Origin of the sequence: Paenibacillus sp. MMS20-IR301 (assembly GCF_032302195.1) — a bacterium.
In the GTDB taxonomy this organism is placed as follows: domain Bacteria; phylum Bacillota; class Bacilli; order Paenibacillales; family Paenibacillaceae; genus Paenibacillus_AQ.
Window position 1 is genome coordinate 3,286,329 of sequence record NZ_CP135275.1, and the last position, 230,686, is coordinate 3,517,014.

Sequence of the window (230,686 nt, forward strand, 5' to 3'; positions counted from 1 at the left end):
CGGAGAAGATGCAGGTAGGCTCATATTTTCTGAGAATGATCTTCTCGCCGTCTACAAAGATTTCGAGCGGGTCTTTTATGTCAATTCCCATTGTTCTGCGCAGTTCAATCGGAATCACGATACGTCCCAGTTCATCTACTTTTCTTACAATACCTGTTGCTTTCATTATTTGCATCCTCCCTTGAAATAACACTTTCTTACCATGCAGTGTTAAAAGCTATCAAAGCTTCTAAATAGTAGAAATGATTACTCTATAATTGCATTGTAAAGTGCTAGTTCTTTCCTGTCAATTTTATTTCTACATCTTTTGATATTTATCGACAAATATTTCGACAAAGTTTAGAGTATATTCGACAAAAAGCTAACTCAAATACATTTATATCCATTATTTTCTTCAATAAGTAATTTTAGGCATGAATTTGTTTCCTCCAGCTAAGGCCTGTACTCAGGATGCAGCCCCTCCGCAGCTTGACAACAAATTTTACTCTCTATATATTTTAATAACAAAACTAAATTGGAGTGTTTCCATGAGCGAAGAAGCAATGAAGGAGCAGGCCATCTATAAAGTCATGGATCAAATGGCGAATGTACAGCGGAAATCGCAGGCTTTTGTAGACCTCATCACGAAAAAGGGCTCCCTGTCGCAAAATCAGATCATGCTGTTGTTCCAGCTTCAGCTTGCAGGCACCCTTAATATTACGGATATTTCCGAGCGGTTTATGATAACTCCGGGAGCTGCCTCCTTTATGTGCGACAAGCTGGAGGATCTGGAATATGTCGAGAGAGTACGTACAAAGGAAGACCGCAGAGTGGTGAAGATCGTCCTGACCGCACAAGGAAAAGATCATATCCTCTCCTTGTTCGATTCATTTGCAGTGGCTGAGCTCGACAACATGTCCATGACGCTGCGGACGATTGATGGCCTGATGGGCGGAATTGTAGAGTAACAGCAAAACTTTGTATCTATTGTATAAACTGCTCTTTCCTTAGGGAAAGGCAGTTTTTTTGTATATGGCTGCAAAAATAATATATTGATTATATATTTTATTTAATATATATTATAGTAACTAAAATATTTGAAATGGCGGTGAATCACCTATGCCTCTGCTTGATCAGCCTCCGGGAGACCGGAAACCGCGTAAGATTAACGGTTCTCATATTTGCCGGGGAGATCTGGACGCCTCCTTAATCGATGTGTTTGGGCATTTACATGTAGACGGTAACCTGACAACGGCGCGGCTGAAGCTTCAAGGGGAATGTTCTATCGGAGGGCTCTGCACAGCACAGGAAATCACCAGCCTGGGTAGTCTGCGCGTGAATAACCTTCAAGCAGAACGGATAACGGCAAACGGTTATTTATCCGTTACCCGGGACGCAGCCGCAGCAGAGTTCACGGCCGATGGCTGTGTGCGGATAGGCAGCTTGTCCTGCCTGAACTCATTTCGAATTAAGCTGAGTGCCCTAAGCAGGATCAACCGCTTGACAGCTGGAGGAGAAATTACGGTAATGCCTTCTTCCAAGCTGCTGAATAGGCTGATGAGCCCGCTTAGGAGCTTGCGCTGCGATACGATAGAGGGTGCTGATGTTACTTTGTACAGAACTCAAGCAGCTAGCGTAACCGGAGAGAATGTCACTGTCGGCCCTGGATGTGTGATCCAGGAGATCCGCTACAGCGGTGTTCTTACCATCCATCCCAGAGCACAGGTAGGTAAAAGTATTATGATCAACAGCTACGGAGGGATCATTAAATGAAGATATCGTCTTCTGCGGATGCAGGCTCCGCACTGCTGAACTATACGGCAAAAGGTTGCGTCATCCTATTCGCCTTGCCCATTCTCAGCACCTGGTTAGCCGGCAGCGCAATATGTGCGGTTATTGCCCCTATAGCGGGACTGCTGCGCACCTTCGGCGTCACCGGCATCGGAATGCAGCTGACCCCGTCTTACTCCCTGCCCGCTATTCTGAGTCTGCCGTTCAGTCTCTGCCTGGCCTTCCTCCTTGCCTTATCCTTCTACTACACCCGGCGCCTGTTGCGGAGTTGTATCCGATATATCCGTTCAACTAACTAAGTAAGGGAGACCATTCGCCTACAGTGTGCTGCTCTTTTGGATGCGGAATACCGAATACATTGGGCCGCTGCGAGGGGGAAACGAGCTATTGTAGGGGGGTGAAACTGTATAAGCTCCAAAGCCCCAGTAAAGAAAAGAGATATTTCAGACGGCCTTATGCGGCCCTGAAATACCCCTTTTTCGTTTGGATAACCGGTGTTTATTGGACAGCGTTACTTAATCATGCTGCTAAGCGTGCAGCTCGAACAATCGCGCAGTTTTGCCTGCCGGCAGCGAGACGGTCAAGCTGCCGTCTGCCGCGTTCCAGCTCCACTGTGAGCCGTGCACCTGCGGATAGGTACAGCGGGCAGACACTTCCCGGCCCAGCAGCTCCGGAACAGGCAGCTTAATCTCAGCTGCTTCTCCGGCAATCCGCCACACCGCAATGTAGCGGATGTCTCCATGATGCAGCCCGAAGCTGACCCACTCGCCGCTGCTGTCCGGCAGACCGAGCGGCCAGAACGGAGTGGCCTGCGGGATATGGGCGCGGATCGATTTGTAATAATCCAGTGCTTCCTTCACCAGTGCCCGGCGCTGCGGCGCAAGCTCAGCCAGATGGCCGCTCTGGTGGACGCGGAGCAGCAGCGCGTTGACCATGTTGAAGATGACCTCTTCATCATCGCCTTCGCGCAGCGGGTACGACCAGACGGCCGATTGCTCCGGCGTCAGCGCTGCCGGGGAGCCTGCGGCAATCGCGGCATACTGTACGTAATCCTCCTGGTCGCTGGTTGACTGGATGCTGTGACGGCTCAGCATCGCATAGTCCATCCGCATGCCGCCGCTGGAGCAGTTCTCAATGACCAGCTGCGGATACCGGGCGAAGATGCTGTCCAGCCAGGCCAGATAAGCGCGGTTATGCTGCAGGAGTCCGTCTCCGAAGCTGTCCGCATCCGTCTCGGTGCCGATACCTGCATTAATGTTGTAGTCCATCTTGATATAGCCGACACCATATTCCTCTACCAGCCGGGCAATGACACCGTCAGCATGGGCAATTACCTTCGGGCTGCGGTAATCGAGCTGATAGCGGCTGCGGTCCTTGACCCGCTTGCCGTGGCGCATGAAGAACCAGCTGTCGTCAGTCTCCGCAAGCTTCGGACTGTTGATGCCCATGACCTCCAGTTCCAGCCATAGTCCCGGGATCATGCCTTTGCTGCGGATATAGTCGAGCACATATTTGATCCCTTCCGGGAAACGCTCGGCCGACGGCTCCCACTGGCCTACGCCGTCCCACCACTCACCTGGAGCGTACCAGCCGGCATCAATGCAGAAATATTCACAGCCAACATCGGCGGCGGCATCAATTAAGGGCAGCAGCTTCTCCGTCGTCGGACTTCCCCACAGGCAGTTCATATAATCATTGAAAATAATCCGCAGCAGCTCATTATCCTCATTCGGCCTGCGGATGATCCGGCGGTACGCCGTAAGCTGCTCCGCCGCTCCCTGGAAGCCGCCCTCAACAGCGCCTACAGCAACCGGCACGGAGATGAACTCTTCACCCGGCGCCAGCCTCAGCCACCAGTGGTTGTCATGCTCCGTAGGCCCGCTGACCAGCAGCGTAAGCTGGTCGTACTGATCCGTCAGCTCCCAGTGCCAGGAGCCGTTATGCTCGATCTGCCAGAACAGGCTGCTCCCGCTCTCCTTGTTCTGCAGCACGGCCATCGGCAGCAGCTCCGCTGCCGACCAGGAGCCGGTATTGCTGGCGGCAATCCGCTTCGAGCCGCGGTCGGCCAGATGGGACATGCCCAGCTCCGGCAGGCTGTAGCTTTTCCACTGCAGCTCGCTCTGCCAGCCGCTGTGGGCCAGGCTTACCTCGATTTTGCCGCCACGGTCGCCGCTGCCCTCTTTATCCACTCCGGTAAGCGCAAACGAAGAAATATACTCTACCGCAGCTTCTGCATCCCCGTCATTGCGCAGTACCGTCCACGAGCGCACAATCTGTACGCCGGTATAAAACTGATAATGCTGCACTGCCTTCACGCCAGTCTGCGGATCAGCCAGTGTAATCTCCAGCTTACGCCCCAGTCCATTCACACGATCCTCGTGCCCGTCATAAACCATCCGCAGTCCCGGGTACGAAGCGCGGTGCGTGCGCCCGTGGTATTCAGCCCGGTCTTCGCCCGACAGCTGCAGCTCCAGCAGCCTGAAGCCGGCCTTGTTCTTCTCTTCTATTGCTCCCGTTTCAAGCGGCGCTGCCCCAAAATGCAGCAGCCGCACATCCTGCTCCTCTGTAACTTCAATCGTAAGATATAGTCCGTTCTCGGCAATATCGATCAGCTTGCTGCTCATGTGTAATTTGGCCTCCTGACAAATGATGAAATATCTATTTGGTACTCAGTTCTTCTTTGATTATAAGTTGTTCTTGTGACTTTAAAAGGGCTTGATCTTAATCTTTAATCTGCTCCCTCCCAATAGAAGCGGTGAAAGAGTAACGGAGGTGAAGTTTGGGTTGGAGGAGCGGCAGCGTCCGCCTTTATGGTTGGATTTCTACTGCGGCCAGCAGTTTCAATCGGGAAATCCAAACATAACAGCGGCCGGAGGCCCAAACATTCACCGCAGTTACGGCAGTACACCGCGCACTCCCACTCACACATAGAAAGACGGCCTCCCCAGTAATAAAGCTTACTTCGGAGGCCGTCCCGGATCTTCAAAATCTTTTATTGAGCGGACCCGAATTGAATCCAGGCCTTCTGAATTTCATCAATTGCTTGATCCTTAGTCTTGCTGCCGCCGATATAAGCCTGCATCAATTCACCGAATTTCTGGTGGAATGTATCCAGAGAGTAGTTAACCGACAGGTCGCCGGATTTCTCAGTCTTCAGAATTTCTTCCATTTCCTTAGGCATCTGCAGGTCAGGCATTGGCGCATCCTTAATTGGAGGAATAACCTTAGCTACTGTGGAGAACCAGCTCTTGCCGTAGTCGGAAGTGTACAGCCAGTTGAAGAATTCAATCGTTTCAGCAGCTACAGCAGAATCCTTGTTAATGCGCAGCGCCTGGTCAGCACCAGTGATGATCTGGGATTGCTCCGCTTTGTCGCTGACAGGATAGCCGGCGATGCCGAGATCAAAGTCAGGGGTGATTTTCTTAATCGCTTCTTCATCCCATGCGCCTTTACCGGTCATGAATGCGGTTTTGCCAAGGGCAAAGTCGCTGACTTCAGCATTGCTGTCGCGTTCAAGCGGCTTGTCCGTTCCGTGTTTTACAGTGGTGTCGATGAAGTTGAAGAAGTTGTCCTTCAGCACCGGATGATCGGCGAAGGTTGTTTTGCCGGCAATAAAATCAGCTACTAGTGTCTTGGCATCAGTACCTGCATCAATTGCAGCAGCATCAACGAAGTGCTGGAAGATGTGCTTCCATACCCACCACTCTTTGTAGGCGTTGGCGAATGGCGTAATGCCCTTAGCTTCAAGCTTGGTGATGGCATCGTCCATCTCAGCAGTCGTCTTAGGCACTTCAGTGATGCCGGCATCAGCCAGCAGCTTCTTGTTGTACATCAGGACGAACAGATTGCCTTTAACCGGCAGCCCGAGTACTTTACCGTCCGAAGAGCTCATGTTGGAACGGACAGCATCGGTCATGGCTGCAGCGAGCGGTTCATTGGTCAGGTCAGCACTGTATTCGGCAAAAGTATCAATATCACCGCCAGCGGTGGTCTGGAATACGTCAGGTGTGCTGCCTGCGGCAATTTTGGACTTGAGCACTGTATTGTAGTCTGCCTGCATAATTTCCAGATTAATCGTTACATTCGGCTTAACTTTTTTGTATTCAGCGATATAAGCATTGAACGCGTCGGTGTATTCGGGAGATGCGGTGAACATATTAATCGTGACGGGCTTGGAGGAATCTGTAGCTGTATTCTCGGCTCCGTTTGTTCCACCTGTGTTGTTAGCAGCATTATTAGTGTTATTCCCGCCGCAGCCGGCCAGCAGTCCGCCGACGAGCAGCAGACTTGCAGATAGTGCCATAAATCGTTTTAACATGATGTTGCCCCCTTTTCCTTATGCATCTTGTGGTCTTGCTGTTATTCTAAATAAAAAGAAAAAGGATAAGAATGTACATAAGTGAACTGATGAGGGTAAAAAAGTGTGTTCATGTAACCGTTTCACTTTTCTCCCCCTGATAGCTGCTGCCGGAACTCAGAAGGTGAACACTCGTAGTAATTGCGGAACGCCTTGCTGAAATAGTTCTTGTCCTTATACCCCAGCATCTCGGAAATATCCTGAATTTTGAGGTTAGGATCGGACAGCAGTGCCTTGGCTTTGTCCATTCTTACCTTTTGCACATACTCATGAATGCCGTATTTGTATTGTCCCTTGAACAGCTTCATCAAGTATTCTCTGCTCAGGAAATATTTATCCGTGAACATCGATATCTTAATATCCTCAAAATAATGGTTATCAATGTATGCTTTAATATTTTCCAGCACACTGCTGCGGTCTCCGGCCAGCGTCCGGCTGATCTCCCCGGCATAAAGATCGAAGATATGGTTCAGCAACGCCTCAAATTGTTCAAAAGTAGCAAAGTCACTGCGGATGCCAAGGGCCTGCAGCCCCTTGTCCTTGCTGCTGCGCGCCTGGGGCGGCACCGCATCCAGCTGGGCAGCGATCTCGCCGAGCAGAAACAGAAATTCCTGCAGCACCCGGTCGGCCTCAGCCAGCGTGAACGACCCGGCAGCCTGCCACTTCTTAATGAACTCACTGCAGATGCTCCGTGCATGGTTCACGTTCCCGCTCTCCAGGCTGCTGCGGATCTGCGGCATCCGCCCGGTCAGCGACGGGTTATCCTTGGCTGCCGGTTTCAGCATCGCCTGGCTGCCCTGCAGAATCATGCTGCCCTTCAGGCTGAGCAGATCAATGCTGTCGAGCGCCTCTTTCGCCTGCCCGTACGAATGGGCGATGCTTAGGATATCGCTGCAGGGCTCTCCCATTCCGCCTGCACAGAGAATGCCGAACAGCTCTTTCAGCGTAGAAGCAGCTTTTTTCATATGATGCAAGGACAGAAAGGCCGCATCGGCCTCGTATCCGCCTTTCATCGTGAAGATGGCGATAAACTCCCGCTCCCCCTTTGGGCTTGTGAAGCTGAACGACTCAAACTGCCCGTCTGTGTTCTCATTCATTACATTGGTTACGGCAAAATGCAGCAAATCCCGGTCCTCATGGAACCGCTCCCTCAGCACCTGCTCCAGATTGAGCATCCGCAAAATGCCTACAGCGAAGTGGCTGCCCGCCCCGTCAGCGCCGATCAGCGGCAGGAAGGCTTCGTTGGACTGGGTTTTGAAGCTGCGGTCAATGATTGATAAGTACATCTTCTCTTTCAGCTTCGGCAGTGACATGTTGAGCGTAATATTACGGTTAATGAACTCGCTCTCCCGCTTCCGCTTGGCATCCAGCACCCCTACAGCCTTACGCAGGGCATTGTTCAGGTCGGTACGGTTCACCGGCTTAAGCAGATAATCCACCACCTTGGAGCGGATCGCCTGGCGGGTATATTCGAAATCATTGTAGCCGCTGATGACAATCAGCAGAGAATCGGGGAACTCCTGCTCGGCAATCTGCAGCAGCTCCGCCCCGCTCAGCTCAGGCATTTTCATATCCACCAGCACCAGATCGAACTTCTCCCGGCGCAGCATTTCCAGTCCCATCTTCCCATTAGTAGCCTCCAATACCTCGCTGACTCCAATCCCTTCCCAGTCCCCGAGAATATTGATGGCCTCGCGCAGCGGCTCCTCATCATCAATTATCAGCACTCTATACATGTTGACCTACTCCTCCCCGCGGCAGCCGCATATCCATTTGAGTTCCTTGTTCACTGCTGTAGATAACCAGCCCAGCCTCATCCCCGTACAGCAGCTTCAGCCGGGTATTGAGATTCTTGAGTCCGATGCTCTCCTGCCCGTCCTCTTCACCGGCCTCCTCCCGGTCCTCCCACTGCATCCGCAATGAGCTCATGACCTCCTGCAGCCGTTCGCCGCTGATTCCCGGGCCGTCATCCAGCACAGAAATCACGCTGTGGGTAGCCGTCACATGGGCCTCAATCCGGATGGTAACGGTAGCAGATACTTTTTCCAGCGCATGCTTAATGCAGTTCTCTACCAGCGTCTGGATCGACAGCTTGGGAATCCGCAGCTCCATCAGGCTCTCATCCCAGGCGTAGACGACCTGCATGCGGCCCCCGAACCGGGCTTTCTGCAGCGCCAGATAACGCTCGATATGCCGCAGCTCCTCCCTGGCCTGCACAACATCCCGGCCGCTGATGCAGTAGCGCAGGGTTAACGCCAGATTATCCACCATCTCGACGATATCATCATTGTTGTTCTTCAGCGCCTTGGTGGAGATGGCCTGCAGCGCATTGTACAGGAAATGGGGATTGATCTCCGCCTCAAGCGCTTTGAGGACAGCATTTTTTTCCACAATCTTCATCTTATAACGTTCATTAATCAGTTCATTGGTCCGCTCGACCATCTTGTTGAAATGGCGTGACAGATAGGCAATCTCATCGTTCCCCGTAACCGTTGCCTCAGCATCGAAGCTTCCCGTGCTGAACCGCTTCATCTGGAGCGACAGATTCTTCAGCGGATGGGTAATCCGGTTCGAGGTGAAGCCGACCAGCACGACAGAGACAATCAGGAACAGCAGGCCGATCGATACACTCAGCTTACGGGTAGTTGTGGCGGCTGCATAGATCTTGGTGTAAGGAATCGGCTTGACCAGCTTCCAGCCTTCCTTTTGGCTAATATCGTAAATGACCAGGTATTTCTGCGCATTGTCCGACCAGGTTACCTGTCCTTTCTGTGCCGGCGTCAGCAGATTCAGCAGTCCCGCCTGCTCGCTGCTCTGGTAGAATCCCTGATCGTCCACTGTAAACGGCTCATTATCCGGGCTGATATACATCAGATGCTCTCCCGCGCTGAACGGAATGTCCTTCATGATCTCATCGGTCGTCCCGGAATTCAGATACAGTGACAGCACGGCCTGCGGTTCTCTAGAGACAATGGAGCGCAGCAGCCGGTGATAGCCCATGAAAACCTTATCCGTGTTGACCGGGTAATCCAGGCCGCTGTCCTCTGCCGGAGCTTCCTCTACAAAAGACTGGTAAGAACGGTTGAACGGACTGGCCTGCGCCCGCTTATACCAGGACAGCTGCTCAATCGGCGGATGCTCAGCCACCCGGACGGTAATATTATAGTTCTCTTTGGTGACATAATAATACTTGTGCTCCTTGATCACGTACAGGTAGACAGCCTCCAGGTCACTGCGGGAAAAATACAGATTCTTCAAGTAATTCTCCACATACATCTTGGAGCTGTAGTCCTCCGATTCGTGCAGGATGGCATAGGCAAACTCGTCATAGGATATCTGCGGCAGGGACAGCTGCTCGATTCCGCTTAAGTAGCTCTCCAGATTCCGTCCGACGAGAAGCAGGTTGTTGCTCGTGCTCGCAATGCTGTTATTGACCGATTCCTTCTGCAGCATTCTGTATGAAATGTACGTAAGCGAGCTGACCACCAGAATGATGACAATGGAAAAAAGCAGAATCAGCTTGTTGGCCAGCCGGCGGGAAATCCGCTCCAGCATTGGCTCAAACAGCTTGTACATCATGGATTTGATCATATCCTCAGCCTCCCTTCTGCGGGGTTCAGGCCTATTTACCGGCTCATTTCCGCATGTGCAGTCAGTTCACCTTTTTACCCCTAACTGTACTCTTAAATCCATTTTTGAGTATAGGGGTCTGCTCTATAATACACAATATAGACTAACCGGAATGGTTATGTGTGGCAAGACAGGCACAATACTCCCACCCTATAACTCAAGAAGAGGTGCAACCATGTTAAAAACACTCGGCAGAAGATGGCGCGAGAAATTCGAATTCGGAATCTTTACACTCCCGGTTCTGATCTGTATCGCCGTAGCATTCTACATTCCCTTTGCCATGACCATCCGCTATTCCCTGACGAAGTGGAACGGGATTTCCAAGCATCCCAAATTCGTCGGACTGGATAACTTCAAACAGATTTTCTCAGGCGATACGAACTTCTCGGATGCCGCCTGGTTCACGATTAAATATGCGGTCCTCTATATTGTGATTGTCAACGTGCTGGCGATCCTGCTGGCCGTACTGCTGGACATGAAGCTGAAGAGCACCTCCTGGCTGAGAGCGGCATTCTTTATCCCTTATATCCTCAGTCTTGTTATTGTCGGCTTCATCTGGAAGTTCATCTTCATGCAGGGCTTCAACTCGCTGGGCGAAAGCACCGGCTGGGGAATCTTTGACCTAAGCTGGCTCGGAACTCCCGGACTTGCCTTCATCTCCATCCTTGGCGTGTCCATCTGGCAGTCCATCGGTTTCTATCTCGTGATCTATATTGCCGGTCTGCAGTCTGTGCCGGAAGATTTGAAGGAAGCCGCTACTGTAGACGGTGCCGGACCGCTGAGAAGATTCTTCAGCATTACGCTGCCGCTGCTTGCCCCGTCGATCACGATATCTGTCTTCATGGCACTGACCAACTCGATCAAGGTATTCGACGTCATCCTGTCGCTGACCGGCGGCGGCCCTGGCGGAACTACTTACAGTATTGCTTATGATATATACCGGGATACGTTCCAGAACAACCTGTACGGCTATGGTACCGCGAAAGCGCTTATCCTGTTCCTGGCAGTGCTTGTCGTGACAGTAATCCAGCTGACAGTCTTCAAACGGAGAGAGGTTGAGGCATAATGAAAACAAACAACAACAAGGCAGGCAAGATCATACTGGAAGTTGTTTTGGTCATATTGTCTCTGCTGTTCCTGTATCCGCTGTTCCTGACGATTATTAATTCGCTCAAAAGCTTCAGCGAGGTCATGACCGACGTCATCGCCCTGCCGAAATCACTGAACTTCAGCAACTACTCTTATGTGTGGAAGTTCATTAACTATCCGCGGCTGTTCCTGAACAACTTCATCATTACCGGTGTCGGCCTGCTGGGGATTGTGTTCATTTCCTCCATTGCCGCTTATAAGCTGGCACGGACCAAAACCAGATGGAGCGGCGTGCTGTACTTCCTGTGCATTATGCCGATGCTGATCCCGTTCCAGTCGATCATGCTGACTGTACTGCAGACGGCGAAGAACCTGAACCTCTCCGAGAGCACCTGGGGACTCGGCCTCTTGTACTGGGGCTTCGGCGCTCCGCTGGCCGTCTTCATCTATCACGGCTTCGTGAAGGGGATTCCGACAGAAATCGACGAGAGCGCGACGATTGACGGCGCTTCCGGCTTCCGGCTGTTCTTCAGCGTGATCTTCCCGCTGCTGAAATCGGTAACGACCACCATTATCATCATCGATGTAATGTGGATCTGGAATGACTTCCTGCTCCCGCTGCTGATGGTTAACGGCTCACCGGATACAAAGACCTTGACGCTGGCTGCCTACACCTTCGTCGGCCAATATACCTCGGACTGGCAGTATGCCATGACAGCTATGGTAATGGCGGTGCTGCCGTCGATCATCGTCTTCATCTTCCTGCAAAAATATATTGTGAAGGGCGTTGTTGCGGGGGCCGTTAAGGGCTGACAATAATCCGCATGAAGTATTGTATATGTCCGCGAGAGCGGCCCCGCGGACCGCAAAGAAGGAGCATGTGCTATAGCCTCTGGCTGTAGCGCATGCTCCTTCTTTGTCCTCGCTGAAGTGCTCATTCTGCCTTGCTATTCTTATAAATATCCGCGCCTTTTCATTTCTTGCCCATACCCCGCTTCAAACAGCAGCTTAAGAGTAGATGTGATACATCTGGCCATCTTCATTTCCAGTGCTTCCAGGTGCTTCTGAGATACTGGATTGTTAGCAGAAGGGATGTATTTCTTAATTTCACTGATCTGTTCTTGCCGCAAATACATACGTTCAAGACGTTTGAATTCAAGTTCATAGTGCAGACGAATAGCCTCATCTTGAAAACGCTGAGCAATTTTAACCATCACCTCATAGGCCCCCAATTCCTGCTATTATACCAACTGACTCCACAAGCCTGCTTCGGAAGCGTAGTCAGCTGGACAGATAGGCTTCAAAACCGGTCCATGCATATGATTCGGATTCTCTAGATCAGCCCTGAGAGTCTCAGGAGCTTCTCGATAATAGTAACTGCCTCAGCTCTGGTTGTCAGTTCCGCAGGAGCCAGCGTCGTAGCGCTTCTTCCGGTTATAAGTCCGGCACGGATGCCTGCGGCGAAGCCGTTTTTGGCATACCCGGCAATCCTTCCGGCATCGGCAAAACGCTCCAGCATCTGTTCTTCACCAGCAGCTGTAACCCCGGTTTGCAACCCTGTGAGCTGCATGGATCTGAAGAGAATTACCATCATCTCCTGGCGGGTAATGGCCTCCTGAGCACCAAAGCTGCCATCCGGATAACCGGATATCAAGGCATACCGGAAGGCGGTCTCGACAGATGACGCATACCAGGCTCCGGCGCTCACATCACTGAAAAGCTTGCCGCCTTCTGCTGCAGCTCCGCCAATACCCAGCGCCTTGACGATCATAGCGGAGAATTCAGCCCGGGTAATGCTCCGGTCCGGTTCAAAGCTTGCTTCGCCTACACCGTTCACAATCCACCGGCGGGTCAGGTCTGCGATAGCTGCCTCTGCCCAGTGCGACTGGGCATCGCGGTATGAGGTTTCTGTCCGTACTGCGGCCACACCAACCATGCCGCTTAGGGACAGGCTATGGATTACTGCTGTCAATTCTCCGGCGTTCCCGGTGATCCGGGTTGGCAGCGGGCTGACCGTTCCGTCAGCGGCAATGCTCACCCCGGTTGCACTCGTGCTGCCCGCCGTCCCAGGTAAAGTAATCGTCCGCTCCACATAAGCGTTCAAACGATCCATCTCCTGCTGCTGATTCCCATACGTATAGACGGCGCGGAATACCATCGGCTTCACCAGGAAGGAATAAGGACCGGCCTTACTTGCTTGCTCTGCAAGCTTCGTTCCCTGTTCATCCATGGAGGCAATTTCAAGATTCAAGACCGCCTGCTCTGGTACTGAGCCCTCCAGCAGTACTGTAGGAACGCGGTATCCGGCGGTTCCGTTATCCAGCAGGATCACTGCTTGATGCTCCGCCATCAGCTTAAGCAGCTTCCCGCTCAACTCCACTTTGTTCACATCAGTATTCTTCTTGAAGACGAACTTAATTTCAGCTGAATCTGCTGTTTCCTGCAGCAGTTGTGCAAGCAAAGCTTCATCAGCAACAATAGTGGTAGTTGCTCTGCCGTTCTCCACACTGTCCTTGGCCTGAGCGACAGTCTTGGCTACTCCGTTCACCAGAATATCGAACGGGCTCTCATCACGCTGAACGGGGCTGTCTCCACTTCCCGGGCTACCGCTACCACCGCCGCTGTCACCGCCATTGCCACCGTTTCCGGGATCCGGTAATTTCTTGAACTCGGCAATGAGCAGCCCGCTGTCATTCTTGCCCATGGCCACCGTTATTGCCTTGACCGTGGTGGACACGCTAATGGCGATAGGCTTTGAGTACACCGGCGAAGTCCCGGAAGGCGCCGTGCCATCAACGGTATAATGAATCTGGCCTTCAGCTTCAGTGCTGGCCAGCACTACCTCTGTCTTATCCTTAAACTCCAGTGCCGTAGGGCTTACCGGCGCAGCCGCTGTCGCATCATAAGTCAGCGGTGTTCTGTTAATTACGATCAGGCGGCTCTGGCCGTCCTTAGACGCAGTCAGATAAATCGGACCCGATTCGCCCAGGGCCGTCCAGCGGATTGTGGCATCAGGCGTAGCAGTGTAGCTTCCGCTCACCTTAAACGCCGTATCCCCCTCCTTCAGTACAACTGCTACGGTGGACAGCTCACTGTCCAGCGAGCCGGAGAAATGCGTCAGCTGCGGATAGAATCCCTGAACTGCCTTCCATACGGAAGCGTCCAGTCCGGCAGGCAGTGTACCGCCTGTCAGCCCTAAGGTGCTTGTCCCTTCCGCTTGCCCCTGCACTCCTGTTACTTTGCTTCCCTCAGGTGAGTTATAGGCTGCCGGAACCTGAAGCATCTGGGCATCAAAGATGTTGTGGATCAGAGCCGCTGCTGCTCCGGCCTGTCCGGCGATGCCTCCAGCAAGTGTTCTGCCCTTCACCAGCTTACCGTTGATATGGGCCGTACTCTGCCCGCCATTGACTGAGCCGGTGATCGTTCCCGCCGCTATATACCCGGCAATCCCGCCCGCCCGGGCCATGTCTTTACCGGCGGCTTCCACCGTTCCGGTATTATAGCTCTCGGCAATGAGTCCCGAGTTCACTCCGGTAATGCCTCCCGAGCTTGCATCTGTTGCCGCCGCTGCAACATCGGAATAGGAGAAGCTTCCTTTAATAGCACCTTCTGTACCGTTCTGTCCGGCAACCCCGCCCGCGATGCTGGTTCCTTCAGGACCGGAAGCAGTGATCACAGCTCTGGTATAGGATGACTCAACACTTCCTTCGTTGAGCCCTGTGATGCCTCCCGCCAGGGCAGGTGAAGTGATGTCCGTCAGACCTTTTACAGCTGCCCCTTTGATCTGTCCTTGATTGCTGCCTGAAGCTCCGCCGGCATTCGCTGCGCCCGCAACCTTCAGGTTCTCTACAATAACGCCGGCCAGCAGGCCTTGATTAACACCGGCTACACCTCCGGCCGACTTAGCCGATATACTTCCGCCGCTTACGGCCACATTCTTAATGCTTGCCTCCGGATGGTTTACGCCTGCGGCTGCACCTGAATTAATCGCTCCGGAGATACTGGTATCCTGCAGCTTCAAATTGATGATCGTGCCGTAATTGTCCGCGATTAGGCCAGAGTGTTCCCAGCTTCCGGCATGATAGTTGAGTCCGGAGATGACATGCTCTTGCCCGTCCAGCACACCCTTATAGCTTGCCACAGGCAGCCATGGTTTAGCTGCCAGCGAAATATCTGCTGTCAGGGTGACGCTCCCGATTTCAGGTTGTGACTGTGTGCCCGGATCAAGCAGCGCATATACAGACTCCCCTTCATCATTCAGAAGCGCAAGCCCCGCGAGTTCCTCAGCCGTGCCTGCCGTAAATGCAGTCTGATGCTTGCCGGCAAGGGTAAGCACATGCAGATCCGGCGCGAACCGCCAGTCCGACATATTCTGAAGCACCGGAGCGTAAGGCTGCACTCCATAGGCCAAGCCCCACACCGGCTTATTGCCTGAGAAACCCCAGCCCTCCAGCCCGGCAGATCCGGCAAGCGGCAACTGCTTCAGCTGACTGCTCCGCCCGCCGCTGCTTGCATCGTGTCCGATCGGCGACAGCTTGCCTTCATAATAAGAATTCTCTATTAGTCCGCTGCGGTAATTATAGCCGATGAAGGCCCCCATGTAAGAGTTGGAGCCGCCGGCAACGGCTGCAACCTCGGACACCCGCTCGTACACCCGTGCCAGGCTGCCGTCATTGTATCCGGCAAAGCCGCCGGCATAAGCTCTGGTTGCTCCGTTGCGTCCGGCAACCTTAACCTGCTCCTGGGCAGCATAAGCATCTTCAATCTCGCTCCCGTGATTAATCACTCCAGCGAAGCCGCCGCCTCTGGCATCAAAGGCCGTGCCCGATACATTCCCCGAAGCGTAAGCCTGCTCAATCCGGTACTGATTGACCGTGCCGGCGAAGCCGCCGGTGTAGATTCCGGCCGCCCCGCTCACCGTTACACGCCCTGAGGCGCTTGCCAGTATGATTGTACCGCTTCCTTCCTCTCCCAGAAGACCGGCAAAACCTCCGGCGTAGACAGTGAGATACGGATTAGCACTGTCCAGCTGAAGATCAAGAGCTGCTGATGAAGCGTAAATATCCGTACCGTCCGCCAGCCCGATGAATCCGCCGATATGGGCATCCGCTTCCGTTCTTCCGGTTGCCGTGCTCTCTCCAATAACGATCGGCCTGTGATCCGGCGCTTCTGCACGGGCATAGGCAATGCTACCGCCGGACGACTGTCCCGCCAGGCCGCCTACATTATAATTTGTGCTGTTTTCTGCCTGGATCTGACCTCCGGTGTCTATTCCGACCAGCCGGCTGTCCTTGGCATAGCCGGCTGCACCGCCAGCCGTTATAGTCTTCGCTCCGCTCAGCTCAAGAGAAACTGCTGCGGAGGAATTATACAGGGAGACTGAATCCAGCTTCCCGGCAATGCCGCCTGCATACACCTCTGCCTGCTGACCTGCCGCATTAACGGCGATTATACCTGAAGCAAGCTTCGCTTCATATATACCGTGATACAGCGGCACCATGAGTCCGAAATCCAGAGATGTATCCCTCTGCGAGGATTCCATGGTTCCGGCAACACCGCCGGCCGCAAGCACGCCAGACGACGCGCTGACCTGAATTTGCGGTGAAGACTCAAGCTTGTACAGAATGGAATTCTTCGCCTGGCCGGTGATCCCCCCAGCTATAGCCCCGTTGCCTGTTGCCAGAAGGGTTCCGCTGAATACCGCCTCCTTCAGCGCGGCATCGGCCAGCTTGCCGGCAATACCGCCGACTATTCCGCCTTCACCCGCAGTGGTGATGGTCACATCGCGGACCTCTACCGCCTCTATATCAAACCTATTGTTGCCAAATCCGGCTTTGGCACCGACGATACCGCCGGCTGCTGCACTTGCTGCGATGACTGTACCCTGAGCCCGGTCACCTCGCACTTTGGCGTTACGGATCACATGGCCTGTTGCCGAACGGCCAAACACCCCGCCGGCAACGGAGCCCTCAGCAAGGGCCTGTACGCTGCCGCCGGCCAGGTCAACGCTGAGGCCATCGGCTGTACCCGATTCGGCCACACCCGCCAAACCGCCAGCCGTGCTGTTCTCGCCAGCTGCGACGATTCCCCCGCCATCCTGCACGAGCAGGGATAGTGCGGTCAGCTTACCATTCATGCGTCCGGCCAGACCGCCTGCAGCCGCATTGTCGCCTGCAGCTTCAATGATGCCGGCCGTCAATTTCAGGCTGCTGTCGTCAAGGCCGGACAGGTTATCACCGATCAGACCGCCGACATACGCCCCGTTCTCCGCGCTGGACACCTTGCTGCCTCCGCTGATTGTCATCGACAAACCGGAGACCTGACCTTCGCTCGCTCCAATCAAGCCCCCGGCTGCCGTCCCGCCGCTAATCTCAGAACCGCCCAGCAAGCTTCCCTGGACCTGTTCGACCTTGCCGTGATTGAATCCCGCCAAAGCTCCGGCATAACCGCTGCCGGTGAGCGACAGGGGGGCGACAGAGACTTGCCGGACAACGGCTTCGCTGCCGATAACACCGAACAGTCCCGCATACTCTCCTGCAGTTACCTGGAAATTACTGATTAAGTTATGATTGCCGTTAAACGTTCCTTCAAACGGATGGTTGGCATTCGCCCCGATAGGCGTCCACCGCGAGGCTCTAATGCTGATCGGCTCCGTCACATTAACCGTCCGGCCGATGAAATTGAATGCTTCAACTGCCGATGCTTTACCGTTTACGATCGCTGCAAGACCCGCCAGCTCATCCTCCGTCCTGATGGTAAAACGCAGGGCATCAGGATTCTGTGTATACCAGTTCAAATTCATGCCGGCCGAATCATTGCCTTCATCATCTGCGTCAGCGCTCAGGTTCAGCTCCGGATACTTGTAATTTGCACCGGCTAAGCTATACCGCCACGGTGAACTGCCGAACGTCCAGCCGGACAGGGCCGGAAATGCTTTGCGGTCAGCGAGCGCCGAGGAAAGAATCGGACTCAGACGGGCATAATTATTCAGCTCATTGAAGACTCCGCCGCCAAAATCGAGCACTCCGCTGTTGATCGACAAGCTCTCATCCTTAACATAATAGGCATCATCAATGAGCTTCTTGCTCGTGCTGGCGTAGTAGCCCGCGAAGCCCCCGGGATACGCGCCTTTATCTCCGGTGATCCGGCCGGCGGAGTAACTGCTGGCTACCGTTCCCCCCGTAATCCGTCCGATGAGACCTCCGCTGTAGGAGCCTTTTCCGCTGGCTGATACATCCTTGCCTGCATAAGAATCAGCGATGGAACCCGAATGCTCGCCGATTAGTCCACCTACATATACATAAGCCCCGTTGCCTGTTACTTTTGACATGGTGAAGCTCTTCTCCACACTTCCGTTGTTTCTGCCGATCAGACCACCCAGAAGGGCGTAGCTGCCCGCCGTGCCGGCCAGATCACTTTTCAGATCCGTTTCGAGATAGGAGGAGACGACACGGCCCGTATTCTCCCCGATCAGGCCCCCGATGACGTTAGATACGCCGCCGGAGGATAGAACCGCATTGGATGACATGTAATAGATTGTTCCGGTATTTCTGCCAATCAGACCGCCGATCAGGCCTTTACCGCCGTCTGACAGAACGGGCAGCTGACCGCCTAAGCTGTTCTTGGCTACAAAGCTCCGGTTCTCGCCGATCAGACCGCCCGTTACCGAGGAAGCTCCATGCACCGTGATGCTTCCGCTCAGCTTGCTATTCTGAATCGAGCTGAGCGAAGAAGCTACTGCTACTGCGGGATCTTCATCGCTTCTGGAATCGTTCAAGCCGACCAGTCCGCCGGTCGTTGAACCGGTGGCTGAAGCGGACAGAACCACCGACAGTCCATTCATCAGGTTATCCTTCAGCATCCGGGAAGCTCCCGGATCACTATAACCGGCAATTCCGCGGTTATAGCCGGCGACTCCGCCTGCGGTGGTTCCGGTTCCTTTGAAAGCAAGCTTGAGCGTAGAGCCGGACATCTGCCCAATCGAGCTTTCGCTGTTGTATCCAACAATACCGCCTGCATAAAGTCCGGTTGCCGTTTCTGTTCCAGTCAGAAGAAGATTCTCTGCGGCCGGAGCCGCCGCGCCGCTGCCGGTGAGAACGGAATTCTCTGCCCGTCCGGCCAAGCCTCCTGCCTGAACTCCGCTGCCGGACACATTCAGCACGGCATAGTCCGGAAGAACCCCTCTGACAACGGATCGCTCGATCTCCCCGCCGGTAACCTGGCCGGCCAGGCCGCCGATCCGGCTGCCTTCGCCGGGTGCATTCAGCGCCGGATTCTCCACAACCATCTGGCGGAGCGCCGAGGCATTCGCTTCGCCCACAATTCCGCCTATGCGTGAACCGCTGGCAGCATTCGCCGTGGTAACGCTCAGACCGGATACATTGCTGTCTGTTCCATTGCCGCTTACAACAGCCCCGGCACTGGTTGCTCCCGCAATGCCGCCTATAGCGCTGTCTGTACCTTCTGCGGACAGCCGCAATTGGCCGTCGCCCGGAGCAACCGCAGGATTAGCAACGGCGCCCGATGTGAATCCGGCCACGCCGCCGATCCGGCTGGCATTACCGCTGGCCTGGATCGTCAGGTCCAGCACAGTTAATCCGGACAGCCGGCCGCTGCTGCTGCCTGCAATTCCTCCCAGGTCCGAATGCTCGCCCTGAGCTTCAATTGAAATCCCGGATACCGCCTGCAGGGCGTCCGAATCAAGCTCCATGCCGCCCTCGCCAATTACACCGCCGATTGCACTGCTTGCAGCGGCTGAAGCAAGCGTTATATTCCGGATCTCGATAGGTTCTCCATGCACGCTTGCCGTAGCCTCAGCAGAAATCTTGCCCGCCAGGCCTCCCAGCCGGGAACGGACGGCCCCGGGGCCAGCCGACAGGCTGATTCTGTTGACGGCTGCTGTACCTACCACTAAGCCGCCCCGGCCATCGCCCACAATACCGCCCGCCGCTGAATCAGCAACGGCCGTAGAGATGAGCAGACTGTCAGTCCCTCTAGAATTAGCGTCGCCCGCATCCGCATCCGTAATCCGTCCGAGTGCCGTGCCGGCGATTCCGCCCGCCGACCCTCCGGTTCCCGAGATGCTGATTTCTGTATACTTAACAGCTGCAGATTGAATGCTGCCGTCCGCATACCCGGCCACACCGCCGGCATTGCCGCTTGAACGGATGAGAGCCGGGGCCATCACTGTCCCGCCCACTGCCGCACCGGCGATTACACCGCCGCCCGTCATATACCCGGCCACGCCGCCGCTATATACGCCTGCTCCTCCGGCTACATTGATTCCGCCGGTGAATGTGGTATTTTCAATCACGCCGCTTAACCCGTAGTATCCAATGATGCCGCCGGTGTACACCTGACTGTCGGCGCCGGGGGCGTTCGCAGCTACATTAATGCTTCCGCCATAGGCTTCACCAGCGATTCCGGAGTCACCATCCGATGCCTTTCCGACAAAACCGCCGGTGTACACTCTGCCCGCTGCGGTAACCTCAATGTCTCCTTCACTGTAGACATTGCCGGCCGCCTTATGATAGTTACGGTTCGCTATGATCCCTCCGGTGAGCACATCGGAGGCCGTGCCTGCTACGGTAATGCGGCCGGTATTGCCATACGCTTCAGCCGTATTGCTCTGGAGCAGAAGGCGCTGGCCGGCGAAGCCGATCAACCCTCCGGTATACACTCCATTGCCGGAGGCTTCGACCTGAATTGCCGCCTTATTCCGCGCACCTGCCTGGAACGCTGCAATGCCATCCACCTTACCGGCTATTGCTCCGGTGTACACCTCAGACGAGCCGCCGGCTGTTACAGGCGTACTGTTGAGCACGCTGGACCCCCAGGTGAAATTGCCGGCCACACTGCCGGCAATGCTGCCGGTGTATGCCCGCTGGCCTGCCTTGTTGGTTATGGCAGAAGCGGTCTGCACAAAGGGAATAGAGACATTCAGGCCCCCGGAATTCTCATACGCACCGATCAAACCGCCGGCTGCTGTACCTGCAGTTGCCGCCCCGGAATTCACAAGAATCTCTCCGGAATTCGCCGTCTGCGCGGAGAAGGTGACGACAGCCTCCGCACCCGCCCGGCCTATAATTCCCCCGGCAGAGCCGCTTCCGATATCTTGCAGCCTAATCTGTCCGCTGTTGCGCATGAAGGTGTCTTCCTCTGCCATGAACAGCGGCGCTGACGCAAGGCCGATCAGTCCGCCTGCATCGGCTTTGTAGACACTGCCTGTAACACTGACAGGAGCGGTATTCTCGCTCTTCTTCAGCGACAGATTGCCGTTGGTTGCAGCGGCAATACCTCCGGCCATCCCCCAGTAAGCGCCGCTGAGCACAATACTGCCGTGATTGACCACGCCCGACAGCATCCCTGAGCCGCTGCCGACAATTCCGCCGGCATATACATTGCCGTTGACTGTTCCCGCGACCTGCACCGCAACATCGCTGGTCACATCCAGGATTGTACTGTCTTCATCCATGTAGCCGGCGACACCGCCCACCGCTGCATCGCCGGAGGCTGTCGTCTGAATGCTGCCTGACAGTGTAAACCGGCCGACTGTGGCTCCGCTCATGCGGCCGATCAGTCCGCCATACACACTGTCTGTAACTCTTAGCCCGGTCAGATCCGGGCTTTGCCCGGCCTGACCGATAAGAATTCCTCTGAATGGATGCTCGCCGGTACCGATCGGCATCCATTCGTAGTCCGCAAGCGACAGCGTACTAGAGCCGGCAATCTGCAGTGTTTTGCCGCTGAAATCAGTAGTTCCGTCATTGACCAGCTTGGCGACACCTGCCAGCTTGGCCGCCGAATCGATGATAAACGTAGAATAGTTGGTTTCATACCAGCTGACATCTGCATGCTCACTCCAGCTCCCGCCGCTGGCTTCCGCCGGTTGTCCGGCAGGCAGCAGGGGAACCAGCAGCAGCGCGCAGCTTATCAGCTTGATCCATTTTTGTGAGAATAACATAGGTCATCTTCCCGCTCTCTGAATAGTATTCAGCCTGATCGCAATAGCCGCAGCCTGGGCACGTGTAAGTGCGCCGTCTGGAAGAAGGAAACCATTCTGTCCGGAGATCAGATTCTGCTTGATGCTTAGGGCAACTGTAGCTCTTGCCCATTCCGGAATAGCCTCCCCGTCCTTGAACTTCGCCAGAACCGCATCCGCCTCTGCCTTCGTAATCTGCCCGCTTTGTCCAAGCAGCTGCACTGCCCGGCCGGCAATTACCATAGCCGACAGGCGGGAGATCTCCTCATTCGGGTGGAAGGTTCCATCTGCCAGTCCTGTAACCAGGCCGTTCTTGACAGCAATGGATATAGTACGGCTATACCAGCTACCCGCCTTCACATCGGTGAATGGAGCCTGCTCCTGCTGATTCATCAGCCCAAGTACCCGAAGCAGTACAGCCGGATATTCTGCACGGGTAATTCTGCTGTCCGGCTCGAACCGGTCCTCAGCGCGTCCCTGCATGAATAACTTACCCGCCGCATCCTGGATCGTCAGCTTCGCCCAGTGGGTATCACTCACATCTGTAAACGCCGGATGTTTGCTGATGAAGCCAATGCTTCCGTTCCCGGTCAAAGTCAGATCGACATATACCTTGTTGCTGATGACATCCAGAGACCAAGGCACGGTAGTCCAGCTGCCGGTACTGTCACGAAGCACTACTGCCGTAATATCTCTGGCCGCTATCGTCTCGGGCAAAGCTACCTTAGCAGCAACCGAACGGTTCTTGTAGATTCCTGCCTCCTGAATGTCAAAGGTGACACCCTCACCGCCGCCCAGCAGAGTGGAATTCAGCGTCTTGGCGATTTGCGCCAGTTCCGTTTTCCGGCTGCTGCTGTTTTTGTCAATGAGAATCTTCAGATCCCCGCCGGTTGTTGCCGCCGCAGCGGATGGGAAGCTTAGCTCTGCAAAAGGCAGGACGATGGAGATCCCTTGCCCGCGCTCTGCTGCCTGCGCCAGCAGTTTGCGGTCCATAGCGAATTCGTATCCGCTGACCACTGTATCCTTGCCTTCAATCCGCAGCGTCTTGACGGAAGCGTCCGTATCGCCTGAGATTCTGGCCAACAGACGGTTATCCTGTTTCTCCGCCTGAATCGCAGAGCCTCCTACATAAACACCGGAATCACTGCCGCTCTCCGCGCCGCCGGCCGAACTTCCTCCGCCTGCGCCGCCACCGTTGCCGCCGCCTGAATTGCTGCCGCTACCGGACCACAGCACCGCCGGGATCAGAGCAGATACAGCCAGGGCCTGCTTAGCGCCGTCCGGAAGCTTAGCCAGTGCAATGCGGTCGCCGCTGACTGCCGGAATCACACCATTCTCGGGAAGAACTCCCCAGCCGCTTACATCATCTTTGTAGCGCGGAGCAGCCAAAGTACCGCTATCTGCAGGATATACCTTATAGACCAGCTTGGCGTCCTCGGTATCTCCCGCCTCCAGCACATTGACCTTTGTGGATGCTGCATTCCCTGTAATTGCCGAGGTGTACGCCTTAATTTCGGTCACTACATTTATTACAGTCATCCCTTGAAGCGATGTGCTGTCCGTCAGCTTGTAATCTGCGGATACAATCGCTGAGCCTTCGGCCAGTCCCTTCACTCTGCCGTCTTCAGATACTTCGGCGGCTTCTCCCGTATACAAGGAGTAAGTCAGCTTCGCCAGATCACTGCCGGCAACGGGCACTTCCTTATACTGCACCTTACCGCCGGCATCCTTGCCGTCAGGCACCCGCAGGAAAGCCTCCAGCTGCCGCTCATCCTTAACGCCAAGGTTTGCAACCTTCCGCAATACCAGGCCAACCGGCACCTGATAGCCGCCATTGGTCAGAACGACCGAGGCGCTGTTGCTGTTGCCGGCGCGGTCCACAGCCTCAAAGGCCAGATCCAGCGTTGGCTGGCTGCCGGTGACGGTAACTTCACCGTCAAACCGCCCGTCCAAGCCGACGGTTACCGGCTGCCCGTTAACCTTCAAGGCAGCATCATTGCTTGTCTGTCCGGTTACCCGGATCTTCCCGCCTGCTGTCCGTGTTCCCGGAAGCGTATCAATGTAAAGAACCGGATCAATGGTGTCTACAGTCAAATACAGCATTGTAATCGTGAAATCGCCGGTCGTCTTGTTTCTCGTCCGGAGTTCCACCGCATAAGTGCCATCTGTAGTGAAGGTTGAGAAGTCCAGCGTTCCGGCACTGCCGCCTGCAAGCTCTGCTGTGCCGAGTGACTTACCGTCATAAATCGCTTCTACCTCCACATTCTGCTGGCTTGAGCTTACTTTAATGGTCTGCTTCTTGGAGCTGCTTAGCAACTCTGCATAAGCGGCAGTTGCCGTCCCGATGACGGTTGAACCGCTGCCTTGAACAGACAGGACCAGCTTGGAAGGAATTGGCAGCAGCGTATTTGCCGTATCTGCCCGCTCCGCATAATGCAGATTTTCATTCTTGTCTGCCACCTTGTCCGGCTTTACTGCCGCAGATACGCCAACGACATACTTCTCTCCGACTTTCAACCCCTTGTACTTAAGCGATTCATCGTCAATCGTGTTGCCCTCCAGGCTGGTTTGGTCCACCTGGCTAGTCTTCGAGGTCAGTGTCCAGCCGCCAAGCCGGATGCCCTCGTATTTGCCGCTCTGTTCATTCCAGTATGGCTGTAGCTCCTCCTCTGTGAACAGAAGAGAACTGAAACTCTCGTACTCCGCAAGCTGTCCATTCTGCTGCTGAAGCACTTCTATGCTGTAGCTGTGCTCATAATCTTTCTGCCCCGGCTTCTTCGCCGCAGGCTTGAAGGACAATGCGAAATATCCGTTACCCGCAGGCTTAACTGCCACTTCAGTAGCCTCTGCAGGAGCGAGCGGATCTATCAGCTTGAACTTGTCTGCACTTGTCTTCGTGCCGAAGGTAGTGGACGAATGCAGCTCCGCCCGCAGATAATAATCTCCCTGGGCCATCAGCCCTCTGATATCTTCTGTGGCTCCAAGCAATGAAACCTGAGTAGCGTCGATCCGTATACTGCCTGAAGTCACGCCCCCTGAGGTGCCACCCCCTTGATCCACCTTCAGATCCTTCGCTATCAGCACACCAGCGTCTCCAGGCGCTGTAATGGATCCGTCCGCAGCTACAGGAGGCAGCACTGCATCCTTCGTCAGATACAGGTTGATCGTATCATCCGGCTTCGCACCGGATACCTTCCAGGAAGCTGTGAAGGCGTTCGTGTCTCCGCTGCTCTGGTCCAGCCTGACGTCATCAAGCTTCGACACCTCAGGAATATTGAACAACCGCGTATCTACGTTCTGATCCGCATACAGCTTCCAGGTTCCGCTGCCGGCCCGGCTGGCAGGAATAGCAATATAGGCTTTGCGGACCGTTTCGTTCTGCCCGGCAATTTCCTGTGTGAACGCATTTGCGTTCGGATCATTGATTTTGAGCTCATCGTACACGATCTTGTAATCGCGGCTGTTATTATCTTTCAGTACCAGCTCCGGCACAGATTTGCCGTAATACTGTACTTCCAGAATCGCGTTGCCGCTCACAGCCGACATCGGAATTTCATGCAGCTTCCCATTGTCAGCTACCTTGATTCCGCCGATGCCCACATCCAGGGTCCCATTGTCGAGAAGACTTACGCCATCGGCGACACTGTGATACTCAATTTCATGCTGCATATTCTCTTTCGTTACCCATGACGTAGCCACAGCTTCTGCCCCTTGGCCGAAGACCATCAGCTTAGGCCCGGTTTCCGGGTCCTGAACCTGCAGATAGAGCAATCCGTCCGGAAGCTTCTCGCCGGAGGTGCCGAATTCAATATCGCCATCGAAATAGTAGGTTACGCCCAGACTGATGAACAGGATCGCGACGCTTCCCCACATTTTGTCATTGTTGACCCCCAGGGATACCCCGGCCAGTGGCATTCCGCCAACCAAAGGCACACTGGATGGAACCTGCAGCTTTGCACCTACGAAGCCTTCAAAATCAATTCGGTTCTTGATCAGATTCTCCCCCACAAACAGTGAGGCTTTACCGATAATGACATCCCAGCCAAGCACGTCTACTGTTGCGGAGGCACTGACGAACCAGGGTGTCATCCATTGTGCGGCAATCTTGGCTTCCGTCAGCATGGCCAGTCTTTCTGAATCCGGTGAAGCTTGGTAGTCCATTTTGCCGACCAGCTTGATTCCCGACTTCTTGAGCGTCATATCGATACTGCCGTAGAAGGTGGCCGGCTTCACACCAAAGGTAATGTCGGCACCGGCCTCAAGCGTCAGTGGCACATCGCCTTCTCCGGCAATCGTATCCGCCAGCTCACGGATCGCCCCGCGAATGCCGGTCAGATAGGTAGCACCTGTAATCAGCACACCGGGATCGCCCAACTCTGCCTCGAAACCTATAACGTCTGGAAGAATGCGTTTGTCCGCCACCTGCTTGAAGGCAAGCTCAACGCTGACCCCCACGCTGCTGACATTCGCATTGAATTTCAAACCGTACGTATTAGGCACGCCTCCGGTGTCCTGTACATAATGGACAATCGTAATTTCCCCGGATGGTTTATCGCCTTCTTCCTCATCGCCCTCTTCCGACTTTGCGATTAGCCCGATATCCTCGTTCAGATCAAATTTCAGGGTTGTATCAATGCCTACAAAACCTTTTTCGTTAAAAAGAACATTTTTGATCTCCGAATCGAGCAGCTTCAAATTAATATCTCCGCTAAATGAAATGCCTTCAGGACGCAAAATGTAGTCATTAAACTTCATATCAAAGCCGTTGACCGAGAAGCTTGGGGCTGCGAACAGGCTCTGGCGGTTAAAATACACATCCGGAATCATCAGCTGGCGCAGCGGGTTTAGCCGCTCCCCGATTGCACCGGAGGCCCAGGTCAACGCTCCGTTAAGCGAATCATCCTCTGCCCCTCCGTTCTGATCCTCCTGCTTCTGCTGCTCTTCCTCATCTCCCGCGCCTTCATCCCCTCCGTCATCTTCATCTCCTTCCGGCTGGGTCAGCGACTTGCTGAACCCGTTGAAGAAATCAAGCGTCCATTCCCCTTCGAAGAAGACGAACCCGCTGCCCGCGACACTAAGTGTCCCGTCGCCTTTAATGCCGAGTGTATCGAACAAGGGGGTGCTGTCTGTATCAATAGCCTGTTTAATGCTCAGCACATCAAGCTTGCCGCTGGCAAACACCATATCCTTGCCTTCATAAGCCACTGCATTGTTGATAATGGCAGGCTCGCTCTTCGTATCCACCACATACTCGGCGTCATCACCGCTGCCGATCTGGTTAATCATCCCGCGAATTTCCAGCAGCACCTCATCGCCAGGCGCTTCCGTCTCCTCAGCACTGCCCGTACCGCTGTCTTCTTCCGCTAGGCTCTCTTTAAATTCTTCCAGATCCTCCTCGCTTTCGAAGGCTTCCAAATGATAAGCAGGAATCTCTTCCGCCTGTCCCAGATACTCCCCGCCGAATTCAGGATCCGTCACTTTAGCACTTAGAACCATGGCATTCATGGCTGTGGCAAAAGCTGTCTTCAACTCGGCATATTCGACCTGTCCAGGGAGGGTATAGCCGGGGAACGCCTCAGCATAAGCTTCCTCCAGATCACTCTTGTTGCTGCTGTCGTATGGAGCGCTTAAATCAAATGTCCGCTTGACGACAGCCAGAATGCCTGCCTTCTTAATCCGCGCCTCTTCGTTGTCACTGACCACGAACCGCTGTGAAGTGGTCAGATCATACAGGCCGGCGGTATCCGCAGTATCCTTATAGTCGATCTCGGTCTCATATTCGCCCAGAGGCAGATCCGGTCCCAGGTCCTTCTGTTCCTTGCCGTCATCATCCTTCAGAATGTTGCCGTCTTTATCAACCAAGTCCCCGGTCCGGTAGGTAATCCGCATATCGCCCACCTGTCCGTCATTTGCCGGCTGGAGAATAACGGAATCCTTCACCGGAACCTTATACCGGTTGCCGGTGGCAACCTCTTTGAAGTATAGGTCAAAGTTGGGAGCTGTTGTCCCGTTTCCGGTATTGTAGGCCTCTATATTGGATAAGTTCAGGGTAATATACTTGACATCTGAGGTGTATGCCTCCTCCGGCGACATCGCATATACATAGGTTGGTGTAGCCGTGCCGACAGGCGGCAGCAGCACGAAATTAGCCTTGCTCGACTTATATTGCGCCTTGACCGTTTCATCCTCGATGCTCTCGACCTTGGCTTCCGTCTCCGGGCTGCTGACGCTCAGAAGATATTCCGGCGTAGTCGGCCAGGCCCGGCCTGTCGCTATAACCTTGAAGGAGGCTGTCACCGTCTCACCGGGCTTGAACTTCGGCTGGATTCCCTGCTCCGCTTCCGCCGGCGTTGCTTCCTTACGGAAGATGGCGTTCTGGGAATTGCCGTTCCGGGTCATGATCTTCCCGTTTGCATCCCGCTTGATCCTGCCATTCGTATCCACATCCACGAATTTGAGTGCATTATCGAGCTGCAGACTGACATTAATGCTGGACTGCTCCGTATTGAACGCTTCCAGATTCTCCACTTCGGCGGTGATATCAAAGACGCCTTCATCTTCGTATCCGCTGTTGTCCTCCAGCGTCGCAAGCTGGTTCACCGGATCGATGTAGCGGATAGAGAAGACTTTGTCCGGCTGTACAATTTCCCCTAAGCCGTACACCGTTTCATAGCTGTGCGTAGCACCTGCGGGGATGGCGTCAGGATTCCAGTACAAGGCAACCGCTGAATCCGCTGACCCGTAATCATTCGTATTTGTAGTGAAATCCAGATTGGGATTAACTTCATAATCCCACTTGGTATTAGCCATTTTGCTCCAGTGGCCCACTATCATTTCATCCACAATATTAATGTCGTTCTCCGAGAAATTGTTGAAGCCATAGGCTACTGCATTAGTGGCCAAATGGTCGGTGCTGTCATATTTGTCCTTCATGACCCAATAAGCCGGCAGCGTATAGAGCGATTTCTCATCCTCGCCAATACCGGAGGGAAGCTTGTCCTCGTCCACAAGTTTCCGCTCTACCTGCAACGGAGTCTTATAGACCTTGCCCACTTGAAAAGCCGGACCATCGTTGCTGCCAACCATGGTGTCCAGCAGTATACGCGAACCCACCTCTACTGAGGATTTCGTGTTATTTACAACCAGATAGCTTACATTTACATTACCGGCGTTCATTGCATCGGCAGTATTCATATACAGCTTGATGATTTGCTTGATCTGGATGCCCTTAATCGTCCATACCGTTTCAATCTGCTTGGTTCCATCCGTGTTCTGCACAATCTGCGGAGCACTGATCTCGGATAAGAAATTTGCAGCAAATTTATATGGATTGCCGAAGATATAATCCGTTCCGTCAATCCGGAAGGTCGTGAAGGAGGTCTCCGGGTCATCTCCCTTGAACATCATATTAATATTCTGATCCTTCTTGCGGACCGGCTGGCCATCAATAGTGCGGATGGCGAAACGTCCTGTAGCATTATTGACCGTAATCTTGACGAGACCATTGCTCAGAACCGTCGTATCCGCCTTTCCGGCCTCACCCGCTAACGCCGAGACAGGTGAACCGAAAGCGAGGAGCATTACCAGTAGAACTGCAATCGCCTGCTTTATTCCTCTCATCAATCTTGACTCCTTCATTCTTGGAATTTAAAGGTTTAGGATTCCATGCCCCCGATAAAGAAGGTAACGATCTCCCGCTCTCTCTCCTGCGTTCTGATAATCAGGGTATACCAGCCTGTCTTCGGGAAGACGACCTGATATTGATTTGCCGTCAGCGCTTTAAACGGAATCTCCTCTGCGATATATTTCATCTGCCCTTCCCGGTATAATCCGGCGTGATACAGAAGCGTGTATGTCGCCTGTGTATTGATAAGCTCATTCCCGCCCACGTTCATCTTGTCATAACCGAGTACGCTGAAGGTGATCCGGTTGGTGTCGAACAATACGGACTCTGTCAGGCTTCCCGAAAGGACTTGTCCGTTCCCTGTAATCAGCAGCCCGCCATTATTCATAACGATAACCTGCTGTGAGGCGCTTGCCTGATTGCCCACCTGATCCGTTACGGTATAGGTCACGGTCTGCTTGCCTAACTTGGTCAAATCCAGCTTGCTGACTGTGACCTTCAGATCCCCTTCGCCAGTTACGTTATCCGAGACGGTGTAGCCGCCAAGATCCCGCAGCGGGTCGAAATCCTTCTGGCCTTTGACCACAGCAGTAACCGCACGCTTCAGTGTGATCTCCGGGGCCGTGTTGTCCAGCCCGTCCACCTGGATGGAGGAAACAACGGAGCGGCCCAGAAGATCGCTGAGTACGGCTCTGGTACTGCCGTTGGTGCGGTAGATGGCTGAATAGGTATAGCTGCCGTCTGCACTGCTGATCTTGTTGGCATAGCCGTTACCCTGAAGCACCGGTACTGCCCCCAGGAACAACTGGTTAGGCCCAGTAATCCGGCCGCTCAATGTCACTTTTACCGCACCTTTGGCATAGGTCTTGCCGTCAATGACAACCAGCTTGCCTGGAGCCAGCGGCACCCCGTTATCATCGACATATTCCCTGGTGATCACAGGCTGTTCCAGAGCAGGAGCAATATGGGTGATATTGTCCTCCAGCGCTGCGGTGTTCCCCTGCGGATCCTGCACGACGAGCCGGAATGAACCGTTCTGGAGCAGTACTGCCGGATTCTTGCCCTGTACTACCTGGAAGCTTTCACTATCCGGGGAGCTTGACTGTGCCGACAGCACAACGCCTGCAGCCAGTACGACATTCCCCTGAGGATCCAGCAGGGTCTTGAAGAACTTGGAGCTGTTCAGCCCATAGGCATAGGTCTTGATTAATGAAACCTCAGGCGGGGTTCTGTCAATATTGGCCACACTCGCTGTAACCGAGCCTGTGTTCCCGGCTTCGTCCTCAATCTCGAATGTAAATGAGCCGTTATCTTTGAAAATGTAACTATCTCTTCCTCCGTTGTTCACAATGCGCACCGGCTCGGAAGCGATAAGCTTCGCAGTGACATTCCCTCTGGTTGGGCCGGTGATGTTGTATTCCACAACGCCTTCCGGCGGGGTCGTGTCAATGTTGCTCACTACTGCCAGCAGTTCCGAAGTATGCTCCGGATCTGTCAGGTCAATCAGATCAAAGGTATAGAGGCCATTCTGCAGAATTCTGAATTGATTTCCTTTTACCCGCTCCGGAGGTGCCGGATTATCTGCCGCAGGTGTAATTTTCACGCCTGTAGGTACGGTAATGCTAAGCGAAACACCGCCGCTCTTGGTTGGCTTGAACGTACTGTAGGAAGCCAGAGCATGCAGCGGATCAGCTGCGGCATCGTAATGGCTTACATCAATGGAGGCAGGACTGCTCTCCACTCCCGAAGGGGAACGGAATTTCGCCTGCAGCTGCAGCTCCCCGGGAGCATTCTGCATCACATCCACCTGTACAAAGTTCATGTACGGTCTCCACAAACTCCATGTAGCGCCGTTGTCGCTGGAGACGGAATATTCATATCCGTCCTTGGATTCACTCTTCAGCTCCAACTGCAAAGTAGCCTTGCCACCACCGCCCGAAGCACTCTGAAAGGCAATCAGATCGGATTGCAGCACTTCTACAGGTGAAGTATCCGCCCGGAACAAGCGGAAGGCTGCAGTGTGAGTGACCTCTTCGTTGCCAAGCCCGTCACGGGCAAGCACATACAGGACAAAGCCCGCCGCTGTGCCCGGATTCAGCTGACCGCTGTCAATAGCGGCTTTGCCGTCCTCCGGCAGCGGAATCCAGCCGGTGGAGGAGGCATCCGGAGGGGCAGCATTCTCTGATATCCACTGGTACTGGACTACCATGCCGGCCGGGGTATATGGATCAACTGCCGTTACAAGCACCTTATAGCCGGAACGGGGGTAGCTTACACCGTTCAGACTGAACGTCACTGCCGGAGCAGCATTGTCGAACCGGTACAGGGAGCTGTATTCATAATAGCGGCCAGTACCTTCTTCCTTGACTTTTACATGCAGGTACTGTTCACCATTCAGGCCGTATACTGCGGAAACAACGCTGCTGTAGACGGATTCTGTAACACTTTCGTCTTTGTCCTTAACCTCCAGTGCTGCTGGCTGATAGAGGGCATCCGCCGGACGCACGGCTGAAGGAGTGAAAGCATACATCAGTTCCTCAACATTCGTTCCGCTGACGGTAACTTCAATATCGCGGCTCTGGATGTAGGCCTCCGGAGCTTCCGGGGCAAAAGCAATGCTGACCTGACTGGTAGAGTCGACCACTGCCGGCTCACTCATCTGATATTGTGCCGTGTTACCCGCTCGGTCCGAGGTTCTCAGGTACAGAATATACTCCCCGTCTTCTACTACATTGTTCAGAGTCGTTACAACGCGGTCAGCGGGCACAACCTGCCAGTCCAGCTCACCAGGTGCTCCACCGGTCTTGACCCACTGAAATTGCAGCGAATCCGGATCAATTCCGCTGTGCTCATCCTCTGCTTGCACCACAGCTTTAACCTCCGCCGTATGGTTGATGCCGGAGACGGAAGCGCTGAGCACCGGCGCCATGTTGTCCAGCTGCAATGCAGTCTTGCCGTAAATCCAGTTGGAATCCTCCTGCTTGAAGTCGTCCGCTGTCCACAGTGACAGATCACTATAGTCGCCTACGGCTTCCAAGGCTTTACCCTCCGCATAAATTTCGGCATCCGCTTCGGAAGCATTCGTATGCCCCGCCATGTACTCATCAATCCACCCGTTATAAATGCTGGCGTAGCTGGTTTTGTAGGTTTTCATTTTCGAGTATTGCATCAGCTCCCGGGCAGTATCCCAGGTCATATCCGCAGTCCAGGTATGCAGATACCAGATGCCGCTGCCTTCGGCCGTTCTAGCTTGTGCAGGAGGCGACAACAGATTGGTGCTGTTATTCGCGACCATCAGATTGACCTCTCCCAATTCGCCGGGATACAAGCCTTCCCGGGGCTGCTGTCCGGTCAGGGAATAACGCTTGACCGTTGCGAACGCGTCAGCTTCCTTCCCGTCCAGCGGATCAACCGGACTCTGGCTCCAGTAGTAGTAGACCAGGCCAACCCCCGGAGACTCCACAGAGCTGCCGGTCATGTTCAGCGGCCGGTAGATTCCGCGGCTGGGTCGGGTTTGTCCAGCCTCGTCCGGATCGAGCGCCGGAGCAACTACTCCCGGATCAGTGGCATCAACGGTGATTCTGCCGGTCTTCGCCCATACCCGGTCCGTTGCTCCCATAACATCGTAGACATAGTTGAACGACGGGTCAGTGTTGTCGATGGATAGCTTCGCCCAGTCAATCTTTGTATTCGGCACCTGCTTCGAAGGGTCTGTAGGTGCAGGATTCGCTGATTTACTGGTATTTACCGGGTCCAGGAGCAGATTTCCGGCATAATCCTGAATCACACCCTTGTCCGTGTATGCAGGAGTGTCGCCTGCCCTGGAGGAATGGGTCAGAGCTATAACCTTAAGCAGCGCCACATCCAGATCATCCTCTGTTACGGCCGCGCGGAAGGTCCAGAGCGATGAATTCTCACCTGTAACATAATAGGCCCGCATACCATTGTTAAAGTACAGGAACAGCCCGTCAGCGGAGAGCCCCTTCCTTGCAATAACCTCCTCTGTCAGCTGTACTTTGAAATCCACAGTATCCCCTTTGTTCAGGGTACTTCCCGTAACAATGTCAGGCTGAATGCCGTTGGCGGTGAAGCTGTATTTGGGCGGCACCGCATCTACAATCAGCCGGAAGCCATCTTTCGTATTCCCCGGATCGGCCATCGCATCGAACGGGTTAACCGCCTTGCCGCGAAGGAAGGCATCTCCTGCAGAAGATGAGGCCTTCTGGCCGAAATTGCTTACAATCAGCGGATTGCCCGCCGCATCGTGGAAATCGGCATCAATGAGCTTCTGCTTCAGCGATTTGTCATTCAGATTAATTCCAGACGGAAGCGCCGTCAGTTCCCCGCCGTTCATAATGGGCAGATTCCCAGTATGCTGGTAGTTAACTGCCTCATAGCCATAGCTTAACTTGTCCATATATTTAGCCCAGTTCGTTGATTCCGGCAGGGTCAGTCCCTGATTCTCCCCTGCTGCCGGCAAGCCCGTTCCTGCAGGATTCATGAACAGGTTATGCCGTTTCAGGTCGGAAGCCTCTCCAGAATACGCCTTAAGCGGCTCACTGAACGGGTAGGTCAGATTCATCTTGTCCCCCCATTTCAACAGCAGCTCGTTCTCTTCAATTTTGGCATTATCACGCTGTGTACCGTTGCTGTCGAAGATGTAATCGTTGACGGTAGGAGCGGTAATGTCGCGGAAAAACAAGTGGACACCTACCATAGTCGCAGTTCCGTCCACCACAATGTTGATTTTAAGGACATCATTGACGTCAAGCTTCTGCCAGCCGGAATCAAAATTATCGTTACGGCTCGGATTGTCATTGCCGTGCTGCTCCAAATATTTGGAAAACCCCGATACACTGGTCGATATTTTGGCACTCACAAAGTCGTCATCCGATTCATACAGATTGCGCACGAAGAAGCGGAACTCTCCCTGCCCGCTCAGTGCCAGCTGCTTCAGATTCTCGATTTGGGAAACGGTAATTGTCCCTTCGAAGTCATCATCGACTTTATCCGTACCATAGAGATCGTCTGGATCATCCATCTCAAAGGATACACCTGGAAGAGGGGTCTGCTTCGATCTCTGAAACCACATAAAGGCATCGTATTCACCGGCATCTGAGCCCCCATCAAACTCATTATCATTCGGTACGTGGGGATTGGAGGCTATTGTACTCTGATTATAAATTGTGGTTCCGTAAATGTTGACATCCTCGTAGCTTCCCGCTGCTTCTGCCCGCTCCGTACCGGACCATGGCATTCCTGCCGTCAGCATAGCTGCAGCCAGGATGACGGACAAATTTTTCTTCGCCCATTGTTTCATGCATACACCTCTTGTACGAATTTTGGTTGCTGCTCATTTCTATGTAGAATATCACCGAAGCTGTCCGTCTGCGGCATCACCTTTCGCTCCCCGCCCGGTTGACAACCCGCTTCAGTACTTCTGCATCCACAGCCAGATGAATGCCGCTCATCGTGCGAAGAGAACCTGAGAGCAGGCCCGCCGCAGAACCATCCTGATCAATCAGCGGACCGCCGGACATACCGTTGACCAGCGTTGCTGAGATCAGAACACGCTCTCTGCCGTTAATAGGAACGTCTGGCGCATTCACAATTCCTTCAGTTATGATCTTCGTCCCTTTCAGCGGATATCCGATGGCGAATACCTGCGCTCCCTGCTTAACCGGTCCTGTGCGCAAAGACAAATATGGATAAGGCTTGTCCTTACCGGCAGCGGGCAGCTCCAGCACCGCCGTGTCCGCCGCTTCATCCAGCACCAGAATCCGGCAAGTGGCCTCGGAGCCGTCATTAAGAACACAGCCAAGCCGCGCTGCTCCTTCCACTACATGATAGGCAGTTACAGCCGTACCGTCTGGCCGAATCAGGAAGCCGCTGCCCGTATCCTTCAAAGTACCGTCCTCACGATATGCCCGCACATAGAACACCGCATCCTCCGCATAGGAATATACGCTCTGCGCATCGTACTGCACCGGCGTTTGTGCCCGGGAGACCGGTGTACAGTCCTGAAACAGCAATAGGGCAACAGCCGCCAATATGACAACTCCGAACTTAACCCGCAATGGGGCACCTCCTTTCCAGACATGAGCTTAGTCACACTTCTTACGTCTCATTATAAATAACGAATTCTCTCAAATTTCTCTCAAAAACGCGTCTATTCTGTCGAAATTCGTCGGCTGTAGGAACAAAACAAAGAACCGTCAGCCAGGGCCTGGTTGACAGTTCTTCGTTTGTCCGGTATTCATCACAGGCCTTGGCCCATGCTTGTCATTCACTATGATATGCATCTGCAAGTTCTTTCATTTCCCGGGGCGGGGCGATCCCAAACTCCCTGCAGTAACGGTTCTCAAAATCGGCATAATATCTGTGCATTCTCTCCCGTTTACCGCTCGATGCGAATACTTTCATTAACAGAAGATTTATATTTTCGTCAAAAGGATATAGGTTCAGATACGCACTTAAATGCTGTTCCGCACGTTCCCAATCCTTGCGGGCCAGACATAGCCTTACTACATTTTGTACCATAGACATAAACCGCTTGCTGTATTCTTCTTCAAGACGGTGCTTCCACAGATAATCTTTCCTGTCAAACAGATGGCCTTGATACATTGCGCACAGCCGCTCAAGTCTTGATAGATCCTCCTCGGCATGCGGCAGGGCAGGAGTATAATCTTGAAATTCCAGCAGATCGTAAGAAGCCGTGACAATCTCCAGCTGGTAGCCTTGTCCGGTTTTCACCACATCCAATCCAAGTCCATCTTCCTTCAAAAGCTTCTTCAGCCGGTAAACTGTATTATGCAGGTTATGTACAGCCCGCTCCTCATCCATCTCCGGCCATAGAACATCGATTAATTGCCACTTATCGGCCTCCTGATTGGGGTAACACAGCAGATAGGCAAAAAACTCCTCCGTCTTACGGGTAGGCCAGCGAACCAGCAGCCCCTGAGAATTGCGAACCTCGAAACTGCCAAAACAGCGGATGGAGACCTTGTTCTTAGGGGGGGGAGCAGCGGGAAGATCCGTGATCTTGAGAAGACGGTCCGTAATCCGCTGAATACTGGCTGGAGTAACGGGCTTGAGAATATAGTCAAAAGCAAATACATTGAATGCTTCCAGCGCATATTCCTTATGTGCCGTGGTGAATACAATACGCGTCTGCTCACAGCTTTCATTGATTCTGTGGGCCAGCTCCAGGCCGGATAATCTGGGCATTTCAACATCCAGAAACGCAATATCCGGCTGAAGGGCCGGACAAGCCTCCAGAGCCTCGAACGGACTGCTGTAAGCACCTACGATTTGACAATAGGGATTCCTTCCGAGTACAACCCTCATTAACTCAAGTATTGGTTTTTCATCCTCAACAATAACCACTCTGAACAAATGGTTTCCCCCTTTACCTCGAATTTTGTAAGTTCAAAAACAAATATCACGGCTAACAGGCAGATAGATGGTTACTTTTGTACCGCCGGCTTCCTCGGAATGAATGGTTAAGCTGGCTCCAGGGATAGAATCCAGACGTTTGCGGACATTACGGATGCCGATACTGCCCTCCAACTCCCCTTGGCCGGTTAATTTATATAACAGACCATCAGGAATTCCTACACCGTTATCTTCGATCGTAATCTTCATGTACCCGTCCCCTCCTTGTATTTTCAACGAAACATTGCCCTGGCCTTCCTTCTCAAACAACCCATGGCGGATCGCATTCTCAATAAACGGCTGAATACAGAGTGAAGGAATCAGGGCAGCATCCAGAAGCTTATCCACCTGACAGGTATAGTCAAAACGCTCCCCGAACCGGGCCTGTTCGATCTCTACATAAGCTTGAATCAGCTCCAGTTCACGATGCAGAGGGATAACAAGTGTAGAACGGTCCATATCCAGAATAAAACGGATGTATTGGCTAAGCATTGTTAGCAGGTAAGCGGCCTTCTCGCCATCGGTATAACAGAATGAGATAATACTGCTCATGGCATTATACAAAAAATGCGGTTTGATCTGAGCCTGATGAAAGGCCTGCTCATGGCGGATCGCTTCCTGGATCGACGTCTTCATCGCAAGCAGTGTATGAATCCGGGCAAGCAGAGTCTCGCCTTCAAACGGCTTGGTTACATAGTCATTCGCCCCGGCGCGGAAACCGAGGGCAATATCCGGTGGCGCGTCCTTGACCGTGGCGAACAGAATTGGCAGGTCCAGAATCGAATAGCGGCTGCGCAGGGTCCGGCATAACTCAATGCCTGAAGTACCGGGCATCATGATATCCAGAATGACCAGGTCAATGCCTGGGAACTCCTGCATTTTGCTTAACGCTTCCTTGGCCGAGAAGGCAGTAATTACATTATAATCATGCCGCCGGAGGATATGGAGCAGTGTATGGATGTTGGAGGCCTCATCGTCCACAATCAGAATAGTCTGGCCGTCCCGGTCCAGAATATCAAGCACTGTATAGTCAACATGGGCATGCGTTCTATATGTTCCGGTTGCAGAGTCCTGCTGGTACTCAGGAATACGGTCTACCTTCGGAAGCGTAAATAACATTCTTGTTCCCTTCCCCTTTTCGGACCAGTCTACGCAGATTCTGCCTCCCATCCGCTCAACCAGCTTCCTGCTGATATACAGCCCCACACCCATTCCGGTGTATCCGTCCTGCGGCAGCAGCTTGTCTGCCTGCTCGAAATATTCAAAGATAGCCGAATGGTTGTCTTCCGAGATCCCCGTTCCGGTGTCCTTCACCTTAATGGAGACTTCATTCCCGGCCACGCTTGCTGTAATTTGTATCGATCCGTATTCAGTATGCTTGATCGCATTATGGACCAAATTGTACATGACCTGCCGCAGCCTGCTCTCATCCGCGAGTACCCAAATACCGGCTTCAACCTGGTTGAGCAGTGCCACTTCTTTTCCCGTGAGCTCAAACTGCAGGATGTCAAAGACGATTTGCACAGCTACTCTTAAATCAACCACCGTCTGCTGCAGCCGGAGCTCTCCATGCTTCAGCAGGCTTACATCAATCAGATCCTGTATCAGCATCGACAGCTTGGTTGATGTGTCCTTAATCAGCCACAGATTCTGCTTCTGGCCTGCATGCAGATTACCGTCCCCATCCTCCAGTAAAAAAGAGGTCATATTCATAATTCCATGGAGCGGTGTCTTGATCTCATGCGAAGTGTTCATCAGAAATTCATCCTTAAGCTGGTTCGCCGTCCATAGCTTACGGGACAGAATCTCTGTTTTGTCATAAGCGTTCGAGAACCTTACAGCAAGCAGAATATTAATAAGGATAATAAAAGCAATAACCCCGCATCTCCCTGTAAAATTACTTTGCACAATATTCTCGGAATAGAGACTGTCATTCATAAGATAGATCATCAGCGCAGTCGCTCCGCCGATAAACAGCATCAGCTCTGCACGGTCTGCCACCTGACTCTGCCTGCGGATATATAAGTAGACCATTCTTGCTATAATGCCGAGCACAACGAGCCAGAGGTACAAGATAAAGTAATATTTCACACGGATGTGCACCTCATATGGCAGAAGCAGAACCGCAGCAAGATACACGATAAAGGGTGAAAGCAGCAGCTTCAGCCTGCGCAGTGACATCAGATGGGATTCCACGGTACAAAAGAACACAATGATCAGCGCCCCGCCAAGGAACTGGCTGACATCCAGCAGCTTATAGGCGATATCGAAAGGAATATCCGGCAGGAGCCGCTGAAATACCTTTTCCCCGTATAACGAGTTCTGCAAGGCAAGCAGCAGCAGAAATAGTCCGCTAAGCAAATATTCTTTTTCTCTTCGACCTATATAATAGAAGCTGAGGTGATATGCACCGAACATCCCTAAGATTAGAATGATTCCGATATCAGCACCGAACTGAACCGTACTTCTGCGGGTGATATCCTCCTGTGCCCCGAAAGTGATCGAGTTGACAATTCCTCCGGTGACAAAATTGTAGTTAGATACCTGGATCACAATTTCAAGCTTCCGGGTATCCGGATGAAAAAATACCGAATACGGTGTATTTCCGGGCTGGAAATTCCCTTTGTCCAAGGAAGGAAGACCGCTCCCTCCCTCCTCCCTGCCATCAATAAACAGACGGTGGGACATGCGGATGCTTCCTATTTTTAAACCGAGTATGTCATCTGTATTCTTTAACATAACCTGCAGACGGTAGGTGCCCGAGCCTTTGCGGCTCATGCCGCCATCCAGATTCTTACCGTTCCAGGTATCAGGCACGGACAGGTAGGCTGGCGGAGCATGCCGGCCCTGCCGGAAATCTTCAGGGCTTAGCAGCTCACCTTCATAAAACTCCCACTCTCCATCTAAATTCATTGGTTTATTCCGTTCCAAATCCTGTGATGACAGGTCCAGCACTCCCTTATTCACCGTAGTGCTATTCGGAACTGTCCGGGTTTGTGAAAATATAATATAGACCAATGAAAAGATAATGACGAAAAATAAGCTGACCCCCGCAATTCTGCGGACATTCACCGTTCTCAACTGGCAGCCTCCTAGCACAAATTGTTGACTGTATTATTCTAACTTACTGTGCTCTCAAAAATCTCGCAAAAGATAAAATGTAACTATTTCCGGGCAGCGCTACCGCCGGCTCCCAGCCATGCGTTCCGGTTTCATTAACCGCCTCTCCGGAGTTATCCACAGTATTCATTGCAGAATATCTTATACGAACAAAAGCACCATCCAGGGGGATTCCCCCTGAATGGTGCTATAAGGCAGCATGAAACAATTAGCGGACTGAATAATGCCGGGTGTTTACATTATTTTGTTAATCCAATCCGGTACACCGGCGTTGCCGTAACACTGTGGAACACGGCGGTAGCTTCGCCCTCGAACACCTTCTCCACCGCCATGGCGGCATCAGCTGCCAAGGTTACGGCACCGGTGCGGCGCGGCGTAGTCTCCAGAATGATCTCGCCCCGGCGCAGCTCCTCGCGGAACCGCGACAGGCCGATTTCCCATGGCAGGCCATTATAGAAATGATCATGGAACAGCTGGCCGGCGGCGAAGGCGTAGCCTACATTCCCTGTGTAATCGATGCTCAGCAGCACATCTTCCCCATCCTCCAGGGCTTCTTCCGGCAGCTCCAGTACAAGCTTATGGTCGTGTATCCGCCGGGTCACAAGGGCAATTTCCTTCAGCGGGACCTGAACATCATAGGCCTGGAACCAGCCCTCCTGCCGCCGGCGGATTGTGGCTTCCGGCTGCACAGTGCTCCACTCTGCTGTCTCAGCAGCTGTATGGGTTCCGCCGGTATATTCACGGAAGGTGAAGCTGTTCTGTCCGCAGCTGAGGAACTCAATGCCCTCCGGCGTCTGAACCGGCGGCACAGCCGAGAACAGGATCCGGCGCTCTCCGTCTTGCTCCAGCTCCCATAAGGCTGCTGCTTCCTGGGCGCTCATCGCATAGATACGGACATCCCTGGCTCCGTCACGTTTAATAACGATCATGGACGATACATCATGCGGGATCAACACATTATAGCCGCTCCCGTTCTGGACCACAGTTCCGGCAGCAGGAGCGACTTCAAGAACCCCTGCCTCTGCAGCAATCAGGAATTCGCCGTCCACACCTTCCGGCATCGAGAAGAAGTAAGTGGCGGCTTCAGCAGACGTGGCAAATGTTACCGGCTGAGCCGTTGCATACTTCAGATTCAGCCCGTCCAGCCCGAAGTTGAACGGCAACAGGAAGGAAGCCTTCTGCCGGACTGTCAGTGTACTCCGCTGCGGGAAGCGGAGTACCTCTTCCCCGAGTTCAAGTACAAACTCAACATCTTCATGCGGGTCCATCTCTACATGGTCCTGATAATTGTTCACGAACAGGAAGCCGGACTTGCCGTCCGTTCGCACAGCATAACGCAGCGTATGCGCATTCTCCGGAGTAATGGCCTCCGCGCCTTCCGGCAGCACGGTTGCCAGCGGGGCCAGACGATCAGCAAACGTGCGGAGAAAATAATGCAGCGGACGCAGCAGATGATTGGACTCGCGGATCTGCCCGAATTCGCCGATCGGTGCCTGGAAATCATAGGTCAGCTTCGGTGTCGTACTCTCATTCAAGTAACCGGTTCTGCCTACAGGATTCGTTCCCCCATGGAACATATAATAACCGATAAAGTTGCAGCCGCCGGCCAGCTTCATCAGGGTCATCGCCAGCACACTTTCCGGCTCAACCTGGAAGCGGGACAAATACCAGGTCTGCATCCCGCCGCCCATCTCACAGCAGGCGAACGGATACTTCGTCCGGGTATACGGCGGATTAAACTCGCCGCCCGGTGCATGATCGTCGTGGAAATTCACGAAGACATATTCCGGCGTCGGCTTCTGCACCTGCTCCGGGCTGCTGATGCTCCACGGAGTATAAGCATAGCCGCCGTACAGCGGAAGCACCTCATCCGCAAGGAACGGTGCTTCCCCCCAGCCTGTGCTGGTATAGATTGGAGCAACCAGTCCTGACTCAACGGCGTACTGCTTGAGCAGCCGCATATGCTCTGCACCAGCTTCGCCGCCGATCCCGCCGCTGAGGTACTCGTCGCCCTGCTTCGCCGTTTGCTCCCACAGTGCAGCGGCGGCATTGAATTCATTCTCCAGCTGAATTCCGATGACCGGTCCGCCGTCTTTGAACATCAGCCCGGCTGCCTCCCGGCCAATCTCCGCGAACAGCCGCCGCACATAACGCAAATACCCCTCATCATTCGAACGGACATCGAATTCCCGCCCGAACAGCCAGTCCGGCAGTCCGCCGTTACGGACCTCGCCATGACAGAAAGGGCCGACACGCAGTATAACACGCAGCCCGTTATCGTGGCACTGCTCCACAAACCGCCGCAGATTACGGTTTCCGGCCCAATCGAACTGATCTTCAATCTCTTCATGATGGTTCCAGAAGATATAAGTCGCGATAACATTAATCCCCGACAGCTTCATCTTGCGGATTTCCGTCTCCCAGTCGCTCTCCGGATAACGGGAATAATGAAACTCGCCGCAGATGGCGAAATAGGGCTTGCCGTTCAGCTCCATGTAATAATTGGTGAAGCTGATCTCATCCCCTGCCGGATTGCTCCCGCTCAGACGGAGGGTCGACGGATAGATTTCTTTCGGCGCTATAGCAGCATTGATAGTATGCGTACGCTTCATGTGATTTGCTCCTTTACAGGTAGTGCCTCAGCACAAAATAGTAATAAGTGGTTTGAACTTGCCACTTTCGTTCTTGCAGCAAGTGTACTTTAACCATCTGTTGTAATACAAAACTGCCCCAAAGCTATGCTCTGGGGCAGCCCGGAAGCCGTTACATATGCTTCACCTTTATTATGCTATTATTTCTGAGCTGCCAGGAAAGCATCGATCTGGCTCTGAAGCTCAGTCTGTACCTTGTCGATACCGGCCGATTTCAGCTGTTTAATCAGGTCAGCCTGACCTTTGTCAAGATCCTCGATCAAGCCGTATTCAAGCGGAATCGCATAACGCAGCATTACGTTGCCGATGTTAGCCACTTCGTTCTTCACTGGTGTGGAATCGAAGACAAAGGTTTCAAGCGGGAAGTGATAGATGCTGGACTGCCAAGTGTTGAACATGTTGTCTGCTTCCACCGGATAAGCTGAATCCTGACGGTTCAGCGGGGAGTTCCAGCCCCAGTTGGAGAAGCCCGTGTAGTTAGCAGCGGCGGGTCCTGCACTGAATTTTTTGTCGCCATCAGGAATATAGTTGGTTCCGGCAATACCGTACATGGTCAAGTCATGAATTTCCTTGTCATTCTGCAGCAGGTCGATCAGCATCAGGGAACGTTCTACGTTCTTGGAAGTAGCATGGATCGCCATACCGTTCTGGGTGGAGATTGCCGCAATTTTCTTCTTGGTTGGCGTAAGGTCAGCAATAGCCAGCTCAACATCCGGCTTGTCACGGCGCATTTCCGATACATTCGCTGCTACAGTACCCAGGTTCTGGGCGTAGGAGGATACTTTCTCAGCTTTGATATCCTGCCATACGTCATTTTTATTGCTGACTACGTTTTTGGACCATACGCCGTTGTCGGCAAGATCCTTGTAGTAGGTGAGCAGTTCTCTGAACTCAGGAGTGTCGTAGATGTTGAAAATTTTGCCGGTTGCATCATCCAGCTTATAAGCCAGAGGCAGCAGGTTTGCGTCTACCAGGTTCCAGTCATTGTTCTGCTCCAGCGTAGCCTGGTCAAGCTCATGCCATTTCCAGCCGTCAGCAGGTTTTGCGCCATATGCCGTAATACCTTTTTCTTCTTTGGCAACCGTTTTCAGATAAGTAGCATAGGATTCAAGGCTGTTGATTTCCGGAAGATTGTATTTCTTGCGCAGATCCTCACGGTACAGAACCACTTTGTCGGTAACCTCAACGTTGTTGTTAGGAACCATATAGAGCTTGCCGTCTACTTTGGCTTGCTCCCAGTTCACTTTAGGCATTGCTTCCCAGGTTTGCGGCATGTACTTGGAGAGCAGATCGTCCGTCAGCTCGAGGAACCCGCCTTTGAGTGCCTGGTCATTATAGAGAGCCCAGTTAGCTGTATACACAAGGTCAAAGTCTTCGTTAGCAGCAAATTTGAGCGGATACTTCTGTGTCCAGTCCGACCAGTCGAGGAATTCAGTCTCTACAGTGGCATTAATTTTTTCTTTCAATTTCGTGTTCAGCTCACCGAATACCTTGTCATAGTCCCCGGGCTGGCCGCCGATCAGCAGCATCTTCAGCTTCACTTCTTTGGAAGTGTCCGGAGCACCGGAATTTGCAGCTGCTCCTTCTGTAGCCGTTACCGGAGGGTTAGTAGCTTCTGCACCTGTATTGGTGTTGTTATTGCCGCCGCATGCACTTAGAATCGTACCCAGTGCCATCATAGTTGCCAGCGTAACTGTTAGTTTCTTTGTTTTAGTTTTCATGACCGATGTTTCCCCCTAATTCAATAGTATTGGGTTTAATATTGATAACCAGGTTTCCCTGTGATCATCCTTTGACTGCACCAATCGTAAGTCCGGTTACAAAGTACTTCTGGATGAACGGATAAGCGAGCAGGATAGGGCCGGTAGCCACAATGGTCATAGCCATCTTCAGGCTTTCTGTAGGCAGATCCGTATTTACTACTGCGCCGGAAGCCATCATTGCCTTGCGCATGCCATCCATATTGCCGAGCATTTTGTAGAGATAGTACTGCAGCGGCATCAGCTCTGATTTGGAGATGAAGAGCAGCGCGTTATACCAGTCATTCCAGTAGGCCAGGGCAATGAACAGACCGATGGTCGCCAGAGCCGGCTTGGACAGAGGAACGATCAGCTGCATGAAAATCCGGAAATCTCCCGCGCCGTCAATCTTGGCGGATTCAGTAATAGCATCCGGGATGCTGCTCATGAACGACTTCATCACGATAATGTAGAACACATTCATCAGCAGAGGCAGAATCAGCACCAGCAGGGTATCTTTGAGATGCAGGTAGTTGACAATCATCAGGTACCAAGGGACCAGGCCGCCGCTGAACAGTGTAGTGAAGAAGAAGAAGAAGGAGAAACGTCCCCGCCATTTAAAATCTCTCCGCGACAGCACATACGCCGTCATCGAAGTGAGGAACAATCCGAACAATGTACCGATCGCTGTTACAGATATGGTTACGCCATAAGCTCTGAGCATATCCGCCGGGTACTTGAAGAGCAGGCTGTAGGCTTCTGTCGAGAAGGACGACGGGATGAGCTGGAACCCTTTTTCGATAATGGCACTCTCTTCACTCAGAGAGGAGGACACGATCAGAATGAAGGGGAAAATACAGAATATGGCGAGTACAGTAAGTGTCACGTACCCGATGACGGCAAGCAAGAGCTTGTCCCTGTTGCCGCGCTTCCGGTTTACATCCGGAGAATTGATGCTTGCTGTAGTTGAACTCATTTGGTTTGACCTCCTTTTCCTAGAATAGAGCACGGTCTTTGTCGTATTTACGTACTGCATAGTTGGCCAGCATAATGGTAACGAAGCCAAGCAGGGATTGATAGAAGCCGGCCGCAGCGGACATTCCGATCTCATTGGAAGTGGTCAGCGAGCGGAACACGAAGGTGTCAATTACGTCCGTCGAAGAGAACAGCAGGCCGTTGTTGCCGACCATGTTGTAGAACATCCCGAAGTCTCCGCGGAAGACGTTACCGATGGCGAGCAGCACCAGAATGATGACTGTAGGCATCAGGTTCGGAACCGTAATTTTCATAATCCGCTGGAAAATATTCGCCCCGTCAATCTCAGCCGCTTCGTACATTTCGGTATCAATGCTGGTGATGGCGGCCAGATACATGATTGTACCATAGCCCAGGGTCTTCCACGCGGAGACGACCACCAGAATTACCGGCCAGTAAGCAGCGGTATTATAGATGTCGACCGGCTGCATGCCGAGTCCCTTCAGCAATACGTTGATGGTACCTACGTCGAAGTTGAACAGGTTGTAGGCAATGGCTCCAACCACAACCCAGGAAATGAAGTAGGGCAGGAACAATACCGTTTGGGTAATCTTCCGGAACCACTTGCCGGCAACCTCGAACAGCAGAATGGCCGCAAAGATTTGAACCACGTTGTTGACAACGATAAAAGCAATATTGTACAGCGCTGTGTTGCGTGTTACGCGCCAGGCGTCACCTGAATTGAAGAAGAATTTAAAGTTGTCCCATCCGTTCCAGGGGCTGCCGAAGACCCCGCCGGTGTAGTCGTATTGCTTAAACGCCAGGATAATGCCTGACATAGGGATATAAGCAAAGAGCAGGAAGAACAATACCGCCGGTACAAGCATGAGGAGCAAGGATCTGTACTTCTTGACATCATCCCAGAATCCATGTTGTTTCTGTTTCATCTTGAATCCCCTTTCCAAATCACCTTTTCTCTATAGCCTTATTATAAAGAAGCGCTTTCCCCGTGTGGATTCAGCCTAGCAACTAAAAGTAATACTTTTTCAACGATCAGCTAAATATATACCATTCCCCAAAAGACAAAAAACGTTGCACAGGCTGGTCCGGTAACCGGCCTGTACAACGTTCCCCGTTAAATTTTATGTTTTTTCCGGTACTCGCCGGGTGTCATGCCTGTTATCTGCTTGAACTGCCGGTTGAAATAGATAATATTCTTGTATCCCATCCGCTCGGCAATCTCATAGATCTTGAGCGTCGGATCACTCAGCAGCTCGAAGACCCGGCTGGTCTTGCGTTCATTCACATATTCACTGAACGGCAGCCCGGATTCTTCCTTGAACAGGAAGCCGAGATAGTTCGGCGTGAAGTCGAAATGGGCAGCAACCTCTTTCAGGGTAATCTTCTTCTCGAGGTTCTCCTCCACATAGTTCATAATCTCATCGATCAGCTTGCGCTTCTGCCGCTGCCGCTTCACGTACAGCAGCTCCGACAGCTCGAAGAACCGGCGCCGCATCCAGGACAGAATGTCATGGATCGTCTCGAACTGGAACAGGATATCCGGCTGATGGGACTCCCACTGCAGCAGCTCGTACAGATTCTCACTTTGCTGCTGCAGATCTGCATGCAGCTTGGAGGTGATGCGTATAATCAGCTCATAGACATCCTTCTTGCCCGCACTTGTGAACAATTCCAGCAGATGGTCGTCAATGGCCACCAGATCATACTCGATGATTGCCCCGAGCAGCTGCTCGACCGTCTGCTCAATCCGGGTCCCCGGTGTCCCGCGCGGTGAAGATTCCATATTGTCACGGATCAGCCGGTTTTTGCCCAGCAGCCATTTCGCGCTGAGCGCGGCCAGCGCCTGCTGGTAAGACTCATGAAGCCCTGCCTCATCCTGGGCATAACGGCCGGCTCCGACAGTCACGGAACAGAAGCACAGTTCCCCTGCCTTGCGGACCAGCTCCTCCAGCAGACTCAGGAAGGTGTCCTCCGGGAGGCTGCACAGAATGACGGACCTGTGATGCTGCAGCGGGATCAGTGTTCCCAGATTGGCCTCCTCGACAAAGGACTTGATGAGTCCGGTCATCTGCCGTGTCCGGGCACGGGTATCCTCCTCGGACAAATCACGCATTTTCCATTCCAGATCATCAATCTCAACAATCGCTACTGCTGCACCCTTGAGCAGCAGCGGAGCCAGGGCACTTTGCAAATGCTGCTCCGCCGGCTCGGGAGACGGATCTTCGAACCAGCGCAGAATCAGCTCCTTATTGACAAGCGACAGTGCTTCGCTGAAGGAACGGTCCTGCTCCCGCTCCTGCTCCATCGCTGCGCATAACGACCCCAGCATGTCGTACAGGTCCTTGTCCTCAACAGGCTTCAGCAGATACCCCGAGGCATTAATCTCAATTGCTTCCTTGGCGTAGCTGAAATCCTCATGCCCGCTGATGAATACGATCTTGATCTTGGGATAGATCGCTTTAGCCCGGCGCGCAAACTCTGTTCCGGTCATAATCGGCATCCGGATATCGGAGAGGATAATATCAATCCGCTCCTGCTCCATAATCTTCAGCGCATTGAAGCCGCTGTTCGCTGTGCCTACTACTGCAAGATCAAGCGGGCTGGCCAGCACTCTGCGCCGCAGCCACTCCAGATCGATTGCTTCATCATCCACCAGCAATACGTTGATACTCATTGCAATCCCTCCTCCTCTGCCTGTGCCGGCTGCATATGCCGCCCGTAATCATCTTCCAGCATCAATTGTTACAGTTCTTCATGCAGATCGTCATGGTCTTGAAGACCGGCGGGAAGCAGCAGCCTGACGGTTGTGCCTGCCCCGTAGAAGCTGGCAATGGTCACACCATAGGCATCGCCATATCTGAGCTTAATCCGCTCGTCCACATTTTTAACCCCGTAACCGCCGGACTGGCTGGGACCGTTCATCATTTTACGGACAACCTCCGGGCGCATTCCAATCCCGTTATCGATAACCTTCAGCTCAATATTGCTGCCTACCCGCCTGCCCGTCAGCCGGATGGCAATCGTCTCACCGAACCAGGCATGCTTGAATACATTTTCGACAAAAGGCTGCAGTACCAGCTTAATGACCTGCATCCCCATTATCTCTTCATCCACATCGACATATAAAGTGAAGCTGTCTGCATACTTGACCCGCTGGATTTCCAGGTAGGTTGCCACCTGCTCCAGCTCCTTTTCCAGCGCAATATACACATTGCCCTGGTTCAGCGTCAGCCGGTAGAAACGCGACAGACCCTGGACCATCTCCGTGACCTTGCCGATTTCGCCTAAGTTCGCCAAGCTGCTGATCGTCGAGAGCGTATTATAGAGGAAATGCGGATTAATCTGCGCCTGCAGCGCCTCCAGCTCCGCCTGCTTCTTCTGGATGCCCTGGACATAGACACTGTTGATCAGCCCCTGAATATTGCCGGCCATATCATTGAAGGAATCGGCAATCTGCACAAATTCATCATTGCCGGAGAACCGGATCCGCTTCTGGAAATTCCCCTCCTGGAAGGAGCGCACGAGGCCGACAATCCGGCTCATCTTGCGCCCGGAGATCCGGGCTACCATGAACCCGATTAAGGTCATAACGAGGAAGCTGAGCGAACAGACAGCGATAATTACCCTGCGCAGCCGCCCGGCATCCTGGGTCAGATATCTTTGCGGAACCATAGCTTCAATCACGAAGTCACTGCCCGGAATCTGCTCATGCAGACTAAGGAAATTCTCGTGCCCGTCCGCATAATCCGCAGTGCCGCGCTGGAACAGAATGCCGCCGGTAGCCTGCTCCACCAGCCGCAGGGTAATGCCCTCCTCTACCGGGAAGGTGTCGAACCCGCCGAACAGATCCTCCAGGGAGACCGTAATCCGCACATAGCCGATAACGGTCTTGTAATCACTGAAGTTAACCAGCCTGCGGACATGCGAGAGATTGCCCAGCTTCTGGTCCGTATCAATCTGCAGCCATAGATTATCACGCTTCGAATCCTTCAGCGACAGGTACCAGCTGCTTCCCGTAATCTCGTCAAAAGGCAGGATATAATAATCGCTGTCAATAATCGGCTCATCCAGATTGTCGCCGGAGACAATATTGAGATCGCTGTTAGGGGTATACAGCATGAAGCGGATCTTATTCCCGAACAGCTGCAGCGGAGCGGTAATCTGCGGCACTATCTCATCTATCATCGCCAGATAAATCTCAAACGGAGTGCCTCTCAGCTCGAGTGCGCGCTGGAACGGCTGGCTGCCGAATATGTTATCCGACATCCGCTGGATTTCATCCATCTGGTATCGGATATTATTCCGGGCCTGCTCCATGCCTGTCCTGATGTTGGACTCGGCCATCTCTGTCCGGGAATCGGTCAGCATGGAATACGAGATATACCCGATGAACACATCGGTCAGGAGCACCAGGAGCAGATAAGGAATCATCATTTTATAGGTGAACGGCATGTACTTCTTCAGCTTAGGCATCATCGCGGAACATCCTCTGCACGGAATTCGTTATGTTTATATTATCGTTCCGCAAGCCGAAAATAAATAGCCGAGACGCAGGGATCTCCCGGGCGGCTGTAATTATTCCGGTACCGCCTGCAGCACAATTTCTGCTGCCGCCAGCCCCGCGGATACAGCCCTGAGCTGAATGGAGCCTGCCCCTGCCGAAGTCTGAACCAGGGCCAGACACCAGCCGTTAAAGGCCCGCCGCACTGTTCCTTTATCCGGTTCATGGCTGCTCGGGTTGCCGTTGCCCAGGCCGAGCAGCGTTCCCGCACCAGTAACTTCAAAGGTAATTTCATTGTCGGCCATAGGCACAATATAACCCCGCCTGTCCAGAATGGCCACGCGGACAGGGATCGTATCACAGCCGTCCCCCTTGCCTTCAAGGCGGTCCGGGAACAAGGCGATGCGGTACGGCTGGCCTGCGGTGGCCACCGCCTTCTCTGCAACCGGGCTGCCGCCGGTGATTCCGGTCGCCCGCAGCTCGCCGGGCTCATAGATCACCCGCCACGATAAATAACCGTTCCGGTCTACAGGCTGCTCACCAAGGCTTTTTCCGTTAAGGCTCAGCTCCACTGTCTCCGTATTCGCGAATACACGCACCTCAACCGGCTTGCCTTCCATCCCCGGCCAATTCCAGTGCGGCAGCAGGTGAACCATTGGCTCAGCCTTCCATGCGGCCTGCATATAATAATAGCTGTCTTTAGGGAATCCGCAGGTGTCCATCAGCCCGAAATGCGAGTTAATACAAGGCCACAGATAAGGGGTCGGCTCCCCGCGGTAATCGAAGCCTGTCCACATGAAGACGCCGGTCAGGAACCGGTGCTGCACCAGATCACTCCACGCCTGCTGCGGGGTACAGCCCCAAGAAGGAATATTCGTGCCGTATTCCGAGCAGTAGCCCTTGACTGCATCATCCTCATAGATCCCCCGGGTTGCCGTATAACTTGCACATTCACTGCCGATCATCAGCCGGTCCGGATAACGCTTATGATCATCAATATCGATATTGCGGTCTTCCCGGTGCCCGTAATTATAACCTGTGATATCTACTGCATCATTGTAGCCGTTCTCGTTCCAGCCGTGGTTCATCGCTGCAGAGGTAGGGCGTGTCGGATCGATACGGCGCGCCGTATCCGCGAGTGTCTTCAGAATCCGTGCCCCGGTCACCGTACCCTCAAGCACCTCTTCATTCTCCAGATTCCAGATGATCACGCTGGGGTGATTGCGGTCCCGGTACAGCAGCCGGGTAAGCTGGCTCAGCCCGTCCGGGCTGCTGTCCAGCTTGCGGTTCTCATCCATCACCAGCATGCCGATCCGGTCGCAGATATCCAGCAGCTCCGGGGTCGGCGGATGATGCGCGCTGCGGTAGGCATTTGAGCCCATCTCCTGCAGCAGTCTAAGCTTATACTCAATCAGGCTGTCCGGAAGCGCTACACCGACTCCGGCGAAATCCTGATGATTGCAGGTGCCTTTGATCAGCAGCGGTTCTTCATTCAGGAAGAAGCCTTCCTCCGGATCAAAGCGGAGGCTGCGGATGCCGAATACCGTCTCATAGCGGTCCAGCTCGGTGCCCTCACGGCTTACGATCGACTCTGCCTTATACAGATAAGGCGATTCGGGTCCCCAGAGCTGCGGCCGCTGTACATTGAAGCTCTGCGTTAGCTCCGTCTCGGCATACCAGCCGGCATTTGCCTCTGCCGAATGTTCGGTAACCTGTTCCCCCGCAGCATCATAGATCACCGTACGCAGCATGACCGGAAGATCCTCCGTGTAGCCATTGCGGATCCGTGTACGGATGCTGACCACTGCTTCTTCCCTGGACACTTCAGGCGTCGTAACATAAGTGCCGTATTCGGCTACATGCAGCCTATCCGTATTCTCGAGCCAGACATGGCGGTAAATGCCGCAGCCCTCATACCACCAGCCCTCGCATTCTGTCGCATCGACCTTGACGAGAACGACATTCCGGCCTTCATCCCCATAACGGAGCACATCCGACAGCTCATAGCTGAACCCGATATACCCCCCGTGATGATTTCCGATCAGATGCCCGTTGACCCAGACGGTGCTGGTGCCGGATACGCCGTCGAAGCGGAGCGTCCACTTGCTTCCGGCAGCTTCCGAAGGCAGCTCAAAGATTTTACGGTAAAAGCCTGTGCCGCCCGGCAAGTAGCCGTGGCTGCCATCCCTTGCACCCAGCATTCCATCCTGAACGTACTGCTGGCCGACACACCAGTCATGCGGCAGACTGACAGAAGTCCAGTCCAGCTGCTGTTCACTCATCCCTTTATCGTTAAAAGCGATATCCAGCCATTCCCCCTCGCGGAGAGCGCCTGCATCGGTAATACCGCCTGTCATTCCACCCTTGACCGCATAGGGAATCGCGATATCCCCTTGATAAAAGCTCCAATCCCGGTCAAATTTCACCTTGCTTCTAAGCGTTCCTGTTCTCACTTCTGCGGATACCTCCTGGCTTGTCTGATATTTCATATTGTAGAGCAGTTCAGCATGGTGCTGTTAGTACAATGAAACTAATGAGTAGTACAAAATGAAGATTAGATTGCCCGTTCCATGCCAAACAGCCCGGGAGATTGTAATCATCATCCCCGGGCTGCTGTCTGAGTATCCCTGTATTTTACTGACCGCTTCTACAGCTGCTCGCTGACCGCACCATCCGCTGCGATTTTGGCATTGAACGAGAGCTGATTCATCAGCTTATAAGTTTCTTTGTTGTAGGCCTCATTCATGAAATTCGGCTGTCCGCCCATAATTTTGACCGGCGTTATTTTGCTTGTCAGCTCTGAGCCGCTGATGGTGAAATGAACAAGCATGGAATGCAGTGTTTTGTCGCCGCCGCGGGTAGAGCGGTTGAATACAAAGTTGCCCAGCGAATAATAGATCGGCTTATGCTTATAGTATTCGATGCCCATGAGACAATGGCTGTGCGCTCCGAGAATGATATCCGCCCCGCTGTCGATCATCTGCTTCGCGAGTGTCCGGGCATAGTTCTCAGGATAGTCCTTGAACTCCTGGTTCCAGTGGATATACACAATAGTATAATCATTCTTCTCCGCAGACTTCCGGATCGCACTCAATAGCGGATCAGGCGTATAAGCCGAGGCTGCCCCCGGGCTGTTCTTGCCGGCATACCAGGAAGGGCCGGAGAGCACACGGCTGACGCCCAGCATGGCAATGGTCTTGCCTTTGACTGTCCGGGTAAACGGCTTGAATGCCTCTTCGATGTTCTTTCCGGCGCCGGTATGCCCGATCTTGGCTTTGTCCAGATGAATCAGTGTGTCCAGCATCGCTGTTTGTCCATAGTCCAGAATATGATTATTGGCCAGGGACACTCCGTCAATCCCGGCATAGGTTAAGCCTTGGAGCGCTGCCGGCTTTGAGCGGAAGACAAAGGTCTTGTCAGCGGCTTCTCCGCGTACCGAGACTGGGGTCTCCAGGTTCGCGAAGGCCAGATCGGCCTGCTGTAGTACGGGCGCCACCTTCACAAACGGGAAGTTCACCCCGTATCTGTCAATCTGCTCACCGACGAAGCCGTCCAGCAGGATGTCGCCCGCGAACACAAGGTTAATCTTGTCCGGCGGCAGGGCACTTTTGCTGCTCACGCCTTCGGCCGGGATCAGCAGCAGCAGTAACATAAGTATAATTGCGTATCGGCGCAAATTCTCGGCTCCTTTTACCGGTAGGTTAATGAATGCTTATGATGTTATTCTACTATACAGGGAGAGTACAACCAAATATATTTGAGCGCACTGCTAGCCTTGCGTTTTCTTCAGCACTGCCCGGAAGCAGTTCAGCCCGCCCCACTGTCCGGTGTGCACAGCATCTTCCGGAAGATTGAAGTCTGTCTCGCCCCAGTACTGGAAGCCGGCCTGCAGGAGAATTTCATTCATCCGCATCAGGTTTACAGTAGGATAATCAAAAGTCAGTACGAGCAGGCCCTCCCCGTTAAGCGTCCGGTGGAACTCCCGCACGGCCAGCACTGAATCCTGCAGGGACAGATGCTCCAGCACTGAGATGCAAAAAATCGTGTCAAAGCTCTCGTCCTCATAAGGCAGCGCGGTCAGATTGGCCTGGGCAAGATGCAATCTGTCCATCCGTCTTGCCTGTACCTGCTGGGCTGCAGGAACTCCGATATCATCGGCAATATCCCGGATAATCGCTTCCCGGGACAGAATCCGGGCATCCAGATCACAGGCATAGACCTCCGCACTATAGCCGGCAAGGTAGAATTTAAGCGGATGGGAAATTCCGCAGGCGGCATCCAGCACCACATCATGCGGGGATATGAAGTTCGTGCACCATTCATATTCGTAGGGACGGCTCCACCAGGATTCCGGCAAATCATAAATCAGCTTCTCTCGGCGGGCATCGGCATTCACGAAGAAACGGGAAACATAAGGATGTGTCGGCATGGCCAGGACTCCTTTTAGGGGATTTCGGTAGTGAGAGTATATTCACGAATCCCCATTTCATGCTTTATTAACAAGCAAACAAGGCTGCGCCGTCCTGTGAAGGAGAGCGCAGCCTTGTTTGCTGCTGTTAGTTATACATAATAAGAGAGCAGCTTCGGATCAACCCCGTGCTTGCTGATCAGCCCGTCCAGCATTCTGGACCATTCCTGATCGGTTGTGCAAAGTCCGGGCTGCTGTTCGAACCAGGCAACGGAACGTTTCACACCTTCGGCGAAAGACACAGTTGCTTCGAAACCGGGTACAAGCCGTTTCAATTTGCTGTTGTCGAACACGCTGCTGACCGCCTGATCGCCAATCAGCCCGTCCGCCGCCCCCGGCGGTGTGTTGGCTGCAATGAAGTCGGTGGAGATATGCACCACCTTCGGCTCTCTGCCCGCTGCCGCCCCGATGGCGGCATAGATCTGGTTCCAGCTCAACACCTCATCAGAGGTAATATGAACAGCTTCCCCGATCGTCTCCGGATGTCCCAGCAAACCAACGAATCCTTTGGCAAAATCGGTATTATGCGTCAGCGTCCACAGTGAGGTGCCGTCGCCGTGAATGACCAGCGGCTGGCCCTTGCGGATCCGCTCCACCAGTGACCAGGGATGGCTCCAGCTGGTCAGCGCTGCCGGAATAGCCGTATCCCCATACGTGTGGGAAGGGCGGACAATAGTTACCGGGAAGCCGCTGGTCCGCCAAGCCTCCAGCAGCAGCTGCTCACAGGCAATCTTATCCCGCGAATACTGCCAGTACGGATTCTCCAGCGGCGTTTCCTCGGTAATGAGATAATTCCGCTGCGGCTTCTGATAGGCAGACGCCGAGCTGATATAGATATATTGCCGTGTCTTGCCTGAGAACAATTCAATATCGGTCTGCACATGCTCCGGGGTGAAGGCAATCCAGTTCACCACAACATCGAATTCGTAGCCCTTCAGCGCTTCCGCCGCCTTGGCCTGATCACGGATATCACCGTTAATCAGCTGCGCCCCTTTCGGTGCGAAGCTGCTCCGCTCCCCGCGGTTGAACAAATACAGCTCTATGCCCTGCTCCACTGCCAGCCGGGATACCGCCTGGCTGATCAGTCCCGTGCCTCCGATAAATAGAACCTTCATCTGCTTCCTCCCTCTCTTAACCGATGATTTCTTCGATCCGGGCCAGTACATCCTCCGTTAGCTCAATTCCGGATGCCTTCACATTCTCCGTCACCTGCTCCGGCTTGCTGGCACCGACCAGTGCACTGGCTACATTAGGCTGGCGCAGAATCCAGGCCAGCGCAAGATTGCCGACGGAGAGGCCTAGCTCGGCAGCAATACCGCTCAGCTCCTGCACCTTGGCAATCTTCTCCTCCGTAATTCCCTTACGCATCCAGTCCAGTCTGGTTGCCCGGCTGTCCTCCGGAATATCGGAGATTGAGCTGTATTTCCCGGTCAGCAGCCCCTGCGCCAGCGGCGAGAAGACAACTTGTCCGATCCCTTTGCGCAGGCCAAGCGGAATAATCTCTTTCTCGATATAACGCTCGAACATATTGTAGATCGGCTGGTTAACCACGATCCGGTCCAGCAGATAACGGTCTGCCACCGCAAGAGCTTCAGCCATCTGTGCTGCGGTCCATTCACTGACACCTACATAGAGCACCTTGCCCTGGCGGACCAGATCATCCAGCGCCCGCAGTGTCTCTTCAACCGGAGTCTCCGGATCATAACGGTGGCAATACAGCAAATCCACATACTCAGCTCCAAGCCGCTTCAGGCTGGCATGGCATTGTTCAGTAATATGCTTGCGGGATAATCCGCGGTCATTGGGGCCTTCGCCCATTACGCCGTATACCTTGGTAGCCAGCACATAGGATTCACGCGGATAGCTGGAGAGTGCAGCGCCCAGCAGCTTCTCTGCTGCACCTTTTTCATAGACATTGGCCGTATCAAAAAAATTGATACCCAGGGAGTAAGCGGTTTCAATCGCCTTAACTGCATTCTCCTGTTCTACATAACCTCCGTAAGTCAGCCAGCTGCCAAGACTGATCTCACTGACCTTAAGACCGGTTCCCCCGAGTCTGCGGTATTTCATTATTCTCCTGCTCCTCTCTGATCCGGCCCCGATTGACCGGTTGCTCCATACACTTGTTCATTCTAGACCAGTTTGTAAATAATTGAAAGAACGGAAATAGGTATGAAGCATAATCCGGAGTCAGCGCCCGTACAGCATCTCATTATATATTTGTCTGACTGATTCCCTGGGTTCCAGCCCCAGCTCATGGCTCAGCAGCTCTTTCATCGCGTGATAGTGGCGGATCAGGCTGATCCGGTCCTTTTGCCGGAAATAGATCCCCATCAGCAGTTCATGGGCCTCTTCGTCGAGCGGAGATTTAAGCAGCAGCAGAGTAATCCGCTGTATCGCTTCCGCGAGCCTGCCGTCCTCAATATAATAACTGCACAGCTTCTTCGACAGCATGGTATAGAATCCGAGCATTTCTGCCCGCTTGGAGACGCTCCACAAATAATCCTCATCCGCAAATAAATCCCCCTGATACAACTCAAGATGATAGATGTACCTGGATAATGTGTGTACCGTCACCGGAAGATTCTCCCGGGCAAAGCTTTCAAATTCCCAGAGATCTCCTGCGGCACCGGCGATGTCCATCCGGTAGCTTCCGCCCTTGAAATAAATCTCAACAAGCACACCCGCCGCTTTAAGCGCCGTCTTCATTTTGTAAAGTGTCGTATGCAGATTGGAGTGGGCCTGCTCGTCACTGCTGTCCGGCCACAGTGCCTGCATAATTTGGCCTTTGGGCACAGGGGCTGTCCCTTTCAGGAACAGGAAAGACATCAGCTCCTTGGATTTATGGGTCCGCCACTTTACCGTATCCTCATGGCCGCCTGGACCAAGCACACTGAACCCGCCGAAGCTGACAATCCGCGTCTCTTTAAGCGGCGTTACGCGCTCCCCGGATAGCCGCCGCTGCTTCTGGTAGCGGGTAATCGCCCGGTCCAGCAGCGCCGGAGTCAGCGGCTTCAGCAAATAATCCAGGGCTTCAAGCCGGAAGGCTTCGACAGCATAAATATCATGCGCAGTCACAAAGATGACCTCAAGCTCCCTTAAGCTCTCCAGCAGCAGCCCGCTCAGCTCCACACCACTCATCTGCGGCATTTCCATATCCAGGAACACGAGGTCCGGCTGCAGCACCGAGATCTGCTCCAGTGCTTCCAGCGGCTTGCGGAATATACCCACGACCTCTACCCGTCCATCCTTGTGCAGCAAATGGTTCAAGACATCCAGTGCCGGCTTCTCATCATCAATTATTACTGCTCTGATCATCGTTTCCCTCCAGTACACTTCCCTGCCAGCGGATTACACTTAGAATAAAGTATCGGGATTCCGGAGAATATCTAAGAAAAAAGGCGCCCTCAGCAAACTGCGGCTTAGAGGACACCCGGTTATTGAAAAGCTCAAATTCGCGTGATATATATCATTGCCTTATCAGAAATGATGTAATTATTGATTATTCTATCATGCGCAAACCACAGTGTAAATCAATGATTTCACAGATGTACAATGAGCTGCCGTGCAGGTAAATGGGTTGAATGGATCCTCCGTTAAGAAAAGTAGCCAGCTAGGCAACGGTTGTTCAAATGACTAGCTTAGCGTTACGGACATGAGGGACGTTAAATATTGGAAAATCGTCTAAGTGCAGGTCTTAACGGACATCAGCGCCGTTATTTCACCGGAAAAGTGGAGTTTGCCCATGATAAGCGGCGGATAAGGGCTGTCGTGTCCGTAAGCCCGCCCCAATGACCTTTTTTGAGCGAATAAAGGCTGTGGCGTCCGTAAGCGTCAGCTTGGGATTGTATTTGAACCTGACAGATGAGATTGGCCTTCTGGTGAATATATTAGAATGAATTTCGGCCGTTCAGGAAGAAGTTCTCTGGACATTCTTATCTGAAACATGAATTTCCTTGTAAAAAAGCCGGCATTCAATAACCTGAATGCCGGCAACAGTAATGCGGAAAAGTGGATAAGAAAATGACAAAAACGGATAATACACAAACCCTAAAGAGTTAGTTAATTGCCTGTACCAGGGCAGCGACTTCCTCAGCTGTTCCAAGCTGCAGCGCCTGGGCTGCCAGCTCCTTCATATCGCCAGCAGACAGCTTGGCAAGCTGGCTGCGCGCCGGCAGAATGGAGGTGGCACTCATGCTGAATTCATCAAGGCCAAGACCCAGCAGCAGAGGAATAGCGACCGGATCCCCGGCCATTTCACCGCACATGCCGGCCCATTTGCCTTCGGCATGCGCCGCATCAATGACATTCTTGATCAGACGGAGAATGGCCGGGTTATATGGCTGATACAGGTACGATACCTGCTCATTCATCCGGTCCGCAGCCATTGTATATTGAATCAGATCATTGGTCCCGATGCTGAAGAAATCGACTTCCTTCGCGAACTGGTCGGCCAGTACAGCAGTAGACGGAATCTCAACCATAATGCCCAGCTGAATCTGCTCCGATACCTCCTTGCCCTCTTCGCGCAGCTTGGCCTTCTCTTCCAGCAGCAGCCCGCGTGCAGCGCGGAATTCGCCCAGCGTAGCAATCATCGGGAACATGATGCGCAGATCACCGTGAACACTTGCACGCAGCAAGGCGCGCAGCTGTGTACGGAAGATATCCTGACGGTCCAGGCAGAGACGGATCGCCCGGAAGCCGAGGAACGGATTCATCTCCTTAGGCAGCTCCAGATAAGGCAGCTCCTTGTCGCCGCCGATATCCAGTGTCCGGACAACAACCGGCTTGCCCTGCATATTCTCCAGCACGGTCCGGTAGGCGTTGTACTGTACTTCCTCGGACGGCAGCTTATCACGGCCCATATAGAGGAACTCTGTACGGTAGAGGCCAACGCCTTCACCGCCGTTCTCAATGACACCGGCCACATCATTCGGCGTACCGATATTGGCAGCCAGCTCGACATGCTTGCCGTCCGCAGAAACCGTCGGCTCTTCGCGGAGCTTTTTCCACTCAGCAATCTGCAGATCGTACTCCTTCTGCTTGGCAACATAGAGGGCTACCTCAGCTTCGCTTGGGTTAACCAGCACATCTCCGCTCAGTCCGTCTACTATAACCAGATCTCCGGCTTTCACTTCGGACATCACCTTCTTGGTACCTACTACGGCTGGAATCTCCAGGGAACGGGCCATAATAGCCGAATGCGAGGTGCGTCCGCCAATATTGGTCGTGAAGCCCTTAACATATTTACGGTTCAGCTGCGCGGTATCCGAAGGCGTCAGATCCTCTGCAATAACGATAACCTCTTCGCTGATTTCAGCCGGGCTGACATACGAAATCCCCAGCAGATGGTTCAGTACACGTTTGGTCACATCCCGCATGTCGGCAGCACGTTCCTGCAGATAGCTGCTTTTCATATTCTCGAACATTTCGATAAACTGCGTTGCCACTTCCTGAAGAGCGTAGTCGGCATTGACAGCCTCTTCACGGATTTTGTCCAGCACCGGACTGATCAGCTCAGGATCTTCCAGAATCAGCAGATGGGATTCGAAAATCTCCGCCTTCTTCTCCCCCAGCTCAGCCAGCGTACGCTCCTTGATCCGCTTCAGCTCGCCCTTAGAGATTTCCAGGGCACTCTCCAGCTTCACCACCTCAAGCTCCACATCACTTATGGAAGACTTGGTAATCGTATAGTCCGGGTGCTTCAGGATAAACGCTTTAGCAACAGCAATACCTGCGGAAGCCGCGATTCCTGAAATCTTATTCATGCAGCTCGCCCAGTCCTTCTTTAATCATTACATCCTGCAGGGCGAGAAGCGCTTCAGCTTCCTGGCCGCCTTCCGTGATCAGGGTCAGCGTGTCGCCGGCTTCAAGACCCAGGGACAGTACACCCAGGATCGATTTCAACGTCACTTTCTTGCCTTTAGCTTCAGCGAAGGCTTCAGTGTCCTTGAATTTAGTAGCTGTATTAACCAGCGCTGTGGCCGGGCGCGCGTGAATTCCGTCTTCGTCGATAATTCTGAATGTTGTTTGCATGATATGTTCCAACTCTCTGTTTTATTTTGGGTTCCGGATATTACTGCAGTATAACAAAAAAAGGCAAAACCACACCTTTCTCAAGGTAGCGGTTTTGCCTGATTGAACAGTAACAATCCGAAAATATACTCTACTTTTTATAACATAACTCTGGCAATATAGCAAATGAATACGGGCAGCTTCTGCGGCAGACCGGCTTCAGACGGCTGTTCAGCACTCGCGTAAATTTAAATAATACAATTGTATTATTTAAACATCGCTGGTATACTTCCTAACATTAACATATTCTTCTTCTGAGAGGTGCATTATGAATTGGGTTGCATGGGCAATTGTCACCTGCGAGGTATTGTTCTGGGTAGTTATTCTTGCCGGGTTTACAGCACGTTATGTCTTCAGACGTAACCTGCTTGGCCTGATCTTCCTCGCACTGACTCCGGTGCTGGACATTATTCTGCTGGTCATCTCCGGAGTTGATCTGGCACAGGGCGCTACCACCACGACGGCACATGCGCTGGCAGCTGTGTATATTTCAGTATCAATCGTATTCGGCAAAAGCATGATCGCCTGGGCAGACGAACGCTTCCGGTATTATATCACCAAACAAGGTACGAAGCCGGTCAAACGGTACGGTATGGAGCATGCCCGGCATTATTTTACCGGCTGGATCAGGCACCTGCTCTCTTTCGCGCTCGGAGCAGCAATTCTGTATGGACTTATAGTCTGGATTGACGATACTGCCCGTACAGCAGCACTGTCCGGCATACTGTCCATATGGTCGGTCGTGGTCGGTATTGATCTGCTCATCACCCTTACCTATTTCATCTGGCCGAGACAGGCCAAAGCAAAGGACGCAAGCTGAACTCACCTGCACCTGCCTTCCGGCTTATTCGCCCGTTCTTATATTTTTGACCGTCCGGTGCTCCAGTGTAAAGTTGCTGTATATTCTCTCTCCGCCTTCGCCTGTTGGAGCCTGGGCCAGCAACCCTACCTTGATTGTCTCCTCCACCGGCAGGCTGAAGAAGCGCATCATATCGAATCTCACCCCATCTGTCGAATAATGGAAGGCGAAGGCATTACCGGATCTGGCAGCCTGCAGCCATACCTCATTCCCGCCGATATTGCAGCCGTTGGCATCATCAGATGTCTGGTTCGTAACCACACTGACCACTGCATGGGTGTCAAAATCGGTCAGCTCAAAGCAGGCTTTGGCCCAGACCGACAGATCCTGCATGACCATAATAGAAGCTGAATCGTAGGTATCCCGGAAGTCATGGCTGACCTTCACCCTGAGCACGAAATCGCCGGCGATTTCTGTGTAGAAGAACGGGGCATTGGTTAAATTCTCAGGGGTCAGCCCTTCTTCCGCTATGGCTCCATTATTACAGAAAAAATCACTTTTAGCGGTTGCCTCCATTATGATTGCGCCTTCTTCAAACCGGATTTCCCCTTCATTCAGCCACTTAAATGCAGCTAAGTCCGCTTTAGCCATTGTCATTCGTCTTCCTCCCATTATTGAATCGCTCTTTGCGGTTTCACACGCATTCTCTAACTATAGCAAATATGGGAATTCATCTCAAAAGGATAACTCAGCCGCAGCCAAATATAGTAGTTGACTTAAACCATGGTTTAAGTCGTATCCTATTCCTGTCGGCAAGATAACAACCGGTTAGGAGGCCTCCGGGTGAACTATTATTCCATCAGCGAAGCAGCAGCAAAATTAGATATACCAGAGTCCACGATCCGCTATTATGAGAAGAAGGGATTACTGCCGCAGCTGGAGCGTGATGAAGCGGGGAGACGGATATTTTCAGAAGACCGTATAGCTTTTCTCAGAATTATTATTTACCTGAAAAATACCCACATGCCCATAAGCAGCATCAGACAGTATGTAGACTGGATGCTTGAAGGAGAGCATACCACACAGCTCCGGCTGGAAATGTTTCAGAATCACAAGCAGGCTGTACTGGCAGAAATTGCGCTTATGACCGAATCCCTGCAGGGGATCGACAAGAAAATTGCCCGTTACACTAATTATTTATCAAAATAACAGAAAAGAGGGACAGCTATGAAGCTATCAGGAAATACAATCCTCATTACCGGCGGAGGCACCGGAATTGGTCTCGCTTTTGCCAAGCGGTTCGTAAATCTCGGAAATACAGTAATCGTTACCGGACGGCGTGAGCATGTGCTGCAGGAAGCGAAAGTTACTATCCCCGGCCTGATTACCCGTGTAAGTGATTTGAACCTTGAATCCGAACGGACTGCCCTGTATGACTGGGTAACTGCTAATTATCTGGATATCAATGTGCTCGTGAACAATGCCGGAACCCAGCAGCGCTTCAATGTATTAAAGACAGATGCGAGGAACTGGGAGTCCTTCAGCAAAGAAATTGCTACCAACCTGGAAGCACCGCTGCATTTGTCTATGCTGTTTGCTCCATTATTCGCAGCTAAAGAAGCAGCGGCTATCCTGAATGTCACCTCTGGATTGGCTTTCACCCCGTTTGCCATCGGCCCGATCTATTCAGCGACCAAGGCTGCGCTGCATTCCTTCACCATGAGCCTGAGGCTGCAGCTTTCTTCCACCTCTGTGGAGGTAATCGAGATTGCTCCTCCTGCTGTGAATACAGATCTCGGCGGAACCGGACTGCATGTGCACGGTGAACCTCTGGATGCCTTCGCGGATGGAATTTTCCAGGGACTGGAGCAGGGACTGCCGGAAATCGGCTATGGCACCTCAGTGGAGCGGCTGCGCATGTCGCGCGATAAGATCGACGAATATGCAGGCAATATGTATCAGGCCATGAAAGGCTATATTGAATAATTTATTATGCAAAAAAAACCCGTCAGCCTGTGTAGCACACATGCGGCGGGGGCTGTTTTTCCAAGCATATCTGCTCACTCCGGTGTCAGCTATCCTCCTTAGAACACCCGCTTCTTATCCTTCTCCTCAATCAGGATCTGCACGGATTCCTTAAAACGGATCGCATGAATAATTTACCGCTCACGCAGGAATTTCAGACTGTCCTGCATATCCACGTCATCGATCATATTAATCAGGCACTGGTATGTAGCCCGTGCCTTCTCTTCAGCAGCGATGTCTTCATACAGGTCAGCGATGGGATCTCCCTTCGCCGCAATATAGGCAGCTGTGAACGGTACTCCAGCCGAATTGTTATAGAACAGCGCATAATCACGCTGTGCATAGTTCGGGCCTAGTCCGGCCGCCTCCAACTCCTCCACCGAAGCGTCCTTCGTCAGCTTGTAGATCATCGTAGCAATCATTTCGAGGTGCGCGAATTCTTCTGCGCATTGAAGTTATCAGTCTTAACTCCGAAAGCCGAAATGGCATCTGATCGTAGACGATGTTAATGTCGGACAGATAATTTTCCATGAAAATCCGCATCCAATAATAGAATTTCAGCTTTTCTGCTGACTGCCTGATTTCCAAGCTTAACATCAATGATGAAATTATCGATCAGCATCCGGCGGTATTGGGATATAATATCTTGTTCAGGCAAATCCCCCATTGACTTTGTTTCGGACGGGATTACCGGAATGCCGGCTTGCTCTACCAGGCGAATATTTTGTTTAATATCTGCGGCGACCTTGCTTAGTATGCCTTCACTTCTTGCTGTCTCTACATCCACCATTCCGTCTTTCGTATAGAAATACTTGTTGACTGCAGCGAGTGCAGCATGCGAAACATGAAATGCTTGAATATCTTTTTGAATGTTATAAGGCAAATCTGCTATTTCAAATATTTGGGCAAGCCTTTTCACTCTTTCGGTCATTTGTCCATTGATTTCACCAAAAAAAGTATTGGACCCGAATTGTGCATATAGAACACCGTCTTTGATGTCACCACCTGCACCCGGAAATCCTGGAAGTAACCGTTCACCCACGATTTCAAGCCAGCGGTCATATCCCACCGTGTTGGTCAAGGTAATTATTGTTTCACTCTGATTATTCTTGATTGCAGACAAGGCAGATTCTGCCTGATCATAGCGCACAGGAACAAAGATAAAATCGTAGATGTCGTCGCTCACTAGCTTATCTATTGTCTTGATAGAGATTTGCTGTATCGTCCCATTATCATTGTAAAGCAGTCCGTACTCTTTAAGAAAATCCAGCCTCTTTCCCCGGGCCAGCAATGTGACATCCAGTCCTGACTGCGCAAATCGGAGTGCGTATAAACTCCCAATCACACCGGCCCCAACGATCAAAATTTTAATTTGTTTGATGCTCAATACGATCCTTCCTTTCAGCTAACTATCATGGTTTGTTTAAGCAACACCTGTCTGATATGATAATAGTACGGTACTATTACGATTTCAATCCGCAAAATAAGCAAATAGTTGCATAAACAACACATTTAGATATCTGATGTTTATAAAGAGAGGTTTTTCATATGGCAAACTCGGAAGATCCAAGAGTTTTGCGCACACGGCAGTTAATAAGAGAAGCATTCAGAGATTTGTTGCGACATAAAGAATTTGATGCAATTACCATTAAAGATATAGCACAGAGAGCTACCATTAACCGTGCCACCTTTTATGCCCATTATGAAGATAAATACGCCTTGCTGGAAAAAATTACGGAACAGGCTTTTCAAGAGATGATTCCCGAACAAGTATTATATGCGCAGGAGTTTACGAATGAAATATGCGGCCAGCTGATCTTGCTGACGCACAACTTCATTGTAGATTTTTATCAGGTCTGCAGAATGGACTCAAAATCTATTGATACGCTTGTTCATGAACAGATAAAAAAGATGCTCCAGGAAATGATTGAACGCATACTATTAAATGGGGAAACTCATTGTATGGCAGACCGCCAGCATACCAGGGTCATTTCGGCTATGACAGGTTCAGCGATCTATAGTGCTGCGCATTATTGGTTTATGAGCGGGGAAAAAGATCGAACCGTTCTACTTGTAGATACTGTTCGTTCCTACGTAATGAACGGTCTGGGACTATGATAAAAGCTGTAATAAATTGTTACCAGAAAAAGAGCCGCAGATTTTTTTCATCTGGGCTTTTTTTATCCATCTGGATATTCGCTTCATGTATCCACCCTACTCAGAACACCCGCTTCTTATCCTTCTCCTCTATCAGAATCTGCACGGATTCCTTGAAGCGGATCGCATGGATAATCTCCCGCTCGCGCAGGAACTTCAGGCTGTCCTGCAGATCGACATCATCGGTCATATCAATCAGCCACTGGTATGTAGCCCTGGCCTTCTCTTCAGCAGCGATGTCCTCGTACAGGTCAGCTATGGGATCTCCCTTCGCCGCAATATAGGCAGCTGTGAACGGTACACCAGCCGAATTGTTATAGAATAAGGCATGATCCCGCTGTGCATAGTTGGGACCCAGCCCGGCCGCCTCCAGCTCCTGCACCGAAGCATCCTTTGTCAGCTTGTAAATCATGGTGGCAATCATTTCGAGGTGTGCGAACTCCTCAGTAGAAATATCTGTAAGTACACCGATTACTTTATCTGGAATGCTATACCGCTGATTCATATAACGCAGCGCTGCCGCCAGCTCCCCATCCGCGCCGCCATATTGCTCCATCAGATAACGTGCCATCCGCACATCACATTTTCCGACACGCACCGGGTACTGCAGTTTCTTCTCATAAATCCACATTCAGCCTCTTCCCCCTCCTTAAGCTTGGTTCATTCTCGCGCCTGTTCCTTCTAGACCTGCCACGGCCACGGGCTCTGGCTCCATTCCCACGGGCATTTGGAGTACGCCCGGCCGAAATTCTGCAAGGGCCCATACAGCTCCTGGAACTGGCCGGCCAGCTTTGTCCGCTCGAAAGTCAGCTGGTTGAACTGCTCAATCGCCTTCAAATCCTCCGGATGGGTGTCCAGATAGAGATTCAGCTCAACCAGTGCAAAATCAAGGACCTGCAGCTGCTCCAGCATCTCATAATAGCGGGGTTCACATGGATTAGCTTCCATAGAATTACTTCCCTCCCTTGCATTTGGATTCGTAGGGGCTGAACAGCGACGGCCATAAGGTTCCGTGCTTCAAAGCCTCCGGCAGAGTGAACTGCGGCAGATTCGGGGGTTGAAACGTAATAAACTGGTTCGGCGGCACAACATACGTCTTGAACGGCACCGGCGGGCAAGGATCAAACGGCCCTCTGTACGGTGTCCATACACGTTCCTGGGAGTTCAATATTCGCAGCCTCCTCATAGTTCCTGATTGCCTTCGTAATTAATTTATGACTCTCCCGGGGGAGTCCAGAACGTGTACGCCAAAAAAACCTCTGTCCGCGAAGAGCAATACTCTTCATGGACAGAGGTTAGTCACAGGCTGCCGCCTTAATGCAGCAGCGCCGATAGTATCTTATTCTTGCTCTTCTCCGGCAGCTTCAGGATCCGTTTCCGTCTCCGGCGGAGTCTCCCGGTGAATATTAATCCGGGTAATCCGCAGCCGGGTCGATTCCTCGACTTCAAAGGTTACGTCACCGACGATAACCTTCTTGCCCTTGGACGGATTGCCCTCCAGCTCCTTGAACAGCCAGCCGCCGATGGAATCGACTTCCTCATCTTCAATGATTACACCTGTAAGATCATTGACATCCTCAATCAGCATGCGGCCTTCAACCGAGATATATTCACCGTTACGCTCGACGCTCGGACGCTCATCCTCGAATTCGTCATGCAGATCGCCGACGATCTCTTCCAGAATCTCCTCTGCGGTCAGCAGCCCCGCCGTTCCGCCGTATTCATCCACGACCAGCGTCAGCTGGGCCTTGTTCTTCTGCATCAGCCGCAGGGCATGGCTGATCTCCATAGATTCCGGCACATTCAGAATCGGCCGGACCAGCGAAGCCAGGTCATTCTGCTGCTCCAGCGGCGCAAACAGCAGATCGGTAATATGGATGAAGCCGATAATCCGGTCCTTGTCTTCAAATGCCACCGGATACCGCGAATGCTTCGTTTCAGTAATAATCCGCATATTCTCTTCCAGCGAAAGATTGCTGTACAGCACATCCATATCCGTACGCGGCAGCATCACTTCACGGGCCAGCAGATCGGAGAATTCGAAGATGTTATCCATCAGCTTCATCTCGTCCTTGTCAATGACCCCGCTCTTCGCGCTCTGATTCATCAGAATGCGGATTTCCTCTTCCGAGTGGGCGGCCTCAGCCTCACTGGCCGGCTCTACACCAACCAGCCGCAGCAATGCATTGGCCGATGCGTTCAGCACCCAGATGAAGGGCAGGAACAGATTATAGAAGAACATCAGCGGCGCTGACAGCAGCAGCGCGGAGCCTTCAGTTTTTTGAATTGCCAGGGACTTCGGTGCAAGCTCGCCCAGCACAATATGTAAGAAAGTAATAATCGAGAATCCGATAACAACGGAGACGGTAGAAATCAGCGTATGATCCGTAACCCCAAGCTTGAACATCAGCGGCTCTACCAGCAGTTCCGAAATTGCCGGCTCCCCGATCCAGCCCAGACCGAGCGAGGCAAGCGTAATCCCGAATTGGGTCGCTGACAGATACGAATCCAGCTTCTTGTTGACCTTCAGTGCATATCCGGCCATTTTGTTGCCTTCGCTGACAAGCTGGGTCAGACGTGATTGTCTGACCTTCACCAGTGAGAACTCCGCCGCAACGAAGATCCCGTTTAATAATACGAGCACCAGAACGAGCAGAAGATTAAGCACTAAACTTCCTATTTCGAATTCCGTATGCACTATAATAACGCCCCATTTCTACAGAGTGATCGCTTTTCTTGTTTTGAAATCAACCTCAGGATAATACATGTCGGCTACCAGGAGATTCGGACCGCAGCAGCCGGCGGCGTCGCAGAAGCAGTTCACCTTCTGGTTCAGCGGATGCTTCATCTGCCACTCGGTGAAAATATCATCCAGCCTGCTGCTGCCGATATTGCCGAAGGCGGAAATGTCCGCGAAATCCGTAACGAATACATCGCCTGTGAACATGTTGACATTCACGCGGTTTCGTCCGTCGGGATCATTGCGCAGCGTTACATTCTTCTCACTGCGCAGTCTGCGCAGCAGCTTCTGGTCTTCCTCAAGGAAGCTGCAGGCGAAGAACGGCAGCGTACCGAACAGCATCCACATCTCAGGATCACGCGTATCAAGCAGCGCGTGAATCGCCTTATTCATGTCCTGAAGCGAGAGCACCGGCAGCTTCGAGGCGAAGCTGGAAGCATACATAGGGTGAACCTCGTGCCGTCTTGCCCCCATCTGGCCGATCAGCTTATGAATCTCCGGCAGCTTAGTATGTGTCCGGTAGTTGATCATCGATTCAGCCGAAATCAGCATTCCGTCACTGCTAAGCCGAAGGGAGTTCTCCAGCATGGTATCATACAGCCGGTATGCCGCTTCCTTGGCAACCGGATGCCCGCTGTTCGCGAACCCTACCTCATGGAAATCATCGCCATTTACATAATTGAAGGAGATATGCATAACATCCAGGTAAGGCAGCAGCTGCTCATAGCGGGAATACGGCATGGTCAGGTTGGAATTGATCTGTGAGCGGATTCCCCGTTCACGGGCATATTTCAGAAGGGGCACGATGATGTTCTCTACCGTGCCGGCACGGAACATAGGCTCCCCGCCTGTAATGCTGATCGTCTGCAGATGCTCTACTTCCTCCAGACGATTCAGCATGGCGGCAATTGGCAGCATCTCCCCTTCTTTCATGGTAAGACTGTCTCCGACTGCGCAGTGCTCACAGCGCATATTGCATAGGTTGGTAACCGTCATCTCGACACTGGTCAGCACATGCCGTCCATGCTGGCGGAGGGAGGTAATCGGATCCCAGGGATCGTAGTCCGGCGACAGCTCTTTAACGGGTAATGACGATGATGATGGCTCTAATATACTCATTGATTAATGCTCCTTTAATGCTTATTCCTTATTATTAACCCAAATTAAATTAAAAAGAACGAATAACTTACGACATATCATACCATGATATACACAAAAACTGGTCATCTTCCGGCAATCTGCCGCAAATCGGCTTACAACAGCTTCTCCTGGACCTCTTTCAAAAAAACAGCAAGGCTGAAAATACAGCTCTGCCGGATTGGCAGATCCCTGTATTCTCTCCTCGCTGCGGGCAACATCTATCAGGTACTTTTCACTACAGGCTCTTCCCCGTCGCTCACGTCTACAATGACTACAGAAAGGGCTTTGCCGAGATCATGCTCATAAGGGGTGACCGGCTCCCCTTCAGGGCCGTTAAGCACACGTACAACAGGTCTGTGCGGGATACTAGGATCAATCTTGACCACAACTCCGCTCTCCCCCGTACTTAGCTTGACGGTAAGTCCCAGAGGGTAGATCGCCACACGGTCTCTGAAAATCTCCAGCTGCTTCTGTTCATACAGCGTCCCGGAGCCGACATAAAGGGCCTCGACCGCCTGATGGGGCAGCATGGCCTTTTTGTAAATCCGGTTAGAGGTCATCGCGTCATAGGAATCCGCCACACCCAGCCACTTCGCATACTCATGGATCTGCGGACCGGTTAGACCGCGCGGATAGCCGGACCCGTCGATCCGTTCATGGTGCTGCAGCGCACAGTGAGCCGCCAGCAGCGGGATGTTGGGCTCTTCCTTAAGAATGCGGTACCCGATTTCCGTGTGTGCCTGCATGTGGCGGAATTCTTCGTCACTCAGCATACCGGGTTTCTGGACAATTTTGACCGGAATCTGCGTCTTGCCTATATCATGCAGCAGCGAGCCCAGTCCGATAACCCGCAGCTCCTCTCTGCTGTACCCATGGGCAATACCGAGCACAAGGGTGTACAGGCACACATTCAGGGAATGTACATACAGGTAATTGTCGGCAGTGTGCATGTCCAGCAGCATAATCATCGGGTCTTCCTGCGAGGACATATCGTCGAGAATGGAATCCATGACTTTGGAGAACTTCTTGTCCAGATGATAAAAGCCCTTGGTAATCCCTGAAGCGCCGGACATTTGCTGGAACTGGTTTCGGATCACCTTCAGCGCCTGATTGCGTGTCTCATCCTGCAGCATGCCGGGAATGATGATATCCTCCGTGATGGAATCCTCTATATAGATGTAGCCGATATCAATTCTGGCAAGCCGCTTGATGAGGGCATCCGTAAGCTCCACCCCGTCCGCAAGCAGGACCAGTCCTTCATCGTTATAAATTTTTTTACCCAGCTTCATTCCCGCCTGAAGCCGATTCACGGATACTAAACGCACCTTGGCTCACTCCTGCCTTTAACGGTAAATTGCTATTCTGTTTCGAAGTCCTTGGGTTAATCGCCGTGCCTATACCGTTATCTTGAGCGACCGGGCAAGTGCCTGCAGCTAAGACGGCTCCTTACCCGGTGATGCCAAGCCGATGAGCTTAACGCATAATAAACAGCCAGAAAGCAGCTGCGAGGATAAAGCGGTAAATAGCAAAGTGGGTCGGTCTGATCTTTTGGATCAGTTTCATGAACAGCACCACAACCACATACGCAACTACGAACGAAATCACAAATCCAATCGCAAAGTCCCAGATATTCTCGTTTGTGAAATAGCGGTAGGAATCCAGCAGCTCGTAGCCCGAGGCCGCACACATAATCGGAATGGCGATCAGGAAAGAGAAATCCGCTGATGCCTTATAGCTGACCCCGCTCAGCATCCCCCCGGAAATGGTCGAACCGGACCGGGAGAAACCGGGCCAGAGCACAGAAATTATCTGATACAGCCCGATGGCCAGCGCCTGACCGTATGACAGATCATCAAGCTCATGTGCGGTTACGCGAATCTTACGCTTATTAACCCATTCCGCAATGATCATCAGGATCCCGCCGGCCACCAGCGCCCAGAGCACGGTAGTGGCTCCGAAGAGTCCTTTAATGAAATCACGGGCAAAAAAAGCAACGGCAAGCGCGGGAACAATCCCCAGCAGCACATGGATCAGGTTAAGGCGTGCGGCCGGCATTACCCCTCCGCCGCGGCGGCTGCGGCCGATTCCCAGCAGATTGAGAATCCGCTGGCGGTACACCACCGCAATGGCCAGAATCGCTCCAAGCTGAATCACAATCTCGTACGTCTTCATAATGGAATCCTGCTCATCGAAGCCTAGCAGCTTCGCGGTCAGAATCATGTGTCCTGTAGAAGAAACCGGTATAAATTCGGTTATCCCTTCGACAATTGCCAGAATTATTGCAGTAATTGTATCCATAGAATCCTCCTGAACTGTTCAATGATAACTGGTGCAGCTGAAATAACTAATCCGTTTCTACTCTCCGCAGGTACAAAGGTCTAAAAGATATACGGCATCAGGTGTCCTGCATCTCCCAGCGGACAGCTTCACTCTCCTCCAGGCTGCCCGGACGCTGCAGTTCCATCCGCAGCAAATCGCGCAGGAAATAAGGCAGCAGAAAGACAGCTTCCGTTCCATTTGCTATAGTCTCATACCCGGTGCGGAATGTAAACATATCCAGTGTGCCGACACTGTAGACCCGCTCATCCTCCATTTGCTCTCCATCGACAAAAACCGCAATACCGTTATCATAAGGCATGACCCTTGGATCGTACAAGATTTTTAATCCATCGACAGCAAGGCTGCCCAGTATTTTTCCGCGGAACCCGTAACCATAGATTACCTTATTGCAGAATTCTGCCGTCAGACTCTGTGTGAGCGCAGTGCGGATATCCCGCCCGGTAAGCTGAACTATGCAGGTGTTAATCGGAGAGGGACAAAGGGCATGCAGCATTCCGGATGTAATCTCACCTTCAGGCAAGGGCCCGAGCAGCTGCCCGGTATTAACCAGCGAGAACGAGCTGCCGGTGAACCGGCGCACAGCCTGGGCGAGCAGATTGCCAAATGGTGATTCCCCCTGCACGTTCAGCGGCAGGTGGCGGTCGCTGATGGCAACTGTCTCCTCCAGCACCTCCCGGCCCCGTTCCAGGTGAATTGCCGCCGCCGGTGCAATAAGCTCATCAGTCAGCGTGCTGTCCACAGGCACACATCCGCCGGCTACAAGCCGGAATGACCCGCCGGCATGCTCCCGCTCAAAGACCAGCCGGCCGATATACAGGCCGAATTTGCCGGCGCCGCAGACAGCCGTTCCGTTAATCATCTGCGGCTCCTCCAGAATATGGTGGGTATGCCCGCCAAGAATGGCATGCACCCCTTCCAGCCTCCCGGCAAGCTGCTGGTCCGCAGGCAGGCCCAGATGGGACAGAATAATCAGAATATCCACCTGCGGAGCCAGAAGACGGCACTGCTCACGCAGCGCTTCCTCAGGATCAAGCGCATCCCAGCCCAGCAGTGCATAAAAGGAGGTGAATGCTGCCGTAGCTCCGGTCAGTCCGATCCGGATACCGTCCCGCTCCAGGATAACATGCCGCTTCATCCAGTGCGGCGGCTCTCCGGTGGACGATTCCAGGAAATTGCAGCAGACCACAGGACAGTGAATGCCGCTGAACAATGTCGAAAGCTGCTCCTGCGAGAAGGTCAGACCTTCGTTATTGCCGATTGTCACCGCATCGTATCCGGTCAGATTCATAATATCGATGTTCGCCTGCCCCATCGTTCCTTCGGTCTCCACAGCAGCCCGGTCCATATGATCCCCGATATCCAGCAGCAGCACCGGCTCTTCTCCGGCTGCCGCCTTTAGTGCGGAAATCTCTGCCGCCACGGGACTCATCATTTCAAAGTGGCTATGTATATCATTCGTGTGAAGAATGGTTAATCTCTGCGGCCCAGGCTTCATTAGCTCGTTTCCCTCCCACTTGTACAGCCGTTTATAGTGTAAGCGGCAGGCTTATAATCTTCTAGAGTTAGCATAACATTTTCAGGCTCAATATGGTATATTGTAATCATTATAGGCTGTCCAAACTTTAAGTATTTACGAGGTGAATCAATCATGCATGTGTCCATTCGACTGTTCGCCGGTCTGGCCGAAGTTATCGGCTCCTCTACTCTGACCTTCCATGCCCCTGAGTCACCGTTGACAGCCGGCCGACTGAAAGAACAGCTTGCGGCTTCGTATCCGGCTGCCGCACCGCAGATCAGTGTATCTCTGGTTGCCGTAGACCGGGAATACGCTCCGGATGATACGGTGATTACCGAGAACTCCGAGGTGGCTTTGATTCCTCCGGTATCCGGCGGAGAAGCTATTTTTCGTACTCCTAAACCATTGAATATTCCCGACTTTGTTGCTATGCTGAAAAAAATCGCTATAGTTAGGTGGCATATTCATTGAGAGTACACGTCATGGATCTAAAACCGGGTGATCATCTGCGGATGGATACCTTCAGCGCACGCGGGCTGCATGTACTCCCTAAGGGATCACGACTCCAGATGGCTGAGATCGCCAAGCTCATACAGCATGGAGTAGATTATGTAGATATTGAAGCCGTGCAGGAAGAACCCGCACCTTCAACCAGAACCTCGATTATCAAGTCGGCTGTAAGCAGCTTCGATGTCATGATCGACGGTTTTGAGTCTATATATATGGAAGCGCTCAGTAAGGGCAGCTTCAACCAGTCTATGGTAGACGATATTCTTCAGCCCACATTATCTACGCTCGACAAACATAAGGATGTAGTTTCACTTCTGCTTCTGCTGGACCGGGAGGATGATTATACCTACAACCACTCCCTTCAGGTAGGGATGCTCTCTTATTATATCGCCTCCTGGATCGGATATTCCAAGACTGAGTGTTATGAGATCGGCCGGGCCGGATATTTAATTGATATCGGCAAATGCCGGATCTCTCCGGCTATTCTGAACAAACCCGGCAAGCTGACCGCTGCTGAATTCGACGAGATCAAATTACATACGATTTACGGATACGAGATTATCAAGAATTCCATGGATGATCCCTACACGGCGCTGGTTGCCCTGCAGCATCATGAACGTGAAGACGGCTCCGGGTATCCGCATCAAATTACCAAAGCAGATATTCATCCTTATGCCGAGATTGCTGCCATAGCGGATATTTACAGTGCGATGACTACCCATCGCGTCTACCAGTCCAAGCAGGAGCTTATTTCCGTGCTGCGCGAGATTAACTCCCTCAGCTTCGGTAAGCTGAACGGCAAAACAGTACAAGCCTTCATTCATCATCTCATGCCTAACTTCATCAGCAAGCGTGTGCTTCTCAGTACCGGTGACCTTGGTGTAATCATTATGAACAATCCCCTGGATGTGTTCCGCCCGCTGGTGCAGATTGACGGCAAATTCGTCGATCTGTCTCGTGAGCGCAAGATAGCAGTTGTAGAAATTTATATGGAATAGGCTATGTGCACAGGGGATTCATTGAACCGTTAACCGGTCCGGTGAATCTCCTTTTATTTATTCCCTTTCATCCCGGATTCCCGATAATACGTCTGCCTTCACCTCAAGGCAGGTTTGAATCGCTCCCAGCAGGGCCAGGCTGTTAACAGCAGATTACCTGAAGGAGGAGAACGATCATGCTTGCAGTTCATCAGCGTCTTGCCGAGCTGTACACCTTAAGTCTGAAGCGGCCGCTGTCCGCAGCGGAGCAAGACGAACAGCAGCACTGTCTGCATGTTAACACAGTATACTGCTGGGAAATGGCCCGCCTCAATAATGAAGCGATGCTGGCTGCAGCTGTGCAAGATTCCCAGTGGCAGCAGGAGATCAGCGCCCAGCTGCTGGAGGTTAAGGCTAACGGCAGGGCGGGTAAACGGCGCCTGTAAATAACAGCAGCCCTCCCCAGTCTTGGTACATGCCGGGGAGGGCTGCTGTTTCTGTGTCTGCTATAAGAAGCGGAACTGCGCTTCAATCAGACCGTTATAAATGCCATCACGCCGGGTAAGCTCGGCATGGTTGCCTTCTTCCTTAATTTCTCCGTGGTCGAGCACCACAATCTTATCCGCATGACGGATGGTTGAAAGCCGGTGGGCAACGATGAAGGAGGTCCGGCCCTGCAGAAGCAGCTTCAGCGCCTCCTGGATCTTGATCTCCGTCTCGGTGTCGATGCTGGCAGTAGCTTCATCGAGAATCAGAATGCGCGGATCGGCCAGCAGCGCCCGGGCGAAGGACAGCAGCTGGCGCTGTCCCATGGACAGGGCGCTGCCGCGCTCTTCCACCTCGGTATCATAGCCGCCGGGCAGCTTCATGATGAAATCATGGGCATCCACCGCCTTCGCGACCTCTTCAATCTCCTCATTCGTTGCATCCAGCCGCCCGAAGCGGATATTGTCGCGGATTGTCCCTGAGAAGATGAATGTATCCTGCAGTACGATCCCGATCTGCTCACGCAGACTCTGCAGGGTAACCCCGCGGATATCCCGGCCGTCAATCGTGATCCCGCCGCTCTTGATATCGTAGAACCGGCCGATCAGGTTGATGATTGTGCTTTTACCGGAGCCTGTATGTCCAACAAGAGCAATCGACTGTCCTGCTTTGACATCGAGATTAATGCCTTTCAGTGCAGCGCGGCCTTTCTCATATTCAAACACTACTTTATCAAAGTGAATATCACCCTGGATGGTTGGCAGCGGCGTGGCTCCCGGCTTATCCTGCACCGCAGGCTGTTCATCAAGATACTCGAAGATCCGCTCCGATGAGGCCATAGCCACCAGCAGCTGATTGTACATCTGCCCGAGCCGGTTGATCGGGTCCCAGAAATTGCTGACATAGGTGCTGAAGGCTACCAGGAATCCGACGGTCAGCTCACCGGACTGAATCAGGTAGGCTCCGAACCAGAAAAGAATCATCGTCCCGAAGCCGCCTGTCACTTCAATAATCGGGCCGAACGCCTGGTTCATGGCCGAAGCTTTGTTCCAGGATTTGCGGTTATCCTTATTCATGACATCGAAATAATGCATATTCTCTTCTTCCTGTGTGTAGGCCTGAGTTACCCGGATTCCCTGAATGGATTCATTAAGGTGGGAATTGATCCGCGAGTTCTTCATCCGCACATCCTGCCAGGCAATCCGGATCCGCTGGCGCAGCTTGGTGGATACCAGGAACATAATCGGCACGGTAATCATGACCGCCAGCCCCAGCTTCCAGTTGATCACCAGCAGGATAACCATAATCCCGAGCAGCTGTACACAGTCGATCATCAGATTGACGACCCCGTTCGTGAACAGATCCTGCAGCGAGTTAATGTCATTCGTCACCCGTACCAGCACTGAGCCGGCCGGACGTTTATCGAAAAAGTTAAATGAGAGCTTCTGGATATGCCGGAACAAATCTGAACGCAGATCATAAATCACCCGCTGGCCGATCACATTCGTATATTTGATCCGGTATACCCCGGCAATCCACTGGATCACATAGAGCACAATGACGCTTGCGGTTAAAGTGTAGAGCAAGGTCAGACTGGGATTCCCGTCCTTAGGCGCAATAGCTTTGTCGATGGCCATACTGGTGAGGAAGGGAACCGTCAGCTTCGTAATCGTCCCCAGCACCATCATCACTAAGACGAGCGGCAGCATCTGCCGGGCGTAGGGCTTCATATAACCGAACAGACGGGTGAACTGCTTCCAGTCAAAAGCCTTGTCGATGACATCATCGTCTTTATAGACGAAACGTTCTTCCAGAGTCTGCTCCTCTTCCTTGCTGTCCTCCTGCTCCGCTGCCGCATTCGCGGTTTGCTTCACGGTTTCAAGACTCATGCCGGATCACCTGCCTCTCGCTCGTTGTCTCTGGCCAAATAATCGGCATATTGAATCCGGTACACATCCTGGTAAGGCCCGGGAACCTCAATCAGCTCCTGATGTGTGCCCTGCTGAACCATTTTCCCTTCATTCATAACAATAATCTGGTCGGCATGGCGCAGGGAGGAAATCCGGTGGGCAATGATTAAGGTTGTCCGTCCGCGCATAACCTCCTGGAAGCCTGCCTGAATCTCATGCTCGGTCTCCATATCGACCGCACTGGTCGCATCGTCAAGAATCAGAATCCGCGGATTCTTCAGCAGTGCACGGGCAATCGCAATCCGCTGCTTCTGGCCGCCAGAGAGACCCATGCCCCGCTCACCAACTACCGTATCATAGCCCTCCGGCATCTCCATGATGAACTCATGCGCCTTTGCCAGCTCAGCGGCACGGATAATCTCGTCCATGCTGACATTTTTCAGACCATAGGAGATATTATTGCGGATGGATGAGGAGAAGAGGAACGTCTCCTGGAATACGGTTGAGATCTGTGCCCGCAGACTGCGGACCTGGAACTCACGGATATCCACTCCATCGAGCTTAATGCTGCCTTCGTTAACATCATAGGCCCGCATCATCAGCTGGATAATGGTCGATTTACCTGAACCTGTCCCTCCCAGGAACCCTATTACAGCACCCGGCTCTGCATGGAAATGAATATCCTTGACTGCCGGCATTTTGTTTCCGTAGGCGAACGTAACATGGTTGAATTCCACTTCACCTTTTACTTCAGATGACGCAAGATCAAGAGCTTTCTCTTTATCCCGCACATCAATTTGCTGATTCAGCACTTCAAGCACTCGCTCACCGGAGGCTTTGGACTGGGTGTAGTTATTAATATGGAAGCCGAGGCCCCAGACCGGACCGATAATGTACCAGATCAGGCTGAAGAATGCGACCAGTTCACCCAGCGACATCTCCTTGTTAATAACCAGTGTACCGCCGACACCGAGCAGAATAGCTACACTGACCGAAGCCAGAAGCTCCATGACAGGGAAGAATTTACTCCAGAGCTCGGCAGCAAAAATCTGGTTATCTTTATAACGTTCATTACGGTGTGAGAATTTCTCTACCTCGTAGGCCTCTCTGGCAAACGATTTGACCGTTCTCACCCCGGTGACATTCTCCTGTACAGCCGTCGTCAAAGAGCTTAGCGCCAGGCGCATCTCCTGAAAGGCCGGATGAATCTTGGACTCGAATCTAAGTGCTACTACAGCCAGAAACGGCATAGTGATCAGAGTAACCAGCGTCAGCTGCCAGTTGATTGTAAACATCATAATGGATCCGAACAGCACCATCAGAAACACATTCAGCAATTGAGCAAAGCCGAAGCCGATAAACAGCCGGATGGCTTCGAGATCCCCGGTCAGCCGGGACATCAGGTCGCCTGTCTTCGCCGTATCATAATACCGGAAGGACAGGAATTGCAGCTTCTCGTAGCAGGCATTACGCAGCCGGTAAGCCAGAAAGTTACCCAGCCGTCCGCCATAGAATCCATGTGCAAACTGCAGGCACGCTTTAACAAAAATTACGGCGAGCACACTGAGGGCGAGTACAGGCACCTCAGTAAACTTCAGGGGTACAATAACGTCATCAATCAGTCTCCTTAACAAATTTGGGGTTATAAGCCCCACTGCAGTTGCGGCCGCCAAACACACAATCGACAGAATCAAATAATGCAGCTTCTCCCGATAAAAGCCCCGCAGTTGCCTGAGAACATCCATATCTCTCCTCCTCAAAGCTTTACGAAGTAAAGCTCGCCTCGTAAGCATAATCTTAGCTTTACGAAGTATAACTTACCCGTAAGCACGTTGATGCCCGCATTTTGCGCAGTAAAGCTGACATGCTGAGCCATCTTTTTTAGCGCTTTCAATTTAGGGACTTTAAGCAGTTTATCACCCATAATTTAATGCGGCAAAGGGGAGAATTCATCGTATTGCCGCTTTTTTCCGAATAAAAAGGGCTTAACCAGGCAGAAAAGGGCACTCATAGCTTTAATTCCTCCAATTTCCTCCTGAATGCTGTACAATTAAGATTTAGCAAGATTCTGCGCGGATGAACCAGGCTTAGATTGGAATTCACTTCCTTTCTAGGTTACGGCTCAGCATCTTTGCAGGACGTGTTGGTATAGTGGAAAAAAAGTTCATCTAAAAAAGACTTTTTTTATAAAGAACTCGCATGGGCACTTTGGTCGATTTCGGTGAACCATTACTAGTAGTGGTAGAACCGGGTTGGCTGGAGGAGGCTCCGGAAACCCACTGCCGCCTGACTAGGAAGAGTTTGAATTATAGATTTGCTCAAAAAAAACCAAGCCCGCAGAATGAATAGCCGGGCTTGGTTTAATATTATGTTCTTCTCAAATGTTTCTTCGGTTTAGAACTTTGTCCATCCAATCTGTATGTTCATCTATCCATTGTAGCAGTAACCTCGAGAGCCGCGTTTGCAGCTCCGAAAATCAGTTAAATTTATTTCGGCTTATCCTGACGCCAAAGCATAAATCTGATATGAAATCCCATGCAAATACCCGTCAATATCACTAATAGCAACTTGTGCACTAAATCGGATTGTTCCAGGATCCAAGATGAAAGCACTAGCATTGTTAACAGCCCAAGCAGCATCAACTGATGGTCCTACATTCCTTATTGATGATAATGAAGCACTGGCTGTGATTTTTTCAAATTGTCTAGCTACTCGAATATCAATGATAACATCTTCATAAGCCCAATTTTGTCCCGTTCCTTTAAACGTAAAGGTTGCAAAATCACTAAAGAGAACCAAAATTTTACCATAGGCCACTGGGATCTCTATAAATTTTGGTTGAATGTTTCCGAGATAAATCGTCAACTTAGCCACTCCGTTCATAAATAGTTATTTTCAATTATATTCAGCGGGGCTTTTGAATATGAATTGTCAAAATATTACGAACCAATATCCTAATTTAAATATTATCTCCTAATCTGGTCAGTAAAAAGTTCATCTTTTACTTACCTTCCGTTCCTGCTTTCCAGAAAAGCTACATTTGAGTGGTTTGTCGTTATCGTCGTGGGATTTTATGCTGCGCTCCGACTCTCAAGGTGTAACTTCGATCATTGGGGATCTTTAGCTGCCAAGGGTGACTATATCTTTGGACATTTGTTCGGTGCTATTGGCATTACGGCACAAAAAAAAGAGCTGCTTTTCAGTACCCCTTAGACGCTGACCTATATCTATGTGTGCCTACATAATTACAACCGCTAAAGGATCCAGATATATAACTTCACACCAATATTTACACCGAAATTTATTAACCTTTTCAGAGCATAATACCTTTCGAAATACTAAACAATGAAATGGAGTGATTTAATTGTCAGATTGTTCTTCATTTGAAGCAGAAATCAAATCTTTTACAGACACAATTCCCAAAACAATCCAAGATAGGACCGATTCAGTAAAAATCAGTACCGAAAAAAAGGCAGAGGATATAGCTAAAGAAAATCCAACTGATACAGGTGTATTTTTTAAAATTGAAGTAACGTGGACGGAAAAACCGATTAGTTTTCACCTTCCATCTGTAACATTTAAAGATACACCTATATCTTTCGATCTTCCCACCATGGAAATGCGAAATAAGGATATTATTTTTCATGTTCCTGAATGCAGGATGGAAGACAGAGTTGTTGGACGGTATCCAGAATTCCACGGACTCGGACATATTGTTTGGAAAGATATAATTACTTCCGTTCCAGTTTGCGAAAATAAGGAACAAAAGATAATCATAGGTGTTCCAGAAGTAAAAATGAAAAGGCAAGAATTCAGTATGGGGTTGCCCGTTTTCTCTATGGTGAAAACAGAAATAAAGTTAAAATATCCAGAGTTTAAATTTGTGAATGTGAGAGTTGAAATGAAGAAAAAAGGTGAAAAGTTAGAAAATGAAACGCAGGTCGAGTTGAAAAGCTCACTTTCCCAAGCACAATTTCAAGTAACAAATCAATTTAAAGAAAAGCACACTAAACTTTTTGATTGTCTAAGATCTACATTATTAGATGACTCAAAAAATGCGCTACTTGGAATAGATGCAATCATTATTGGCTTTAAAGCCTCAATCACGGAAATGAAAAGTAAAAATGTACCTGCAGACAATGAAATGCTAGTCAACACTGAGGGTCATTTAAAGAATATGATATTACAGCGTACAAAAGTTGAGGAACAATTCAAGCCAGCCCTGGATAAGCTAAACGAAGCTCAAAAAAAATCCTTTGAGGATTTTGTTAGTAAATTTAAATTAGATATTTCTGAACCAGTTCCTGTATAAACAATACAATTTCTTTAAAAAATAAATTGTCAGTTTGCTTTCATCTATAAAATGAAGCGAAATAACAGCTTGTTTTTTACAACTCCAGCATTTGATATAATCTTCTGCAAAATTAGAAAAATTGGTATATAAAAACGTTATGCCACTAACGCCCAGGGAGTTGCTAGCATACCGCTTCTCGGCTCAATTCGCCGGGAGCAATACGGCTTCTTGCTTTGTATTCCACATTAATACTATAATACCCAATAAGCAAAGAATCGGCCATATAGCCGACATATTTAAATATACAATCCAATAGTTTTTTTGTAAAAAGAGTGCAATTTCTCCTTTTATTTTTTTTGATATTTAGACAATTCTCCTTTCTTTATTGTTGTTTTTTCTCATTTAAAAACTCTTCTTTGGACAAGTGGATGACGACAAATATTACTTTATACCCAAAAGACCAAACAGCAAATTGAATGTCGGTTGATCCTGAATTTCGAAAGTCTATAATTACAAGGCCTGACTGAGCTTACTACTAATGAGAGATAACAAAAAAACAGCTAATCCTTGACATGTATTAGCTGGTTTTTGTTTTTAAATTACTTTCAAAATTTAGGTTTATTTTTTATTTGTTATAGATAGTCTGATCTGCACGCTTCTTTCAAATCAAGAATATACATAAAATACCTAGGCAGATATCTAAAGGAGTGAAATTATTATGAATTACCCTTTTCCTGTACCAAATTCTATCGGTTATCAAAATTATGTCGCATATTCTAAAGAATATAGAGCCGATGTGCACCTCAATAAATCTAACGCCGTCACATTAGGTGCTTTCGGTGAGAGATTTAGAACATATACATGGAATAATATAACAATTAGTCCCAACCAAATTACCAATGTAAATCTATACATTCCAGGTGAGTATCCGATTTCCGGTGGTTACGTTGAGCTTGGACCTATAAATACTAATTTCTCACCTCCCCTCATCCGAAGCAACGGCACCAAAGATTTTTCAACTTGGATTATAAGTATTCAGAACAACAATACTTTTCCCATAACTATGGCATTTAATTACTTAACACATATAATAACCTAGGTTATTATATCGGAGCATTGTAACCAAATGGTTCAATGCTCCGTTTAATTTATATAAAGTTTATAATTGTTAGTGACCTTCTACTGAAGCATCGGCGATACCCTTGATGATTCTTTTAATTTTAAGTTTATTAAAATAATGAATTGATCAAAAAAACTAACCAAGGTTGAATTTAAAAAAACTTATTAATGATTTTATTGTAATTGCAAATAACACAAATTGTACAAGCCACTCAACAAAACACAGACCAACCCAAAAGATCTAATGGAAATATTAAGACAACCTGGACTGAAATTTAGTGGTGTTCAAGTTAGTAAAGAAGAACAGTAAAGAATAATTGGCTATGTAGAAGAAATACACAATAAAGAAGATTAATACTAATATATTTTTCTTAACCTTGGGGGATTGCCAAAGGCTGTTTCTCATATTCAAAAACCAATGTACGCTTAAATATTTTGCCTCGCTAAGGTCATTTGAAGATCAAAGAAATTACTCGTAATGAGTATCAGGAATGGATAAACGAATTATGAGGTCATTACAGTGAGAGAACCGTTCTACGGATACACAGTATTATGAGTTGCGCAATGAGTGATGCTGTTCATGAACTCAATATTATTCGTGAAAACCTTTTGCAAAAAATTAAAATACCCAAAGAAACAGAGGATAAGAGTAAAGTGGTTGGTTAGACGGGACACAGTTAGATTTGTTCCTAACTTCAGCTCGGCCGGTTAAAAATTCAAAATACAAGGAATTGCGACAATACGAGACCCTATTCACTTTGCTCGCGCGGACAGGAATTCGGATCGGCGAAGCGCTCGCTTTAACATGTGCCGATATCCAATTGGACACGAGAACCTTAGATAATTAAGTCTTCTAGCAACACGATGGCAGGTGGCTCAGAACAAATGTCGTCAGAGATTACTTCAAGGCTGTATGTAAACGCGTTGGGCTGCCTGTATTATCACCTCATGCCCTCCGGCATACTCATGCCGTACACCTACTGGAAGCCAGTGCCACAATAAAATACGTGTCCGCTCGTCTTGGACATAAGAGCGTCAAGATCACAGCGGACACGTATCTGCATATTACTGAAAAAATCGAAGATGATGCTCCTACTCTTTACGAAAACTACGTAAATTAAGCAAAGGGGCAAAAAGGGGGCGGCCACCCCCTTTCAAGCCCGAAAACCCTTATAGATCAAGGTTAACCAATAGACCCTTCCATCTCGAATTTGATTAATCTGTTCATCTCAACCGCATATTCCATCGGCAGCTCTTTGGTGAATGGCTCAATGAAGCCCATGATGATCATCTGGGTCGCATCGGCTTCGGAAAGGCCGCGGCTCATCAGATAGAACAGCTGCTCTTCAGACACCTTGGATACCGTCGCTTCATGCTCAAGCACGATATTATCGTTCATAATCTCATTGTAAGGAATCGTGTCCGAGGTGGACTGGTTATCCAGAATGAGCGTATCGCATTTGATATTGGATTTCGCGCCTTCCGCCTGACGGCCGAAGGAAGCGAGTCCGCGGTAGGTTACCTTACCGCCGTGCTTACTGATCGACTTGGACACGATCGTCGAAGTTGTGTCAGGTGCGAGGTGGATCATTTTCGCGCCGGCATCCTGATGCTGGTCTTTACCGGCTACCGCGATCGACAATACCGAGCCTTTGGCTCCGCGGCCTTTCAGGATAACCGCAGGATATTTCATCGTCAGCTTGGAGCCGATATTGCCGTCCACCCATTCCATGGTGGCATTCTCTTCAGCAACCGCACGTTTGGTAACGAGGTTGTAGATGTTCGGCGCCCAGTTCTGGATCGTTGTATAACGGACACGGGCGTTTTTCATACACAGAATTTCGACAACTGCACTATGCAGGGAATTCGTGCTGTAGATTGGGGCTGTACAACCTTCTACATAATGCACGAAGCTGTCTTCATCCGCTAGAATCAGGGTACGCTCGAATTGTCCCATGTTCTCGGAGTTAATGCGGAAGTAAGCCTGCAGCGGCACTTCACATTTCACGCCTTTAGGAACATAGATGAAGCTGCCGCCAGACCATACAGCGCTGTTCAGTGCGGCGAACTTATTGTCAGCCGGAGGAATAATCGTGCCGAAGAATTTCTTGAACAGCTCCGGATGCTCGCGCAGGGCAGTATCCGTATCCGTGAAGATTACGCCCTGATCCGAAAGGTCCTTCTGCATGCTGTGATAGACAACCTCGGATTCGTACTGGGCCGAGACGCCGGCCAGGAATTTCTGCTCCGCCTCAGGGATACCCAGCTTATCGAAGGTTTCCTTAATTTCGGACGGTACTTCTTCCCAGGTCTTTCCCTGCTTCTCCGAAGGTCTTACATAATATTGAATATCGTCGAAATCCAGCTCATCCAGATTGCCGCCCCACTGAGGCATTGGCATCTTGCGGAACTGCTCCAGTGATTTCAGGCGGAAATTAAGCATCCACTCCGGCTCGTTTTTGATTGCGGAGATTTCCCGGACGATCTCTTCCGTGAGTCCTTTACCAGACTGGAAGATCGACTTGTGCTCATCACGGAATCCATACTGGTATTCCTCCATATCAGGCGCTTTCTTAGCCATGGTGTCAGCCTCCTTGTTCTAATGTTGTTGATGCCCGTCTTCTACTTCAATACCTTTGCGGAGCGCGTTCCAGGCCAGAGTGGCACATTTGATCCGCGCCGGGAATTTATTTACACCGGACAGGGCTTCTATATCTTCGTAATCTCCGAAATCTGCATCTTCACCCTTCATCAGCGAGGAAAAGCTGTCAGCAAGCTCAAGCGCATGTGTGATCGTCTGCCCTTTGACCGCCTCCGTCATCATTGAAGCCGATGACATGCTGATCGAGCAGCCTTCGCCGCTGTAACGGGCATCCTTAACGATGCCGTCCTCTACTTTGAGCTGCAGCGTAATGCGGTCACCGCAGGTAGGGTTGTTAAGCTCGATTTTTAGCGCGTCATCTTCAAATGAACCGCGGTTCCGGGGATTTTTATAATGATCCATAATTACGCGTCTATACAAGTCATCCAAGTTCATAGCTGAAGTACTCCTTTGCCTTAATTAAGGCTTGAACCAGCGCATCAACATCCTGCTCAGTGTTGTACAGATAGAAGCTGGCCCGGGCGGTTGAGCTGACCTGCAGCCAGCGCATCAGCGGCTGGCAGCAGTGATGGCCGGCCCGGACAGCGATGCCTTCGGCATCAAGTACGGTAGCCACATCATGCGGATGGACATCACCCAGATTGAAGGTCACTACGCCCACCTGCCGGCCCTGGGGACCGTAGATGGTCAGGCCGTCAATCTCCGAGAGCCGCTGCTCAGCGTAGGCTGCAAGCTGCATCTCATGCCGGTGGATGTTATCGAGGCCCACCTCCTGCAGGAAATCAATCGCTGCCCCAAGACCAACTGCACCGGCAATAATCGGTGTGCCGCCTTCGAACTTCCACGGCAGCTCTTTCCAGGTCGATTCGTACAGGCCGACATCGTCAATCATCTCGCCGCCGAATTCCACTGGCTCCATCGCTTCCAGCAGCGCCTTCTTGCCATACAGCGCGCCGATCCCGGTAGGAGCAAGCATCTTATGGCCGGACAGTGCATAGAAGTCGCAGTCCAGATCCTGCACATCCACTTTCATATGCGGTGTGCTCTGCGCCCCGTCTACAACAATTACTGCGCCGTGACGGTGGGCAATGGCTGCCAGCTCCTTAATGTTATGGGTGACACCCATAACATTGGATACATAGGCAATGGCCACAATCTTGGTCTGATCCGTAATCGTCTGCTCCGCATCCTCCAGCGTTACCGTTCCATCCTTCTGCAGCGGAATGAACTTCAGGGTCGCCCCTGTCTTCTTCGCCAGCTGCTGCCAGGGGATGAAGTTGCTGTGATGCTCCATCTGGGTAATTACAATTTCATCGCCTTCCTTGAGTACGGCAGGGCCGTAAGAGGAAGCAACAATATTGAGCGCGGAGGTTGTACCGCGGGTGAAGATAATCTCTTTGGTGCTGCGGGCATTAATGAACTTCGCCAGCTTCTCGCGGGCACCCTCGTAAGCATCGGTTGCCCGGCTGCCCAGCGTATGCACCCCGCGGTGGACATTGGCATTGTCCAGCTCATAATAAGCCTTGACCGCTTCAATGACCTGGCGCGGCTTCTGTGAAGTTGCCGCGCTGTCCAGATAGACCAGCGGATGGCCGTTAATGTTCTGGTTCAGGATAGGAAACTGCTCCCGGATAGAGCTGCTAATCATTGGCCTAACTTCCTTTCCACAAGAGATTGGAGCTGATTGCGCAGTCCCTCCAGTGGAATTTGCGACACTACAGGAGCAAGGAAGCCGTAAATAATCAGTGTTTCTGCATCATGCCGTGTAATTCCCCGGGACATCAGGTAATAGACTTGCTCGTAATTGACCTGTCCTACGGAAGCGGCATGGCCGGCAGTTACATCATCTTCATCTATAAGCAGGATCGGGTTGGCATCGCCGCGTGCCTTAGGACTAAGCATCAGCACCTTCTCGGTCTGCTGTCCGTCAGCTCTGGTCGCGCCTTTCTCAATTTTGGTAATTCCGTTAATAATCGAAGACGCGGAATCCCGCATTACCGCACGGGTAATCATATCACTCGGCGTGTTTTTGCCGAAATGCTGCGCCTGGGTAGTATAGCTCAGCTTCTGCGATCCGGAGCCGACAGCAATAACCTTGGCGTCCGAGCTTGATCCGTTGCCTTTGAGTACAGATTTTGTATCGCTGGCCGTATCGCCGTAGTTCATCTCACCGATGATCCACTCAATCGTACCATCGTTGTCCACCACTGCGCGGCGGTAAGTGATATCCGTGGTATCCTGGCCGAGCTGATGCACGGTAGCATAACGTACCGTGGCACCTGCGCCGACAAATACTTCAACAGCACCGTTGTGCAGTCCCGCCTCCGTCTTATCGGATACGTAGTTATCCACGTAGGTCACGGAGCTGTTCGTATCAGCAACGATCAGAATATGCGGAACAAATGCTGCTTCAGCATCATCGGTCAGCAATACCGCCTGCAGAGGAGTCTCGATGATGACATTCTTCGGAACATAGAGGAATACCCCGCCGTTCCATAATGCAGCGTGCAGTGCCGCAATGGAATGCTCTTCGGGCAGTACTGCCTTATGCAGATAACGCTGCACCAGATCTTCATGCTCTTTGACGGCAGACTGCAAATCGGTGAAAATAACGCCCTGTGCAGCCAGTTCAGGAGCCAGATGAGCATATACCGCACCTGAGTTCCGTTGAATAATCAGACTGCCTTGCTCCTGATCCTTAATCAGGGCGGCAATGGCTGCCGGTGCTTCGCTAAGTGAAGCGATGGCCTGGCTTGCCTTGTACTCTCCGTAGCTGTTGATATTCCAGCGGTCAATCCGCTGCTTCTCTACCTTCGGCAATTCAAGCTCAGCAGCAAGCTCCAGTGCCTTCAAGCGGCTGTCCTTCAGCCAGCCCGGTTCGCCGCTGCTCTGCGATAGCTCGCCTAGCTGCTGGGCATCCACGGGAAGAATGGTTTGCGTCGTCATAAGTGGTTTCCTCCTTCCAGCGTTTCTAAGCTTCTTGTCCTACAGTTTCGTCTTCAATGCCGAGTTCTTCCTTAATCCATTCATAGCCTTCTGCTTCCAGACGCTGTGCAAGCTCAGGTCCTCCGGACTTCACAATCCGGCCCTGCATCATAACATGCACGTAATCAGGCTTAATATAGTTAAGCAAACGCTGGTAGTGAGTGATAACCAGGAAGCCGCGTTCCGGGCTGCGCATGGAATTCACGCCTTCAGCAACAATTTTGAGTGCGTCGATATCAAGACCGGAGTCGATTTCATCAAGAATGACGATCTTCGGATCCAGCATCATCATTTGGAGAATCTCGTTACGCTTCTTCTCACCGCCGGAGAAGCCTTCGTTCAGGTAACGGTGCAGGAATTCCGGATTCATCTCCAGCTCCTTCATCTTAGCTTCCATCAGCCGGATGAAACGGATCAGGGAAATCTCATTGCCTTCTTCACGGCGGGAGTTAATCGCGCTGCGCAGGAAGTCGGAGTTCGTCACACCGCTGATCTCGCTCGGATACTGCATAGCCAGGAACAGCCCGGCACGGGCACGTTCATCAACAGCCATCTCCAGCAGATCTTCACCTTCAAGCACTGCCGTTCCTTCAGTAACCTCATACTTCGGATGACCCATCAGCGCAGAAGCCAAGGTACTTTTACCGGTACCGTTCGGTCCCATGATGGCGTGAATTTCTCCGCCCTTCATTTGAAGGTTAATCCCCTTCAGAATTTCTTTTCCTTCAATCGTCGCTTTCAGTCCCTCAATGACAAAATCTGCTGCCATAATTAATATTCCCTCCACTCGTCGATTTGCGAAATCAGAAAGTTGTATTGACACAGGATTTCCCTGATTACAAGCAATTAGATTTGGTATCACATTGTAATTATTATAAATTGAATCAAGCTGATTATCAATGATTCTCACTAATTTTATTACAAAGGATGTTTTTTTACAAATAACGATTTTCAATTTTCATATGCTTTATCCAGGTTTTCCCGAAAAACGGGGAATCACACATAAGAATTATATCTCTTGCAGCATAAGTCTACAAATTGCACTATATAGCTTGTGGCCCTTATCCGCCGCTTATCATGGGCAAACTCCGCTTTTCCGGTGAAATAGCGGCGCTCATGTCCGTAAGGCCGATACTCCGGTACCTTTCTGCAGGCTTAAGGTCTCTCATGTCCGTAACGCTAAGCTAAAGTTTAATAGTTCAATCTATAGCACATTTATAAAATCTCTTTATCCAAGTGTAATCGGATAAGCAGCAACAAATAAAGCCTCCCGCAGGAGGCTTTATTTGTTGGCTGGTGCTAGGCTGTTGTGCCTGGCAGCATCAGATTTAACCCAGGAATGAACGCAGCATCCACTGGTTCTTCTCAAGATCGGTGCGGATCTTGATGAACAGATCAGCAGTCGGCTGATCACTGCCCTGCTCCGCCAGCTCAATGCCTTCACTAAGCTCCTCCGCCAGTGTGGCGAAGTCTTCAATCAGTGACTGCACCATGCCCCGGGTATCTTCCTTGCCGGTAGCTTCTTGAATGGTAGCAAGCTCCAGATATTCTTTCATCGTGGCGGCCGGGCTGCCTTTAATACTCAGCAGACGCTCAGCGACCTCATCCATTTTAAGAGTAGTGTCATCATACAGCTCTTCGAATTTCTCATGCAGGGAGAAGAACTGCTCCCCCTTCACATACCAGTGGTAATTATGCAGTTTCACATACAATATGTTCAGGTTTGCCACTTGACGGTTAAGTACTTGTTCCAGTGAGGCTGTATTGACCTTATTTGATGCTTTTGCCATGAGATGATCCCTTCCTTATCCATAATTTTGCCGGCTGCTTGTCCATCATTAAGCCATCCGGTTAATCTACTCTCCAATTACCCTGCTGCCTGTAAGGCGAAACAAAGCTGCTCCTGGGAAACGCTCCCTCCGGACTACTCCGGCTGCATGGCACGGGCTGCCCTCTCCCCATAGGATAAGCCAATCTGCACCGCCTTATGCTCTCAGTTCTGCAATAAACCCGGCCCTGCAGGTGAGCCAAGGGAACCATATAGTTCCCTTAGTTCACCAAATTGCATAACCGCTGCCTTACATCATAAGAAGCAGGGCTTCCGCCCCGGTCATACCCGGCACAATACCAAGCTTTTCCGCCTCTAGAGTTACAGATTCAAGCGGAGCAGCAAGCAGCTGCGGCAGTGTCCGCACGCCTACTGCCCGTGCAGCAATAATCTGCCGGTCACTCAGCGTTTCATTGAGTAATCCTATATCCAGCGCCCCGCACATGATATAACCACGGCTGGTGCTTATGGTGAGCAGTGTTGTTTTGGGCAGCTTCACCTCTACACCAACCAGAACATGACCGCCCACCTCTACAGGCTCCATTGTAACCAATTGCGGCACCTCCCTATTTTCACAATCCACGCTTCTAAGTTATGCGCCAGGCCCTGGCCGTGTGTGGACGATGGTCCTATATGAAGGAGAAAATACCGGGGCCCTAAGTCCTTAATTCTCTGCCTGGAGGTATATAATTTTTGCTCATTAAATGGTATAGTTTATATACTTTATAATACTTGAGATCGTATAAACGATAAAGCTGGGGGATTAATGGACAAGAAACTACAACACACCGACGGCAATTATCTGTTCAATGTCGACATCCTGATTAATGCCCGGACTAACCCGCTTGCACTGCAGTACTTACTGGAATTGCTTAACAACAGTGACAATGTTACAGATTTCAAGATCAACTCCGGTCTGGAGCTCGGAAAGACGATTGATTCGCTGCTGAGATCTGCCAAGCTTGCACTGCAAAACACCCCTGCACAGGTGCCTGTTAAGCTGCCGGGCAAACCGGCGGCACAGCCTGCTGAACAGCCTGCTGAACGGACTCCTGCCAAAAAAGCGGCCCCTGCCGCACCTCTCGAAACACCAGCGGATGTCTTCGGGAAGATCAGGCAATATATCCAGAATAACCAGCTCGTCCGGTTGAGGGCGAACCGGCAAGGCAAACAGCTGTCCATGCCCTGCCGTATCCTCAATTTCGATGAAGCATCCAACTCCTTAAGCGTATACCATGTTGATGAGAAGCATGTGTATACCTTCAATCTCAATGAGATTGATGAATTTATCTGAAGAGAGAACAAGCATCCTCCCGGACAGCTCCGGACTGAGGATGCTTGTTTTATTGCTGCGGGCAGAACAGCCCTGCTTCACAGCAAAGCGGGCAGCCGGCGGTTCAGGCGGATTTGCGCGAGAAGGCTTCGGCTGCGAAGAAGATCCAACCGGCAATAAAGCACACCCCGCCAAGCGGTGTAATGGCTCCGAGAATTTTGATGCCGGATGTACTCAGAACATATAAGCTGCCGGAGAACAGGATAATGCCTGCAGCAATCAGCCGGCCGGCCCAGCGTAGCCGCATGCTCTCCCCCCACTGTCCTGCCGCCAGCCCGAGCAGAATCAGCGCCAGTGCGTGCACCATATGATATTGGACACCGGTCTCATACACCTTCAGATAATCTTCGCTGATCACTGACTTCAGCATATGTGCCCCGAACGCCCCGATTCCGACAGACAGCATCGCCAGCACAGCTCCCCAGGCCACCCATTTATTCTGCATCAAATCTTCAGCTCCCTTATCACTAGAATTTCTCCCTATCTTAACGTATACAGCCGCCCAGTTGCCAGCAGCAGGATGTAACAGCCCTCCACATAACACTTGCTTTTCAACCCATCTTATGGAAAAGTTAATCTATCCTATTCAATCCCAAGGAGTGCAGCCCATGGATTATAATCCTCCCCCGAAACCGGAAACAACCGCCGTACCGCCTGCAGAATGGAATTCACCGGACCACGCCGGGTATACCGGCCAGGAGCACCTGCCGCCGGCAGGCAATGTCCGCTTTAAGCATTCAGGACCCGGCATCGCCTCGTTTGTCATAGCTATGCTTACACTCGCAGGCTACATATTTACATTTGTGTATATCGGTGTTCAGGCAGCTGCCTTCATCGATGATTCGCGGCCGGTTAATGACGCACTTATCGCCGGTTCACCCGAAATAATTATGTTTGCAGGCGTGTCTGTACTGCTCCTTGCCGCCATTAATGTCATCGGCACCATCATCGGGATCATCGGCCTTACTCTCCGCAGCCGCCGGAAAGTTTTTGCCATTATCGGCACTATCATTAACGCTGTTATTCTGCTGATATTCATGCTGCTGATTGCGTCTGTCCTGGTTAATGCCGGAGCAGTCTAAGCCTTACCTTTGCGAAAAAAAGTAACTCCAGAATAAAACACAGCATGGCTCCGCAAACCGGAGTCATGCTGTGTTTTGTTTTTGCGGTCATAATGGAACTGTAGCGCATTAGCTCAATATTCGAAATCTTCCGTTGAATCAGATAGGCCGCCGGTCTGTGAACCGCTGCCTTTTGAAACAGCAAGAATATAAGCTTTATATTTCACCCCGCTGCTAATAGCATTACCGTTAACATCCCTCGCCGCTGCCGCAATAGTAAGATCTGCTCCGTTTGGTGCTGCCGCATTATACGAGGAAGACTGTACCCCAAGAGCATCACTGAGGCCAAATCCTTGTTTGGCAGGAACAATCAGTACCCGGTACTCGGAAATGTTGTTTTCATTCGAGGATCTGGTAAAGCTGACCCGGATTACATTATTGCTGACACCATACGTTACATTCGTTACGGACACGACCGGTGCTCTGCCTGCTAATGTAATCGCTGACGAGGCACCCGATAACACACTCGGACCGGAATAATTGCTGTCTGCAGCCGACAACACATACACCTTGTAGCCGACTCCGTCCTTAATTGCCGCGCCCCGCACATCTTTTGCCGAAGCATCAAGAACCTGGCTGGTGCTGTTGCCTGAAGTGCTTGCGACAGTATAGTACGGCGTATTAATCGCATCAGCCAGACTGAAGCTGCTGTAATAGGAGGTAGGCACAATCAAAATTCGGTACTGGGTGATGTAGGTTTCGTCCGGAGCATGGGTAAAGGCTACCCGCAGATCCCGGCCGTCGCTATAATCATCAACATCGCTCACGCTCAGGTCCGTAACCGCAGTCACGCTTGTGCCGTTCAGCAGCGTTATAACCGCCGAGCTGGCAGACAATACATTGGTTCCGGAATAAGTTCCGCTGCCGATGGATACTACATACACCCTGTAGCTGACTCCATTCTTGATTAAAGAGCCTCTGACATCCCGGGTTGTTGAAGCCAGCACTTGGCTGGTTACCGACCCTGATGTACCTATAGATGTATAGTTGCCGCTCGACACACTATTCGCATCGGACAGGCTGAAGCTGCTGTAGTAGGATGTAGGCACGACCATAATCCGGTACTGGCTGACATAAGTTTCATCCGCAGCATGATTGAAGGCTACCTTCAAATCACGGCCGTCATTATAGTCATTCACATCACTGACAGCCAGATTCGTTACTGCACTCAGGCTGTAATCATTCCACAGCATAATTTCTGCGGAAGCAGGCGACAGGATATTGGAACCCGAATTCGAGCCGCTTCCCACCGACAAGACATAGACCCGGTAATTAATTCCGTTCTTAATCAATGAACCCCGGACATCCCGGGTGGAGGAGGACAGCACCAGACTGGTAGAGGAGCCTGATGTGCCTACAGCTGAGTAGTAGGCGCTTGCCACGTTATTCGCCTCTGATACACTGAAGCTGCTGTAGTAGGACGTAGGCACGACCATAATCCGGTACTGGCTGATATAGCTTTCATCTGCGGCATGAGTGAACGAGACCCGCAGATCCCGGCCGTCATTATAGTCATTGACATCGCTGACACTCAGATTGCTGATTCCTGCAGTAGACAGGGTCAGAACTGAAGAAGCAGCGGATAACAGGCTGTTCGCTGTATTGCTGCTATTTACCGCCATCACGAATACGCGGTAGCTGATACCGTTTCTGATCAGCGCCCCGTCAGTATCCCTGGCGCCTGAGGACAGAACCTGGGAAATATTGCTTCCTGTTTTGCTGATTACCGTATAGTTTGCAGCGGGAACCGCATTGGCGGCAGCCAGGTTGAAGGAGGTATAATTCGCAGTCTTAACGGCGAATACCCGGTAGGAGCTTGTTTTGGACTCATCAGCCAGCTTGTTGAAGCTGACGAGGACATCCCGGCCGTCATTGTAATCATTAGTATCATTCACCTGAATGGTTCCCAGTATTGCAGCCGTCTTGTTCACCAGTGTAACTGTGGAAGAGCTGCTGGAAAGCACATTGGCATTATTTCCTTTGCCGATTGTCAGGACATACACTGTATATCCCTGATCATTCTTAATGGTATCGCCGTCCATGGTACGTGAACCCGAAGTTAAGGTGAACGACGGATTGGCTCCTGTAACAGGCAGGGCAGTGTAATTAGCAGCGGCTATCGTTTGGACCGAGGACAGATTCAGCCCGTATCCTGTTTTGACAATGAACACCCGGTACTGGTCAACCAGCGCCTCATTACCTCCCCGCACGAAGCTGACCTGCAAATCCCGGCCGTCCCCGTAGTCGCTCACATCCTGCCCGGTTACACCGGTTACCGGCGTGGAGCTTGTGTTGCCGTTGTCTACCGCCGGCGAAGTGATTGTTACGACCTTGGTGGTCTGATTCCAGCCCACCTCACGGCCCAGCGCTTCACTAACGAACCGTGTCGGCACCATGGTTCTGCCCTTCAGATTCAGGCCCGGCACATCCAGAGTAACCGACTTATTATTAATTGAAGCATTCTTTGAACCGATTTTCAGCACAATAGTCGTGCTGTCCTTAGTTGCCGTTACAGTCTGTGTCTTCTGATCCCAGAGAATTCTGGCATTGAAAGCTTCAAAGATTGCACGCAGCGGTACCATAGTCCGTCCATTCACCATTACCGGGGGCTGATCCATCGACAACGCAGTCCCGTCAATGATGACTTTGATCGGTGTGGCCGCCCGTGCCGGAACCCCAAAGAGCACCGGAAACACCATTAACCCTACAAGAATAGAAATCCATAACTTCTTCACACGCTCACCCTCCTGGATAGGCAAAAATCTCATTTTTTGCTATCTATTTGACGTAACGGGGATGAGAAAAGTTTCTGTCCAGAAAGGTTACAATAAAATAACTTTTTCAACTGTTAACCAGTGAATCCAGGGAGGCAAAAACTTGCGGCCCGAAGCCTTAAGGAGCCTCCGCCCCGTCTGCCTTATTCAGGCTGGACAGCACCCGCTGAATGGCCGTTTCATCACTTCCTACAACCCGTTCCACATATGCAAAAACAACGGCATCATCCATTTCCAGCAGCTCCGGAGCAGTCTCTGTACCTGCACCCAGCTCGAAGGCAGTCGGCCCCTCCTCTGTCTCGATTTCTACAGAATGGTTATCGATCTGCCCGATGTATCTCCCGCTGCCCTGAATAATCTGCACTTCTTCAGTTGCTTCCGGACCCGGTGAAGGAACAGGGCTTGGAGCTTCTGCAGCCGCTGTTTCCACAGGCGACGGGCTGACAGCCGGTTCTCCGGGCGCCTCAGCGGACTGACCTCCGCCGCAGGCTGTAATGGCCAGCATTAATACTGCAGCTGCGGCTAAGGCAGGCAGTGAGCGTAAACGGTGTATTCTCATGCTAAGTACCTCCTCGGGATATCTGACGGCAAGGCTTCTCGCCTGCCTTGCTTTACAGACAATTACCCTGCCAGCCAGGGTGTATAAACTTGCCGGACGGTGCTGGGCATCCGCCGTAAGCATAGAACCGCCGGATTAATACAATGGTGGAGAGCCTTTATTCAACCCTTTGAAGGAGTGATTTCCCTTGAGAATCGATATCGGCTGCGGAACCGGCAAAGAGTCGGGTTATCTGGGAATCGACCGCCTGCAATACCCTGGAGTGGATATCGTCTGCGATATTTGCGAGGGGATTCCGCTGCCGGATAATACTGCAGAATTCGTTATGGCCAGCCGGGTAATGCCCTACGTAAGCGACTTATTTGCGGCGATGTCCGAGATTTACAGAATCAGCACACATCAGGCAGTCGTCTGCATTCTCTCACCCTATGCCCATAGCTTCCCGCATGTCTCCAATCCTTTGTTCAAGCAGAAATTCGATGAATATACTCCGCGTTACCTCACAGGAAGATTTTTTCAGCCTTCACTAAGCCCGCTCTCACCGGAAATTCCGGATTATCCGGTTTCCCCGCCGCCCTTTGATTTCAGGCTGCTGAGAATGGAGCTTTTCTACCAGTATCCTTTTGACGAAGCGCTCTATGAAAGCGAGGAGCTGGAAGTACTGAGAACCCTCCAGTCTAATGTAGTCCATGAGATCATGTACCACTTTGCTGTAATCAAGCAGGAGATCAGCACGGAAGAGCTGGAATCCATGAGCAGAAAAGCTTACCCGGAACCACGGGCCCTGCTGGAGCGGAGGCGGCGGCTGCAGAACAGACAAGATTAACTTAGAAAATTCTCAGAAGGACATACAATAATGCCTGGCATCACACATAGGCTAATACAACACAAGAAAGATGGCACACCTGACCTCATACGGAGTCGGTCTGCTTTTTTTCGTTGTTAACCGAAATAATTCCAGTAACCCCAAAGGAGGTGAAAATCATTCCTCTAGTCGTTCGGTCTACGATTAATGCAACAGGCGCCATTACATTTACAGGCAACACCCTGGGGCTGAGCCGGTCCGATGTTATTGGTGTTCCGGGTACCCAGGACAGCATCGGAGCCTTCTCTACAATTAATACAGCCTCGGTATTCGGCACTTATCCTGCAGGAACCACGAGCCTGTACCAGAGCAACAGCTCTGCAGCCATTCTGGTCCTACCCGCCGGAAGCACAGTTCTATATGCAGAACTGATCTGGGGCGGTTCTTATATTAACGGTTCGGTCAATCTGAGTGCGGTGATCAATAATCCCGTATCCTTCACCACACCGCTCGGGAATACGGTCAGTGTATCCCCGGATGCAGCCACGGCTAATACGGTGGACTTAGGCGGCGGGGCGGCGGCGTATGTACGATCAGCTAATGTAACCAGCATTATCCAGGCCTCCGGTGCCGGAACCTATGTTACCGCTGGTGTAGTCGGCACTATCGTTATTGCCGGCGACTCTACGGCTAACCACGCGGGCTGGACGCTCGGAGTCATCTATTCCAATCCGTCACTGCCCTTCCGCAATATGTCCCTGCGGGCAGGCGCCGTTCTCGTCCAGTCCACCTCAGCTCCGGTGGTCACGACAATTACCGGCTTTGCCACCCCCGTCACCGGCGCGCTTGGCGGGCGGATTCTGTTCAGCGCCCAGGAAGGAGATGCGAACCGTTCAGGGGATCAGGCGCTTTTCGGACCTACCTCCGCCACCCAGGTCGCCTTGTCCGGGCCTAACAACTTTGCGAACAATTTCTTCGCTTCACAGATTAACAATGATACCGGCAACCTGAATACCACCGGAACCTTCGGGTCACGGAACCAGACGAACGGCAGTCCGGGCTCGAATATCACCGGCGGGCGGCAGGGCTGGGATATCACGAATGTCGATGTCTCCGCACGCCTGGTTAATAATCAGTCCTCGGCTTTGCTGACACTAACTACTTCAGGCGATGCCTACGTGGTGAACGGGAACGGGCTGCAGATTGATATCAACGCCCCCAAGATTGCTTTGACCAAAAGCGCCAGTGCCACCGGCACAGTCGTCGGCGATACCATTACCTACACTGTAACTGTCAATAATAGCGGTACGGCAAGCGCAGCCAGTGTTGTCCTGTCCGATACCCTGCCGGCAGGGCTGACGTTTATCGCAGGAAGTGTGGTCGTGGCCGGTGCCTCCAGGCCGACTTACGATATCACCGCAGGCATTCCGCTCGGCTCCCTGGCTCTCGGCACTTCAATCACCATTACATATCAAGCCAGGGTAACCTCACTGCCGAATCCGCAGTTTGTCCCTAACACCGCCACCGCTGCCTTCACCTTTCAAAGTGTGGCCGGCGGCCCGATTGTCAGCGGAGTCATTCCATCCAACACCAGCACAATTCCTGTATATTCTCCGGTCCTGGGCATTGTCAAAAGCGCGAATACGACCAATGCCACTGTCGGTGATCAGATCCTCTATACGCTGCAAATATCCAACACCGGCAATATCAGCGCCACAACGACGCTGACGGATAATATTCCTGCAGGCAGCACCTATGTGGCGGGCAGCTTCACTGTGAACGGCACACCGGTTGCCGGCAACCCTGCCGCCGGCATTCCGATCGGCACCATTGCCGCCGGCGGAAGCTCTACGGTCCAGTTCCGAGTACTGGTGAACAGCCTGCCTTCACCTCCGCAACTGGTTGACCAGGCTACGGCAGCTTATACCTTCCTGGTTCCCGACGGCCGGACTCTTTCGGGAAGCGCGGCTTCCAATACGCTGACCCTACCGGTCAGACTGCCGAATGTGGCCATTGTCAAAAGCGCCAGCTTCCCCGATGTTGCTGTAGGCGACACCCTGACGTATACATCGGTAGTCACCAACAACGGAATTGTTGCGGTCACTACTGTGGTGTTATCCGACCCGATACCTGCCGGCAGCACCTTTGTAACGGGGAGTGTTACCGTTGCGGGAACGGCCCGGCCTGCAGCAGATCCAGCTTCCGGGATTACTATCGGAACCGTCGCTCCAGGATCCAGTGCAGCGGTTACATTCCAGGTGAATGTCACCTCTATACCGGCAAGCGGCCAGCTCTCCAACCAGTCGTCTGCTTCTTACAGCTCGGGGGCATTTAATGCGATTACCCAGTCCAACACAACGTTAACTCCTGTATACCAGCCCGTCATTGGTATTGTCAAAAGCGCCAGCCCAAGCAGTGCCACCGTAGGAGGCAATGTGCAATATACGCTGGTGGTGCGGAATACCGGCAACCTGGCAGCAACGGTAACCATCACTGATAATATCCCGGCCGGCACAGCGTTCATCGCAGGAAGCGTCACAGTGAACGGGGTGGCCCGTCCCTCAGATTCTCCGGTCAGCGGCATTCCGCTGGGTTCCGTAGCAGCCGGGGCAACCTTTACGGTGACCTTCCTGGCCGCAGTACAATCGCTGCCTTCTCCGGCAACCCTGACAGACCAGGGAAGCGCCAGCTATACGTACCAGCTGCCGAGCGGACGGTCACTCGCAGGCGGGAGTGTCTCGAACACGGTCACAATTCCTGTATCTGCGCCCAATATAACGCTCCTCAAAAGCGCAAGCCTTACCGCTGTAGCCGTAGGTGAATACCTCACTTACACTATTGCGGTATCCAACCCGAGCGGCGTAGCGGTCAACAATGTTGTACTGTCTGATCCTGCTCCGGCGGGCAGTACGTTCGTCGCCGGAACCGTCACGGTGAACGGTACGCCATTGCCGTCTGCCAATCCGAATGCGGGGATCTCCCTGGGCACCATTGCCGCCGGAGCAGCCAGCACTGTCGTGTTCCAGGTCAATGCTGTTTCAGTACCCAGTCCGCCACAGCTGAACAACCGGGCCAGTGCCTCGTTCACAGCCGGAGCCTTCAGCGGTACGGCACTCTCGAATACCGTGCTTACCCCTGTGTTCATACCGGTGATTAATCTGGTCAAAAGCTCAAGTCCCGCCCAGGCCTCCGTGGGCAGCCTGCTCTCCTTCTCCATACAGGCCAGCAACAGCGGCAACATTGCCGCAACACTTAATCTGACGGATAATCTGCCGCCGCAAACCGTATTCGAGACCAACAGCGTAACTGTAGGAGGAACACCGCTGCCCGGCTACAGCCCGCTGACCGGTATCCCGGTAGGCCCGCTTGCACCCGGAGACAGTGTCACCGTCAGCTTCCTGGTTACCGTTACCGCGCTGCCGCCAAACCAGCAGCTGCTTAACTCGGCTGCCGCCTCCTACAGCTTCACGCTGCCGGACGGACGGGTGCTCGGCGGCAATGCCGGATCGAACACCCTGACAGTTCCTGTCTCTGCACCTAATGTCAGCATCGTCAAAAGCGTGAATGCCATCGATGCCGTAACCGGCGACATCCTCACGTACACCTCCGTATTGACTAACAACAGCATTACCTCTGTCAGCAACATCATTCTCAGTGACCCGCTGCCTGAGAATGTCGCTTTCATTCCCGGAACCGTAATTGTAGGCGGCGTCTCCCGGCCGCAGGCAGTTCCGTCCGCCGGCATTCCAATCGGCAGTCTGGCCCAAGGGGCATCAGTTGCCGTAACATTCGAGGTGAGGATAACAATGCCGATTCCTTCACAGGTTAATAACCAGTCAACCGTCAGCTTTACTTCCGGGGTCTTCTCCGGCTCATCATCATCCAATATTACCACCACACCGGTGACGCAGCCGCAGATTTCACTTGTCAAAAGCGCCAATGACCTGAACGCTACAGTCGGCGATACCGTCATCTACACCATTGTTGTCAGCAACAGCGGCAATGTCGCCGCCAATGTGACGCTGACCGACAATATCCCGGCCGGCACTTCCTTCGATCCCAACAGCGTCATTGTCGGTGGCTTCCCTCAGCCGGGAGCTGCACCGGATACCGGTATTGCAGTCGGTGTGGTCGCCCCGGGCGCCAGCATCTCGGTCAGCTTTACCGTATTCATTGTGTCCCTGCCTTCTCCGCAGCAGCTTGTGAATCAGGCATCCTCCACCTATACCTTCACTCCGCCCGACGGGCGTCTGCTAAGCGGAAGCGCAGCATCCAACACTGTGACGATCGCTGTCTCGGCTCCCAATGTAGCCGTCGTGAAGAGCACCACTTCAACTTCTGTAGCACTCGGGGATACCATTGCCTATTCCGTAAGCATCACCAATAACGGGATGGACCCGGTTAACAATGTAGTACTCAGCGATCCGACTCCCGGCGGGGCAAGCTTTGTAACAGGCAGCGTATCCGTGAACGGTGTTCCCTTCCCTAATGCCAATCCGGCTACAGGGGTAGCAGTCGGCACCCTCGCATCCGGGGCTTCTGCTGTAGTCTCTTACAGCGTCACTGTTACATCGGTACCTGCAGATACATCCATTGACAATCAGGCAACGGTAACCTACACCTCCGGTGTATTCGCCGGCTCCACCTTCTCCAATCACGTAGCAGTGCCTGTCTTCCAGCCGAATATTGCAGCGGCCAAATCAGCCAGCACTTCGAATGCAACAGTAGGCGATACCGTAACCTACACCCTGACAGTCACCAATACGGGCAACTATGGTGCAAATCTGACTGTCACAGACAATATTCCGGCCGGGACAACGTTTGTAGCCAACAGTGTACTGGTCAACGGACTGCCGTTGCCGCAGGCTGATCCTGCTGCCGGCATTGCCGCAGGAACCGTCGCTCCCGGAGGAACCGTCGCAGTCTCCTTCTCTGTGGTCATTACATCGCTGCCGTCCCCGCAGCTGCTGGTCAACCAGGGGACGGTGGCTTACAGCTTCACATTGCCGGACGGCAGAACGCTCGGCGGCTCTGTGCTTACCAACACACTGAATATTCCGGTCACGAATCCGAATCTCGGCGTAGTGAAATCTACTGCAACCACTGCAACCAATGTCGGTGACACCATTACGTATTCCGTCGCCCTGACTAACAACGGGATCGCCACCGTCAACAACGTAGTGTTTACAGATGCCCTGCCTGCAGGTACAGCTTTCGTTCCAGGCAGTGTACTTGTAGACGGTGTAGCACGTCCCGTAGCCTCACCGTCTACCGGGGTAACCATCGGCAGCATCGCTCCAGGCGCGACAGTCACCGTAGCATTCAGAGTAACTGTGACATCCCTGCCGGCTTCCGGTGTACTCAATAACCAGTCTTCGGTCAGCTTCACCTCCGGGGCATTGTCGAGTGTAGCCTTCTCGAATATTGTGACGACTCCGGTCTACCAGCCGATTGTTACAGCAGTCAAAAACTCGAACACGGCAAATGCTACTGTAGGGGATACTATTAACTACAGTGTAAGTGTCAGTAACACAGGTAATTATGCAGCTGCTGCCACCTTGACAGATACAATTCCCGCCGGCACAACCCTTGTACCGAACAGCGTGCTGATTAACGGCTTCCCTTCACCGGGGGCTGATCCGGCAACCGGGGTTCCGCTCGGCACCATTGCCGCCGGAGCAACATTAACCGTAATGTTCTCCGTTGTTATTGTTACACTGCCGGCCAGCCAGCAGCTCAGTAACCAGGCCATTATCACCTTTAACTATACGCTGCCTGACGGACGGACCTTCAACCAGTCGGCCAATTCGAATATTAATCAGATTTCCGTGTCTTCACCGAACGTGCTCGTGGCCAAGAGCACTACTGTAATTGATGCCGTTGTAGGGGATATTGTCCCTTACAGCATCAACGTGACCAACAGCGGAATTGCCCCGATTAACAATGTTGTGCTGAGCGACCCGATTCCGGCAGGTGCTTCCTTCGTTGCCGGCAGCGTCACCGTGGACGGCACTCCGGTACCGGGAGGAAGCCCTGCTAACGGTATAGCTCTGGGAACCATTGCCCCGGGTGCCAGCATTGTGGTCACCTTCAATACCCGGGTCAATACGCTGCCTAATCCGGCTACGCTGAGCAACCAGGCTTCAGTGAGCTTCACTTCCGGTGCCTTCTCAGGCGCATCATATTCCAATACACTGGTTATTCCGGTCTACCAGCCGATTATCGGCATCCTGAAATCTGCGGATACCTCGAACGCAACTGTCGGCGATACCGTCACGTACGCCTTCAGTGTAACCAACACAGGCAACCTGCCGGCTAATGTCATCTTGACTGACTCCATCCCGGCGGGCGGCGTATTCGTTCCGAACAGTGTTCTTGTCAACGGCCAGCCCGTACCGGGAGCTAATCCGACAACCGGAATCAATCTCGGCACAGTCGCTGCCGGGGCTACAGTTGTGGTAACGGTAACGCTGCAGGTAACGGTAGCTTCCCTGCCTTCCCCGCAGCAGCTGGTGAACCAGGCCGCCGCCACCTTCACCTTCACGCCGCCGGATGGACGTCTGCTCTCCGGTTCTGCCGTATCCAACACTCTGGTTATCCCGGTCTCTTCACCGGACGTTACAGCGGTCAAGAGCACACCTTCCATCGACGCAGTCGTCGGGGATCTGATTACGTATACCATTGTTGTGACCAACAACGGTATTGTTGCCGTGAACAATGTTGTGCTGGTTGACCCGATCCCGGCAGGCAGCCAGTTTGTCACAGGCAGTGTCTCGGTCGACGGCGTCTTCCGTCCCGGCGCCAATCCGGCAACCGGTGTCCAGATCGGTACGATTGCTCCGGGTGCCTCTTCAACCGTCACCTTCCAGGTTCAGGTTATTGCTATATGACAGAAGGCTGGGGGCTTCAGCCTGTCGTGACTAATCAATCTATGGTTAGATTCAGCTCGGCAGAGGGAACGGATGCTATTACCTATTCCAATACCGTTAATACATCTGTCGTCGGTCCTGTTCTGTCTCTGGTTAAGCAAAGTGACCGCACGAGCGCCTCGCTGGGCGAGACGCTCGTCTATACCGTGACTGCCAGGAACAGCGGCAACACGCCCGCCCTGCTTACCATCGTCGATGTTCTTCCCGCCGGTGTATCCTTTATTGCCAACAGCGTACTTAAGGACGGAGTGCCCCTTCCGGGGGTCACTCCCTCTTCCGGCATACCTGCGGGGCTGCTCGTACCGCACTCGGGAATCACTATCGCTTTCCAGGTGATCGTAGTTTCGCTCCCGCCATCGCTAACACTGAATAATCAGGCAACCGGCGTCTACTCCTTTGTTACACCGGAGGGAAGAACAGTCCGCGGTGAGGTCCTTTCGAATCCGGTCAGCCTCTCTTTGCTCTCTTACCAGCTGTCCACCCTGCTCTCAGCCAGTACGCCGACTACATTCATCGACGATGCTGTGACTTATACCCTGCGGCTCAGGAATGAAGGCAGCCGCCAGTTGTCAGGAATCACCGCTACCATCCCGGTTCCCGAAGGTGCTGCATTCATCCCCGGCAGCGTCGTTGCCGGCGGAGTCTACCAGCCGGATGCTGATCCGGCCCTTGGCATCCGGCTGGGCTCCTTGAGTACAGGCTCGGATGCCGAGATTTCCTTCCGCGTCAGAATAACCGCAAGTCCGGCGGATTCCGTGTTACTGGCAAAGGCGGAGGTCTCTTATACAGTTAATGACAGCCGGGACAGCACGGAGAGCAACACCGTGCAGATTACCGTAGTCCAGGCGGGAGTAACGGCCAGACTGAAGGTTGATCTATACAGCGCTGCTCCCGGTGACAACCTGCGGTATGAATTCACTGTACGGAACAGCGGCAATCTGGCGGTGAATGCCCTGCTTACGGATGCCGTCCCGGCTGGCGTATTATTCGTCTGGGACAGCATCCGCCTGAACGGCATCCCGCAAAAGGGTGTAAACCCCGGAGAAGGTATACCGCTCGGAACGATACGGGCAGGCTCAGCGGCCGTGGTTGATTTTCTTGTCTCCATCCCTGCTGCCGTCAACATCCGCCAGACTCCGGCCATTCAGAATCAGGGCGATGTCCAGTATACCTTCACCCTTCCAGACGGGCGCAATGTCCGGCAGACCGCAAGGTCCAATCCGGTCACTACCCTGCTGTTCTCGCCGGTAATCTCGATTATAATGCAGGGCGAGCCGCCGATTGTGGAGCCTGGGGGTTTCGCTGAATTCAAAGTTCAGGTAACCAACAGCGGCAATTATCCAGCGGAGGTATCAGTAGTCCGGGTGGTGCCGCGAGGAACGATTATTGATCCTGACATCATTACGGTCAGCGCCCTGACTGTACCGGAAAACTCATATAGCGGAACGGTGTCTTTGGGCCAGCTTGAAGCAGGGCAAACCGTTACTCTTACTTATTTTGTTAAAATCAATATTGATTATTTAGGGAAATCACTTCAAGGCTATTCCACCGCACTGTATACGTTCACGATTGACGGGCGTAACTACTCCGGGGAGGCCAACTCAAACAGCTACAAGCTGCTCATTGAAGAAATCAGCGAATAAGCGGATCAGACTGCTCACATATCCCTGAGCCCCATGAATATACTTTAGTTACAGCCTGCCGCAATCGTCTCAAGTGCAGTCCGTACCCATTTCAGAGAACCATGGGAGGTGGTCATCCTTGTCCCAGCCAACCGGTCCATACGCCTTTGTCGTGTCCAAAGAAGACTGGTCCCTTCACCGCAAAGGCCATCAGGATCAGGAGCGTCACCAGCAAAAGGTCAGAGAAGCCATTAAAGGTAATCTGCCGGATCTTGTTACGGAGGAGAATATTATTTTGTCGGGCGGCAAGCAGATTGTGAAGGTGCCGATCCGCAGCCTGGATGAATACCGGATTATCTATAACTTCCGCAAGCAGAAGCATGTCGGCCAGGGAGACGGGGAGAGTCAGGTCGGTGACGTGCTTGGCCGCGATTCACAGTCCACCCAGCCGGGTAAAGGCGACAAAGCAGGAGATCAGCCCGGACAGGATACCGTTGAGGCTGAGGTTAATCTTGAGGATCTGGAGGATATTCTATTCCAGGATCTGGAGCTGCCCCGCCTTAAGCCGAAGGATAAGGAAGAGATTGAGGTCAAATCCATAGTCTTCAACGATATCCGCAAAAAAGGCATGATGTCGAACATCGATAAAAAGCGCACACTGCTTGAGAATCTCCGGCGCAACGCCAGCAGCGGCAAGCCCGGCATCCACAGCATCAGTCCGGATGATCTGCGCTACAAAACTTGGGATGACATCACCGTCCCCCATTCCAATGCCGTAATTATTGCGATGATGGACACTTCAGGCAGCATGGGTACTTTTGAAAAATACTGCGCCCGCAGCTTCTTCTTCTGGATGACCCGCTTCCTGCGCCGCCAGTATGAGAAGGTGGAGATTGTCTTCCTCGCCCATCATACGGAGGCCAAAGAGGTCAGCGAGCATGATTTCTTCACCCGCGGGGAGAGCGGCGGCACCATCTGCTCCTCAGCCTATCAGAAGGCACTCGAGATTATCGACAGCCGGTATCCGCCGGCCAAATACAATATCTATCCCTTCCATTTCTCGGACGGTGACAACCTCACCTCCGACAATGAGCGCTGCGTCAAGCTGATCGGCGAGCTGCTGAAGCGCAGCAATATGTTCGGCTACGGCGAAGTGAACCAGTATAACCGCAGCAGCACGCTGATGTCTGCCTACCGCCACCTGAAGCAGGAGCAGTTCATGCATTACGTTATTAAGGATAAGAAGGAAGTCTATCAGGCGCTGAAGACCTTTTTCGGCAAAAAACCAGCCGGTGCTTGAGGACTGACGTGTCAGAACCAGAACCGCCATGTCTCCCCGTACCTGTTATTCTGGTGAACTCAGTTCCCCCGTGAACCGTTCCTACGGTACGCGGGGGATTTTTGTGCTGCGCGGCAGAGAATTCCGCAAAAGCCTGTTGACTATTGTATCGGCGGCCGATATACTTTATATATCGTCAGACGATATAGCGGCAAATGATATAACGTTAAATGATGTAAATTGGCGGCTCTGTCCTGGAACTAGGCAGAAGGCTGCGAAATTAAGGGAGGCAGGTGAGGCAATTGTCAGGAAGCAGCGAATACGGAGCATTAACAGAGGGCGTATATTATATCCTTCTGTCATTATTCACCCCGATGCACGGCTACGGGATTATGCAGAATGTGAAGCTGCTCAGCAGCGGCCGTGTCGAGCTTGGTGCTGGCACACTGTACGGTGCCTTGAGCACGCTGACAGAGCGGGGCTGGATTCTGCCGCTGGCGGGCGGCCAGGATTCCCGCAAGAAGGAATACGAGATTACGGAGACAGGCAGAGCTGCTCTGCAGAATGAAATGGCAAGGCTTGACGAGCTGCTCTCTAATGGAAGAAAGCTGATGGGAGGCGAAGTGGAATGAGCCAGGTGGTGCGCAAGTATTTTATCGACTTCGAGAAGGAAGAGCAGTGGCTGAATGAGATGTCGGATAAGGGGCTCGCACTCATTGAATACTCATGGGCCCGTTATGTGTTCGAGGAGAGTGCCAAGGGAGAGTATATTTACCGGATTGAGCTCCTTGAGGATGATCCGCAGAAAGGCAAGTCGGCCGATTACCTGCAGTTTATGGAGGAGACCGGGGCGGAGCGCGTACCTGCCGGCAAGCAGCCGGGGAGCAAGCGTATATATCTGGGCCAGCGCTGGATTATTTTCAGACGAAAAGCTTCAGAAGGCAATTTCACGATCTACTCCGATATCGATTCCAAAATCAAGCATTATCAAAGAATTCACAGACTTTGGCTCTCCCTGGCCATTATGGAGCTGATCATCGGCTGCTTCAATGTAGGGCTGATCATCCTGAACAACCCTGATTATATCTACAGAATTAATTTCACCCTTGGCGTGCTGCTGATCATACTGGGCATATTCTTCGCGCTTCTCTGTGTGCCTGTCCACCGCAAAATCTCCAGGCTGCAAAACGACAAGCTGATCCGGGAGTAAGTTCTCAGCTGCTTTTAGCTGCCGCGAAAGCTGCTGCTTCAATGATACATGCGTTGTGAATCATAGGAGCGCCCGATCCGATCCAAACGGACATCACAGCCCTTATCCGCGCATAATCTGCCTATCTGGCAGCTTTGCGGACACCACGGACCTTATGCGGCATCTTTTATGTGCCAGCGCTACTTTTCCGGCGAAATAACGGCGCTGGTGTCCGCAATGACTGGCATTAGCTGCATTTCCGTAAGCTTAAGGCCTCTCATGTCCGTAACGCTGAGCTAATCACTTGAAAACCGCTCTGCGACTGTCTACTTTTTCCGCACAGGTCCACAATCACTATTATTATCACCACAGGCACCTCTATAAAGGCAATGCCGAAGCTTTAAGTATGCTTTCTCCACTTCTCGCCTAAGAGCATCCGCCAATACGAAAGGCCGGAAGCATACGGGCTGCTCCCGGCCGGGCATAACCTAATTAGTTTAGTTAAAATGTACGTTGAGTGTACTTTTGCCACATCTTCGGCAGACTTTAGTCACCTTTACCACACTCCGGCATATTCCGGGATACTCTTACTGTACCTTCTCGCGGTCCTTGCCCTTGTCGGATTCACCGGCGTTTTTGTTTGCAGCATCGCGGTCCTGCTGCATTTCCTCCACCGTCTTCACTTTCAGCCGGGCTGCGCCGGTATTGCCGGCCAGCGTCGGAATCAGATTGCCGGAGGCGAGTCGTTCCTTCGCTTCGGCAATCGCAGCGCTGTACTGCGGCAGCCACGGCTCCCCGGCCACCAGCATTTCATCGACCATCTGCCAGATCTCCTTCGGATTGCAGACCGCGCCGACCAGCGGGTCCATCATGAACGCCTGGCGCAGCAGCTGGTCGTCGCCGTGCACCGCTGCCTCCACCGCCAGCCGCTGCACAGAGATGCTGACGTTACAAACTGCTGCCGGACCCAGCGGCAATTCACCGACCAGCGGCATCGAGATACCGTTGCGGTCCACAAATCCCGGCGCTTCAATAATGGCATCATTCGGCAGATTAGAAATCACTCCGTTATTCACGGCATTGAAATGCCCTCTGTACACCCGGCCAGTCTCAAGACCTTCAATGATATAAGAGCCGTGCTCTTCACCGCGGTTCTCCCGCGTATACTCCAGGGCAGGATCCTTCATCCAGTTCGGGAAATCCGTCTCAAACCAGTTACGGCCTTCCGTGCAGACCCGCAAGTAGCCGCCGGTCTCCCCGTTAATCCAGCTGCCCAGATCAATCCAGTCCATGATCTCGCTGCTGCGCTTACGGTACCAGGGAACATATTCGCTCAAGTGGCCGTTTGACTCTGTGCTGTAATAGCCGAAGCGGCGGAGCATATCGATCCGCACCTTCTCCGTACGGCTGAATTCCGGATGCTGCTCGAAGGCCGCAAGCAGACCGGCTGTCAGATCTTTGCCCTCATGCTTCGCGGAGATATACCAGGTCTGGTGGTTAATCCCGGCGCAGATAATATCCACCTGTGATTTCTCCAGCCCGTAGACTTCAGCAATCTGCTGATGTCCATGCTGTACACCGTGACAGAGCCCGATGGTCCGCACGCCGCCGTATTTATTGCAGGCCCAGGTCAGCATAGCCATTGGATTCGAATAGTTCAGCAGCAGTACATCCGGTGCAGCATTCTCGCGGATATCGCGGCAGATCTCCAGCATCTCGGCAATGCCGCGCTGCCCGTACATAATCCCGCCTGCACTCAGCGTATCCCCTACACACTGGTCTACCCCATACTTCAGCGGAATGTCTACATCGGTCGCGAACGCTTCAAGCCCGCCCATGCGGATAGTACAAAATACGTACTTGGCATTCTTGAGAGCCTCTCTGCGGTCCGTGGTCGGCTTGATGGTAATATCCAGCCCGTTCTCACGGATATCCCGCTGGCACAGCTCGGTAACCATCTGCAGATTATGGCTGTTTATATCCATGAATGAGACTTCAATATTGCGGAATTCCGGTACAGTCAGCAGGTCGCGCAGCAATCCGCGGGTAAATCCGATACTGCCTGCCCCGATAAAGGTTACTTTAAAAGACATATGATCATCCTCCGGCAATGAATTGTTGATTCCTGTCCATTGTAGCAAGGAGGCTGCAGTAAGCGTAACCAATATCATGACCACTTTGCCGTTATAGTGTCAACAATCCTCACCTATTCTACAATGCACAAGCTTCATTGCTCATCCTTCCAGGAAGAACGTTCGATGGAATTACGGTATTCAATCGGGGTACAGCCGGTATACTTTTTGAACAGGAGATGAAAATACTGCCGGCTGCTGATCCCGACATAATCGGCGATCTCTGCCACCGGTATCTCACTCTGCCCAAGCAGCATCCGGGCCTTCTCCATGCGCAGAGTGTTCAGATAATCCGTAAGCGTCTGCCCGGTATGTATTCTGAATATCCGGTGCAGATAACCCGGATGGACGTTGACCGAATCGGCAACCTCCTTCACCTGCAAGCTCCGGTCATAGTTCTGGTGGAGGAATTCTACAGCGCGCCGTACATACAGCTGCGAAGGCTGCCCGCTTGCCGGCAGCGCTTCCCGCCGCAGTCTGGACAGGCGCAGTAGCAGCTCGGAGAACAAGAGATGCACCATGCTGCTTCCGTTCCTGCCTCTCTGATCCAGCTCCAGCACGAGCGCCTTCAGCACATGGAAGACCTCCTCCTGATCCGCGAGCACCAGGCTGGTGAACGGGCTGCGTATAAATTCCGCCAGCGTCTCCTCCTCCCGGGCCAGCCGGCCGACAGAAGGTGCCAGCCCGGAATACTCAGTGAAGGCAAATTCAACATTAAGCATCCGGCAGGAAGCGCCGTTATCCACAATCAGCCGGTGCGGAACCCCGGCATCCAGCAGAATCAGCTCCCCCCGTTTCAGCTGGTAAGGGATATCCTTGCCGGATCCATCCCGTACCTCTACCGCACAGCTCCCCGAAATAAGGTACATAATTTCCGTGGAGTTGTGCTGATGGTAGGCCATCGTATAATTGCTCCACTGCTTATAATAGTAGGCCAGGAAATGCGGGCTGTAATCGCCGTCCAGCAGCCCCTGCTGGAACAGGCTTCCGTTCATATCCGTCATGCGGCGGCTCCTCTCACGGTGATATCGGTAGCCCTAGTGTATCCCTTGCGACGGATAAGGACAACAAGCATGACGGCCCGATGAAGCAGATCAGCTAACCCTGGAAAGAAATCATCGATTGCTTCAGCTCCTCCGCCAGCTCCTCCAGCCTGCCGGACAGGGCCACCAGCTCCTCACTCACAATAAATTGCTGCGTGGACATCGAGGCCACTTCCTCAGTTGAGGCTCCGGTCTGCTGCACAACTGAAATCACACTCGCCATGGATGCTCCCAGCTGCTGCTGATAACCGGTCAGCTCGGAGACAGCCGCAGAAGATTGGCTGAGGTAGCTGCTGAAATCCTCCATCTCTGCCCGGACACTTTCAAAGATCCGCGAAGATTCGCGGACCGAGACAATCTGCCCGCTAAACAGCGGCGCAGCTTCCCCTACAACCTTGACCGTATTCTCGATATGCCCGCTGATCTCCTCTGTAATTCTGGAGACAGACGCAATCGACTGGCTGGATTGATTGGCAAGTTCTCTGATCTCATCGGCGATGACAATGAATCCTCTCCCGGCAGCCCCTGCACGTACCGCTTCAATTGAAGCATTAAGGGCCAGAATATTCGTCTGCTTGTTCATGGCAATCATCGGCGCAAGAATGCTGCGGATCAGCACCGTGCTGTCCCGCAGCATCGCCGAGTTCTCCTGGATCAGATTCATCATCTTCAGGGCGGATTCGCTTTGATCCACCAGCTTCTTCATCAGCTCCGCTCCCTGATCGCTTACAGCCATGACTTTACCTGCGGAATCAGCCATGACCGCATTCGTCCCGGATACCTCGTTTGTCTTGTCCCCCATCAGCTCCACCTTGCGGTTGCTGCCCTCTGCTTCAGCCGCCAGACTGGCAGCTCCGCCGGCGATCTCGCCGGTTGCGGCGGCTACTTCCCTGGCATGGCTGCTAATTGCTCCTGAAGCAAGCACCAATTGCTCGGATGTGGCCAGTACGGCAGCAGCCGAACTGCTGCTCTGCCCGGCCAGCCGGGAGATCTGCTCCATCATCCTGTTGAAGCTGTGGCCCAGACGCCCGATTTCATCCCGGCCCTTGAAGCTCGTCCGCACCTGCAGATTGCCCTGCTCACCCTCCTCCATCAGCCGGGCCAGCTTGCCCAGCGGACGGCCGATCAGCCGCACCAGAATGTAACCGATGAAGAGAGCAATGAGAGCTGCAGCAAGCACCACCAGCAAGGTAATATAGAGCAGCCGGTCTGCCGATTTGGTAAAGTCAGTCACCGGCGCATACCCCAGCAAGGTCCAGTCAGCTGTCATCAGATGCTGATAGACTACAAGCTGGGAGTTGCCTTGTTCATCTGCGGCAGTGAAGGATTGCTTCTGCCCTTCAGCTTCGCCCTCTGCAGCCCGTATAGAAGAAGGCTGTCCGAGCAGCGTGACATCTGCCCCGTACACAATATTGCCTGCCTTATCAAGGATACGGATCTCCCCGGCAAGTCCGATGTGAAGATTGGATAAGACATCAGTCAGCGCTTTGCCCTTCACCTCAATCAGCATATAATACTCCGCAGCCGGGTTCTGGATATTCCGCAGCAGACGGCCCATCGTCATGGAAGACTCACTGTACGCATCGAAGAAGCCTTTGGCCCGGACGGGGAACCAGACGGGATTGCCTTTGCCGTTATCGATCTCCTTCATACGGGCAAGAATCCCGTCATCACTGCGCACCCCGCTGATGCCGGTTGATTTGTAAGATTCAGCATCCACCATACTCCGGGACACCAGCCGGACTCCCAGCAGACGCTCATCAGAGCCCCTGACGGAATCCAGCTTACGGCGGATCCGGTCTTCAGCCGCCACCTTGGCTACTGTGCCGGCAACCGGATCATTGACTGTCTCCATATCCGCCTTCAAGACAGAATCTACGGCGAACTGCCTTGAAAGCGCTTCATATTCAGCGAACAGGAAGTCCAGCTTGTCCGCCGCCTGCACAATAGACTGTGAGGATGCTGCTGCCACCTCGTCGGTAATGATTCCTTTTGCAGCATAATAAGAGGTTAAGCCAAGTACAGAGGACAATAGAACAATGGTACAGAACAGAATCACAAACAGCTTGACGCCAACCGATCGCATATTTAATTTCCGCTGCCGTTTCATTACGCTCTCCCCTTATTTTTCTCGGTACAAAAATACAGGTGCAGCCCTGCGTAACTGCATAATGGCTGCACCTGAGTATACATATAAACTGCTTATCCCTTACTCGCCCCTGCGGTCAGACCGTCAACAAGCAGGCGCTGCAGGAAGCCGAACAGGACCATAATCGGTACAGAGATCAGTACAGCTCCCGCTGCAAACAGGGTGAAGTTGGAATTCTGCATCGTGTTGACCATATCCCACATACCGACCGCGACCGTCCAGTTATCCTTTGTCCGCAGAATCAGCTTCGCAAAGATGAAGTCTACCCACGGGCCGACAAACTGTGTCAGCGCCATATAAGTAATCATCGGGCGGGATAACGGCAGGATAATGCGGATGAAGATCCCGAAGTTGCTCGCTCCGTCAATCCGCGCGGCCTCATCCAGCGAACGGGGAATCGTATCGAGGAAGCCTTTGGCGATCAGTGTGCCGAGGAGCGGCGCTCCGGCAGCATACACGATAATCAGCGCCAGATGGGTATCCAGCAGGTTGAACTCCTTGAGCAGCAAATAGATGGCAATCATACTCATGAAGCCGGGGAACATCCCGAGAATCAGCAGGGTTGACATGGTGGTCTTGCGGCTTTTGAACCGGAAGCGGGATAAGGCGTAACTGGTCAAAAGCGTCAGCACCACGCCGATCAGCATGGAGAATATAGCAATCTTGAGCGTATTCGCATACCAGGTCCCGAACATATAAACGGGTGAAGTGAACAATTCCTTATAGTGGCTCAGTGTAAAATGCTCGGGAATCAGTGTCTTGCTGTACAAGGACTTACCCGGCCGGAAGGATGCCAGCAGAATCCAGAGTGCCGGATAGATCGCAGCAACCGCCAGGATGAGCAGAACAATGTAGCTTAAGCCCAAACGGATAAAGTTCATAAGCTTGCGTGAGGTGATCATTGAATCATGTCCTCCTCTTGGAATGACTTGGTCCGGCGGTAATTGTACAGGGAGAACCCGGCGACAATGATGAACAGTATGATTCCTATTGCGGAAGCCATGTTGTTCTTGTTCTGGTCCAGCGTCAGCTTATACAGCCATGTTACGAGCAGGTCTGTTGAACCGGCATATTGATAGTCGCCTTTAACCGGATTGCCTGCAGTCAGCAGATAAATCGCATTAAAGTTATTGATATTTCCGGCGAATTGCATAATCAGTGTAGGTGCGGTGGAGAACAGGATCATAGGCAGTGTAACAATCCGGAACTTCTGGTAATTCGTAGCCCCGTCCACTTCGGCCGCTTCATACATATCCCGCGGAATCGTAGTCAGTACGCCCATAATCAGCAGCATCGATACCGGAATACCGACCCACATGTTGACAATAATGACCGTGACCTTCGCCCAGAACGGATCTGTCAGCCATGGCAGCCCGCCCAGACCGAAGTAGCCGAGATACTGGTTGATCGGACCGAATTGCCCGTTGAACAGGTTGCGCATCAGCAGCAGGGAGATCATCTGCGGAACGGCATAAGGAATGATCAGAATCATTCGCCACATGCCTTTGAAGCGGATTCCTTTTTGGTTGATCAGCAGGGCAACGAGCATCCCGCCGAAATAAGTAGTTATAGTTGATAGAACCGCCCAGACAATAGTCCAGGTAAGTACTCCATAGAAGGTATGGCTCCATGATTTCAGCACCAGCAGATTGCGGAAGGTTTCAAAGCCCACCCAGTCTACCAGCCTGGCCGGCGGAATGTGATCCGGTGCGGCATAGTTGGTGAACGCCAGCATGATCATAAAGATAATCGGCATGATGGTAAAGAATAAAATACCGATGCCCGGAAGCAGCAAAAAGCTCTGGGCAAATTTATAATCGAGAATATAGCGCACGGATTGTTTGAATGTATTCGAGGGACGGCCGGCTTCGCGTTCTGCTCCGATTTTCAGGGCATCCCTAATATTCATGTACCAGGCAATCAGGAATAAGACGAGGAACAGCAGGGTAATCAGACTTTCAATCATAATGACGATTGAATGGTCCCCGGGAACCATTTTGGCAATTCCCTTAACCTTCTCAAGGCGGCTTGGAGATTCTCCGAGCGTGGTGATGCCCCAGAAGGCCCTGCCCAAATTGTTAATAAAATAGACAAGTGCTAAAGCTTCTACAGCTATGAAAATAAGCCCTTTGATGAATTGGCGGTTATATATTTGTCCCAATCCCATAAAAATGGCCGACAGTATCCCGGCGCTAGCTTTGTGTCGCTGCATTTCTCTTCCCTTCTCCTCTCCGCGCGGAATTCAGGAAACTGCCCGCCGCGAGCTGTGCGGCGGGCGATTGAATTCCACTGTTTGTTGATGGTTGTCAGCCGGCTCAAGGGCAGCTGATGTCACTGCCGGGTAGCTGCTTTTACTGGGCGGATGCCCCGTTATTCAGATCCTTGATTTGTTCTACTGCTTTGTCCATAGCTGCCTTAGGGTCAGCGTTGTTATCCCAGATTTCCGGAAGCGCCGCATTGACCGGGCTCCAGACGTTACCCATTTCAGGAATCGAAGGCATTGGCTGGGAGTTCTTGGCTTGTTCAGCAAAAGCGGATACATATGGATCACTAGTGATTTGTGCATCCTGCAGTGCTTCATTATTCGTAGGCACGGAACCGATCAGTTTGTTAAGTGTCAGCTGCGCATCTTTGCCGGAAGCAAAGCGGGCATACAATTTAGCCGCATTCGGATACTGAGTGTAGGCGTTGACTGCGAAAATTTTGATTCCGGAGAACGTGATTGCTGTTTTGCCGTCGACGGTTGGAACCGGTGCAATTCCGAGGTTGTCGCCCAGAGCTTCTTTATAACCGGCAAGCTCCCACGGTCCCGTGATGTCCATAGCCACATCGCCTGAGTTGAACAAGCTGCGCTTGATGTCCGGGTTAATGTCTCCGCTCTTAAGCGGCAATACTTCTTTCAGCTTCGCAAATTCAGTCAGGCCTTTGATCGCACCCTCATTGTTCAGACCGATATCGTCTTTGTCTGTGCCGTCTTTGCCGAACAGGTAACCGCCTGTTGTAGCGATAAACGGATAGTTGAAATACATGTTGCCGACTTCCCACATAATTCCGTATCTGTTCTTGGCTTTATCCGTGAACGTTTTGCTGAAGGCAATAACGTCATCGAAGGATTTCGGAGCTTCTGTTACAAGGGATTTGTTGTAGAACAGTGCATAAGTTTCTGCCGCTCTAGGATAACCATAGAGTTCACCGTCATAGGAAGAACCTACGATAGAGGCTTCGGTATTCTCTGCTTTGGTTTCTTCACCGAAAATATCGTTGGGAAGGAGCAGGCTTGCACTTGCTGCCTTACCGAGATTGTCATGCGGAATGAGGATAACGTCTGCAGCCAGTCCGGAAGGACCGTCCTGGGTCAGCTTGCCGACCTGATCGGGCGGTGCCACCTCTTCAATTTTGATTGGAACGTTGTATTGTGCGGTGAACTGCTTGGCGATTTCTTCAGCAAAGGCTCTTTCTTCTTTACTTTCCCAGATCACCAGGGATGCGCCTTCTTCAGGTACAACCTCGTCTGTAGCCGGAGTATTCTCACTGTTTGTACCAGCGTTGTCAGTTGCCACTGCCGTATTGTCCGCCGGTGCGTTTGTTGCTGCTGCATTTCCCCCGTTATTGTTGTTTGAGCCGCACGCCGTAATTGACATTGCCATAGAGAACGCTGCGGTGAGAACCATTAGTTTTTTGAGCTTCATTGCTTTTAACCCCTCCCGATTTTTAAGTTTCACTGGATTTGAAGATATGCCTCCAACTTTGCGCAAACGATTTCACCAGATCCCAAAAAAAAGTATGTATCTCTTTTGATCCATCAGAAAACGCTGCGTTCAGCACTAGAAAGCGCTTCATTCCTGAATCCATAATACAACAGTGCACTTGATTGTTAAAACGTTTGCACAGATCATATTGAGCCAAATTTCCTGATTATCGCTATAAGAATGATTTATATCTCTTGTTTTCAAATGTTTTCTTCCATTATCTTCATTTTTCTTTTTTATAGATTTATTATTTTTGAAAATATCGTTTTTATTGGCGTATATTGTCGAGAAATCATGTTTATTTGGAAGAATTATGTTTCAGTAATCGTTTTCGTTTGTCATAAAATTTGTGCAACTGTTTGTACAAAAGTATTGTACCTCTATATTTTCCGTGCTATAATCCAAACCATTATGACAGGCCGATTCTACATACAATTTAAAGGCAATGTTACTTCATTTGGGTACAACCTCGGACCAATTAACCGGCGGTGTTTGTGCCTTTTTGCTGTGTGCAGAACTGGTCTTATATTCTTTTTGGGAGGAATTGTTATGTTACTGGAAGCTGTTTATCACCGCCCGCGTCTCAACTGGTCTTATGCCTATGATCACGAAACGATCCACCTGCGCCTGCGCGCCAAGAAAGGCGATCTGACCGAGGTTTTCGCCTGGGCCGGAGACAAATATGCCTGGGATACGACCAAGGAATTAATCCCTATGACACTGTTCACCTCTGATGCCATGTTTGACTACTGGGAGTGTGAGTCGGTACCGCTCTACCGCCGGCTGAAATACGGTTTTCTGCTCCAAAAAGGCCATGAACGGATCTGGATGACCGAAAGCGATTTTCAGACAGAACGTCCGGCTAATCCTTACCGGCTGTTTGAATTCCCATATATTAACCGCGGCGACGTGTTCATTCCTCCCGCGTGGGTGAAGGACGCCGTCTTCTATCAGATCTTCCCTGAACGGTTCGCAAACGGGGATGCCAGCCGGAATCCTGAGAATGTACAGCCATGGGGCGGCGAGCCTGAGCGGGACAATTTCTTCGGCGGCGACCTGCAGGGGGTAATCGACCATCTGGATCATCTTACTGAGCTAGGCATTACCGGCATCTATTTCACTCCGGTTTTCACAGCCACAACCAACCACAAGTATGATACCGAGGACTACATGCAGGTGGATCCGCATTTTGGGGATGTGGACACGCTGAAAAGACTGGTTAACGCCTGTCATGAACGCGGTATCCGCGTGCTGCTGGATGCTGTATTTAACCATGCAGGGCGGACCTTCGCCCCGTTCGTTGACGTGCTGAAGAACGGCGAGGCCTCCCCCTATAAGAATTGGTTCCATGTCCGCAGTTTCCCACTTCAGGTGGTGGATAACCTTCCTAACTATGATTCCTTTGCCTTTGAGCCGCTGATGCCGAAGCTGAATACGGAGAACCCTGAGGTCAAGGCATATTTGCTGAAAGTGGCTGAATACTGGATCAAAGAGGTCGGAATCGACGGCTGGCGCCTGGATGTGGCTAATGAGGTGGATCATGAGTTCTGGCGTGAATTCCGCAAGGTCGTGAAACGCGCAAATCCCGAGGCTTATATTCTCGGCGAGATCTGGCATGAATCTGCGCCATGGCTGGAAGGCGACAAGTTCGATGCCGTAATGAACTATCCGTTCACCGATGCTGTGCTCGACTTCTTCGTTAAAGGCACGCTGGATGCCGAAGGCTTCGCCAACTCCATCGGCAAACAGCTGTCGCGCTATCCCCTGCAGGCCAGTGAAGTGGCCTTTAACCTGCTGGACAGCCACGATACCGCCCGCCTGCTGACTGTGGCCGAAGGCCATAAGAATAAAATGAAGCTGGCCGCACTGTTCCAGTTCACCTTCTTAGGTACGCCCTGCATTTATTACGGGGATGAGATTGGCATTGATGGGGGAGATGACCCCGGCTGCCGCAAGTGCATGGAATGGGATCCGGAGAAGCAGGACCGTGACTTGTTCAGCTACTACCGCAAGCTGATTGATATCCGCGGCAGTCATCCGGCACTCCGTACAGGAAGCTTTACATTCCTTGAAGCCGGTCCCGGGGGCAGCAAGCTGGCTTATGAGCGCAGTCTTGGTGACGATCTTATTATCGTGCTCATCAACACAGAGGGGACAGCGCAGACCTTCCAGCTAAATGTTCAGGAACGCTCCTGGGAGAATCTCTTCACCGGTGATTCCCTCCGCGCCGAACGCGGCAGACTGTCGCTTAAGCTCCCGGCTTACGGTTATGCAGTGCTGCAGGCTGACTTGGCCTAGCGGCCGTTCCGGTAATTTCTTTTAACGCGTTCATTTCATAGCAAGGCAACGCAAACAGGGTATTCCGCAGCAGCCAGTGAGGCTTGCGGAATACCCTGTTTTGTTGCAGTTTCAGTTGTGCAGACTATTTGCCGAGCAGCTTATACACTACCTGTGCGCTCTCCGCACGGGTCAGCAGGTCCCGGGGGGCAAACAGATGATTCGCTCTGCCCTCAATCAGTTCCAGTGCTTCAGCTGTGTTCACATAGGCTGCCGCCCAGGAGCTGATACTGGCAGCATCGGCGAACACAGAGTGATCTGCTGCGGAAGCCAGGCGCCGGCCCTGTTTGAACTCCAGCGCGCGGATGACCATAACCGCCATTTCCTGGCGGCTGATTGCTGCGTCCGGCGCAAAGGTACTGCTGGTGCGTCCGTTCACTATGCCAAGTCTGGAGGCTGCTGCTACATACGATGAATACCATGCACCGGCCGGGACATCGGAGAATATGGCCCGCTCCTCCCCAGGCTGGCCGAGTGCACGCATCAATAATGCAGTAAACTCCGCGCGTGTCACATTTCTTGCCGGCTCAAATAGAGCAGCTGAGACTCCGGCAGCCACCTGTTTCGCCGCCAGCGATTTCACCGCAGCGGAAGCCCAGTGGGTATCGGGCACATCATTGAAGGCCGCATTCATCTGGAGCGCTGCATACCTGCTGAAATGGGAAACAGCCGCTGTAAGTGAACCGTCCGCCTGAACCGTTCCTCCCATATACTTCAGCCCACCGGCATCTTCCAGATGGAACACACCCGTCCAATCCATAACCGGACTTCCCTGAAGCTTAAGCGATAATGTAACGGGCTGCTTAAACGCTGTTACCGCCAGGCTTGTACCGTCTTTATGGATTATTGCCAGTTTAAGCTCATACATTCCGGATACAGCAGTTACAGCCAAGTTGTCTGTGCTGAACTTCTTAACAGTATCCTGAGCCTCAGCCTTGCTGATGGGAATCAGCTCAAGCTGGAGTTGTGAAGCATCCGCATCCTTGCCTCCGGCCATGGCTTCGATATCAGCCAATACCGCATTAGGGAAGGTAACAGACAGTCCCTCCGCGACAATAACCAGTTTATTGCCGCCCAGCATTCCGGCTGCCCCGGCCGGCAGCAGCACCGAAGTCTTGCCCGGCTCGAGAGTAATCTCTGCTTGGCCTCTCTCTCCGCCGCTCAGAGCAGCTTCGCTGATGACCTGTACGCCTGCCGGGGCCGCCGTTGGCGATACTAGTGGCTTGGCGGCAGATATTAATTCGGATTGTGCCGTTGGTGTTGGCACCGGTGTCGGTGTTGGCGTTGGCGTTGGCGTTGGTGTCGGTGTTGGTGTTGGTGTCGGAGGTACCACCACCGGCTGTGCCGCCAGAATCACTGTCCCGCCGTCATCCCTGCCCGGCAGCTGGACTGTTACCTTCCCGGCTGCAGATACCGTGTACAGCTCGCCGCTGTATTCGTCCTGTACGGAAGACAATGGTGTGAACGGTACCGGAATTTCAACACTCTGACCTTCTGCCTTCGTGTTAATTACGGTAACCACATTATCGTCGCCGTATTGCTTGTTAAAGGCCAGATAGCCAAGATCATCCGAGCCGGCAAGCTTGCTGCGGATGCCTTTGGCATACACTTGCGAATACTTGGCTCTGATATTCAGCAGCTTCTGATAATGATCATGAAGCCCCTGTTCTGCAGTGAGCTGATCCCAAGGCATATCGCCCCGGTTCTCGCTGAATTTGCCTTCGGCCATATCTCCGGCATTTTTACCTGACCGCCCCAGCTCTTCCCCGTAATAAATTACCGGCTGCCCCTTGGCCGTAATCTGCAGCGCGGCAGCGATCTTGAGCTTGCCCTTGTCACCGTCAACGTAATTGGACAAGAAGCCGTCCTCATCATGGCTGCTGAGGAACTGTGCCATCATTCCGGTATTGCTGATCTTCGCTTCACGTTCCTGCAGATAAGCATCCACAGCAGTAATGGCGCCATCCGTGAACAGCTTGGCCTGATCATTGAAGCTGAAATCGAGCAAGCCGTCCATCTGGCCGCTCTGCAGCATGCCGCCGTCATTATCGGCGGTTCCGCCGAAATACTCACCGAGTAATTTGAAGCCCGGAGCCTTAGCAGTCAGCGCATTTTTGAACGCTTTCCAGGTTGTGCTCTCCACATGCTTAACTGTATCCACACGGAAATAGTCGATCGTATCCCCGCGCGCTGTCCGTGCATTATCCAGCCAGCCTGTCTGCCAGGCAATGATCTGTTCGCGCACCGCAGGATCCTCCGTTTTGAAGTCCGGCAGCCCGCTCAGCTCGCCTTTGATAACATCCTTGTCGGACTGGACACCGTCTGTACGCAGCATTCCGGCGAAACGCGCCTTGTCCTCTGCCGTTACTCCCGGATTGTCGTCACTCTCCTTCAGCCCGTAGCCTGTATGGTTAAGCACCACATCGACCATAATCTTGATGCCCTTGTCATGCGCCTTCTCGATCAGCTCCTTGAAGGCCGCCATATCGCCAAGATGCTCATCAAGCTTAGTGAAGTCTTTGGCCCAATACCCGTGATAGGCGTATTGCTTGCCCCCGAAGCTTACACCCTGATTGAAATCAATATTATCTACAACCGGTGTGATCCAGAGCGTGTTGATGCCCAGCTCCTGCAGATAACCGAGATTATCGATCATTCCTCTGAAATCTCCGCCATGATAGGCTTCAAGATGTGCTTTATCCACATTCTCATTGTTAGCCGGGTCCCCGTCCTTGAAGCGGTCGGTCAGCGCGAAGTAGATCCGCGCCTCATCCCAGTCGAAGTCAAGCGCGGAGCCGCTGTAAGTTCTGGCCTTGACTTCAATCACGGCGGATTGTCTGTGCAGATTGCCATACTGGTCCACTAGCACAACCTGAATGGTTTTAATGCCCGCCGGCACATCCGCCTTCACCGCTATCGTCTGCTGCATAAGCTCTGTATCGAATTTGACCCTGGCTGGTCCGCCCAGAGCAGTAAGGTCCAGATAAGCGTCTTTATAAGATACCTCTTCTGCGGCAACAGCCCTGACCGTTAAAACAGCATTTTCGTCAGAAGCAACCGCCGGCGGATTCACTTCTGCAGTAATACTGACTTCCGGCTTGTGATAATACAGGCTGGATTCCCCGTTCACCGTATTCTTCGGATCAGTGACCTCCCGGGTCGCTCCGTCCCTGGTCACAATGAAGGTATACTTGTACAAGCCTTCTTCCAGACCGCCCAGCTTGTAGCTGAACCACTCCTTGCCGGCGTCGTACTCCATCGGATATTCGGTGCCGTTTACTTTCACCTTAACACCGGTTATAGATGCCATACCGCCGGTGCGGAACAGCTCCTCATCACGGTACAGGAACGTAATTGCTTCATCCTGCATAAGCGGACCGCTGATGCCCGGAGTGATGTCCAGCTCTTTAACCATGCTTTGTACATGGACTTTAGTGAACGCCTCACCGGGGGTCAGGGTAATATAGCGGTCATCTGAAATATCCTGCTTATTATCAGACCAATCCAGACCCTTAATAAGTACGAATCCTACCTGGGTTGCGTCTTTGCCTACTTCAAACAATGCTGTCGAGCTTGCTGAACTGCCTTCAGGCTCTGTCAGCTTCACCTCACCGTCTTTTGCTCCGGTGTACCACAGCCATACACTCCACCCCTTGTAATCCTTGTCTTCCCGGGTATAAGTAAACTGCACATACCGTTTGCTTTCCGCCGGCGGGCTGGTTACTTCTACGGTTACTTTTGTTGATATGCCGCCATAAGCAGCGGTAAGAGTTGCGGTCCCGGCTTTAAGCCCTTTGACCAGCCCCTTGGCTGTAACCGTGGCCACTTCCGGTTTATCGGATGTATACAGTGCTTTGGAGGTCACATTCCTGGAGCTGCCATCACCATATCTGGCCGTAACCGCAAGCTGATGCGAGCTGTCCGCCCCAAGCACATAGCCACTTTGATCCGTCTCCAGCTGAGACAGCACTGCCGCATCCGCATCTTTGCGGATAATTACAGCGGTAAGCGGTTCAAGAGTGATTGCATCCGCTGTCAGACTGAATCCGCTCTGATCCGCGGCAAGAATGGCTTCGGTGCCGGCTTCGTCGTTGTCGGCAAGCACGGTACCGTCCGTCAAATCCTCCTGCAGGGTCAGCTTCCTTGTCTTGCTGTCCCCGTTCATGAATACATAATAGATTCCGGTTCCATCCGTTGCTTTACTTGTGTAGCCGATCGCCAAATCCTCCGGCTGCAGCTCCGGTGCCGCGATAAGTTTAACATTGGAATTCACCAGGCTGAGATCACCCAGCCGGAATGCATCGGTGGATTTCCGCAGCTTAATCAGGCCGGCCGTGTATTCCCTTGTCGCATTCTGCACAGGGTAATTCACGTCATCGGTCGCCGCAGCCCAGTCAAATTTATTGACCGCATCCGATGAATCATAAGAATCGTTGATGAAATAACTGACCGAGCTGTCATGGGCATCCCGGACTTCAGTATATTTCTGCTCGGGAGCCCCCGCAGCCATCCACTGCTTGGTACGCCCGTACTCCTGGCCCGCCTGCAGGAAGGCGGTTCCCTGGGAAGTCAGCAGCAGCATATTTCCCAGCCTGATCCGTTTCTGAATCTCCAGCTCATTCTGCTCATTCTGCGGGTTCTTCTTAAGGGACAGGGCGATAACATCATGCAGCGTGAGATTGTCATGCGCTTCAATGTACTGCACAATATCGCCCGGATCATCTGCCGGAACGTTGGAAGGCTGCGCCTTGATATTGTTCAGAATCGTTGTCAGGCTGCGTGCCCCGCCGGTTATAAACCGGGGATCTCCTTCCATCCCGTACCCGGACTTCAGCTCATTGCGGAATTCATCGGAGAACACCCCGGTGCTGTCTGTCTTATCCATCCAGCTCTGGTCGGCGGCTTTGCCTTTAAGGGACGGCTCTGAAGCATCCCCCCCGAAGGTTTTCCAGCCTTCCCCGATGAACAGGGCGTTCGGATTGATGGCAGCTGCGGCGTCATAAGCAGCCTGAACCGCATCTGCCGTGGCGTCGCCCATCATGTCCCAGCGCATGCCGTCGATTTTATATTCCTGGAACCAGTATTTCACGGAATCGGTCATCAGCTTCTCCGCCATCTTGTGGCTGGTCGCCAGATTATTGCCGAAGCCGCCGATGAAGTTCCCGGCCGGGTCCTGGAAGGCGTAATAATTAGGCACGATATCGTTCAGAAATTCTTTTTTGGCCATATGGGTGTACACTACGTCAAGAATGACACCCATTCCGGCCTCATGCACCGCATCAATCAAGCCTTTAAGCTCTTTGATCCGCAGCTCCGGATCTGCCGGATTCCGGGAATAGGCACCGTCAGGAGAGAAATAGTTATGCGGATCATAACCCCAGTTATACTCATTTCCTTGCGCCGAATAGTCCAGCTCCCTGTCTTCCATCCCGGTTTCGTCCCCGTAATACCAGGCCATTACCGGAAGCAGCTGAATATGGGTTACACCCAGTGATTTGATATAATCCAGCTTCGACGCAAAAGCAGCATAAGACCCCCAGCGTTCCCCGCCGAGACTCGACTGGATTCCAGGATCAGAGGTGAGGTCTCTGATGTGCGCCTCGTAGATAACGGCATCCTCACGCTCCGCATAACCGGCAATGTCTGCAGCCCGGAAGCCTTCAGGATTCGTGGCGCTTAAATCTACAATCGCCGCTTTGCCGGTCGAATCGCCGCCTGCGCCCGCCTCACCTGCAGTATTCACCGTGAATACTGCCATGGATTTGGCATAGGGATCAAGCACCTGCCTGGTTACCCCTTCATTGGTCACTTCATACTGGTAGTAGAAGCCTCTGACATCCCCTGCGCCGGGCGCGCCGGCCAGATCAGCCGGAGTCAGCTCTGCCGACCAGACCCCCTTCTCCCCGGGAAGCAGCTCGGTACGGCCTACGGTGAGATTGGAGTTGTTCTTGTCATAGACAACCGCAGTCACTGAACTCGCCTTCGGAGCCCAGAGCTTCAGCGTTGCCGATTTGCCGGCCTTATGGTAAGTGGCTCCAAGATCGTCACCTGTGTAATTGTACAGCTCATCCAGCATTCTCCAGCCGGTGGAAGCGGATACAGTTTTCCCTGCATACGTGACACTCAGCGGAATTTTCTGCAGATCAAACGCACCGGTAGCCACTTCAACAGAGGCAGTGCCCGTAATCGTTGCCGCTGTTACGGGGACCAGGTTTCCTTCCGAATCCTGGATGGAAATGGCTGTTTTCAATGCGTCCGCCGTAAGTCCGTCCGTTAACGTGAACCCGAGCCAAAGCTTGCTTGCGGACAATATATCCGCGGATAGTAGCCCCACCGGAGTTTCGCCGAAAGGAGATGTATACACATTCGGGTCGTTCTCCTTCACCCACAGCTGGTTGTACCGGTCCAGAAAAGCAAAGCTTTTGTTCTCATTGCCCGCCGGACCGTCCTTCTCGCCGTTTGCAGGCTTCATAACAATGAAATTGATCGTCTTGCCGTCTTTCATAAGCGGAATATCCGCATAGGCGCCAAAAGCATCCCTGTGCTCAGGCTTAAAAGAGGTAGCGTCTTTCGGCCATGCATTCGACGGCACCGCCACATCCCCCCAGAGCCAGAGGCCGTATTCCTTCTGGTTGTTGTCGGAGCGCATGTAGTGAATACGCACGGTATCCGCCGGGAGGTCAACCGGTTCATAAGGCGTTACCTTGTTGGAGCCTTCCGTAATCCAGACCTCATTAGTCTGCGGGGTGCTGATGCTGAAGGTTTTGTCCCCGTCTTCCATTTCCTTTACTCCGGTAGCCCGGTTAACCACAAGGAAGGAAATGCTCTTCGCCCCATCCTTGACAGGCAGATCAACATAAGCCCCGTAGGTATCGGTTTGTCCTTCAGGAAAAGGAACAGCATCCTTTGGCCAAGCCTTGGAAGGTGAGACGAAATCGCCCCATGTCCATAATCCCAGGCCGGAATAATCGCCCGCAGCACGGTGGTAATGGACTCTTATATTCCCGGCGGGCACTGGCACTGCCGTACCCGGTCCGGAAGGAACCGTATAATGGGCAGACACACTGTTGTCCCCCGCATTATACTTGAATGTTACAGGTAATTCAGAGGGAAGCTTAAGCTCCTGCGCCGCATCCGGATAGGAGACTCCGCCCGCCGGGTCAGCACCCGGAAGATAAATCCGGTAAGTATAATTACCGGCAGGCAGAACGGCAGTCTGCTCATAGATTCCGTCAAAATCAGGATCAGTGAGCAGTGTCCGCGCCGCTTCCGGTGAATCATTGTCCGCATCTCCCAGCGCCGTCTGCAGACTGCCTGTCACCCGGGGAAGACGCTCTGCAGCAACCGGTGTGTAATACGTGGAATCGGCAATGGCTTTGGTATTGTCGTTATAATAAAAGGTCACGCGGGTCTCTTCAGCCAGTGAAATTTGGATGTTCCCGTTAGCGTCTACCCCGTTCGGATTAGTGTAGCTGCCATACCCGTAGTTCTCTGTCCACTCATCATTAAGGGTAATTTTATATTGATAAGTCCCTTTAGGCAGGATGCCTGAAAAGGTGTACAGCCCCTCCCCTTTGTAAGTCAGCTCGGTTACTGTCGACTTCTCATTCCAATCCTTCGTTTCAGCAGAATCAAGACCGATGAACCTCGTCTGCAAATCTCCTGCCAGCACAACCTTTCTCGTTTCTGCACTGGCTCTAGGCAGATTCATGCCAAAGCCGGAGCATACCAGAACGATAACCATTATGACTGCAAATGCCTTTTTTACCCGTAAAGCGATTTTCATTCCCTCGATCCCCCCACAATTTTGATGATGTTCCACCACAGGACAGACCGCGGCTGTCCATCCTCTCCCGGCTGCAGCGTACGCCTGTGAAGATTTTCCCAAACTGATTAGACCCCAATCCTCCTTGCCGGGCTTAATAAAATCTTCACGATATTTCGCTTTTCATGCGCAAACGTTTGCATTTTAGTGCAGACAAATCCAAAGCCTTATCCTTTTGCTTCGGGCGTTCTGCACAAACGGCATTTGTAACCGCTTGCTTTATTTCGGTTTTATACTAATCCTCCCTTAAAGTCATTGTCAACTACCAATTTTCCAAATCATGCTGAATTTCGTGCTGGTGCAGAAGCCATTTTCCGCATGCCGGAAAGCCTTTTTTGCCCGCATTCCTTTGTTTTCCCCCAATTGTAACCTTTTACGGAAAATAATTTATTATGGCGCATGCAATGCAGGGATTGTGATACAGCAAGGGTTTATCTATTTACAATCCCCAGCTCTTCGATTAATATTACTGTGTAAAGCGAACGGTTTCATGAGGAGGTTTCTATGACAGTTACCATTAAGGACGTGGCCAAGAAAGCGGGAGTGTCTCCCTCCACAGTCTCCCGGGTGTTGTCAGGCCATCCCAGAATCAGCCTAGAAACTTCCCGTAAGGTTAAAGTGATTATGGAGGAAATGGGCTACACCCCGAATATGATGGCCAAAAGTCTCGTTTCCAAGACAACCAACAGCCTCTGCATCATCCTACCGAAACCGGCTGAAGAGCTGTTCTCCAACTTGTTTTTTATGGAATTGATCCGCGGAATTGTCACGCAGTCCAGCCGTTCAGGCTACGATGTGCTAATCAGCTCCGGGGCAACTGAGAAAGAAGAGCTGGAAGCTGTCTCCAGATTGCTCAAGGGACGCCGTGTGGACGGCGTTATTCTGCTGTATTCCCGTAAAGATGATGCGGTGATTGATTTCTTGGAATCAGGCGGCTATCCATTCGTTCTGGTTGGACGAAGCGACCGCTATGAGGATATATTATCTGTGGACAATGACAATATCATGGCTGCCTATGATGCGACGAACCATCTCATCTCGATGGGCCATGAACGTATTGGCTTCGTAAGCGGTCCGCCGAACCTTATCGTATCGCGCGACCGTCTGGAAGGCTACCGCAAGGCGATGCTTGGCAAAGGTCTTGAAATGAAGCCCGAATGGATCGTCGAAGGCGAGTTTCTGCAGGACAGCGGCTACAGGGCGATGTCCTTCTTCATGAATCTGCCGAACCGCCCCACCGCACTCGTTGCCGTGGATGATATGGTTTCCTTCGGTGTATTGCGCGGATTGAATGAGCTGAACTACAAGGTTCCCGAGGATTTGGCGATTGTCAGCTTTAACAATATCCCGCTCTCGGAACTGTCCAGTCCGCCGATCAGCAGCATCGATATCGGCATTTATCATCTTGGCTATACAGCCTCACAGATACTGATTCAGAGTATCCAGAAGCCGGATAACCAGGAAGGATATACCAACCGATTTGTCATTCCCCACCGCCTAATCGTACGGGAGTCTTCCATGCATGCTCCGGGAAAGCAGTGATTCTACAAGAAGATAAATGAAGCTATCTGTGCTTCATTTATTTTTTGGAGTTTTGTTCAAACGTTTGCGCTAATTTAAAAACAAGCTGTATTTACCCCAAAACACATTTTAGGAGGTCCAACATGTCAGAAATCAACGCCTGCCTGTTCGATCTGGACGGTGTCCTCGTTGACACGGCCAGATATCATTACATCGCCTGGAGGGAACTGGCCGGGGAACTAGGATTCGAGTTCACCGAACAGGATAATGAACGGCTCAAGGGCGTCAGCCGGGCCGCGTCCCTGAATATCCTGCTGGAGATCGGAGGCATCGAGCTGGCTGAAGACGAGAAAGCCCGGCTGGCCGAGCAAAAGAACAGCCGCTATGTCGAATATATCGCGAAGATGGACAGCTCGGAGATTCTTCCGGGTGCACTGGATTTCCTCAAGGAATGCCGTGAAGCCGGTATCAAGGTTGCGCTCGGCTCCGCCAGTAAGAACGCTATGACCATCCTGGACAACACCGGCCTGACTCCCTGGTTCGATGCCATTATCGACGGTACGCATACCAGCGCAGCCAAGCCCGATCCCGAGGTGTTCCTGCTGGGAGCGCAGGCTTTACATACTGCGCCCGAGAACTGTGTGGTTTTCGAGGATGCCGAAGCCGGAATTCTCGCCGCCACCCGGGCCGGCATGCGCAGCGTCGGCATCGGTTCCGCTGAGACGCTGGGTGCGGCGAATCTGGTCGTCCCGTCTCTGCAGCAGATCAGTGTTCCTGCCCTGCGGGAAGCCCTGGCTTCTGTTTGATGAGTAACAACAGCTATGCATGAGCTTAGTACAGTGTCAGAACCTGAGAAGTAGATTCACTCGAGAAATGAAGCAATCGGTCTCTTCAATTCCAAAAGAAACCCCAAGATAACTGTATTATGTACAGTTAAAAGGCATGAAAAGTTGTTATTCGTTCGTATAACTGCACTATGTACAACTACTTTCACCCGGATACGTTAAAACAAGCTGCTCAGTGCAGTTTAATTGTACGAAATACAGCTAAAGTTATAACCGGAAGACAAACAGACCATTTAGTTGTACGAAGTGCAATTAGCATACTAGAATCTCTTCTGCCCTACTTTTTATAAAATGAACTGAAAATTCATTTAAATTTATGGGGACGAAGCTGCGGAGCGGAAGTTTGGAACTGTAGGAGCGCTAGCGTCCGCCTTTGTCACCGGATTTCTACCGTGATTAGCGGTTTAAATCAAGAAATCTGGGGACAACAGCGGCCGGAAGTCCAAACATTTCGCGCAGTGGCGGTACCGTCACCATAAATTTAATGTAGAGGATCGGTTCATTTTATCCCATTCCCCCAACTTAAAGGAGCCAACCAAATGAAACAGTACTTGAAAATTGATGAATGGTCTATTATCGAAGAATCGTTTGATCCGCAGACCCAGGAGATTTCCGAAAGCGTATTTAGCATCGGGAACGGATACATGGGCGGCAGAGCCAACTTCGAGGAGCAGTACAGCGGACACAGCCTGCAGGGCAGCTATATGGCCGGTGTGTATTACCCTGACAAGACGCGGGTCGGCTGGTGGAAGAACGGCTATCCCGAGTATTTTGCCAAGGTACTGAACAGCACGAACTGGATCGGCATCAACATTGAGCTGGACGGCACGCCGCTGGATCTGGCCACGTGCACCGTCAGCGAGTTCCGCCGGGTGCTCAATATGAAGGAAGGCACACTCTCCCGCAGCTTCACAGCTACTACCGCAGAAGGCCAGGAAGTGCAGGTGGAGAGTATCCGGATTGTCAGCCTGGTCCGCCCGGAGATCGGCGCGATCCGCTATTCCGTGACTCCGCTGAATTTCTCAGGAGTGCTTACCGTAACCCCTTACCTGGACGGCGACATCAAGAATAAGGATGCCAACTACGACGAGAAGTTCTGGAACGAGGTCGAGAAGAAGGCCGAGCCGGCCGGCGGACATCTTACCCTGAAGACGAAAAAGCTTGATTTCCACGTAACGTCAGCCTATGCCTGCGACATTCTGCTGAACGGTGAACCGGTTGCCGCAGAGGCGGAAGCCTTCGAGCAGGAGAAATACGTTGGCAGTAAAACAACCATTCCGGTAGAGTCCGGCGACCAGGTCGTGATCTATAAATATGCCGCTAATGTCACCTCACGCAATTACGGGCTGGGCCAGCTGGTAGATGCCGCGCGGACGGCACTGCAGGGCGCACAGGAAGCAGGTTTTGTAGCGCTTTTAACCGAACAGGCTGCGGCTTGGGCAGATAAATGGAAGGAAAGCGACATTATCATCGAAGGCGATGCCTCCGCGCAGCAGGCGATCCGGTTTAATATTTTCCAGCTAAATCAGACCTACACGGGTGAAGACGACCGGCTGAACATCGGACCGAAGGGCTTCACCGGGGAAAAATATGGCGGCAGCACCTACTGGGATACCGAAGCTTACTGTGTGCCGTTCTATCTGAGCACCGCCGACGCCTCGATTGCCCGCAATCTGCTGATTTACCGTTACAAGCATCTGGAGAAAGCCAAGGAAAACGCCCGCAAGCTCGGTTATGCTAAAGGCGCGCTCTACCCGATGGTGACGATGAATGGCGAAGAGTGCCACAACGAGTGGGAGATTACGTTTGAAGAGATTCACCGCAACGGCGCGATTGCTTACGCCATATATAATTACGTGAATTATACCGGCGACAAAGCTTATCTCGGCCAATATGGCCTTGAGGTGCTGGTGGAGATTGCCCGCTTCTGGGAAGAACGTGTCCATTATGTGCCGCACAAGGACAAATATGTGATGCTCGGGGTCACCGGCCCGAACGAATACGAGAATAACGTCAACAATAACTGGTACACCAACCGGATCGCCGCCTGGACGATGGAATATACACTGGAGGCGCTGGCATATCTGCAGGAGAATGAGGGCTCCCGTTATGCAGAGCTGACCGACAAGCTGGGGCTGCTGGAGAGCGAAACGGTACAGTGGAACGAAATTATCGCCAAAATGTACTACCCGGCTGACGAAGAACGCGGCATCTTCCTGCAGCAGGACGGCTTCCTCGATAAGGAGATTATCCAGGTTAAGGATGTTGCGCCGGAGCATCTCCCGCTGAACCAGAAATGGTCCTGGGACCGCATCCTGCGCTCCTGCTTCATCAAGCAGGCGGATGTGCTGCAGGGGCTTTATTTCCTCGGTGACCGCTATGATCTGGATACGAAGAAGCGGAATTTCGACTTTTATGAGCCGATCACCGTACATGAATCTTCCCTCTCCCCTTGTATCCATGCAATTCTGGCCTGTGAGCTGGGCTACAAGGAGAAGGCTTATGAGATGTATCTGCGCACGTCGCGGCTCGATCTCGACAATTACAACAATGATACGGAAGACGGCTGCCACACTACGAGCATGGCTGGAACATGGATGTCGGTCGTGCATGGCTTCGGCGGGCTCCGCGTATTGAATGACCGTCTGGCCCTGAATCCGTCTAACCCGGGGCACTGGACCTCTTATTCGTTCAAAATTATGTTCCGCGGCGCTAGGCTGAAGGTTACAGTTACCGATGTACAGATTACGGTTGCGAATGAAACGGATGTTCCGGCATCCATCACGATCCACGGCAAGGATTACACTGTGGACGGACTGGGCAGCGTCACTGCTGAGAGTTCTTCTGTCTCGGTGTAATCTTTCCGGCCCCCGGAGGCAATGAGCTTCTTGGGGGCTTTTTTTATTATTTGAACTTAGGAAGACAATCATAGGATAAAAGTAACGGAGGGGAATTTGGGAACTGGAAGGAGCGTTAGCGTCCGCCTGAAAGCTTTCCGCAGGAAGGCTCACTCCGGAAGCATAAGCAGTCACCGGATATCAACCGCTAACAGCGGTTTACATTGAAGATATCTGGGGACAACAGCGGCCGGAAGTCCAAAACTTCACCGCAGTTACGGCTACATCCAAATAAGAGATTTAAATTCATGTGATTTTCCTAATACCACTCAAAGGAGCTTACTCAAATGAAAAAAGCCTTTTGGAAAGAAGCCGTAGTCTATCAGATTTACCCGCGCAGCTTCCAGGACAGCAACGGGGACGGAATCGGGGACCTGCAGGGAATCATCTCCCGGCTGGATTATTTGCAGAAGCTGGGCGTCGATGTAGTCTGGCTGTCACCGGTCTACAAATCGCCGAACGATGACAATGGGTATGACATCAGCGACTATGAAAATATTATGGATGAATTCGGCACCCTGAAGGATTGGGAAGAGCTGCTCGCCGGGCTGCATGCACGCGGCATGAAGCTGATGATGGACCTCGTGATCAATCATTCCTCGGATGAGCATGCCTGGTTCGCAGAATCCCGCGCCTCGAAGGATAACCCCTACCGCGATTATTACATCTGGCGTCCCGGCGGACCCGATGGTGCACTGCCGAACAACTGGAGCTCGATCTTCAGCGGTCCTGCCTGGGAGCTGGATGAGACAACAGGCGAATATTATCTCCACCTGTTCTCGCGTAAACAGCCGGATCTCAACTGGGAGAACCCGGAGCTGCGGGAAGCCCTCTATAAGATGATTGCTTTTTGGCTGGATAAAGGTGTGGACGGGCTGCGGATGGATGTCATTAACATGATCTCCAAAGTAGAAGGCCTCCCCTCCGCATACCATGATGGTCTGGCTCCCGGCGAGCTGGCCGGCGGCGGGGAATATTATATGAACGGACCGCGGGTTCATGAGTATCTCCAGGAAATGAATCGTGAAGTGCTCTCCAAATACGAGATAATGACCGTCGGCGAGACTCCGGGGGCAACTGTCGGGGATGCCATTCTCTATACCGGTGAAGACCGGCAAGAGCTGCAGATGGTATTCCAGTTCGAGCATATGGATGTCGATTCCGGCCCGGGCGGCAAGTGGAACGTGGTTCCGTGGACGCTTAAGGGGCTGCGCGATATTTTGCATAAATGGCAGGTGGGGCTGGCTGAGCAAGGCTGGAACAGCCTGTATCTGAATAACCACGATCAGCCGCGGATGGTCTCCCGGTTCGGGGATGACGGCAGGTACCGCGTAATCTCAGCCAAGATGCTCGCCACTCTGCTGCACACGCTTAAGGGCACGCCGTACATCTATCAGGGTGAAGAAATCGGCATGACCAATGTGAAATTCCCGCTGCTGGAAGACTATAAGGATATCGAGATTCTCAATATGTACCGTGAAAAGGTTACGGAAGGCGGCGGAGATCATGACACGGTTCTGAAGGCAATTCATGCCAAGGGCCGCGATAACGCCCGCACCCCGATGCAGTGGGATACTTCAGCGAATGCCGGATTTACCACCGGCACACCCTGGCTTAAGCTCAATCCGCGCTATACAGAAATTAATGTGGAGCAGGCACTGGCTGAGCCGGATTCGGTATTTTACTATTATCAGCAGCTGATCACCCTGCGCAAGCAGCATCCCGTTATGGTCTACGGGGATTACGGGTTGCTTTTGCCGGATCACGAATATGTCTATGCTTACACCCGCACGCTGGACGAAGTGAAGTGGCTGGTACTGCTGAACTTCAGTGCTGCCGCGCAGACTATAGAGCTGACAGATGAGCTTAACGCTGTGACTGCGACGATAATCAGCAATTATCCGGAAGAGCCGGCGGACATGGACCGCAGCACACTGCGCCCATATGAGGCACGGGTTTGCCGGTTAGGCGGTCACGCTGGCTGCTGAACCATCGACAATTCTCCTGAAACATGCCATCATAGGCTTGTATACGGAAGGCTGAATCCTGCCCTAGAAGAGCACAGAATAACAGGACCGGCCCTCCGGCAAGATGATACTATGGTTACAAAGGGAGCTGGCAAACTTGGAATGGCTGATCCGAATGAAGAATGCGCTGGACTATATGGAGAGTAATATCACCGAGCCGCTGCGGATCGAAGAGGTTGCTGAGGTGGCGTTCTCCTCACCTTTTCACTTCCAGCGTATGTTCAGCATGCTGACCGGCGTTACGGTAGCTGACTATATCCGCAAGCGCAGATTAACTCTGGCTGCCCAGGAACTGGCGGTCTCGAAGATCCGCGTGCTGGATGTGGCGCTGAAATACGGATATGACTCTCCGGAGTCATTCGCCAAGGCTTTCCGCAAAGCACATGGAATCACTCCTTCTGCCGCGCGAGAGCCGGGCGTACAGCTGAAAGCATTCCCCCGCCTCTCTTTCCATCTGTCATTGAAGGGAGATCAGGAAATGGATTACAAAATCGTGAATAAAGAGGCTTTTACCGTTATCGGCAAATCAATGGAGGTAACTACCCGGGAGGGGGAAAACTTCCGCAGAATCCCGCAGTTCTGGGATGAATGCAATGCTGACGGCACTTCAGATCACCTGATTGAGCTTGGCCCCGGTAATGATTGGCTCGGTATTTGTATGTGTATGGATATGCAGGCAGAAATGCTGACCTATTGGATCGGAGTGGAAGGTACACCTGAGACTGATCCGCAAGGGTACGAGACCGCTGTAATTCCGGCTGCGACCTGGGCAGTATTCAAATCCGAAGGCGCATTACCGGATTCAATTCAAGGCGTCTGGCAGCGGATCTATCAGGAATGGTTCCCGGGAACGGGCTACGAGCATTCGGGCGGCCCTGAATTCGAATTGTATCCCCCGGGTGATGTATCCGCAGAGGATTACTCTTGCGAGATATGGATTCCGGTAAGGAAGAAATAACGTATTTCCAGGCTTAACGCGAAAGGCTTGGCTGTCCCGTCAGGGCGGCTAAGCCTTTTTGGCATGTCCGGGGAGGCTTATACGCCCGGGCTGGCAATTTTTATTTTGAGAATCACAGCAGGCTTGGTATAATGAACAGATTATAAGGTCTTACCATGGAATAGACTTATCCAAGAATTGGTGAAGGAGATATTCATGTCTATCGTAAAAATCTTTTCAGACAGCACTTCCGATTTGCCGCAAGGCTGGAAGGAAACGTATGATATCGGCATTGTCCCGTTATATGTAGTTTTTGAGGACGGTACCTTCAAGGACGGGGTCGAGATTACTCCGGAGGAAGTGTACCGCCGGGTTGCCGCGAATGGTGCACTGCCCAAGACAGCCGCCCCGTCTCCGGCAGATTTCATTGCCGCCTTCCAGCCGGTAATCAGCAGCGGCGGAGATATCGTCTACATCAGCCTGTCGTCTTCTTTATCCTCTACATACCAGAATGCCCTGCTGGCTGCAGGTGAGTTCCCTGAAGGCCGGGTACATGTCATTGACTCCCAGACCCTATGCGGCGGAATTGCGCTGCTGGTGATGAAAGCCGCCCGGGCCGCAGCCGCAGGCAGCAGCGCCGCCGACATCGCTGCTATGGTCAGAGCCGCCCGGGAGCGGGTCGAATCAGAATTCGTCGTTGATACATTAGATTACTTATATATGGGCGGCCGCTGCTCCGGCATGCAGAATTTTATCGGCAGCCTGCTGAAGATCCGGCCTGTTCTGCGGCTGGTGGATGGCGCTATCGTACCGGTAGCCAAGGTCCGCGGCAAGAAGGAGAAGGCCGTCGAGCAGATGCTCCAGCATGCGCTTGAGAATGCCGGTGAAATGGACAAGGAGCTGCTGATCATTGCCCATACACTGGCTCCAGAAGATGCCAAAGTGCTGGAGGCTGCGCTGCGCGAGCAGACCGATGTGGCTGAGATTGCCGTAATTCATGCCGGCTGCGTCATCGGCAGCCACTGCGGCCCGGCTACAGTCGGACTAATGTACATGCGTTAGGAGCCAAGCCTGCACTTTTGTTACTGCATGATAGGATGAGCACAATATTGTGCTTTGTGCAGGATCGGAGTACGGATCCTTAAGTTATCAGCTTGTATAGAGCGGTCCCATCTGCGGGGTCAGCATACAAGAAACACCTCCAATCGAGCGATTGGAGGTGTTTTTGTTGCACTTACACGCGTTCCGCATACATTTGGGCCATTTGCCCTCGCGGCAGCACATTGTATTCGGTTTTCCGCATACACTAAGCCCGAAACAAGCTGCCTCCAGCACTCCTCTGCTGAAGGCTACTTAGCAGAATCAGTCCCAATAAAGAACTGACTCCACTTCCGTCTCTTCCTTCACGAACGGAAGCATGAACCGGAAGATGGAGCCGCGGTTCTCTTCGCTCTCTACGAAGATCGTGCCGCCCATCAGCTCCACCAGCTGCTTGCAGATCGCCAGGCCGAGGCCCGTACCGCCGTATTTGCGGTTAATGGACGGATGCAGCTGCGAGAAGGACTGGAAGAGCAGATTCAGCTTGCTGTCCGCAATACCCACGCCCGTATCCCGGACGGAGAACTCCACCAGATATTCGGGTGAAGCCGGCAGCGGGATGTTCTTCACCGAGAGGGTGACACTGCCGTGATCGGTGAACTTCAGGGCGTTGCCGACCAGATTGACGATAATCTGCCGCAGCCGGCTCGGGTCCGTTGCCACCATATCGGGAACGCTGGTATCTGCCCACCAGCGCAGGGCGAGCTTCTTCTCCTCCGCTTTCGGAGTGAACAGGTCAATAATGCCCTCCAGCATCTCGCGCAGCTCGAAGCGCTCGGATTGCAGCGGCATTTTACCCGCTTCCATCTTGCTAAAATCAAGAATGTCATTGAGAATCTGCAGCAGGCTGTAGCTGCTGCTGCGCAGAATCTCGGCATAGCTGCGCTGCTCCTCCTCAAGCTCCGTTTCCAGCAGCAGATCGGCCATCCCGATCATCCCGTTCATCGGGGTGCGGATCTCATGGCTCATCATCGCCAGGAAATCCGCTTTGGCCTGTGCGGCCTGCTCCGCCGACTCCTTGGCCCGGAGAATCTCCCGCTCGTTCGTAAGATCACTGAAGGAGACCACCACCCCGCAGATGATGCCTTTATCCAGCAGCGGAGCAATCCGGTAGTTGACGAAGAAGCTGGTGCCGTCCTTGCGCCAGAAGATTTCATCCGCCCTCGTCCGGGTGATGCCATCCGTAATCGTATTGCGGATTGGACAATCCAGCCCCGCATGGCCGGATGAACCTCCCCTCTGAATATAATAAATGATATCCATCATATTCAGCCCGGCCAGCTCTTCCGGCTCATATCCCAGCATTTCCGCTCCTTCGCGGTTGATGAAAATCGTCCGGCCCAGTGTATCCAGCCCGAAGATGCCCGCAGCAACCGAATTCAGGATCAGGCTCAGCCGTCTGTCCTCCGCCATCTCAAACACAAATTCTGAATGCGGCTGCTCTTCCTCTGCCGGCAAATCCCCGGCTGGCAGTGCTGCAGCATCCGCAGCCGCCTGCTGCTCCCGGTTACTTCCGGCAGCATCACCGCCCATCTCTGCCCAGCTTTGCAGCAGCTGGGCAAACGGCTGATGCCCGGTATCGTGAATCACGGCGAAGACGCCGGCAATGCCTTCCGGCGTATGGAGCGGCACATACCTTACAGTGACACCCGCTGTACTGCCGCTCCCGTCAGGCCCAGGCGCCTCTGCTGTCCCGGCATCCGCGCGGTCCGCCTCCGCCATAGCTATAACTTCAGCAAGCTTCAGTTCGAAGCTGGAAGCTATGCCGGCGAGTGCAGATGCAAAATAAGCCTTGCCGGGCGGGAACATCCGGCAGTTCATCAGCCTCCCTGCATCCTCAGCGCTTAAGCTCCGGTTACTGTCTACATACTGCCCCTGCCGGTCCAGTACAATGATGAAATCCGGATGATGATCGAATAACGTTCTATAAGCACTTTCTGCGGAAAGTGCCTGGCCCAGGATAGAAGCCCAATCCTTATGCATGGCCCACCTCCTCTGCTGCTTCATTCCTGCTATGATTAAAGTCCGTAGACTGCGAAAAATCTCTTATTATGTAGAAAGCTATGAATTATACATTATTATAGCAAAAAAAACGCCGGTGGTCGCCACAAAAACACTGTATTTCAGGGGTAAAAGTACGAACGGAACACCTCCACAAAGCGGAGTTTTGGCTCAAGTGCTGACTCAGGTATTCGGCTGGGACCCCGAAACATAACAAGTGCTGCCCCCGGCAGGGAACAGCACTGTGGTGTCATATGAACAGAAGATCCGGTCTAATATAGTTATGATTATGAGACAACATCCTGGTGCTCAATCTTGCGGATCGACAGATAAGCGATTGCGGCGCCAGCCAGCGCCAGGGTGAGCGAGATTCCAAGCATATTGCCCAAACGGAAACTCCCGTTCCCGAAGCCGGAGGAGATTACCATCACTATGAGCACGGCGGAGACAATCGTCGCCGGAACCGATTTCCGCCGCATCCCGAAGTATAGCGGAATCAGCCCGATCCCCGCCGCATACAGCGCATCCGTGGAGGCCCTCCCCAGCTCGGTTGTAATCAGCTCCCGGGTTACTGTCCCTTGAATAACATCAGGGACGGCATGGCCGATGCCTGCAAGCACAGCACTCAGTGCAACATCCGACAGGAAGATGCCCAGGAAGGTGAAGACGAAGACAATAATCAGCTTGGCAGCCATCAGCATTTTGCGCGGAACCGGGTACATGAACAGCACAGTAATCGTATTATTTTTATACTCGTCAATTACCAGCTTGCTCAGCAGCACGGAGGCAAAGATGATATAGGTTGCTTTTACAAAAACAAACACGCCTTCAAACAAATCAGCATAGGTATTGAAATCCCCTTCATCCATGCCCGTAAAAGCCACCAGGATCATAAAGGCGAGAATCGCCAGATCCGCAATCAGTACCGTTTTGAGAAAATTAAACTTGCTCTTGCGCAGCTCCAGCCGGATTAACTTAAGCAATGCCAGCACCTCCCATCAGTTCTACAAAATGATCTTCCAGCGAATGATGCTTCTTGCTCAGACTCTCCAGCTCAATACTCGCTTCAGCCAGCGTTTTGCTCAGCTCAAGCTGCGGAATATCATCGTAAATCCTTATCGTACGCGGGTCCAGCACTTTGTAGTTGGTCAGGCTCAGCTTGTGCGCCAGAACGTATACCGCTTTGGTAACCTCGCCTGTAACCAGCTCAATGTACTGGGTATGCCGGCCGCGGATGTCATCCATCGCCACCTGCTCCACAAGCACGCCTTCACGGATTACGCCGATGGTATCAGCAATCTGCTCAATCTCGCCCAGAATATGACTGGAGATCAGCAGGGTCATGCCATATTCACGGCTCAGCATACGGAATACTTCGCGCAGCTCTTTAATGCCCAGCGGGTCCAGCCCGTTGATCGGTTCATCGAGAATGAGCAGCTCCGGCTTCGTCATGACCGCTCTGGCAATGCCCAGCCGCTGCTTCATCCCGAGGGAGAAATTCTTCACCGGCTTCTTGTCCACTGCACTCAGTTTCACCAGCTCAAGCGCATCCTCCATCGCTTTGACATCGTAGTAGCCCATGTACTCCCCGTGCAGCGCGAGATTCTCGCGGGCGCTCAGCTTGTCGTAGAACACCGGATATTCGATGATGCTGCCCATGCGCTTCAGCATTTCGTAAGAGCGGTGGGTCATTTTCTCGCCGAAAAATTCAATCTCGCCCGCCGTCGGCTTCACCAGATTCGTGATCATTTTCATCACTGTTGTTTTGCCGGCACCGTTCGGTCCCAGGAACCCGTAGATTTCACCCTGCTTGATCTCCATATTTACGTTTCTTACAATTTCCTTATCCTGATAGACCTTGGTTAAATCCCATGTCCGGAGTACCGCTGTCATGTCCGTTATCCCCTTTAGCGTCGTCTTTGTCTTCCTGGTATTTATTCTACAGGGCGGAATTTGCTTTTTTATTACTGAAATCTTACTTAATTCTTAAGCTGCGGCAGAGATCCGGCCCGTCCTGTAAGTATCATGAATTCAGAAGCTCAGCCTGTGAAAAGAGAGCGTAAAGGCCGTACGGACATACGGCTTGCTGCTAAGCGTAATGGTGCCGTTCATTTGCTCGGTAAGCCGCTTCGTAATCGTCAGCCCGAGCCCGCTGCCCTGGTAGTCGCGGTTACGCGAATCCTCCAGTGTGTACAGCCGCTCGAACACCTTATCGGCATGGTCTTCGGCAATGCCTTTGCCCCGGTCCCAGACCTCTATGTGTACCTGGTTCTCCCTGCTGTACAGCTTCAGCCCCAGCACCCCCCCAGCGTCCCCATAATTGATTGCATTAGACAGCAGATTGTTCAGAATCCGGTCCAGCGCTTCATCATTCCCCATTATATACAGCGGTTCATCCGGAAGCTCAATCTGCACATCCGCCCCCTTGGCGCTGAGCAGATCGTAATAAGCCAGAATGTTGCGGCGGCAGACCTCGCCCAGCTCCACCCGGGACAGCGGAATATCCCGGTCACCCGATTCCAGCTTGGCGAGGTCAAAAAAGGTGTTCATCAGCGTAATCACCTCGCCCGCCTTGGCATGAATCGTCCGCAGAATTCGCTCCTGCTCTTCCACCGGGACATTCTCATCATGCAGCAGCGTCTCAATATAGCCCAGCACTACCGTCAGCGGGGTCTTCAGATCATGCGAGACATTGGCCAGCATGCCGCGCATGGACTTCTCCAGTCTGGCACGCTCTACAGCCCCGCGGTGATTGACATCCAGCAGCCGGTTCAGGCCGGTCAGCAGCTGCTGCAGCTGCGGGCTGGCGCTCATCAGCAGAAGCCGCTCATGCGAGCCGCGCTGCAGGATGCTCTCCAGCTTCGTATGAATATAGTCCAGCTGGCGCGCCTGCTGCCGTGAATTCCAGTATTGCAGCGCAATAATTCCCAGCAGCAGCACGGTTACAATCAGCAGAATGAGGGTCATTGGAGCATATCCCCCAGCTTGTACCCGATGCCCCACAGGGTTTTGATGTAGACCGGATGAGAAGGATCATCCTCAATTTTCTCGCGCAGCCTGCGCATATGTACGTTAATAACATTCTCATCACCGAAGTAGTCCTCTTCCCAGATCAGGCTGTAGATCTGTGCCTTCGTGAACACCCGTCCCGGGCTGCTTACGAACAGCTTCAGAATCTGGAACTCCTTCGCGGTCAGCTTCACCTCTTCCCCGTTCTTCCGTGCCGAGAAGTTGTCCAGATCGACTGCAAGGCCGCGCAGCTCGATAACCTTCGGCTTGTCCGGCTGTGCTTCCACGCTGCCCGCGCCGCCTGCCTGACTTCCGGCAGCAGCATAGCCGGCCCGGCGGATCGCCGCCTTCACTCTGGCCGCCAGCTCGATCATCGAGAAGGGCTTGGTGATGTAATCATCCGCGCCGAAGCCCAGGCCCAGCGCCTTGTCCACATCACTGTCCTTCGCCGACATGATCAGCACCGGTACAAGGCTCCCGCTGCGGATCACCTGCAGCACATCCGTGCCGCTGCGCTTTGGCAGCATCAGGTCCAGCAGCACCAGATCATAGGCTGGTCCGCCCATGAACCTGCTTACGGCAGCCTCCCCGTCAAAAGCCTGCACCACCTCGTAGCCTTCTTTTGTCAAATATGAGCCTACCATCTCGCTGATTGCCTCATCGTCCTCAATCAGCAGTACCCGCTGTATCATGACTGGACCTCCTGTAAGTTCTATTTATAGCTGCGTGTTGCAGCAGGCCATTGCTGATATACATACAGACCATTTGCTAAAGTATACCAATGCCGCGGGCCTGTTTCTACTATAAAGAACACTTAAGATTCATTTAAGGAATGCCCTTTATGATGAGCCTAAGAACTTACTTGAAGAGGTGGTGCTCCGATATGAAGACACACAAACAGGCAACCCGAACAGCTAAGCGCAATCTGATGATTATTGTCATTGTAATCCTTCTGGGCATCGGCACCGTGGTGTACCGCCTGGCTGACCGATATTTGATTGAGCATGTAGAAGTCGTAGTGGCGGACGATCCGGCCGGAAACGTAAGCACGGCAGGAAGCACTGGCGGCACTGCCGGTACCAGCAGCACCAGCGCGGCAGCAGCGGCGGATACCTCCGCAGAGATAAACGCCACATCGGATGACTGGAGTTATACAAGCGATGACATCCAGATCAAGATTGACCAGGTCGAGAGCGGTTCAGGCTCGGATCTGATTACCTACTACGTGGCTGATGTGGTCCTGAAGGAGGCGTCAAGCCTGCGCTCTGCTTTTGCCGACAACAGCTTCGGCACGAATATCACAGAGAACACCTCCGCGATTGCCTCCGGCATAGATGCGATCTTCGCTATCAACGGCGATTACTACGGCTTCCGTGATGACGGGGTGATTATCCGCAATGGAACCCTCTACCGGGATGAACCGGCGCGCGATGCCATGGCTTTGCTGGAAGACGGGACAATGCAGACTTATAACGAGGAGGAGGTCTCTTCGTCTGAGCTGCTGGCGGAGGGAGCGACAAATACCCTGTCCTTCGGGCCGGTTCTGATCCAGGACGGCGAGATTACCAGTGATTTCAGCAGTGTCAAAATCGACAACAATTTCGGCAACCGCTCGATCCAGGATGCGAATCCGCGGACTGCCATCGGCATGATCGCCCCGAATCATTATGTGTTCGTTGTAGTTGACGGACGCAAGGAAGGCTATAGCCGCGGAATGACCCTGGCAGAGCTGGCGGATGTCATGTCCGGGCTTGGCGCAACTGAAGCTTACAATCTGGACGGCGGCGGTTCCTCCACCATGTACTTTATGGGCCGGGTGGTAAATAATCCGCTGGGCAAAAACAAGGAACGCGGCGTCAGCGACATACTTTATATTAAGGAGTGAATCCCATGACGATATTAATCCCTGCATACGAACCCGATGAACGGCTGCTGGATCTGATTGTCCGGTTAACCGAATACCCGCTCGGCCCCATCATACTTGTAGATGACGGCAGCGGACCGGCCTACCGCGCGATCTTCGAGCGGGCTGCAGCCTTCGGCTGTACAACCCTGGCCCATGAGACCAATCTCGGCAAAGGCCGCGCCCTGAAGACCGGATTCCGCTACATCAAGGAAGCCGGTCTTCCGGGAAATGTAATCTGCGCTGACAGTGACGGGCAGCATCTGCCCCATGATATCAGACGGATTGCTGAAACGCTGCTGCTCCAGAGCAGGCCGGGGATCGTGCTCGGCAGCCGCCGCTTCAGCGGGACGATTCCGCTGCGCAGCCGGTTCGGCAATTCGGTTACCCGCGGGGTATTTGCACTTACTACCGGAACCCGGATCTATGATACGCAAACCGGACTGCGCGGCTACCCGTTCCAGATGCTGGACTGGCTGTGCCGGATTCCCGGAGACCGGTTCGAATATGAAATGAATATGCTCCTGACCGCGCATAAGGAAGGCTACACCATTACTGAAGAATATATTGAAACGGTGTATCTGGAGGATAATAAATCCTCCCATTTCCGGCCGCTGATTGATTCCTTCCGGATCTATCTGCCGATTCTGATGTTCAGCACCTCTTCGCTGATCTCCGCCCTGCTCGACTTCGTGCTGCTGTTCCTGTTCCAGAGCCTAACACATCACCTGTTCCTGGCTGTCGCCGCCGCAAGATTATGCAGCTCCGTCTTCAATTACTCCGTGAACCGGAAATATGTATTCACCGGCGGGAAGAACTCCCGGCTCCAGTCCTTACCCAAATACTTCTCGCTGGTCCTGCTCGTGCTGGTGTTCAATTACGGGCTGCTCTACTTCTACAACGAGAAGCTGATCATCCCGCTTGTCGCCGCCAAGATTCTGACCGAGGTATCGATCTTCCTGTTCAGCTACTGGGCACAGCGGAGGTTCGTGTATTGAATGATTATTACTCGCGGACATGCAAACAGAGCAGCGGCTCTCCTGTGGTGGAGAAGCAACTGCTCTGTCTGATCCAACTACGATCCACTCTGACCTTTACGGACACCACAGCCTTTATTCGCTCAAAAAAGGTCATTGGGGCGGGCTTACGGACACGACAGCCCTTACCCGCCGCTTTTCATGGGCAAACTCCACTTTTCCGGTGAAATAACGGCGCTGATGTCCTTAAGGTCCGGCACTCAGCTACCTGTCCGCAGGCTTAACGTCTCTCATGTCCGTAACGCTAAGCCAGTCACTTGAACAACCGTTGCGTGGCTCGCTGCTTTTCTAAACTTTTTTAGTTCAATTTATATAGTTAAAATAATATCTATCGGGAGTACAAGTACGCCCTCCGTAACGGTGAACCTGTAATTTATCGTAGTCACTTGTCCGCTGCGCTCATCATTAAAGTAACTTAGTTCATATTACTGCAGCCCTATGTAATTAGTTGTGATTATAGCATATTCGAATTATTTATTTTGCTGTTTTTTGTCGTACCTCAGTTGGTCCAGTCAATAAAATGTAAAAGGCCCCCCTGCATCGCCTGTAAGGGAATGCGCGGGAGGTGCCTTTTTTCAAGTTTACTCTATTGGATTAAGTCTGCCAGAACTTCATAATTATTTTAGAGCTGATGCTGTTACTGGCTATTCCTGCAGGAAGAACTGCATCGCCCGGTCGGCGCAGCCGGGAAGATATTCATGGCCGAAGTCCGGATACACAACGAGATCCTTCGGTGCAACCATTTTGTTATAGGCTGCGAACTGGGTGGACGGCGGGCAGATCGTATCCATCAGGCCGGTGAAGAACAAGACCTCACCCTCAATCCGTTCCGCCAGGTGCTGCAGATCAATATATCCGAGCTTGGCGAAAATCTCCTCCTCGCGTTCATGCAGCGGGTCGAACTTGCGGAAGAACGTATTCAGCTCCTGGTAAGCATCCTTATCGAGGTCCATCTCCCAGACACGTTTGTAATCACACAGGAACGGATAAATCGGAGCAAGCTTCTTCACCCGCGGCTCAAGGGCCGCACAGGCAATGGTCAGCCCCCCGCCCTGGGAAGCGCCCATAGCGTACACCCGCTGCGGATCTACACCAGGCAGCTCGAGGGCAATTCGTGCAAGCTGGGCAGTATCGAGATAAATATGCCTGAACAGAAGATTATCAGGATGATCATCCAGCCCGCGGATAATATGGCCGTTATGGGTATTCCCCTTTACCCCGCCTGTGTCCTCTGAGTAACCCCCCTGCCCCCGGCAGTCCAGCGCAAGTACAGAGAAGCCGAGCGAGACATACGCCAGCTTGTCCTGCCAGTCTCCGGAATCGCCGGAATAGCCATGGAACTGCAGGATCGCCGGCTGCGGTGTATCCGTCATCTTGGGCCGGAGATATTTGGCATGCACCCGTGCACACCGCACCCCGGTATAATACAGGTCAAAGCACTCCGCCTGCGGAGTCTGAAAAACACTCGGAACCAGTTCAAGCTGAGGATCAACCGCCTGTAGCTCCTCCAGCGCCCGCTCCCAGTAAGCATCAAAGTCAGCCGGACGCGGATTTCTGCCTTCATATTTTTTCAGCTCCGCGAGGGGCATATCAACTAATGGCATTTACGAACATCCCTTCCACAATAGGTTTTTTACCTAACCCATTATAGTGGCCTCCGGGAATCTTTGGTATTAGATGATCTTACGATATATACTATGGCAGACGCTGATAGAAACCTGACGGAATGCAGTCAAGTTATATCCAGTATAGTGAAGTTACACTTAATCATAGGAGGATCAATCATGGCAGCCACAACTAAGGAGCAGCTGGTACTGGAGTTTGAATCGTTCATCCCCTACATCCAATCCCTGGAGCCGCTGGACGAGCGTATTTGGGAAACTCCGCTGGCAGACGGTAAATGGAATCTGAAAGCACTGCTCTGCCACATCATGAAATGGGACAAGTACTTCTATGAAGAAGCCTTCGCAAAGGTAAAAGCCGGCCAGCCGCTGACCGCGAAGCATCTCAACTTCAATGAATTCAACGCCCGCGCGGCAGAGTATGCGCAGACTGTGCCCCGGCAGGAGATCATCCGGCAATTCATCCACTACCGCAGCCGGCTAATCTCCGATATGACCGGGATCAGCGATGAAGCTTTCGTGCAGACCTATCCGGACGGGGACGGCAAGAAATTCAGCTACCGCGGACATCTGCGGGGCTTCCTCCCGCATGACAGGCATCATAAGAAGCAGATCGGGCAATTCATACAAGCGGTTCATTCAGCCTGATACTTCTCCACCTCAAGTGCAGCCAGCAACAATGGCCCCATCCCCATAGGGGTATCGTTTACAATGGCTTCGGAAATGTAATAGTCATATGAGCCGTTCCGGTCTTTGCTCAGACCTGCTCCATTGCAGATTTGACGCAGATGAACCCCTTGGTCATCTTCGCTGACCAGATGGGTAACAATGCCCGCATATCCGCTAAGCATAGCTTCCTTGAAGGAGGGCTCCAGATATCCCAGTCTGAGCCCTTTGGCCATTGCATACACGAACATGCATGAGCCTGTGGCTTCCAGGTAGTTGCCCTTGCGTCCCGCCTGATCCAGTACCTGATACCAGAGGCCGCTGGCCTGATCCTGTACTTCTGCAAGTGCGCTGCACAGCCGCTGGAATATGCCGATAACCGTTCCGCGCTGACGATGAGTCACCGGGAAGTGCTCCAGGCAATCTACAGCAGCCATCGCGTACCAGCCCATCGCCCGGCTCCAGAAATGCGAAGATAAGCCGGTCGACGAATCCGCCCATTCCTGCTCCCGTGATTCGTCCCAGCCATGATACAAGAGGCCGGTGCGGGGATCGCGGGTTCTGCGCTCAATCAGCAGCAGCTGATGCGCGGCTTCGTCGATCAGCTCAGGGCGCTGGAACACCGCCCCGAACTGGGCCAGGAACGGTGAGGCCATGTAAAGTCCGTCCAGCCACATCTGGAACGGATAGACCTTCTTATGCCAGAATCCGCCTTCCGTGGTACGCGGGTGCCCGATCAGCTGTGCCGCCAGCAGATGGGCAGCCTCCGCGTAACGCTGTTCACCTGTCTTCTGATACAACAGGAACAGGTTCTTCCCCTGGTTAATCTGATCCAGGTTATATTCCTCCAGCCGGTATGTCCGGATCGTACCGTCTTCCCGGATGAAGCTGTCCATATGCCGCTGCATATAGCCGAAATAATCCGGCTCATTGAACTGGATTCCCGCCCGCGCTACCGCCAGCTGCAGCATCCCCGGAACATAAGCCCAGCGCTCCAGCAGATAATCGTGCTCGCCCTGTTCATTACACTGGCTAAGTAAGGTATCCGCAATTCTGCGGGACCAGGATGCAGCGGTTGCTGCTTCAGTTGCAGACATCTCTATTCCTCCATTCACTTGGTTGTTTAAGTTATACTTTCTCCCGGGCGGCCGCCAGCTGTGACCGCAGCCAGGAGAACGCCGGTTCACCATGAATTTCATGTCCGCCGGCAAAAAAATCCGCCTGTACCCCTCCGCCGGCCCCCGCTGCCGCATAAATCATCTCCAGCCGGGCCAATGCCTGCTTCGCCCCGGCTGGACCAAAGAGGGGGTCGCTGTCGCCTGATTCCATGAACAGGCCGCGAGGAGCAATCAAGCCGAGCAGATCAGGCATCTCCGCATCCTGCAGAATTCCCGGGATATAATTATCCAGACAATGATTACGCGTAAGAATGCTCGTTGCGAACGTTCCTGCATAACCGCTGACGACTGCGCAGGAGATCCGCTCGTCCAGCGCAGCGGTGAACCCGGCGACCAGCCCGCCGCCGGAAATCCCCATAATGCCAATGGCCTGCGGGCTGACCTCTGCCCGCTGCTGCACGTAATCCAGTGCCCGCATCGTCTCATAGATCCGATAGCCCGCCATCGTCCGGCCGGCCAGCAACAGGGCGGAGGAGAGGCGGAAGCAGGAGTTCCGTCCGGGTTCACCGCTGTCCAGATCCTCGGCCAGCCGCCTGTCCCCGAAGCCAAGCAGCTCCGGTACTGCGGTAACAAATCCCTGCTTCACAAGCGACACTGCGAAATCCTTATGCAGACCGGGATCACCCTCTCGCTCTGAGCCGTCAGGATTCAGGCCGACCAGCTCCCGGCTGCCGTATCCATGGCCATGAATGGCCAGAACCGCCGGCAGCGGAGAGGCTGCCGCCTGCTCCGGAATCAGCAGATAGAGTGCCATCCGCAGCCCTTCATACGTAGTAATCTCTATGCGCTCCCGGATATAACCGGGACAAGTTGTACGTTCAAGCCGTACGGGCTGGAGCTCTGCCCGCTGCTCCGGAAATCCGCCGAGCCAGCCGGTGAGCTGCGCGGCAAGTACTTCCCTCCACCGGGCGAACTGGATATCCTTGCTGAAGGCTGAACTTTTTGCTGCTGCTGCAGTTAATTGCTGCATGTATTGTTCCAGTGATTCCATCTTGGATTCTCCTCCCGCTCAAGTTCAAGTTCTAGTATCCTTCCGGATGCCAGCCGTCCAGCACGGACAGAACCCGGTATTCTGCAGCTTCCTGCGCCGTCAGCTGCCGGGACCAGGCCGCCCGTCCCTCCGGGCAGGCGCCAGGGCCGCTGCTTCCGGATTCTTCATACCGGCTGGTCTTCTCCCGGTCCGGCTGCCCCCAGTTATGCCAGCCTTCCGGGATGATGGAACCGTCCATGGCGGTGCGGATGAAGGCTACATGCGCATGCGGCCGCCAAGGCCGCCCCAGATACACCTCGCTGACCCCTTCGCCGCTCGTAATCCGGCAATCCAGAAAGACATAGCCGAACGCACTGTCTTCAGGAGTAGATGCTGCTGTGATGTATCCTCTGGAGCGCTTGTTATGCAGCTCACAGCGGTCAAACAAGGCCGTAGCCGCACCAAAAATATAGTCCACATCACCTTCAATGTAGCACTCGTTATAATACTGCTTGCCTTGCCCCGTATACAGGGTATCCTGATCGCCCAGCAGGCGCACACGCCGGAATACAGCCTGACCGGCATCGACAAATGCCGCTACTGCTTGCCCTGTACCCGGGCCGGAGTCATTGCGGATCGTCAGATTCTCCGCTGTGAAGTTTCCGGAGAATATATTCAAGGTTCCGCTGCGGAAGGTACCCAGCGGCTCTCCGTCCGGCCCGAGGGTGTGGGCATTGTCATTCCACGAAATGACCGTGGAATGCGGATCCTCTCCAAGCAGCAGAATCGGCGGCGCTTCGCTGGATACCGTAATTTTTTCCTCATAAATGCCTGGCTTGATACGGATCGTTACTGCCCGGCTATGTCCCTGGGGAATGGAATTCAGTGCCTCCTGCAGGCTGACGAACCCTTCCTCCGGGCGCTTCGATACTGTAATTAACATGTGCGGCTCCTTTCACAGCAACCTGTATTTATTCTATAATAACCTTAATGCTCGCAAGAGAAGAGGAGATTTATGACCAGCGTGACCAGTCCGAGCCCCAAATATTATATTGCTGAAGGCCGGTTCAGCATCCAGCATATGAAGCGCAAAGGCATAAATGCGATGCCGCGCCCCCACAGTCATGAACTAACCGAGCTGTACTATCTGACTGAAGGGGAACGTATTTACTTCGTTGATGACAGGGTCGTTACTGTACGTAAAGGTGAGCTGATTCTCATTCCCGGCGGGGAGCTGCATGCTACCGCAAGCTCTGAGATGGCCGAGTTCGAGCGGATTCTGATCAATTATGATCCTCAGCTTCTGCCTTCTGTGCTGCAAGCGGATTCCCTGTGGTTTCAGAATCATCGTTACCGTCTGTTCAGGCTGACCCTGCGTGAACAGAATGAAGCGGAGACGCTGCTGAAGCGGATCCTGGAGGAATCGCGAATGCAGCAGCCATTGTATGAAACGGCTGTGGTCACTCTGTTCACTGAGCTGATGGTTCTGCTTCAGCGCTCGGAGAGCACCACCCAGGCAGGCGGAATGAAGCATCCGCTGCATCATCTCGTAACCGATGTTGCCGCCTACATCCGGGTCCACCACCGGGAGGCACTTACGCTGGAGGAGGTCGCAGGCCATTTTTTCATCAGCCCGTCTTATTTAAGCAGAGTCTTCCACCGCCTGACCGGCTTCCATTTCCGTGAATATATCGTACATATCCGGGTCCGTGAAGCCCAGCTGCTGCTCTCTTCATCCGCCGCCAAAATCCAGGAGATCGCCTCCCGTGTAGGCTTCGAGCATCTGTCCCATTTCAATAAAATATTCAAGCGGACCACCGGGCTGACACCTCTCCAGTACCGCAAGAAATCCAGGGCGCGTCCCCCGCTCCATAATGAAGGGTAATGCGGCCGCCCTGGTCCTTCATTAAGCTTCTGTGAGTACAAGCCCGCTTGAACGGGTCAGCTCAACATTGCTGCATTTATGCAGCTTGAGCAGCGGCAATTGCTGCGCATCGAGTCTGATTCCGTCCAGCTTGAGTCCGTCAGCATAGCGCAGTACCATTCCCTGCTCGCTTACAGCATGAAAGTTCTCCACACTCAGGCCGGCAAGCGGCAGCTCAGGCAAGCCGTTCACCAGCAGTCCGGTTGCCGCACCATGGCAGACAATATTCTTCAGGGTGATATTCCGGAACTGCGGAGTCTCCTCCGTTACCGGAAACTGCTGTTCATTATAGCCTTCTGAGCCTTCCACACCCGCATAGAACATATGGAAGGATACCGCTTCGTGGATGATGTCCGTCATGCGGATGTTCTCCATAAGAATATCCTCAACTACACCGCCTCTGCCCCTGGCGCTCTTGAAACGCAGGCCGATATCCGTGCCGATGAACAGGCAGTCACTGACTCTGACCGCATGCACCCCGCCCGACATTTCACTGCCAATGACAACACCGCCATGTCCATGATAGACCGTACAGTGCCGGATAGTGATATAACGGCAAGGCCTTCCGGCTCTGCGGCCTTCTTCATCCTTACCTGACTTCAGGCAGATGGCATCATCACCTACATCGAAGCTGCAATGCTCAACAAGCGCATGACTGCAGGATTCCAGATCCAGGCCATCCCCGTTCTGGGAATACCAGGGATTCCGCACCTGAATACGCCGGACGGTCACCTGCTCGCAGCCTATAGGATGCAGGCACCAGGCGGGAGAATTCTGGAAGGTCGGACCTTCCAGGAGCACCCGCTTGCAATTACGCAGGCTCAGCAGTACCGGGCGGAGATAGTCCCGTACAGGCAGATACGCTGATTTATCGGCTGTCCCCTGCTCAAGCAGCTTCTTGTAACGGGCTTCCCCCTCCATGGCTTCCCGGGAGGGCCACCACATGTCCTCCTGCTCATCCAGCACGCCGCCGGAGGCAACCAGGCTCTGCCACTGAAGCTCTGTCATCTTGAAGCGCTTCACCGGACGCCAGCCCTCGCCGCTTCCGTCGAAGATCCCTTCTCCGGTAATGGCTATATCACTCAATCCATCGCCATCCAGCGGGGACTGGCAGCGCCATCCGGCATTGCCCTCGTAATGGGAGTACAGCAGCGGATACAACGATGTATCCGCTTCGAACCTGACGAGCGCCCCAAGCTCAGCACACAGATTAATCCGGCTGTGCAGCGTCAGAGGTCCTGAACGCCATATCCCTGGAGGAATAACTACTTTGCCGCCGCCGGCTGCCGCACAATCATCCAGCGCTGCCTGAATGGCAGGGGTGCAGAGTGTCAGCCCGTCTCCTTCTGCCCCATAGTCCGTAATGCGGAATACCCGCTCCGGAATCTGCGGTAATTCTGGCAGGGGATAAGCTGGTTGAACCTGATCGCTGTTCATAGATAGAATCCGCCTCCCTTTCTATTCAAGCTCTTCATAGCTGAACCAGTCGAAGTCCGCGTAGCTCGCACTTTCTGCGCCATGGGAGCTTGCGTACATGCCGATGTATGCCCCTGTGAATCCTCCGGCCAGATCTGTACTGAGCACTCTTCCGTCCGCCTTCTCATACAGCGGCTTCCAGGTCTCCTGTTCATCTGCTCTATAGTAAAAGCTGTACTCCTGGCCTCTGGCTTCTGCCTTGAGCTGTACCGTATCCGGCAGATAAGCTTCCGAGGCAAGGAGCTGCTCGTCACCTCTGCTCCGCACGATCAGCTGCAGCACCTGCTCTCCATTCACCAGCCCCAGCTCATAACGGAAATGATTGTCCGCGTTCTGAATCAGGGCAAGCCCGGCAGCTTCGCCTTCCCCGCCCGGCTTGAAGGCCATAGCAGCAGCTGCTCTGAAGCTCAAATGCTGCTGGCGTCTGCCGATAAAGGCCGGATTGGCCAGCTCTGTCAGCTGCTCCGGCTTCAGCTGCAGCCGCAGTACTCCCGGCTGCTGTGTAAGGCTCCAGAATTCACCGCGCGGCGTCCGCAGGAAATTCCAGATCAGGCTCAGCTCTGCACTGTCGAAATCATCGCGGACAGGCAGCTGCGGCCATTTCGTCTCCGGCAGGTCAGGCGCTGCGGCTTGCAGCTCCAGCACCCCCTTGCCGGGATTCACCACCGGCCACTCATTCTCCCATTTCACCGGAGTCAGGAAGGTCTCCCGGCCAAGGTTGCGGTAATAACCGCCGCAGGTACGTGAGGCCAGGCAGAACATCCACCAGTCTCCATGCTGCGTCTCCACCAGCTCTCCATGTCCGACATTCACCACCGGATAATCCCGGCCAAGATGGCGGTGGGTCAGAATCGGATTAGCTTTGTTGCCCTCATATGGTCCTGCCACATTCCGGCTGCGGGCAATTGTAATGGCATGGGTATGGCCGGTTCCTCCCTCAGCAATCAGCACATAATACCAGCCGCCGATTTTGTAGATATGCGGCCCTTCCTGGGCATGGCCTACCTTAAGCGCTCCTTGCCAGATGCTGATCTTCTCCCCAACCAGCTTGCCCTGGGTAAGATCAATTTCCTGCAGCCAGATATCCATATGCTTCGGATAATCCTGGCCTTCAGGCGGGACGCGGTTGCCGGTGTAATAGACTTTGCCGTCTTCGTCGAAGAACAGGGAGGAATCAATGCCCGGGGCATCCTCCAGCCAGACCGGATCAGACCAGTCCCCGGCGGGGTCGGTTGCGGTTACGTAGAAATTATGCTGGTCCTTATTATTGTCTACGTAGGTTGTAATCATATAGAATAGACCTTCATGGTAGCGGATCGTCGGCGCCCAGATCCCCATCGACGGAATGATCTGATCCAGGTTCAGCTGGGACGGACGGTCCAGCACATGGCCCAGCTGACGCCAGTTCACCAGGTCTCTACTATGAAAAATGGGTACACCAGGGAAAAATTCAAAACTCGAAGTGACAAGATAATAATCCTCACCCACGCGGATAGCCGAAGGGTCCGGGTAGAAGCCCGGCAGCACTGGATTGTTGAATGTTCTCAAAACAAGTTCCTCCTTCAATCTAATAAAAATGTAAGCATAACCAATTATAGTTCGGATAAGTTTAATTTTCTTGCTGTTTCCTTGCTCTTTTTCTTCATTTTTATACTTACATGCTATTCCCCATATTCCTCCTGCTTGTCAATCTGCAGCTTCACCCTCTAATATAGGAATAACAGGAACTGCATAAGGGGCGATTAGCTTGGGGAAAAGAAAAAGGATATACACCCGCTTTTTTATGAGTCTGACCTTCATCTCTATCAGCTGCATACTCGTCTTGGCCATAGTGATATTTTACTGGTACCGGAATATTGCAATAGATAATGTTAACAAGGCTAATCAGAATGTCCTGCTGAATACTGAGACCGTTTTCATGAATTATAAGGAGATCGTCCAGAACTACACTATGGACTTCTATGCCAATCCGAACATTAGCACACTTATGCGCAGCGGGGACACGGGGTGGAGCGATCAGCTGTACAGCGCCTTAAGCCAGATCCGCGGGGCACTGGTCGTCAACCAGTATTTGGAGAACGCCTACATTTTTGGTGAGAATGAACCGGTGGCGATCTTTGAGAATATGCCGCTGAACAATGAAGCCAAGCTGGAGCTGGCCCGGCGGATGCGCAGCAGCCGCATCATTGAATCTCCGTTTCTGTGGAAGACCACCCAAAATAACGGCGCACCGGTAACACTGCTGACTGTCTTCTATAATGACCGGGCTTTTGCGGACAGCGAATATTACGGTGCCGTTGCGCTGACGGTTAATCTTGCTAAGCTGCAGAATAACCTGTTCACCCAGCAGGAAGGCGAGGCTACCCGGTATGCAGTGCTTGATCAGAATGGCGGTGTCCTCATGCACAGCGCCCTCTCCGGCAGCACTCTGCACCCGGAAATGCTGAAGCAGGTAGCCCAGTCCAAGGCTGACAGAGGTTCCTTCGTCTACCGGGGCGGCGGAGAGGCCCAGCTCATTACTTATATCCATTCTGCCGAGGATAACCTGTGGTTTATCTCGGAGACCTTCTATAGAGACAGCATCCGCGAGCTTTCGGGTGCCCGCAACCTGATGATCGCCCTCTGCCTCGCACTGATACTTGCGGCCTCTGTAAGTGCCTATCTGATCTCGCGGCGGATGTATAAGCCGATTGGACGGTTGTTCGGCAGTATCGCCCATATCTCCGGTAATGAAGAAGCCTTGAAGACCGGCAGCGATTTCGACACCGTAAATCTGGAGCTGGAATCCATAGGAATCAAGCTGGAGCAGCTCAAAAAGGAGAGCGCCGGCAGCGCCCTGATGCGCTGGCTGCTCTCCCCGCGCGGTTCAGCCGCTGACACCGGCACACCAGTGATGAACCTCGGTGCACCTGATGGCGCCTACTGCGTATGTGTAATAGCAGTCCTGGAGCCGGGTCCTGTCAGGGATGTACCCGAAGCGGCCGAGGAAGCCGTGCTGCGGATTCAAGCCGCCTTCGCAGGGCTGGCCGGGGTGCAAAGCTTCCGGTTGCATGAGGAATCAGCCGTCCTTATACTCAGCGAGCTGCAAAGCGGCAGCTTCGGGGATTATGCACTCTTCCGCAGCAAGTGGGAAGAGATCGCGGCCCAAACGCCGGGTTCAGGCGGCCGGTGCTCGTTCGGCGTCAGCGGGCTGGCCTCCGACCTTAGCCTGCTGAAGCCCAAATACAATGAAGCCGCTGATTGTCAGCAGTACATCAAATTCCACGGGCAGCAGAACATTGTATTCGCCGATGATACCATTCATTTGAACAGCAGCTCCGTACCCGACAGCGCACTTGCGCCGCTGCTGCAGGCCGTTAAGCAGCCGGAGCTCGCGGGCCATATTCCCCAGGCTGTGGAACGGCTGCTGGAAGTGGCCCGCAGCTACAGGGCCGAGTCTGCAACAATCGCTATCTCCAGGCTGGCCTTTGAACTGAACCGTACAGCCGCCGGCACCGGCGGGAGCACCCGCCACTCCGGGTTTCTCGATTATTACCAGCAGGTTTGGCAGCTCCAGAGCTATGACAAGTTGCGGGACTGGATCGAGCAGAGCTGCTATGCCGCCTCAAGCCGGATTGCCGGCATGGGTGCGCTGCAGACCCGCAGTCTGGCAGCTGAAGCTGTCACATACATTAGAGAGAACTACAGCGATCCCGGCCTGTCTCTTAACGCCTTGGCCGAGAAGCTGTCGGTCAGTCCCGCCTATCTCAGCCGGCTGATTGCGGAAGAGGTGAACGCCAGCTTCCCCGATCTGATTAACCAGCTGCGCCTGGAGCAGGCCGAACTGCTGCTGGTCACAGACCTCTCGCTTGATATCCGCGAAATCGCCGGACAGGTCGGCTATAACAGCAGCACCTATTTCACAACCCAGTTCAAAAAACGGTACGGTGTTACACCCTCCAAATGGAGAATGAATCATATTCTGCAGCAGCAGGAGTAGCGAGAGATAGCGGCAGTATCCGCTGGACCCGGCCGGGCTGATTGCAGGCGGAACCATAAACAGCGGCAGTCAAGGATGGAAATCCTTAGCTGCCGCTGTTTTTGCGGAATAATGGATCTGTGGACCTCTGTCAAGCGGCAAGAAAGTAGCTACTCAGGCAATGTCTTACAGGTTACTTGCTTACGTTACGGACAGGGGAGACGTTAAGTTGTGAAGAAGCACCTGATCGCCGGGCCTTACGGACATGAGCGCCGTTATTTAGCCAGAAAAATAGAGATATCCCATGAAAACTGGCGAATAAGGGCTGTGATGTCCGCAAACCCGCTAAATAGGCCGAAAATGAGGTGATAAGGGCTGTGGTGTCCGTTACGGAATAGCCGGGTCCCGGATTAGGCCCGGCTGGCTGGCTGATTTCCGCTATCCGGCTACATCTGGTGAAATTGCTAGTCCGGCGGACTGGGAATCACTTATATGGCCGATTACACCCTCTTTTAAGCCCAAGTGGACCAGATAACGGAATCTCAGTCCGCTTCAGCCAATATTGCACGCTTTTACGGAAATAGTGTCTTCTCAGTCCGCTTCATTCCACAACTGCACTAGCACCGGGATAGAACTGCGGCTTCAATCCGCCCATTCCGGAGATCATCATTAGCCTCCTCATCTCTTTGCTTCTGCTATGGCCCTTGAGGATTTCCCCCTTTCAATATTCCTTATTTGCCCCGCTTTCTGGCGCTACTAAAGGGATCTCCCCTGCTTTTAAGCAGCTTTTAACCCCCAAACGCAGAAATCTGCAGCTTTTCCGCTTTTTTTAAGCCCGTATTTTCCGCTTTTTTTAACTTTTTCCCGTTAATTATGATAGCGTTTACATTTTGCTACGGCGTATGCTTTGCCATGTAAAGCGTTCACCGCAAACGCGGGATGAAATGATAACGCTAGCATAAAGGAGTGGACTGATTATGATGCAAGAGGCAAGACCGGACATACCGGGACAAATGGTCCCGCAGGCACAACCGGCCAGCGCCAGGCGCTTCCGCAAATCCTTAAGAAAGGATAGCTCGCTGTACCTGCTCGCGCTGCCGGGTATCATCATTCTGATCTTATTCGCCTACCTGCCGATGAGCGGACTGATTCTCGTCTTCAAGAATTACAACTTCAATGACGGCATCTTCGGCAGCCCCTGGGCGGGCTTCGCCAACTTCGAGTTTTTCTTCTCCAGTATGGAGGATGCCCTGCGGGCGACACGCAACACAGTCATGCTGAATGCGCTTTATATGCTGACCGGTACGTTTTTCTCCGTGGCCATCGCCATTATATTGAACGAGCTGCGCAGCAAGTGGTTTATCAAAATCACCCAAAGTGTCATGTTCTTCCCCTACTTCATCTCCTGGATCATTATCGGGGCTATCCTGTTCTCGCTGCTCGACTATGACAAGGGCATTCTCAATCAGCTCTTTCAAGCGCTGGGTTTATCGCAGATGGACTGGTACTCCAGCCCGTGGCTGTTCGTTGTCATTCTCGTGCTGGCGAATATCTGGAAAAGCGCAGGCTACGGCGCCATTATCTACTATGCTGTTCTGCAGGGCGTGGATACCTCCTACTATGAAGCCGCGCGGATCGACGGTGCCTCCAGATGGCAGATTATTACCAAAATCACCGTGCCGATGCTGATTCCTTCGATTATCCTGATGACGCTGCTCGGGATCGGAGGCATGCTGAAAGGCGACCTGAGCATGATCATGGGTGTAACCTTCCTCAATCCGCTGCTGCTGCCTACTACCGATATTATCGACGTCTATGTATACCGCACTGCCATCCGTTCCGGTGAATTCGGCTTCGCTTCTGCTATTACGCTCTATCAATCCGTCTTTGGATTCGTCCTGGTTCTGTTAGCCAATAAGCTGGCCGGCTGGTATGACAAAGACAGCAAACTATTCTAGGAGACCGATACGATGCAAACTACTGAAAACAAAGGGCTGGTTATTTTCTTCTATGTCTGTATTGCGGTATTCTCGGTCATCTGCCTCGTGCCGTTCGTGCTCGCGGTATCCGGTTCTTTATCTACAGAATCAAGAATCGCGGCGGAAGGTTACTCCTTTTGGCCCCGGGGATTCACTTTTGAAACCTATCAATTCCTGTTCGGCTCGAAGGCAGAGCAGATTCTGCGGGCCTACTCCATGTCGCTGATTGTAACCGTGCTAGGCACGCTGACAGCCGTACTGGTGACAACCGCTTATGCCTACGTCATTTCTGTAAAAGGCTTCCGGCTGAAAAACTTCTTCGCCTTCTTTGCCTATTTCACGATGCTGTTCAGCGGCGGCACGCTGCCCTGGTACCTGCTGAGCACCAAATATTATCACCTGGGCGATACGCTGCTCGGCCTGTTCATTCCTTATGTGCTGAGCGTATTCCTGATGTTCCTGATGGCCAACTACTTCCGCAGCATCCCGCATGAGATTGTGGAGTCGGCACAAATTGACGGCGCAGGCCATCTGCGGATTTTCTTCAGCATTATGATTCCGCTCGGCCGGGTCGGACTGGTGACCATCTCCCTGTTCTACGCGCTGCAATTCTGGAACGACTTCTATCTGCCGCTCATGCTCGTTACCGATCAGGATCTCTATACCATTCAATACCTGATGTACAACATGATGGCGAATATCCAGTTCCTCGCTTCCGGCAATGCAGCACAGGTGGGTGGAGCGATTATTGCCCCGCCGCTGGAGACCGCCAAGATGGCCATGACCTGCCTGACCGTGCTGCCGATTGCTATTCTATATCCGTTTCTTCAGGGATTCTTTGTTAAAGGCATCATTGTGGGTTCAGTGAAAGGCTGATCCGCTGAACGTACTAACCTATTATTGGTTGCATCAGGCATGTGCTCCCGTGCATCAACATGTTGTACAATAAGCTTACGGGAGCACCGCCTTCGCAATATAAGCCTCACAGAATAGAATAAATCAAATTCAGGAGGGTTCATCATGATTAAGAAAAAAGGCTGGTTAAGTTTGCTCCTGGCAACTGTCTTCCTCGTAAGCGGCTGTTCGCAGGGCAATAATGAAAGCGCTACCCCAAGTGCGGAAAGCGGAGGTGCTGCTGCAACCAATGCTGCAGGCGAAGCCGGCGATGCTGCCGGCAGCTTAGCCCCGGCCAAGCTGAAGATTGTACTCTACGGAGATGAGTCGAACCGGATGAAAGAGCTGGCCAAGACGGAATTCTACGATGTCGTTAAAAAAGAAATCAATGCCGAGGTGGAATTCCAGTTCCTGCCTTGGACCGAATACGGCGGCGGCAAAACCGATCTGATGCTGTCCACCGGCGAGGACTTCGCCACCTATACAGATGCCAACTATATGGTGAAATCTGTTGCCAAAGGACTGTACACCGACCTTACTCCGTTTGTCTCTGCGGCGGCAGACCTGAGTGCATCGGTAGATGAAGCATCCTTCCGCGCCTTCCAGCTCGATGGCAAGCAATATGCGGTCCCGGTCGGTAACAAACCGAACTCTGCTGAATTCTACAGCGTGCTGGTCCGGCAGGATTTACTGGAAGAAGCCGGAATGACGGAGGTAACTTCTCTGAGCGAACTTGAGCAATTCTACGATAAAGTTCATGCGCTTCACCCCGAGCTGATCGGCTATGCCAACACAGATGCCCGGAGAATGCTGCAATATGATTTCACGGACAAGAATCTGTATTGGCAAAATGATTTTATCGCCCTGGACGAGTCCGCACAGGACGATCAGATTATCAGTTGGTTCGAGTCTGAGGAATTCAAAAAGTATGCTGAGCTGATGCACGGCTGGTACGAAAAAGGAATCATTCCGAAATATGCCGCAACGAATGTCCCTCAACTGCAGTCTGACTGGAACTCCGGTAAAGCGATGTTCTGGGCCGGAACCGCAGCGCGTCCGTTCGAAGGCGCAGCTACTATCTCGCAGGCCGTACCTGAAGCCAAGCTGGTGAACTATTTCCTTGGCACCGGACGTCCGAAGATCAGCCGCGGAACCTACAGCACCGCCTTCTTCGTCTCTGCTGCCGCCAAGGATCCGGAACGTTATGTAATGTTCTTCAACCTGCTGCAGAAAAATCAGGAGCTGTATGACTTGTTCGCCTACGGTATTGAAGGAACGGACTACACCCTGGATGCAAACGGCCGCCTGACCAAAATCAGCACCGATTCGCTGATTCCCGACTGGCTGCTGATGAACAAAAACTTCATGCGCTTTGACAACACCGTACCGGATGAGTTCATTGCCGAATACAAGGTCTGGGATGACGGGGCAATAATCTCTAAAGGCGCCGGCTTCAACTTCGATAATACACCGGTTAAGAATGAGGAAACCAAATTGAACGGGGTATTCACGGAATATCTTGCGCCCATCGGCAGCGGCTTCAGTGATTATGACACTGCCTTCCCGAAAGCACTTGACCGCCTGAAGGCCGCCGGCATCGACAAATATATCGCCGAATACCAGAAGCAGTTCTCCGCATGGTATGCGGAGAAGCAATAGTAATCTGCCGCGGCTTTTGCCGGGATGGAGGCCGGGGGCATACACGGCAAGATCGCCTCGGGTATACTCCGCCCGCCGATGGCCTCCATATACCCGAGCCGAATACGAGCACCATCTGGCGGACACTTCGGGTACTACGGACATCAGGGCCCTTATCAACTCATTTTCGGCCTATTTAGCCGATTTGCGGACATGACAGCCCTTATTCGCCACTTTTCACGTGATTCCTTCACCTTGCTGGTGAAATAACGGCGCTGATGTCCGTAAGACCAGGCACTCAGGTGCTTCTTTACAACTTAACGTCCCACCTGTCCGTAGCGTAAGCAAACAATATGAACAATACTGCGTGAGTGGCTACTTTTGACAGAGCTCCGATATCGTAGTGAGTGTGAGGCGGATACGCTAATCATAAAGCAGCGATTCTCCAATAACGGGAGAATCGCTGCTTTTGTAATGGCAGAACTATTGAGAAGATCAGGCCCCTGACTCGCTGGTGAACATATCTACTTTTGCGGCAGCCCCTTTGCTGCGTCTTTTTCCACAATACAGCCATCATTGGTGCTCCTGATTACGAGATCAAAGCCCGCATGCAGCGGATGCATGAACAACTCATACTGGCTTCTGCGCTGCTGATGGGACTTCAGCAGATATTCCAGCTCGGTACCTCTCTCGGCAACATCCCGGATCCCCCTTCTCGCCAGCTCCGTTCCTCCGTCTGTGTACATGTAAATAGTAAGATCATATAAGCCGGGGTCTATAAAAGCGACGCTCATGCCTTCAATAATATTGATGGTATTACGCGGAGACATGAGTTCACTCTGCTGATAATGCGTGCCCATGGTATATAGCTCCAGCCCCGCCCGCAGCATCTGCACATCCCGCTCCAGCGCCGCACGGTGATGAGCCGCCGGATGGCAGGCCGTCATTTTCCCCTGATACTGCTCCCCTTCATGTTCATAACTGATCGTTGTGTACTTCCGCAGATCCGAACCGATAATGTACGGGTCCGTATTCAGGTAATTTACATTCTCGCGCCCCAGCAGCTTAATCAGCTCATGTGCAAATGTTGTCTTCCCGGCTGCCCCATGCCCCGATATTCCGATGATCATCCGCCCGGACCTGCTGCTGATCCGGCCGGCTATGCTTTGTATGATTTGGTTCATGTTGTCCTCCGTATCTCCCGCTCCTGAATGTTAAGCATTAATAGTCTAACATTATTCTGGAGGCTGTGGTCAGTTAACCGGGCATACAACTCAGCATAGTACAACGCTATACAGAATTCCTTAGAGGCCATCCTTTAACTGACCTATACAAACACCGCACATTCCCCTTATTGTTCCATATTATAATTATTTTAAAAGAATAATCATAGAATCCCTTGTATACTATGATTATTCTAATGTAAAGGATGATGTAATTGTTCAAGTTCAAGTTGTTCTCCAGTACGTTCTCTTTCCTTCTTCTTGTCCTGATCCTCACACTTTCAGGTTGTTCCAACTCGGATGCCGAGTTGCAAAAAGTCTCTACTCAACTAGAACAGACAACTTCAGAGCTAAAAACAGCGAATGAAAAAATAACTGCTTTGGAAGGGAGCCTAACCGCTTCGGAAAGCAAAGCAGAGCAGCTTGAGAAAGAGCTCAGTGATTTAAAAAATGGCCCAGTAAGTGCGATAATCGAAATCCGAAAGCAATTTGAAGCCAAAAATTATGATCAAACCTTAACTTTAGCAGCAACTTTGCACGAAAAATTCAGTGGCGTTCCTGAAGATAACGAGGCGCAAAAGTTAGTTCAGGAAATCAATAGCCTAAAAGCAGCTGAAGCAGCAATACAAAAAGCAGCTGAAGAAAAAAAACTCGCCGAAGCTAGTCAATCTGCAAAAAGCAAAGCCCGTAGCATTCTGCGTGTGTCGGAATCGTGGTCGAGTGAACCTAATTCCGCAGGTGGCGTCGATCTGCATATCAAATGGCAGAATAATTCTACAAAGGTAGCTAAGTATGTCTATTTCTCGGTGGAACCTTATAATGCTGTGGAAGATATTGTCGGAAGTGAAATTGGCGGTACAACTACATTTACTGGGAGAGAAACCGGCCCCTTTGAACAAGGTTCAGGCAGCGACGGCAGTAACTATTGGGAGAATGCATGGTACAACAATACGATTACCCACGTCAAACTCACCCAAGTGACTGTTGATTACATGGATGGGAGTACGGTGACGATTCAAGGTGAGGATCTTAATTATATCCAATACTAAATAAGGATACGGCAGCGATTCCGCCTTGCAAATCTATACATAGAGCTCAGCCATCCCGCCATCATACTCCCTCCCCTCCGCCCATATACATAAGAAGAACGGTTCACAAGCTGGAAGGAGAGATGGATACATGCCCGGTGATGAGATAAAAGCGCTGGAACGGGCGATTGCCGAGATTACGGAGATTGCGACCGGCTTTGGCCTGGATTTTTATCCGATGCGTTATGAGATATGCCCTGCGGATATTATCTATACCTTCGGTGCCTACGGGATGCCGACCCGCTTCGGGCATTGGAGCTTCGGAAAGACCTTCAATAAAATGAAATCCCAATACGACTTCGGCCTGAGCAAAATTTATGAGCTCGTCATTAACTCCAATCCCTGCTACGCCTTCCTGCTCGACGGCAATTCCCTGGTGCAGAACAAGCTGATTGTCGCCCACGTGCTGGCGCACTGCGATTTCTTCAAGAACAATATGCGCTTCTCGGTGTCCAACCGGGATATGGTCGAGAGCATGTCCGCTACGGCCGACCGGATCGCCGGTTATTCGGTTACCTATGGGATAGATGTGGTCGAGAGCTTCATTGATTCTGTACTGGCGATCCAGGAGCATATCGATCCCAGCCTGATTCAGCCGCGCAAGCTGGGCAAAACCCATCTGCTCGAAGCCAAAATGAAAGAGCGCAAGAACTCTCCTCCCGGCGCACCCGGTCCCGCGAACGCCTACAGCGAGCTATGGGATCTGGATATAAGCAAAGCAGACCTTCCGCAGCCGGAAGCTGCCGGCAAATGCGCCTTCCCCCCGGAGCCGGAAAAAGATATCGTCTGGTTCATCCAGCAGTATTCCACAGCCCTCGAGGACTGGCAGCGCGATATTATGACCATGCTGCGTGACGAGATGCTCTATTTCTGGCCGCAGATGGAGACGAAGATTATGAACGAAGGCTGGGCCTCCTACTGGCATCAGCGGATTATGCGCGAGCTGGACCTGACCTCCGAAGAGACGGTGGAATACGCGAAGCTTAATTCAGCGGTGGTGCAGCCCTCCCGTCAGAGCCTGAATCCCTACTATCTGGGGCTGAAGATCTTCGAAGATATTGAACGACGCTGGGACCGTGATAAAATGTTCGAGGTCCGCGAGCTCGATTCCGACATCTCCTTCATCCGCAGTTATCTATCGAAGCAGCTAGTGAATGACCTTGACCTCTATGTGTTCGAGAAAAAAGGCCCGGAATGGAAGATTACCGACAAGGCCTGGGAAAATGTCCGTGACCAGCTCGTGCTGGCCCGTGTTAACGGCGGCTCCCCGTATCTCGTCATCCAGGATGCCGATTATGAGCGGAGCGGCGAGCTGCTGATCACCCACCGCTACGAGAGCATCGAGCTGGATCTCAAGTACCTGGAGCGTACGCTCCCGCATATCTATGCGCTCTGGGGCCGCACCGTGCATCTGCAGACAGTGGTGGAAGAGAAAAAAGCCCTTTTTACCTATGACGGCAAAAAGGTGCAGCGGAAGTTTCTTTAAGAGGATGCTGGAACAGAAGTGATTGCATTTTGTGCAGTAGAATCCTGTAAAAAGGACCGATAAACAGAGTCTATTGCAATTTGTACACTAGAATTATGCTTATAGGCTGATTATCACCCTTTCCGCGTAAATCAATTGCACGAAATACAACAGATGGCGATTTAGCCACCAAAAAAGAGGTTTCAATTGCACAAAGTACAATTGAAACCTCTTTTTCATGCACAAGCCGAGCGAGAGCCTGGCAGCCCCGCAGCTGCTCTCCTTCCCGGCGCCTATTCCGCCGCAACCCGCGCCCCACGGCTCAACTCTTACTGTCCCCACCGCTCCCGCACCGGCACATAAATCTCCATCACCGTATCCACCCGCGCATGACAGCGCTCGTCATAGAATTCGAAATTCAGCCCGGCTTCATCATGCTCATATCCGCTTTCCGGAAACCAGTCCTCAAAGATATACCTCCATGTGCTCTTCACCACCCTGGCAAACACATCGGGATCGGACTCATCCGTAGCATCCACCGGCGGAGTAGTGAAGACTGCGTACTGCGCAGCAGGTACTACAGCCGTAAGCATGTCTGAGCTAACCAGGCTGAAATCCTCCACAATAACGCCCAGCAGATAAACGGCATTGCCGCCGCCCTCTGCCGGCACACACAGCCCTACTTCCCCGTGCCTCGGCGGATTCAGCAGAGCATACATTTTATCCTCCAGATTATCCCCATCGTAATAGTGCCAGAACGAAGCGACATCCTGTGTGTAATTCCCGCCGTCCACATCCGTTTCTATGCCATAGCCTGCTACCTTAAACTCCGGTTTGTTTATAATTACAGGCTCCATCATATAATCCCGTACTTCGTACCTGGCCCTGTCCCGGAGATACCCGTTCATCCGTGCCGCATACTGCGAGGGGCTGTAGCCGAAGGCTCGACGGAAGGCTTTGGCGAAGCCGCCCGGTGTCTCGAAGCCATATTCCAGCGCAATATCTGTAATCCGCCGGCCGCTGAACAGCTCCACTGCTGCCAGAGACAGCCTCCGGCTGCGTACATATTCCATCACAGGCATCTCCTTGCACAGACTGAACATCCGGCAAAAATGGTACAGCGAATACCCCGCCTGGGCCGCAATCCCCTCCGCCGTCAGCTCCTCCTTCAGGTGCTCCTCAATATAATCAATACTCCGCTCCATTTCCCTGCTGTAATTCAGGTGCGTCACCTGCCTTTCTTCAGTGCATAGGTAATTCCATTATAGCAGCGTGGCGCTGGCCGGACTGTTCCAGGTTTGCTGGGTTTTCCCGGGGGACCGTAGCTGGAAGTACGGATGGAAAGTTTGGCTGGAAATTAGGCGCAAAGGGCCTGCATTCGTGAGCGGGCGGTGGAATGTTGTACTTGGTGCAGAAATTTATTGTATGAATCCAGCTCATCTCCATAATGTTGTACGAAATGCAGCAATCCCGCGTATAACACCAGCCTCAAGACTAATTTGTTGTAAAAAATACAGCAATAGCTGATTTGAGCGATTTTTGGCGCTGGATTGTTGTAATAAGTGCAATTTCCGACAGAAGGAGGAGTGGTAATTGGGGCGGCGTTCGTGAAATACAGGCTGCACACGTGGCGCGGCTATAAGGACAGAGAAGTATGAGATGGGGCACGGCTGCAGCCGCAGCAAAAAAAGCCGCCAAACCGCAGCGGCTCCCCTTTTTTACCAAACTGGCATTGTTACTTTACCCCGGCCTGCAGACAGCCATACACTTAGCGGTTCAGCAGGCTGCCCACATATTTCAGCAGCTCGTTGGCGCAGATCGGGCAGTAGTTATGCTCGTCGATCAGGCGGCGGCTGACCTCGTTGATGCGTTTGAGCTGGCTTTCATCCGGCGTTTTGGAGGAGGTGGTGATTTTGACAATATCCTTCAGGTCGGCGAACAGCTTCTTCTCGATGGCTTCGCGCAGCCGGTCGTGGTTGTTGTACTCGAACTTCTTGCCCTTGCGGGAGTAGGCGGAAATGCGGATCAGGATCTCCTCGCGGAACGCCTTCTTGGCATTCTCGGAAATGCCGATCTGCTCTTCAATCGAGCGCATCAGCCGCTCATCCGGCTCCATCTCCTCATCGGTGAGCGGGTCACGGATTTTGGACCAGTTGCAGAAGGCTTCGATGTTGTCGAGGTAGTTCTCGAACAATGTTTTGGCGGATTCTTCAAAAGAGTACACAAATGCCTTCTGCACTTCGCTTTTGGCGAGAATATCATATTCCTTGCGGGCAATGGAAATGAAGTTCAGGTACCGCTCCCGCTCCTCCTTCGTAATCGAAGGATGCTGATCGAGGCCGTCCTTGATTGCCCGCAGCACATCCAGAGCGTTCATGCATTGCAGGTCGCCCTTAATCAAAGCACTCGAGATGCGGTTGATGACATAACGCGGGTCGATGCCGGACATGCCCTCATCCAGGTATTCGGTCTGCATTTCCTTGAGATCGGCTTCCTTGTAGCCCTCGACCTCTTCACCGTCGTACATGCGCAGCTTCTTGATCAGGTCCATGCCCTGCTTTTTGCTCTCCTTGAGCCGGGTCAGAATGGAGAAGATCGCTGCCGCCCGCAGCGCATGCGGGGCAATATGCACATGCTTCATGTCGCTTTGGCCGATCAGCTTGGCGTAGATTTTCTCCTCTTCCGATACTCTCAGATTATAGGGAACCGGCATGACGATCATGCGGGACTGGAGCGCTTCATTCTTTTTATTGGCGATAAAAGATTTATATTCCGTTTCATTCGTATGCGCCACTATGAGTTCATCAGCCGAAATTAACGCAAACCGCCCGGCCTTGAAATTGCCTTCCTGGGTCAGGGACAGCAGGTTCCACAGGAACTTCTCATCGCATTTGAGCATTTCCTGGAATTCCATCAGGCCGCGGTTGGCCTTGTTCAGCTCCCCGTCAAAGCGGTAGGCGCGCGGATCGGATTCCGAGCCGTATTCCGTAATGGTTGAGAAGTCGATGCTGCCCGTCAGGTCGGCGATATCCTGGGACTTCGGATCGGACGGGCTGAAGGTCCCGATCCCTACCCGTTCTCCCTCCGACAAAAGCACCCGGACTACCGCAACCGCCTCAATGTCACCCTTGTAGTCATTTTTCAGCCGCATCTGGCAGGACGGGCAGAGATTGCCTTCAATCCGCACCCCGAGCTCGCGTTCAATCTCCGGGCGCAGCTCCAGCGGAATCAAATGCAGCGGGTCCTCATGCATCGGGCAGCCCTCAATGGCGTATACCGCCCCCGCATCGGTGCGTGAGTATTGCTCCAGGCCGCGTTTTAGCAGTGTAACCAGCGTTGACTTGCCTCCACTGACAGGTCCCATCAGCAGCAGTATCCGTTTGCGCACATCCAGCCGCCGGGCTGCGGAATGGAAATATTCCTCCACCAGCTTCTCCACCGCACGGTCCAGTCCAAAGATCTCCTGTTCAAAAAACTTATACCTTTTCCGCCCGTTGATTTCCTCGACGCCGTGTGATTTGATCATGTCGTATACGCGGGAATGAGCCGTTTTTGCGGGAGAGGGGTCTTGTTTCAGCAGTTCTATATAGTCCTTGAAAGTGCCGCTCCACGCCAAACGGTCGTTCTCAGCCCGATGTGTTGCTATACGCTCAAAAATATCCATGGCTCGCTGCCTCCTCTTGCGCTCCTACTTGCTCCACCAAGCTTAGAAAGTGTATTACATACCTATGCGGCGAGCCCGGAATAGTTGACCTCTTTTTTGCTGTGCTATAATAGAGAATCATGATTTCTGTTAATTTATTACGCTGTTATCAGGACGCAGGAGTGAGACAATGGCTATCAAGCAGGAGACGGAGCTGTATGCTCCTTTGAAGAGTTTTTTTGAGCGGCAAGGGTATGACATCAAGGGTGAGGTGCGGACCTGCGATCTCGTGGGCATCCGGGAGGACGAGTCCCAGCCGCTGATCGTGGAGATGAAAAAATCGTTCAACCTCGCCCTGCTGCTGCAGGGTGTTGAACGGCTGCGCCTCAGCCCGAACGTCTACCTTGCGGTAGAGCGTGTACGGGACAAGAAAGGCGCGGTGAACCAGCGCTGGGGCGAGCTCAGCGGGCTGTGCCGCCGGCTCGGCCTCGGGCTGATCACCGTCGTCTTCTACAAGACGAAGGCCCCGCTCGTCGAGGTGCTCGCGGAGCCGGGCGACGCGCCGCCGCAGGCCCGCAGCGCGGTGCGCCGCCGCGAGCGCCTGCTCTACGAGTTCCGCGAGCGGAGCGGCGACTACAACACCGGCGGCAGCACGCGCGTCAAGCTCGTGACGGCCTACCGCGAGAAGGCGCTGCGCGTGGCACTCGCGCTGCAGGCCCTGGAGGCCGAAGCCGCTGCGGCGGCCGGCCTCGCGGGGGCGAAGCGCGCCGGGCTGCGCGGCGCGCCCGGGCCGGGTGACGCCGCAGACCCGGCGGCACTTGAAGCGGCACCGTCAGCAGCGGACGCGCTGACGGATGCCGCTGGCGGCGGGGCCGGCGAAGCGCGCCCCGCGGGCACAGCGCGCGGCGTGACCCCCGCCGCGCTGCGGAAACGCAGCGGCGTGCCGGGTGCCGCCGCGATCCTGCAGAAGAACTACTATGCGTGGTTCTTCCGGGTAGGCCGCGGCCGCTACAGTCTCACGGCCGCCGGAACCGCAGCGCTGATCGAATATGCTGCGATCGCTGAGATCAGCGCCGGCAAGCAGTAGCTGGGCTGCCTGCTGCAGGCAGCCCAGCGTTCGCCCAAGTCCCGCCTTCCAAGAAAAACAAATGGAAAAACAACACTTAAATTCGCGATTCTAACTGTCCAGCAGGATTTAAGTGGATAAATGACATCTAATTCCAGAGTTTTTCAGCAATATGCCAAATACTTCTCCAATAGATGTACTTTTTCCAACTAAAACTCCTCAGTCATTTGTTTCAGCATAATTAAATGCTCTTTTTCCATCTAAATCATAAGCATGGCACCAAACGGCCGGCATTCATCCAGAAACCTGCTCTCTCGCCCGCTCTTACACTTGTACCCGCTCAACCCGCAAAAGGAGCCGGCCCGCGCAAACACTCTGCGCGGGGCCAGCTCCTTTTTGACACCCGGGTTCAAGTTCAACCCGTAATCGTATTAAATCATATGCCGCCTGTAGCCTTAAGCAAGCACCGTGTACAGCAGTTCCTTCTCCTTAATGGAAGAACGGCCGGCGGACTGGATCGAATCATATTCGCCAATGTTTGTAATAATGACCGGCGTGATTGTGCTGTAGCCTGCCTTCTCGATCTCGGCGAGATCGAACTCCATCAGCAGATCACCTACGGACACCTTGGTTCCGGCAGTCACTTTCGGCGAGAAATGCAGTCCCTTAAGCTTCACTGTGTCAATACCGATGTGGATCAGCATTTCGGCACCATTATCACTTACAAGGCCAATCGCATGACCGCTCTTCGACAACGAGAAGACCGTTCCGTTAACCGGGGAGACTACGCGGCCTTCAGATGGCTGAATGGCAAAGCCTTTACCCATGATTTCTTCGGAGAATGCCGGATCATTCACTTCGCTCAGCGGTTTCACTTCACCTGTAATCGGGCTGAAGACCTGTTCATTCACCATTACCTGTTTTACTTCTTCTACAACAGCCACAGGCGTACTTGCTGCGGATGCTGCTGCAGGTGCTGCTGTAGCTTCCGCTTCATCTTCAAATCCGAGCACATAAGTAACAATTGCCGCTACTGCGGTACCTACGGCAAAACCGATAACCGAATATACAAAAGTCTCACCCAGCACCATTGGAATCCCGGATAGTCCGGCAAGTCCGCCAATGACATATGCTTTAACTTTGAACAAGCTGAGAACCGCACCACCCGCAGCACCACCGATGAGGGCAGCAATAAACGGTTTTTTCAGACGCATATTCACACCATACATTGCCGGCTCTGTAATCCCCATGAAAGCCGTGATACTTGTAGACATGGACAGAGATTTAAGCTTGCTGTTCTTAGTCCGGAGCGATACGCCAAGCGCACTGCCGGCCTGGGCAAAGTTCGCCACCATCATTACAGGAATCATATAGTCATAACCAAGCTGGGCAATCGAAGCAATCATAATTGGAATCAATGCATAGTGCATACCGGTGATAATCAGGAGTGACATGGTTCCGCCCAGCAGCAATCCTGCGAACAGACCCGTATTCTCGAACAGCCAGCTGATCCCGCCAGTGAGGCCGTCACCGATAATTACGCCGAGCGGACCCACTGCAATCAGCGTAAGCGGCACAATAACTAACAGGGTTACCGTTGGAACAATAATGAGCTTCAGGGAAGCATGAGTGATTTTATCTACAGCCTTCTCTACATAAGAAGCCAGCCAGACGGCAATAACAATCGGGATAACGGAAGAGGAATAGGTTGCCGCAACCACCGGCAGTGAAGCAAAGGTCACCGGTTCCCCTGATCCGAGCAGCGTTGTAATGGTTGGATGCAGAATCGCCGCCCCTATCGCAGCCGCGATATACATATTGCTTCCCAGCTTGCGGGCAGCACTGACCGCCAGAACAATCGGCAGGAAGTAGAACGCCCCGTCCCCGATGGCCGAAAGAATAATGTAAGTGGAATTGTCCGTTCCCATCCAGCCTGCCGCTACCAGCAGGGCCACAATCCCCTTGATCATCCCCGCACCGGTAATGGCCGGCAGAATCGGGGTAAAGATCCCTGAGATGAAGTCGAACAGCTTGCTCAGCGCGTTTTGCTTTTTCTTCTCTACCTTATCACCAGAAGCTTTCTTGTCCGGTGAGCTGGACATATTGCCTACCAGTTCATTGTAGACCACCGGCACATCGTTACCGATGATCACCTGGAATTGTCCCCCGTTAATCATGACGCCCATAACGCCGTCTGTCTTCTGCAGTGCCGCTTTATCCGCACGGTTATTGTCATTCAGGTTGAAGCGCAGCCGGGTCATACAGTGGGTTACCTGATCAATATTCTCTTCTCCCCCGACAAGTCTCAGTATTTCTTTGGACAGCTCATTTTTATTCATGTGGCCTGACTCCTTTAGTTTGTTTTGTGCTTATTGTGTGTTTTTTCGCAAAATAAAAACCTAAACACCGGGACATGATGCTTCTAGCGCTCATCCATGTCCGGGTTTAGGTTTTGCCTCCTTGGAGTAGCAATCCTGCTTCCCGTTATTCAGTTCCATCATTCTCACCGCGGTTAATCCGTTCAATGTGAATGGTCAGATACAAAATTTCTTCCTTGGACAAGACCCGCTTGTAAATCTTGCGTGTATAGTCCGAAATCTTCATCGCACAGGCATGCGCCGCCGGGTATTGCTGCATCACCAGATCATGGAGTGCATGATCCTTATCCCGGTCCTCAGCAGCTTTGCCCTGAACGACCCGCTGTGCGAAAAACTTCAGATGGGTCAGAAAGCGGTAATACCCGAGCGATTCCTCATCAAGCTCAATCAGGAAGCTCCGCCGGACAATGTTCAGAATATCCTTCACAATGTTCGTGATGCTTACCGTCTCACGCATTTCCCCATTCATCTGTGCATTGACCAGATGCATGGCAATGAAAGCGCACTCGTCCTCCGGCAGCAGTACACCAAGCCGTTCCTCGATAATCTGCAGCGCCTTAAGGCCGATGGAGAACTCCTTACGGTACATCCGCTTAATTTCCCACAAAAGCGCATTCTTGATTTGAAGCCCCTGACGGTGGCGGTCAATGGCGAAATGGATGTGGTCCGTCAGTGAGATATAGATGCTGTCATGCAGCTTCTCTCCCAGCACCGTCTCGGCATAACGGATCACTTCATCGGTACATTCCACATATTCCAGCGGAATTTCAGAGAGCAGCGACATTAGCTTTTGCGATACTTCTCTATTGTCCAGCGAGAAAACTTTCTCAATCTTGTCCTCATCAATAGGATCACCGGTCTGCTTCTTGAAGGCAATGCCCCTGCCCATAACGACAAGTTCCTTCCCGCTCGCATCAATCACGGTTACAACATTATTGTTGAGCACCTTTTCAATTTTCATTCCATCACCTTACACCGTCGGAGTAGTAAAATCACCCCACAGAAGCGGGGATTTAACATGGATGTAACTCAGGTACTTTGCGGAGACCCTCGAATATACGTCCTAAAGGTTAAAAAAGGCAAAACCAAAACGGACTTTGAATATACCCGTTTCTGGTTTTGCCTGAATGAACAGTAACAATCCAGTAATTTTACCTGTAGCAGCATCTTAGCATATCACCGGAAAAATGACAACATTTTTATGAAAACGTTTAATATGCAGCTGCGGGTACAACTTTAGCTTACCCCGTTACTGAGCATATCTTCCCCGGTCAGCTAATTTTTTCTATTCAAGTACCGGAATTTCCTGGATACGGATTACAGAACTTCGCCGTTTGAGCTAATGACTCCTTTGTACCATTCGAAGGAATCCTTTTTACTGCGGTTCAGCGTACCTCTGCCTTCATCATCGAGGTCGACATAAATGAAGCCGTAACGCTTAGACATTTCCGAAGTGGACATGCTGACCAGATCGATCGGTCCCCAGGCCGTATAGCCCATCAGCTCAACGCCGTCTTTAACCGCTTCCTTCATCTCCTTGATGTGTTCGCGCAGGTAGTCGATCCGGTAATGGTCATGAACAGACCCGTCTTCTTCCACCTTGTCAAAAGCGCCAAGTCCGTTTTCTACAATAAACAGCGGCTTCTGATAACGGTCATACAAATTGTTCAAGGTAATGCGCAGACCCACCGGATCAATCTGCCAGCCCCAGTCGGAGGCCTTCAGATACGGATTCTTGATACCGCCAAGCAGATTCCCTTCTGTTGCTTCGCCCTCCGGACCTGCCGATACCGTAAGCGTCATGTAGTAGCTGAACGAGATGAAGTCCACTGTATGGGCTGCCAGAAGCTCCTTATCGCCGGGCTCGAAGACAAGCTCAATATTATTCTCAGCAAAATACCGGTCCATATACCGCGGATATTCGCCGCGTGCATGTACATCGGTGAAGAACAGATTCATCTGGTCTTCCTGCTGCCGCTTACGTACGTCTGCCGGATTACAGGTATGCGCGTAGCTCTCCATTCTTGCCAGCATACAGCCGATCTGCGCACCGGGAATGATCTCATGGCCCAGCTTGGTGGCCAGGGAGCTTGCCACAAACTGATGGTGCAGCCCTTGGAATACCGTCTGCAGCTTGTTGTCCACACGGTCTGTAAGAATACCGCCGCCAGTGTACGGACTGAACAGCATCACATTAATTTCATTGAACGTCAGCCAATATTTCACTTTGCTTCTGTAGCGGGTGAATACAGTCTCTGCATACCTCACATAGAACTGGACCACTTCACGGCTGGCCCAGCCGTTATATTTCTGAGTAAGTCCAAGCGGTGTTTCATAATGCGACAGAGTGACAAGCGGCTCAATGCCGTATTTCAGCAATTCATCAAAAACATCATCATAGAACTGCAGCCCCTGCTCATTCGGCAGCGCATCATCACCATTCGGGAAGATCCGCGCCCAGTTAATCGACATCCGGAATACCTTGAAGCCCATCTCAGCGAACAAGGCGATGTCTTCCTTATAACGGTGATAGAAATCCACGCCTTCCCGTTTCGGGAACCAGTCGTCCGTCTCTCCGGCCAGAATCTGGGCGATCCGCTCCGTAGAGATCTCCATGGAATGGTCTCCCTTGCGCTTCTCTTTAGGCACGAAGGCGATCATATCCGCAGTGGACAACCCTTTACCGCCTTTATCAAAAGCCCCTTCCAGCTGATTGGCAGCGGTTGCGCCGCCCCACAGGAAGTTATCAGGAAATCCGTTTCGTACAGTTGCCATTGTCGTTACCCCTTTTCCTAATGTTTTGTTCAGTATGGCCAGAAAAAACAGAAAAACCTAAACCTCTGGCAAAGTCATTGATCCGGTTAGAGGATCAAATCAGTCACCATCAGTTTAGGTTTTGCCTGGCCCGGCCAGTAACAATCCAGTAAACGATGTGTTTATGGAAGATTCAATTGACTTCAGCCTACCACAGCCTGCAGCAAAATTCAAATCTAAAATTGCCTGTATATCCCGCTGATCTTCAGCTCCGTGCCGTAAACTCCGTCACCGCTTCACTCAGCAGATTCATGCCAAGCAGCAGCTCATCCCGGCCGGGGTGGCTGAAGTTGAGGCGGATGCGGCCCGTGCCTCCGCTCACACTGCAGGCCGGGCCTGGCAGGAAGGCCACGCCTTTAGGGAGTGCGGCACGCAGCAGGGCCATGGCATCCAGGCCTTCGGGCAGCGAGACCCAGAGAAACATGCCGCCGGCCGGCATATCATAGACACTGCTCTTCCAGGCGGGGCGCTTCAGCAGCTCAGCCATCAGCTTCAGCCGCGTGTTATACTCGCGGTTCAGCATTGCAATATGCTCACGCAGATCAAAAGCTGAGCTGCTCAGCAGATGATGCAGCAGCCGCTGGTTCAGCGAGCTGGACTGCCAGTCAGCCATCTGCTTGGCGGCAGCCATCATACCGATCAGCTCCCGGCTCCCTGCAGCCCAGCCCGTCCGAAGCGCCGGCACAACCGTTTTGCTGAAGGAGCCGACATACAGCACATGCCCTCCTTCGCTGACATTCTCCAGCGCATAGAGCGAAGGATATTTCAGGGCGGGATTCCCGGCATCCCGCCGGAAATGGAGATCTCCGTAGGAATCATCTTCTACAATAAGTACATTATGTGAAATACACAGCTCCAGAATCTCCTTACGCCGTTCCAGGCTCCATAATACGCCGCTCGGATTGGTGAAGCTTGGGGTGGCGAAGAGCATTTTCGGCCGGTGCTGGCGGATTCCGCTGCGCAGATGCTCCGGCAGCAGACCATCCTGATCCCCTTGGACCGGAATTATTACTGCCCCTTGCATCCGCAGCGCCTGCAGAATTCCGGGAGAGGTAGGATTCTCTACCAGCACACGGTCACCGGGATCAATGTACACTCTGGCAAACAGATCAATTGCCTGTTGGCTTCCCGTTGTCAGAAGTACCCCGCCTTCTGCTACCGCTACCCCTTTGCCCCCGAGCCAATCCCCGGTCAGCCATTCACGCAGCGGACCATAGCCCTCAGGTTCCCCATATTGCAGCGCACCTGCATCTGCAGAGATAACAGTAGATGCCGCTTCAGCAAGTAAAGGGAGCGGAAACAGTTCCTCCGCAGGAAGCTCTTCCGCCAGCGAGATCAGCGTGCCCCGGCGTGTCTCCTTGCGGATACTCAACATCGGTGAAGATAATAACGTATGTGCGCGCGAAGAAAACTCATACTTCATACGCTTCCCCCTTTACCCTAGTCCAATCGTATAATTACTTATATTTTAAGAATATTCCGCCCGGGACACCATTATGTCGCAGTATAGGGATTATGCGTACAGCTGTTTATTCTGCCGTGAAAAGAGCGCAAATTTCTCAATAGCCTGCGCCCGCGTTGATACCTCCAGCTTAACATAAATCTTGCGCAGGTAATTATCTATGGAACGGCGGCTGACCTCGATTTCCTGCGCGATTTTGTCGTATGTAATTCCTTGCACGATCCGTTCCATGATGAACATCTCTGTCTGTGTCAGCTGCATCATGCCATCCAGCCCTCTGGATGAGGTTACCGGACGGAAGCCCCGCTCGATCCATTCCAGCGGAATAGAGAGAAATCCTTCGCGTATCCCGCCAATCATCTGAATCAGCTGGTCCGGGCTTGCCCCCTTGGACAGTACCCCGCTCGCCCCCAGCTCGATTAAAGGCTGAAATAATTCTTTGTCGTTCTCCTCTGTCATGATAATAAAGTGGGAGCTCTGTGAGCTTTTTTTCATCTCCGGCAGCACCTGCTCGACTGTTCCTTCCGGCATCTGATAATCACTAAGCACCAGATTCGGCCGGGTCTCACGCACTATGGAGACGCATTCGCCCCAAGTGGAATACATACCTTCTACCTGCAGCTCCCCCCCTTCCTCCAGTATCAATTTCGTTCCCAGCATACTTGTGGGATGACAGCCCACAATGACCACCCGCCAGACCTTCACCATTACTGCTTAGACCTCCTGCTATCTATATAATTTACCAGAATGGAAATTGCTATAAGCTTTTCCTGTCAACACGCAAGCAAGGATCTATGATGTCTTGTCCGTTCTTCCTACTTTTACCTTGAATACGCCTCTCAGATATTCCAATCTATAGAAATTGTATCGCAGTAGTTTATGCGGATGCAATTACTTTTTCTTATTTTCATAGGTCTTTTCACTTTTGCGAAAATAGTAAAAGTCTGATAGAATGGGAACTTGAAAAAAAATGGCTTGAGGTGATGAAATGCAACCGCTAGCGGAATCGACCCGGGTACACTCGCGCAAAAGCGCTGAGAGAAGCGGAACTTCCGTAAAATGGTTTTTATTGTTCTGGATTGTGATGATCGCAGCCGGCGTTTATGCCGTGTACAGCTATACCAATCATCTGAAAGATCAGGTACTCAGCGAGCTGGGATCGCAAAGCCAGCAGCAGCTTACCGTTTTGAAAACCGATTACGAAGCCAAGATCGCCGCCCTGTCTGATCAGGTGAAGGAGCTGCAGAGCACGGTACAGACCTTTAATGAGCTGCTCACCTTCACTAAAGATAATGCCAGCAGCAAGACGGATAATAGCAATAAGCTGTACACCCAGCTAAGCGAGGTCAAGAAGCAGCTGGATGCCCTGAAGAAAGAGATGGATCTGCTGAAATGATGACGCCTGTCAAAAGAGTGAACCGTTTCTTCATGCTGCTGACCGCACCGCTGCTTGGAATGCTGCTCTGCCTGTGGTTGTACCAGCCGCCGCTTCAATTGAAGCTGGATGCCGGGCAGTTCACGGCTATTCCCGGTCCGGTGGAGGAAACAGCCCGGCTGAAGCAGGACCTGGCTGTAGCCAAGGAATCCGCAGCCTTCACCATAGACTCCATCAGCGCCAGTGCGCTGCTGTACAAGCAGACCACGAATGCCATGAATGCTCTGGTCAGTACGGCGTCTGCCCAGACTGCCCGTCCGGAACGGATATACAATAACCGGATCACCTCCCGGCTCGGCATCCCCGCGGATGTCATCAGCAGTGACCGGATTACTATTGAACTCTACCGGCTGAACCCCGGCAACTATAAAGCATACGCCCTGAAGATCAGGCTGAAAGATCCTGCAGCTATGAAGATGAGCCTGGCTGGTGACGGCAGCGGCGCCTCCGAGACAACCATGCAGGCGGTGAACCGCTTTGGAGCCTCCGCCGGCATTAATGCCGGCGGCTTCGCCGATCAGAACGGCAAACGCTATCCTTTGTCGACAACCGTAGTTGGCGGCCAGTACCTGTACGGCTTTGAACCCAGCTACAAGGATCTCAGCTTTGTCGGCTTGAACAAATCCGGCCAGCTAATTGGAGGCAAGTTCACCAGTAAAGCGCAGCTTGATCAGCTTGAACCCGTCTTTGGCGCCACCTTTGTGCCTGTTTTGCTGAAGAACCGCAGCAAAACAGTGATTCCGCAGAAATGGCAGCTTGCTCCGAAGCGTGCACCGCGCACCGTAATCGGCAACTATAAGGATGATCAGCTGCTGATTCTGGTCGCAGACGGCTACAACGAGAACGGCAATTCCGGTGCTACACTGCAGGAGCTTCAGGATAAGCTGTACAATCTCGGGGTTATCGATGCTTACAATCTGGATGGAGGCGGCTCTTCATCCCTGATCTTCAGGGGAAAGGTTATTAACAAGCCTTCTGACGGTAATCTGCGGCGGGTCCCGACGAACTTTCTGTTCTTCAAGTGACAACCACAAAGTTAGTCAACATCAAAAGTCACAATCAAGTTTATTTTTGCGTAAAAAGCAGGTATAATCAGGATAACGCATACAGTCGATAATGGAGGTGCCCAGCATGTCGTTCTCCTTGACTTTTTGGATCGTGACCCTTGTTTTTCTGCTGTTCCTGGCCGGCATCCTGACTTCTTCCTATAACGACGATAAGACCAAAGGACTCTGACACCTGCTCAAGAAGTATCTACGGGCATTTGTTGAGCAGTCGGCAAACGACTTGTGACAGCAAAAGACGGACATCGGCATAAAGCTGATAGTCCGTCTTTTGTGTTGAGTGGGGCAAGGCGTAACCTTGACTCGCTTAGCAAAGCAAATGATGTTATATCTTCAGCCACAGCGCAGGACGAATGCCGCCGCTATTATTACCTGTTGAAGGGTGAAGCGTGTTGCTGCTGTACCTGAAGGTTCCGTTTCCCTGAATGCCTATATTGCCGTCACCGTGGATATACACGGCTCTCCTATTGTCACGCCCGGGCGACCGGAGCCACCACCACCATATATATCCACCCATTGAGGACCATCGCTTATTGTTGTTTTCATCTTTTCTTTGAAACCAGTACCGTTGCTTGGCGCTGCGGTTCTCAAGGTTCTTGCTGCTGTCGCCGAAGTAATGGCACACGGTTTCTTCAATGCTCAAAAGATATATGTAATCCAGTGTATCTGCTCCGCCATTTGCTTCATACCACTGATTGTCAGGATTTTTGTTCGTAACCGGTATAATTCTTGACCGGTTCGCTTCACTGAACGTATCATAGAATGCACCGTTCAGGTATTCTCTCAGTTCACAGCCGGCCCAGGTCACATCACCAGATCGATTATGGTAAGCGCGCTGATCTATAATATATTCGGTGATAATCAAAGCTGTACTGTTTTTTATTTCAAGCACTCGCCATTCATATTTGTCAAATACGATTACATCTCCTATTTGCATATCTAACCTCCCGTAAATGTTATAAACAACCTAAACCGCCTTTACAGAGCAGGGCTTAAAAAAAGCAATGCCAGCCAGTATGCTTCGCAAGAAGAGATACCGGCTGGCATTTTTGCTATGTAATCATTAATGCGTATTACCCTTAAGCGTGTCTTGGCAACTGTGTCATTTCTGAAAGGCAGTCTGCACAAATATAACGGTCTTTATATTCGCTTACGCCTTCCATCGATCCGCAGAATACACATTTCGGACGGTAGCGCTCCAGAATAATGTGGTCGCCCTGAACCAGAATTTCTACAGGGTCTCCCTCGTTCATTTGGTATCTTTTACGCAGGGACTTAGGCAGAACAATTCTACCCAGCTGATCTACTTTACGTACAACGCCAGCAGGTTTCATATCTTACTTACACTCTCCTGTTCAACTGATGATTAGTAGCTGTATAAGGATGGACTTAAGAACAGACTTCGGATAATCCCTTCTTAAGTTCATACTCTATACTACTTATTTCGGTGCTTCTTACATATTTCGTTACTAAAATGTCGAATCCTGCTGAAAAAAATAAAAATTGATGTCTACTTTTAGAAAAGTTGTGGAAAATCCAGCTGGCGGAGTGCTTCATAGACGATAATCGCTGCCGAATTGGACAAATTCAGCGACCTCACTGCACTGCTCATCGGCATACGCATCACTGTTTCCTTACCGGCTTCCAGAATTTCTGCCGGCAGGCCTTTGGTTTCTTTGCCGAATACAAAGAAGTCACCATCCTGGAACGCGAAATCACTATACCGTTTATCCGCCTTGGTAGTCGCGTAGAAAAACCGTCCTTCCTTATATTTCTCCAGTACTTCCCCGAAGGAATCATGATACTCAATGGTAACGGCATGCCAGTAGTCAAGTCCTGCACGCTTCAATGTAGCATCATCTGTACGGAAGCCGAGGGGACGGACGAGATGAAGATGGGTTCCTGTTGCCGCACAGGTGCGGGCGATGTTGCCGGTATTTGCCGGAATTTCCGGCTCCACCAGTACAATATGCAATGCCATAATACTGTTGCTTCCTCTCTGAAGGGTCAAAATATTGGCCCTGTAATGAAATTACGGTGCTGTTCCTTGTCAGGCGGAGCTTATATCCTGCGCGCGGACATGAAGAAGACCCTCCGCCACCAGGCGGAAGGTCAGGAACGTTCATTCATTAACCTTGGGTTTGCTGGAAATGCTTCATGAAGTCAGCGAGTGCCTTAACGCTCTCGTGCGTAACCGCGTTGTAAATCGAGGCACGGAGCCCGCCCACGCTGCGGTGGCCCTTCAGGCCGACGAAACCTTCCGCTTCGGAAGCTTTGATGAACTGCTTCTCCAGCTCCTCCGATTGCATCCGGAACGTTACATTCATTATGGAACGGCTGCCCTCTTCCGCAACTCCGCGGTAGAAGCCGTCACTGTTGTCAATATAATCGTAGAGGAGACCCGCTTTATCACGGTTCTTGGCTTCGGTGCCGGCAAGTCCGCCTTGCTCCTCAATCCATTTTAACACTTCATTCACCATATATACAGAGAAGGATGGCGGCGTATTGTAGAGCGAATTATTCTTGTAATGGGTATCATACCGCAGAATCGTCGGAATATTCGCCGGGGAACTGGAAATCAGCTCTTCCTTGGCAATCACAACAGTAACACCGGAAGGACCGAGATTCTTCTGGGCACCGGCATAAATCAGACCAAACTTATTAACGTCGAAGGAACGGCTCAGAATGTCACTGGACATATCTGCAATCAGCGGAATCGCTCCGGCATCCGGATACTCCGCATATTGTGTACCTTCAATCGTTTCGTTCGAGGTGATATGCAGGTAAGCAGCATTGTCTGCTGCCTGGATGCTGCTAAGTTCAGGAATAGCCAGGAACTTCTTATCCTCTGACGATGCGGCAACATGGCCGCCGCCTGTCAGCTTGGCTTCCTTGAGCGCTTTATCAGCCCAGCTTCCTGTCATTACATAGCTGCCCACCTGGCCGGCAGAGATCAGGTTCATCGGAACCATGGCGAACTGTGTGCTCGCACCGCCCTGAATGAACAATACCTTATAGCCCTGGGGATTGCCGAGGAGCGAAAGCAGGCGTTCCTGAGCTTCGTTATGCACAGATTCGTATATGGCTCCGCGGTGCGACATCTCCATGATAGACATTCCGCTTTCCCGGAATTCTACAAACTCCGCTTGTGCGCGTTCCAATACGGTAAGCGGCAATGCTGCCGGACCGGCATTAAAATTGTATGCTCTCTTGCTCAAAATACTCCCACCCTTTCTCTCCTATGAATATGGATATCGCTATGATAGCAGATAACGTTAAACACCAGCAAGTATAATTATTCACATAAGAGGTAAGCTCAGGAGTCTTTATCAGGCGAAAAATGTGTAGCTGCGCCGCCAACCCTTGCTGTGACGCGGTAAAATGGTGATGTCCGCAAAAACCTCGGGAGAAATTACATGCGTGTCTCCCCAAAGCGCTATCCGCTCCGCCGCAAAATCTCCGCTCTCTCTTATTCCGGCTCCGCTTGGTTTATGGACCAGCTCCCAGTAATAATCCGCATCAGCCTCTTCCCAGCCTGCAAGCCTGCAATAGAACTGGCGGTCCGGTTTATTGCTCCATGTAAGCGCCCCCTCCTTAACTAGGAGCAGATTCTTCGTATACCCGGATTCCGGATTCACCACCTGCAGTGCTCCGGGCAGCTTCAGCTCATAATCACCGCCAACAGAAGCTCCATTAATTCCGACAAAATTATGGATGTATTCCTCAATCTGCAGCGGCTCATTCCCGGTATTCTCAATAAGGTAGGAAATATCCAGACAGTTCCCGTTCAGCGTTATAGTCTTGATCAGCCGCATGCTGTAACCCCTGCATTCCAGCGGCTCAACCGTGTAAGTGACTGAATGCCCGCTCCGCTCTTCGTGAATGGTGAACGGAATCAGCGGATACTCCCCGTGGAAAAGATATGGCTCATCCTTCTGCTTTTGCAGCAGTCCGACCCCCGGCTTCGGGAACCATTCGCCTGGTGCGGCCTCATCATATCCGATTGCCCGGGAAATGCCGAACTCATTGCAAAGTCCTATTCCGCCGGTTCCTTGCCCCGGTACCCGGCTTTCCGGTACACAGAAGGTATGGCCTCCCTGCTCCAGGGTCACGCCTGTAATAAACCCGGTCCAGTCAAACCGTGTGCCGCTATAGGCACCTGTATCAGCAATTTCAACTGTCAGTATTCCGTTGGATAGAATGTTTGGCATTTGTTATTGTTCCTTTCTGTGTGGGGGGGTGATATAAGCTGCTCTCTAAAACGCTTAAGCTCAGACGTCACTCCGGTGAATATTGGACTTCCGGCCGCTGTTATGTTTGGATTTCCTGATTTAATTCCGCTGCTCGCGGTAGAAATCCAAACATAAAGGCGGTCGCTAACGCTCCTACAGTTTCAATATTCCCCTGCGTTCCTTCTCGCTTATCGTTATTCTTAGTAAACACCTTATATCTTGGTGTATTGTATATATTACAAAAACGCCTGCTCCCGCCAAGGGCTGAGCAGGCGTCAAAATAATTAAACTAATGTTATTCTAAATTAACATTATTCATTCAGGCAAGCCTCAGTTAGGCCAGCTCCACCTCAAGAAGATGGATTTCGCCCTCCGGAAGAGCGGTCATTGCGCTGCGCGGAATCAGAACACCCTCTGAGACGCGCTGAAGCGTTACCTCAGAGCCGTTCAGCCTCACAGCGTGTATTTGGTACTCCCCGAACTCCGCGCTTCCTGAAGCCGTATAGACGACTTTCAGCTGCCGTCCGGCGAAGATCGTTTTAATGGACGCTCTTCTTTCCGCATCGAACTGCTCTGCAACCAGCTTCGGCTGCAGCAGCAGGTCACCTAGCTTTCCTTTGACCCCGAATACCTCGGTAACCATCGTCAGCAGCAGCCAGCTTGCGGAGCCGGTCAGATAAGTATACATCCCTCTGCCCTGCTCATTAATGTACTCCGGAATGCCGGGATACATCCGGCTGACCTCAAAGTCCGCGCTGAGGCTGTACAATGAATCAAGCACCTTGCGGCCCTCTTTAACATAACCCCGCTTATACAGCGCATTGCCGTACATAACGGTCATATGGCTGAACATCGCCCCGTTCTCTTTGTGGCCGAAGGCAAAGCCGAATGCCCGGCCCAGATTCTGCTGAATGCCGCCGAAGCTGCTGTTCAGCCGGTAGCCGATCCGCTCATCGAACAGGTTCCGTTCCACAGCTGAGATAATCGCCGGCACCTGCTCCGGAGCAGCGGCGTGCCCGAGCAGCGGGAATACCTGGCCGGTCAGTGTCATGCGGGTGCCTGCAGCGAATTCACCCTCTACACGTTCGCTGTCATTATTGTAGTAACCGTTGAACCAGCCGCCGCCCTCTGCACTCTCCACCCACTCATTCCGGCGCAGATGGGCGAAGATCCATTCTGCTTTGCGGGCCAGGTCGTCTGCAACCTGCTCCAGCTTCAATACAGCGCGGACTCCGCTCACCTGATTCGGTGCAGCGCTATAGAAGCGTTCCAGCTGCTCATGTTTGGCAGCCACAGATTCATACTCAACGGATTCGCCTAATGAATCAAGCAGCAGCACCATTTCTTCGGCCAGCTCCAGTGTATCTGCCCCGGTGCGTTCCTGAAGCGTAATCAGCAGCCGGGAAAGGTCCAGGAGATTGCTTGCATAGAAAGCGGTAAAGGTTACACTTTCCCCGCGCTGGGCAGCCATATCCAGGCCGTCGTTCCAGTCTGCTCCTTCAAGCAGAATGTTGTTATGCTCACCCACATTGAAGAAGGGTACCAGATTCTGCAGCAGGATATGCTCCAGAATGGTTCCTGTATAGACTTCACCCGCACGGGTCCGCAGCGTGTTGCCTGCCCCCGGCTCCCAGGATGAGTCCCGCTGCTTGCAGCGGCTCATGAAGCTGTCGCGGAAGTACGTCTGCTCCTGCAGCAGGAAGTCCAGATCACCGCTCTGATCCAAATACAGCATGGTTGTAAGAAACGGCCAGGCGCCGTGATCCATCCAGACGCGCGGAATATTGTTCCGGTCTGCGATGAACTCTCCCGGCTGCTGTCCGATTATGGTTGCATTGCTTCCGTCAATCCGGACACCGGCATAGTTGTTCAGCAGCAGGCTGCGAACATCTGCAGGCTCCATAATCAGGAGGGCAAGGCAATCCTGCCAGAGATCACGCCAGCCCCGTCCGCCTCTGCCATAGTCATGATAAGGCAGGAAGGAGTTGCCGTATAATCTGCGCAGCACCGGCTGCAGTGTGACCCATTTCATCCATTCGTCAGCTGCATGATCTCCGGTATGGAATTCCACCGTATTCACTTTTTCCGTCCAGAAGCTTTTGTTCTCCTCCAGCAGCCCGTCAAAAGCGGTTACTGAACCATATTTAGCCATTAGAGCTTCCACATCAATCCGGTCATTCTCAATAGCCAGCACAATTACATATGAGCCGCTTTGTCCCGGAGCCAGTGTAACTGTAGCGAAACGCAGTCCGCCCAGCGCTTCATAGCCCTCTCTATGTACACCGCCGCCTTCACCAATCTGTGCTTCCAGATTAAGTACAACTGCTTCCGGCCAGTCCAGGCTTCCGCCTTCACCGATAAATTCCTCCTGAACCGGGAACAAGCCGGCAGGCTTAGCTCCGCCTTCTGCTGCGCCAAACACTCCATATGAGGTGTGATTAATCCGGTGCCCGCGTTCATCAAACGAAAGCGCCGGCTGCACTTCTACTCCATAAGCGGAAGTATAGATCCGGTTAAGCAGCGAAGTCACATGCCGGTGATCCCGCAGATCATCTGCCGAGCGGGCATAGAGCGGAACCGCCGCCGTTGGTGTCAGGGTAAGCTCTTCCGGTCCGCTGTTGGTCAGCACAACCTTCATCAGCTCTACCTTATCATTTCCGCAAGGTACGAAGCTGGTGACCTCCGCCTTTACTCCCAGCTCTTTACTTTCACGCGTCACTTTATGCCATAATAATCCGGCTTCCAGGACAGCTTCATCTGCAGACTCCCCATAGATTGCCGCATTCTGCCGGGCAGAATTCCCTGCAGCCGACCACGCGCCCTTGCCCTTCGCATATACCCAAAAATTACGTGATGCCCGCGAGTTGTGCAGATCCTCGACTGAAATCGGCGGTGTAAGAAAGGTATTATGGCCTGAAGTAACCTGACCATGCAGCTTCGGGCTGACCGAAGACATCATGCCCCCCTCATTCACCAGCGGAAAATATAAAAAACTGCTCCGGTCCGGCTGCTCCAGCCTGAAATCTCCGTTATTTCCGGTAAAGCTCCAGCCTGGCTTCTTTGTATGATTCACTATATTCATCCTTTCTAATAAGATCTGGATAGTTTCCGTTAACAGAAAAAATAAATTTACGAAATCGGTTTCGTTTTTCATTATCACATCGTTAATTCTGTTTGTAAAGCGTTTTTTATGACTTCTATTAAGTGCATTATTTTGCTGAAATCGCTGGTATATCAAGCTTTATTCAGATCCCCCTTAAGCGAAAGCACTTTCGAATTACAGGGGTTTTCCCGCCTTTAAGTCGTGCCTTTACTTATCCAATATATATAAACACTTTTTCAAAGAATACATAACACGAACATACCATCCATTGTAAACGCTATCTAAAATTCATATGCTATTTAATCACATTCCTTCTATTATATATATGCGTGTAAATACGAAAATCAACGAAACCTTCATGCTATCCGCAAAGTAAATTAATATTCTGGAGTCCACTCCGCTGACGCACTAAGCACATTGTTGTACAAACTGCAACTTTGACCCACTGATTTCCGGGTATCAGTAAGGATTGTTGTACGAAATACAATAATAGACCTACTAATCAGCCCTATTGAGGAGAATTGCTGCATTCCATGCAACAATCCTGGAGTTGCGTTGTTTTCAGAAGCGAATTGTTGCATAAAGTACAGGATTCATCCTGATGAGCTCATGCGGCTGCGGCAGCAGTAACGTAGCGGGAGATCAGCAGTGGAAACAGGAGCTGCGGCGGATGATACTGTGGCGGGTGACGCAGCACAGGCTCCCGCCTATGCCGTTGCAACACATAGAATAAGCCCCCGGAATCTAGGAGATCCCGGGGGCTTATTTAGCAAACTATATTCTCATTAATTCATCTTATACATCAAAGTACAGGGAGTATTCATGCGGGTGAACGCGGATCGCAACGGCTTGGGCTTCGGAACGTTTCAGCGCGATATAGTTATCGATGAAGTCCTTAGTGAATACGCCGCCCTCTGTAAGGAAATCGAAATCTGCTTCCAGAGCATCCAGAGCTTCGTCCAGTGTACCCGGAACGCTGCGGATTTTCTCTTTGTCTGCATCAGACAGTTCGTAGATGTTCTTATCCAGTGGACCGTAACCCATTTCTTCCGGGTTGATCTTCTTCTTGATTCCGTCCAGACCAGCCATCAGCATAGCAGAGAAGGCCAGGTAAGGGTTAGCAGTGGAGTCCGGTGTACGGAACTCGATGCGACAGCCCTTAGGTGTCACAGCAGCTACCGGGATACGGACAGCAGCGGAACGGTTACCTTTGGAGTACACCAGGTTAACTGGCGCTTCATAACCAGGAACCAGACGTTTGAATGAGTTGGTGCTTGGGTTAGTCAGCGCGATGAGTGCCGGAGCATGATACAGGATACCGCCGATGTAGTGCAGGGCCAGCTCACTCAGGTTGGCATAAGCGCCTTTTTCGTAGAACAAAGGCTCGCTGCCGTTGAAGATCGACTGGTGAACGTGCATCCCGCTGCCGTTATCACCGAAGAGCGGTTTAGGCATGAAGGTTGCTACCTTGCCGTATTGGCGTGCAGTGTTCTGCACAATATATTTGTAAGTCAGGAGATTATCAGCTGTTTTCTTCAGGGTGTCGAAACGGAAGTTGATTTCCGCCTGGCCTGCAGTTGCCACCTCATGGTGGTGACGTTCGATTTCAAGGCCTGCTTCAGCAAGCAAACGGCACATTTCGCTGCGGATGTCCTGTTGGGAATCCACTGGAGCTACAGGCACGTAACCGCCTTTAACGCCTACTTTGAATGCCAGGTTGCCGCCTTCATCCTTACGGTTAGTGTTCCATGCCGCTTCTTCCGAATCCACGAAGAAGGAAGCACTGTTCATGCCGCTCTCATAACGGACATCGTCGAAGATGAAGAATTCAGACTCAGGTGCGAAGAATGCTGCTGTACCTACACCGCTTGCCTGCAGGAACTCTTCAGCCTTTACAGCGATACCGCGCGGGTCGCGCTCATAACGTTCGCCATCAGGTGTGAAAATATCGCACATGATGTTCAGCGTTGGGTGAGCTGTAAACGGATCGATGTAAGTAGTGCTTGGATCAGGCATCATTACCATATCCGACTCTTCAATCCCCCGGAAACCTGTAATGGAAGAACCATCAAATGCTACTCCATTTACAAATGTTTCTTCTTCAACCGCGGATGCTGGCAATGAGATGTGGTGGGCACGTCCACCCAAATCTACAAACCGGAAATCCACCCACTCGATATTGTTTTCCTTGATCGTCTGCAACACTTTTTCAACCGACATGCTTAATTCCTCCCCAAGTTCCGAACATTAGGCCGCTCACAGTATCAAATGTTCTTGTTTTTATTTTTTTGCTGTCGTCATTATAAATCTCAAACCTAACATCGTCAATGCTTATGTCAGGTATTTCTTACGACAATGTAAGATATTCTGACGCTTTGGTGAAAATACCAATTTCACCCGATTTCCATGTCACCTTTGTCCTGTTTCCACAAAAAACAGCCCTCTCCCTCCGCACGAAGCAGGGGAAGAACGGCTGTAATCAGCTAGGGATCAGCTGTATTTTATACTAAAGCTGCCGGTTCCAGAGACGGCGAGAACTTGCGGCCGACAAGCGGTGCCAGCTTCTCCAGATCTCTCAGCAAATCGTCAAACTGCCCAGGGAACAGCGACTGCACGCCGTCGCCAGTCATCGAATTATCAGGATCGGTATGCATTTCGATGATTAGACCGTTGGCGCCTGCAGCAACCGAAGCCTTAGCCATCGGGGCAACCAGCTCACGCCGTCCGGTGCCGTGGCTCGGGTCAGAAATGACCGGCAGATGGCTGAGATTCTGCAGCACTGGAATGGCCGACAGATCCAGCGTGTTGCGTGTGTAGGTTTCGAACGTACGGATACCGCGCTCGCATAACATAACATCACGGTTGCCTCCGGCGAGGATGTATTCCGCCGCATTCAGCAGCTCGTCGTAAGTCGCACTGAAGCCGCGCTTCAGCAGCACAGGACGGCCGCAGGTTCCCAGCTTGCGCAGCAGGTCAAAGTTCTGCATGTTGCGTGTACCCACCTGCAGAATATCAGCATGCTCCGCACAGATATCCACGTACTCCGGTGTCATAACCTCGGTGATGGTCAGCAGGCCGTGACGTTTGCCCGCTTCTGCCATCATCGTAAGGCCTTCCACGCCGACGCCCTGGAAGCTGTAAGGTCCGGTACGCGGCTTGAAGGCACCCCCGCGCAGCACCTGGCCGCCGGAAGCCTTGACCAGCCGGGCGATCTCATCAATCTGCTCCGGAGATTCCACGGCACACGGGCCGCCCATAATGACGAGATTCTCCCCGCCGATCTTGACGCCGCGGATATCAATAACCGTATCCTCCGGGTGGAAGTCACGGCTGGCCAGCTTGTAGGATTTAGTGATCTTCACAACATTCTCTACGCCCTTCATCTGGCGCAGATGCTCGGCAAGCTTCGGTGTCACTCCGCCGACAAGCCCGATTACAGTATGATCCGCTCCCCTTGAGAGATGAACCTGCAGGCCCTCCCGCTCAATAACGGCAATAATATCATTTACCTGCTCCTGCGGTGTTTGGTTGGATGTAATAACGATCATATTATAGCTCCCCTTTTGGATAATTAAAGTATTGTTCAGATTATAAGAATAAATACTATCTCGCTACGACGCGTGTACGCTTTTAAGCACTAAAGTAATTTTACCGCATCTTTCCCTTTCAGTCAACCGTTAATCCCCGTTCTGCAGCCCAGTCTTTACAAATTCCTGCAGTCAGATCTGCTCATCATGCTTGATAAACTGTCCGCCACAGCGGGACTCCTGCCAGTCGTGGACCCCGAAACATGCTACATAAAAAACAGTGCAGCCCCAAACGGAGCCGCACTGTTCTTGTATGGAATCTATAATTTCACTTACGTGTCAATCCATTAAGTAGTGCTGGCCGTCTTGTTCTTCACCGGCGGCAGCAGCTTCGCCATATTCACCGTGCGTCTGATCTCCCAGGTCTCAGGCTTATCATCATCATACTGCTCCAGATAAGCGATAACTTCCTTCGTAATCGGCGTAGGCGTTGAAGCTCCCGAGGTCACACCCACCTTGGTAATTCCCTTCAGCCAATCCGTATTCATCTCGGACACATCAGCGATCCGGTGTGCCGGCACGCCGGCAATCTCTTCCGACACCTGTGCCAGCCGGTTCGAGTTATTACTGCGCGGGTCTCCGACAACGATCACCAGCTCACACTGGCCGGCCTGCTCGGCCACAGCTTCCTGGCGTACCTGGGTCGCCATACAGATCTCATTATGCACCTCGGCGCCGGGGTAGGTTTCGAGCAGTTTTTTCATAATATGCTTGATATCCCACTGGCTCATGGTCGTCTGGTTCGTAATGACAATCTGGGAGGAATTAAGCACGAGTCCGGCAATATCAGCCTCTGTCTCTATCAGATGGACATGCTCCGGAGCAATGCCCACAGCGCCTTCCGGCTCTGGATGGCCCTTCTTGCCGATGTATATGATCTGGCAGCCCTCGGCAACCTTCTCTCTGATAAGGTCATGCGTCTTCGTCACATCCGGACAGGTGGCATCGACCGTGGTCAGCCCTTTAGCCCGGGCCAGCTTGCGCACCTCCGGCGATACGCCGTGTGCTGTGAAAATGACTGTACCGCTATCCACTTTATCCAGAATATCCAGACGGTTATGCCCGTCCAGCGTAATAATCCCGTCATCCTCAAACGAATTCGTGACATGGCTGTTATGCACAATCATGCCAAGTATATAAATCGGCCGGGGCAAATCAAGATTTTGTGCCGCCTGCCGTGCCATAACCATCGCATCGACGACGCCATAGCAATAGCCCCGGGGAGAAATTTTGATGACTTCCATGAATTCACCGCTTTCTGCTGTCAATGACTGCTGTAATAGGAACGGTTTAATTATACCCTATTCCAGCGGCGGGGCAAAGAGAAGCGGCAGCCAGATCACGAACGTTGTCCCTTCGCCCTGGCGGGTGACCACCTCTACAGACCCTCCGTGCTCGTCAATAATCCACTTGGCGATGGACAGTCCAAGCCCGATGCCTTCGGTAATGCCTCTGGATTCATCCGCACGGTAGAAGCGGTCGAAGATATGCGGCACCTCATCCTTTTCCATTCCGATTCCGGTATCGGCAATACGGATGCCCACCTGGTTCTGGTAAAAGACAGCATCCAGCGACACCTGACCCTCAGGCGTATATTTGAAAGCATTGTCAATGAAAATAAACATCATCTGCTGCAGATAATCCTTGTTGCCAAGAATATATTTTCCGTTCAGATGTCCCAGCTCACCCACAGACCATTCCGCCTGCCGCGGCAGGAAGGACGCCCGGCGGGCCACCTCGGTCATCATCGGCTCCAGGGCTACCGGCTCAATATCAAAGGTCCGGCCGGTATCCGCTCTGGCCAGAGACAGCATATCCGACACCAGCCGGCTCATTCGGGCTGCCTCATCGGCAATATCCTTCACGGATTCGATAGAAAGCTGGCGGATTTCGGCCTCAGTCATCCGGCTGTTATCCGGCTCCAGCTCCCAGACCTTCTGCAGCAGATCAATGTTTCCGCGGATCGTTGTCAGCGGTGTCCGCAGCTCATGCGAGGCATCCGACACGAAGCGGCGCTGGGTCGCATACGCCTCCTCCAGTCCGGTGTAGAAGCCCTCCATCCGGCCAAGCATGCTGTTAACGGTTTCAATTAGCCGGCCGATCTCATCCTGCGGTCCGTTATATTCAATCCGCGAGCTGAGATCCGTTCCGGTCTGGATTCCGTTTGCCGCCTCAATGACCATACCGATCGGGCTCATTGCCTTGCGGGCCAGGAACAGGCCGAAGGTGAAGGCGGCAATCAGCGTGGCGAAGGAGCCGACCAGCAGAATATTTTTCAGCGTCAAAAGCAGCCTGTCCTGTTCCCCCGTATAAGCGGCAACCTGAAGCACAGCCGGAATCATCCCGTCCGTTGTAGTTACATCAATTGAAATCTGATAGACCAGAAACGGATTGCCCTCATAGCTCGACTTAATGAAGCCTTGCTGATGCTCCAGGTCCTTCTGATCGGGAATATTGAACTGGACATCAATATTATCCAGATTGTCATTTGCAATCAGCCTTTTCAGATCGTAGATATACATTTGTGCGAACAGATTCTGCCCTTCCGGGCCGCCGATCACAAGCTTCAGGTTGCCATTGCTCCAGGCCTGCCCAAGGACTACCTTGTTCGACTGTTCTACAAGCCGGTTCTTAATATCGCCATAGCTGTCAAAATACACAAACCCGTAAATTGCGGCTGACAAGGCCAGCAGCATAACGGCCAGAATGCCTGAGTACCAGGCGGTCAACCGCAATCGTATAGACATATTAGTCACCTCTTAGGATGTAGCCGGCTCCCCGGATCGTTTGAATCAGCCTTTTTCCGCCATGCTCCTCCGTTTTCTGGCGCAGCATAGCGATGTACACTTCGAGCACATTAGATTCTCCGCTGTAATCATAACCCCATATTTTATCCATAATCAGATCCCTGGACAGCACCCGCTTCGGGTTCTGCATGAACAAATGCAGCAGCTCAAACTCCTTCGCCGTCAGCTCCAGGCGTTTGCCGCCGCGCAGCACTTCACGCGAATCCACATCCAGCGTAATATCCTCGTAGGCAATCGCCTGCTCGGAGCCGCCTCCCTGCTCACTCTTGCGCCGCAGCAGGGCGCGCACCCGGGCCAGCAACTCCTCCAGGGCAAACGGCTTCACCAGGTAATCATCCGCGCCAAGATCCAGCCCCTTGACCCGGTGCTCAATCTCGTCCTTGGCTGTCAGCATCAGCACAGGAACACTGCTTCCGCCCTCGCGCAGCCGCCGGCAGACCTCGAAGCCGTCTACCTGGGGCATCATCACATCCAGAATCACAACATCCGGATCACCGGCCATAACAGCACGCAGCCCGTCAGCCCCGTTGGCAGCCGTTTTGACATCATAGCCTTCAAAGGCCAGCCCGCGGCGCAGCATGGATATTATTTTCTCATCATCATCAATAATTAGTATATTCGGTCGCATCCGGCAGCCCCCATTGTATAGTTCATATATCTCTATTGTATCAGATGAATCCCGCTCTCCGCATCCGCAGCAGGGCAGCAAAAACGGAAGGGTTTCCCCTTCCGCTGCGTTATTCACCGTCCGGCATGTTTATTGCTTCTGGGTTTGAGTAGTGTCAAAATCATTTTTGTTGCCGATGGTCACCGGAAGATCCAGCTTCTTGCCGTCACGTACTACATTCAGTGTAACCTGATCGCCAACCTTAAGGCTCTGGATGTAAGTAATCAGATCCTGGCTGGTTGCATAATTCGTACCGTTCACACCCGTAATGATGTCGTAAGGACGCAGGTCCGCAGTATAGGCTGGCGATTTGAAGACAATCTCGGCAACCACGGAGCCTTCCTTAATGTCAGTGCCCATTTGCTGGGCTACCTGATCGGTAATGGTCATCAGTGAAGCACCGATGAATGGTACCGGTTCTTTAGGAATTGCCTGGTTGGCTTCCAGCTTATCTACTACTTCCTTAATGGTATTGACTGCGATAGCAAAGCCGATACCCTGGGAATCCGTACTTACGGCTACATTCATTCCGATAACCTGGCCGTTCAGATTGAGCAGAGGTCCGCCCGAGTTCCCTGGGTTAATCGAAGCATCGGTCTGCAGCAGATTCTTGTAGTTTCGGGTACCGCTGCCGTCTTCTTCATTGATATCAATGCTGCGGCCTTTGGCGCTCAGTACCCCTGCCGTAACGGTGTGGTCAAAGCCCTGCGGATTACCGATAGCCACCACTTCAGAGCCTACCTTGATGCTGTCGGAATCACCAAGCGCTACTGTAGGGAAGTCGGCTCCTTCAATTTTGAGTACAGCCAGGTCCAGATCTTTGCTGGAACCGAGCAGCTTAGCTTCGTAAGGTTTAGTATTGCCGTCCACGGTAACCTGGATAACATCGGCGTTCTCCACAACGTGCTGGTTGGTCAAAATATAGCCGTTAGAATCATAGATGAAGCCGGTACCGATTCCGTATGGAGTAAGCTGGGAAGAACCGGAGTTGTTTGATTCGGACTGGGATTCTGAGTTAGAGCCGTTAGAGCCGGAAGAGCTGCCGCCGAACTGGTCTCCGAAGAAGAACTGGGAGAACGGGTCGCTCATATTCGGATTGCTGCTGCTTCTGCTGCTCGATTTGACCAGTGTCTCAATTTTGACAACGGCCGGTCCTACACCGTCTACTACGCTGGATACATCACCTGAGCCGGTAACAAGTGCGGCAGTAGAGGTTGAAGGTGTTATTGTCGCGCTGCCGTTAGCCGTCTTGGCTGCTGTATTCGAAGTGGCGACTGTTGCCGCCTGATCCCCTGTGAACCAGTTGCCCCGGTCCGCCATAACCATGGAACCCGACAAGACAATCATTCCGGCGAGAAAAGAGACCAGCACCGCCTTGACCGGCTTCTTCGGCTTGCGGTTATACTGCCAGCTGTTGTTCCCTTCAGGAGGGTTGCCGCCGCGTCCGCCGTTTCCGTCATAGCCTGTAGTGCGCAGCGAAGTGTTGTACGGCAGTGGCTTCACCGGCTGGGGAGGGGTAATCTCTACCCGGTCCGGCTCCCGGCGGTTATAATGCTGCCCGTCTGAATTCATTTCATCATTATTCATCGATTTGAAAGGACCGTAAGAGTAGTAGTACGAAGAGCCCGCCTCCGCATGCTCACTGCTGTCATTTGCGTTGCTGCTGGTGTTGCTATTATTGTCCCAATCCCGATCCGGTCCCGGTTCATTATCACGATTATAGTTGTTGTAGTTGTTTTTGTTATCGTCCATGTTTTTCTTTCCTCCCGCGCCTTGCCTTGTCCGGCAAAGTGTTATTTGTTTTCTTGTTCTTATTTTGTACTTTAAACCTTAAGGTCACATTAAAAACAATTTAAACGCAGATAAAAGATGTATAGATTTAGCATGTAGAATAAAACAAACCCCCGGCCAATTACCCGCCGGGGGTGATACATGACAGATTTATGAGATTGCCAATAGAAGACCGGTATGAACCGCTAGCCTTGAGCCCAGCCCTTCCGGTGGGCATAAATAGCCAGCTGGGTACGGTCATCGAGCTCGCACTTCATCAGCAGGTTGCTGACATGCGTCTTCACTGTCTTGATGCTGATATGCAGCTCTTCGCCGATATCCTTATTGGTTTTGCCCTCGGCGATCAGCAGCAGCACTTCCTTCTCCCGTTCGGTAAGGCCTGAGGAATCCCCCTGCACGGTCCGCTGGCGGATGCCGCGGGTTAATGCCTGCGAGACATCGCCGGTCATTACCGGCATGCCGCGGTAGGCGCCCTGCAGCGCGTAAATCAGTTCTTCCGCCGAAACGGTTTTGAGCACATAGCTTACGGCGCCGGCCTCAATGGCATCCACTACCAGGTCATCCTCCAGGAAACTGGTGAGGATCACTATTTTGAGGCCGGGGAATTCGGCCAGCACCGCACGTGTCGTTTCTGCCCCGTTCATGACCGGCATCATCAGATCCATCAGCACGAGATCCGGCAGCGCCTCCTGCCCCAGCCCGCGCAGCATCGCCAGCGCTTCATGGCCGTTGGCCGCTTCACCGATCACCTCAAACATCGGGTCCAGCATCAGATAGGTTTTGAGGCCCATCCGCACCATATCGTGATCATCTACAAGCAATACTCTAATGATACTCATGTTGCTTCCCCCTAAAGTTTTGATAGCATCTGCTTCCTGGCATCTTCTTCGCAAAACTCACTCCGGAAGCATACGCTAAAGTTTTGATAGCATCTGCATCCTGGCATCTTCTTCGCAAAACTCACTCCGGAAGCATACGCTAAAGTTTTGATAGCATCTGCATCCTATTATTCCTCATCCAAGTCTGTATCTGCGTCTGCACCGGTTTCAGGAGAACCGGAAACGGAATCAGCCGGCACCCGGCTGCCCTGCACAAACTTGGGAATATGTACGCGGATCGTCGTTCCCGCCCCCTTACGGCTGATAATTTCCACCTGGCCGCCGAGCTTTTCCGCACGTTCACGCATCGTGGTCAGACCGTAAGAGCCTTGCTTGTGCTGCACCTGCTCGAAGCCCTGCCCGTCGTCACTGATGCTTAGCACCACCTGCCGGGTGACTTCACGCAGCGACAGGCTGACCACCCGTGCTCCGGCATGCTTGACGATGTTCGCCATCGACTCCTGAATGATCAGGAACAGCTGATGCTCAATCGCTTCGGACAGCTCTCCCTGCAGCTCAAGCTCCTTTACCCCTTTAAGCCCGTTCTGGCGGCAGTAATCCGGGAACCATTTCTCCAGCGCCTCGAACAGATTCCTGCCCTCCAGCTCCACCGGCCGCAGCTGAGCAATCAGCGCGCGCATCTGCTTCTGTGCCATCTGGGACATACTGATCAGCTGGTCCATTACCGTCTGCCCATGCTCAGCACTCCGTTCAAGCACTTTAGGCAGCGAAGAGGCGGACATGTGAATGGCGAACAGCTGCTGGCTCACCGTATCATGCAGATCCCGGGCCATACGCCTCCGCTCTTCCAGTACCGCGCTTTCCGCTGCCTTTTCCTTCTCAATCACTTCCTGCTCGCCCAATTGCTGCAGAAGCTTCATCTTCTTCTCAACCGTATCCATCATCACATTGAACTCATGGTAGACCCGGGCGAAGGACTGGTCATCACTCTCCGGCATCCGCACAGACAGATTGCCTTTGGCTACCTGCAGCATATTCAGATCCAGGTGGTCAATCCGCCGCTGAATCCGTTGTCCGGCAATGTAGCCGATAATGACAGTAAAGAGGATGATGCCCAGACACAGATACAGCCACATTCTCGTATCCACCACCTGGATATAGCCCAGGCATGTCCCCGCATACATCAGCCCGGCAGTGACTCCCCCGCTAAGCAGAAAATACACCAGCAGCATCCATTTGGTATTGCTGAAGATCGTCCCCATTTAGCCCACCGTTTTAACTTTAATATCGCCGATGAAGGCACTGACGTTAATACGGACTTTTTTGCCCGCTTCCTTATAGTAGGGTGTCTTGCACTGGACATTGCTCATGAACCCGCTGCGCGACTGCTCCAGCACCTGCATATCGCCGATGAACGAGCTGCCGGTGACCGACACCCCAAGATCCATATCATCCGGAATGTACACCTTAATATCCCCGACAAAAGCGGAAATGTTAATCTTCGTTTCACCGTAAGGAATTTGCGCATTGGTCAAGTCCAGCACGGTGTCGCCGATAAACTGCGAAATATTCGTATGCTTTAATTGAAAATGCTCACGGCCCATATGCACATCACCGATAAAAGCCGAGCGGTTCGTCGTTTCTTTATCATGCGCGGTATCCTGAAACTCCTCATGCCACTCTCCGTGCCGGCGGGCATGTCGTTCCTGACGCTCCTGGCGTCTGCGGTCATGCCGCTCCTGCTTCTCCTGCCAGCGGGCATCTGCAGAAGAATAATCCCCGGGGCCATCCTCAGCCCCTGCATCATCTTTGTGCAGATAATCATTCCAGTTCCGCTCCCCGGAGCCCGAGGACTTGCCGAATTTCTGTTCAAACTGCTCATCCAGCGTGGACTCCAGCGGTGCAGGCGGCGGATCCAGCGGGCTGTTGCCTGGTCCGGGCGGATAGAAATTCGGCGGTGCAGGAGGCGCCGGAGGAACCGGAGGCGTATGGCTGCGCGGCTTGAAGATCACGGCCAGACCGCCGCCGATCAGCATTACCGGAATCAGCAGTTTGAAGAAATCACCAGAAGAGAATTCGAACCAGTCCAGATTCCGTCCCAGGAAAAATACACCGATCGCCAGGAAGAAAAATCCGCCCAGCGTCGCAGAAAATCTCGAACGCTCATCATCCGGCGACAGAAAACGCTTAAGCCCCAGTGCAATCAGAATAACCGGCCAATATGTGGATATCAGTGAACCCAGGCTGAAATCGGTGTAGCCCATCTGTCTGAGCAGAAACATGCCCCCGAGACCGATCAGAATCAGTCCGCCCAGCACCTGGCTGGTAAACCTTCGTTTCATATGTCCTTCCTCCTTGTAAATGATGTGAACTTGCTTCTTCACGCTTATAGACTTAGTCTACAACAAGATAGCTGTGCCGGACAGCGGCGTGAGAAGGAAACAGGCCTCGGTCCCGGGACCGATATGTATGGGATATTAAGGGAATTGTTCCCACATAAAAAAGCTGTCCTCCAGCCCGTATTTGGACCTGAGAGGACAGCTTTCTTAACAAAATTCCGGTATCACAGCACTACTGTTACTGCTGCGGTTTTTGTACCGGTTTGGAGAACGTGCTGCTCTTAGTAGTTGCACCGTCGTTCTCAACGGCAAACTCAGCATTGTATTTTTCATTTGGTGTTTTATAGTTTTCCTGAACCTTTGGTTTTTTAGCCACGGAATTGTTCACCTCCCTTATTATCAAGAAAGGCAAGTCGCTTGCCTCAGTCGATATTATGGGAAATGCCGTGCCGTCTTATGCATGCTTAAGTGAAAAAAAAATCAAACCTCCGGAAAAGCTGCCCGGTGCTCTAAATAACCTCGTCCAGCAGGTCTTGCGGCACTCCATTATAGGTCTGAATGGCCTGGCTAAGATTCTTCAGCATGCTCTCCGTACATTTTCCGGTGCCGCGTTTGATCAGATGAACAACCACGGTCTTCTTGCCCCATTCCTTATACACCTGCTTGGTAGTGCTGAAATATAAGTCGATCTTACGTCCTTTAATTGCTGAACCTGTATCAGCGACAACAGCATAGCCATAACCCGGTATATATAAAATACTTCCCAAAGGCAGAACTTTCGGGTCTGCAGCAATGGTCGACACCGTGTTCTTATCCCGGCGCACCTTGACACCCGAATACGTGATTCCATACTGCGGATGCTTCGCAGTCTTGCCTGTGGACTCGTAGCCGGCTGTGTACCCGGTCGCGGTTACTTTCATTGAAGTGATGATCTGCTCCGGCGCAGGTGCGGCTACCGGTACTGTGACCGGCTGCTTGGCTGCAGCTTTGGCTTTAGGTTTGACTGCCGGTGCCTCAGTTGGCTTAGGAGCCTTGAAGACTTCCGGCTGCCTTACTCTTGAAGAACCCCCCAGCAGAGATGCTGAACTGGTGTACTGACGCTGAACCTTTAACTTCGCGCTGTCTGCACTAAGCTGCCTTGCCGTGTCTTCCGCCGCTCTCGCCTGAGCTGACTTGTGCGTGTAATCCGGGTAGATCCCGGCCGCTGTCAGCAGCAGAATGATTGTGACGAAGAGACACCAAAACCTCTGGTATAAGCCCATTTTGTTCATTAGTTAAACCTCCCCCTATTAGCGAAGGTTTCCCGTTTCACAAAATTTTATACATGAAACCTGATAAATCAGGCTTCATGGGGCTTATAACAGAGGTTGCATGGAGCTGCTCCGGTTACGATTCAGGCCTGAGTTTCCCCCACAAAGTGAGGCTTTGGCTCCGAGGCTGATTCAGGTACTTTGCGGGGACCCCGAAATCTTAAACTGGCTAGATTACGCGGCCGGAAATTTCCTGTACAAGGGTTCCGATTACTTCCTGCAGCGGCTTAGCACCGATGTCGCCTTCCCCGCGCTTACGGACGGATACGCTGCCGGCATTCATTTCATTCTCGCCGACAACGAACATATACGGCAGTTTTTCCAGCTGGGCTTCACGGATTTTGTAGCCCATCTTCTCATTGCGCAGATCGACTTCAGCCCGGATGCCGTGCTTCAGCAGTTGAGCTTCTACATCCTTGGCATAATCATCAAACGCAGAGGAAACCGGGATGATCTTCACCTGCTGCGGCGACAGCCACAGCGGCAGTGATCCGGCAAAGTTCTCCAGCAGGAACGCTACGAAACGTTCCATTGTGCCGAGAATTCCGCGGTGCAGGACAACCGGGCGATGTTTGTTGCCGTCATCACCGACATACTCCAGCTCAAAGCGCTCAGGCAGCAGGAAGTCGATCTGGACAGTAGACAGTGTCTCTTCCTTACCCAGTACAGTCTTGATCTGGACATCCAGCTTCGGACCATAGAAGGCTGCTTCTCCCTCAGCTTCATAGAACGGCAGACCGGCTTCTTCGACAACCTCGCGCAGCATGCGCTGTGCAGTCTCCCACATTTCATCATTGGCATAATATTTCTCAGTATCCTTAGGATCCCGGTAGGACAGGCGGAAACGGTAATCCTCGATACCGAAGTCGCTATATACCTGCTTAATCAGCTCAAGCACGCGGATGAACTCGCTCTTGATCTGGTCCAGACGGCAGAAGATATGCGAGTCATTCAGGGTCATCGAACGCACGCGGTGCAGCCCTGTGAGTGCTCCGGACATTTCATAACGGTGCTGGATACCGAGCTCGGCGATACGGATCGGCAGATCACGGTAGCTGTGCATCGAGCTCTTGTAGATCATCATGTGATGCGGGCAGTTCATCGGACGGAGCACAAATTCTTCGTTATCAATTGTCATCTTAGGGAACATATCTTCCTGATAATGCTCCCAGTGACCTGAAGTTTTGTACAGCTCGACATTACCGAGCACCGGAGTATAGACATGCTGATATCCGAGGCTGGCTTCCAGGTCTACAATGTAACGCTCGAGAATACTGCGCAGCTTGGCACCCTTCGGCAGCCAGATCGGCAGTCCTTGTCCAACCAGCTGGTTGAACGTGAAGATTTCCAGCTCTTTACCCAGCTTCCGGTGGTCGCGCTTCTTCGCTTCCTCCAAGAGGCGCAGATGTTCATCCAGCTGGGCCTTCTTGATCCAGGCAGTACCGTATACACGCTGCAGCATCTTATTCTTGCTGTCTCCGCGCCAGTAAGCTCCTGCGACGTTCATCAGCTTGAATACTTTGATTTTGGAAGTTGAAGGAACATGGGGACCGCGGCAGAGATCGAAGAATTCACCCTGCTCGTAGATCGAAATTACGCTCTCTTCCGGCAGAGCCTCAATCAGCTCAAGCTTGTAAGGATCACCCAGCTCCCCGAAAATTTCCAGAGCCTCCTTGCGGCTTACCTCTTTGCGCACAATCGGCAGGTTCTCATTAATGATGCGCTCCATTTCCTTCTCGATCTTCAGCAGATCCTCCGGATTCAGCGGATGCTCCAGATCCATATCATAATAGAAGCCGTCCTCGATTACCGGACCTACACCCAGCTTCACTTCCTTCGCTCCGAACAGGCGTCTTGCTGCCTGGGCCATCAGATGGGCAGTGCTGTGGCGCATCACTTCCAGACCTTCCGGAGAATCGAGAGTCACAATCTCAATCAGCGCACCTTCTTCAAGCGGAGTTGAGAGGTCCACAACAATTCCATTAAGTTTACCTGCAGCGGCATTCTTGCGCAGCCCGCTGCTGATGGAAGCGGCCACATCGTCGATGCTGCTGCCATCCGCGTATTCCCGGACCGATCCGTCCGGAAGTTTGATATTTACTGACATTTTTCTTCCTCCTAAAAGTTTGTGCACACAAAAAACACCCGTCCCGCAAAGGGACGAGTGATTACACCCGTGGTTCCACCCAAATTCGATTCGTCCGTTAAGACAAGAATCCTTCGTCAGCATGGAGATAACGGCCATGAACCGGCGGCTCTTACTATCCCTGTACAAAGGGAGTTTCATAACCGCAGCTACAAAGGGGTAAATCGAAAGCCGGTACCGGAGGAAATTGCAGCCTGAAGTTTCCTCTCTCTGAAGCGGTCCAGAGCCTTGATCCATTTCTTTGTCGAAGCTGATAACTTGAATTACGGTAATTATAAATCGCAGCTTATCTTCCGTCAAGGGGGAGGAGCGTTGCCCTTACAGGCTTATTCCTCATCTTCCCGGCGTTTCTTACCCGGCAAGCGGCCTGCACGCTTCAAAGATTCACGCAGCAAGTATTCAATATGTCCGTTAACGCTGCGAAATTCTTCTCCCGCCCAACGCTCCAGTGCTTCGTGCAGCTCGGGATCGATCCGCAGCGGAAAGCTTTTTTTGGCCGCCATGATGAACCGCCTTAGTACAACGAGCCGGCGTTAATGACCGGGCTCGCGCCGCGCTCCGACACAATCGCTACCATCAGATTGTTGATCATCGCCGCTTTGCGTTCTTCATCCAGCTCTACTACACCGTTCTCTTTAAGCTGGCGGATCGCCATATCTACCATGCCAACGGCACCCTCAACAATGATCTGGCGGGCGGACAGAATGGCCGAAGCCTGCTGGCGCTGCAGCATCGTGCTGGCGATTTCAGTAGAGTAGGCCAGATGGGTTAGCCGTGCCTCAATAACCTCCACCCCGGACAAGGACAAGCGCTCCTGCAGCTCGGAAGCCAGCTCCTTGGCAATCTCATCGGCATTAGCCCGCAGGGACATGCCGGTCTCATTGAAATTATCGTAAGGGTATTTGCTGGCTACATGGCGTAGTGCTGTTTCACTCTGGATTTCGACGAAAGCCATATATTTATCTACATCAAACAGGGCTTTGGCTGAATTAATAACCTTGAAGACAATTACCGCAGCAATCTCAATCGGATTACCCTCCACATCATTAACCTTCAGCTTCACGCTGTTGAAGTTGCGGACCCTCAGCGAGACCGTCTTGCGGATACTGAACGGAATGACGGCAAACAGCCCGCTGGCGGCAATGGTGCCGACATATTGGCCGAAAAAGGTCACCACCACTGACTTATTAGGCTGGACAACGGTAATACTTGTGCAGAGAATGCCTGCTAACACAAACAGAGTAACCGGTACTGCCACATATTCCTGAACCGCACCATAAATTCCTCCCGCAATACAAATGGCAATCAGGGCTACGACCCAGAATCCGCTGACAGGATGCAACACTTTCTCCTTCATAAAAGCACCTCCATAAGATATGTATTTGATATAATTATGATATCACTTTTGGATGCAACTGTAAACTATGTTCGCTGTAAAATATCACTGCAACCCTGCATCCATTCTCATATAATACAGCTAAGAAAATATCAAAATTGAAGGAAGTGTTACTAGTGAGTGTAAAAGACCAGGTATTTGAGATCATTAAGGCTTCAGCAACACCTGTTACTGCCGGTGAGGTAGAGAAGCTCTCCGGACTGGAGCGCAAAGCCGTCGATAAAGCGTTCACCGAGCTGAAGAAAGACAACGCGATTGTTTCCCCGGTCCGCTGCAAATGGGAAGCTGCCGTCAAGTAACTGGGCCCTGCTGCCCCGGGCCGGACAAGCCCCGTAGCTTGAGCAGTTATTCGAGTGCCTGACGAGTGCAGGTACAGTCTATAAGCGAAAGAGCCCGTGCACAATGTGCACGGGCTCTTCTTTGTTCGGTATATCTAGTTTAAATTTAGGAAGCCTTGTTCTCCAGCATACGGTAGATGATTACCGCTGCCTGAGCACGGTTTGCAATGCCTTTAGGAGCAAATTTCTGAGCATCTACACCATTTACGATTCCGAGCTTAGTCAATTGCGCGATCGGCTGCTGTGCATAAGATGCAATCTTCGCCTTGTCTGTAAAGACATTCAGAGCCGAAGTATCTACAGTCTGCAGCTGATCCTTAAGGGCGTTAGCGATCATAATCGCCATTTCTTCACGGGTAATCTCCCGGCCCGGTTCAAATTTACCGTTGCCCGTTCCTTTTACCAGACCCGCATTAACCGCAGCAGCGATAGTATCCGTGTACCAGACACCTTGTTTCACATCGCTGAAGTTAGTTGTAGCCGCAGTATTGGTCAAATCAAGTGAACGAACGAGCATTGTTACGAATTCTGCGCGGGTAACACTCTTCACTGGCGCGAAGTTTGTACCATCAATCCCTTTTACAATACCTTTAGCTGCAAGTGCATTGATAGCTTCCTGCGCCCAAGCTACTTTAGCCAGATCTTTGAATACAGCAGCAGGTGCAGCTGTAGGTACAGGAGCTGGTGTAGCTGCCGGTGCCGGAGTAGCGGATGCTGCCGGGCTTGGTGAAGCTGTTGGTGTTGCAGAAGGCTTAGGTGTTGCCGGAGTAGTGGAGCCTAGGCTTGAACCCGGATCTTTATCCACGTTAGTAATGCGGCCTTCGATTGGAGCTGTAATAGCGCCGCCTTTGAATTTCTTCACAATGTAGTCATAGAATACATCCAGATCGATTGGTCCGGCCAGCGACTTGCTTGCCAGAGGCAATACTTTATAATTGTCGCCGCCTGCAGCCATGAAGTTGTTGACTACAGCTGTATAGCTCTTGTTCATTTCGATTGGTGTTCCGTCTGTTTTGGTCAGGTTTGCTACACGGCTGGCAACCGGCAGATACATATTAGCTGTGTATTTCAGACCGGAAATTTGCAGCGTCTTGATATCTGCAGTTCCGTCAGCTTTAACCGCCCATTGCTGTTGCAGCAGGGTTTTAATCTGTTCACCGGTAAGCGTCAGCTTCACCAGCGTATTGCCGAATGGCTGAATTTTGGCCAGATCACCAAAGGATACATTGCCTTTTGGAAGATCGGCACGGATACCGCCCGGATTCATGAAGGCGAAATCCGCAGGACCGGCAGCTCCGTCTTTGAAATCAGCCTGACGCATAGCATCAGCAATCAGGTTACCCAGAGGAGCTTCCTTCAGGTACACATCTGTACGGGTAACTGTTCCATCTGTAGTACCTACAGGTCTGGACAGCTCAGGATGCAGGGCAAGATAATGATCAACAAGTGCTTTTGTTTCAGCATCCTCTTTAACATTTTCCTGGAAAGTAGTGATTACTTCAGCAGATTTGCTCTTCACTTTGCCAGTCTCCGGATCGATAACCAAACGGATATCCTCATAGGCTGTACCATAAGAATAAGCTTGAACTACCAGCTTGCCATTCACAATATCATTAGCAAATGCGTGGTTGTCACCGGCTACGATTACGTCCACTGGAGAATTGGCAGGAAGGGCATTGGCCAAATCTACAGCTTCACCTGTTGATACATTTTTCTTCGTTGCCGCATCAACCTTCGTGGTTGCCGGATCATGGGCAAGAACAATGATTGTGTTAACACCTTTGCTTTTCAGTTCTGCAGCATACTTCTCGATTGCTGCAACTTCTTCTTCAGCGCTCAGGAATTTCACGCCTGCTGTTCCGGCCGGGGATACCTTGCTAGGAGTTGCCTTGGTAACTACCCCGATGAACCCGATCTTAACGCCGCCGATTTCTTTGATTGTGTAAGGCTTGATCAGCGGTTCACCAGTCTTGATGTCGATTGCATTCGCATTGATGTAATCAAAGTTCATAGGTGCATGGACAATGTTTTTGTTAACAGGGTCAACACCGCCAAAAATTTGTGCTTTGAGTGCTTCAACACCCTGGTCGAATTCGTGGTTACCCAAAGTTCCCACATCGAATTTCATCATATTCAGCCATTCAAGCGTCGGTTTGTCGCGTTCCATGGAGGATACCGGAGCAGAAGCACCGACAGAGTCCCCGTTATGAACAAGCAGGGTATTATCGTATTTCGCACGGGCGTTCTTCAAGTAGGTTGCCAGAATTGCAGCAGTACCTACAGGCTTGCTCTCGGTACCAACGGTTACAAAGGAGGTTGTATCCAGTTGTCCGTGAAGGTCGTTGATGCCCAGCAAGTGGACTTTCACGCTTCCGCTCAAGTCAATATTGTAAATTTCAAACCCTTTGCTGTCCTGCTTACCTGTATCGGTAATATTCTCATGCTTAGGCAGTACGTTCTTCGCTCTTGGGGACGAAGGGAATGTCAGGTTAACATCGCCTTTGATTGAAGCAAGCGACCAGTTGTTATCTGCCGGCTGATTAACGGTCCCCGCTTCCACGATATAATCCATCAGCACCTGGCGGTTCTCTTCAAGAGTATCAAGAACCATAGTGACGCCTTCGAGTCCAGCCTTGACACCCGGGAAGTTCCCGCCGCCGCTGGCACGGTAGTTATTCGTAACCACGATGAATTCATCATTCAAGTTAAGCGGGTGGTTATTATAAGTGATCGAAGTAACACGCTCGGAATTCAAGTTGTTAGGTGTGCCGTCAACATTGTATCTGGCATCCTTCGTTACATCAATCGTATATTCAATACCGTCAATGACATCGAAATTAAATACGGAGAATTTAGAGTTAAGCAGTTCCTGTGTATCCGTAACCGCCGGATTGATCTTATTGAATGCACCTGCACTCATCTCTACCCACTCTTTTACTGTGGAGCCTTTGATCTTGATAGCCTTAAGTGTATTGTCATACAGGTACAGGTCGCTGGCACTGCGGATCGTCAGGTCGCCTGCGTCAATCTCTGTATATTCATCAGGGCCGTTGCGTCCAGCCTTGAACGGTGCGCCAACACTCAGAATCGGCAGCCCTTTGTACTCAGCGAGAGCCGGGTCTGTATTAATCCGGTTCTCTACATAACTCTTCTGGGCATAGGTTACGATCTGAACGGTCGGATCATCCTGCACCATTGCGAAGAAGCTGTTCATCGGTACATTCGTTTTGCCCAGTGGTGTATTAACATAATTAATCGTAGCAGCGTGAGCTGCGCTTACAGCAGCATCCACTGCTGCATCCGGTTCAACATTAGCGATATTAACTTTAGTTCCTTTAGCATCAACTTCTGTTTTGTAGATCGAACTGGTCGAGGACTGGGAATTTGTCTTATCAACCATCCAGCCGCCGTCGCCGTCCGAAACGATCGCCAGGTCAATCAGACCCAGGTTGGCACCGCCGAAGCCGGCTTGAACTGCTGGAACATTATTAATCTGGCCCTTGTCATTATCAATGCCCGGCAGTGCAGCTTTGCCGTCAGCAGTCTTGAATGATGCATCCAAAGCGCTCAGACTCGCCGCCGGGAATACTTTGTGGGTGTGGGAGAAAGTAATGGCATCGATTCCAGGAACTTTGCTGAGCTGGCTGATGTCATTCTCAGCATTCCGCCCGGTTGCCGTAGCGTCATATCCGGTATGTGCCATAGCTACGATAATGTCCGCACCTGCATCTTTCATCTGAGGAATGAATTCGGCGGCTGTTTCGGAGATATCCTTAGCGATGACTTTTCCTTCAAGATTAGCTTTGTCCCAATCCATGATCTGCGGAGTTACGAGACCAATCAGACCTACATTAATGGTATGTTCAACATTATTGCTGTCTAACACTTTCTTTTTTATGATTGTGTATGGCTGGAAGTAGTTAACATCGTTGGTGTCATCATCATCATGATCATCGACATACACGTTTGCATTAATGAAAGGGATGCTAGTGTGCTTATAGGTAGCCGAAGTAGCGGAAGTGATGCTTTCCAGATAAGGCAGCCCGTAGTTGAATTCATGATTGCCGAAGGTTCCTGCATCATACTTCATCGTGTTCATCGCATCAATCATCGGATGAATTTGATCGAGTTCCCCTGCCGGATTTTTCTGTAGTGACATATATGTTCCCAGCGGAGTTCCCTGAATCAGGTCACCATTGTCGAGCAGAAGGTTGTTTATCCCTTTGTCCTCTGCACGGGCATTCTTCACCAATGTTGCAGTCCGGTCCAGTCCCACTGTCAATGATTCTTTGTCCTTGAAGTAGTCCCAGCCCATTACGTTGGTATGTACATCTGTAGTACTCATTAGCCGCAGGTTGATTGCACCCGGTGCTGGTGCAGGATCAGCTTTAGCCGTTCCGCCTCCCAGCACTGAACCAACAGCGGCTCCGCCTAATACCTGTGCCGTAACGACAGCGGTAGCTAGGGCTGAAGCGATCGGTTTGTTCCAACGCTTTTGTCTCATAAATCGTTAACCCTCCCAGATAATCTCATTAAACTGACCGTCACAGCGTACCACAACTCTATTAGTCTATCTATCAGATTGGGTTAACTGGATTAGCAGTTTGTGTTAATTATACACTGGATAATTAATGAATTGTAAAAAAATACTTCCGCATTTTTTTCACTCTGATTTCAGGCACTACATATTTCTTCTCAATCTGCCTAAAATATCATGTACACACCGCTGATGTAATCCCTTTTGTGGCCTCCTGCTGTTTGCCGTCAAGACATCCTTTTACATTATTTTTATACCGCCAAAATATTTACACAGGAAAAATATAAAAAACGCCTATCTATTACCCTCCCTTTACCGGGGACGATGATAGATAAGCGTTATTTGTGCTGCTAAAGAGTACAGGGGCTGACACTTAACCGGGCGCCGCCCTGCCCTCTAGTTCTGCATGATGAAATCATTATCAATCTTGGCGCTGGCGTCCTCGAACGTGCGCAGGATGTCGTAGCGCGTGTTGCGCTGTGCCGGAATCTTCCCGGCTTCGCGGATCAGCTGGGTGATCGACTCGATGTTGACCTTGTAGGTAGCGCCTGCCGAGGAAACTACGTTCTCCTCAATCATCGTGCTGCCAAAGTCATTACAGCCGTATTGCAGGGACAGCTTGCCGACCTCCGGCCCCATTGTAACCCAAGAGGACTGGAAGTTCTTGATGTTATCCAGCACGAGGCGGCTGATGGCTACGGTCTTCAGATACTCTTCCGGAGTCTGGCGGTCCAGCTTCAGGTTCGTATTATCCGGCTGGAAGGTCCAGGAGATAAAGGCCAGGAAGCCTTCAGAATCATATTTGTTCGCAATGCATTCATCCTGGGCTTCACGGACACGCAGCAGATGCAGCGCCCGCTCTTCCATACTCTCGCCGAGGCCGATTACCATGGTGGCTGTAGTATTCATACCGATACGGTGCGCGGTCTGCATCACATCCATCCATTCACGCCACGAGCCTTTAAGCCGGCTAATCTTCCGGCGTGTACGGTCGTCAAGAATCTCAGCTCCCCCGCCCGGCAGGGAGTCAAGGCCGGCGGCATGAATCTCACGCATTACCTGCTCCAGCGGCAGGCCGGATACCTCGACCATCTTCATAATCTCTGCCGGTGAGAAGGAGTGCATCGTAATCTCAGGGAAGCGCTGCTTAATGCCGCGCAGGATATCCGTATAGTAGCTGAACGGCAAATTCGGATTCGTTCCGCCCTGCATCAGAATCTCTGTCCCGTTCACACTGATCGTCTCGGCAATCTTCTGATAGATCGTATCGTCAGGAAGCACATAACCTTCCTCCGAGCCGGGTCTGCGGTAAAATGCACAGAAGCGGCAGTATACATCACAAACATTAGTGTAGTTAATATTGCGGCCGATCACGAATGTGGCCAGCGGGTCCGGATGCCAGCGCTTCATAATAATATCTGCGGCAGCGCCCATTTTCTCAATTTCATTGCTCTCGAATAATGTGATCGTGTCTTCTAATTGCAGACGTTCACCCTTAAGTGTCTTATCCAGAATAAGATCAATCGCACTCACTGTTCGCGGCCTCCTCTTAATTCTATGAAGTATAGTCAGATGAATTTAAATTTTAATATAAACAAACCCGTTCCCCCATCGTATCACAATTGGGTGAGCTTGAAAAACCTTTCGCAAAGAAAACAGCAGCACCTTGTTGGCGCTGCCGTTCATTATTATGCTCTCCTCTTGAAATTCCTGTCCGGCAAGCGCCTACTCCAGCTCCACCCGCGCCGCCTCAAGCGCCTGTGCAAGATCATTAATCAGATCATCTACATGCTCGATCCCGACAGAGAAACGCAGCAGACGGTCATCGACGCCAACGGCATCGCGGATCTCCACCGGAATATCGGCATGGGTCTGCACAGCCGGATAAGTCATAAGCGACTCGACACCGCCCAGGCTCTCGGCAAAAGCAATCAGGCGGATATGGCGGAGCAGCGGCTCCACATATCTGGCATCCTTAACTTTGAAGGAGAAGATTCCGGTGTTGCCGGAGGATTGGCGGTTCTGGATTTCATACCCCGGATGATCGGGCAGGCCCGGGTGGAACACCTCGGCAACCGCCGGATGCTCCAGCAGATACCGGGCAATAGCCAGTGCATTGCTCTCATGCCGCTCCATGCGCAGGGCAAGTGTCTTCATGCCCTTCATCAGCTGGTAGCTGTCATTTGGTGCAAGTACAGCGCCCAGCGAGTTATGCAGGATAGCCATTTCTGCTGACAGCTCCGCGCCTTTGGTCACAATAAGTCCGGCAAGCACGTCATTATGTCCGCCCAGATATTTGGTCGCACTATGTACGATAATGTCTGCCCCAAGCTCAATCGGACGCTGGAAGAACGGGGTTAGCAGCGTGTTGTCGACAATAGTCAGCAGCCCGTGCGTGCGGGCCCATGTACACACCGCTTCGACATCTGTAATCATCATCAGCGGATTGGTCGGCGTCTCAATAAACACAGCTTTGGTGCCCGGCTGGCGGGCAGCCTCCAGGCCCTCCAGGTCATTCGTATCCACATAGGAGGCGCTGATGCCGTATTTGGAGAGAATCCGTTCAAGCAGACGGTAAGTTCCGCCGTACAGGTCCAGCGATACCACGAGATGGTCGCCTTGTCCGAACAGGGCGAATACTGTAGTCAGGGCAGCCATCCCGGAGGCACAGGCAAAGCCGGCATCGCCGGATTCCAGTGCGGCAGCCGCGTCTTCGAGTACGGTGCGGGTAGGATTTTTGGTGCGGATATAGTCAAAGCCTGTGCTCTGACCGAGTCTCGGGTGACGGAAAGCCGTCGCATTATATATCGGGTAATTAACCGCCCCCGTTGCCGGGTCCTCAAGTGAACCAATCTGTGCCAGTCTGCTCTCAATCTTCAGTTTCTCGTCCATTCCCATTGCCTCCTAAAAGTTTGTTAGCATTTGCTTCCCTGAATTTCTTCGTACAAACTAGCTTCGGAAGCATCAGCTATGTGTAGTGCGCTTTTACTTTGCTTCTATATAAATAATTGTGTTAAATAAACGCTCCGATATCGTAAGGTGTCTCCTGGTATACATAGTAATTGAGCCAGTTAGAGAATAATAAGTTGGCATGGGCGCGCCAAACGGCCGGCGGTGTACGGGTAGGATCATCTTTTGGATAATAGTGCTTCGGAATTTCAATATCCATGCCTTTGGCGATATCCCGGTCATACTCCCATTTCAAAGAGAACGGATCATATTCCGAATGCCCGGTGACAAAAATCTGCTTCCCCTCATATGCCGACACCAGATACACTCCGGCTTCTTCCGATTCGGCAAGAATCTGCAGATCCGGATGATTCTCAATATCCTCCCGGGATACATCAGTGTGGCGGGAATGCGGCACATGGAACACCTCATCGAAGCCGCGCAGCAGCTTGACATTATTATGGCTCAGCGTGTGCGGAAAAACTCCAAAGCATTTGTCCGGCAGGCTCACCTTGCGAACACCGAAATGATGATACAGTCCTGCTTGTGCCGCCCAACAGATGTGCATGGTCGAAGTTACATTCTGCTTGCTCCATTCAAAAATAACTTTCAGCTCTTCCCAGTAGTTGACATCCTCGAACTCCATCTGTTCTACGGGAGCGCCGGTAACGATCAGGCCGTCGAACCGGCGGTGGCTGATCTCATCGAAGGTTTTATAAAAGCTCTTCAGATGCTCTGCAGAGGTATTCTTCGAGGTATGGGAGCTGGGATGCAGCAGAACCACATCCACCTGAAGCGGCGAGTTTCCGATCAGGCGCAGCAGCTGCGTCTCGGTCGTTTCCTTGGTCGGCATCAGATTTAGAATAGCGATCCGCAGAGGACGGATATCCTGATGAAAGGCGTGGCTCTCATCCATTACAAAAATATTCTCACCGGATAATACTTCTTTGGCCGGCAGACTGTCGGGAATTTTAATTGGCATTGCTGTGTCCACTCCTTAACTGAATTTAGATTCCGCCTGGGCGTGCTCTATCATGTGTGGTGAAAAGAGTACGAAAAAAAACCTTTCTCAGGCGAGAAAGGTCATATATCTGCAGTCATATGCGCCTCTCTCATCTGCCAGAGAACTTCCGCCGGACGTATACGTCCTGCCGAGCTTCCGCAAGATTTAGCACCGTGCGTAGATACGCCGGTTGCCGGGTTTCATCGGGCTAGTCCCTCCACCTGCTCTTGATAAGATTTAGCTGTATTCAGTTGGGTACCACCGGTGGTTCCTCAGAACTTTTGCTTAAAATTCACTTTAAATCATGAACCTCCTTTTCGTCAAGTCCATACAATGCTAAGGGGCCTATATTATGAAAAGAATTTCTCTTGAAAGAGGCATACCCCGGCGTTATACTAGACAAGTGTTTCAACCATAAACGGCGAAAAGAAGAGGTGAGAGAAGAATGGAAGGCGACCCGGGCTCGCGAATAGGCACGCAGAAAGAACAACCACACAGGATTAACATCAGCTTGCCGGCGGCGGGGGCAGTTCTTCTTCATGCTCTCCGTACGTCTTTTGGCCTTCGTCAGTGATTGTACCGCCGGCCAAGCTGATTTTTTCCCTGTGCTTTAATTAGCATATCCCTGGAGAAGACAGGGACAGAAGGAGTGAATCAGATGAAAATCCGGCTGGTGAACGCAGGAATTTTTACGACAATTGACAATATTGAAGAAACACTTACAGCCCCTGCAGAGGGGTTCTACTGGATTGATGCCGATGTTGAGGATCTTGTGGAGCTTCAGCCTTTGTACAATCTGCATGATCTGGCTGTCGAGGACTGCCTCAGTGAAGAGGATCAGCGCCCGAAGCTGGAGATCTATGAGAGCCATTATTTCATTGTAGTCAACAGCATCCGGTTTGATGACGAGGAAATATTCCTCCGCGCCCTTAACGTATTCCTGGGCAGACATTTCATCATTACGGTGACCAAGCAGAAGATCCATGAGCTGCGCGTCCTGAAGCCCATCCTGTGGGAGCAGGAGGTCAGTGAGCCTGACCGTTTCCTGTACCTGTTAATCGACCTTGTCGTTGACAACTTCTTCTCCGTCGGTGACCGGATCGAAGCGCGGATTGAGAAGCTGGAGGAAGATATCCTCATGCACACCAAGAAATCGCATCTCAGCGAAATCATCGGTCTGCGCAGTGAAATTCTCTGGCTGAAGAAAATGCTCGGACCGCAGAAGGAAGTTATCAACACGCTGAACAAGAAGGATCTCCGCCTGATCGACGATCAGCTGCAGAAGTATTTCAGTGATATTTATGAGAATGCGGTGAAAATTTCGGAAACCTTCGAAACCTACCGCGATCTGATGGGCAACTTACGGGAAGCTTATCAGTCCAGTATCGCCAACCGCGCCAACGAAATCATGCGGGTATTTACAGCAATTACTACAATATTCATGCCGCTGACCGTGATTACAGGGATCTACGGTATGAACTTTGATAATATTCCCGAGACCCATTCCCAGTACGGCTACTACGGAGTTATTGCCGTCATGGTAACACTCGGCTGCGGAATGCTGGTAGTTTTCCGCAAGAAGGAATGGCTATGAACCATACCGGACGAATACGCAGGACGAAGGCGCCGCTAACCCACGGGTAGAGGAAGCCTTCGTCTTTTTGATTGTCTACAGATTTGTAGCCAGCCCCAGCTTCACCGGCTGCTCCCGCCGGAAGCGGAGCCGGATCAGCCGCAGGCGCTCATAGTACATATCGAGTCCTTCAGCGGGTGCGAAATCCTCTCCGTATGCTTTGTAGAGCACCGGCTTCAGGAAGGTATCACCCATCAGTTCATAGGCCGTCCATATATTATTCTGTTCCAGCGGACTAACCTCGCTCAGTTCAAATGTGATCAGCTTCTCCACCGAATATCCGTCCTTCTCCAGTTCCTCGGCTGCCTCCAGAATCTCGCGCCGGGAAATTCCGCTCAGCGCCCGGATCTGCTCCATGCCTTGTCCGGCCTCAATGGCCTGAAGCAGAACACGCCGCAGCCGCAGCCGCTCCAGCTGCTTCTTGTACTTCAGCTCCTTCTGCTTGTACAGCCAGGAGACAAAGCCCTCCTCGTCAATAGCTTCATTCACCCAAGAGAGCGGAAAGGAATGCGCCCGCTGGATACCTGAGGTAATCTGCAGCCAATCCGCACCATACTGTGACGCTTTGCCCTCGCCGACCCCGGGAATTTGCAGCAGCTCTTCGGTTGTATGCGGGAGAAAGGCGCTGATCATCCGCAACAGACGGTTGCTCGCAAGCACATAAGGCGCTTTACGCTCACTGGAGGCTTTGCCTCTGCGCCAGGAGCACAGCTCATCATAAACCGCATCCGCTGCGTGCTGCTCACTGTAATACTGCAGCTTAAGCTGCTCCTGGCTGCGCCCGCCCAGATGCTCCTCCTCATGGAACACTCCATCGATCAGCGGACGGTAGCCTTCCCCCATCTTCACCGCAAGCTCATGCCGGTACACACACAGCATTTCATTCCATGAGCTGCCTTCATACCACAGGCTGTCCCCCATCTCCTGTGCTCCGGAGAAATCCCGCCAGCCCAGGCGCCACACGCCCTCCTCTTCACCAATCCATAGCTGGGCGAAGACCTCCCGGTCCACCTCTGACAATCTGGACAAACGGTTCATGAATACGATCTGCATAAGAATCCCTACCTTCCTCGTCTTACAGCAAGCATGCTCCCGCGTCTGGCCGGAATCCTTCCTCCCAGGTCATCCGGGTAACCGCTGAGACCTCCCGGACGCACAAAAGCACCTCTCCCACGATAATCGTGAAAGAGGTGCTTCCTCGTAAATGCTATACTGTTAAAACCTAGGATACCATATATTGCGCAACAGTCAATGCCTTTTTGCAGCAGCGGCTGTTATTCCGCTTCAAGCGCCAGTCTGGCCAATCCAAGTGCCCCTGCCAGCCCGGCATTATCCCCAAGCTTCGGCGGAACGATATAGCTGCCGATATTGTCATTCAGCGCCGGATGCTGCACATAGCCGGCTAAGAGTTCCTGCAGCTTGGTGTGAATCAGCGGGAACAGCTGACTCTGCTTCATCACTCCGCCGCCCATCACAATCTTCTGCGGTGAAAGGATCAGCACATAGTTCATCAGCGCGTGGGCCAGATAATGGGCTTCCATCTCCCAGGCGGGATGATCCGCAGGCAGCTCACCGGCCGGCCGGCCCCAGCGCTTACCGATTGCCGGACCTGCCGCCAGGCCTTCCAGGCAATCGGCATGATACGGGCAGAAGCCTGCAAAGTCATCCTCAGGATGACGGCGGACGAGAATATGTCCCATCTCCGGATGGGACAGCCCGTGAATCAGCCTGCCGCCAACCACGGCACCGGCACCGATGCCTGTCCCCACTGTGATGTAGAGGCAGCTGTCCAGCCCCGCGGCCGCGCCCCAGGTGTACTCGCCCAGGGCGGCACCGTTCACATCTGTATCGAACCCGATGGGAACATTGAACTGCTCCGCAACTGCCCCAACCAGATTGAACCCGCCCCAATGCGGCTTCGGAGTGGTTGTAATATATCCATATGTAGTACTGCCGATTACCGGATCAATCGGTCCGAAGGAACCGATTCCGATAGCTTCGGCCCCTTTACGGGAGAAATAATCCAGTACTTGTCCCATGGTCTCTTGAGGTGTAGTGGTCGGAAAGCTCACCCGGTCGAGAATCGTCCCGTCCTCATTTCCGATGCCGCATACAAACTTTGTTCCCCCTGCTTCAATCGCTCCGAGCAATTTCACTGCAGTGTTCCCCCTTCCTGAAAATAAAATCTGTCATCCGTTCGCTGACAAGCCAAGCCGTCCGCCAGCCTGCGGCACAATAAAGCGCTCTCTTATTTTATATTATATGTGGCCTGCCAGGGGGGTGGCAAGCGGTTGACATACATCGTGCAGCTTAGTACCGGTTACCATACTCTCTCCGGTTCAAATATAACCCAATGCTGACCCTTATGGACACCACAGACCTTATCCGCTCAAAATAGGCCTTTTGGGCGGTCTTGCGGACACCACGGACCTTATCCGCCGCTTTTGATGGGCTAACTCCGCTTTTCCGGCGAAATAACGGCGCTGGTGTCCGCAAGTCGGCACTTTGCTGCCTTTCCGCAGGCTTAAGGTCTCTCATGTCCGTAACGTTTAGCCAGTCACATGAACAACCGTTACGCGACTGGCTACTTTCTGAACAGGGAGCCAATTCAGTCCATTTACCTGCTCGGCAGCTCATTGTACTTGAGTTTCCGCTTAAAGGTGAGACTTCCGGCCGCTGGCATCCCTACAGTTCCAAGCTTCCCTCCACCAGCTCTTCTTTTTCTAAGTTTTATAGTTCAATCTATATAGCTTCTGTTCATGATAAGCACGGCATGCCGCCACCAGCCGCCCCGCTGCCGGGAGATGAGAGGCCAGATGGACATGGGCATAAGCTGCCATAACATTGCCGCTGCTGTTGATGTAACCTTCCGGACGCGTGCCGCCCCGCCCTTTGCTCTCATAGACAAAGGTCCGGGCTTCACCCGGAAGGTAGTCCATGACAGAATAATGGAACTCATGGCCGCGCAGCTGCTCCCCCTGCTTCAGCAGCAGGTTATCCTGGAGCGCCGTCACTTCCCGGTAGCCGAGGGCGGCGCGGCGCTCCTGCATCACTGTATGTGCCGGAATGATTCCGGCCATCGTATGCACCACGCCCGCACGGTCAGTCAGGCTGCGGGCCAGAACCATGTAGCCGCCGCATTCAGCGTACAGCGGCATCCCGTCTGCGGCTGCAGCCCTCAGCCCGCTCAGGAAGAGCGGATTCGCAGCTATAGCAGCGGCGAATTCTTCCGGGAACCCGCCGCCGAGATAGATTCCATCGGCTTCCGGCGGGATTCCCCCGCCGCTGAGCGGGCTGAACGTTACCAGCCGCGCTCCGGCCCGTTCGAGCAGCTCCAGGTTATCAGCGTAATAGAAATTGAACGCTGCATCACGGGCGACAGCAATGACGGGCTGATACGGCTCAGCTACAGCGCTCACCGCTGCCGCAGAAGGCGGCGCTGGCAGCGCAGCTGGCGGGCAGGGTGGAGCAGCGGCTTCCGGCAGCTGCTCCACCGCCAGCTGTGCGGCAGCCGCCGGCCTTAGCGATGCGGGTCCAGCTTGCACAGGGCAGCGCAGACCAGGCGCAGCAGCGGCAAGCTCCAGCAGCCGCTCCAGATCGGTGCCCTGCGCGAGCAAATCAGCCGCATGGTCGAATAAGGGCGCAAGCTCCCCGCGCTCCACCGCGGGGAGCAGGCCGAGATGCCGCTCGGGAATATCGAGGCCGCTGTCCCGGGGCAGCCAGCCGATCACGGGAATGCCGCAGGCAGACTCGATGGCAGCCCTGACCATCTGGTAGTGGCCTTCGCTGCCGCAGCGGTTGACTATAACCGCTGCAATCCGTACCTCCGGCTCCAGCTGCCGGAAGCCCAGCACAATAGCCGCAGCACTCCGTCCCATGCTGCGGACATCCACGACCAGCAGCACCGGACTGTCCGTCAGAACCGCAATCTCCGCGGTTGACCCGGTAAGCGCAGTATCCTCTTTACCGTCATACAGCCCCATAACGCCCTCAATAACCGACACATCCGCGTGCTCCGAAGCACGCAGGAAATACTGCTGCAGGTAACTGTGGGTAGTCATCCATGAATCCAGATTGCGGGAGGGCCGGCCTGTGACGGCACTGTGGTAGGCAGGATCGATATAGTCAGGCCCGCATTTGAAGCCCTGCACCTTCAGCCCGCGGCGGGCAAAAGCCCGCATCAGACCGAGGGTAACTGTTGTTTTACCGGAACCGCTGCCTGTACCGGCCACCACGAAGCGCGGACGGTACAGCAGCTCCCGCCGGATCTTGTCATCCATGCCTGCTCTCCCCCTTCTTCACGCACGGTACATCATGCACAACCCGGGCTACGGCGATGGTCACATTCCCGCTCTTGTGCTTGCGGAGCAGCAGTTCCCCCGCTCCTGAAGACAGCAGCGCAGCCGGCTCGCAGACTCCGTACGCTCCGGTAGCTCTGAATACGGCCGCCGACGGATTGTCCAGCGCAATTGTGTTCAGCTGCTCCGGTGAATACAGCTCCAGCTCCCAGCCATACTTGGCACACAGGGCCAGCAGCCCGGCTTCGTCACCTTTAATTCCTGCTGTAGCGGCATTGCGGACGCTGTGCAGCGACAGCCCAAGCTCCGCCAGCGTGTGCAGCACTACAGCTTCCAGCTCCGCCGCCGCCGTGCCGCGGTTGCAGCCAAGGCCAAGCACCAGGCTGCGCGGGCGGAATACTACCGTGCTGCCTGGTAATGCGGCTGCCTCCGGCTCAAGCAGCAGCCTGTCCGTCACTATGATTGCCGCCGGGCAGCTGAAGCCGCTGCCGAGCAGCTCCTCCCTGTCCGTGAACAGCCGGACATGCTCCGGCAGCACTGTTCCCGGAGGAAGCCAGCCGCGCTCCCCGCTCTCTTGCACGAAAGCCACCGGCTCCCCGTTGACGAGTGCAGCACTTACCGCCTTCATCCCGGCGAAGCTGTCCGGCCGCCAGCCGTATTCCTGTCCAAGCAGATCTACAGCGAATATGCCCTGTACATCCGAGGCTGTTGTAATGACAGGATGGCTGCCGAGCAGCCCGGCAATCTGCAATGTGAGCCTGTTGGCTCCGCCAAGATGACCGGAGAGCATGCTGATGACATGCTCTCCGCGCTCGTCGATGACGATAACGGCGGGGTCGGTTTTTTTGTCCCCGAGCAGCGGAGCGGTCAGCCGGACGGCAGCTCCCAGAGAAAAGAACAGAATAATTGCTTCATAGCTCCGGAAAAGCTGCGGAAGCAGGTCTCTAACCGGTCCGTCAAAAGCCGCAATCTCCCCGGACTGCCCCTCAAGGCCGCCGCAATACTTGGCATAACCATAAACTGCAGTACCGCTCAGCTCTGCTCCGAGCTTCGCTGCAAGCATGATTCCATTCCGCGTAATGGCAACCGCAGCATAGCGCTTATGCACGGGCCGCACCGGGCTGCTCAGACTGAACGGTCCCGCCGGATTCAGCAGGTTCACCTGCTCCGGTTCCTTCGCGGCAGCCATGGGTAAAACCCTTGTCATACAGCTTGGAGCGGTGCTGATCCCGGTCACTGAGACCCGGGTCCAGCGCCCAGCCGGCCAGGATCATAGCATGCATGGTAATTCCCGCAGCGAGCAGATCCTGCTCCAGCCTCTCTACGGTTGTCCGCAGGATCTGCTGGTCCGGCCAGGTCGCCCGCTTCACTACAGCAACCGGTGTGTCCGGACTCCAGCCTGCGGCGAGGAATTCCCCGGCTGCATGACCGGCCAGCGAAGCGCTGAGGAACAGCGCTACTGTACAGTGATGCTCCGCCAGCCTTCGCAGCTGCTCCCGCTCCGGCACAGGTGTCCGGCCCTCCGCACGGGTCAGGATCACCGTCTGGGTCAGATCAGGCACGGTCAGCTCTGCGCCAAGCGCCGCCGCTGCGGCGAACACAGAGCTGACCCCCGGCACGATTTCGTACCCGATGCCGCATAACTTCAGCAGCGTCATCTGCTCCAGAATTGCGCCGTACATGGAAGGGTCACCCGTATGAACGCGGGCGACACTCCGTCCCCCCTGGACTGCTGCGGCCATCAGCTCCACTTGCTGCTCCAGATCCAGCCCTGAGCTTTTGACAACCTCAGCATCCGGCTTCGCACTGTTAATCAGCTCCGCGCTGACCAGTGAATCGGCATACAGCACCAGATCGGCGGAACGCAGAATCCGGCTGCCTTTGACCGTAATCAGCTCGGGATCACCCGGCCCCGCACCGACGATATACACTTTAGGTTCCAGCAAGAGGCCCGTCATTTGCTCACCACCATCAGACTTAAGTACTCCAGCTCCTTGCCCCGCAAATCCCGGGCATCCCGCCATACTGTTTCATGCGGTGAGGTCACCTTGGTAACGACAGAGGCCTTGCCGGAGAGGCCCAGCTCATCCAGCACATCCAACAGCAGATCCAGCACCTTGGCTACCTTAAGGAAGACCACGGTCTCATGATGCAGCAGCGCTTCCTTCAGCGCCTCACGGTCAGCCGTAGCCGGAATGATCCCTACCCGCTGATCCCCGTCAGCGAGCGGCTGCTCCAGGGCTGCCGCTGCACCCAGCACCGAGGAGATGCCCGGAACTGAAACAACCGGTACCCCGGGATGAAGCTCCTGCATCAGCCGGGCCAAATGAATGAAGGTGCTGTAGAGATTCGGATCGCCCTCCGTCACAAAAGCCACATCCCGCCCCTGGCGCAGCTCTGCCCAGCACAGCTCCACCGTACGGTTCCAGCCGCTTGCCAGCAGCTCGGGATCCTTGGTCATCGGGAAAACAAGGCCCAGCATCACCGTTTCTTCCGGATTGACATGCAGCTCGATGATTTCATGAGCGTAGGATTTGCCACCTTTCTTGGTTGCTGGATAGGCTACCACCGGGCATTCCCGCAGCAGCCGGCAGGCTTTGAGCGTAATCAGCTCCGGGTCTCCAGGGCCGACTCCAACCCCGTACAAGGTTCCAAGACTCCGCGGTGCAAGCTGCTCCTCCGCCTTCACCATTTCCTCGTCCACGGCATCATAGAGCGCGCTTGCCGCCTGCATTGCCGCCTCTGCCAGCAGTGCTTCAGCTTCTTCTCCGGCTGCTTCCAAAGCCCCTTGTCCTGTAACGTTAGTTCTCATAGCTTCTTCCCCTTTCTCACCGGTTAATTTCATATTGATTTCGGATCCATATGTAAATAGAACACCATTACGCCTGCGTTTAAACAATGACGGACCTGGTGCGTCAAAATGATCACTGAATGCCCGGCGTCAGCGGCATCAGCCCTTCCGCCCGCTGATCACATAGACGGGATTCATTCCGTCAAACCGGGTCATGCCGAGTATCGGCTTGCCGCGTGACGCCTGCAGCATGGTTACTTCAGGGGCCAGCCCCGCTGTCCTCAGCGCTTCCATACTGCCATGCAGCGTCTCTACTGTAATCGCTCCCACTACAATCCGGCCTTCCGGCCGGAGCCTTGCGGCGGCGGTTGCGATAATGTCTGCCAGCTCACCGCCGCTGCCGCCGATGAATACCGCATCCGGGTCAGGCAGCTCTGCCAGTCCCAAAGGTGCTTTCGCATGAATGATCTGGAAATCCGCCCGGAATTTACGGCGGTTCGCTTCCATGTTCGGCAAATTCTCTGCCCCTTTCTCCAGGGCATAGACCTTGCCGAGCCGGGCGATCCGCGCACATTCTGCAGCAACCGCACCCGAGCCGGAGCCGATATCCCAGACCACTGCATCCTCGGACAGATTCAGCTCCGACAGGACCAAAGCACGGACCTCGCGTTTCGTAATGAGTCCTTTCTCCGGCTTGCGCTGCTCAAATTCTCCGTCCGGGTAGGCGAAGCCGCGCCGCAATGGAATACTTGTCCCCGGCATTCTGCGCAGAATCACTACATTTAACGCTGCGAAGCTGCCTCTCTCCATCTCCTCCAGTGTCCAGAACCGGCACAGCTCTTCGGCTCCGCCGAGCCGCTCGCAGACAAATGCCTCATATTCCGTCATCCCGAACTCGCGTAAATAGGCGGCAATCACTCCGGGCGTATTGCTCCCGTCCGTCAGCAGCGCGACTTTGTGTTTGCCGTCTATGCGCTGGGCCAGTCCCTGAAGGGGACGGCCATGCAGGCTGATCAGCTCCGCATCCTGCCAGCTGTCCCCCAGCCGGGCAAAAGCCAGCTGCACACTGCTGTAATGCGGAATCACCTCAACATGCTCCGGCCCGAATTTACGGACAAGATAACCGGCGATGCCATAAAAGAGCGGGTCCCCGGAAGCCAGCACCACCGTCCGCCGCTCTCTCCACACTTCCTCCAGCTTCTCTGCAAAAGGCTTCAGCCCGCCTTGCAGAACGATTTTCTCACCCGTATATCCGCTGAAAAAATTCAGCTGCCGCTCGCCCCCGAGCAGCACCTCACTGTGATTCACTTTGCTTAGGCTGTCCGGAGTCAGTCCCCCGGCACCGTCTTCTCCGATCCCGATTACATAAATCAGATTACCCACATACCTCCGCCCTTCCCAGCACCCGGCCCTTCATTGTGATTAATACCATCCTTACAGTCATGCCTCCGTTTATAGCTTTGAGACTCTGCTCGCAGGCAAGCCGGCACAGCTGCTCAAAGAACACGGAATTTCCCGCCTCAGTCATCATATCCACTACCTGCGAAGCTGTATTCGCGGCTGCAATCTCCCGTACCTGCTGATTATCTGCACCTGCATCCGCCGCCACCGCTGCCAGAAACCCGAAGTCAACCGGAGCATTCCTGGAGTGAATCAGCATAGCTCCCTGTGCGACTTTGGAGAATTTCCCGGCCATGCCGACGAAGGTAACTTTACGGATGCCATACGCCTTGGCATGCCCTAGCGAGAAGCCCACATACTCCCCCATCTGGATAAAAGCTTCCTCCGGAAGCTCTGCGAACATCCCCAGCGCATATTTCTCACTGCTGCCGCCTGTAGTCAGAACAATCTGCCCGTTCCCCGTTGCCGCTGCAACCGATATCGCCTGGACCACACTGGCTTTATAAGCCTCTGTATCAAACGGCGTAACTACGCCCTTCGTGCCGAGAATAGAAATTCCGCCGATGATTCCAAGCCGGGGATTAAGCGTCCTCTGGGCGATGCGTTCGCCTTCCGGCACGCTGATGACCACCCGCAGCCCCCGCGCTGCGCCATGCTCCTCCAGCACACCGGACACCGCTTCAAGAATCATCCGCCGGGGCACCGGATTGATAGCTGCGGCACCGACCGGCACCGGCAGGCCCGGCTTCGTAACCCGGCCGACTCCGCGTCCCCCGTCGATCTCCACACCCGGATGGTCCAGCCAGCTTACTGCCGCCTCGATCCGGGCCTGATGAGTCGCATCGGGATCATCCCCGGCATCCTTGACTGTGGCACAGGCTGCGGAGTCCTCTCCCTCGCTCCACCAGTCGGTAAGCTCAAACGTATGCCTGAATCCTGCCGGGAGATCAATCTCTACAGCTGCAAAGCGCTCCCCTGTAATCAGCAGCAGTGCCGCCCCCTTCGCCGCAGCAGCAGCACAGGCTCCGGTCGTATACCCTCTGCGCAGGGCGGCGGCAGGGGCGGTGGAATGCTCCGGTACATGGAGTGGCGCTTTCACTTCAGCTTCAGCCTCCGCCTTTGCTTCCGCCACCGCTCTTGCCTTTACCGCATTTGCTTCTGTCTCGGCGCCGGCTCGCGCCACTGCTTCAACCGCTCTACGGGTACAGGAACGCTCTATCTCTTCCTTTTCAGGCGGGTCCGCCTTATCATTCACTCCTGCGTCTCTCCGGTCCCGGCCTGCCCGGTTATCCGCTCTTCCCTCACTCATGTAATCCCTCTTCGCTGATGGTATTTAATCATTCTGAAGCATTGCTGGCATAATCAGGAGTACATTAGAGGAAATAAGTAACTCCAGGCAAACGGGACAAGCAGCTGCCGCCAATATCACTCACAAGCAGATGCAGCCGGCTGTAATTTATTTGGATTTTCTCCGATATGCCCGCCTGCATTCACCTGAAATTGCTGCCGGGAGCGCAGAGAATATCTCCAAGGGGATTTAAATGGATTTTCGGCACTTAATTATCCTGTCTACCCTCCTTCACCGATAATAGTTGGATTTTCTACACTTAATCCGGCTCATATCAGCATCGTACGGTAATTCAGGTGAAATTAAGTGCCCTTTTTCCAATTAATTTATTGCGGCAGTAGATTTCAGCCGATTTAAGTGTCATTTATCCACTTATTTCCTGAATCACTGTGAGCATGTAAGAGATCATGGCTGAGCTCTAATCCCGGTCCCGGCTCTCCGCAGCCCGGCGTACGGCCAGCAGACTCAAGGCGTTCACTGCAGCGACTACGGTTGTGCTTCCGCCTTTGCGGCCGATGTTGGTGATATAGGGGATATCCAGCTTGCGCAGCTCATCCTTGGATTCCGCCGCCGAGACGAAGCCGACCGGCATGCCGATGACGAGCCCCGGCCGGGCTGCGCCTTCTTTGATCAGGCGAATGAGTTCCAGCAGTGCTGTCGGTGCATTGCCGATCACATAAATTCCGCCCGGAGCCTCCGCACAGGCTTTGCGGGTAGCGAGAATCGCCCGGGTCGTTCCCAGCGCCTTGGCTTCTTCCACCACATCAGGATCGGAGATATGCACTCTGACCTCCCCGCCGTACCGCTGAAGCCGCTCCTTGGCAATCCCCGCCTCGACCATCCGCACATCGGCAATAACCGGCATCCCCTGCAAAATAGCGCTGATCCCCGCCTCAACCGCCCGGGGATGAAAAACAATACTGCGGCCCAGCTCGAAATCAGCAGAGGCATGGATGATCCGCTGTACAATCGGATACTCCAGGATACTGAAAGAGTGATCACCCAGCTCCTCCGTAATCATCTGAAAACTAAGTCCCTCTATCTCCTGCGGCTGCACTGTCAGCGGCTTAAATTCCGTTCCAAAATCCACAATCATCCCTCCTCCACACTTGTTACAAATAGGTTTAAATACTTAACCGGCACACCTTCAGTCCTGCACCGAGCAGTTACCGGGAGTTCCTTAGCGCAGCCTGTACAGCAGCCGTGAGCTCGTCAAAAGAATCAAACACCGTCCCGTCATCCCCAAAGGACATCCCCGGCCGCACAATCATAATGACATAAAGCCCCATATCCAGCGCAGCCTGCAGCTTCTCATCCACCGAGCCTTCCGCTCCGCTCTCCTTGGTGATCATCACTTTGGTGTCATACTGCCGGTAGAGCGCCTCATTCATCTCTCTGCTAAAAGGGCCCTGAAGCGCAATAATATTACGCTGCTCAATACCGAGGGCCAGACATTTCTCCATATTCTCCACACAGGGCAGCAGCCTGACTGTCAGCCGGATATCCGGATCACCAAGCAGCGCCTCTGCGAAAATCTCCAGTGTTTTGCCGCCGGTTGTCAGCATAACCGGGCCTTTCAGCTCCTTGGCCCTGCGCGCAGCCGCCTCATAGGAATCCGCCAGGATCAGCCGGGGATGGCTGTCATAAATCAGGCTTTGCCGTTCGTAGCGAAAATAGGGGAGGCCCAGCGCTGCGGCCGCACCTATCGCATTGGCATGCGCCTCCAGTGCAAAAGGATGGCTGCCGTCCACCACCGCCCGGTAGCCTCCCTCCTGCAGCAGCGAGATCATCGCCTGCATATCCAGTCTGCCGGTCCGGGCACTGATTCCGGCGGCTTCCAGACGTTCAGCCGCACTCGGCGTTACGACAGAGGCCTGCACCGGCAGGCCTTGCCGGGACAGATGCAGCGCCAGCTCCCGGGCATCGCTGGTCCCGCACAGCATCAGGATCATCGCGGCTGCCGCTGAGCGATGGCCTGCTCCGGAGCCGCTGTTTCCGCGTCTCCCGTCTCCCGTACAGCTTGCCCGGCACTCCCGCCGGTCCCGTGGTGCCCATGCCCATGGTGCCCATGCTCGTGATGCCCATGCCCGTGGTGCCCGTGCCCATGCTCCTCCTCACCATGGTGGTGATGGTGGTGGTGGTGGTGGTGATGCAATGCCGCCTCGTCACGGTATTTGCAGTTGTCGCAATTACTGAAGGACTGGCCCTCCAGCGTCTCTTCAACCCGCTCAGCCAGCATATCAATAAGCAGCGGATGGGCGCCCAGCTGGCGGCCGGCCGCCACTTCTATTTCCGGATGGTCTGCGGCAAATTGCGCTGTTATTTCGCTGAACTGCTTCATTAGCACTCCGGTGAAGAGCAGGTACGGCACAACAATAATCTTACGCGCACCCAGCTTCAGACAGCGTTCAAGCCCTTCCGGCAGCAGCGGATTCGTAATTGCTATGAAGCAGGCTTCAACGCTTTTATAAGATGTTCTTTCCCATAGGAGCCGGGTCAGTTTGAAGAAATCACTATTAGCATCCGGATCACTGCCCCCGCGGCCCATCAGCAGCACAATGGTATCCTTATCCTCTACAGCCGGGGAAGGTGCTTCCGGCATACCCGATTCAGCTTGTATAGCCCGTTCAACCAGTTCTGCCTCATTATTATGCTCCGGCAGGGGGATAAGCCGCTCAGCTTCCCTGATGCGGTCCAGTACAATGTCTACAGCCCGCTCCTGCACCCCCAGCGGACGCCCGTAAATAAATCTGACCCCGGGATACCGCAGCTTGGCCTCGTCAATGGCCATAGGGATATCCAGCTTGGAATGCCCCGCTGCGAACAGAATAATCGGCACTACATAAATTTCTGTGGCATCGCCCTCTACACATTTGGCGATCCCGCCGGCAATAGAAGGTGAAGCCAGCTCTATGAAGCAGGTCTCAAATTTAAGCTCCGGCTTGCGCGCGGCAAGCAGGCTGGTGAACTGCAGCAGCTCCTCATTCCCTTCCTGGACCCGGCTGCCGTGTCCAACCAGCAGTACTGTTCTCATTATGCGTGCTCCTTCTGTGCTGTCATTATTCTTGGTGTTCTCTTCAATCCTGTTCATCCGGGCAAAAAAGGCATGAAATCGCTCCTGCTCCCGGCCTTGCGCAGAATACTGCTCTACGGCCGCAGTTACAGCAGCTATTGCCTCATCTTCATTCATGCCCTCGCGGACTAACGTACCTGCATGTGCACCCCGGCCCGATCTCTTACCGCCCAGATACAGCTCATAGCTGCCCCGCGAGTAGACCAGCCCGATGTCTTCCAGCACAGCTGAGCTGCAGATCATGCCGCAGCCCGCCACGCTGATCTGCAGCTCTCTGGGTACCGGGTGTCCGTGTAAGGATCTATGCAGGCGCACCGCTGCGCTTAATGCGTCACTCCGCCGCATGTCGCAGAAACCGCAGGTCTTCACCTTCACATAATCTCCGGGCAGGCTTATGTGCAGTCCGGCTTCTTCCAGCTCAGCTGCCGCCTCTAGCAGCACCCCCGTCCGGGTGCGCAGCAGCAAATGCCCGTCCCTGCCATAGACAAGCCGGCCCTCACTGCCGGCCAGCCCGGCCAGCTGCTTCAGCTGCCCTCCGCTAAAACTGCGGCTGCCGATGGCCGGGCCCACCTCCAGCTCGTAGCCCGCTACCCCGGCATCCGCGCCGCCTGGCTCACCTCCCGCTGCCCGCTCCGCTTCCGCCGCAGCGAGCGACCACGGCTCGGCCGCCGTGCGCAGCCGTTCATGCGGCTTCAGCGCCTGTGTCTGCGCGCTGAGATTATACTTGCGCTCATATCCGCGCGGCGTAACCATCAGCCCCTCATAGGCCATCGTCGCTGAATTGCCGACGACCACGGTAGAGAGCATGCCGATGTCATGCTCCAGCATGTCCTGCAGCGTCGTTACTACGGTATGCTGCCGGCTGCGGTAGGCGCTCTTGACAATGCCGACCGGTGTGGCAGGGTCCCGGTAACGCAGCAGAATCCGGCGCGCCTCTTCAATCTGCCGCGTCCGCTTGCCGCTGCGCGGATTATAGAAGGCAATGACGAAATCCGCCGCCCCTGCCGCCTCTATACGCGCGGCTATACTCTCCCACGGTGTAAGATGATCGCTCAGGCTGATCGTGCACGAGTCATGCATAACCGGTGCTCCCAGCAGCGAGGAGCAGGACTGGATTGCCGATATCCCTGGAATCACCTCAACTGTAACACCGTCAGCCGGATTCCAGCCGCGTTCAATCAGCACCTCATAGACCAGACCGGCCATCCCGTATACTCCGGCGTCACCGCTTGAGATGACGGCGATAATCTGCCCGGCTTCTGCCCGGCGGACTGCCTCCTGGGCACGGCTGACTTCTTCCGTCATCCCCGTACCCACAATCTCCTGATGCCTTAGCAGCGGCTTAATCAGATCAACATAAGTGTTGTAGCCGATAACGGCTTCACTCTCATCCAGGGCAGCCAGGGCCCGGCCGGTAATATGCTCCAGCGCTCCGGGACCGAAGCCGATAACCAGCAGTTTCCCTTGTTTCTTCATCCTTCTTCCCCCGTTCGTAAATGACTGTGCACACTAATCCAGCAGCCGCTGCAGCGCAGCCTTGAAATTCTCTGCCGTTCGTGGAGCCGCCTGCCCGGCAGTGAGCCGCTCAGGCAGGCTGTACCACAGATCGGCCAGCAGCGGAAGATCAAGGCCAATGGCCTGCAGCTCCTCCCGCCGGGCAAAAATCTCCTCCGGCGTCCCCGCCGCCCGGCACCTCCCCTGATCCAGGATAATGATCCAGTCTGCCCAGCGGTAAGCCAGATTCATATCATGCGTGGCCATGACCAGGCTTGCACCTTTGGCATGAATAACCTCAAGCCCCTCCAGCATCTGCATCTCCGATAGCGGGTCCAGATAGGAGGTCGGCTCATCAAGCAGAATCAGCTCCGGCTCCATCGCCATTACACCGGCGAGCGCTGTACGCTTTTTCTGCCCCAGGCTGAGCTGGTGAATCGGTTTATCCCTAAGCTCTTCCAGGCTGAGCAGCTTCATAATATTGCGGCAGCGAGCAGCGATCTCAGCCTCATCCATCCCGGCACCCCGCAGCCCGAATGACACATCCTCAAGCGGCGTGCTCAGGATCAGCTGCTGCTCCGGGTCCTGAAAGACAAGTCCTATACTGCGCCGCAGGGCAGCCAGCTCTTTTTTGGAATACGACAGCTCCCTGTCTCCCTGCACAATCCTGCCCTGCTGCGGACGCAGAATGCCTACGGCATGCAGGAAGAGCGTTGATTTGCCGGAGCCGTTGTGGCCAAGCAGTACTGTTTTGCGGCCTTTTGGGAAAGTGACCGTCAGTTCACGCAGCGCAGGCTCCTTAGTGTCCGGATAGCGAAACTCTACTCCTTCAAAAGCCAGACAATATTCCTGGTCCATAGCGCGCCCCTTCCCCTTTATCTGTATTTGGTTCGTTCAACTTCACAATGTCGTATTGTATCCGGTTTGCCGCATACGCTACCCAAGCCGCCACAACCACAGCTGTGCCAGCAGCAGCACGGTTATTCCGGCATACGCCCGGGCAGCATACCGCCGCGGCACAGGGCGTGCAGTATACGGCGGCAGAATAATCTCATCCGTGAATCCGCGGGCCAGCAGTCCCTGGGACAGCCCGTAATACCGGTGCATGGTGTTCCCGAAGAGCGCCCCCGCCATGGCTGCCGTCTCGTGCAGTCTGGCCTTATATCCTCTGCGGCCGCCGCGCAGCCGCCGGGAGAGCATCATCCCGTGTGCCGCATCGCTTAGCAGGAACAGGAAGCGGTACATGATCAGCATCAGCTCCAGCACAATCTGCGGCATCCGCAGCCTGCGGAGCACCTGCAGCAGCTCACTGAACGGCGTGGTGAGCATCAGGAAGAAGAAGCAGCTCATACAGGCTGCGACTCTCGCCAGCAGCAGGCCTGCCCGCTGCAGCCCTGCTGCTGTGACATACACTGGCAGGCCGGTCCCCGGAAGCCGGAATATACCCGGTGCTCCCGCGGCCGGATGGCCGAACTCTACCAGCAGTGCCGGGAGACTCAGGACATAGAACAGCAGCGCCGTACCAAAGAGCAGCCCGTAGGCGCGGACAGGGATTCCGGCATGCAGAATGCACCAGGACATCATCCAGAGCGTAATTACAAGCTGCAGCAGCGGATGGACTGTATAAGCGAGCAGGAACATCAGCGCCGCGAAGAAGCTTTTCCACAGGGGAGACAGCTGCCGCAGCGCATTGTTATACGAAAGAGTGTCAATTCGTCTGATCACTTGGCGTCTTCTGCTTCTGCAGGCCGTGCTTGCCCTTCAGCAGCCCCAGCGAATACCCGATCACTCCGGCTCCGAGCGCCGCCTGCAGGGCGAACAGCATACTTTCTGTCTCACCGGGCAGCTCGGTCAGCGGCTTGAACCAGGGCTCATAGGCCGGATCAATCTCCGTAACGGCCCCTTCGGCGGCATCATCCGCTCCCCCGAACTCACCCTCTACGAACAGCAGCGGCAGGACACAGAGAAGGACGACAACCAGCAGCATCAATCCATTCTTCCATTTATTGTTCATTAGGCGTTGCCTCCGTTCACTTTGCGCTTGAGCAGGGACAGTTCATTCGGGCTGTATGATTTCAGCCAGTTCCACAGGAGCACAGTCAGCAGCCCTTCGCTGATGGCCAGCGGAATTTGCGTGAGCGCAAAGATCCCCCCGAATTTCACGAAAGAAGCCAGAACTCCGCCATCCTCCGCCGGAAAAGCCACCGCAAGCTGGAAGGAGGTTACGACATAGGTCATCAGGTCGGCAATTGCGGCGGCGCAGAACAAAGCCAGCTTTTCACGCTGCGGCTGTCTCATTATTAATTTGTACACTGCATATCCGGCAAAAGGACCCGCTACCGCCATCGAGAAAGCATTCGCCCCGAGCGTCGTAATTCCCCCGTGCGCCAGCAGCAGCGCCTGAAACAACAGAACAACCGAGCCGATAACTCCCATCGGGAGCGGCCCCAGCATTACAGCGCCAAGTCCCGTACCGGTTGGATGGGAGCTGCTTCCGGTGACGGAAGGCATTTTGAGCGCCGAGAGAACGAACGTGAACGCTCCGGCCAGCCCGAGGAGCAGCTTCAGCTCCGGGTTCTCCCTGGTCATTGCTCTGAGCCGGATAATGCCCAGCACGAAAAACGGGATAAACGCCGCCCACCAGAATACCGCCCAGCCTACCGGCAGGAAGCCTTCCATGATGTGCATCGCCCGGGCTGTCCCCGGTTCATTCAGCATAAAATACACTGTAAATCCGGCAACCAGTGCCGCAAAACTCCAAAATCCGCGTTTTTTCATTTGTCAGCCTCCATTTTCTTCAAATCGGTCAAACCAAAAAACTCCCGCCCTTGAGGGTGGGAGTGCATGTACGCAGGTAATGTAGGGTGGCGAATGCCGCAATGAATAGCTGGATGCAATCTTGTATATTAAAGATCCCCTCCGGCTCTGCTGGCAGAACGCCTCTTCTAAATAACCTATCCGTACACCGCTCCTATCCGCGTAGAGTCGTGGTGTGCTTACACAAGGTAGGTCTCCTGGCTTGGAATACCGGCGCTGTGAACTTCGCCTTCCCCGGGTGATGCCCGAGTGACATGATGAAGCCCAGCTCTTCCTTACAGTGGCGGGACCGCTCGGGAGTTGCACCCGATTCCCTGTTACCCCTTGCCGCAGGCGGCAAGAGCACCTTGTATAGTCGCTAATTCACCCTACATCATAGCGGACAGAGCTTAGCCTGTCTGTGATAAAATTGGAGCGGATGGCGGCAGCATGCTCATTCGAGCGGAAAGTTGTTCATTTACTTGTAAGAACGTTGTTTGAGTAATATAATCATTAACTATATAACCTGAACGCGGAGGCAGCACATGAAACTAGATTTAACCGAACAATCCTTGCCCGTATATGAGGCATTATCCAGTGCGGTACGCCTGCAGATGCTGCGCCTGCTGGCCGATAAACCAATGAATGTTAAGGAGCTGGCCGGAGCACTTAAGCTCAGCAGCGCTATTATGACCATGCATGTGCGCAAGCTTGAAGCCGCCGGGCTAGTCCGGAGCCATATGGCTCCGGGCAAGAGCGGGCTGCAGAAGATCTGTACGCTGGCTGCTGACGGGGCCGAGATTATCTTCCCCGGACAGGCACGGGCGCAGCGCCGGAGCTACCGCAAGGAGATTCCCGTAGGCCATTATTCCGATTTCCGG

160 protein-coding genes, 2 pseudogenes and 2 riboswitches (2 of these 164 only partly in view) are annotated in these 230,686 nt (G+C 52.7%); of the genes and pseudogenes, 47 read left to right on the top strand and 115 right to left on the bottom strand.

Annotated features, from left to right (window positions below; all coding sequences use genetic code 11):
• Nucleotides 1-169, bottom strand: the 5' portion of a protein-coding gene (locus LOS79_RS14495; protein ID WP_315422235.1) for an AbrB/MazE/SpoVT family DNA-binding domain-containing protein. 89 nt of this gene lie to the left of the window's left edge; the window shows 169 of its 258 coding nt (coding positions 1-169); the start codon lies at nucleotides 167-169; its stop codon lies off the left edge, out of view.
• 358 nt (nucleotides 170-527) lie between these two features.
• On the opposite strand from LOS79_RS14495, the gene LOS79_RS14500 reads away from it, so the two are divergent.
• The 3 genes from LOS79_RS14500 (at nucleotide 528) to LOS79_RS14510 (ending at nucleotide 2,069) form a co-directional block, all read left to right on the top strand.
• Nucleotides 528-947 (top strand): MarR family winged helix-turn-helix transcriptional regulator, encoded by a 420-nt coding sequence (locus LOS79_RS14500; protein ID WP_315420944.1) that lies wholly within the window; start codon nucleotides 528-530, stop codon nucleotides 945-947.
• Between the two features lie 151 nt (nucleotides 948-1,098).
• On the top strand, nucleotides 1,099-1,752 hold the full coding sequence (locus LOS79_RS14505) for a hypothetical protein (protein WP_315420947.1): 654 nt from the start codon (nucleotides 1,099-1,101) through the stop codon (nucleotides 1,750-1,752).
• The gene (locus LOS79_RS14510; protein ID WP_315420950.1) at nucleotides 1,749-2,069 is read left to right on the top strand and encodes a hypothetical protein; all 321 of its coding nucleotides are present in this window, start codon (nucleotides 1,749-1,751) and stop codon (nucleotides 2,067-2,069) included. Before LOS79_RS14505 ends, LOS79_RS14510 begins: the two co-directional genes overlap by 4 nt.
• Before the next feature lie 228 nt (nucleotides 2,070-2,297).
• Here the strand turns inward: LOS79_RS14510 and LOS79_RS14515 are convergent, their stop codons facing one another.
• The 4 genes from LOS79_RS14515 to LOS79_RS14530 form a co-directional block, all read right to left on the bottom strand.
• The gene (locus LOS79_RS14515; RefSeq protein WP_315420953.1) at nucleotides 2,298-4,394 is read right to left on the bottom strand and encodes an alpha-galactosidase; all 2,097 of its coding nucleotides are present in this window, start codon (nucleotides 4,392-4,394) and stop codon (nucleotides 2,298-2,300) included.
• A 368-nt stretch (nucleotides 4,395-4,762) separates the two neighbouring features.
• Nucleotides 4,763-6,088, bottom strand: a complete 1,326-nt coding sequence (locus LOS79_RS14520) for a type 2 periplasmic-binding domain-containing protein (protein WP_315420955.1) — start codon at nucleotides 6,086-6,088, stop codon at nucleotides 4,763-4,765.
• Between the two features lie 122 nt (nucleotides 6,089-6,210).
• Nucleotides 6,211-7,863 carry a response regulator transcription factor gene (locus LOS79_RS14525; RefSeq protein WP_315420958.1) on the bottom strand — a complete coding sequence of 551 codons (1,653 nt, stop codon included), beginning with the start codon at nucleotides 7,861-7,863 and terminating at the stop codon, nucleotides 6,211-6,213.
• Complete coding sequence (locus LOS79_RS14530; protein WP_315420960.1) at nucleotides 7,856-9,718, bottom strand: sensor histidine kinase; 1,863 nt, start codon at nucleotides 9,716-9,718, stop codon at nucleotides 7,856-7,858. Before LOS79_RS14530 ends, LOS79_RS14525 begins: the two co-directional genes overlap by 8 nt.
• Before the next feature lie 214 nt (nucleotides 9,719-9,932).
• Between LOS79_RS14530 and LOS79_RS14535 the strand changes: the two genes are divergently transcribed.
• Both LOS79_RS14535 and LOS79_RS14540 read left to right on the top strand, forming a co-directional pair.
• On the top strand, nucleotides 9,933-10,823 hold the full coding sequence (locus LOS79_RS14535) for a carbohydrate ABC transporter permease (protein WP_315420962.1): 891 nt from the start codon (nucleotides 9,933-9,935) through the stop codon (nucleotides 10,821-10,823).
• Nucleotides 10,823-11,659: a carbohydrate ABC transporter permease gene (locus LOS79_RS14540; RefSeq protein ID WP_315420964.1), complete on the top strand. Its 837-nt coding sequence runs from the start codon at nucleotides 10,823-10,825 to the stop codon at nucleotides 11,657-11,659. Before LOS79_RS14535 ends, LOS79_RS14540 begins: the two co-directional genes overlap by 1 nt.
• Nucleotides 11,660-11,799: 140 nt before the next feature.
• Here the strand turns inward: LOS79_RS14540 and LOS79_RS14545 are convergent, their stop codons facing one another.
• The 21 genes from LOS79_RS14545 to LOS79_RS14645 form a co-directional block, all read right to left on the bottom strand.
• Complete coding sequence (locus LOS79_RS14545) at nucleotides 11,800-12,063, bottom strand: hypothetical protein (RefSeq protein WP_315420967.1); 264 nt, start codon at nucleotides 12,061-12,063, stop codon at nucleotides 11,800-11,802.
• A gap of 116 nt (nucleotides 12,064-12,179) precedes the next feature.
• On the bottom strand, nucleotides 12,180-21,809 hold the full coding sequence (locus tag LOS79_RS14550; protein ID WP_315420970.1) for an S-layer homology domain-containing protein: 9,630 nt from the start codon (nucleotides 21,807-21,809) through the stop codon (nucleotides 12,180-12,182).
• Between the two features lie 3 nt (nucleotides 21,810-21,812).
• Nucleotides 21,813-29,447 carry an S-layer homology domain-containing protein gene (locus tag LOS79_RS14555; protein WP_315420973.1) on the bottom strand — a complete coding sequence of 2,545 codons (7,635 nt, stop codon included), beginning with the start codon at nucleotides 29,445-29,447 and terminating at the stop codon, nucleotides 21,813-21,815.
• Nucleotides 29,448-29,482: 35 nt separating this feature from the next.
• Nucleotides 29,483-34,771, bottom strand: coding sequence for a hypothetical protein (locus LOS79_RS14560; protein ID WP_315420976.1), 5,289 nt, complete (start codon nucleotides 34,769-34,771; stop codon nucleotides 29,483-29,485).
• Between the two features lie 76 nt (nucleotides 34,772-34,847).
• A complete protein-coding gene (locus LOS79_RS14565) occupies nucleotides 34,848-35,528 on the bottom strand; it encodes a S1 family peptidase (protein WP_315420979.1) in 681 nt (226 codons plus the stop codon).
• A 205-nt stretch (nucleotides 35,529-35,733) separates the two neighbouring features.
• Nucleotides 35,734-36,837 (bottom strand): response regulator, encoded by a 1,104-nt coding sequence (locus LOS79_RS14570; protein WP_315422237.1) that lies wholly within the window; start codon nucleotides 36,835-36,837, stop codon nucleotides 35,734-35,736.
• A gap of 42 nt (nucleotides 36,838-36,879) precedes the next feature.
• Nucleotides 36,880-39,798: a hybrid sensor histidine kinase/response regulator gene (locus LOS79_RS14575; protein WP_315420995.1), complete on the bottom strand. Its 2,919-nt coding sequence runs from the start codon at nucleotides 39,796-39,798 to the stop codon at nucleotides 36,880-36,882.
• 446 nt (nucleotides 39,799-40,244) lie between these two features.
• A complete protein-coding gene (locus LOS79_RS14580) occupies nucleotides 40,245-42,617 on the bottom strand; it encodes a beta-galactosidase (protein ID WP_315420998.1) in 2,373 nt (790 codons plus the stop codon).
• A gap of 179 nt (nucleotides 42,618-42,796) precedes the next feature.
• Nucleotides 42,797-44,377, bottom strand: coding sequence for an ABC transporter substrate-binding protein (locus tag LOS79_RS14585; RefSeq protein WP_315421001.1), 1,581 nt, complete (start codon nucleotides 44,375-44,377; stop codon nucleotides 42,797-42,799).
• A 64-nt stretch (nucleotides 44,378-44,441) separates the two neighbouring features.
• Nucleotides 44,442-45,371 (bottom strand): carbohydrate ABC transporter permease, encoded by a 930-nt coding sequence (locus LOS79_RS14590; protein ID WP_315421003.1) that lies wholly within the window; start codon nucleotides 45,369-45,371, stop codon nucleotides 44,442-44,444.
• A 19-nt stretch (nucleotides 45,372-45,390) separates the two neighbouring features.
• Nucleotides 45,391-46,317 carry an ABC transporter permease gene (locus LOS79_RS14595; RefSeq protein ID WP_042135342.1) on the bottom strand — a complete coding sequence of 309 codons (927 nt, stop codon included), beginning with the start codon at nucleotides 46,315-46,317 and terminating at the stop codon, nucleotides 45,391-45,393.
• Nucleotides 46,318-46,505: 188 nt separating this feature from the next.
• Entirely contained in the window at nucleotides 46,506-48,065 is a 1,560-nt protein-coding gene (locus tag LOS79_RS14600; RefSeq protein ID WP_315421007.1) for a response regulator, read from the bottom strand.
• A 68-nt stretch (nucleotides 48,066-48,133) separates the two neighbouring features.
• On the bottom strand, nucleotides 48,134-49,867 hold the full coding sequence (locus tag LOS79_RS14605) for a sensor histidine kinase (RefSeq protein WP_315421010.1): 1,734 nt from the start codon (nucleotides 49,865-49,867) through the stop codon (nucleotides 48,134-48,136).
• Nucleotides 49,868-49,966: 99 nt separating this feature from the next.
• Entirely contained in the window at nucleotides 49,967-52,345 is a 2,379-nt protein-coding gene (gene galA, locus LOS79_RS14610; RefSeq protein WP_315421012.1) for a beta-galactosidase GalA, read from the bottom strand.
• A gap of 194 nt (nucleotides 52,346-52,539) precedes the next feature.
• Entirely contained in the window at nucleotides 52,540-53,568 is a 1,029-nt protein-coding gene (locus LOS79_RS14615; protein WP_315421014.1) for a CapA family protein, read from the bottom strand.
• A gap of 93 nt (nucleotides 53,569-53,661) precedes the next feature.
• Nucleotides 53,662-54,321, bottom strand: coding sequence for a class I SAM-dependent methyltransferase (locus tag LOS79_RS14620; RefSeq protein WP_315421017.1), 660 nt, complete (start codon nucleotides 54,319-54,321; stop codon nucleotides 53,662-53,664).
• A gap of 131 nt (nucleotides 54,322-54,452) precedes the next feature.
• Complete coding sequence (locus LOS79_RS14625; RefSeq protein WP_315421019.1) at nucleotides 54,453-55,475, bottom strand: SDR family oxidoreductase; 1,023 nt, start codon at nucleotides 55,473-55,475, stop codon at nucleotides 54,453-54,455.
• Nucleotides 55,476-55,491: 16 nt separating this feature from the next.
• Nucleotides 55,492-56,430, bottom strand: coding sequence for an aldo/keto reductase family protein (locus tag LOS79_RS14630; protein ID WP_315421021.1), 939 nt, complete (start codon nucleotides 56,428-56,430; stop codon nucleotides 55,492-55,494).
• Between the two features lie 120 nt (nucleotides 56,431-56,550).
• Nucleotides 56,551-57,678 (bottom strand): response regulator, encoded by a 1,128-nt coding sequence (locus tag LOS79_RS14635; protein ID WP_315421023.1) that lies wholly within the window; start codon nucleotides 57,676-57,678, stop codon nucleotides 56,551-56,553.
• Between the two features lie 740 nt (nucleotides 57,679-58,418).
• Nucleotides 58,419-60,128 carry a phosphoenolpyruvate--protein phosphotransferase gene (ptsP, locus tag LOS79_RS14640; protein ID WP_315421026.1) on the bottom strand — a complete coding sequence of 570 codons (1,710 nt, stop codon included), beginning with the start codon at nucleotides 60,126-60,128 and terminating at the stop codon, nucleotides 58,419-58,421.
• Nucleotides 60,121-60,396, bottom strand: a complete 276-nt coding sequence (locus tag LOS79_RS14645) for an HPr family phosphocarrier protein (RefSeq protein ID WP_315421029.1) — start codon at nucleotides 60,394-60,396, stop codon at nucleotides 60,121-60,123. The genes ptsP and LOS79_RS14645 overlap by 8 nt, the downstream gene beginning before the upstream one ends.
• Nucleotides 60,397-60,703: 307 nt before the next feature.
• Here LOS79_RS14645 and LOS79_RS14650 point away from each other — a divergent pair, with 307 nt between their 5' ends.
• Complete coding sequence (locus tag LOS79_RS14650) at nucleotides 60,704-61,255, top strand: hypothetical protein (RefSeq protein WP_315421030.1); 552 nt, start codon at nucleotides 60,704-60,706, stop codon at nucleotides 61,253-61,255.
• Nucleotides 61,256-61,279: 24 nt separating this feature from the next.
• Here the strand turns inward: LOS79_RS14650 and LOS79_RS14655 are convergent, their stop codons facing one another.
• Nucleotides 61,280-61,891 carry a DUF1349 domain-containing protein gene (locus tag LOS79_RS14655; protein ID WP_315421033.1) on the bottom strand — a complete coding sequence of 204 codons (612 nt, stop codon included), beginning with the start codon at nucleotides 61,889-61,891 and terminating at the stop codon, nucleotides 61,280-61,282.
• Between the two features lie 186 nt (nucleotides 61,892-62,077).
• On the opposite strand from LOS79_RS14655, the gene LOS79_RS14660 reads away from it, so the two are divergent.
• The gene (locus LOS79_RS14660) at nucleotides 62,078-62,443 is read left to right on the top strand and encodes a MerR family transcriptional regulator (protein WP_315421036.1); all 366 of its coding nucleotides are present in this window, start codon (nucleotides 62,078-62,080) and stop codon (nucleotides 62,441-62,443) included.
• Between the two features lie 18 nt (nucleotides 62,444-62,461).
• A complete protein-coding gene (locus LOS79_RS14665) occupies nucleotides 62,462-63,220 on the top strand; it encodes an SDR family oxidoreductase (RefSeq protein ID WP_315421038.1) in 759 nt (252 codons plus the stop codon).
• A gap of 98 nt (nucleotides 63,221-63,318) precedes the next feature.
• On the opposite strand, the pseudogene LOS79_RS14670 reads toward LOS79_RS14665, so the two are convergent.
• Nucleotides 63,319-63,702, bottom strand: a pseudogene (locus tag LOS79_RS14670) (manganese catalase family protein); the annotation flags it as partial.
• A 62-nt stretch (nucleotides 63,703-63,764) separates the two neighbouring features.
• The gene (locus tag LOS79_RS14675) at nucleotides 63,765-64,646 is read right to left on the bottom strand and encodes a ketopantoate reductase family protein (RefSeq protein WP_315421040.1); all 882 of its coding nucleotides are present in this window, start codon (nucleotides 64,644-64,646) and stop codon (nucleotides 63,765-63,767) included.
• 161 nt (nucleotides 64,647-64,807) lie between these two features.
• Here LOS79_RS14675 and LOS79_RS14680 point away from each other — a divergent pair, with 161 nt between their 5' ends.
• Nucleotides 64,808-65,377: a TetR/AcrR family transcriptional regulator gene (locus LOS79_RS14680; RefSeq protein ID WP_315421043.1), complete on the top strand. Its 570-nt coding sequence runs from the start codon at nucleotides 64,808-64,810 to the stop codon at nucleotides 65,375-65,377.
• Nucleotides 65,378-65,477: 100 nt separating this feature from the next.
• On the opposite strand, the gene LOS79_RS14685 is transcribed toward LOS79_RS14680, so the two are convergent.
• The 8 genes from LOS79_RS14685 to LOS79_RS14720 form a co-directional block, all read right to left on the bottom strand.
• Nucleotides 65,478-66,047, bottom strand: coding sequence for a manganese catalase family protein (locus tag LOS79_RS14685; protein ID WP_315421045.1), 570 nt, complete (start codon nucleotides 66,045-66,047; stop codon nucleotides 65,478-65,480).
• 50 nt (nucleotides 66,048-66,097) lie between these two features.
• On the bottom strand, nucleotides 66,098-66,364 hold the full coding sequence (locus LOS79_RS14690; protein ID WP_315421048.1) for a spore coat protein CotJB: 267 nt from the start codon (nucleotides 66,362-66,364) through the stop codon (nucleotides 66,098-66,100).
• A 4-nt stretch (nucleotides 66,365-66,368) separates the two neighbouring features.
• A complete protein-coding gene (locus LOS79_RS14695) occupies nucleotides 66,369-66,584 on the bottom strand; it encodes a spore coat associated protein CotJA (protein ID WP_315421051.1) in 216 nt (71 codons plus the stop codon).
• A 171-nt stretch (nucleotides 66,585-66,755) separates the two neighbouring features.
• The gene (locus tag LOS79_RS14700; protein ID WP_397386760.1) at nucleotides 66,756-68,114 is read right to left on the bottom strand and encodes a hemolysin family protein; all 1,359 of its coding nucleotides are present in this window, start codon (nucleotides 68,112-68,114) and stop codon (nucleotides 66,756-66,758) included.
• Between the two features lie 18 nt (nucleotides 68,115-68,132).
• The gene (yfkAB, locus tag LOS79_RS14705) at nucleotides 68,133-69,275 is read right to left on the bottom strand and encodes a radical SAM/CxCxxxxC motif protein YfkAB (RefSeq protein WP_315421054.1); all 1,143 of its coding nucleotides are present in this window, start codon (nucleotides 69,273-69,275) and stop codon (nucleotides 68,133-68,135) included.
• Between the two features lie 242 nt (nucleotides 69,276-69,517).
• Nucleotides 69,518-70,621, bottom strand: coding sequence for an HD-GYP domain-containing protein (locus LOS79_RS14710; protein WP_315421057.1), 1,104 nt, complete (start codon nucleotides 70,619-70,621; stop codon nucleotides 69,518-69,520).
• Nucleotides 70,622-70,769: 148 nt separating this feature from the next.
• Nucleotides 70,770-71,594 (bottom strand): undecaprenyl-diphosphate phosphatase, encoded by an 825-nt coding sequence (locus tag LOS79_RS14715; protein WP_315421059.1) that lies wholly within the window; start codon nucleotides 71,592-71,594, stop codon nucleotides 70,770-70,772.
• A 97-nt stretch (nucleotides 71,595-71,691) separates the two neighbouring features.
• Nucleotides 71,692-73,131: a bifunctional metallophosphatase/5'-nucleotidase gene (locus tag LOS79_RS14720; protein WP_315421061.1), complete on the bottom strand. Its 1,440-nt coding sequence runs from the start codon at nucleotides 73,129-73,131 to the stop codon at nucleotides 71,692-71,694.
• A 153-nt stretch (nucleotides 73,132-73,284) separates the two neighbouring features.
• Here LOS79_RS14720 and LOS79_RS14725 point away from each other — a divergent pair, with 153 nt between their 5' ends.
• The 3 genes from LOS79_RS14725 to LOS79_RS14735 all read left to right on the top strand — a co-directional run bounded on the left by LOS79_RS14725 (nucleotide 73,285) and on the right by LOS79_RS14735 (nucleotide 75,085).
• The gene (locus tag LOS79_RS14725; protein WP_315421062.1) at nucleotides 73,285-73,623 is read left to right on the top strand and encodes a MoaD/ThiS family protein; all 339 of its coding nucleotides are present in this window, start codon (nucleotides 73,285-73,287) and stop codon (nucleotides 73,621-73,623) included.
• A complete protein-coding gene (locus tag LOS79_RS14730; protein ID WP_315421064.1) occupies nucleotides 73,620-74,660 on the top strand; it encodes an HD-GYP domain-containing protein in 1,041 nt (346 codons plus the stop codon). Before LOS79_RS14725 ends, LOS79_RS14730 begins: the two co-directional genes overlap by 4 nt.
• A 176-nt stretch (nucleotides 74,661-74,836) precedes the next feature.
• Nucleotides 74,837-75,085: a DUF7667 family protein gene (locus LOS79_RS14735; protein ID WP_315421066.1), complete on the top strand. Its 249-nt coding sequence runs from the start codon at nucleotides 74,837-74,839 to the stop codon at nucleotides 75,083-75,085.
• Nucleotides 75,086-75,145: 60 nt separating this feature from the next.
• Here LOS79_RS14735 and LOS79_RS14740 read toward each other — a convergent pair whose 3' ends face one another.
• The 3 genes from LOS79_RS14740 to LOS79_RS14750 all read right to left on the bottom strand — a co-directional run bounded on the left by LOS79_RS14740 (nucleotide 75,146) and on the right by LOS79_RS14750 (nucleotide 79,900).
• Nucleotides 75,146-77,014, bottom strand: a complete 1,869-nt coding sequence (locus tag LOS79_RS14740) for an ABC transporter ATP-binding protein (protein WP_315421068.1) — start codon at nucleotides 77,012-77,014, stop codon at nucleotides 75,146-75,148.
• The gene (locus LOS79_RS14745) at nucleotides 77,011-78,780 is read right to left on the bottom strand and encodes an ABC transporter ATP-binding protein (protein WP_315421069.1); all 1,770 of its coding nucleotides are present in this window, start codon (nucleotides 78,778-78,780) and stop codon (nucleotides 77,011-77,013) included. Before LOS79_RS14745 ends, LOS79_RS14740 begins: the two co-directional genes overlap by 4 nt.
• 751 nt (nucleotides 78,781-79,531) lie before the next feature.
• Entirely contained in the window at nucleotides 79,532-79,900 is a 369-nt protein-coding gene (locus tag LOS79_RS14750) for a hypothetical protein (RefSeq protein ID WP_315421071.1), read from the bottom strand.
• A gap of 499 nt (nucleotides 79,901-80,399) precedes the next feature.
• Between LOS79_RS14750 and LOS79_RS14755 the strand changes: the two genes are divergently transcribed.
• From LOS79_RS14755 to LOS79_RS14765, 4 genes and pseudogenes are all read left to right on the top strand, one after another.
• Nucleotides 80,400-81,347, top strand: a complete 948-nt coding sequence (locus LOS79_RS14755; RefSeq protein ID WP_315421073.1) for a hypothetical protein — start codon at nucleotides 80,400-80,402, stop codon at nucleotides 81,345-81,347.
• 700 nt (nucleotides 81,348-82,047) lie between these two features.
• On the top strand, nucleotides 82,048-82,428 hold the full coding sequence (locus tag LOS79_RS14760; RefSeq protein WP_315421076.1) for a hypothetical protein: 381 nt from the start codon (nucleotides 82,048-82,050) through the stop codon (nucleotides 82,426-82,428).
• Between the two features lie 473 nt (nucleotides 82,429-82,901).
• Nucleotides 82,902-82,958 carry a hypothetical protein gene (locus tag LOS79_RS33060; RefSeq protein WP_397386794.1) on the top strand — a complete coding sequence of 19 codons (57 nt, stop codon included), beginning with the start codon at nucleotides 82,902-82,904 and terminating at the stop codon, nucleotides 82,956-82,958.
• A 416-nt stretch (nucleotides 82,959-83,374) separates the two neighbouring features.
• Nucleotides 83,375-83,569, top strand: a pseudogene (locus tag LOS79_RS14765) (tyrosine-type recombinase/integrase); the annotation flags it as partial.
• 62 nt (nucleotides 83,570-83,631) lie between these two features.
• On the opposite strand, the gene sufB reads toward LOS79_RS14765, so the two are convergent.
• The 7 genes from sufB to LOS79_RS14800 form a co-directional block, all read right to left on the bottom strand.
• Nucleotides 83,632-85,029 (bottom strand): Fe-S cluster assembly protein SufB, encoded by a 1,398-nt coding sequence (gene sufB, locus LOS79_RS14770; protein WP_315421079.1) that lies wholly within the window; start codon nucleotides 85,027-85,029, stop codon nucleotides 83,632-83,634.
• 18 nt (nucleotides 85,030-85,047) lie between these two features.
• Nucleotides 85,048-85,485: a Fe-S cluster assembly sulfur transfer protein SufU gene (gene sufU, locus LOS79_RS14775; RefSeq protein ID WP_315421080.1), complete on the bottom strand. Its 438-nt coding sequence runs from the start codon at nucleotides 85,483-85,485 to the stop codon at nucleotides 85,048-85,050.
• A complete protein-coding gene (locus tag LOS79_RS14780) occupies nucleotides 85,472-86,698 on the bottom strand; it encodes a cysteine desulfurase (protein ID WP_315421082.1) in 1,227 nt (408 codons plus the stop codon). The genes sufU and LOS79_RS14780 overlap by 14 nt, the downstream gene beginning before the upstream one ends.
• Entirely contained in the window at nucleotides 86,695-87,996 is a 1,302-nt protein-coding gene (gene sufD, locus LOS79_RS14785) for a Fe-S cluster assembly protein SufD (RefSeq protein ID WP_315421084.1), read from the bottom strand. Before sufD ends, LOS79_RS14780 begins: the two co-directional genes overlap by 4 nt.
• Before the next feature lie 25 nt (nucleotides 87,997-88,021).
• Complete coding sequence (gene sufC / locus LOS79_RS14790; protein ID WP_315421086.1) at nucleotides 88,022-88,804, bottom strand: Fe-S cluster assembly ATPase SufC; 783 nt, start codon at nucleotides 88,802-88,804, stop codon at nucleotides 88,022-88,024.
• A 559-nt stretch (nucleotides 88,805-89,363) separates the two neighbouring features.
• Complete coding sequence (locus tag LOS79_RS14795; protein ID WP_315421088.1) at nucleotides 89,364-89,825, bottom strand: Dps family protein; 462 nt, start codon at nucleotides 89,823-89,825, stop codon at nucleotides 89,364-89,366.
• A 288-nt stretch (nucleotides 89,826-90,113) separates the two neighbouring features.
• Nucleotides 90,114-90,416, bottom strand: a complete 303-nt coding sequence (locus tag LOS79_RS14800) for a YunC family protein (protein WP_315421090.1) — start codon at nucleotides 90,414-90,416, stop codon at nucleotides 90,114-90,116.
• Nucleotides 90,417-90,629: 213 nt separating this feature from the next.
• Here LOS79_RS14800 and LOS79_RS14805 point away from each other — a divergent pair, with 213 nt between their 5' ends.
• Nucleotides 90,630-91,157: a hypothetical protein gene (locus tag LOS79_RS14805; protein ID WP_315421092.1), complete on the top strand. Its 528-nt coding sequence runs from the start codon at nucleotides 90,630-90,632 to the stop codon at nucleotides 91,155-91,157.
• Nucleotides 91,158-91,260: 103 nt separating this feature from the next.
• On the opposite strand, the gene LOS79_RS14810 is transcribed toward LOS79_RS14805, so the two are convergent.
• Nucleotides 91,261-91,641: a DUF423 domain-containing protein gene (locus LOS79_RS14810; RefSeq protein ID WP_315421095.1), complete on the bottom strand. Its 381-nt coding sequence runs from the start codon at nucleotides 91,639-91,641 to the stop codon at nucleotides 91,261-91,263.
• 163 nt (nucleotides 91,642-91,804) lie between these two features.
• On the opposite strand from LOS79_RS14810, the gene LOS79_RS14815 reads away from it, so the two are divergent.
• Entirely contained in the window at nucleotides 91,805-92,278 is a 474-nt protein-coding gene (locus tag LOS79_RS14815; RefSeq protein ID WP_315421097.1) for a hypothetical protein, read from the top strand.
• 113 nt (nucleotides 92,279-92,391) lie between these two features.
• Here the strand turns inward: LOS79_RS14815 and LOS79_RS14820 are convergent, their stop codons facing one another.
• Nucleotides 92,392-95,052, bottom strand: a complete 2,661-nt coding sequence (locus tag LOS79_RS14820) for a copper amine oxidase N-terminal domain-containing protein (RefSeq protein ID WP_315421100.1) — start codon at nucleotides 95,050-95,052, stop codon at nucleotides 92,392-92,394.
• A gap of 157 nt (nucleotides 95,053-95,209) precedes the next feature.
• Nucleotides 95,210-95,650 (bottom strand): hypothetical protein, encoded by a 441-nt coding sequence (locus tag LOS79_RS14825; RefSeq protein ID WP_315421103.1) that lies wholly within the window; start codon nucleotides 95,648-95,650, stop codon nucleotides 95,210-95,212.
• A gap of 187 nt (nucleotides 95,651-95,837) precedes the next feature.
• On the opposite strand from LOS79_RS14825, the gene LOS79_RS14830 reads away from it, so the two are divergent.
• The 6 genes from LOS79_RS14830 (at nucleotide 95,838) to LOS79_RS14855 (ending at nucleotide 107,495) form a co-directional block, all read left to right on the top strand.
• A complete protein-coding gene (locus LOS79_RS14830; protein WP_315421105.1) occupies nucleotides 95,838-96,476 on the top strand; it encodes a class I SAM-dependent methyltransferase in 639 nt (212 codons plus the stop codon).
• A 149-nt stretch (nucleotides 96,477-96,625) separates the two neighbouring features.
• Complete coding sequence (locus tag LOS79_RS14835; protein WP_315421106.1) at nucleotides 96,626-103,345, top strand: beta strand repeat-containing protein; 6,720 nt, start codon at nucleotides 96,626-96,628, stop codon at nucleotides 103,343-103,345.
• On the top strand, nucleotides 103,342-105,027 hold the full coding sequence (locus tag LOS79_RS14840) for a hypothetical protein (protein WP_315421107.1): 1,686 nt from the start codon (nucleotides 103,342-103,344) through the stop codon (nucleotides 105,025-105,027). The genes LOS79_RS14835 and LOS79_RS14840 overlap by 4 nt, the downstream gene beginning before the upstream one ends.
• 118 nt (nucleotides 105,028-105,145) lie before the next feature.
• Nucleotides 105,146-106,306: a sporulation protein YhbH gene (gene yhbH / locus LOS79_RS14845; protein ID WP_315421109.1), complete on the top strand. Its 1,161-nt coding sequence runs from the start codon at nucleotides 105,146-105,148 to the stop codon at nucleotides 106,304-106,306.
• A gap of 281 nt (nucleotides 106,307-106,587) precedes the next feature.
• Nucleotides 106,588-106,917 carry a PadR family transcriptional regulator gene (locus LOS79_RS14850; RefSeq protein ID WP_315421112.1) on the top strand — a complete coding sequence of 110 codons (330 nt, stop codon included), beginning with the start codon at nucleotides 106,588-106,590 and terminating at the stop codon, nucleotides 106,915-106,917.
• On the top strand, nucleotides 106,914-107,495 hold the full coding sequence (locus LOS79_RS14855) for a DUF2812 domain-containing protein (RefSeq protein ID WP_315421115.1): 582 nt from the start codon (nucleotides 106,914-106,916) through the stop codon (nucleotides 107,493-107,495). Before LOS79_RS14850 ends, LOS79_RS14855 begins: the two co-directional genes overlap by 4 nt.
• Nucleotides 107,496-108,061: 566 nt before the next feature.
• Here the strand turns inward: LOS79_RS14855 and LOS79_RS14860 are convergent.
• The 6 genes from LOS79_RS14860 to LOS79_RS14885 all read right to left on the bottom strand — a co-directional run bounded on the left by LOS79_RS14860 (nucleotide 108,062) and on the right by LOS79_RS14885 (nucleotide 116,487).
• Entirely contained in the window at nucleotides 108,062-109,567 is a 1,506-nt protein-coding gene (locus tag LOS79_RS14860; RefSeq protein ID WP_315421118.1) for an alpha-glucosidase/alpha-galactosidase, read from the bottom strand.
• Nucleotides 109,568-109,701: 134 nt separating this feature from the next.
• Entirely contained in the window at nucleotides 109,702-110,601 is a 900-nt protein-coding gene (locus tag LOS79_RS14865) for an AraC family transcriptional regulator (protein WP_315422241.1), read from the bottom strand.
• 103 nt (nucleotides 110,602-110,704) lie between these two features.
• On the bottom strand, nucleotides 110,705-112,759 hold the full coding sequence (locus LOS79_RS14870; RefSeq protein ID WP_315421120.1) for a methyl-accepting chemotaxis protein: 2,055 nt from the start codon (nucleotides 112,757-112,759) through the stop codon (nucleotides 110,705-110,707).
• 92 nt (nucleotides 112,760-112,851) lie between these two features.
• Nucleotides 112,852-113,700: a sugar ABC transporter permease gene (locus tag LOS79_RS14875; RefSeq protein ID WP_315421122.1), complete on the bottom strand. Its 849-nt coding sequence runs from the start codon at nucleotides 113,698-113,700 to the stop codon at nucleotides 112,852-112,854.
• Entirely contained in the window at nucleotides 113,697-115,010 is a 1,314-nt protein-coding gene (locus LOS79_RS14880) for a sugar ABC transporter permease (protein ID WP_315421124.1), read from the bottom strand. Before LOS79_RS14880 ends, LOS79_RS14875 begins: the two co-directional genes overlap by 4 nt.
• 139 nt (nucleotides 115,011-115,149) lie before the next feature.
• Nucleotides 115,150-116,487, bottom strand: coding sequence for a sugar ABC transporter substrate-binding protein (locus LOS79_RS14885; protein WP_315421127.1), 1,338 nt, complete (start codon nucleotides 116,485-116,487; stop codon nucleotides 115,150-115,152).
• Nucleotides 116,488-117,096: 609 nt separating this feature from the next.
• Between LOS79_RS14885 and LOS79_RS14890 the strand changes: the two genes are divergently transcribed.
• Entirely contained in the window at nucleotides 117,097-118,845 is a 1,749-nt protein-coding gene (locus LOS79_RS14890) for an alpha-glycosidase (protein WP_315421129.1), read from the top strand.
• Nucleotides 118,846-118,969: 124 nt separating this feature from the next.
• On the opposite strand, the gene LOS79_RS14895 is transcribed toward LOS79_RS14890, so the two are convergent.
• Nucleotides 118,970-126,670 (bottom strand): pullulanase, encoded by a 7,701-nt coding sequence (locus tag LOS79_RS14895; protein WP_315421131.1) that lies wholly within the window; start codon nucleotides 126,668-126,670, stop codon nucleotides 118,970-118,972.
• Nucleotides 126,671-127,213: 543 nt separating this feature from the next.
• Here LOS79_RS14895 and LOS79_RS14900 point away from each other — a divergent pair.
• The 6 genes from LOS79_RS14900 (at nucleotide 127,214) to LOS79_RS14925 (ending at nucleotide 135,998) form a co-directional block, all read left to right on the top strand.
• On the top strand, nucleotides 127,214-128,251 hold the full coding sequence (locus LOS79_RS14900) for a LacI family DNA-binding transcriptional regulator (RefSeq protein ID WP_315421135.1): 1,038 nt from the start codon (nucleotides 127,214-127,216) through the stop codon (nucleotides 128,249-128,251).
• A gap of 122 nt (nucleotides 128,252-128,373) precedes the next feature.
• A complete protein-coding gene (gene pgmB, locus LOS79_RS14905; RefSeq protein WP_315421138.1) occupies nucleotides 128,374-129,036 on the top strand; it encodes a beta-phosphoglucomutase in 663 nt (220 codons plus the stop codon).
• A gap of 578 nt (nucleotides 129,037-129,614) precedes the next feature.
• Nucleotides 129,615-131,933 (top strand): glycoside hydrolase family 65 protein, encoded by a 2,319-nt coding sequence (locus LOS79_RS14910; RefSeq protein ID WP_315421140.1) that lies wholly within the window; start codon nucleotides 129,615-129,617, stop codon nucleotides 131,931-131,933.
• A gap of 326 nt (nucleotides 131,934-132,259) precedes the next feature.
• On the top strand, nucleotides 132,260-133,960 hold the full coding sequence (locus LOS79_RS14915) for a glycoside hydrolase family 13 protein (protein WP_315421142.1): 1,701 nt from the start codon (nucleotides 132,260-132,262) through the stop codon (nucleotides 133,958-133,960).
• A gap of 136 nt (nucleotides 133,961-134,096) precedes the next feature.
• Nucleotides 134,097-134,957, top strand: a complete 861-nt coding sequence (locus LOS79_RS14920) for an AraC family transcriptional regulator (RefSeq protein WP_315421144.1) — start codon at nucleotides 134,097-134,099, stop codon at nucleotides 134,955-134,957.
• Between the two features lie 195 nt (nucleotides 134,958-135,152).
• On the top strand, nucleotides 135,153-135,998 hold the full coding sequence (locus tag LOS79_RS14925) for a DegV family protein (RefSeq protein ID WP_315421146.1): 846 nt from the start codon (nucleotides 135,153-135,155) through the stop codon (nucleotides 135,996-135,998).
• Nucleotides 135,999-136,298: 300 nt separating this feature from the next.
• On the opposite strand, the gene LOS79_RS14930 is transcribed toward LOS79_RS14925, so the two are convergent.
• From LOS79_RS14930 to LOS79_RS14950, 5 genes are all read right to left on the bottom strand, one after another.
• Complete coding sequence (locus LOS79_RS14930) at nucleotides 136,299-138,017, bottom strand: PAS domain-containing sensor histidine kinase (RefSeq protein WP_315421148.1); 1,719 nt, start codon at nucleotides 138,015-138,017, stop codon at nucleotides 136,299-136,301.
• 305 nt (nucleotides 138,018-138,322) lie between these two features.
• Nucleotides 138,323-139,018, bottom strand: a complete 696-nt coding sequence (locus LOS79_RS14935; protein ID WP_315421150.1) for an ABC transporter permease — start codon at nucleotides 139,016-139,018, stop codon at nucleotides 138,323-138,325.
• Nucleotides 139,011-139,928, bottom strand: a complete 918-nt coding sequence (locus LOS79_RS14940) for an ABC transporter ATP-binding protein (protein WP_315421152.1) — start codon at nucleotides 139,926-139,928, stop codon at nucleotides 139,011-139,013. The genes LOS79_RS14935 and LOS79_RS14940 overlap by 8 nt, the downstream gene beginning before the upstream one ends.
• 138 nt (nucleotides 139,929-140,066) lie before the next feature.
• On the bottom strand, nucleotides 140,067-141,002 hold the full coding sequence (locus LOS79_RS14945) for a sensor histidine kinase (protein ID WP_315421154.1): 936 nt from the start codon (nucleotides 141,000-141,002) through the stop codon (nucleotides 140,067-140,069).
• Nucleotides 140,999-141,733: a response regulator transcription factor gene (locus tag LOS79_RS14950; protein ID WP_315422243.1), complete on the bottom strand. Its 735-nt coding sequence runs from the start codon at nucleotides 141,731-141,733 to the stop codon at nucleotides 140,999-141,001. The genes LOS79_RS14945 and LOS79_RS14950 overlap by 4 nt, the downstream gene beginning before the upstream one ends.
• 194 nt (nucleotides 141,734-141,927) lie before the next feature.
• Between LOS79_RS14950 and LOS79_RS14955 the strand changes: the two genes are divergently transcribed.
• On the top strand, nucleotides 141,928-142,929 hold the full coding sequence (locus LOS79_RS14955; protein WP_315421156.1) for a phosphodiester glycosidase family protein: 1,002 nt from the start codon (nucleotides 141,928-141,930) through the stop codon (nucleotides 142,927-142,929).
• Between the two features lie 5 nt (nucleotides 142,930-142,934).
• Nucleotides 142,935-143,945 carry a bifunctional glycosyltransferase family 2/GtrA family protein gene (locus LOS79_RS14960; RefSeq protein WP_315421158.1) on the top strand — a complete coding sequence of 337 codons (1,011 nt, stop codon included), beginning with the start codon at nucleotides 142,935-142,937 and terminating at the stop codon, nucleotides 143,943-143,945.
• A 683-nt stretch (nucleotides 143,946-144,628) separates the two neighbouring features.
• Here LOS79_RS14960 and LOS79_RS14965 read toward each other — a convergent pair.
• On the bottom strand, nucleotides 144,629-145,588 hold the full coding sequence (locus LOS79_RS14965; RefSeq protein WP_315421160.1) for an alpha/beta fold hydrolase: 960 nt from the start codon (nucleotides 145,586-145,588) through the stop codon (nucleotides 144,629-144,631).
• Between the two features lie 180 nt (nucleotides 145,589-145,768).
• On the opposite strand from LOS79_RS14965, the gene LOS79_RS14970 reads away from it, so the two are divergent.
• Nucleotides 145,769-146,254 (top strand): DinB family protein, encoded by a 486-nt coding sequence (locus LOS79_RS14970; RefSeq protein ID WP_315421162.1) that lies wholly within the window; start codon nucleotides 145,769-145,771, stop codon nucleotides 146,252-146,254.
• Here LOS79_RS14970 and LOS79_RS14975 read toward each other — a convergent pair.
• The 3 genes from LOS79_RS14975 to LOS79_RS14985 are packed head-to-tail and all read right to left on the bottom strand — an operon-like array spanning nucleotide 146,242 to nucleotide 149,363.
• Nucleotides 146,242-147,369 carry a glycoside hydrolase family 88/105 protein gene (locus tag LOS79_RS14975; RefSeq protein ID WP_315421164.1) on the bottom strand — a complete coding sequence of 376 codons (1,128 nt, stop codon included), beginning with the start codon at nucleotides 147,367-147,369 and terminating at the stop codon, nucleotides 146,242-146,244. The genes LOS79_RS14970 and LOS79_RS14975 overlap by 13 nt on opposite strands.
• 31 nt (nucleotides 147,370-147,400) lie before the next feature.
• Complete coding sequence (locus LOS79_RS14980) at nucleotides 147,401-148,441, bottom strand: alpha/beta hydrolase family protein (protein WP_315421166.1); 1,041 nt, start codon at nucleotides 148,439-148,441, stop codon at nucleotides 147,401-147,403.
• A 31-nt stretch (nucleotides 148,442-148,472) separates the two neighbouring features.
• A complete protein-coding gene (locus tag LOS79_RS14985; RefSeq protein WP_315421168.1) occupies nucleotides 148,473-149,363 on the bottom strand; it encodes a pectinesterase family protein in 891 nt (296 codons plus the stop codon).
• A gap of 72 nt (nucleotides 149,364-149,435) precedes the next feature.
• On the opposite strand from LOS79_RS14985, the gene LOS79_RS14990 reads away from it, so the two are divergent.
• Nucleotides 149,436-150,305 (top strand): helix-turn-helix transcriptional regulator, encoded by an 870-nt coding sequence (locus LOS79_RS14990; protein ID WP_315421170.1) that lies wholly within the window; start codon nucleotides 149,436-149,438, stop codon nucleotides 150,303-150,305.
• A gap of 21 nt (nucleotides 150,306-150,326) precedes the next feature.
• Here the strand turns inward: LOS79_RS14990 and LOS79_RS14995 are convergent, their stop codons facing one another.
• Both LOS79_RS14995 and LOS79_RS15000 read right to left on the bottom strand, forming a co-directional pair.
• Complete coding sequence (locus tag LOS79_RS14995; RefSeq protein ID WP_315421172.1) at nucleotides 150,327-151,781, bottom strand: glycoside hydrolase family 28 protein; 1,455 nt, start codon at nucleotides 151,779-151,781, stop codon at nucleotides 150,327-150,329.
• A gap of 21 nt (nucleotides 151,782-151,802) precedes the next feature.
• The gene (locus tag LOS79_RS15000) at nucleotides 151,803-153,368 is read right to left on the bottom strand and encodes a glycoside hydrolase family 43 protein (RefSeq protein WP_315421175.1); all 1,566 of its coding nucleotides are present in this window, start codon (nucleotides 153,366-153,368) and stop codon (nucleotides 151,803-151,805) included.
• A gap of 235 nt (nucleotides 153,369-153,603) precedes the next feature.
• Here LOS79_RS15000 and LOS79_RS15005 point away from each other — a divergent pair, with 235 nt between their 5' ends.
• The 4 genes from LOS79_RS15005 to LOS79_RS15020 all read left to right on the top strand — a co-directional run bounded on the left by LOS79_RS15005 (nucleotide 153,604) and on the right by LOS79_RS15020 (nucleotide 160,310).
• Complete coding sequence (locus tag LOS79_RS15005; protein WP_315421177.1) at nucleotides 153,604-155,799, top strand: helix-turn-helix domain-containing protein; 2,196 nt, start codon at nucleotides 153,604-153,606, stop codon at nucleotides 155,797-155,799.
• 956 nt (nucleotides 155,800-156,755) lie between these two features.
• The gene (locus LOS79_RS15010; RefSeq protein WP_315421180.1) at nucleotides 156,756-157,736 is read left to right on the top strand and encodes an ABC transporter permease; all 981 of its coding nucleotides are present in this window, start codon (nucleotides 156,756-156,758) and stop codon (nucleotides 157,734-157,736) included.
• Nucleotides 157,737-157,748: 12 nt separating this feature from the next.
• On the top strand, nucleotides 157,749-158,633 hold the full coding sequence (locus LOS79_RS15015; protein ID WP_315421182.1) for a carbohydrate ABC transporter permease: 885 nt from the start codon (nucleotides 157,749-157,751) through the stop codon (nucleotides 158,631-158,633).
• A 144-nt stretch (nucleotides 158,634-158,777) separates the two neighbouring features.
• Complete coding sequence (locus LOS79_RS15020) at nucleotides 158,778-160,310, top strand: DUF3502 domain-containing protein (RefSeq protein WP_315421184.1); 1,533 nt, start codon at nucleotides 158,778-158,780, stop codon at nucleotides 160,308-160,310.
• Between the two features lie 503 nt (nucleotides 160,311-160,813).
• On the opposite strand, the gene LOS79_RS15025 is transcribed toward LOS79_RS15020, so the two are convergent.
• Nucleotides 160,814-161,473, bottom strand: a complete 660-nt coding sequence (locus tag LOS79_RS15025) for a uridine kinase family protein (protein ID WP_315421186.1) — start codon at nucleotides 161,471-161,473, stop codon at nucleotides 160,814-160,816.
• Nucleotides 161,474-161,742: 269 nt separating this feature from the next.
• Here LOS79_RS15025 and LOS79_RS15030 point away from each other — a divergent pair, with 269 nt between their 5' ends.
• Nucleotides 161,743-162,561: a hypothetical protein gene (locus LOS79_RS15030; protein WP_315421188.1), complete on the top strand. Its 819-nt coding sequence runs from the start codon at nucleotides 161,743-161,745 to the stop codon at nucleotides 162,559-162,561.
• 130 nt (nucleotides 162,562-162,691) lie between these two features.
• The gene (locus tag LOS79_RS15035) at nucleotides 162,692-164,086 is read left to right on the top strand and encodes a SpoVR family protein (RefSeq protein ID WP_315421190.1); all 1,395 of its coding nucleotides are present in this window, start codon (nucleotides 162,692-162,694) and stop codon (nucleotides 164,084-164,086) included.
• A gap of 308 nt (nucleotides 164,087-164,394) precedes the next feature.
• On the opposite strand, the gene LOS79_RS15040 is transcribed toward LOS79_RS15035, so the two are convergent.
• Nucleotides 164,395-165,270: an AraC family transcriptional regulator gene (locus LOS79_RS15040; protein ID WP_315421193.1), complete on the bottom strand. Its 876-nt coding sequence runs from the start codon at nucleotides 165,268-165,270 to the stop codon at nucleotides 164,395-164,397.
• 563 nt (nucleotides 165,271-165,833) lie between these two features.
• Nucleotides 165,834-167,729 (bottom strand): PrkA family serine protein kinase, encoded by a 1,896-nt coding sequence (locus LOS79_RS15045; RefSeq protein ID WP_315421196.1) that lies wholly within the window; start codon nucleotides 167,727-167,729, stop codon nucleotides 165,834-165,836.
• A 169-nt stretch (nucleotides 167,730-167,898) separates the two neighbouring features.
• On the opposite strand from LOS79_RS15045, the gene LOS79_RS15050 reads away from it, so the two are divergent.
• A complete protein-coding gene (locus LOS79_RS15050; protein WP_315421198.1) occupies nucleotides 167,899-168,795 on the top strand; it encodes a DUF2161 family putative PD-(D/E)XK-type phosphodiesterase in 897 nt (298 codons plus the stop codon).
• A gap of 434 nt (nucleotides 168,796-169,229) precedes the next feature.
• On the opposite strand, the gene LOS79_RS15055 is transcribed toward LOS79_RS15050, so the two are convergent.
• The 5 genes from LOS79_RS15055 to LOS79_RS15075 all read right to left on the bottom strand — a co-directional run bounded on the left by LOS79_RS15055 (nucleotide 169,230) and on the right by LOS79_RS15075 (nucleotide 176,136).
• Nucleotides 169,230-171,113: a beta-glucoside-specific PTS transporter subunit IIABC gene (locus tag LOS79_RS15055; RefSeq protein ID WP_315421200.1), complete on the bottom strand. Its 1,884-nt coding sequence runs from the start codon at nucleotides 171,111-171,113 to the stop codon at nucleotides 169,230-169,232.
• 145 nt (nucleotides 171,114-171,258) lie between these two features.
• Entirely contained in the window at nucleotides 171,259-172,113 is an 855-nt protein-coding gene (gene licT / locus LOS79_RS15060) for a BglG family transcription antiterminator LicT (RefSeq protein WP_315421203.1), read from the bottom strand.
• A 356-nt stretch (nucleotides 172,114-172,469) separates the two neighbouring features.
• Nucleotides 172,470-173,927: a glycoside hydrolase family 1 protein gene (locus tag LOS79_RS15065; protein WP_315421206.1), complete on the bottom strand. Its 1,458-nt coding sequence runs from the start codon at nucleotides 173,925-173,927 to the stop codon at nucleotides 172,470-172,472.
• A 244-nt stretch (nucleotides 173,928-174,171) separates the two neighbouring features.
• Nucleotides 174,172-175,389 (bottom strand): aminotransferase-like domain-containing protein, encoded by a 1,218-nt coding sequence (locus LOS79_RS15070; RefSeq protein WP_315421209.1) that lies wholly within the window; start codon nucleotides 175,387-175,389, stop codon nucleotides 174,172-174,174.
• Between the two features lie 90 nt (nucleotides 175,390-175,479).
• The gene (locus LOS79_RS15075) at nucleotides 175,480-176,136 is read right to left on the bottom strand and encodes a DNA-binding response regulator (RefSeq protein WP_315421212.1); all 657 of its coding nucleotides are present in this window, start codon (nucleotides 176,134-176,136) and stop codon (nucleotides 175,480-175,482) included.
• A 280-nt stretch (nucleotides 176,137-176,416) separates the two neighbouring features.
• On the opposite strand from LOS79_RS15075, the gene LOS79_RS15080 reads away from it, so the two are divergent.
• Both LOS79_RS15080 and LOS79_RS15085 read left to right on the top strand, forming a co-directional pair.
• On the top strand, nucleotides 176,417-176,824 hold the full coding sequence (locus tag LOS79_RS15080) for a hypothetical protein (RefSeq protein ID WP_315421215.1): 408 nt from the start codon (nucleotides 176,417-176,419) through the stop codon (nucleotides 176,822-176,824).
• Nucleotides 176,821-177,888 (top strand): phosphodiester glycosidase family protein, encoded by a 1,068-nt coding sequence (locus LOS79_RS15085; RefSeq protein ID WP_315421218.1) that lies wholly within the window; start codon nucleotides 176,821-176,823, stop codon nucleotides 177,886-177,888. Before LOS79_RS15080 ends, LOS79_RS15085 begins: the two co-directional genes overlap by 4 nt.
• Before the next feature lie 364 nt (nucleotides 177,889-178,252).
• On the opposite strand, the gene LOS79_RS15090 is transcribed toward LOS79_RS15085, so the two are convergent.
• From LOS79_RS15090 to LOS79_RS15185, 20 genes are all read right to left on the bottom strand, one after another.
• Nucleotides 178,253-178,864 (bottom strand): DUF6273 domain-containing protein, encoded by a 612-nt coding sequence (locus LOS79_RS15090; RefSeq protein WP_315421221.1) that lies wholly within the window; start codon nucleotides 178,862-178,864, stop codon nucleotides 178,253-178,255.
• A 142-nt stretch (nucleotides 178,865-179,006) separates the two neighbouring features.
• Nucleotides 179,007-179,261: an AbrB/MazE/SpoVT family DNA-binding domain-containing protein gene (locus LOS79_RS15095; RefSeq protein WP_315421223.1), complete on the bottom strand. Its 255-nt coding sequence runs from the start codon at nucleotides 179,259-179,261 to the stop codon at nucleotides 179,007-179,009.
• Between the two features lie 182 nt (nucleotides 179,262-179,443).
• Nucleotides 179,444-179,908: a tRNA (uridine(34)/cytosine(34)/5-carboxymethylaminomethyluridine(34)-2'-O)-methyltransferase TrmL gene (trmL, locus tag LOS79_RS15100; protein ID WP_315421225.1), complete on the bottom strand. Its 465-nt coding sequence runs from the start codon at nucleotides 179,906-179,908 to the stop codon at nucleotides 179,444-179,446.
• A 148-nt stretch (nucleotides 179,909-180,056) separates the two neighbouring features.
• Nucleotides 180,057-181,148 (bottom strand): 3-phosphoserine/phosphohydroxythreonine transaminase, encoded by a 1,092-nt coding sequence (gene serC, locus LOS79_RS15105; RefSeq protein WP_315422245.1) that lies wholly within the window; start codon nucleotides 181,146-181,148, stop codon nucleotides 180,057-180,059.
• Nucleotides 181,149-181,256: 108 nt separating this feature from the next.
• Nucleotides 181,257-182,138, bottom strand: a complete 882-nt coding sequence (locus tag LOS79_RS15110) for a hypothetical protein (protein WP_315421227.1) — start codon at nucleotides 182,136-182,138, stop codon at nucleotides 181,257-181,259.
• A 355-nt stretch (nucleotides 182,139-182,493) separates the two neighbouring features.
• Nucleotides 182,494-185,232: a GH36-type glycosyl hydrolase domain-containing protein gene (locus LOS79_RS15115; RefSeq protein WP_315421229.1), complete on the bottom strand. Its 2,739-nt coding sequence runs from the start codon at nucleotides 185,230-185,232 to the stop codon at nucleotides 182,494-182,496.
• Between the two features lie 825 nt (nucleotides 185,233-186,057).
• The gene (gene glnA / locus LOS79_RS15120; protein WP_315421232.1) at nucleotides 186,058-187,482 is read right to left on the bottom strand and encodes a type I glutamate--ammonia ligase; all 1,425 of its coding nucleotides are present in this window, start codon (nucleotides 187,480-187,482) and stop codon (nucleotides 186,058-186,060) included.
• A 281-nt stretch (nucleotides 187,483-187,763) separates the two neighbouring features.
• Nucleotides 187,764-188,810, bottom strand: coding sequence for a 3-deoxy-7-phosphoheptulonate synthase (aroF, locus tag LOS79_RS15125; RefSeq protein WP_315421235.1), 1,047 nt, complete (start codon nucleotides 188,808-188,810; stop codon nucleotides 187,764-187,766).
• 326 nt (nucleotides 188,811-189,136) lie between these two features.
• Nucleotides 189,137-190,093 carry a 4-hydroxy-3-methylbut-2-enyl diphosphate reductase gene (locus LOS79_RS15130; protein ID WP_315422247.1) on the bottom strand — a complete coding sequence of 319 codons (957 nt, stop codon included), beginning with the start codon at nucleotides 190,091-190,093 and terminating at the stop codon, nucleotides 189,137-189,139.
• Between the two features lie 57 nt (nucleotides 190,094-190,150).
• Nucleotides 190,151-191,596, bottom strand: coding sequence for a sensor histidine kinase (locus tag LOS79_RS15135; RefSeq protein ID WP_315421237.1), 1,446 nt, complete (start codon nucleotides 191,594-191,596; stop codon nucleotides 190,151-190,153).
• 1 nt (nucleotide 191,597) lies between these two features.
• Nucleotides 191,598-192,284, bottom strand: a complete 687-nt coding sequence (locus LOS79_RS15140) for a response regulator transcription factor (protein ID WP_315421240.1) — start codon at nucleotides 192,282-192,284, stop codon at nucleotides 191,598-191,600.
• Between the two features lie 129 nt (nucleotides 192,285-192,413).
• Complete coding sequence (locus LOS79_RS15145; protein WP_315421243.1) at nucleotides 192,414-194,075, bottom strand: S1C family serine protease; 1,662 nt, start codon at nucleotides 194,073-194,075, stop codon at nucleotides 192,414-192,416.
• A 224-nt stretch (nucleotides 194,076-194,299) separates the two neighbouring features.
• On the bottom strand, nucleotides 194,300-194,953 hold the full coding sequence (locus tag LOS79_RS15150) for a response regulator (protein ID WP_315421246.1): 654 nt from the start codon (nucleotides 194,951-194,953) through the stop codon (nucleotides 194,300-194,302).
• A gap of 167 nt (nucleotides 194,954-195,120) precedes the next feature.
• Nucleotides 195,121-196,215, bottom strand: a complete 1,095-nt coding sequence (locus LOS79_RS15155) for a HAMP domain-containing sensor histidine kinase (RefSeq protein ID WP_315421249.1) — start codon at nucleotides 196,213-196,215, stop codon at nucleotides 195,121-195,123.
• Entirely contained in the window at nucleotides 196,216-197,295 is a 1,080-nt protein-coding gene (gene liaF / locus LOS79_RS15160) for a cell wall-active antibiotics response protein LiaF (RefSeq protein WP_315421251.1), read from the bottom strand.
• A gap of 235 nt (nucleotides 197,296-197,530) precedes the next feature.
• Nucleotides 197,531-197,668 carry a hypothetical protein gene (locus LOS79_RS15165; RefSeq protein ID WP_315421254.1) on the bottom strand — a complete coding sequence of 46 codons (138 nt, stop codon included), beginning with the start codon at nucleotides 197,666-197,668 and terminating at the stop codon, nucleotides 197,531-197,533.
• Nucleotides 197,669-197,801: 133 nt separating this feature from the next.
• The gene (locus tag LOS79_RS15170; RefSeq protein ID WP_397386795.1) at nucleotides 197,802-198,512 is read right to left on the bottom strand and encodes a 3D domain-containing protein; all 711 of its coding nucleotides are present in this window, start codon (nucleotides 198,510-198,512) and stop codon (nucleotides 197,802-197,804) included.
• A 259-nt stretch (nucleotides 198,513-198,771) separates the two neighbouring features.
• Complete coding sequence (gene thrS / locus LOS79_RS15175; protein ID WP_315421260.1) at nucleotides 198,772-200,709, bottom strand: threonine--tRNA ligase; 1,938 nt, start codon at nucleotides 200,707-200,709, stop codon at nucleotides 198,772-198,774.
• Between the two features lie 365 nt (nucleotides 200,710-201,074).
• The gene (locus tag LOS79_RS15180; protein WP_315421262.1) at nucleotides 201,075-201,251 is read right to left on the bottom strand and encodes a type II toxin-antitoxin system antitoxin; all 177 of its coding nucleotides are present in this window, start codon (nucleotides 201,249-201,251) and stop codon (nucleotides 201,075-201,077) included.
• An 11-nt stretch (nucleotides 201,252-201,262) separates the two neighbouring features.
• Nucleotides 201,263-202,105 (bottom strand): SPFH domain-containing protein, encoded by an 843-nt coding sequence (locus LOS79_RS15185; protein ID WP_315421264.1) that lies wholly within the window; start codon nucleotides 202,103-202,105, stop codon nucleotides 201,263-201,265.
• A 155-nt stretch (nucleotides 202,106-202,260) separates the two neighbouring features.
• Here LOS79_RS15185 and LOS79_RS15190 point away from each other — a divergent pair, with 155 nt between their 5' ends.
• Entirely contained in the window at nucleotides 202,261-202,443 is a 183-nt protein-coding gene (locus LOS79_RS15190; RefSeq protein ID WP_315421266.1) for a transcriptional regulator, read from the top strand.
• 145 nt (nucleotides 202,444-202,588) lie between these two features.
• On the opposite strand, the gene LOS79_RS15195 is transcribed toward LOS79_RS15190, so the two are convergent.
• From LOS79_RS15195 to metA, 4 genes are all read right to left on the bottom strand, one after another.
• Nucleotides 202,589-206,986, bottom strand: coding sequence for a bifunctional 2',3'-cyclic-nucleotide 2'-phosphodiesterase/3'-nucleotidase (locus LOS79_RS15195; RefSeq protein WP_315421268.1), 4,398 nt, complete (start codon nucleotides 206,984-206,986; stop codon nucleotides 202,589-202,591).
• A gap of 429 nt (nucleotides 206,987-207,415) precedes the next feature.
• The gene (gene mqnC / locus LOS79_RS15200; RefSeq protein WP_315421270.1) at nucleotides 207,416-208,552 is read right to left on the bottom strand and encodes a cyclic dehypoxanthinyl futalosine synthase; all 1,137 of its coding nucleotides are present in this window, start codon (nucleotides 208,550-208,552) and stop codon (nucleotides 207,416-207,418) included.
• Between the two features lie 192 nt (nucleotides 208,553-208,744).
• Entirely contained in the window at nucleotides 208,745-209,911 is a 1,167-nt protein-coding gene (locus LOS79_RS15205; RefSeq protein ID WP_315421272.1) for a PLP-dependent transferase, read from the bottom strand.
• 121 nt (nucleotides 209,912-210,032) lie between these two features.
• Nucleotides 210,033-210,950, bottom strand: coding sequence for a homoserine O-acetyltransferase MetA (metA, locus tag LOS79_RS15210; RefSeq protein ID WP_315421275.1), 918 nt, complete (start codon nucleotides 210,948-210,950; stop codon nucleotides 210,033-210,035).
• A 127-nt stretch (nucleotides 210,951-211,077) separates the two neighbouring features.
• Nucleotides 211,078-211,208: riboswitch (SAM riboswitch) on the bottom strand.
• Nucleotides 211,209-211,629: 421 nt separating this feature from the next.
• On the opposite strand from metA, the gene corA reads away from it, so the two are divergent.
• Complete coding sequence (corA, locus tag LOS79_RS15215; protein ID WP_315421278.1) at nucleotides 211,630-212,565, top strand: magnesium/cobalt transporter CorA; 936 nt, start codon at nucleotides 211,630-211,632, stop codon at nucleotides 212,563-212,565.
• 75 nt (nucleotides 212,566-212,640) lie between these two features.
• Here corA and LOS79_RS15220 read toward each other — a convergent pair whose 3' ends face one another.
• From LOS79_RS15220 to LOS79_RS15290, 15 genes are all read right to left on the bottom strand, one after another.
• A complete protein-coding gene (locus LOS79_RS15220; protein WP_315421280.1) occupies nucleotides 212,641-213,657 on the bottom strand; it encodes an HRDC domain-containing protein in 1,017 nt (338 codons plus the stop codon).
• Between the two features lie 221 nt (nucleotides 213,658-213,878).
• Entirely contained in the window at nucleotides 213,879-214,760 is an 882-nt protein-coding gene (locus tag LOS79_RS15225) for an ROK family protein (protein WP_315421282.1), read from the bottom strand.
• 567 nt (nucleotides 214,761-215,327) lie between these two features.
• Entirely contained in the window at nucleotides 215,328-216,884 is a 1,557-nt protein-coding gene (locus tag LOS79_RS15230; RefSeq protein WP_315421284.1) for a cobyrinic acid a,c-diamide synthase CobB, read from the bottom strand.
• Nucleotides 216,877-218,010, bottom strand: coding sequence for a cobalt-precorrin 5A hydrolase (locus LOS79_RS15235; protein WP_397386796.1), 1,134 nt, complete (start codon nucleotides 218,008-218,010; stop codon nucleotides 216,877-216,879). Before LOS79_RS15235 ends, LOS79_RS15230 begins: the two co-directional genes overlap by 8 nt.
• Nucleotides 218,003-218,860: a precorrin-4 C(11)-methyltransferase gene (gene cobM, locus LOS79_RS15240; protein ID WP_315421288.1), complete on the bottom strand. Its 858-nt coding sequence runs from the start codon at nucleotides 218,858-218,860 to the stop codon at nucleotides 218,003-218,005. Before cobM ends, LOS79_RS15235 begins: the two co-directional genes overlap by 8 nt.
• Nucleotides 218,857-219,594, bottom strand: coding sequence for a precorrin-2 C(20)-methyltransferase (gene cobI, locus LOS79_RS15245; RefSeq protein WP_315422249.1), 738 nt, complete (start codon nucleotides 219,592-219,594; stop codon nucleotides 218,857-218,859). Before cobI ends, cobM begins: the two co-directional genes overlap by 4 nt.
• Nucleotides 219,595-219,852: 258 nt before the next feature.
• Nucleotides 219,853-221,076, bottom strand: a complete 1,224-nt coding sequence (cbiE, locus tag LOS79_RS15250; RefSeq protein ID WP_315421289.1) for a precorrin-6y C5,15-methyltransferase (decarboxylating) subunit CbiE — start codon at nucleotides 221,074-221,076, stop codon at nucleotides 219,853-219,855.
• Nucleotides 221,069-222,403 (bottom strand): cobalt-precorrin-5B (C(1))-methyltransferase, encoded by a 1,335-nt coding sequence (locus tag LOS79_RS15255; RefSeq protein ID WP_315421291.1) that lies wholly within the window; start codon nucleotides 222,401-222,403, stop codon nucleotides 221,069-221,071. The genes cbiE and LOS79_RS15255 overlap by 8 nt, the downstream gene beginning before the upstream one ends.
• Nucleotides 222,404-222,860: 457 nt before the next feature.
• Entirely contained in the window at nucleotides 222,861-223,532 is a 672-nt protein-coding gene (locus tag LOS79_RS15260) for a precorrin-8X methylmutase (RefSeq protein ID WP_315421294.1), read from the bottom strand.
• Between the two features lie 76 nt (nucleotides 223,533-223,608).
• Nucleotides 223,609-224,394 (bottom strand): precorrin-6A reductase, encoded by a 786-nt coding sequence (gene cobK / locus LOS79_RS15265; protein WP_315421295.1) that lies wholly within the window; start codon nucleotides 224,392-224,394, stop codon nucleotides 223,609-223,611.
• Nucleotides 224,391-226,991 (bottom strand): precorrin-3B C(17)-methyltransferase, encoded by a 2,601-nt coding sequence (gene cobJ, locus LOS79_RS15270; RefSeq protein WP_315421297.1) that lies wholly within the window; start codon nucleotides 226,989-226,991, stop codon nucleotides 224,391-224,393. Before cobJ ends, cobK begins: the two co-directional genes overlap by 4 nt.
• A 33-nt stretch (nucleotides 226,992-227,024) precedes the next feature.
• Complete coding sequence (locus LOS79_RS15275; protein WP_315421299.1) at nucleotides 227,025-227,867, bottom strand: energy-coupling factor ABC transporter ATP-binding protein; 843 nt, start codon at nucleotides 227,865-227,867, stop codon at nucleotides 227,025-227,027.
• Between the two features lie 78 nt (nucleotides 227,868-227,945).
• Entirely contained in the window at nucleotides 227,946-228,734 is a 789-nt protein-coding gene (cbiQ, locus tag LOS79_RS15280; protein ID WP_315421301.1) for a cobalt ECF transporter T component CbiQ, read from the bottom strand.
• Complete coding sequence (locus tag LOS79_RS15285; protein ID WP_315421303.1) at nucleotides 228,718-229,023, bottom strand: energy-coupling factor ABC transporter substrate-binding protein; 306 nt, start codon at nucleotides 229,021-229,023, stop codon at nucleotides 228,718-228,720. The genes cbiQ and LOS79_RS15285 overlap by 17 nt, the downstream gene beginning before the upstream one ends.
• A complete protein-coding gene (locus LOS79_RS15290) occupies nucleotides 229,023-229,787 on the bottom strand; it encodes an energy-coupling factor ABC transporter permease (RefSeq protein WP_315421305.1) in 765 nt (254 codons plus the stop codon). Before LOS79_RS15290 ends, LOS79_RS15285 begins: the two co-directional genes overlap by 1 nt.
• 208 nt (nucleotides 229,788-229,995) lie before the next feature.
• A riboswitch (cobalamin riboswitch) is annotated at nucleotides 229,996-230,191 on the bottom strand.
• A 159-nt stretch (nucleotides 230,192-230,350) separates the two neighbouring features.
• Between LOS79_RS15290 and LOS79_RS15295 the strand changes: the two genes are divergently transcribed.
• Nucleotides 230,351-230,686, top strand: partial view of an ArsR/SmtB family transcription factor gene (locus tag LOS79_RS15295; protein WP_315421308.1) — the 5' end (the start) only. It continues 606 nt past the right edge of the window; the window shows 336 of its 942 coding nt (coding positions 1-336); it begins with the start codon at nucleotides 230,351-230,353; its stop codon lies off the right edge, out of view.

Excerpts from the sequence above, each read along its gene's own strand:
- LOS79_RS14575 (WP_315420995.1), bottom strand. The coding sequence starts at position 39,798 with ATGAATTTAGATGGAGAGTGGGAGTTTTATGAAGGTGAGCTGCTAAGC.
- LOS79_RS14735 (WP_315421066.1), top strand. The coding sequence starts at position 74,837 with ATGCTTGCAGTTCATCAGCGTCTTGCCGAGCTGTACACCTTAAGTCTG.
- LOS79_RS14805 (WP_315421092.1), top strand. The coding sequence starts at position 90,630 with ATGGACAAGAAACTACAACACACCGACGGCAATTATCTGTTCAATGTC.
- LOS79_RS15135 (WP_315421237.1), bottom strand. The coding sequence starts at position 191,596 with ATGTCTATACGATTGCGGTTGACCGCCTGGTACTCAGGCATTCTGGCC.
- LOS79_RS14880 (WP_315421124.1), bottom strand. The coding sequence starts at position 115,010 with ATGCAGCGACACAAAGCTAGCGCCGGGATACTGTCGGCCATTTTTATG.
- LOS79_RS14890 (WP_315421129.1), top strand. The coding sequence starts at position 117,097 with ATGTTACTGGAAGCTGTTTATCACCGCCCGCGTCTCAACTGGTCTTAT.
- LOS79_RS14745 (WP_315421069.1), bottom strand. The coding sequence starts at position 78,780 with ATGGATGTTCTCAGGCAACTGCGGGGCTTTTATCGGGAGAAGCTGCAT.
- LOS79_RS14650 (WP_315421030.1), top strand. The coding sequence starts at position 60,704 with ATGAATTGGGTTGCATGGGCAATTGTCACCTGCGAGGTATTGTTCTGG.
- LOS79_RS15025 (WP_315421186.1), bottom strand. The coding sequence starts at position 161,473 with ATGAACCAAATCATACAAAGCATAGCCGGCCGGATCAGCAGCAGGTCC.
- LOS79_RS15205 (WP_315421272.1), bottom strand. The coding sequence starts at position 209,911 with ATGGACGAGAAACTGAAGATTGAGAGCAGACTGGCACAGATTGGTTCA.
- LOS79_RS14515 (WP_315420953.1), bottom strand. The coding sequence starts at position 4,394 with ATGAGCAGCAAGCTGATCGATATTGCCGAGAACGGACTATATCTTACG.
- LOS79_RS14895 (WP_315421131.1), bottom strand. The coding sequence starts at position 126,670 with ATGAAAATCGCTTTACGGGTAAAAAAGGCATTTGCAGTCATAATGGTT.
- LOS79_RS14630 (WP_315421021.1), bottom strand. The coding sequence starts at position 56,430 with ATGAAATACCGCAGACTCGGGGGAACCGGTCTTAAGGTCAGTGAGATC.
- LOS79_RS14625 (WP_315421019.1), bottom strand. The coding sequence starts at position 55,475 with ATGAAGGTTCTATTTATCGGAGGCACGGGACTGATCAGCCAGGCGGTA.
- LOS79_RS15045 (WP_315421196.1), bottom strand. The coding sequence starts at position 167,729 with ATGGATATTTTTGAGCGTATAGCAACACATCGGGCTGAGAACGACCGT.
- cobI (WP_315422249.1), bottom strand. The coding sequence starts at position 219,594 with ATGGTGAAGGCGGAGGAGCAGCTTGCACCGCGGAGTCTTGGAACCTTG.
- LOS79_RS15010 (WP_315421180.1), top strand. The coding sequence starts at position 156,756 with ATGATGCAAGAGGCAAGACCGGACATACCGGGACAAATGGTCCCGCAG.
- LOS79_RS14535 (WP_315420962.1), top strand. The coding sequence starts at position 9,933 with ATGTTAAAAACACTCGGCAGAAGATGGCGCGAGAAATTCGAATTCGGA.
- LOS79_RS14915 (WP_315421142.1), top strand. The coding sequence starts at position 132,260 with ATGAAAAAAGCCTTTTGGAAAGAAGCCGTAGTCTATCAGATTTACCCG.
- LOS79_RS14840 (WP_315421107.1), top strand. The coding sequence starts at position 103,342 with ATGACAGAAGGCTGGGGGCTTCAGCCTGTCGTGACTAATCAATCTATG.
- LOS79_RS14815 (WP_315421097.1), top strand. The coding sequence starts at position 91,805 with ATGGATTATAATCCTCCCCCGAAACCGGAAACAACCGCCGTACCGCCT.
- sufC (WP_315421086.1), bottom strand. The coding sequence starts at position 88,804 with ATGGCAGCAGATTTTGTCATTGAGGGACTGAAAGCGACGATTGAAGGA.
- LOS79_RS14855 (WP_315421115.1), top strand. The coding sequence starts at position 106,914 with ATGAGCCAGGTGGTGCGCAAGTATTTTATCGACTTCGAGAAGGAAGAG.
- LOS79_RS15230 (WP_315421284.1), bottom strand. The coding sequence starts at position 216,884 with ATGGATGACAAGATCCGGCGGGAGCTGCTGTACCGTCCGCGCTTCGTG.
- LOS79_RS14595 (WP_042135342.1), bottom strand. The coding sequence starts at position 46,317 with ATGAAACAGAAACAACATGGATTCTGGGATGATGTCAAGAAGTACAGA.
- LOS79_RS14870 (WP_315421120.1), bottom strand. The coding sequence starts at position 112,759 with ATGAAACGGCAGCGGAAATTAAATATGCGATCGGTTGGCGTCAAGCTG.
- LOS79_RS14930 (WP_315421148.1), bottom strand. The coding sequence starts at position 138,017 with ATGCATAAGGATTGGGCTTCTATCCTGGGCCAGGCACTTTCCGCAGAA.
- LOS79_RS14875 (WP_315421122.1), bottom strand. The coding sequence starts at position 113,700 with ATGATCACCTCACGCAAGCTTATGAACTTTATCCGTTTGGGCTTAAGC.
- LOS79_RS15090 (WP_315421221.1), bottom strand. The coding sequence starts at position 178,864 with ATGCAAATAGGAGATGTAATCGTATTTGACAAATATGAATGGCGAGTG.
- thrS (WP_315421260.1), bottom strand. The coding sequence starts at position 200,709 with ATGTCAGTAAATATCAAACTTCCGGACGGATCGGTCCGGGAATACGCG.
- LOS79_RS14500 (WP_315420944.1), top strand. The coding sequence starts at position 528 with ATGAGCGAAGAAGCAATGAAGGAGCAGGCCATCTATAAAGTCATGGAT.
- LOS79_RS15185 (WP_315421264.1), bottom strand. The coding sequence starts at position 202,105 with ATGAAGGAGAAAGTGTTGCATCCTGTCAGCGGATTCTGGGTCGTAGCC.
- LOS79_RS14720 (WP_315421061.1), bottom strand. The coding sequence starts at position 73,131 with ATGAAGCCTGGGCCGCAGAGATTAACCATTCTTCACACGAATGATATA.
- LOS79_RS15035 (WP_315421190.1), top strand. The coding sequence starts at position 162,692 with ATGCCCGGTGATGAGATAAAAGCGCTGGAACGGGCGATTGCCGAGATT.
- LOS79_RS15065 (WP_315421206.1), bottom strand. The coding sequence starts at position 173,927 with ATGGCAACTGTACGAAACGGATTTCCTGATAACTTCCTGTGGGGCGGC.
- LOS79_RS15285 (WP_315421303.1), bottom strand. The coding sequence starts at position 229,023 with ATGAACAATAAATGGAAGAATGGATTGATGCTGCTGGTTGTCGTCCTT.
- LOS79_RS15255 (WP_315421291.1), bottom strand. The coding sequence starts at position 222,403 with ATGAGTGAGGGAAGAGCGGATAACCGGGCAGGCCGGGACCGGAGAGAC.
- LOS79_RS14620 (WP_315421017.1), bottom strand. The coding sequence starts at position 54,321 with ATGCCGACACATCCTTATGTTTCCCGTTTCTTCGTGAATGCCGATGCC.
- sufB (WP_315421079.1), bottom strand. The coding sequence starts at position 85,029 with ATGGCTAAGAAAGCGCCTGATATGGAGGAATACCAGTATGGATTCCGT.
- LOS79_RS15150 (WP_315421246.1), bottom strand. The coding sequence starts at position 194,953 with ATGAGTATCATTAGAGTATTGCTTGTAGATGATCACGATATGGTGCGG.
- LOS79_RS14780 (WP_315421082.1), bottom strand. The coding sequence starts at position 86,698 with ATGATTAGCAGCTCTATCCGGGAGCAGTTTCCTATCCTGAACCAGAAC.
- ptsP (WP_315421026.1), bottom strand. The coding sequence starts at position 60,128 with ATGAATAAGATTTCAGGAATCGCGGCTTCCGCAGGTATTGCTGTTGCT.
- LOS79_RS14725 (WP_315421062.1), top strand. The coding sequence starts at position 73,285 with ATGCATGTGTCCATTCGACTGTTCGCCGGTCTGGCCGAAGTTATCGGC.
- LOS79_RS14985 (WP_315421168.1), bottom strand. The coding sequence starts at position 149,363 with ATGTTAATTACAGTATCGAAGCGCCCGGAGGAAGGGTTCGTCAGCCTG.
- LOS79_RS15290 (WP_315421305.1), bottom strand. The coding sequence starts at position 229,787 with ATGAAAAAACGCGGATTTTGGAGTTTTGCGGCACTGGTTGCCGGATTT.
- LOS79_RS14965 (WP_315421160.1), bottom strand. The coding sequence starts at position 145,588 with ATGCCATTAGTTGATATGCCCCTCGCGGAGCTGAAAAAATATGAAGGC.
- LOS79_RS14525 (WP_315420958.1), bottom strand. The coding sequence starts at position 7,863 with ATGTATAGAGTGCTGATAATTGATGATGAGGAGCCGCTGCGCGAGGCC.
- LOS79_RS14715 (WP_315421059.1), bottom strand. The coding sequence starts at position 71,594 with ATGGATACAATTACTGCAATAATTCTGGCAATTGTCGAAGGGATAACC.
- LOS79_RS15140 (WP_315421240.1), bottom strand. The coding sequence starts at position 192,284 with ATGCGACCGAATATACTAATTATTGATGATGATGAGAAAATAATATCC.
- LOS79_RS14960 (WP_315421158.1), top strand. The coding sequence starts at position 142,935 with ATGACGATATTAATCCCTGCATACGAACCCGATGAACGGCTGCTGGAT.
- LOS79_RS14605 (WP_315421010.1), bottom strand. The coding sequence starts at position 49,867 with ATGATGCCTAAGCTGAAGAAGTACATGCCGTTCACCTATAAAATGATG.
- licT (WP_315421203.1), bottom strand. The coding sequence starts at position 172,113 with ATGAAAATTGAAAAGGTGCTCAACAATAATGTTGTAACCGTGATTGAT.
- LOS79_RS14970 (WP_315421162.1), top strand. The coding sequence starts at position 145,769 with ATGGCAGCCACAACTAAGGAGCAGCTGGTACTGGAGTTTGAATCGTTC.
- LOS79_RS15195 (WP_315421268.1), bottom strand. The coding sequence starts at position 206,986 with ATGAGACAAAAGCGTTGGAACAAACCGATCGCTTCAGCCCTAGCTACC.
- LOS79_RS14510 (WP_315420950.1), top strand. The coding sequence starts at position 1,749 with ATGAAGATATCGTCTTCTGCGGATGCAGGCTCCGCACTGCTGAACTAT.
- LOS79_RS15110 (WP_315421227.1), bottom strand. The coding sequence starts at position 182,138 with ATGCCAAACATTCTATCCAACGGAATACTGACAGTTGAAATTGCTGAT.
- cobJ (WP_315421297.1), bottom strand. The coding sequence starts at position 226,991 with ATGAAGAAACAAGGGAAACTGCTGGTTATCGGCTTCGGTCCCGGAGCG.
- LOS79_RS14590 (WP_315421003.1), bottom strand. The coding sequence starts at position 45,371 with ATGAGTTCAACTACAGCAAGCATCAATTCTCCGGATGTAAACCGGAAG.
- LOS79_RS15075 (WP_315421212.1), bottom strand. The coding sequence starts at position 176,136 with ATGGTGAAGGTCTGGCGGGTGGTCATTGTGGGCTGTCATCCCACAAGT.
- LOS79_RS14975 (WP_315421164.1), bottom strand. The coding sequence starts at position 147,369 with ATGTCTGCAACTGAAGCAGCAACCGCTGCATCCTGGTCCCGCAGAATT.
- LOS79_RS14940 (WP_315421152.1), bottom strand. The coding sequence starts at position 139,928 with ATGACAGCGGTACTCCGGACATGGGATTTAACCAAGGTCTATCAGGAT.
- cobK (WP_315421295.1), bottom strand. The coding sequence starts at position 224,394 with ATGATCCTGATGCTGTGCGGGACCAGCGATGCCCGGGAGCTGGCGCTG.
- LOS79_RS14635 (WP_315421023.1), bottom strand. The coding sequence starts at position 57,678 with ATGATCAGAGCAGTAATAATTGATGATGAGAAGCCGGCACTGGATGTC.
- LOS79_RS14530 (WP_315420960.1), bottom strand. The coding sequence starts at position 9,718 with ATGATCAAATCCATGATGTACAAGCTGTTTGAGCCAATGCTGGAGCGG.
- LOS79_RS15005 (WP_315421177.1), top strand. The coding sequence starts at position 153,604 with ATGAGTCTGACCTTCATCTCTATCAGCTGCATACTCGTCTTGGCCATA.
- LOS79_RS14665 (WP_315421038.1), top strand. The coding sequence starts at position 62,462 with ATGAAGCTATCAGGAAATACAATCCTCATTACCGGCGGAGGCACCGGA.
- LOS79_RS14585 (WP_315421001.1), bottom strand. The coding sequence starts at position 44,377 with ATGAAAACTAAAACAAAGAAACTAACAGTTACGCTGGCAACTATGATG.
- LOS79_RS14825 (WP_315421103.1), bottom strand. The coding sequence starts at position 95,650 with ATGAGAATACACCGTTTACGCTCACTGCCTGCCTTAGCCGCAGCTGCA.
- LOS79_RS15275 (WP_315421299.1), bottom strand. The coding sequence starts at position 227,867 with ATGGACCAGGAATATTGTCTGGCTTTTGAAGGAGTAGAGTTTCGCTAT.
- LOS79_RS14760 (WP_315421076.1), top strand. The coding sequence starts at position 82,048 with ATGAATTACCCTTTTCCTGTACCAAATTCTATCGGTTATCAAAATTAT.
- LOS79_RS14685 (WP_315421045.1), bottom strand. The coding sequence starts at position 66,047 with ATGTGGATTTATGAGAAGAAACTGCAGTACCCGGTGCGTGTCGGAAAA.
- LOS79_RS14555 (WP_315420973.1), bottom strand. The coding sequence starts at position 29,447 with ATGAGAGGAATAAAGCAGGCGATTGCAGTTCTACTGGTAATGCTCCTC.
- LOS79_RS15145 (WP_315421243.1), bottom strand. The coding sequence starts at position 194,075 with ATGGACGATAACAAAAACAACTACAACAACTATAATCGTGATAATGAA.
- LOS79_RS14795 (WP_315421088.1), bottom strand. The coding sequence starts at position 89,825 with ATGGCAAAAGCATCAAATAAGGTCAATACAGCCTCACTGGAACAAGTA.
- LOS79_RS15040 (WP_315421193.1), bottom strand. The coding sequence starts at position 165,270 with ATGGAGCGGAGTATTGATTATATTGAGGAGCACCTGAAGGAGGAGCTG.
- aroF (WP_315421235.1), bottom strand. The coding sequence starts at position 188,810 with ATGATCGTTATTACATCCAACCAAACACCGCAGGAGCAGGTAAATGAT.
- LOS79_RS14865 (WP_315422241.1), bottom strand. The coding sequence starts at position 110,601 with ATGAACGGAAGCCTGTTCCAGCAGGGGCTGCTGGACGGCGATTACAGC.
- LOS79_RS15095 (WP_315421223.1), bottom strand. The coding sequence starts at position 179,261 with ATGAAACCTGCTGGCGTTGTACGTAAAGTAGATCAGCTGGGTAGAATT.
- cobM (WP_315421288.1), bottom strand. The coding sequence starts at position 218,860 with ATGACGGGCCTCTTGCTGGAACCTAAAGTGTATATCGTCGGTGCGGGG.
- LOS79_RS15020 (WP_315421184.1), top strand. The coding sequence starts at position 158,778 with ATGATTAAGAAAAAAGGCTGGTTAAGTTTGCTCCTGGCAACTGTCTTC.
- LOS79_RS14690 (WP_315421048.1), bottom strand. The coding sequence starts at position 66,364 with ATGGAAGCTAATCCATGTGAACCCCGCTATTATGAGATGCTGGAGCAG.
- LOS79_RS15155 (WP_315421249.1), bottom strand. The coding sequence starts at position 196,215 with ATGGGGACGATCTTCAGCAATACCAAATGGATGCTGCTGGTGTATTTT.
- LOS79_RS15180 (WP_315421262.1), bottom strand. The coding sequence starts at position 201,251 with ATGGCGGCCAAAAAAAGCTTTCCGCTGCGGATCGATCCCGAGCTGCAC.
- LOS79_RS14925 (WP_315421146.1), top strand. The coding sequence starts at position 135,153 with ATGTCTATCGTAAAAATCTTTTCAGACAGCACTTCCGATTTGCCGCAA.
- sufD (WP_315421084.1), bottom strand. The coding sequence starts at position 87,996 with ATGACGACGCAAACCATTCTTCCCGTGGATGCCCAGCAGCTAGGCGAG.
- LOS79_RS14600 (WP_315421007.1), bottom strand. The coding sequence starts at position 48,065 with ATGAGTATCAACGTATTGCTGGTGGATGATGAAGCAATCGATCTGGAG.
- LOS79_RS14580 (WP_315420998.1), bottom strand. The coding sequence starts at position 42,617 with ATGAAGCGTACGCATACTATCAATGCTGCTATAGCGCCGAAAGAAATC.
- yfkAB (WP_315421054.1), bottom strand. The coding sequence starts at position 69,275 with ATGAGTATATTAGAGCCATCATCATCGTCATTACCCGTTAAAGAGCTG.
- LOS79_RS14980 (WP_315421166.1), bottom strand. The coding sequence starts at position 148,441 with ATGGAATCACTGGAACAATACATGCAGCAATTAACTGCAGCAGCAGCA.
- LOS79_RS14740 (WP_315421068.1), bottom strand. The coding sequence starts at position 77,014 with ATGAGTCTTGAAACCGTGAAGCAAACCGCGAATGCGGCAGCGGAGCAG.
- LOS79_RS14645 (WP_315421029.1), bottom strand. The coding sequence starts at position 60,396 with ATGCAAACAACATTCAGAATTATCGACGAAGACGGAATTCACGCGCGC.
- LOS79_RS15055 (WP_315421200.1), bottom strand. The coding sequence starts at position 171,113 with ATGAATAAAAATGAGCTGTCCAAAGAAATACTGAGACTTGTCGGGGGA.
- LOS79_RS15085 (WP_315421218.1), top strand. The coding sequence starts at position 176,821 with ATGATGACGCCTGTCAAAAGAGTGAACCGTTTCTTCATGCTGCTGACC.
- metA (WP_315421275.1), bottom strand. The coding sequence starts at position 210,950 with ATGCCAATTAAAATTCCCGACAGTCTGCCGGCCAAAGAAGTATTATCC.
- LOS79_RS14910 (WP_315421140.1), top strand. The coding sequence starts at position 129,615 with ATGAAACAGTACTTGAAAATTGATGAATGGTCTATTATCGAAGAATCG.
- corA (WP_315421278.1), top strand. The coding sequence starts at position 211,630 with ATGAAAATCCGGCTGGTGAACGCAGGAATTTTTACGACAATTGACAAT.
- sufU (WP_315421080.1), bottom strand. The coding sequence starts at position 85,485 with ATGAACTTGGATGACTTGTATAGACGCGTAATTATGGATCATTATAAA.
- trmL (WP_315421225.1), bottom strand. The coding sequence starts at position 179,908 with ATGGCATTGCATATTGTACTGGTGGAGCCGGAAATTCCGGCAAATACC.
- LOS79_RS15070 (WP_315421209.1), bottom strand. The coding sequence starts at position 175,389 with ATGAAGTATGAGTTTTCTTCGCGCGCACATACGTTATTATCTTCACCG.
- pgmB (WP_315421138.1), top strand. The coding sequence starts at position 128,374 with ATGTCAGAAATCAACGCCTGCCTGTTCGATCTGGACGGTGTCCTCGTT.
- LOS79_RS14990 (WP_315421170.1), top strand. The coding sequence starts at position 149,436 with ATGACCAGCGTGACCAGTCCGAGCCCCAAATATTATATTGCTGAAGGC.
- LOS79_RS14900 (WP_315421135.1), top strand. The coding sequence starts at position 127,214 with ATGACAGTTACCATTAAGGACGTGGCCAAGAAAGCGGGAGTGTCTCCC.
- LOS79_RS14945 (WP_315421154.1), bottom strand. The coding sequence starts at position 141,002 with ATGACCCTCATTCTGCTGATTGTAACCGTGCTGCTGCTGGGAATTATT.
- LOS79_RS14520 (WP_315420955.1), bottom strand. The coding sequence starts at position 6,088 with ATGTTAAAACGATTTATGGCACTATCTGCAAGTCTGCTGCTCGTCGGC.
- LOS79_RS14810 (WP_315421095.1), bottom strand. The coding sequence starts at position 91,641 with ATGCAGAATAAATGGGTGGCCTGGGGAGCTGTGCTGGCGATGCTGTCT.
- LOS79_RS14655 (WP_315421033.1), bottom strand. The coding sequence starts at position 61,891 with ATGACAATGGCTAAAGCGGACTTAGCTGCATTTAAGTGGCTGAATGAA.
- LOS79_RS14505 (WP_315420947.1), top strand. The coding sequence starts at position 1,099 with ATGCCTCTGCTTGATCAGCCTCCGGGAGACCGGAAACCGCGTAAGATT.
- LOS79_RS15050 (WP_315421198.1), top strand. The coding sequence starts at position 167,899 with ATGGCTATCAAGCAGGAGACGGAGCTGTATGCTCCTTTGAAGAGTTTT.
- LOS79_RS14860 (WP_315421118.1), bottom strand. The coding sequence starts at position 109,567 with ATGTCTTTTAAAGTAACCTTTATCGGGGCAGGCAGTATCGGATTTACC.
- LOS79_RS15130 (WP_315422247.1), bottom strand. The coding sequence starts at position 190,093 with ATGGAAGTCATCAAAATTTCTCCCCGGGGCTATTGCTATGGCGTCGTC.
- LOS79_RS14550 (WP_315420970.1), bottom strand. The coding sequence starts at position 21,809 with ATGTTATTCTCACAAAAATGGATCAAGCTGATAAGCTGCGCGCTGCTG.
- LOS79_RS14955 (WP_315421156.1), top strand. The coding sequence starts at position 141,928 with ATGAAGACACACAAACAGGCAACCCGAACAGCTAAGCGCAATCTGATG.
- LOS79_RS15220 (WP_315421280.1), bottom strand. The coding sequence starts at position 213,657 with ATGCAGATCGTATTCATGAACCGTTTGTCCAGATTGTCAGAGGTGGAC.
- LOS79_RS14540 (WP_315420964.1), top strand. The coding sequence starts at position 10,823 with ATGAAAACAAACAACAACAAGGCAGGCAAGATCATACTGGAAGTTGTT.
- LOS79_RS14885 (WP_315421127.1), bottom strand. The coding sequence starts at position 116,487 with ATGAAGCTCAAAAAACTAATGGTTCTCACCGCAGCGTTCTCTATGGCA.
- glnA (WP_315421232.1), bottom strand. The coding sequence starts at position 187,482 with ATGTCGGTTGAAAAAGTGTTGCAGACGATCAAGGAAAACAATATCGAG.
- LOS79_RS15080 (WP_315421215.1), top strand. The coding sequence starts at position 176,417 with ATGCAACCGCTAGCGGAATCGACCCGGGTACACTCGCGCAAAAGCGCT.
- LOS79_RS14560 (WP_315420976.1), bottom strand. The coding sequence starts at position 34,771 with ATGAAACAATGGGCGAAGAAAAATTTGTCCGTCATCCTGGCTGCAGCT.
- liaF (WP_315421251.1), bottom strand. The coding sequence starts at position 197,295 with ATGAAACGAAGGTTTACCAGCCAGGTGCTGGGCGGACTGATTCTGATC.
- LOS79_RS14995 (WP_315421172.1), bottom strand. The coding sequence starts at position 151,781 with ATGAACAGCGATCAGGTTCAACCAGCTTATCCCCTGCCAGAATTACCG.
- LOS79_RS15015 (WP_315421182.1), top strand. The coding sequence starts at position 157,749 with ATGCAAACTACTGAAAACAAAGGGCTGGTTATTTTCTTCTATGTCTGT.
- LOS79_RS14680 (WP_315421043.1), top strand. The coding sequence starts at position 64,808 with ATGGCAAACTCGGAAGATCCAAGAGTTTTGCGCACACGGCAGTTAATA.